We start from the raw sequence: 230,686 nt of genomic DNA on the forward strand, positions 1-230,686 counted from the left end.
GACCGGTGGCATCGGCAGCGGCAAGAGCGCAGCGGCCCAGCATTTCATCGACCTGGGCGTGCACGTCATCGACGCCGATCATGCGGCGCGCTGGGTGGTCGAGCCCGGGCGCCCGGCGCTGGCGAAAATCGCCGAGCACTTCGGCCCCGGTGTATTGCAGGCCAACGGCGCCCTGGACCGGGCGGCGCTGCGCAAGCTGATCTTCGAGAATGCCGATGAACGTCGCTGGCTCGAGGCGCTGCTGCATCCCCTGATCGCTGAGGAAATCACCCATCATCTGGCCCAGGCAAAATCGTCCTACGCGATTCTGGTATCGCCACTGCTGATCGAGTCCGGGCAGTACACCATGACCCAGCGGATCCTGGTGATCGATGCGCCGGAACAACTGCAGATCGAACGTACGTTGCAGCGCGACCAGACCAGCGAACAGCAGGTCCAGGCGATTCTCAAGGCCCAGTCCAGCCGCCAGGATCGACTGAGCCGTGCCGACGACGTGGTGGTCAATGATCGCGACCTCGCCTGGCTGCACAGCGAGGTCGAGCGCCTGCATCACTTTTACCTTACTTTGCGTGGAGGCCAATCATGAGCCAAACCCCAACCGTTGATTGTCCAACCTGTGGCGCCCCTGTGGAATGGAGCCCGGAGAGCACATTCCGGCCGTTCTGTTCTGATCGCTGCAAACTGATCGACCTCGGCGCCTGGGCGTCGGAAGAACACAAGATTCCGGTCAGCCCCGACGCCGAGGACGAGCTGTTCAGCGAAGACTTCGAGCCTCGCCACTAAGGCCGCATGAAACCGTAGTCCTGTTCATCGTCGAGGTTTTCCGCCAGGAAACTCAACTCATCGGCCAGGTCTTCAGGGCTGCGCACTGTCTTGCTCTGTTGCACGATCGCACTGAGCAAGGCACGCAGGCTCAAGCCCGGGTCAAAACCGATCTCCATCGCGGCATCGTGACTACGCCTGATCTCTTGTCTCGCCCACTCATAAACACTCATGGTTGTGCTCCTGGAAATTTTCCAAAGCATGAAGGGCGTGTGGTGGTGCAGCCTTGACGTGAATCAAGGCTTGTCATCATCGTTCCACGGGGCCGACAGGTAGCGCGTGCGGTTGAAGGTCTCCAGCCATTCGGGACTGAACACCACCAACGCACTGATCACCATGCCGTTGATGAAGGCCTCGGGGAAGATGATCAGCCAGAGGTAGCCGACAAAGTCTTCCAGCCAGTAAGGCATGGCGAATATACCGTCGTACCACAGCAGGCCAAGTCCCAGCAGCAGGCACGCCAACGCCGAAAGCGCGGCGGCGAGAAACCCCGAGCAGAAGATATACACGAACAGATTGCGCGGCTGGGCGCGCTCCACCAGGATCGCGCAACACTCGGTGACCAACACCGGCAACAGGATCAGCAGCGCACCGTTGACCCCGACCGCGGCCATGTCCTGACGGCCCAGCAGCACCAGCGCGAGCTGCGCGCACAGGCCACCGAGGATCGCCAACGGCCAGTCCAGCAACAGCGTCACGGCAGTCATGCCGATGAAGTGATACGAAACGCCGGTATCGAAATCCCGTCGCACCAGCCACAGCATGAACAACGCCAGCACTGTGCCGAACAACAGGTGCTGGCGACGGCTGTCGGTGAACAGCTCGACCCACGGCGCCCGCACCACGGCCCAGACCAACACCGGCACATACATCAGCCAACCGGCCGCCAGGGTCTGCGGTGAAAGCAGTTCGGCACCGATCATGGGCTACTCCTGCGAGAACTTGAACGCCGTCCGCGCGCTACTTAAGTAGCGACACTTCCTGGTTGTTGTACCAAGGCCATTGCAAACTTGCCAAAGCCTACCGACCAATCCGAATAGTCATTCTCGTGCATGAAGATGAAAACGTCTTGCGGACGAACCTGGGCTTGAACTCCGAGATTGTCCGCGATTTTTTTGTAGAGCTCGCGCTTCATCGCATCACTGCGGCCCCTGCGCATCGTAATCTCAATCACGATCAAATGGTCTGAACGAGCCACACCGTTAAACGTGCGGCTGTAGAAAAACTGTTCAGGATCATAGTCCGTGACCAGGTTGAACAATTCATCCTCGGGCATACCAATGCTCTCGACCAGCGCTTGGTGTATGCCATCGACGATGCGCTGACGTTGCTGCTGGCTGGTGCCCTTGATGACGGCGGTACGAACGAATGGCATGTGAGCTGCTCTCAATTTGATAGGGAATGCCCCTCAATCCTGGCGACCCGGAACTGTCGGCAGGCACTGCAGGAACAGGGGAATTCTGCAAAATCCGCCCGATACCTGATATCGATTTATACGGTCGATGTAATTGAGCTAAAGTCACTTTATGAAACGTCGCCTCCCCCCATTGAATGCACTGCATACCTTCGAGGCCGCTGCCCGACTGGGCAAAATGATCGCGGCCGCCGAGGAGCTGTCTGTCACACCTGGCGCTGTGAGTCGCCAGGTACGCCAGCTGGAGCTGAGCCTTGGCGTGGACCTGTTCGAAGGCCCAAAAAACAAACCTCAGCTCACCGTTGCCGGTAGAGAACTGCTGCCGGAGCTGACCGCCGCACTGGATCAGATCGAGGCTGCGGTGAGCAGGGTCCGAGACACGGCGACAGGCACCTTGGACGTGTCCTGCTTCAGCACCTTTACGGTCAAGTGGCTGATACCGCGTCTTTTCGACTTCAATACGACTTACCCAGAGATCAAGATTCGCCTGAGCTCACCGGTTCACGGGACCGATCCGGGCCGGGATCGCTATGACGTGATGATCACGGCTGAACAGGGCATCGTGGGCGAACAAAAAAACACGGTCCGGCTGTTTCCTGAACGATTGGGCGTTGTGTTGTCGCCCACCTTGTCCGCGCGAATTCAATTAACCGACTTGGGCTCGATTTTCCGCCATCCCCTCCTGCATACCAAAACCCGTCCGGATGCCTGGGCAAACTGGGGGGATGCGATTGGGCACCAGGTCACTGCGCCCGCCGGGCTGGAATACGAGCACTATTACTTTACGTTGGAGGCGGCGATTGCCGGGCTGGGGATTTGTGTCGCCCCGTGGCACTTGGTGGCTGACGACATTCGCCTGGGTCGTCTGGTGGCGCCGTTCGGGTTTCGCCCGAGCCGCTACGTCTATGTCGCTAAGCGCAGCGCGCAGCAGAGCAAGAAACTGGATCTGTTTTGCGCTTGGTTGGCGTGTCAGGCTGAACAGGATGGCCTGCTGGGACCTGCCTGGGGGTAATGCTGTTCACTGGAGCGGTTATCGGAGATTGGGCCTTCCATTCCTCGATCTGTTTCAGGGGTGGTGTGTATATCCGTTTTCGCGGTAACGGCTGCTTATGGTTCCGCTCTTACAGCGGCTCACTTTTGAGAAGCGCAAAAGTAAGCAAAACGCTTCTGCCCCACCACTCGGCACCTCGCCTAGGCTCGGTGTGCCCTCACTCCGGCATTGCTCCGTGGGCCGCCGCGAAGGGCCATCCATGGCCCAGCGCGGCTAACCCGGCATCCATGCCGGGTTGCCCACTGCGCAATACCTTCGTTCAGCCAGCGTGGTTAACGGGGCGCCGAGATCAACGTCCACCGCGAGGCGGCCTGGTAGCCGACCTGGTTCTGGGTCGGACCGCGTTTCTCCTGTGGGAGCGAGCTTGCTCGCGATAGCGGTGGTTCAGTTTACGGTGAGTTGGATGTGCCGACGTCTTCGCGAGCAAGCTCGCGATAGCGGTGGTGCAGAGGCATAGAGGCTCGACCCCTTGCTTTAGGCTCTAAGTGAACAGCATTACCCGGCCCGGGCGGAAATTTGCTCCCATTACAGCAGCTTTATTTTTTTTGATCACATTTGAACGCTAAGCTTGGGCTCATGGATGACTCCGATTACTTACGCCTGCTGACCATCGCGGCCGAGCAAGCCAACGCCTTTCTCTCCAATGCCCGCAAATGGGAGCGTGAGCGTTGGGTCTGCCAGCGCCTGCTGCAGGGGCTGAACGTGCCTTACCGCGCCGACGAGTTCGCGCCGGCCGGCGAGCCGCCGGACGTGTTGTTTCGCGATGCCAATTTCGAGGTGTTTTTCGTGCTCGACGAAGGTCGACGCCTCAATGACGAATGGCGCGATGAACTGCAACGCCGTCGCAGCGCCTTTTCCCTGAGCCAACTGGTGCGTCGCGAGGCCAAGCCGCGGCGGATCCCGGCCAATGAGTTCCTGATGCGGCTGGCCCCGACCTTGCGCAAGAAAGCCCATAACTACACCGAACGCGGCATGGACCTGGGCGACCTGGACATCATCGCCTTCGCCAGCCTCAAGCGCGAAGTGCTGGACCTCAACAGTCACTTCCCGCCGCCGACCGAATACCTGCGCCAGGGCTGGCGCTCACTGTCACTGGTAGGGCCGACGTTCGCCCGGGTGCTGTTCGCCCACCCTGACGCGCCGGACTTCCTGCGAAGCAACCTGGGTCGCAGCATTGTTTTCGATGTCGGGATCAGCCTGTGAGCCCACTGCAGGAACTGATTGCCGCTGTGCCCCAGCATGGCCGCGTACGCTGGATCGGCGTGCGCCCCCAGGGTCATGCGCCCATGATCGAACTGGACGCCGTGGAGGCCCGCCTGGAGGCTGGGCTGACCGGCGATCATGCCCGCCCCGGTGCGCGCAATGCACGGCAAGTAACGCTGATCCAATGGGAACACCTGGCCGTGATCGGCTCGCTGATGGGCCGTCCCGAGGACCGGCCCGTGCTGCCACAGGAGCTGCGACGCAATATTGTGGTCAGCGGCATCAATTTGTTCAGCCTCAAGGGCCGGCGCTTTCGCATTGGACAAGCCATTTTTGAAACCACCGGCTGGTGCCAGCCGTGTGCTCGATTGGAGCGAAACCTCGGCGAAGGTACATTCCAGGCCGTACGCGGCCATGGCGGAATCACCGCCCGGGTGTTAAAAAGTGGAATCATTCGCCTGGACGACAGCCTGATCGTCGAACCCGTTCCGGCGAGCGGCTACGCTGCTTTCAATGCCGGCTAGCCGGACGCTGTAACGTCTTCACATTCCGCAACGTCTACCTGACGAGGCCTTTATGACCAGTCGCCTGAACCCAGATGACCAGAAGCATGTCGAAGAGTACCTGCAACTGTCCCAGCACCGAGTCGAGCGCCGGCCTTTCCGGCCATGGATGCTCCTGGTGGTGGTACTGGCCGTGACCATCGGCCTGGGCCTGTTGAGCCGACTGATCAGTTACCTGACGCTATGAGCCGCTTGATGCTCGCGCAGGTAACGGCACTGATTTCCTTTAGCCTTGCGAGATATCCCCATGACTCATCGTATTGTCATCGTTGGCGGCGGCGCCGGCGGTCTGGAGTTGGCTACCCGTCTGGGTAAGACTCTGGGCAAGCGTGGCACGGCCAGTGTGATGCTGGTCGACGCGAACCTGACCCACATCTGGAAACCGCTGCTGCACGAAGTGGCTGCCGGTTCCCTGAACTCCTCCGAAGACGAACTCAACTATGTCGCCCAGGCAAAATGGAACCACTTCGAGTTCCAGCTGGGGCGCATGAGCGGCCTGGATCGCGAGCGCAAGAGAATCCAACTGGCCGCCACCTATGACGAGGCCGGCGTCGAGCTGTTGCCGGCCCGGGAACTGGGCTACGACACCCTGGTGATTGCCGTCGGCAGCACCACCAATGACTTCGGCACCGAAGGCGCAGCGCAGCATTGCCTGTTCCTCGACACCCGCAAACAGGCCGAGCGCTTCCATCAGCAGTTGCTGCACCACTATCTGCGCGCCCACGCCGGGCAGACTGATATCGTCGAGCGCATCAGCGTCGCCATCGTCGGAGCCGGTGCGACCGGGGTCGAACTGGCCGCCGAGCTGCACAATGCCGCCCACGAACTGCACGCCTACGGCCTGGACCGGATCAAACCGGAGAACATGCACATCACCCTGATCGAGGCGGGCCCCCGGGTCTTGCCAGCCCTGCCGGAGCGTATCGGCGGGCCGGTGCACAAGACCCTGGAAAAACTCGGCGTCAACGTCATGACCAACGCCGCCGTCAGCCAAGTGACCGCCGACAGCCTCATTACCGCGGACGGCAAAGTGATCGACGCGAGCCTGAAAGTCTGGGCCGCCGGGATTCGCGCCCCGGACTACCTCAAGGACATCGACGGACTGGAGACCAACCGGATCAACCAGTTGCAGGTGCTGCCGACGCTACAGACCACCCGCGACGAGAACATCTTCGCCTTCGGCGATTGCGCCGCCTGCCCGCAACCCGGCAGCGATCGCAACGTCCCGCCCCGCGCCCAGGCCGCGCACCAGCAAGCCTCGCTGCTGGCCAAGTCCTTGAAGCTGCGGATAGAAGGCAAGGCCCTGCCAGAATACAAATACACCGACTACGGCTCGCTGATCTCGCTGTCGCGGTTCTCGGCGGTGGGCAACCTGATGGGCAACCTGACCGGCAGCGTGATGCTCGAAGGCTGGCTGGCGCGGATGTTCTATGTGTCGTTGTATCGCATGCACCAGATGGCGCTGTACGGCATGTTCCGCACGGCCATGCTGATGCTGGGCAGCAAGATCGGGCGTGGGACCGAGCCTCGGCTGAAGCTGCACTGAGTCAGCAGCACTGACATTGAATGATCCACCGTCATCGCGAGCAAGCTCGCTCCCACAGTTGATCGCGGTCATCCTGTGGGAGCGAGCTTGCTCGCGATGAGGTCGGTACAGCCAGTACTTAATCCTCAATCAAACCTGAAACCGCTGCACCATCGTGCGCAACGAATTCGCCAGTTGCGACAACTCATGGCTGGACGCGCTGGTCTGGTCCGCGCCGGAGGCCGAGCGCACCGACAGATCACGAATGTTCACCAGATTGCGATCCACCTCGCGGGCCACTTGTGCCTGTTCTTCGGCGGCGCTGGCGATCACCAGGTTACGTTCGTGGATTTCATTGACCGACGCCGTGATGGTCTGCAACGCGTCCCCTGCCCGCTCCGCCATGGCCAGGGTACTGGCGGCGCGACTGGAGCTGGCCTGCATGGAGTCGAGTGCCTGGGTGGCACCGCTGCGCATGCCCTGGACCATTTGCTCGATTTCCTGGGTCGATTGCTGCGTGCGATAAGCCAGCGCCCGCACTTCATCGGCCACCACCGCAAACCCACGTCCGCTCTCACCCGCCCGGGCCGCTTCGATAGCCGCGTTAAGGGCCAGCAGGTTGGTCTGCTCGGCGATGGCGCGGATCACGTCCAGCACTTTGCCGATATCCTGCGATTGGTTGGCCAGGGATTGCACCAGGCCACCGGTCACTTGCACATCGCTGGCGAGGGCGCCGATGGCGTCGACCGTATCGCTGACCCGCTGCTGCCCAAGGGACGCCGACTCACTGGACTGACGCGTGGCATCGGAGGTGGAGACCGCATTGCGCGCAACCTCCTCCACGGCAGTGGTCATTTCGGTGACGGCCGTGGCGGCCTGTTCAATTTCGTTGTTCTGCTGTTGCAGGCTGTGGGTGCTGTCGAGCGTAACGGCGTTCAGCTCATCGGCTGCGGTGGCCAGTTGCGCAGCCGAACCGCTGATGCCCTGCAACGTCTCACGCAGATTCTGCTGCATGGCCGCCAACGCCTTGAGCAAGCGGCTCACTTCGTCGTTGCCATGGGTCTCGATGGGCCGGGTCAGGTCACCCCGGGCGACGTTCTCCGCAGCATTGAGCGCCTCACCCAAGGGCTTGACGATACTGCGCGTGAGCAGCATGGCCAGGGCCACCGTGGCCAGCGCGGCGAGCACAACGAACAGGCTGACGATCATGCGGGAATTGGCGTAGTGCTCCTGGGACTTCTGGCTCTCGATGGACACCTGCTTGGAAAACAGCTCCGCCAAGTCGTTGAGCTGTTTGCCGGAACCGTCCACCACGGTCTTCATGTCCACCAGCAGCAGCTTGATCAATTCGTCCCGACGCCCTTGTTCGGCCAGGGTGAAGGATTGGGCGATACCCGTACGGTAAGCGGCGAAGGTTTGCTTGAACTGGTCATAGAGGGCCTTGCCTTCAGGCGTCACGACGAGTTTTTCGTAGGCCGCGATTTTTTCGCTCAACTCCTTGTCGCGCGTGTCCATCTGCCCGCGATACACCGCAATGTTCTTCGGGTCCTGGTCCAGGGCCATGCGCAGGGAAATGGTGCGGATCCGCAGCATCCACTCGCGGATCTCATCACCGCCGCGAATGCTCGGCAGCCATTGGGTTTCCACCGCGACTTCACTGTCACGAATACTCGACATCTGTCCCAGCGCAAACACCCCGAGCAACGCCACCAGCACGGCGATCAAGGCAAAACCCAACGCGGCACGAGGGGCAATATTCAGCTGACGAAGAACCATAGGGAATGCCTTTTTTTATTGTTGGCCTGAAGTGGGGCCAGGCCCCTGTCGGCGGGTTATCGGCAGGTTGTACGATGTCTTAAGTCCCACCCACTTTATCGCAGGCAAAAAAAATCCCCGTATCTTTCGATACGAGGATTTTTAATATGGTCGGGGTAAGGGGATTCGAACTCCTGACATCCTGCTCCCAAAGCAGGCGCGCTACCGGACTGCGCTATACCCCGGTAAAAAAAAGGCGACCTTTACAAGTCGCCTTCCTCGATCAGGGCTTTTGGCCTCTGATCTTAAGATTCGATTCCAGCGAACTGGTTTCAAAAATGGTGGGTCGTGTGGGATTCGAACCTACGACCAATTGGTTAAAAGCCAACTGCTCTACCAACTGAGCTAACGACCCAAAGATGGTCGGGGTAAGGGGATTCGAACTCCTGACATCCTGCTCCCAAAGCAGGCGCGCTACCGGACTGCGCTATACCCCGATTGAAATGGCTCCGTGACCAGGACTCGAACCTGGGACCCAATGATTAACAGTCATTTGCTCTACCGACTGAGCTATCACGGAACTGATATTTCAAGTTACTGCAATTTTGAAGCTACAACGTTGAAGCTAGCTTCAACCTCTTCTACCCTTACGCATCGCTGCGTTCGTGTGTCTGAGGCGCGCTATTCTACAATCTTCAAAACCTCTGTCAACCCCTTAAATTGCTTTCAAGACAATGATTTGCAACTTATTTTGGATTCCTTCTCAGCGAGAAGTAACCCTTGGGGTGACTGACTGCGGGGCGCACTTTACAAGCCTTTTCCTTTGAGTTCAACGGCCTGATGAAAAAAATGGCCTCGCAAAGCGAGGCCATCTCAATTGCAGGCAGTGCGGGCCTTTCAGTTGAAGACGATTTCGTCGTTCTCCACCGTACCGGTCACGGTTTCGCCCGGCATGAACCGACCCGACAGGATCAACTGCGCCAGCGGGTTTTCGATCCAGCGCTGGATCGCCCGCTTCAGCGGCCGCGCGCCATAGACCGGGTCGTAACCCACCGCAATCAGCTTATCCAACGCCTCGTCGCTCAACTGCAGTTTCAGCTCACGTTCGGTGAGGCGACTGCGCAGGCGACCCAACTGGATCTCGGTAATGCCGGCAATCTGATCACGGGCCAACGGCTCGAAGATCACCACTTCGTCGACCCGGTTGATGAACTCCGGCCGGAAGTGCGTAGAGATCGCGTCCATCACCGCCGCGCGCTGCGCCTCGCGGTCGCCCACCAGTTCCTGGATCTGCGTCGAGCCCAGGTTGGAGGTCATCACGATCACCGTGTTGCGGAAGTCCACTGTGCGCCCGTGGCTATCCGTCAGGCGACCATCCTCCAGCACTTGCAGCAGGATGTTGAACACATCCGGGTGCGCCTTCTCGACTTCATCGAGCAGGATCACCGAGTACGGCTTGCGACGCACGGCCTCGGTGAGGTAACCGCCCTCTTCATAACCGACATAACCTGGTGGCGCACCGATGAGCCGTGCCACGGAATGTTTCTCCATGAACTCGGACATGTCGATGCGCACCATGGCCTCTTCGGTGTCGAAGAGGAACTCGGCCAGCGCCTTGCACAGCTCGGTTTTACCGACACCGGTCGGGCCGAGGAACATGAACGAGCCGCTCGGCCGGTTCGGGTCCGACAGTCCGGCACGGGAACGACGCACGGCGTTGGACACCGCCACCACTGCCTCTTCCTGACCGATCACACGCTGGTGCAGCAGACTTTCCATCTTCAGCAGCTTGTCGCGCTCGCCTTCGAGCATTTTCGAGACCGGAATGCCAGTCCACTTGGAGACCACTTCGGCAATCTCTTCCTCCGTGACCTTGCTGCGCAGCAACTGGTTTTCGCTCTTGCCATGCTGGTCGACCATTTGCAGGCTGCGCTCCAGGTCCGGGATCACCCCGTACTGCAGCTCGGCCATGCGGTTGAGGTCGCCTTTACGACGGGCTGCTTCCAGTTCCTGACGGGACTGTTCGATCTTCTGCTGGATCTGCGCAGAACCCTGGACTTCGGCTTTCTCCGAGTTCCAGATTTCCTCGAGGTCGGAATACTCACGCTCGTGACGAACGATTTCTTCCTGCAACCTTTCCAGACGCTTCTTCGCCGCTTCGTCGCTTTCTTTCTTCAGGGCCTGGGACTCGACCTTGAGTTGAATCAGGCGCCGCTCCAAGCGATCCAGTACTTCAGGCTTGGAGTCGATCTCCATGCGAATGCGGCTGGCCGCCTCGTCGATCAGGTCGATGGCCTTGTCCGGCAACTGGCGGTCGGTGATGTAGCGGTGGCTGAGCTTGGCCGCCGCGATAATCGCGCCATCGGTGATCGCCACCTTGTGGTGAACTTCGTAGCGTTCTTTAAGGCCGCGCAGGATCGCGATGGTGTCTTCCTCGCTTGGCTCCTCCACCAGCACTTTCTGGAAGCGCCGCTCGAGGGCTGCATCCTTCTCTATATATTGGCGGTACTCGTTGAGCGTGGTCGCGCCGACGCAGTGCAACTCGCCACGGGCCAACGCAGGCTTGAGCATGTTGCCGGCGTCCATCGAGCCTTCGCCCTTGCCCGCACCGACCATGGTATGCAGTTCGTCGATGAACAGGATGATCTGCCCTTCCTGCTTGGACAGCTCATTGAGCAACGCCTTGAGCCGCTCTTCGAACTCGCCACGGTATTTGGCACCGGCGATCAAGGCGCCCATGTCCAGGGACAACAGGCGTTTACCCCTGAGGCCGTCCGGCACTTCGCCGTTGATGATGCGCTGGGCCAGGCCCTCGGCGATGGCGGTTTTACCCACGCCAGGTTCACCGATCAATACCGGGTTGTTCTTGGTGCGGCGTTGCAGCACCTGGATCGTGCGGCGGATTTCATCGTCGCGACCGATCACCGGGTCGAGCTTGCCTTCCTCGGCGCGCTTGGTCAGGTCGACGGTGTATTTATCCAGCGCCTGGCGCGACTCTTCGTGGTTGGCGTCGTTGACCGCTTCGCCGCCACGCAGGTTGTTGATGGCATTTTCCAGGGCTTTCTTGCTCACGCCCTGGCCGAGCAACAATTTGCCGAGCTTGCTGTTCTCGTCCATGGCGGCGAGCAGCACCAGCTCGCTGGAAATGAACTGGTCGCCCTTCTGCTGAGCCAGACGGTCGGCCTGGTTGAGCAGCCGCGCCAGGTCCTGGGACATGTTCACGTCACCGGTGGGATTCTGGATCTTGGGTAACTGGTCGAGCTCCTTGGCCAGTTCTTTGCGCAGGCTGTTGACGTCAAAGCCGACCTGCATCAGCAGGGGCTTAATGGAGCCGCCCTGCTGTTCGAGCATGGCCTGCATCAAATGCGCCGGTTCAATACCGGGGTGGTCCAGGCCGACGGCCAGGGACTGGGCATCGGACAGGGCCAACTGTAATTTGCTGGTTAAACGATCAATACGCATGGGTCACCTTCCTAATGAGCAGGCCGGACCGTGGAAACATCCTGAATGAAGAAACCTGCCAGATACCGTTATAGATGTGGTCGATTCTGGAAGATTCAAGCCGGGCGCCCTTGATACAGATCAGAGAAGTCTAGCGTTCGATCCAGATCAGCGAAGCGAAGCGACCGGTGCGCGGGTTGCGGCGGTAGGAAAAGAAACGAGGGTCGGTCACGGTGCAGAGACCGCCACCGTAGACGGCCATGACACCGCGTGCGGCCAGGCGCAGCCGTGCCAACGCGTAGATATCGGCCAGGAACTTGCCGGCGTTGGGGCTCGCGGCAAAGGCTTGTGCCGCCTGGGGCAGTTGCGCGACGAAGGCTTCACGCACTTCCGGCCCGACTTCAAACGCTTGCGGGCCGATGGCCGGGCCAAGCCAGGCGAGGATTTCATCCGCGGGCACGGCAAGGCTGTCGAGGGTGGCTTCCAGAACGCCGTTCGCCAGCCCGCGCCAACCGGCATGGGCCGCCGCGACGCGGGTGCCGGCACGATTGCAGAACAGTACGGGCAGGCAGTCCGCCGTCATCGCCGTGCAGGCGATGCCCGGTGTGTCGGTCCAACTGGCATCGGCGGTCGCCACCTGGGCCGGATCAGCCTCGACCACGGCAATACCGTGGACCTGCTGTAGCCAGGCCGGGGTGATGGCGAATTGATCGGTGAGGCGACGACGGTTTTCGGCGACGGCCGCAGGATCGTCGCCCACATGATCGCCCAGGTTGAGGCTGTCGAACGGCGCCAGGCTGACGCCGCCCGCACGGGTCGTGACGCAGGCCTTGACCCGGGCCGGCGCGGGCCAGTCGGGTGTCAGCCAGCCACTCATCCGATGAACGCCTCGCGGTCCTGCTTGAGCAACGTCAGCAACCAGACGAAGTCATCCGGCAACGGCGATTCCCAGCTCATGCGCTTGCCGGTCGTCGGATGATCCAGCTCCAGGAAACGTGCATGCAGCGCCTGGCGCGGGAAATTCTTCAGCGATTCGACCATGGTCTGGCTGGCAGCCGGCGGAATGCGGAAACGACCGCCGTAGGCCGGGTCGCCCACCAACGGGAAGTTGATGTGGGCCATGTGTACACGGATCTGGTGGGTCCGACCGGTTTCCAGCTTGACCCGCACATGGGTGTGGGACCGGAAACGCTCGAGCACGCGGTAATGGCTGACCGCCTGCTTGCCGCCCTCCATCACCGCCATGCGCTGGCGCTGCTGGCCGTGACGACCGATGGGGGCATTGATCTTGCCACCGGCGGTGACGACCCCGATCACGATGCATTCATAGATGCGGCTGACGCTGCGGCTTTGCAGCTGTGTGACCAGCTGTGTCTGCGCCTGGATGGTCTTGGCCACCACCATCAGACCGGTGGTGTCCTTGTCCAGGCGATGGACGATGCCGGCACGGGGCACATTGATAATGTCCGGTACGTGGTGCAGCAAGGCATTGAGCAAGGTGCCATCAGCATGGCCAGCGGCCGGGTGCACCACCAGGCCCGCAGGCTTGTTGATCACCAGGATGTCATCGTCTTCATAGACGATGTCCAGGGCGATGTCCTGGGCGACCCATTCTCCCTGGGCCTCCTGTTCGGCAGTCAGTTCAAGAATGGCACCGCCGTGGACGATGTCGCGCGGACGAATCACCGCCCCATCCACAGTCAGGCGGCCGTCCTTGATCCAGGCGGAAAGGCGCGAGCGAGAGTGCTCGGCAAAGAGTTGTGCGGCGACTTGATCGAGGCGTTGGCCGCCCAATTCGGACGGCACCTCTGCGCGAAGTTCTATTTTATCGGACATGCTCGGACTGGGCGTCGGCACAGCCTTTGGTTTCGGCTGCGCGCTTGTGGTTAAATACGGCGTCTTTTGCCCCGAGGCTTTCAACGGGGCGCTCATCATAACAGGACGGCCCCGCCCAAGACAGCGGCCGTCATAGGGACGCAAGCCGCCATGCAAGTGAAACACCTGCTGCTGATCGCCATCCTCGCATTGACTGCTGCTTGCTCGTCGAAGGAAGTCGTAGACGAAAACCTGAGCGAAGTCGAACTGTACCAACAGGCGCAGAACGACCTGGATAACAACAGCTATACCAGCGCCACCGCCAAGCTGAAGGCGCTGGAGTCGCGGTATCCGTTCGGTCGCTACGCCGATCAGGCCCAATTGGAGCTGATCTACGCCAACTATAAGAACGCCGAGCCGGAAGCTGCCAAATCCGCCGCCGAGCGCTTCATTCGCCTGCACCCGCAGCACCCGAATGTCGATTACGCCTATTACCTCAAGGGCCTGACCTCCTTCGACCAGGACGTCGGCCTGCTGGCGCGCTTCCTGCCGCTGGACATGACCAAGCGTGACCCGGGCGCCGCGCGCGACTCCTACAATGAGTTCGCCCAGCTGACCAGCCGCTTCCCCAACAGCCGCTACTCGCCGGACGCCAAGCAGCGCATGATCTACCTGCGCAACCTGCTGGCGTCCTACGAAATCCACGTGGCCGACTACTACCTGACCCGTCAGGCCTACGTCGCCGCCGCCAACCGTGGTCGCTATGTTGTGGAAAACTTCCAGGAAACCCCTTCGGTGGGTGATGGCCTGGCCGTGATGACCGAAGCCTACCAGCGCCTGCACCTGGACGATCTGGCGGCCACCAGCCTGGAAACCCTCAAGCTGAACTACCCGGATCACCCATCCCTGGTCGATGGCCAGTTCACCCCACGGGTCGCCGAAGCGGACAACCGTTCGTGGCTGAGCAAGGCGACCCTGGGCCTGATCGAGTCCCGTCCACCGCTGCCGCCGGGCGAAACCCGCGCCAACCAGGACGTACAGCGCCAGTTCCAGGATGCCAAGGAAGCCATCCCGAACGAACTCAAGCCCAAGGACGAGAATGGCGACGTGATCGAGGAAGAAGAGCCTGAGAGCGAGTCCAGCGACCGCTCCTGGTTCAGCTACATGACCTTAGGTCTGTTCGACTGAGGCTAAGGCCCGCAAAAAAGGGAGACCCGACGGTCTCCCTTTTTTGTGCCTGGGTTTTATTGCGCTGTGCGCCGTTCCTGTCCTTGGCTAAACTGCCTGATCTCTAGCCAAAAAGCCGCCCATCATGCTTCGTTTACTGTTCTGGATCGCCCTGATTGCCGCCGCGGTATGGTTCTGGCGCAAGTTCAAGAGCACCTCCTCCGCGTCGCACGCTCCCCGCGAGCAGGACGCACCGCCCATGGTTCGTTGCGCTCATTGCGGCGTACACCTGCCCCGCGACCGGGCGCTGGCTCTCGAACAACAATGGTATTGCAGCCAGGCTCACCTCGAGCAAGGCCCGGGCACTCGTGAGCGCTGAGGCCTCAAGCCCGCGCGAAAAACAGGCGCAGCGCCTGCTGCGTCTTTATCACCTGTACCGCCTGAGCATCGGCATCACCCTGGTGCTGCTGATCTCCAGCAACATGGACAACCGTCTGCTGGAATTCGCCAACGACGACCTGCTGCGCAGTGGCAGTTGGCTGTACCTGGTGCTGAATATCCTGCTGGTGGTGTTCCTTGAAAACACCCGCCGCCCTGCCCGGCTGTTTGGCCTGGCACTGACTGACGTGCTGCTGCTCTCGTGGCTGTTCTTCGCCGCGGGCGGCGTGCCCAGTGCCATCGGCAACCTGCTCATCGTCTCGGTGGCCATCGGCAATACGCTGCTGCGAGGCCGGATCGGCCTGTTGATCGCTGCGGTCGCCACCCTCGGCATCGTCGGTTCGAGCTTTTTCCTCGGCCTGAGCGACTCGAACCGTCCCAGCAGTTATTTACAGGCCGGCACCCTGGGGGCGCTGTGTTTTGCCGCCGCGCTGCTGGTGCAAGGCCTGACCCGACGACTGGAAGCCAGCGAAACCCTGGCCGAGCAGCGCGCCAGCGAAGTGATCGGCCTCGAAGCGCTCAACGCACTGATCCTGCAACGCATGCGCACCGGCATCCTGGTGCTCGACCGCGAACGGCGCGTGCAATTGGCCAACGAAAGCGCCTTGAACCTGCTGGGCATGCACGACCTGGTCGGCCAGCAGATCGACGACTGCTCCACGGCCTTGGTCGAGCGCCTGCAACTGTGGCTGAACAACCCCAGCCTGCGCGCGCAAAGCCTGACCATCAGCGGCACGGGCCTGACACTGCAACCGAGTTTCATTGCCCTGGGCCACAACGACCAGCATCAGATCCTGGTTTTCCTCGAAGACCTGGCCCAGGTTGCCCAGCACGCTCAACAGCTCAAGCTCGCTTCCCTCGGGCGCCTGACCGCCGGCATCGCCCATGAAATCCGCAACCCCCTGGGCGCCATCAGCCACGCAGCGCAATTACTGCGCGAATCCGAGGAACTGAACGACGCGGATCGGCGTCTGACGCAGATTATTCAAGATCACTCCCAACGAATGAATCGCGTCATTGAAAATGTCCTGCAGCTGTCTCGCCGCCAGCAAACCACCCCCCAACGCCTCGATCTGCGGACCTGGCTCGACCAGTTCGTCCGCCAGGCCCGCGAAAGCATGGCCGAGCACCAGCACTTGCACCTGAGCATCGACCCAGGGGACTACATCACGCTGATGGACCCCGACCAGTTGACCCAGGTACTCGACAACCTGCTGCGCAACGCCTGGCGCCACAGCGCCATGGCCCACGAACAGGCCGAGGCCTGGCTGAAACTGTTCATCGACCCCCACAGCCAGCTGTCCACGCTGGACATCATCGACAACGGCCCCGGTGTCACGCCCGAGCAGCAGGCGCATTTGTTCGAACCTTTCTTTACCACCAGCAGCCAGGGCACCGGCCTTGGGCTCTATCTGTCCCGTGAGCTGTGCGAAAGCAACCAGGCCCGCCTAGACTTCAAACCACGCCAAGGCGGCGGCTGCTTTCGCATCACCTTTGCTCACGGACGGAAACAGATTTGAATAATCGCTCACGGCAACGAATCCTGATCGTCGATGACGAGCCGGACATCCGCGAACTCCTGGACATCACCCTGGGCCGGATGAAACTCGACACCCGCAGCGCCAAGAACCTTGCCGAGGCCCAGGCCCTGCTGGCCGGGGATGCCTTCGACCTGTGCCTGACCGACATGCGCCTGCCCGATGGCACCGGCCTGGAACTGGTGCAGCACATCCAGCAACGTTACCCCCAACTGCCCGTGGCGATGATCACCGCCTATGGCAGCCTGGAAACCGCCATCGACGCCCTCAAGGCCGGCGCCTTCGACTTCCTGACCAAGCCGGTCGACCTGGGTCGGCTGCGGGAGCTGGTCACCAGTGCCCTGCGCCTGCCGCCGGTCGCCACGCCGGGCACCACCCTCGAGCGCAGCCTGCTGGGCAACTCGCCGCCGATGCTCAGCGTGCGCAAGCAGATCGAAAAACTCGCCCGCAGCCAGGCACCGGTGTACATCAGCGGCGAATCGGGCTGCGGCAAGGAACTGGTCGCCCGGCTGATCCACGAACAAGGTCCCCGTGCCAACCTGGGCTTTGTGCCGGTCAACTGTGGGGCGATTCCCACGGAGCTGATGGAAAGCGAGTTTTTCGGCCATCGAAAAGGCAGCTTCAGCGGCGCCATCGAGGACAAGCCCGGGCTGTTCCAGGCCGCCCATGGCGGGACCTTGTTCCTCGATGAAGTGGCCGACCTGCCCTTGGCGATGCAGGTCAAGCTGCTGCGAGCAATCCAGGAAAAAGCCGTACGCGCTGTTGGCGGCCAGCAGGAAGAAGTGGTGGACGTACGCATCCTCTGTGCGACTCACAAGGACCTGGACGGCGAAGTCGCCGCCGGGCGCTTTCGCCAGGATTTGTATTACCGGCTGAACGTCATCGAACTGCGCGTCCCACCGTTGCGCGAACGCCGTGAAGACATCGAGCTGCTGGCCAACCATATGCTCCAGCGTCTGGCGGCCAACACCGGCAGCCCACCGGTCAGATTGCATCCCCAGGCGTTGGACGCTCTCAAGAATTACCGCTTCCCGGGCAATGTGCGGGAGCTGGAGAACATGCTCGAACGTGCCTACACCCTTTGCGAACAGCAACAGATCGAAGCGGATGACCTGCGCTTGGCCGAGGGCAATAGTACTACTGAGGCAGGCAATCCCGATTTGATGCAGGTCGACAACCTGGAGGATTACCTGGAAGACGTCGAGCGCAAGCTCATCCTCCAGGCATTGGAGGAAACCCGCTGGAATCGCACGGCGGCGGCGCAACGGTTGAAGTTGTCGTTTCGGTCGATGCGGTATCGGTTGAAGAAGCTTGGGCTGGATTGAGCCACGGTTTTGAAACTCACGCTTACCCCCTGTGGCGAGGGAGCTTGCTCCCTTGCCACGGGTTTCATGTTTGCCGCCGCGACTATCTTCCGTCCGCAGGCGCCTGCTCGTCCAGAACACGATTGGCCAGTAATTCACTCAGCTCAATCAACTGCAGTACCCCCAAGGCAATATGCCATCTCGAACCGTCAAGCTCGAAAGCCAGATCGCTGATTGTTGCGTTGGCGGAGGCCAGGGTTTCGCTGAGGTTGGTGAGGAGGCATTCGGTGTCGATGCCGGCCACGACAGTGAATAACTGGTTTGAGGCGGGTTTCTTTTTGGTTTCGGGCTTTGGGCCGAGGTAATAGTCGAGGGCGCGTTTGGCGGCTTCATCGAGCTTTTGGTGATCAGGATCGACGTGGGTTGACGAGGAACCTGTTTCTGGGGGGTTGGGTCTATCTTTAATCATTGTGCATCTCCAAGTTTTTGGAGCTGTCACCGATCGCCGCGACGCGATTGGAGGTGGCAGCTGTACGCAGGTTCGCGGACCGAACTTGGAGCTTCGGCATACCCGAAGGTATCCCACGCACAGCCAACCATGACACAACGACAAATACCGAAGCACCGTCGTCGGCTGGAATTATGCACCAAGTTAACGGGCCGCGACGCCCGGACGCTGAATTGGCAGCGACGGGAAAAGGTTAGCCAGAGTTCTTCCCACCCGGCAACCGCCAGAACTCGTCGGAAAATTCGGCTCGAATCAGAATCTTGTCCGACCATTCCCACAAAGCTTGGTCGGCTGTGAGGGCGGTGTGTATATCCGTTTCTGCGGTAACGGCTACTTAGGGTTCCGCCCTGACGGCGGGTCACTTTCGAAAAGCGCGAAAGTAACCAAAGCGCTTTTGCCCCACCACTTGGCACCTCGCCTAGGCTCGGTGTGCCCTCACTCCGGCATTGCTCCGTGGGCCGCCGCGAAGGGCCATCCATGGCCCAGCGCGGCTATCCCGGCATCCATGCCGGGATGCCCACGGATCAATGCCTGCGTTCGGCCATCGTGGTTAACGGGGCGCCCGAGATCAACGTCCACCGCGAGGCGGCCTAACAGCCGACCTGATTTAGGGTGATCGCGTTTCTCCTGTGGGAGCGGGCTTGCTCGCGAAGGGGCCGGAGCATTCAACATATTCATCGCCTGTGCCGCCGTCTTCGCGAGCGAGCTCGCTCCCACACTGGATCGGGGACGATCTACAGATTTTCGGCCACTGCAAATTCCTGTGGGAGCGAGCTTGCTCGCGATGGCAGTGGATCAGCTTGCATCAGCCTTGGATGTACCGCCGTCTTCGCGAGCAGGCTCGCTCCCACAATGGGATCGGAGTACGACCGGGAGAACCAGGCCGGCTGTCAGGCCGCCTCGCGAGCAAGCTTTGCTCCCACAGGTCCTGCTCAAACAGATTTGACGGGTGTACGACCAGGAGAACCAGGTCGGCTACTAGGCCGCCTCGGGGCGGACGCTGATCTCGGGCGCCCCGTTAACCACGATGGCCGAACGCAGGCATTGATCCGTGGGCATCCCGGCATGGATGCCGGGATAGCCGCGCTGGGCCATGGATGGCCCTTCGCGGCGGCCCACGGAGCAATGCCGGAGTGAGGGCATGCCGAGCCTAGGCGAGGCACCGAGTGGTGGGGCAAAGCGTTTTTGGTTACTTTTGGCGCTCTTCCAAAAGTGACCCGCTGTAAGAGCGGAACCCTAAGCAGCCGTTACCGCAGCAATGGATATGTACTCGATCAACACACCGCCATCGCAAGCAAACTCGCTCCCACAGGAAAAACCGAACCTTACAACCGCCCCGCCGGCGCATACGGCGCAGGATCGATCACCGGCTCACGCCCTAACATCAAATCCGTAAACAACTGACACGAAGCCGGAGCCAACACCAGCCCATTGCGATAATGCCCACAGTTCAGCCAAAGCCCAGCAACCCCCGGCACCTCGCCGATATAGGGAATACCTTCAGGCGACCCAGGCCGCAACCCCGCCCAATGCCCAACCACCTCGGCATCCGCCAGTGCCGGAATCAGCTGTTGTGCCGAAGCCTTCAAGCTCTCCAGCGCCGTATCGGTCGGGGTCTTGTCGAAGCCTTCACGCTCCAGAGTACTGCCAACCAGAATATGCCCATCACGACGCGGAATCGCATAACGCCCCTTGGCCAGGACCATGCTCGACAGAAAATCCGACGCGCACTTGTACAGAATCATCTGGCCCTTGACCGGCTCAACCGGCAACTTCAAGCCCAAGGTCTTGAGCAACTCACCACTCCAGGCACCGGCGGCCAGCACCACCTCATCGCCACGAATTTCTCCGGCAGAACTGTGCACGCCAACCACACGCCCACCGTCGCGAATGAACCCGCCGACTTCGCACTGCTCATGAATCGTGACGTTCGGCATCGCCAGCAACGCAGCCTTGAGGGACTTCACCAATCGGGGATTGCGCACGTTGGCCACGTCGGCCATGTAGATCGCCCGGGAAAAACCCGCGCCCAGCACCGGCACGGCGTCGTGGACAGCCGAGATATCCACAGCCCGCATCGGGCGCCCTTCCCGCTCGGCCCAGGCCAGCGCTTCGTCCTGATCGTCCAGGTCCAGCCAATACAGACCGGTGACATGCACTTGCGGATCGATCCCCGTAGTGGCGAACAAGCGCTCGCCCAGCTGTGGATAAAAATCCTGCGACCAATGGGCCAGCGCCGTGACCGCCGGGCTGTAGCGCCAGGGGTACAACGGCGACACGATACCGCCGCCGGCCCAGGACGATTCCTGACCGACACTGGAACGGTCCAGCAGCACCACACGCTGCCCTTCGGACGCCAGATTGAACGCCGTCAGCAGGCCGATGACTCCGCCACCGACAATCACCACTTGCTGTTGCCTGGTCATGTTCTGATTCGACTCACTAAAACAAAGGGCGCAAAAAACGCGCCCGGATAAGAGAAATTCAGCGACCCCAACAATCCTTGGTGGTCAGCCCCGCAGTGGCGTTGAGCATACTGCGTAAGCCGGTATTGTTGATGGTGAAATCACCGCATTTGTCCGTCGCCATGGACGAGCCACTCTTGCGCACAGCCGTCAGGGTGAAGCTCTGGTCCGTTAGTGTCTGGGTGATGGTGTAGAAATCGTTGCCGCTGCTCAGGCCGGTCGCATTGGTGTAGACGTTGTTCTTCGAGTAGTAGCGCTCGAGAATCTGCGCCTGCTCCGATAACAGCCCGGCGATTTCGGTGCGCCGGCCCTTCTTCATGTATTCGGTCAGGCTCGGATAGCCGATGGTGATCACGATACCGATGATCGCAATCACGATCATGATTTCGATCAAGGTGAAACCCCGGTTGGATCTGCGCATACCTTGCCTCTTCATTGTATTTGACGCCACATGATACGGCGGCTGCCGCCCACGGATTTTTCCAGCAGCTCGGTGATGTTGCCGCTGGAGTCGTTGACGATCATGTTGGTGGCCCCGCTGGCGCTGACCACAGCGCTCAAGGTCGGGATCCCCCCCGTGAAGACCACCCCGCTGGAAATCGTATCGGAGCTGTTGATCGTGCCGTCACCGTTGGTATCGAGCACCGCATAATTGAGCATCTTACCGTTGAACGCATCCAGCTCGATCAGTTTGCCGGTACCGAAACTGGCGCACGGGTCGGTAGTATCCACGGCGGCCGTGGTAAAGACCACGCGCCCGCTCACCAGATTGGCCGGGTTGATCACCCGCTCCCCGGTCAATACGTTGTTGTATACCAACGGCAGATACCAGCCCTTTTGCGACGGATAAGCCACGTCGGTCTGGCTGGTGGTCACAAACTGCCCTGTGCTGCCTGAAAACACCCCCGTGATCGACTGGGCCTGCAGGCTCGACACGGTGATTTGCCCGGCACCGCCAGTAGCATCCCAGATTGAGTAGAACCCCTGCAGATCCTTGTTGAGTTTATCCGCTGCCTCGTTGAATTTGCCGGTGCCGAAAAAGACTTGGGTGCCGCCCTGGGGGTTGTTCGCCAGCAGCGGTTGAACGGTGATCGGCTGAGTCGCACCACCGGGCGCGGTAAACAATGGCTGACCGGAAAACGCCACGCCCCAGGCGGTTGGAGAAGTACCGCTGAGGTCAAACTTCCACATCCGCCCTTTCAAGTCGCCACCGTATGCCGCCTGCACCACATTCTGGGAGTTGACCCGCAACTTGACCGACGACAGGCCATTATCGGTCTCGTTGCTGTTAACAACGATTTTCCTGATCAACGAGCCGTCGCGGATATCCACCACGTACAACGCCGCGACACCACTGTTGCTGCCGTAGCCGTTGGAGATGAATGCCGCCCAGCGCCCATCCGCCAGGCGCGCGACTTCGGGACGGGCGTAGGCGTAGCCCAGGTCATTGAAGGCGTTGGCGGTGTTGGCAACAGTCGGCGCGCTGATTTCCCACAACGCTCGCAACACATTGCCCGCCGTCGCATCGAACAGCTGAACCGCATAGAACGTCTTGCCCCCGGCACCCGTGCCGCCCAGGGCCACTGTCTTCCAGGCACTCCCCGATTGCGTATCGAATACGCCGACCTGTCCATCCACCAAAAACTTGTGGCTCACACCGTTGACGTAGTTGGTGTCGGCAATGTCCTGCAACGAGGGCAGCACGCTCGACGGCATATAGGCATAACGCCGCGTACCGTTTGCACCGTTGATGACGCTGAAGAAACCGTCGTTGGCGTTCACCACCAGGCTGGTATTCATGTTCGCCGCCTTGGTCGCCAGGTACGTGCTGTAGCTCGTGTCATTGAGCAAATCCGCAGCGGTCTGCTCATTGGGCGACGCCAGCACCAGCGGCGAATTGATGATGTCCCCCAACAATACACTGCGCACCTTCAAGCCGGTCTTATTGACGCCCTTGCTCCACTCCACCAGGTCGTTACCGGTGATCCCCGTGGGCAGGTTCTGGCTGAGGCTGGTTTGCTGGGCCGGCGAAAAATTGCCGTAGGCCAGGGTCACCGGCACGTTGGTCGCCGTGTTCCAGGATTGGTAAATCGGTGCTGTGGCGCCGGGCACGATGGCGGTGTCGGTGGTCCACTGCACCGCAGCCCTGTTGACCGTACCTGTCGCGGTGAAGCCGAACGCACGGATGGTGCCGCGCCAGTCCTTGGGGTCATAGGTGGTCTGGTAGTAACTGGAGGTGCTGGACACCGTGGCGGCGTTGGTGGTGCCACCGCCCCCGGAGCCGGCCTTGGAGGTGATGTCGCTCAAGGCAGATGACAGGGCATCGTTCAGGCCTGCGCTGTCGCTCGCCGGATAATACTTGCCTGCGCCGTAGCGGGCAGCATCGGACAGCATCGTATTGGTGACGGCAAACCCCACCGTGTAGGTGTTGAGGTACTGGCGGGGAAAATCCGCAGCGTTCCAGCTTTGGCCGGTGGCGTCGGTACCGGTGGAGCGCATGTCGATGTCGAAGGCGAACTTGGCGATGTCGTCCAGGTAAAGCGTGTCGCCCTCCGCGTCACCGTTGCGATCAGCGCCATCATTGGTGCTCAGGCCGTCCCAGTTCGGCAGCCGGGCCGAGCCCAGCGGGTCGTTGGTAGGGAACGTCCGATCAAAGGTGGGCAGACCGTCAGTGATCACCACGCCGAAATTTTTCTGGCAACGGTACTGGATCGGGCTGGTGTAAGTGCTCGGTGTGCCGTTGTAGTAAGGCGCCATGCCCCTGAAGTAACGAGTAACCTCGTAATAGCTCTCGGCCAGCGGCGTATTCGCCACGGCCCCCAAACTGTTGATCGCATTGATCAGGGCGCTGTAGTTGCTGTTGGCCTGGGTCTGAGTCACGCTGCCGCTGACGGGCGACAGGTCGCTGACGGCGCGGGCAATGTAGCCCCCAGGGCCGTTGTTGCTGAAGCTGGGTGGGTTGAAGGTGGCGAGACCGATGCGTAGTGCACGGTTGTTGGCGACCAGGTCGTTGGAGACATCCCGTGCCACGTTGATTCGGTAGTCATTGGGGATCGTGCCGGTGGTGAAATCCCGATTCGAACCGTTGGCCAGGGTTACCAGATACGCCAGGTACTTACCGGTATAACGGGTATTGCCGCTCCCGACAGGGTCCGGCAGCCGCAGACAGATCCGGCCAAGGCTGGGTCGATAGAAACCGTACCAGCCCGACGAGCAGCCGCCACGGAACAGTCCCAATAACAGGATATTCGAGTCAGCCTGATCCAACTCAGTATCCCTGTCGTTGCAGTTGTTATTGGCGCCGCATACATAAGTACGCGTTTGCGCCGCCGCCGGATCAAACCCCGCCGCCCAGATGATGTTGTTCATGCTCCCCGAATCATCGATCAGCAGCATCACGTTAGGCGTAACGGCACCGGCACTTAGCAGCGGCGAGTCCGAAGGCGTGAAGGCATAGGCCGGGGCCATCAGGTAAAGGCTGAGCAAGCCCCCCCATAACATCACAATCCAGCCACGGCGCACCTCAGTATTTCGCATAGATGCTCTCCACCACGCTGCGCTGGTTATTCCCCACCACAGCCACTGCCGTGATCCGGTACAGCGTTACGGACTGACCGCTTAGGTCAAGATTGGCGGCATCCTGCGTAATACCGATGTTCTGCACGCCATAAAACCCGCCGGCAGCGGCAACCCAGAGCACCCCCGACCTTGGGTCACGCCCCGCTCCCGGTAGTGTTACCGCCTCGGCCGGCGGCGCACATTGGATCGTGGTGGTACAGACTGGCAAGGAATAGGTCTCGACCTGCACCGCACTCTCACCCACCCTCAACGCAGCCTCGGCCAACTGGAACGATTGGTTGCGCTGCATGACGCTGCTGGTCATTTTTTCCTGGAGGGTGGCGCTCTGCATCGACGACAGGCCGATCAGCGTCAGCAGCAACAGGAAAACCAGGCTGACCAGCAGTGCCATGCCACGCTGGCGATGCTTGAGATCCATCGAACTCATCAATCGCCCCCTCATAGAAGCCGGTTGCGCAAGGCGGCAACCACATTGAAAGTCTGCTCGCGCACCGTGTTCCGCGGATCAAATAGCGTCAGGCTCAGGCGCACGCTGCGGATCAGGGCCGGGTCTGCCGGGTTGCCGGTGTAGCTCGACGCTGCGATGTCCGTGGCGCTGCCGGCCACGCCAAACGTCACGTCGAACGCCCGTACGTTGTCCACCAGCACCGACAGGGTCGGCGGATTGCCGGTGCCGCTGCCCAGCAGCAATTGGTTGTTGTTGAAGCTGTAGACCAGTCGACGGATCGGGAAGGCCAACTGCCCCGTCGCTGGCGCCCGGGCGTTCGAGTAGGCCGTCGCCGAGGTACGGCAATCGGAGACGACGGTCCAGGTCGGCACGCCACCGCCACTCCCAATGTCCGCTGTTACCAGGGTCAATCTCCGGTTGGCGTTATCCCAACGGATTGGAGTGGTCTGGCTGGCCGCAAAACTGTTATCCGTTGAGGCATCGATGACAGTCGCCAGGCAGCCGAACATGCCCACCATGCGAATTTCCTGGACCATTTTGCTCAAGGCAAATCGCGCGTCCTCCTGCATCACCGCGGCGGCATTCTGGCTGACGTAGGTATTTTTGGCGGCAATGAAAATCTGCACGACACCCAGGATGACGATCAGGCTGAGCACCAGCGCGATCATCAACTCGATCAAGCCAAAACCACGACTGTGCCGGTTCATGGCGGCGTCCCCACCGGGTCGACGGCAACGCGGCTGGTCAGCACAAAGCTGCGCCACGCCTCGGCCTCATTGGTGGTATTGGCAGCCCGGGCGTCGTCCCAGGAAATGGTGATGGTGTAGACGCGCTGGTTCAGCGCAATGGTGCCAGTGGCCGTGGCGCCGCCGAAGGCAATGATATTGGTCTTGAAATCGTAGAGGTCCTGGTCGCGGGCCACGTTGAGGTTCGGCGAGCTGGGCGGTGTGATGGTGTAGTCGGCGCCGGAGTTGGCGCGAATGCGGTCCAGCAGGTCATAGGCAATGAAGCTGGCCTGGCTGGTCATGCGCGAACTGTCGGTGTACTTGAGCGCATTGAGCTGGATCATCGCCGCCCCCAGCAAACCGACGCCGAGAATCAGCACCGCCACCAGCACCTCGATCAACGTCATGCCGGCCTGCGCCCTTTTACTGCAACCCTTCATCCGCAACTTCCACCCAATACGATTCGTCCATTGAGGCAAACACTCAGCGTCCTGCTCTGCGCTCCTCTTACGTAATTGAAGCTCACTGGCGTGGCCGGTGCCGATAACCCGCCGAGGTTGTTGAAATCGATGCTAGTCACGTCTGAGGGTAGCGTCAGAGTCACGCCACTGCCCATCGCTGGAACAACCCGCAATATATTGGGCGACGAGCCAGTACTGTCATACACCGTCAGTTCGCCGCTCCAGACACTGCCCTGGGCCGTGGGACGAATTCGCGTGGTGATGCCACGGTCGATCGCCTCCATCCGGGTAAAGTTCAGCGCCCGGCGCAAGTCGTCGATCTCGGTGTCGGCCTTGGTGCTCTGCAGCGCGCCGGTGAATGAGGGCACCGCCATGGTAATCAGGATCAGCAGCACGCCAAGGGCCACCAGCACCTCGATCAGCGTGAAACCTTTTGTACGAAGATCCATTGATGCCCTCCGTTGCCGTCGGCTATACCTGCCTCTACACGCTAGAACAAACCACCGCCGTGTGTGCGGTTGTTTCGGTTCACGGCGCTCGTCGTTTTCGTACTCCAGGGAGGAGACGTCATGTATCAACAGGGCTTCAGCCTGATCGAACTGCTCATGGGACTGGCAATTGCCGCAATTGTTCTGCCGTGGGCAGGCGCAAGCTACAAAGAGCTGATCGAATCCATCGAACGCGAGGACACCGCGCAGTTGCTGATCAGCGGGTTGCGCATTGCCCGCGGCGAAGCCATCACGCGCAACCGCAGGGTATTGATACAAGGAATAGACAATGACTGGGGCAAGGGCTGGCGGATCATGCTGGACAACAAGGAGAAAACCTTGCTGATGGAACGCACCGCAAGCGCTCGTGTGATCGGCAACCAGCCGATGAGGCGCAGGGTGATGTTCGGCAACCAGGGGGAAGCCCTGCACCCCAGCGGCGCCTTTAAGGCCGGCAGGCTGCACGTCTGCGCCAAACGCGGGCCGGTCAGCCATCATCAAGTGATACTGGCGCCCTCCGGCCGCGTCCGCCTGGAAAGTGTCAAAGCCGAGCAGGCCCTGTGCGAGAAAGGACTTAAAGCAAGGAGCGCACGCGCAACTCTTTCGGCATCGAGAACGTGATGTTCTCCTCGCGACCGGACAGCTCATCGGCACCCGTTGCGCCCCAGGCCTGCAACTGCTGGATCACGCCACGCACCAGGACTTCCGGCGCGGAAGCGCCGGCGGTGATGCCGATGCGCTCGACGCCATCGAACCAGCTGCGCTGCATGTCCTCGGCACCGTCGATCAGGTAGGCCGGCGTGGCCATACGCTCGGCCAGCTCACGCAAGCGGTTGGAGTTGGAGCTGTTCGGACTGCCGACGACCAAAACCACATCGCATTCGTTGGCCAGTTGCTTGACCGCGTCCTGACGGTTCTGGGTGGCGTAGCAGATGTCATCCTTGCGCGGGCCGCCGATGGACGGAAAGCGCGAGCGCAGGGCGTCGATCACACGGCTGGTGTCGTCCATGGACAAGGTCGTCTGGGTAACAAAAGCCAGGCTCTCAGGGTTGCGAACCTGCAAGGCCGCCACGTCCTCCTCGTCTTCGACCAGGTAGATCGCGCCGCCGTTGCTGGCATCGTATTGGCCCATGGTGCCTTCGACTTCCGGATGGCCTTCATGGCCGATCAGGATGCATTCACGACCGTCACGGCTGTAGCGCGCCACTTCGATGTGCACCTTGGTCACCAATGGGCACGTCGCGTCGAAAACCTTCAGGCCACGGCCGGCGGCTTCGGTGCGTACGGCCTGGGAAACCCCGTGGGCGCTGAAGATCACGATGACGTCGTCCGGCACCTGGTCCAGTTCCTCGACGAAAATGGCCCCGCGGCTACGCAGGTCTTCGACGACGAATTTGTTGTGGACCACTTCGTGGCGCACGTAGATCGGTGGCCCGAAAACTTCCAGGGCGCGGTTGACGATTTCGATCGCCCGGTCCACACCGGCGCAGAAGCCACGGGGGTTGGCGAGTTTGATTTGCATGCTGTGCCTCGTGTCTTGCGCGCAAGAAATTGAATCAGTGCAATCCAGTGTGGGAGCGAGCTTGCTCGCGATGGCGGTGGGGCAGTCACCCCTGGACTGAAAGTGTCTCCGCAATCGCGAGCAAGCTCGCTCCCACAGTGAATCGAGTGGCAGCAGAAGCTGCCTGTCAAATGTTAAACCGCCTTCACTTCGATGATTTCCACCTCGAAGTTCAAGGTCTTGCCCGCCAGCGGATGGTTGAAGTCCACGGTCACCTGGGCGTCGTCGAAAGCCTTCACCACACCCGGCAGCTCGGTATTGGCCGCGTCGTTGAAGATCACCAGCAGGCCCTGGGACAGCTCCATGTCCTGGAACTGGGAGCGTGGCATGGTCTGCACGTTTTGCGGGTTGGGCTGACCAAAGGCGTTTTCCGGTGGTACGACCACGGTGCGCTTGTCGCCGGCCTTGAAGCCGAAGATCGCCGCTTCGAAGCCTGGCAGCAGGTTGCCATCACCGACCTTGAACACCGCCGGGGCCTTGTCGAAGGTGCTGTCGACGGTGTCACCGTTTTCCAGGTGCAGGGCGAAGTGAAGCTTCACTTCAGTGTTTTGAGCGATACGCTGCTCAGTCATGGACGGCCTCTCCGGTTTTCTTGCTCTTGAACATGTCCAGGGCGAGCATCACCGCGCCCACGCTGATGGCGCTGTCGGCAAAGTTGAACGCCGGGAAATACCAGCGGTTCTGCCAATGCACCAGGATGAAATCGATGACGTGGCCCAGGGCGATGCGGTCATAGAGGTTGCCCAAGGCACCACCGAGCACCAGGGCCAGCGCCACGGCCAGCCAGGTCTCATTGCGCCCCAGGCGCTTGAGCCAGACCACCAGCACGGCGCTGACCACGATGGCGATCAGGGCGAACAGCCAGCGCTGCCAGCCCGAACTGTCGGCCAGGAAGCTGAACGCCGCTCCGGTGTTGTAGGCCAGGGTCCAGCTGAAGTAGTCGGGAATGATCACGATCTGCTGGTACATCGTCAGCGAGTTCTCGAAGTAGTACTTGCTGGCCTGGTCGATGACCAGGACCAGCACACTCAACCAGAGCCAGCCCAGCCGCCCGAAGCGGCCCGCCGCGTTAGGCATAATGACGAACCTCGCCAGTACCACTGATGTTGTCCACGCAACGACCGCAGATTTCCGGATGCTCCGGGTTCACGCCGACGTCTTCACGGCAGTGCCAGCAGCGGGCGCACTTGGTGTGGTTCGACTTGACGATCTTCAGCTTCAGGCCGCTGACTTCAGTGGTCACCGCATCGGCCGGCGCCTGCACGAAAGGTGCAACGCTGGCGGTGGAGGTGATCAGCACGAAGCGCAGCTCGTTGCTCAGCTTGGCCAGATCGGCACTCAGGGCGTCTTCGGCGTAGAGGGTGACTTCGGCCTGCAGGTTGCCACCGACGGCCTTGGCCGCGCGCTGGATCTCCATCTCCTTGTTGACCGCCGCCTTGACCGCCATCACGCGATCCCAATACGCACGGTCCAGCTCGAAACCTTCCGGCAGTTCGGTCAGGCCTTCGTACCAGGTGTTGAGCATCACCGATTCGTTGCGCTCGCCCGGCAGGTACTGCCACAGCTCGTCGGCGGTGAACGCCAGGATCGGTGCGATCCAGCGCACCAGCGCCTCGCTGATGTGGAACAGCGCGGTCTGGCACGAACGACGGGCCTTGCTGTTGGCGCCGGTGGTGTACTGGCGGTCCTTGATGATGTCGAGGTAGAAACCACCGAGCTCCTGCACGCAGAAGTTGTGGATCTTGGAGTAGACGTTCCAGAAGCGGTATTCGCCGTAGTGCTCCTGCAATTCGCGTTGCAGCAGCAGGGTGCGATCCACGGCCCAACGGTCCAGCGCGAGCATTTCTTCGGCTGGCAGCAGGTCGGTGGCCGGGTTGAAGCCGGTCAGGTTGGAAAGCAGGAAGCGCGCGGTGTTACGGATCCGCCGGTAGGCGTCCGCGCTGCGCTGCAGGATCTGCTCGGAAACGGCCATCTCGCCGGAATAGTCGGTGGACGCCACCCACAGGCGCATGATGTCGGCGCCCAAGGTGTCGTTGACCTTCTGCGGCGCGATCACGTTGCCCAGGGACTTGGACATCTTGCGACCGGACTCGTCGACCGTGAAGCCGTGGGTCAGCAACTCGCGATACGGCGCGTGATTGTCGATGGCGCAACCGGTCAGCAGCGACGAGTGGAACCAGCCGCGGTGCTGGTCCGAGCCTTCCAGGTACAGGTCGGCACGCGGGCCGCTCTCGTGGCCCATCGGGTGCGAACCGCGCAGCACGTGCCAATGGGTGGTGCCGGAGTCGAACCAGACGTCCAGGGTGTCGCTGATCTTGTCGTACAGCGGCGCTTCGTCACCCAGCAGCTCGGCGGCATCCATCTTGAACCAGGCTTCGATGCCTTCGGCTTCGACGCGCTTGGCAACGTCTTCCATCAGTTCGACGGTGCGCGGGTGCAACTCGCCGCTTTCCTTGTTCAGGAAGAACGGGATCGGCACGCCCCAGTTGCGTTGACGGGAGATGCACCAGTCAGGACGGTTGGCGATCATCGAGTGCAGGCGCGCCTGGCCCCAGGCCGGCACGAACTGGGTTTCTTCGATAGCCTTGAGCGAACGCTGGCGCAGGGTGTCGCCGCTGGTTGGCTGCTTGTCCATGCCGATGAACCACTGCGCGGTAGCGCGGTAGATCAGCGGGGTTTTGTGCCGCCAGCAGTGCATGTAGCTGTGTTCGATGACGGTGGTGTGCAGCAGCGCACCCACTTCGGTCAGTTTGTCGACGATGGCCGGGTTGGCTTTCCAGATGAACTGGCCGCCAAAGAACTCCAGCGACGGCGCGTACACGCCATTGCTCTGCACCGGGTTGAGGATGTCGTCGTTGACCATGCCGTATTTCTTGCAGGTCACGAAGTCGTCGACGCCATAGGCCGGCGCGGAGTGAACCACGCCAGTGCCCGCGCCCAGTTCCACGTAGTCGGCCAGGTACACCGGCGACAGGCGGTCATAGAACGGATGACGGAAGTTGATCAGTTCCAGCGCCGAACCTGGCGCGGTGGCGATCACCGAACCTTCGAGGTTGTAGCGGGCCAGGCAGGATTCGACCAACTCTTCGGCCAGCACCAACAGCTTGTCGCCGACATCGACCAGGGCGTAGTTGAATTCCGGGTGGACGTTCAGCGCCTGGTTGGCCGGGATGGTCCACGGGGTGGTGGTCCAGATCACGATCGACGCCGGCTTGGCCAGCTTGCCCAAGCCGAAAGCAGCGGCGAGCTTGTCTTCATCGGCGATCGGGAACGCAACGTCGATGGTCGAGGACTTCTTGTTCTCATACTCGACTTCCGCCTCGGCCAGGGCCGAACCGCAATCGAAGCACCAGTTCACCGGCTTGAGGCCCTTGAACACGAAGCCACCCTCGACGATTTTCGCCAGGGCACGGATTTCGCCGGCTTCGTTCTTGAAGTCCATGGTCTTGTACGGGTTGGCGAAGTCGCCCAGCACGCCGAGGCGGATGAATTCGGACTTCTGCCCTTCGATCTGCTCGGTGGCGTAGGCACGGCATAGTTCGCGGGTCTTGTCCGCGCCCAGGTTCTTGCCGTGGGTCACTTCAACCTTGTGCTCGATCGGCAGGCCGTGGCAGTCCCAGCCCGGGACATACGGCGCATCAAAACCCGACAGGGTCTTGGAGCGGATGATCATGTCCTTGAGAATCTTGTTCAGCGCGTGACCGATGTGGATAGTGCCGTTGGCGTACGGAGGGCCGTCGTGCAGGACGAACTTCGGACGATCCTTGCCAATTTCGCGCAACTTTCCGTACAGGCCAATGCTGTCCCAACGCTGCAGAATCTGTGGTTCGCGCTGAGGCAGGCCGGCCTTCATTGGGAAGGCGGTGTCCGGAAGGTTTAGCGTGGCTTTATAGTCGGTCATTTAAGGCTCTTCATTAGCGATTGGCGCTGGTTGCGACAAGGGCACGGGCGGCGGCGATATCTGCATGGATCGCCGTCTTGAGCGCCTCCAGAGAGGCAAAACGCTGCTCTTCACGCAGCTTATGGTGGAAAACCACCGTCAAACGCCGGTCATACAGATCGCCGGCAAAATCCAGAACATGTACTTCAAGGTGGGCCTTGCCATCGCCTTGGACCGTGGGCCGCACGCCGATGTTGGCAACGCCGGGCCAGGTCTTGCCGTCGATCTCGACACTCACCAGGAACACCCCGGTCAGCGGCACACGACGACGCTTGAGCTGCACGTTGGCCGTTGGCGTGCCCAATTGGCGTGCCAGCTTCTGCCCGTGCAGGATCCGCCCGGCAATCCGGTACGGCCGGCCGAGCAAGCGCTCGGCCAATTCGAAGTCAGCAGCCGCCAGGGCATTGCGGACGTGGGTGCTGCTGACGCGCAAGCCATCGATCTCGACAGTCTGCGCCGCTTCGACGGTGAAACCCTGGGCGATACCGGCCTGTTGCAGGTAGTTGAAATCGCCTACCCGGTCGCAACCGAAGCGAAAATCGTCGCCCACTTCCAGATGCTTCACGCCCAGACCATCCACCAGGATGGTCTCGACAAAGGCGGCGGCGCTGAGCTTGCTCAGGCGCCGGTTGAAGGCTAGGCACAGGACCCGGTCGATGCCTTCGGCGGCCAGCAATTGCAGCTTGTCGCGCAATCGGGCCAGACGGGCCGGGGCGGTGGCCGGGTCGAAACATTCCCGCGGCTGCGGCTCGAAAATCACTACGCAGCTCGGCACGCCCAATTCCAGCGCGCGCTCGCGCAGCCGCGCCAGGATAGCCTGGTGGCCACGGTGAACACCGTCAAAGTTGCCAATAGTGGCGACACAGCCCCGATGTTGGGGGCGCAGGTTGTGGAGGCCTCGAACCAGCTGCATAACGCGCTTCTTGCTCATAAAGTGGCCGATTATAACCACACCCGGCGGCCGACGACAGGCAACACCGCACCCCAAAGTGATCGAACCGACAAAACCACTGCCCACCCCAGGATTATCGAGGGCTTGCGCTCAGCTCAAGGCCTTGCGGTTGAAGTCACGCAGCCGGAACCCCATCAGCAGCAACATGCCGAAATACGCCACCACGCCGGCAGCCACCAGCGCCCCCAGGCGCAGGAAACGCTCGAGCATCTGCCCTTCACCCCAAGCCGGCATGAAATGCATCGCCCCCAGCAAAACCGCCGACATCACCGCTACCGCCACCAGCAGCTTGAGACCGAACTTGCCCCAGCCCGGCAGCGGCTGATACATCTTCTGCTTGCGCAACTGGTAAAACAGCAACCCGGCGTTGAGGCACGCGCCGGCGCTGATCGCCAAGGCCAGGCCGGCGTGGGCCAACGGGCCGATGAGCAACAGGTTGAACAACTGCGTCATCACCAGGGTGAAAATGGCGATCTTCACCGGCGTGCGAATGTTCTGCTGGGCATAGAACCCCGGCGCCAGCACCTTGATCACGATGATCCCGAGCAGGCCCACCGAGTAGGCGATCAGTGCCCGCTGGGTCATCAATGCATCGAAGGCATTGAATTGACCGTATTGGAACAACGAGACGGTCAACGGCTCGGCCAGGATTCCCAGTGCCAGGGAACAGGGCAAGACCAGCACGAAACACAGGCGCAGGCCCCAGTCGAGGATGCGCGAGTACTCCTGGCGGTCCTGGCTGGCGTAGGTCTTGGCCAGGGTTGGTAGCAGGATCGTGCCCAGGGCCACACCCAGCACGCCGGACGGCAATTCCATCAGGCGGTCGGCGTAATACATCCACGACACCGAGCCGGCCACCAGGAACGAGGCAAAGATAGTGTTGATGATCAGGGAAATCTGGCTCACCGACACCCCGAGGATCGCCGGCAACATCTGCTTCATCACCCGCCACACGCCGCTGTCGCGCAGGTTCAACCGCGGCAGGACCAACATGCCGATCTTTTTCAGGTGCGGCAGTTGATAAAGCAATTGCGCCAGCCCCCCCACCAGCACCGCCCAGCCCAGGGCCATCACCGGGGGATCGAAATACGGCGTCAGGAACACCGCGAACACGATCATGCTGACGTTGAGCAGGGTCGGCACAAAGGCCGGTACGGAAAAGCGGTTCCACGTATTGAGGATCGCCCCGGCCAGGGACGACAGGGAAATCAGCAATATATAAGGAAAGGTCACCCGCAGCAGGTCCGAGGTGAGCTGGAATTTTTCTGGCGTATCGGTGAAACCCGGGGCCGTGGCCCAGATCACCCATGGCGCGGCGAGCATGCCGGCCGCCGTGACCAGCGCCAGCACCAACGTCAGCAGGCCGGTGACGTAGGCAATGAACGTGCGGGTCGCTTCGTCGCCCTTCTGGCTTTTATATTCCGCCAGGATCGGCACGAAGGCCTGGGAGAACGCCCCTTCGGCGAAGATCCGCCGCAACAGGTTGGGCAACTTGAAGGCGATGAAGAAGGCGTCGGTGGCCATCCCGGCGCCGAATATCCGTGCGATCAACGTATCGCGAACGAACCCCAGGACGCGGGAAAGCATCGTGATAGAGCTGACGGCGGCCAACGATTTGAGCAGATTCATGAAAAGAGTTTTTGCCTGTCGATAAACAGCAGGCGAACAACGCGCCCACTTGTGCGATACTCCGCGCCGCTAAACAGTGCAGAGCCAAAGCCCGCGAGTTTACAGGTCGCACGCCGGAAAGAAATCCTTCGGTGCGCAGCACCTGCCATTCAGCGGAACGTGTCACCCGCCCTTGACAAGACTTCAACTCATCGGCATGATTCGCGGCCTATTTTGTTTGCTATTTCCCAAAAAGTCTTTCGAGGAGCTCGACGGTGGCCAACACACCTTCCGCCAAAAAACGTGCAAAACAGGCTGAGAAGCGTCGCAGCCACAACGCCAGCCTGCGTTCCATGGTCCGTACCTACATCAAGAACGTAGTTAAGGCCATCGACGCAAAAGACGCTGAAAAAGCTCAAGCTGCTTACGTTCTGGCTGTGCCAGTTATCGACCGCATGGCCGATAAAGGCATCATCCACAAGAACAAGGCTGCTCGCCATAAGAGCCGTTTGAATGGCCACGTAAAGGCCCTGAACGTTGCCGCTGCTGCCTAAGCGACGCGCTCGTTAAAAAACCGACCTCAGGGTCGGTTTTTTATTGCCTGCGATTTAACCCTAACCAGCCCCCTCCCACACTGAATCTTCAGCAGGCATAAATTTAGTGCCCAACACAAACCCCCTGTGGGAGCGAGCTTGCTCGCGATGGCGGTGGGCCAGATGACGGCGATGGTGACTGTGCCGCCATCATCGCGAGCAAGCTCGCTCCCACACTTGGATCTGCGGCGATTTCCAGTTTAATGAACCCGCAATCCCCAGCAGAAGCCTTACTCCCCAAAATTGAAAACCACCGGCTTCGGCGGAGGACAGCCTCCCGGCGGCGGGAAATTCTGCACGCCCGCCTCGTCGTAGCCGGTGTAGCAACCCACTATCTTGTCGCCCTTGAAGGTCATGCGGCGCTCAACCACACCTGTCGGATAATAGTAGACCGCCTCCCCTTCGCGCTTGGCGTACGAGTAGTCCTTGTATTCGCGCCCCTCGACCGTTATCAGGCGAAAGCCCTGCTTGGCCTCGGAGAACTTCAACTGGCCATTGGGGTAGTACTCGTTACGAGTCACGCGATCATCAGGCCCCAACAGCACCTCCCGGACCTTGCGCCCATCCCGGGTGTGACGGGCACTTTGCTCATTGCCGAACAGGTAATCACTCTCCGAGTCGAAATGCCCGTTGTTGAAAGCCCCACGCTGCTTGCCGCAAAGCTTGATACGGGTGTATTTCCCATCAGGCACGTGGCAATAGTTCCTGTCCGCGATCAGCACCCCAGTCGCATCAAATGACTGCACGTTGCCAATCGGCTCATCCCCCTCGTACGTTGCCACCGTATCGGGCTGGCCATTGGGGTGATAGAGACGAAAGGCACCCTCTCGCGAACCATGGCGCCACGAGATATCCGAAAGCAGCACAGCACCGTCATCGGTGTAGGTCAGCGCCCGCCCCTCGATCTGACCGTTGGCATAGTTGGCCGAATAGGTGAGCTTGCCATTGGCCGCGTAGATTTCTTTCAAGCCATCCAGGACACCCGCGCGGTAATGCTCGACGAGCCGCAACACACCTGCGGCATCCACTTCGCGCAATTCGCCTTGCATCTTGTCGGCAACAAAATCCACAGTCCGGACACCACCGCCGTCCACTCTCAAGGTCCAACGGCCTTCCCGGACGCCCTGCACATAACGCCCCTCACCCCAGGGCATTATCCAGTCCCCGTGCTGCTGCCCCGCCACGAAATCGCCGCGCTGGACAACCTCCCCATGACGCACGCGCTCGGAAGGCCCGTCGAAATCACCATGCTTGTAAGTATCGAAGCCGGACATCTGCCCCTCATCGTCGCGCACCTCGATCGTCCAGCGCCCCTCATAGAAGTCATCGACGATCATGCCCTTGGAAACCGTGCCCTCGTCACTGACGACCCACGGCCCCTGGCGCAGCCCATTCACATAGGCGCCGGTGGACGCGTAGCCCGACTCATCAAATTCCGCCCACTTGCCCGACCTCCTGCCTTGGACATAGACACCCAGCGCCCAGAGCCGCCCATTGCCCAAGGCCGCCCAAGCCCCATCCTCGGAGCCCTGGTACACCGCCGGATCGGCTTCCCAGGCCATCCTACTGACACGATAGGCAGCGCCCACATCCTCGTCCTGAGGCGGCACGCGCTCATAAGTCAGCGTGAGCCAGCGCCCTTCGCGCTGCTGGAAAGTCTTTTTGTAGGTGTCGCGATGAGGATCCTCTGGCGGCTGCCCCACTGACGCCGGGACACCATCAACGCCGAAGTACCCCACCAGCGTGCCACTCGCAGGCTCCAGCGTGTCGAACTCGGCAATACCGGTCTTGGGCAACACAGCGCTGTAATCGTAGGGCGGCAACTTGCCCAGCTCTTTCTGGACCAGCGCGGCAGTGAGGACCTTGCGATCAGCGGCGATACGATCCAATACCGGCTGAAGCGTCTCAAGCCGGCGATACATACCGGTGGACGGTACGAAGCGATAACCATGAAGGGCGTACCGCCCCTTTGCCCGTGACAGCACGACCAACGTCTGGAGATCACTGTCGAGGCTGGCGTAGAACACCGACTCGACACTGGCATCGCCATACCGGTCGAGCACGTGCGGGACGCCATCCGGCGAATCGCACAGGCACGAATAGCCCACGACACCTTCCGCCTCGCGGATAAACGCCAGCGTCGCCCCACTCTCCTGGGAGCTTTTTATCAGCGGATGGACCAGGGGTTTTTCGCTATAAAACGGCTCGGCCAAGACCCCAGCCGACACCGAACAACCCAATACAAACAGCAGCAAAAACGCACGCATACGAATCCCTTCGCGCCAAAAGCACAACACATCCATGGAAATTAAAAAAGCGAGCCGATCGGCTCGCTCGTCATCCGATACTTAACGCCAAGGCAAGATCGGAATAGCCGTCACCGCGTTCTGCGGACTGCCCTCGATCACGCGATCGCTGTAGACCAGGTACACCAGCGTATTGCGCTTCTTGTCGAGGAATCGCACCACCTGCATGGTCTTGAACACCAGCGAAGTGCGCTCGCGGAACACCTCTTCGCCATCCTTGAGCTCACCCTTGAAGCTGATAGGCCCGACCTGGCGACAGGCGATGGACGCTTCGGCACGATCCTCGGCCAGGCCCAGGCCGCCTTTGACGCCGCCGGTCTTGGCCCGGGACAGGTAACAGGTCACGCCATCCACCTTGGGATCGTCGAACGCCTCGACCACAATCCGGTCATTGGGCCCGACAAACTTGAACACCGTCGACACTTGGCCAATTTCTTCAGCCGAAGCCAGCAGCGGCACCGCCAGCAGCAAGCCGATCAATCCTTTTGCCAAACCCATGATTTTTCCTTAGACGAGGATCAGGTTGTCACGGTGAACCAGCTCAGGCTCCGCCATGTAACCCAACAGACCGACAATCGCATCAGACGACTGACCGATGATTTTCTGCGCTTCCAGCGCGCTGTAGTTGGCCAGGCCACGGGCGATCTCACGACCGTCCGGGGCCACGCACACCACCATTTCGCCCCGACGGAAGCTGCCCTGGACCAGCTTCACACCCACTGGCAGCAGGCTTTTGTTGCCTTGGGACAAGGCCGCCACCGCGCCAGCGTCCAGCACCAAGGTGCCACGGGTCTGCAGATGCCCAGCCAGCCACTGCTTGCGCGCCGCCAACATGCCGCGCTCCGGGGAGAGCAAGGTGCCGATGCGTTCGCCAGCTTTAAGACGGTCCAGCACCCGCTCCAGGCGACCACCGACAATGATGGTGTGAGCCCCCGAGCGCGCCGCCAGACGCGCAGCACGCAGCTTGGTCTGCATGCCGCCACGACCCAGCGCACCGCCGGTACCACCGGCCACTGCGTCCAGCGCCGGATCGTCGGCGCGGGCTTCGTAGATCAGCTTGGCGTCGGGATTGTTGCGTGGATCGGCATCGAACATGCCGTCGCGATCCGTGAGAATCACCAGCAGATCCGCCTCCACCAGGTTCGCCACCAGCGCGGCCAGGGTGTCGTTATCGCCGAAACGGATCTCGTCGGTGACCACCGTGTCGTTCTCGTTGATCACCGGGATGACTTTCAGCTCCACCAACGCGCGCAAAGTACTGCGGGCATTGAGGTAGCGCTTGCGGTCGGACAGGTCATCGTGGGTCAGCAGAATCTGCGCCGTGTGGCGACCGTGCTCGGCGAAGCTCGACTCCCAAGCCTGCACCAAGCCCATCTGGCCGATGGCGGCGGCAGCCTGCAGCTCATGCATCGCGCTGGGTCGCGACGTCCAGCCCAGGCGGCTCATACCGGCTGCCACAGCCCCGGAAGAGACCAATACCAGCTCGACGCCAGCCTCATGCAAGGCCACCATCTGCTCGACCCACACCGCCATTGCCTGGCGATCCAGGCCCTTGCCATCCGCCGTCAGCAGTGCGCTGCCGATCTTCACGACCCAGCGCTGCGCACCCGTCACCTTGCTCCGCATCATCTTCAACCTTTGCCAGCGAACGACGCGACCCAGCGCCGCCCATGGGATTATTCGTATTTGCGTTTTACAGATACCAAAACGCCGCTCGAATGAGCGGCGCCTTGGAAACCGGCTGGCTGCGATGATAACACCGCACTGGACCAGTTAAACCTGCCCCATGCCAGCCACCTGAGAATCCCTGTGGGGGGCGAGCTTGTGGGAGCAAAGCTTGCTCGCGATTACGCCGTCACATCCAACACCTTTGCTGGCTGTAAAATCGCTATCGCGAGTAAGCTTTGCTCCCACAGATTCGCTCACATAGGAGGCCTTAGCCTCAACTGAGTGGCATCAGCACAAGATCAGTCGCGGACGTAGATGATTTCCGGACCGTCCTCGTCATCCACATCTTCTTCGTCCCAATCGTCGTCACCGATGTCATGGACCGACTTGACGCCACTGCGACGCAGGGCACGCTGATCGTCCAGCGCCTGCAACTGGGCACGGGCCTCGTCTTCGATGCGCTGGTCGAGCTCGGCCAGCTCTTCCTTGTAGGCCGGATCGTTGGCCAGGCGGTCGGCGCGATCTTCCAGGTAACGCATGATGTCGTGGCACAGGCGCTCGGTGCCTTCTTTGGCGATGGCCGAGATCACGTAGACCGGACCTTCCCACTCCAGGCGATCGACGATTTCCTTGACCCGCTCCTCATGCTCTTCTTCAAGGATCTGGTCGCACTTGTTCAGTACCAGCCAACGGTCGCGCTCGGCCAGGGCCGGACTGAACTTGGTCAGTTCGCTGACGATGACCTCAGCAGCATCGGCGGCATCGGTCTCATCCAGCGGCGCCATGTCCACGAGGTGCAACAACAGGCGGGTACGGGACAAGTGCTTGAGGAAACGAATCCCCAGGCCGGCGCCATCGGAAGCGCCTTCGATCAGCCCCGGGATGTCCGCGACCACGAAGCTCTTCCAGCGGTCGACACTGACAACGCCCAGGTTCGGCACCAGGGTGGTGAACGGGTAATCGGCCACTTTCGGCTTGGCCGCCGACACCGAGCGAATGAAAGTACTTTTACCGGCGTTCGGCAGGCCCAGCAGGCCCACGTCGGCCAGCACCTTCATTTCCAGCTTCAGGTCACGCTGCTCGCCTGGCTTGCCTGGCGTGGTCTGGCGCGGCGCACGGTTGGTACTGGATTTGAAACGGGTGTTGCCCAGACCGTGCCAACCGCCATGGGCGACCAGCAGACGCTGGCCAGCCTTGGTCAGGTCGCCAATCACTTCCTGGGTAGCCGAATCGATCACCGTGGTGCCGACTGGCACGCGCAGGATCAGGTCTTCGCCCTTCTTGCCGGTGCAGTCGGTACTGCCGCCGTTGGAGCCACGCTCGGCATCGAAGTGCCGGGTGTAACGGTAGTCCACCAGGGTGTTGAGGTTTTCGTCGGCGAGCATGTAGATCGAGCCGCCGTCGCCCCCGTCACCGCCGTTCGGGCCACCGTTTTCAATGAACTTTTCCCGACGGAAACTCATGCAACCATTGCCGCCGTCGCCGGCCTTTACTCGAATCGATACTTCATCAACAAACTTCATGACACACGCCTCTCGCCATACGGACGAGCCAAAAAAACAAGACATAAGACTCTTGCAAAAATGAGCGCAGCGACCTGATGACACGCCCCAACCGCAGCGCCGACAGCCCATACAAACAGTTTTGCAAGAGACTCACCCCACAAACGAAAAAGCCCCGTCGCAAGACAGGGCTTTTCCAGCGATCTCGCAATTAAGCTGCGACAACGCTCACGTAACGGCGGTTGAACGCGCCCTTTACTTCAAACTTGATCACGCCTTCGATTTTCGCGAAGAGGGTGTGATCTTTACCCATGCCAACACCGTAACCGGCGTGGAATTGGGTGCCGCGCTGACGCACGATGATGTTGCCCGGAATGATTTTCTGGCCGCCATACATCTTCACGCCAAGGCGTTTGGCTTCTGAGTCGCGACCGTTACGGGTACTACCACCAGCTTTTTTGTGTGCCATGAGTTCAATTCTCCTAGTGAGGAATTAGGCTGAAATTAAGCCTGAATACCGGTGATTTTGATCTCGGTGTACCACTGGCGGTGGCCCATACGCTTCATGTGGTGCTTACGGCGACGGAACTTGATGATGCGGACTTTATCGTGACGACCTTGGGAGATCACTTCAGCCACAACGGTAGCGCCAGCAACAACTGGAGCACCGATATTCACGTCGTCGCCATTGGCGACCAACAGAACGCGATCAAAAGTCACGGATTCGCCGGTAGCGATTTCCAGTTTTTCGATCTTCAGGTATTCACCTGGGGCGACCTTGTATTGCTTGCCACCAGTAACAATTACTGCGTACGACATGGTATTTCTCCGATAATCCTGCTCACCCAGCGCTTTATAAGAAGAGGTATTGGCTGGCATGGCTGCATGGGCTGGAAGGCCCTGATGCAATTGCGTAAGGCAGGTGCTGCCCAGGAAGTTCAGGGTGCGCGATTGTACGCAAGGCGCAACAGCCTTGCAAGTAGCCGTCCATCGCGCCTTGACAGGCCTGGGTGGGGGTCCTAGCATGCCGCGCAACCCTTCTGGAGCACCTGTCGCTGATGCAACCCCAAGCTTTCTACCGCGCGGTGGCGGACGATTTTAGCGCCGTCGACGGCATCATCAAGAAGCAGCTGACTTCCCGAGTGCCGCTGGTATCGAAAATCGGCGACTACATCACATCGGCTGGCGGTAAACGCCTGCGTCCTTTATTGGTGCTGTTGTGCGGCAAGGCCCTGGGTCGCGAAGGCGACGACATGCGCCTGCTGGCCGCCACCATCGAGTTCCTGCACACCGCGACCCTGCTGCACGACGACGTGGTCGACATGTCCGGCATGCGGCGTGGCCGTTCGACCGCCAACGCCATGTGGGGCAATGCTCCCAGCGTGCTGGTGGGCGACTTCCTGTATTCGCGCTCGTTCGAAATGATGGTCGAGCTGGGCTCGATGCCGGTGATGAAAATCCTGTCCCAGGCCACGCGCATCATCGCCGAAGGCGAAGTGCTGCAGTTGTCCAAGGTGCGCGATGCCAGCACCACCGAAGAAACCTACATGGAAGTCATCCGCGGCAAGACCGCGATGCTCTTCGAAGCCTCGACCCACAGCGCCGCGGCCCTGGCCGGTGCCAGCGCCGAGCAGAGCGAAGCGTTGCGCACCTTCGGCGACCACCTGGGCGTGGCTTTCCAGCTGGTGGACGACCTGCTCGACTACAAGGGCGACGCCGAGACCCTGGGCAAGAACGTCGGTGACGACCTGGCCGAAGGCAAGCCGACCCTGCCGCTGATCTACACCATGCGCGAGGGCACGCCTGAACAGGCGGCGCTGGTACGCCAGGCGATCCAGAAAGGCGGGATCGAAGACCTGGAAAGCATCCGTGTCGCGGTCGAAGCATCCGGCTCGCTGGACTACACCGCGAACCTGGCCCGGGACTACGTTGCCCGCGCGATCAAATGCCTCGACGCCCTGCCACCCAGCGAATACCGCGATGCGCTGGTGGAGCTAAGCGAGTTTGCGGTCGCTCGTACCCACTGATCCACAAGGGGCTTTTTGTGGGAGCAAGGCTTGCCCGCGATACCGGCGACTCGGTTTCTGAAGGATCGCATAGTCGCCATCGCGGGCAAGCTTTACTCCCACAAATCCCCTCGCCACAGAATCTCCGAACGCAGCACCGCCCCTCTTTCGCAACAAAACCCTATATAATGTGCGCCCTTTTACCCTCCTGATACCCAAGGAACCTTAGTGAGCACGTTGCCTCCCTGCCCGAAATGCAATTCCGAATACACCTACGAAGACGGTACTCAACTGGTCTGCCCGGAGTGTGCCCACGAATGGTCCGCCAGCGGCGAAGCTGAAACAGTTTCCGACGATACCGTGAAGAAAGATTCGGTCGGCAACGTCCTGCAGGACGGCGACACCATCACCGTGATCAAGGACCTCAAGGTCAAGGGCACGTCGCTGGTGGTCAAGGTCGGCACTAAGGTCAAGAACATCCGCCTGTGCGATGGCGACCACGACATCGACTGCAAGATCGACGGCATCGGCCCGATGAAACTCAAATCCGAGTTCGTCAGAAAAGTCTGATTCTGCTGTATCCCATCCCACGCCCCGCGTGTGGGATGGGGCTTCGTCCTCTGCGCTTCGCCCCCATTTCCCGGACATTAGCCAAGTGCCAGCCGTCCTGAGCTGCCATAACCCATCGTCAGAAAAACAATCGCAACGCCAATAGAGACTTGCTATTTAGCGAATAAGAATTATTCTCATCGAACCCCATCAAGGAGATGAGAACCATGACTTATTTGATCGATGCCTGGCTGGACCGCCCACATCCCTACCTCAGGATCCTGCATCGGGAAACCGGGGAAGTCTGTGCGGTGCTTGAAGAAGAAGCCTTGAACGAGCTGCAGGACCAGGGGGATCTGGACCTCAACAGCCTCAATTCCAGCGAACCGTTGGTGCTCAAGGAACTGGTGCGCAATCTGTTCCTGTTCTGCTACGCCCGGGCGTTGCGCCCTACGGGTGATTTCAGCGGCAGGTTCCACGGATGAGCGTAGAAATCATGTGGGAGCGAGCTTGCTCGCGATGGCGGTGTATCAGTCACGAAAGTGTCGACTGACTCTCCGCTTTCGCGAGCAAGCTCGCTCCCGCAGTTTTTTGTCCGGCAGTAAAACCGGACAGGGTCTTACAGTACGTCCAACAACTCGACGTCAAACACCAGCACGCTGTGCGGCGGAATGCTGCCAACGCCTTGAGCGCCGTAAGCCAGTTCGCTCGGCACGTACAGGCGCCATTTGCTGCCGGCGTTCATCAGTTGCAGGGCTTCGGTCCAGCCTGGGATCACGCCGCCTACCGGGAATTCGGCTGGCTGGCCACGATCGTAGGAGCTGTCGAACACGGTGCCGTCGATCAGGGTGCCGTGGTAATGGGTACGCACCTGGTCTTCACGGGTCGGCTTGGCGCCTTCACCTTGGGTCAGTACTTCGAATTGCAGGCCGGACGCCAGGGTGGTGATGCCTTCACGCTTGGCGTTTTCGGCCAGGAACGCACGGCCTTCGCCAGCGGCGGCTTCAGCCTTGGCAGCGGCTTCGGCTTGCATGATTTCACGAATGACCTTGAAGCTGGCGGACATCTCGTCCTGGCCCACGCGGCTTGGCTTGCCGGCGAACGCGTCGGTCAGGCCGGCCAGGATGGCGTCCAGGCTCACGCCCGGTGGCGGGTTGTCGCGCAGTTGGTCGCCCAACTGACGGCCAATGCCGTAGCTGACGCGGGTTTCGTCGGTGGACAGGTTAACTTCGGACATGATGCTGCTCCGCTGTGCGGACGGCTCGAGAATTGCCGTGTGTGCCACAGCGCCTCCCGGAGCGCCCGGAACCAAAAGGGCGAGCAGACTAGCACAGATGCCACGACGGGTGACGAGCCCCCTGTGCCAAAGCCATCCGCCGAAAACGACAACGCCCGCCTGCAACTCGACAGGCGGGCGTTGCGCCAGCGCGGTGAACGGACCTCAGTGCTTGGTCAGTTTGTCCAGGTAGCCCATGGCAAATGCCGAGACCACGAAGGTCATGTGGATGATCACGTACCACATCAGGTGCTCGGGATCGACGTTCTTGGCGTCCATGAAGATGCGCAGCAGGTGGATGGAGGAAATGGCCACGATCGAGGCAGCGACTTTCATCTTCAACGACGAAGAGTCCATGGTGCCCAGCCAGTTGAGCTTTTCCTTGTCGTCGGCGATATCCAGCTGCGAAACGAAGTTCTCGTAGCCGGAAATCATCACCATCACCAGCAGGCCGCCCACCAGCGCCATGTCGATCAACGACAGCAGCACCAGGATCAGATCGGACTCGGCCATGGAAAACACGTTGGGGATGACGTGAAAGACTTCCTGGAAGAATTTCAGCGCCAGGGCCAGCAAGCCCAGGGACAGCCCGAAGTAGATCGGCGCCAGCAGCCAACGGGAGGCGTACATTGCGTTTTCGATAAAGCGTTCCATTGAATCTCACACCAGGGCTGAAAAATCGCGGCGAGTATATCAGCCATGACCAGCCCCACAAATGCCGGGACCCTCCCTGGTCCCTGCCCTTGTGTCAAAACTTTACTGCCGGTGCCCGTGCGGTGATGACCTTCAATGCAGCGGACGAAATTCGAAACCGCCGACATTGCGACAACGGCCTCCATTGATTTCACGCAGTTGGGCTTGCATGTGCAGGGACCAGATCTGCGGGTCGTCGGCCAGCTCATAGCCGTGCAAGGTCAGGCTTTGCACAATGGTATCGAGGATGGATTCGGCGGCAGTCGGGCCGGGAAATGGCCCCTGGGCCTTGATGGCGGAGGGTTGCTCGCCAGCCATTCCGGCGGCGAAGAGCAAGGTCCACATACCGGTATCTCCCGCCAGGGGGCGGATGGCGCATTCGATACGGGTGACAAGGCCCAGGCATTGACGAGTGAGGCAAAGGTTGCGCGACATGGCGGCGCCCCTCGGTAGATCCGGTATTTCAGTCTCGGGAAGAGGCTGTTTCGATCCGATGATGGCTCTCGTTATCCTTGAGCTGAGGATAGAAGAAAAGTTCCGGCCCAACGGGTTTTCGAGACCAGATTACGCCGAGCGGTCATAGTGTGAATATTGACGCCAAAGTGGTGGCACTTTTTAGCAGTAATCCCAAAAAGTGTGGGAGCGAGCTTGCTCGCGATAGCGGTGTGACAGTCAAGAAAACCGTGACTGAAACTCCGCTATCGCGAGCAAGCTCGCTCCCACAGAGGGCTTAAGCCGGCTTGGCCTCCGCCAAGGCCTGCTGCGCCAGTTCCTTTTCCGCTTCCTTGATGTCGTCTTCGCTGATCATCTCCGCGATCACCCGCAGCCGCTCCACCACCCGGGCGTTGACGCTGCCCTCCGGGAACTCGCCGTTTTCATCCGGCTCGCCGGCAGGCTCGCCCACCAGCAGGCTCAGGGCTTCGTCGGCCTGGCGCACGGCATAGACGTGGAACTGCCCGGCGCGCACGGCGGCCAGCACTTTCTCGTCGAGCATCAGGGTCGCGACGTTGGCCTGGGGAATGATCGCCCCTTGCTCACCGGTCAGCCCACGGGCTTCGCAGAGGCGGAAGAAGCCTTCGATCTTCTCGTTGACCCCGCCCACCGCCTGCACTTCGCCGAACTGGTTGATCGAGCCGGTGATGGCGAAGCACTGCTTGAGCGGCGTCTTCGACAGGGCCGAGATCAGCGTACACGCCTCGCCCAGGGACGCGCTGTCGCCGTCCACGTAACCGTAGGACTGCTCCAGCGCGATACTGGCCGAGATCGCCAGCGGGAACTCCTGGGCATAACGGCTACCCAGGTAACCGGTCAGAATCATCACGCCCTTGGAGTGGATCGGCTGGCCGAGGTTGACCTCCCGCTCGATGTCGACGATACCGCTGCCGCCCGGGTACACCGTGGCGGAAATCCGCGCGGGTACACCAAACGCAGAGTCGCCGACCTCGAGTACCGTCAGCCCGTTGCATTTGCCCACGGCCGCACCAGCGGTGTCGATCAGGATGATCCCGGCGAGCATGTCGTCGAGGATTCGCGCCGAGACACGCCCGGTACGGGTGGCCTTGGCCTTGAGGGCGCGTTCGATGTGGCCGGCGTCGGTCATCTCGTCACCGGCCAGTTGGCGAATGAAATCCGCCTCGCTGACCAGTTGGAACAGGTCACCGATGCGCGCCGACAAGCGCCCCTGGTGTTCGGCCAGCCGCGCACTGTAGGTCGCCAGGCGCGCCACCGCGTCGGCGGTCAGCGGCGCCATGCCCTCTTCCGAAGTGCGGGTCTTGAGCAACTGGGCGAACTGCTCCAGGCTCTCATCGCCCATTGGGATGTCTTCGTCGAAATCCACCAGCACGCGAAACATTTCCTGGAAGTCCGGATCCAGGTCCTGCAAGGCGTAGTAGAGCTGGCGGGCGCCAATGATCACGACCTTGACCTGCAACGGGATGTGCTGCGGCGTCAGGGTCACCGTGGCCAGCCGACCCAGCTCACCCAACGGCGATTCCATTTTCAGCTTGCGCGATTGCAGGGCACGCTTGAGCGCATCCCACACGAACGGCTCACCGAGCATTTTTTCCGCTTCCAGAATCAGGAAACCGCCGTTGGCCCGGTGCAAGGCGCCCGGACGCAACTGCCGGTAGGTGGTGTAGAGCGCGCCCTGGTCGGTGCTGTATTCGATGCGACCAAACAGGTTGTCGTAGGTCGGGTGCGGCTCGAACACCACTGGCGCGCCGCCACTGAACGGATGCCCGACCACCAGGCTCGGGGCGTACTGCTCCTCCAGCAGCTTGCGGGCGATGGCGTCGGTCTTGCTGTCGTCCACCAATTGCTCGACCACGGTCTTGAGCAGATAGACCTGCATGGCCTGCAGGTAGCCGCAGACCGCAGCGTTCTCTGCGTATTTCTCCGACAGTGGAGCCAGCAACGGTTGCAGGGCCAGGGTGATGGTTTCTTCGTTGAGGTGGCGCAACTGGTTGCTGGACTCACGCTTCCATTGCGGCAGGCTGGCGAGCTCTTCGTTCAAGCGCTCTTCCAGGCCCGAGATGTCCTCATGGAAACGCTCGCGCTCGGCTTCCGGCAACTGGGCGAATTCCGCTTCATCCAGGGCCTTGCCTTCGCTCATTGGCGTGAAGGCGATGTTGCTGCTGTCACGGTACAGCGCGACATCCTTCTCCAGCGCCAGGCGCTCGATCACATCCAGGGCGCGGTCGTAGCGCTGGTTGAAGGCGCGGTCGATGGCGCTTTTCTTCTGCTGGTAGGACGGGTGCTCGAACACCGCCGGGAAGGTCGCCAGCAGGTTGTCGATCAGGCCGTTGATGTCGGTGATGAAAGCACCGGCCGTGCCTGACGGCAGTTCCAGGGCACGGGGTTCGCGGGGCTCATCGAAGTTGTTGACGTAGACCCAGTCCGCCGGGGTCTGCAGGCGCTTGCCTTCGGCCTTGAGGTAGCGTTTGACGAACGAAAACCGGCCAGTACCGGGCTCGCCCATGACGAATACGTTGTAACCGGGGCGCGGCATGGCCACGCCGAACTGCAAGGCTTCGACCGCACGTTCCTGGCCAAGCACACCGCGGAAGGGCTCCAGATCATTGGTGGTAGAGAAGCTGAACTGTTCAGCGGAAAACGGACGGGTCAGCGCTTCGGGCGCTAGACGCAAGCTGGCAGCAACAGGATCAGGCATCGGGCTTCCTTACATCAGGCGGGGCAGATAGCGGCATTCTGGCGCTGCCTGTACCTGACTGGCAAGGAGCGCCTCTGTCCAAAGCATAGTCAACGGGAAAACCTCGGGCGGGGCCCAGCAGACAGGCGATCCCCAGTAATGTTTTTGCAAAATGTCACGGAACCCCAGGATCGTGCCTAAACTCCAAACTGCGCGGCTGGAACAATAACCGGCCCACTGGCGCCTAGCTCAACAGGAACGAGGTGCCAGACCCTGTCCATCGGTATGCACATAAAGAGAACATAGCTATGAAACGGATTCTTCTCGGTACTCTCTTCACCGCTGTATCCATCAACGCCATGGCTCAGGCGCCGGGCGGCCCGGATTGCGGCTGGGGCAACATGCTGTTCGAAGGTCAGCGTGGCACTCCAGCACACTTCCTGGCATCCACTACCAACGGCACTTCCGGTAACGCTACCTTCGGCATGACATCCGGCACCAACGGTTGCTCGACCAACGCGGCACTGACCTACGGTGGCAAGTCCTGGCTGGCCATGAATGGCATGATGAACGAGCTGTCCGAAGACATGGCCAAGGGTCAGGGCGAAGCGCTGACCACCTACGCCGTGGTACTGGGCGTGGCACCGGAAGACCGCGCACACTTCTCCGCTGTGACCCACGAGCACTTCCAGCAGATCTTCAGCAAGGCTGACGTGACCGCCGAAGACGTGCATACCAACACCCTGGCCGTGCTGAAAAGCGATCCTCGCCTGGCCAAGTACGCCACTCAAGCTTAAGCTCGACACCACTCGCTCCTCTCGGGGAGCGGGTTTTCTTTTTGGGGCCCCTTCGGTCTTTATTTTTCGCCTTTCCAAGTAGCCGACTATGCTCAAACGCCTTGCCTGGCTGGCGCTCTGTGTGTGCGCCCCGCTGTCCGCCGCGCCTCATGTCGATCCTCACCGTTTGCAGCAACTGGCCAATGACCGCTTCTGGATTTCCCTGGGCCACTACGAAACCGCCAAGCTCGGCGGTTGGCGCAGCTATATCAGCGACAAGAAATTCTTCCTCGCGCCCGATGGCAACGAACATCCCGAGCGTGAACTGAGCGCCACGCTAAAAGCCCTGTACGGCCCGGCCAGCGCCGGCCAGCAGCATGCCCAGTGCGTGTACCCGGCGCGAACGCGCTGGCTCAAGGCCCAGCTCAACCTGACGGATCTGCCGGCCGTTGACTGCAGCGAATTCAACCAATGGTTCAAGGACGTCTCGCCCCACAGCGCGGTGATGATCTTCCCCGCTGCGTACCTGAACAGTCCCTCCTCGATGTTCGGCCACACCCTGCTGCGCATCGACCAGGCCGATGTGCAAAGCGACAAGACCGCCCTGCTCAGCTATGCGATCAATTTCGGCGCCTACATCGAAGGCTCGGACAACAGCATTCTCTATGCCTGGAAGGGCCTGATGGGCGGCTATCCCGGCCTGTTCGCCCTGGTGCCGTACCAGGAAAAACTCTCCGAGTACCGTAGCCTGGAGAACCGCGACCTGTGGGAATATCGCCTGAACCTGAGCCAGGCGGAAACCGAGCGCATGATCGAGCACGTCTGGGAACTCAAGCAGATTCAGTTCGACTATTTTTTCTTCGACGAAAACTGCTCCTATCGCCTGCTCGAATTGCTGCAAGTGGCTCGCCCCAGCCTGCGCCTGACTGAACAATTCCCGCTGACCGCGATTCCCACCGACACCGTCAAGGCAGTAAAAGAAGCTGGCCTGGTGGAAAGCATCCAGTATCGACCGTCCCGTGAACGGGAACTGCTCAGCCGCGCCGAACCGCTCAGCGATGATGAACAGCAATGGGTACTGAAAGTCAGCGCCGACCAGCAGCAACTGCAAGCCCCCGGCTTCAAGGCGCTGCCGCGCGAACGCCAGGCGCTGATCATCGATGCGGCCTATCGCCTGGAGCGCTATCGCGCCAACGGCCAGGAGCGCGATCCGCAACGCGCCCAGCGCAGTTTCGAACTGTTGCGGGCGATCAACCAGAACCCCGCACCGGAACTCGATATCCCACAACCGGGCCTGCCCGAAGACGGTCACCAATCGCGCACCTGGCAAGCCGGCCTCGGCACGCGGGGCGACCGGGCGTTCGGCGAGTATGGCTTGCGCATGGCTTATCACGATCTCAACGACAACGCCGAGAGCTTCCCCTTGGGCGCACAGATCGAAATCCTGCAATTGAAACTGCGCCAGTACGAAGGCAATGACTGGCAAGTGCAACAACTGGACCTGGCGACCATTCGCTCCCTGACCCCACGCAACGAGCTGCTGCAACCGCTGTCCTGGCAGGTCACTGGCGGCCTGGAGCGGGTGCCAGGCAAACACGACGACGAAACCCTGGTCAGCCACGTCAACGGCGGCGCCGGTGGCACCTGGGCGCTGGGCGAAGAGGTGCTGGGGTTCGCCCTGGGCACGGTGCGGGTCGAGCACAACAACGACTTCGCCCAATTCATCGCCCCGGCTGCCGGTTTCAACAGCGGTGTGCTGTGGAAAAACCCGCTGGGCAACTTGAGCCTGGAAGCCAAGGGTGATTATTTCGTCAACGGCGAAGTGCGTCGCAGCCTGAGCCTCAATCAGCAATGGGAATTGTCCCGTAACCTGGGCCTGCGCCTGAGCGCACAGCGGGAGTTCAGCCAATTGGCCTCGCCGGAGAACGAGGTGATGCTCGAGGTGAAGTGGTACCACTACTGACAAAGGCAGGCGCAACGAACGGATTAATCACCGCGCTTTCACGCCTTACTGACGAATCCACTCCTAGACTTCTTGTATGAGCGGGATTCGGCAGGAAAGCAGAAATGAAGCGTGCGGCAGTGGTCCTGAGTGTGTTGATGTTGCTCGGTGGCTGTGAAACCACCCACGAAGACCTGATCGCCCGGGGTTATCCACCAGCGTTCGCCGACGGCTACGACGACGGTTGCAGCAGTGGCCGGCAAGCGGCCGGGGTGATCACCGGCCAATTCAGGAAAGACGTGCCGCGTTACCTCAAGGATCCGCGCTATGCCGAAGGCTGGAACGATGGTTTCCGCCAGTGCCAGGCCATGCGCGAGAGCGAAGAGCGTAATGCCTATCGCGAACGCCATTGGGACGAACGTGAACGGGCCTGGCAGCAACAGAAAGACCAGGACGCCGCCCGGGCTTATCGCTCGCCGTAAGTCGCGTACAGACATCCGTCGAAACCAAAACCCTGCGACCATGGCCCAAACTCCAATGGAGAGGAGCAAATGCCATGAGCCGCGCCTTCGTCAACGAAGATAACGCCGCTGCCCAGGCCGACCAGCCGGTCGAACGCCAGGTCAGTGCGCAACCCAACTACGTCACACCCACTGGACTGGCCCAGCTACAGGCCCGGGTCGCCGAGTTGCAGGCGCTGCACGGCCAGCAGGCGAGCCGAGGGGAGCTGGCGGACAAACAGCGGATCGCCGACCTTGAACGGGATCTGCGCTATTTCACGCAGCGCCTGCAAAGCGCCCAGGTCGTTGCGCCGACTTCATCCGATCAAGTGCGAATCGGACATTGGGTGACCTTTGTCGATGAGCATGATCATGAGCAGCGGGTGCAATTGGTGGGTGAAGACCAGGCCGATGCGGCCAATGGGCTGATCAACTGGGGCTCGCCGCTGGGGCGGGCGTTGCTGGGGGCCAAGCCAGGGGATGAGGTGACTTGGGAGCGGCCAGCCGGGAATCTCATCATTGAAGTCATTGCTACCGGCCTTGAGTGATCCTGGTCGACAGACTTTTGTCGGTGCGGTGACAAGAACGCGCATCAGCTCCGTCGAACTGCAACTAGAGAACACTGACTTACACACCTGCAGCAACATGTAACCGCAACATAAAGTTATAACGACAAATTTGTGTTAAACCAACAGCGTGCTACTGTTTTCCCGCACTTCAACCCGTGCACAACAAAAAAGGGAAATACATAATGAGCGAACGAATATCGGCAATGCCTGGTGACTTCGACAGCGACCTAAAGTCCTACCAACAGGTGAACAACCTCGGTATCGAATCAGCGGCGCTGACCATTATCAAGTGCGGCACCATAGAGTGCACCGCGAGTTCTTGTTAAACCCTGCAATAAACCTGCAGCGCAGGTATTTGATACATCCTAATCCCCCTAAACAACTTCATTACATCCTACAGCCCGGGTGCTTTCCGGTACCCGATTGACCGCTGGTCACTGTATTAAATTGTATAACCTGATGAGGAACTACCTATGAGCGAAAAAATCCTGAACATGTCCGGTGACTTCGACTTCGAATTCAACGCCTATCAAGCGCCCGCCAACACGGGCGAGATCCTGGCAACGACGATGGAATGCAACACCTTCGGAACCTGCACCAACATTGGCTGTTCGACAATCGGGTGTTAATAGCGCCTGACTGACCATCGAAACTTGCAACAAACGTTAACATAGAGCAGGCACCGCCTGCTCTATCCATGTCAGGAGCCAAGGCATGCTTGTCAATGCTTTAAAGTTGGATCAGCGAGGGAAGTACGGATTCTCTTCCGAAGGTTGCGTTGCCCTTTTTGAAAACAACCTGAGCCGTCTACATACTGATGATCAGGCCTTGCTGGATCACTTTGGAGTGGGCAGGGAACAACTGGTTTCCCATATCAATTCACCCCTCGACAACGAGCCCCTGCCTATCGACGGTGATACCGTCCTGAACGCCCTGAAGAAAAAGCTTGCTCGACTTGACAGCATTAATATGGAAACGAACACAAGCTCGAGCGACAAAGACAATTTTTATTGGTTTGGCTATCGTTTTTTTCTTTATTCCATCGAGATTTTCCAAGCGGATGGGCGCTATTCCCATGCGTCAACATACATTAATGAACCCGCTTTTTTTACAAGCCTGGAACCCTATGTCCTGGCCCGGGTTGGCCGCACGTCAGAACAAAGTCTGGTCCATTATTTGAACACGAAAATCGCCCACGGCGATGACATTGACTTGAGCACGTTCAACGAACAGCTGCGCACATTGCCGCTGCTGGAGTTTTTCGAAGCCTACCCGGTGCTGGCGACATTGTTGTTTGATCTGCTGGAAGACACCCTCAATTATCTTTATGCGGTCATTCTCGACTTCGCTGCCGATATCGAGTCGCTGGAAGCTGAATTTTCTGTTCCGTCTCGACAAATCGACGCTATTGAGCTCGGCCTGGGGGACCCCCACGGCCGTGGTGAAACGGTCTGTCAGGTTAAAATCTGCGCGATTTCATTGGTCTACAAACCGAGGGCAAGCCGAGAGGCGCTTTTTTTCAACCGCCTTCTCGGCCAACTGCATGAATGGACAAAAGCGGATTGTTTCTCCATCCGCGCCCCCAGGATTCTCAGCCGCGAGCGGCGTAGCTGGGTGGAAAAAATCGACAACGAGCCCTGCGACAACGCAGCGGACGTTGAACTGTTCTATAAGAAAATGGGCGCGCAGATAGCGGTCATTCATGCATTGAACGGCATCGACTTTCACTACGAGAATATTATTGCGTGCGGCAACAGTCCGGTCATGATCGACCTTGAGTGTTTATTCACCGCTTCCACCAGCGACCTGCTGAGCGACCTGCCCGCTGGCTGTGCATTGTCCAACAGCTTTAAATCGGTCCAGCAGTCAGTATGCTCCAGCGGCTTTCTACCCTTTTCACAACACCCCAATAACGACCAGAGCGGGCTGAGTCGGCAAGAGCTATTCATCGCCACCCGCCATTCGCTGGTTTTCGAGGATGGCTTTTATCATTTGCGTAAAATCTCATTCGAACATCAGCTGATACAAAAACACCTGCCGCTTTTGCAGGGTGAGCGCAAGGGACTGGAAGCCTATAAAACCGAACTGTTCCAAGGCTTTGAATATGCCTATAAGGAATTGATGGTTCATCGATACAAGATCATGCGGATGCTGGAACAATCCGCCGGTGAACTGACCACCCGCGTATTGCTCAAAAATTCTCAGCGCTATGCCGATTTTATCGGGCTGATCCGTCATCCACGCTTTACACAAAACATGCTCGACAGAGAACTTCTGCTCGCAACCCTGTGGAAAGACCTGAAAGAACCCTATCGGAAGATGGGCATTCCTCGCTATGAAATAGCCGACCTGCAGAGGTCCAGCATTCCGTGTTTCACCATGCCTCTGAGCGCCAACCATTTTATGAGCGCACAGGGTGAAACAATAGAGATGGCAGCCGTGGAGCCACCGATAAAAAGCTGTCTTCAAAAGATAGCCAACCTGTCCCGAAGGGACTGGGCTTTACAACGCACACTGCTCGAAATCTGTTTGTTTCCAGAGCCAATTGGACATCCGCCACCCCGTGTCGGGCAGGTGCCTGGGGACCTTAAAAAGACGCTCCAGGCGGACCGACTCGACGCCATATCGAGCATCAGTTCCCGCCTTGAGGAGCTCGCGATAGCGGGAACAACAACGGACGTAAGCTGGTTGTATTTTCATACGCATCCCACGACACGCAGAAAATACCCGTCACCCATGGATCACGGGCTTTACTCCGGTATCGCCGGGATTGGGTTGTTTTACTTGAGCCTGTTTAAAGTGAGTGGTCAACCCGTCTTTCTGTCGCGCATGGATCAAGTCCTGTACTCACTGGAACAACGCTTCGGCTTCTTCAAAACCGATTTGACGGTCAGCGCCTATCACGGGCTCGGGGCTTTCATCTATTTGCTCGTCAATCGTCGCCAGATCACTGGCGACGCCAGCCATGATGAAAGAATTGCCGGCCTGTTGGCCCAGCTGATTGAAGTGCCTCCTGAAAATTATGAGTTCGACTTCCTGGGAGGTTGTTGTGGAACGGTGACGCTGCTGGCCAATATCCATGCGTTGTCTGCGCAAAAGGATGTGCTGCCGGCCATCCGACACATGGTCGAGTACATCAAGGATCAAATCCTGATTGAAGACGGCCAACTGCTACGACGCAGCGATCGCTCCGTCATTTTGACGGGCCTGTCCCATGGCCTCTCGGGCGTCATCCATGCATTGTGCAAAGCCTATGACGTGACCGGCGATTCGGCTCTGGTGCCCCTGGCCATCCAGGTGCTGGAGGGTGAAAACCGCTTGAGTCGGGATGGTTTCTGGCTGGACCTGCGCAACCTCGGGCCGGCGGACCATACGTCCAAGTGGTGCCACGGTGATGGAGGTATCCTCATCGCCAGGCGACAGCTCATGGAATCGATGGGAGATGCCCTGGACGAAGCGACCCGGCAGACAGTGCACGACGATATACGACGATGCGAGAGCAATCTCTGGGCCCATGGGTTTGGCGAGGGCTATAACCTTTGTCATGGTGATTTCGGCAATCTGATCTGTCTGTATGACTTGTATCGGCATTCGGATAATCCTGAAGGCATGGGCAGAGTCAGAGAGGCGCTTGACGAAGTCTCCCGGCAGTTTTTCGAAGGGCCTTATCTGGATAGCGACCGGGTGCCCGACGTCAGTCTGCTGACGGGAATTACGGGCGCAGGCTACGCGTTGCTGTATGAGATCGACCCGACGATCCCCAACGTTCTCTCGCTCGATTTCGCGGTGCTCGCTCCCACAATGGATTTGCTTCCATAAAAAAACGGAGCCTTCGAAGGCTCCGTTTTTTATGCAACCGACCGTATCAGGCCAATTTCTTGTGCCGTACGCGATGCGGCTGGGCAGCGGCTTCGCCGAGGCGTTTCTTGCGATCGGCTTCGTACTCGGTGTAGTTGCCTTCGAAGAACACCGCTTGCGAGTCGTCTTCGTACGCCAGGATGTGGGTCGCCACGCGGTCGAGGAACCACCGATCGTGGGAGATCACAATGGCGGCGCCCGGGAAGTCCAGCAAGGCTTCTTCCAGGGAACGCAGGGTTTCGACGTCGAGGTCGTTGGACGGTTCGTCGAGCAGCAGGACGTTGCCGCCCTCCTTCAAGGTCAACGCCAGGTGCAAGCGACCGCGCTCACCACCGGACAAGTCCTTGACGAACTTCTGCTGGTCGCCGCCCTTGAAGTTGAAGCGCCCCACATAAGTGCGCGACGGGATTTCATAGTTGCCGATGCGGATCTGGTCGGAACCGTCGGAGATCTGCTGGAACACGGTCTTGCTGCCGTCCAGGTCTTCGCGGCTCTGGTCGACGCAGGCCAGTTGCACGGTCTCACCGATTTCGATGCTGCCCGAATCCGGGGTTTCCTTGCCCATCAGCATGCGGAACAGCGTGGACTTACCCGCGCCGTTACCGCCGATCACACCGACGATGGCGCCTTTTGGCATGGAGAACGACAGGTTGTCGATCAGCACGCGGTCGCCATAACCCTTGGAGACGTTCTTGAACTCGATGACCTTGTCACCCAGGCGCGGACCGGCCGGGATGTAGATCTCGTTGGTTTCGCTGCGCTTCTGGAATTCCTGGGATTGCATTTCCTCGAAGCGTTGCAGACGTGCCTTGGATTTGGACTGGCGGGCCTTGGCGCCTTTGCGCACCCACTCCAGTTCTTCCTTCATGGCTTTTTCATGGGCCGACTGCTGCTTGGATTCCTGGGCCAGACGATCGGACTTGGCTTCCAGCCAGCCCGAATAGTTGCCCTCGTACGGAATGCCTGCGCCGCGGTCGAGTTCCAGGATCCAGCCGGCGACGTTGTCCAGGAAGTAACGGTCGTGCGTGATCGCAACCACGGTGCCTGGGAAGTCGTGCAGGAAGTGTTCGAGCCAGGCGACGGAATCGGCGTCCAGGTGGTTGGTCGGTTCGTCGAGCAGCAGCATGTCCGGGGCCGACAGCAGCAGGCGGCACAGGGCCACGCGACGCTTTTCACCACCGGACAGGTGTTCGACCTTCGCGTCCCAGGCCGGCAGGCGCAGCGCATCGGCGGCGACTTCCAGCTGGCGGTCCAGGTTGTGGCCGTCGCTGGCCTGCAGGATCGCTTCGAGCTTGGCCTGTTCGGCGGCCAGCTTGTCGAAGTCGGCATCCGGATCGGCGTAGGCGGCATAGACCTCGTCGAGGCGCGCCTGGGCGTCCTTGATCACGCTGACCGCTTCCTCGACCACTTCACGGACGGTCTTGCTCGGGTCCAGCTGAGGTTCCTGGGGCAGGTAGCCGATGTTCAGGTCCGGCATCGGGCGCGCTTCGCCGTCGAATTCGTTATCGACGCCGGCCATGATTTTCAGCAGCGTGGATTTACCCGAACCGTTGAGACCCAGTACGCCGATCTTGGCGCCAGGGAAGAAGGACAGTGAAATATTTTTCAGGATTTCCCGCTTCGGCGGAACTACTTTGCTCAGCCGATGCATGGTGAAGACGTATTGAGCCATGGTGAACCTAGCGTCAGTGACAGGTGAAAAGAACGAGCCAGGCCATGCGCGGCGCCGGCTCTTGACGGTCATCAATGCCTGCGGGCGGATAGAGCCTGGGAATCTGGAGCTGGAACGCTCTTGTTTGACCGGCAAAGCTACCTCAACCGTCGGTCAAGGTCCAGCCGCCAAGGGCTGGCACTTTGCCACAAGTCAAGGCATGCTAGCCGCCCTTCGGGCGTCCGGCTTATAGTGCACGTCGCGCCAGTCCAGCAAACCGCAGGATTACAGCTTGTCCAACGTCACTCCGCCCCTGTCCCCTCGCGCACCCGCTGTCGTGCCCGGCTCGCCCCTGCGCGGGACATTGAAGGGCGGCCTGGCCACGCTGGTGCTGCTGTTGCTCGGCTTGCTGTTCTGGCAACTGCTCGATCAACTGCGCGAAACCCAACAGCAACAGCGCCAATACACCATCGACTACACCGCCGATCTTGCCGCACAGGTCAGCCTGAACATGGCCCTGAACGCGCAAATCGCCCTCAACCTGCTACCGATTGTCGAACAACCACAAACGACCGACGAACAGCAGGCACTGGTTCGCAAACTCCAGCAATCGCTGCCTGAACTGCGCAGTCTGGCCCTGCTGAGCCCCTCCGGTCGAGTGCTCAGTGACAGCGACGCCGACAGCCACGACGCCGATTACCTGGGTGAACTGGTGCGGCGCAGTCGGGCCCAGGCGCATTATTTCAGCAATGCCGAAGACGGCTCCGTGGTGCATCTATTGTTGCACCAGGCCAGCGGTAGCAGCCGTGGCTACTGGGCCCTGCGCCTGACCCCGAACTTTTTCTCCACCCTGACCAAGCAGGCCGATACGGGGCTGCGCCCATTGTGGCTGGTGGAGAACCGTCTCAACCAGCAGATCATCAGCCGCGACGAAAGCCTGCCCTCGAGCAGCCCTACCCATCTATCCCCGGATGACCTGAAAAACACCGTACTGACAGTGCCCCTGAGCAGCAGCGACTGGCAACTGCGGGGGCTGTTCGACCGTCGCCAGGTGATCGAGCAACTGCTACCGGCGTTCATCGGCAAATGCCTGCTGGGCCTCGCGTTTTCGTTATTGCCAGTGATCGCACTCTTGAACATGCGTCGGCGCCAGCGACAGTTGCATGAAGGACGACGGCGCTACCAGGACATTTTCGAAGGCACCGGCGTGGCCCTGTGCGTGCTCGACCTGTCGGGGCTCAAAGCCTTTTTTGAGCGGGCCGGCCTGCACAACGGCGATCAATTGCGCGCCTGGACGAAAACCGCTCATCAACTCGAGCAATTGCGCCAGGAAGTTCACGTCACCGAAGTCAACCAGATGGCGTTGAAACTGCTCAACGTCGACTCTTGCGATCAGGCCTGGCAACTGCTGGTCGGCAAGGGCGCGCAGGACAACAACCCCGTTGGCTCGAAGCTGCTCGAAGCGCTGCTCGACCAACACAAGCAACTGGAACTGGAAATCAAGCTCCAGGACGCCCATGGCCGCGACCAGCACCTGTGGCTGGTGCTGCGCCTGCCGGAAAAACAGCATGACTATAATGCGGTCATCCTGAGCATCAGCGACATCACCAGCCGCAAGCTGATCGAGCTTTCGCTGCTCGAACGCGAAGGTTTCTGGTCCGACGTGGTGCGCACCGTGCCGGATCATCTCTATGTGCAGGACGTCATCAGCCAGCGGATGATCTTCAGCAACCATCACCTGGGCCAGACCCTGGGCTACGACCGCACCGAACTGCACCAGATGGGCGAGTACTTCTGGGAAATCCTGTTGCACAGCGACGACGCCGACCACTACCACAACCTGCGCCAGGAACAACGCCGGGGCGGGTACACGCAACTGTTGCAATGCCAATTGCGCTTTCGCCATCGCAATGGCAAATGGCGCTGCTTCGACATTCGCGAACAGGCCCTGGCCCGAGACCGGCATAACCAGGTGACACGAATCATCGGCGTGGCCAAGGACGTTACCGAGCAGATCGAGGCCAGCGAATCGCTGCGTGACAGCGAACAGCGCTACCGGATGCTCGCCGAAAGCATCAGCGACGTGATTTTCTCCACCGACAACAAGCTTTCGCTCAACTATGTCAGCCCGTCGGTGCAAGCGGTACTGGGCTACACCTCCGACTGGATTTTCCAGAACGGCTGGCAATCGATCATCGCCAATCCGCAACAACTGACGGGCATCTACAGCCTGATGGACCGGGTCAGCAAGGCCCTCGACAAGCCCGACCAACTGGCCGAGCTGCGCAACCAGATGCAGACGCAGTTGTTCCTGTTCGACTGCCTGCGTGCCGACGGGCGCAAGATTCCCATCGAGCTGCGGCTGGTGCTGGTGTGGGATGAACACGGCGCGTTCGAAGGCGTGCTCGGCGTCGGCCGCGACATCAGCCAGCAGCGTCGCGCCGAAAAAGACCTGCGCATGGCCGCCACGGTCTTCGAGCACTCGACCTCGGCGATCCTGATCACCGACCCGGCTGGCTACATTGTCCAGGCCAACGAAGCCTTCAGTCGCGTCAGCGGTTATGCCGTGGCGCAAGTGCTGGACCAGTTGCCCAACATGCTGACCGTGGATGAGCAGCAGGAGGCACACCTGCGCTACGTGCTCAAGCAGTTGCAACAACACAGCACCTGGGAAGGCGAAGTCTGGCTCAAGCGTCGCAATGGCGAGCACTACCCGGCCTGGGTCGGCATCACCGCCGTGCTGGATGACGAAGGCGACCTGGCCAGTTATGTGTGCTTCTTCAGCGACATCAGCGAACGCAAGGCCAGCGAGCAGCGCATTCATCGCCTGGCCTACTACGACGCCCTGACTCACCTGCCCAACCGCACGCTGTTCCAGGATCGCCTGCACACCGCGCTGCAATCGGCCGAGCGACAGAAGACCTGGGTCGTGCTGATGTTCCTCGACCTGGACCGTTTCAAACCGATCAACGACTCCCTGGGCCATGCCGCCGGCGACCGGATGCTCAAGGAAATGGCCACGCGCCTGCTCGGCTGCGTCGCCGACGACGACACCGTGGCACGCATGGGTGGCGACGAATTCACCCTGCTGCTGCAACCACGCGCCAGCCGCGAGATGGCGTTGAACCGGGCCATTACCGTGGCCGAGCAGATCCTCGCCAGCCTGGTCCGGCCATTCGTGCTCGAAGGCCGGGAGTTCTTCGTCACCGCCAGTATCGGTATCGCCCTGAGTCCCCAGGACGGCAACGAACTGAGCCAGTTGATGAAGAACGCCGACACGGCCATGTATCACGCCAAGGAGCGCGGCAAGAACAACTTCCAGTTCTACCAGGCCGACATGAACGCCAGCGCCCTGGAGCGCCTGGAGCTGGAAAGCGACCTGCGCCACGCCCTGGAGCAGAACGAGTTCGTGCTGTATTACCAGCCGCAGTTCAGCGGCGATGGCAAACGTTTGACCGGCGCCGAGGCCCTGCTGCGCTGGCGCCATCCGCGACGCGGGTTGGTGCCGCCGGGGGACTTCATTCCGGTACTCGAAGAACTCGGTTTAGTGGTGGACGTGGGCGACTGGGTCATCACCGAAGCCTGTCGGCAGCTCAGGACGTGGCACCAGGCCAAGGTCCGGGTGCCGAAGGTCTCGGTCAACATTTCCGCCCGGCAGTTCTCCGATGGCCAGTTGGGCACGCGCATCGCCAACATCCTGCGCAGCACCGGCCTGCCGCCAGCCTGCCTGGAGCTGGAACTGACGGAAAGTATCCTGATGCGCGAAGTCAGCGAGGCGATGCAGATCCTGGCCGGGCTGAAAAACCTGGGCCTGAGCATCGCCGTCGATGACTTCGGCACCGGTTATTCGTCGCTCAACTACCTCAAGCAATTCCCCATCGACGTGCTGAAGATCGATCGCACCTTCGTCGACGGCCTGCCGTCCGGCGAGCAGGATGCGCAGATCGCCCGGGCGATCATCGCCATGGCCCACAGCCTCAACCTGGCGGTGATCGCCGAGGGTGTCGAGACCCACGAGCAACTGGACTTCTTGCGCGAACACGGTTGCGACGAAGTCCAGGGCTACCTGTTCGGCCGACCGATGCCGGCCAACCGGTTTGAAGCGCAGTTCAGCAATGATGCGTTGTTCATGCTCGACTGAAGCCTTGTACTATCTGGGCCGGCCTCTCGCGGGCAAGCCTTGCTCCCACAGGGGAACGAGGGCTTCTGTGGGAAAGCCTTGCTCCCACAAGGGAACGAGGGCTTCTGTGGGAGCAAGGCTTGCCCGCGATGAGGCCAGTACAGGCAACGCCCCTCTTGCGTGAAACCCATTCGTCCGCGACATGACGCCCTTTCATATGCCTTCCAAAACCGGTTGAGGTAGAATGCCCCCCTTTTCTGCCCCCGATCCTTGAGGACCGCCATGTTCAGCCGTGATTTGACTATTGCCAAGTACGACGCCGATCTCTTTGCCGCCATGGAGCAAGAAGCTCAGCGCCAGGAAGAGCACATTGAGCTGATCGCTTCGGAAAACTACACCAGCCCCGCGGTGATGGAAGCTCAAGGCTCGGTACTGACCAACAAGTACGCCGAAGGCTACCCGGGCAAGCGTTACTACGGTGGTTGCGAGTACGTCGACGTGGTCGAGCAACTGGCCATCGACCGCGCCAAGCAACTGTTCGGTGCCGACTATGCCAACGTCCAGCCGCACGCAGGCTCCCAAGCCAACTCCGCCGTGTACCTGGCGCTGCTGTCGGCCGGTGACACCATCCTGGGCATGAGCCTGGCCCACGGCGGTCACCTGACCCACGGCGCCAGCGTTTCCTCCTCCGGCAAGCTGTACAACGCCGTCCAGTACGGCATCGACGGCAACGGCCTGATCGACTACGACGAAGTCGAGCGCCTGGCCCTCGAGCACAAGCCGAAAATGATCGTGGCCGGTTTCTCCGCCTACTCCCAGATCCTCGACTTCCCGCGTTTCCGCGAGATCGCCGACAAGGTCGGTGCCTACCTGTTCGTCGACATGGCCCACGTGGCCGGTCTGGTCGCCGCTGGCGTCTACCCGAACCCGGTGCCATTCGCCGACGTGGTCACCACCACCACCCACAAGACCCTGCGCGGTCCACGTGGCGGCCTGATCCTGGCGCGCGCCAATGCCGACATCGAGAAGAAGCTGAACTCCGCCGTCTTCCCGGGCGCCCAGGGTGGCCCGCTGGAGCACGTGATCGCAGCCAAGGCGATCTGCTTCAAGGAAGCCCTGCAACCTGAGTTCAAGGCTTACCAGCAACAAGTGGTGAAGAATGCCAAGGCCATGGCCGGCGTGTTCATCGAGCGCGGCTTCGACGTGGTGTCCGGCGGTACTGAAAACCACCTGTTCCTGTTGTCGCTGATCAAGCAAGAGATCTCCGGCAAAGACGCCGACGCGGCGCTGGGCAAGGCATTCATCACCGTCAACAAGAACTCGGTGCCAAACGACCCACGCTCTCCGTTCGTCACCTCGGGCCTGCGTTTCGGTACCCCAGCCGTGACCACTCGCGGTTTCAAGGAAGCCGAGTGCAAGGAACTGGCTGGCTGGATCTGCGACATCCTGGCGGACCTGAACAACGAAGCGGTCATCGACGCCGTGCGTGAGAAGGTCAAGGCGATCTGCAAGAAGCTGCCGGTCTACGGCGCTTAATTAGCCCGCCAGAGCCTAGCCAAGAAGGCCCGCATCGAAAGATGCGGGCCTTTTTTATTGCCCCTGGAAAACAGGGCAAAACAACTAACACCATTCGACACTTAATTTTCTGCAATACAGAAAACTCCACACGTAATTAATAAAGCCATACGATCCTCCTGCCCCCTGAACTTAACTACTCAAAACAGGACGCTTATTCACATGGACAGTGAACAATCCTTTAATGCAATACTCAGCATGTTAAATACTCGCGTAAATCTACTGGGAAGGCTGCATGGCAAACCCGCGATGGCGACCATCAGTGCATTCAGCGGTGGATTCTTTACCGGCAAACCCCAAACCCAGGATCACTCACACCTGCTTGGCATGCGCGCCGAAGACCAGGGCGCGCGCAGCGAGCCATTGCGGCTGCATTTCCGGCATACGGCGGGTGGCTATCTCCTGACCATAAAAAACACCGGCGAGCACTACAACAAACTGCTCAGTAAAAGCTGGTTTGAAGTGTTTGGGGCAAGTGATCCAAACACTCGCAACCCGACTCTTTTCAGACTACTCGATCATCAGCACAACATCATCACACGCAAGAACATCAAGACCCGCCATGTCCCTATCTCGCTCATGACAGGCAATAAGAAATATGTCGGGGGATTACGGGTACGCGGCTCGTCTTATCTTTATCTTGCCGAGACAGAAGAACAGTCAAAAGCGACATTTATTCTGAGCATCCTTTGAGACGAATACCCGTAGAACATATGTAAGACAGGGACAACCCTCGCCACAGTCTTGGGTTCTCACTTAACTGACTCGCTTAGGCAACTGGCAATATTTTTTCTGGCCAAGAAAACGCTCAAGCACAGGGCTTTCGCCCCAACTGGTAAGACCGGTCAAGCCAAATCGTCACAATCCGGCTTGCATACCCGCGAAAACAGCGCCTAGACTGCGCCTGCACTGGACAAACCGGTAAGACCACAATAATGAAGTCCCGACGCCAGCCTCCCTGGCGAACAAGGACACCGAACCAGGAATCCCTCCCATGCTCAAATGGTGCTCGCGGTCGATCTTCCTTCAAGTTGTCCTCGGACTGGTGCTCGGCATCGTCTGCGGGCTTACCCTTCCCGAATATTCTGCACAGCTCAAACCCCTCGGCGACGGCTTTATCAAGCTGATCAAGATGCTCATCGGCCTGATCGTGTTCTGCGTGGTGGTCAGTGGTATCTCCGGTGCCGGCGATCTCAAGAAGGTCGGGCGCATCGGCCTCAAGTCGGTCATCTACTTCGAAATACTCACCACCATCGCCCTGGTCATCGGTCTGGTCCTTGCTTTCAGCACAGGCATTGGCAGCGGCGCGAACATCCACCTGGAGCAGCTCTCCAGCGCGGACGTGAACGATATCGCCCAGCGCGGCCAGCACATGGTCACCACCACCCAGTTCCTGATGAACCTGATCCCAACATCGGTGATCGGCGCGTTCGCGGAAAACAACATCCTCCAGGTGCTGCTGTTTGCCGTGCTGTTCGGCAGTGCGTTGAATCTCGTCGGTGACGCCGCTTCCGGCATTTCGCGCCTGATCAACGAACTCAGCCACGTGATCTTCCGCATCATGGGCATGATCGTGCGCCTGGCCCCGATCGGCGTCTTCGGAGCCATTGCCTTCACCACCAGCAAATATGGCCTGGAGTCGCTCCAGCACCTGGGCAGCCTCGTCGGCCTGTTCTACCTGACCTGCATCGCGTTTGTCGCGGTGATCCTGGGCGTGGTGATGCGCGTGTCGGGCCTGCCGATGCTGCCATTCCTCAAATACCTGCGCGAAGAGTTGTTGATCGTACTCGGCACCGCGTCGTCCGACGCCGTGCTGCCACAGATCATGCGCAAGCTCGAACACCTGGGAATCGGCAGCTCCACCGTGGGCCTGGTCATTCCCACCGGCTACTCGTTCAACCTGGATGGTTTTTCGATCTACCTGACCCTGGCCATTGTCTTCATTGCCAACGCGACCGGCACACCGCTGGCCATGAGCGACCTGTTGACCATTCTGCTGGTCTCGCTGATCACCTCCAAGGGCGCCCATGGGATTCCCGGCTCGGCGCTGGTGATCCTGGCAGCGACGCTGACCGCGATCCCGGCAATACCGGTGGTCGGCCTGGTGCTGGTGCTGGCCGTGGACTGGTTCATGGGCATCGGTCGCGCCCTGACCAACCTGATTGGCAACTGCGTGGCCACCGTGGCGATTGCCCGCTGGGAAAAAGACATCGACATCCCTCGGGCGCGCAAGGTGCTGTCCGGCCAACAAGGCTATACCTTCCAACCCAGGAAACCGGTGGGCAGTGCCCATCACCAGCAATTCTGAAAGACGGCGATGCCGGCCCGCGAACCGGCATCGCCTGATCGATTTTCAAGGAGTCACATGTGATCAGTTCATCGACCGTCGTCAATTCCGTGGTGGAGAAACTCCGCGCCGCCCTCGCCCGGGGCCAATGGCGCTCGGGTGACATGCTGCCCGGCCAGCGCGAGCTGGCCGAGCAACTGGGCATCAGCCGACCCAGCCTGCGTGAAGCGGTGATTGTCCTGGAGACCCTGGGACTGGTGCGCTCGATGCCCGGCAAAGGCGTCGTGGTGCTGGAGGCCCATCTCAACGATGCTGCCGGTGAAGGCAGCGCCATGGCCGGCGCGAGCCTGGAAGACCTGCTGCAACTGCGCTACACCCTGGAGCCGTTCATCGTTGGCCTTGTGGCCCAGTCCATCAGCAGCAAGGAGGTCGGCCAGTTGCGCCTGACCCTCATGGACATGCGCGAAGCCCTGGAAGCCAACGACAGCGATGCCTGCGCCAACGCCTATATCGCCTTCCATGAAGAATTGTTTGCCCTGACGTCCAACCCGATCTTCCAGAACGTGGTCCAGCAGACCAGTAACGCCCTCAAGCAAAGCGCCGATGTGTTGCGCAACTCCCCCGAGCACCTGGCCGAACGCCTGGAAGAGAACGAAGCCGTGGTCCGTGCCATCCGGGGCAAGAACAGCGCCCAGGCCAGCGCCGAGATGCGCCGGCACATTCTCCGGGAAGGCCAGCGCATGGGCATCGAATTGAATATTCCGGACGACAACCTCGGCACCTGAGCCCTTGCCTGCGGAGACCGCCATGAACAACCTCATGCCCCATCAACCCCAGCACAACCACAACGTGCTGGCCACACTGCCCCTACCCGGCCGGGTCGGCAAGCCGTCGGTGGACGATATCTATCCGCGGATCTTCGACGCCATACTCGAACAACGCATTGCCCCGGCCAGCCGCTTCACCGAGGAAAGCCTGGGGGATGTGTTCGGCGTCAGCCGCAGCATCATTCGCCGCGTCCTGGCGCGCCTGTCCCATCAGCAAGTGGTGATCCTGCGGCCCAACCACCGGCCACAAGTCGCCGCGCCAGACCTGGAGCAGACCCGGCAGATCCTCCACGCTCGCCGGCTGGCCGAGCAGACCCTGGTGCGCCTGGCCTGCAAGGCGCCGCAGCCCAAGGACTTGCAACAGCTGCGCGATCTGGTGGAGCACGAACGCCAGTGCCTGGATCGTGGTGAGCGTGGCCCGGCGATACGCCTGTCCGGCGAGTTTCACCTGCAACTGGCGGCCATGGCCGGCAACGCGCCGTTGATGCAATTTCTCGGCAGCCTGGTGCCGTTGACCTCGTTGGCCCTGGCGCGACACGAGATCAAGTCCCGCCGGCACTGCGCCTGGCAGGAACACCTGGCAATCGTCGACGCCGTGGAAGGCCGCAACGTCAACGAAGCGGTGCGGCTGATGGACGAGCACCTGGACCATCTGGAGCAAAAACTGTTGGTCGCATAGCGGTTGTGGCGAGGGGATTTATCCCCGCTGGGCTGCGCAGCGGCCCTAAAGCAGTTAACTCAATCTTCCTGGCACACCGAGTTGCCTGGTTTGGGGCCGCTGCGCAGCCCAACGGGGATAAATCCCCTCGCCACACTGTCAAAGTAGCGCGGCTTCGAAGCCGGCGCGGATCTTCTCTTCGGGCAGCTCATCGGCGATGAACACGATAACGCTTTCCCGGGCTTCGCCGGGGGCCCATTCGGTGTCCCAATCGAAACCGTACAACTTGAGCACGCCCTGGAACACCAGCCGACGGGGTTCGCCGGCGATGTTCAGCACGCCCTTGTAGCGCAGCAATTGCTTGCCGTGCTCTTCCAGCAACTGATTCATGAACTCGCTGAGCTTGTCGATATCCAGCGCCTTGTCGGTACGCAGAACCAAACTGCTGATGCGATCACCCGGGGTGGCCTTGCCGACCGGTCGCAGGCTGAACCCTGCGCCCAAGTCCGCATTGAGATTGAAGCCACGAATATCGAGCAGCTCGGCCAGATCGATCTTGCCATGTTCGACCACCCTGATCGGCGCCCGCCGGTTGATGCGCGTCAGGCGCTCGCCAAGGGCCTGGACCTGGGCCGCGTCCACCAGGTCGGTCTTGCTCAAGAGCAGGCGATCGGCAAACCCGACCTGGGCCTGGGCGATGGCCTGGGTCAGGTGGATCTCGGCGTGAGCGGCATCCACCAGCGTAAGAATGCCGTCGAGGATATAGCGCTCGCGCAGGTCCTCGTCGATGAAGAACGTCTGCGCCACCGGGGCCGGGTCGGCCAGGCCGGTGCATTCGATCACCAGGCGGTCGAAGGCGATCTCGCCGCTGTCCAGCCGCTCGAGCAACAGGTACAGGGCCTTGGTCAGGTCGGTGTGAATGGTGCAGCACACGCAACCGTTGGCCAGGGTCATGACCTGCACCGGCTCGTCGCCCAGCAGTTGGGTGTCGATGCCGGCATCGCTGAATTCGTTCTCGATCACGGCGATTTTCAGGCCGTGCTCGGCCTTGAGCAGATGGCGCAACAGCGTGGTCTTGCCGGCGCCGAGGAAGCCGCTGAGGATGGTGACCGGGATGGGAGAGGACAACATGATTCTCCTGTTTCGAAATTAAAGAAAAGCACAAACCAATGTGGGAGCGAGCCTGCTCGCGATAGCGCTGAGTCAGTCAACATCAATACTGCTGATCCGACGCTATCGCGAGCAGGCTCGCTCCCACAAGGGATTTGTGGCGTATGCAAATCTTGAGAACACCCCAAAACAACTGTGGGAGCGGGCTTGCCCGCTCCCACAAGGGGTTTAGCTCAACTCAACAGCACTTGGGCCCACCCTTGCCGCCGTAACGGGCCTCCTGGCGTTCACGAAAGAACGCTTCGTAGTCCATCATCGGCTTGTCCGGGTGCTTGGTTTGCATGTGCTCGACGTAGTTGTCGTAGTCGGGCATGCCGACCATCAGGCGGGCGGCCTGACCGAGGTATTTACCCAGGCGACTCAAGTCATTGAACATCGTTGCAATCCTCTATCAAGCGTCTGGCAGGGCCTGGAATGGCGCTTCTTTGTCCGTGCGTTCCTTGGTGCCCCAGGCGGCGATGCCGACCTTGAGCGCGTAGAACAGGATGCTGAAGACCACGAACAGGAACAACACCGTCAGCGTCGCGTTGGTGTAGGCGTTGAACACCACGTGCTGCATCTGCTCGATGCTCTTGGCCGGGGCCAGGATCTGGCCGGCGGCCAGGGCATCGTTGTATTTGCGTGCCAGGGCCAAAAAGCCGATCGCCGGGTTGGCGTCGAACAGCTTGATCAGGCCCGCGGTGGTGGTGCAGATCAGCAGCCAGCTCGCCGGCAGCAGCGTGACCCAGACGTAGCGCTGGCGCTTCATCTTGATCAGGACCACGGTGGCGAGCATCAGGGCGATACCGGCCAGCATCTGGTTGGAGATGCCGAACAGCGGCCACAAGGTGTTGATGCCACCCAGCGGATCGATCACGCCCTGGTACAGCAAGTAACCCCACAACGCGACGCAGCCGGCGGTGGCGATCAGGTTGGCTGGCCAGGATTCGGTGCGCTTGAGCGAAGGCACGAACGAGCCGAGCAAGTCCTGCAGCATGAACCGCCCGGCACGGGTGCCGGCGTCCACTGCTGTGAGGATGAACAGCGCTTCGAACAGGATCGCGAAGTGGTACCAGAACGCCATGGTGTTCTCACCCGGCAGCACCGAGTGCAGGATCTGCGCGATGCCGACCGCCAGGGTCGGAGCACCGCCGGCACGGGCCAGGATGGTGGTTTCGCCGATGTCCTTGGCCACCGCTTGCAGCGCCTCGGGGGTGATTGCAAAGCCCCAGCTGCTGACGGTCTGCGCCACGGACACCACGTCACTGCCGACGATCGCCGCCGGGCTGTTCATGGCGAAGTACACGCCTGGCTCGATCACCGAGGCGGCGACCATGGCCATGATCGCCACGAAGGACTCCATCAGCATGCCGCCGTAACCGATGTAGCGGGCGTTGGTTTCGTTATCCAGCAGCTTGGGCGTGGTGCCCGAGGAGATCAGTGCGTGGAAACCCGAGACCGCGCCACAGGCGATGGTGATGAACAGGAACGGGAACAGACCGCCCTTCCACACCGGTCCCGTGCCGTCGGTGAACTGGGTCAGCGCCGGCATTTTCAGCTCGGGCATGGTGACCAGGATGCCGATCGCCAGGGCGACGATGGTGCCGATCTTGAGGAATGTGGACAGGTAGTCCCGCGGCGCCAGGATCAGCCACACCGGCAGTACCGCCGCGACAAAGCCGTAGCCGATCAGCATCCAGGTGATCTGGATCCCGGTGAAGGTGAAGGCCTTGGCCCAGACCGGATCGGCAGCAATTTGCCCGCCCAGCCAGATCGAACCCAGCAGCAACAGTACGCCGATGATCGAGATTTCACCGATGCGGCCCGGGCGGATGTAGCGCATGTAGATGCCCATGAACATCGCGATCGGGATGGTCGCCATCACCGTGAAGATCCCCCACGGGCTCTCGGCCAGGGCCTTGACCACGATCAGCGCCAGCACCGCGAGGATGATGATCATGATCAGGAAGCAGCCGAACAGCGCGATGGTGCCAGGGATGCGGCCCATTTCCTCGCGCACCATGTCACCCAGGGAACGCCCGTTGCGGCGGGTGGACAGGAACAGGACCATGAAGTCCTGCACCGCACCGGCCAGCACCACGCCGGCGATCAGCCAGAGCGTGCCGGGCAGGTAGCCCATCTGCGCCGCCAGCACCGGCCCGACCAGCGGCCCCGCGCCGGCAATGGCCGCGAAGTGGTGGCCGAACAGAATGTGTTTGTTGGTCGGGACATAGTCCAGGCCATCGTTGTTGAGCACGGCGGGGGTGGCCCGGCGCGCATCGAGTTGCATCACGTTGTTGGCGATGAAGAGGCTGTAGTAGCGGTAGGCGACCAGGTAGATGGCCACGGCTGCGACGACGATCCATAAGGCGTTGATCGCCTCGCCTCGACGCAATGCCACGACGCCCAGGGCGCACGCTCCTACGACGGCCAGCAGTAGCCAGGGTAGATGGCGCAGCAGGCTATTATTATTTTTCATTTTTATATTCCAGCCAGGGTGGACAAGAAAGATAGCCACAGGAGTTTAGCGCTAACCCGGGCAAAGGCCATACCTGACATTCGTCTGTCTGCGGCCGAACGGTGACGATGCCCCGTCAGTTGGGTCTATAGTCAGTGAATCTTCAGAGGGAATGCGTAATGAGCGAACGTCGCCGCTTCGTACGAGTTGACTTCCATGCCAGGACCGAGCTGAGCCAGGGTCCGTTCATCTGGCCGGTAGAGTTGCTGGATCTGTCCCTCAAGGGGTTGTTGATCAAGAAACCCGAACCCTGGCTTGGCGATATCGACCGCCCCTTCATGGCCGATATTCATTTGAGCCCTGATGCTGAGATCAAAATGGAAGTTCGGTTGGCCCATGATGACCATGGTCACCTGGGCTTCGCCTGCGAGCATATCGACCTGGACTCCATCGCACACCTACGCCGGCTGGTAGAGCTGAATGTGGGCGACCATGACGAGTTGGAGCGGGAGTTGGCGGCGTTGATCCAGATTTGAACTGCCCGGTCCCTTGCGGCGAGGGGATTCTGTGGGAGCAAGGCTTGCCCGCGATGGCGGCGATGCGGTCCTTCAAAATCGAGTCGCCTGCATCGCGAGCAAGCTTTGCTCCCACATGCCTTCCTTGTGCAACTGCCAGTGCTATTCGAACAACGCATCCAACGCCTGTTCCAGGCGCGTCACCGCTATGATCTGCAACCCCGCCGGCGCTTCCTTCGGCGCGTTACCCTTGGGCACGATGGCGCGTTTGAAACCGTGCTTGGCCGCTTCCTTGAGCCGCTCCTGCCCACTGGGCACCGGCCGCACTTCGCCCGACAACCCCACTTCGCCGAACACCAACAGGTCGTGGGGCAGCGGCCGGTTGCGCAGGCTGGACATGACCGCCGCCATCAACGCCAGGTCGGACGCGGTTTCCAGCACCTTGACCCCGCCCACGACGTTGAGGAACACGTCCTGGTCGTGAGTCGGAATCCCACCGTGTCGATGCAGCACCGCCAGCAACATGGCGAGCCGATTCTGATCCAGGCCCAGGGTGACCCGGCGCGGATTCGCCAGATGGCTGTCGTCCACCAGCGCTTGCACCTCGACCAACATCGGCCGGGTCCCTTCCCACGTCGCCATGACCACACTGCCGGGGACTTCTTCCTGGGCACGCGTCAGAAAGATCGCCGAAGGGTTTGAGACTTCTTTCAAGCCTCTGTCGGTCATGCCGAACACACCCAGTTCGTTCACGGCACCAAAGCGGTTCTTCACCGCCCGCAGCAAACGCAGGCGACCATCGGATTCGCCTTCGAAATACAACACGGTATCGACCATGTGCTCCAACACGCGCGGCCCCGCCAGTGCGCCTTCCTTGGTGACGTGGCCCACCAGGAAAATCGCCGTGCCGCTCTGCTTGGCGTAGCGCACCAGCAGCGCCGCGCTTTCGCGCACCTGGGACACGCCGCCCGGGGCCGATTGCAGCTGTTCAGTGAAAATGGTCTGGATCGAGTCGATCACCATCACCTTGGGTTTTTCCAGGCGCGCCGTGGCGATGATGGTTTCGATGCAGGTTTCAGTCATGACCCGCAACTGGTCCTGGGGCAAGCCCAGGCGCCGGGCGCGCATGGCGACCTGCTGTTGGGATTCTTCACCTGTGACATACAGCGCCGGCATGCGGGTGGCGAGGCTGCACAAGGTTTGCAGCAGGATGGTGGATTTGCCGATGCCCGGATCGCCGCCGATCAGCACCACCGAACCGTCCACCAGGCCACCGCCCAGCACGCGGTCCAGTTCACCGGATGCGGTGGAAAAACGCGGGACTTCTTCGACGCTGACTTCGGCCAGGGTCTTGATCTGCGTCTGCTGACCGGCCCAACCCGTACGACCGGTGGGCGCCGCTGCACCGCCGCTTTCCACCATGGTTTCGGTCAGGGTGTTCCAGGCCCCGCATTCGCTGCACTGGCCGGCCCATTTGGGAAAGGTCGAGCCGCACTCGGTGCAGCCGTACATGCGCTTTGCCTTGGCCATCTGAACTCCGGGGTAAAAACCGCGATGATAGCCCAGTCGGTGGCCTGTACGGCCAGTTCGTTAGCTCAAATTCGGATGCCAGAAGTTCATAGCCAAGGCGCTGTGACGAGTCATAGCCCGCTATGGCGAGGAACAGCAACGCAGGATATGGGCTTCTGGCGCCGAAGTTGGGCTGACAGAACTGGCCACACAGGCCACTAGCGCGGGGCCGGCATTCTGATTTCACCCTTCGCCAGATCCACCGCAGTATTGCCCAACGGGTCCTGGGCCTGCAGATCGGCGCCCTTGGCCTTCAAGGCATCGAGCAACTCGCCACGCTTGAACAGGCCGGCATACATCGCCGCGGTCTGCCCGGCACCGTTGCGTTGGTCCGGGCTGCAATCGGTGGATAACAAACGCCGCGCAATCTGCACTTCGCCCTTGAAAATGGCGCCCATCAACGCCGTGTTGCCACGTTTATCCTGGGCACAGGCATCGGCACCTGCAGCCAGCAGCCGTTCCACCGCTGGGCCGTGGCCGTGATAGGCCGCCAGAATCAGCGCGGTGTAGCCCTTCTCATCCCGGGTATCCAGGGAATAACCGGCCTCGATAAAGGTCTCGAGCATCGGCACGTCGCCGCGGCGAGCGGCGTCGAAATAATAGTTTTGCAACTGTTCCTGGACCGCAGCCGGTTCGATGGGTATCGGCTGATCGGCCAGTACACTCAGTGACCAGGTCGCAAGCATCGATAAAAGTAATCTGCGCATCATGACGTCTCCTCTGGCAGATGGCTGTGGGGGCATGTTGTGGGAGCAAGGCTTGCCCGCGATGCAGGCAACTCGGTCTGGTTTCAGACCCCAGCGCCTGTATCGCGAGCAAGCTTTGCTCCCACAGGTCATGCACCTGCCTGGCTGTGGATCAGTCAGTCAGTTTTTCCGCCAGGGCCTTGACCCGGGCCAGATCGCCTTTGGCGACACGAGCCACGCCAGTGCCGTACTCAGGGTCAGCCTTGTAGAGGAACGACAGGATGATGTGCTTGCTCTCGTCATCGGTGGTCGCCAGGGAGCCGCCGAAGCTGTCGATCAGGTCATCACGCTCTTTCTTGCTGAACGAACGATACAAATCACCGGCCTGCTTGAAGTTCTGCTCGCGCTGGATCTTCGCCTGCTGGGTACTGCCGGTCAGCGCAGTCTGGCTGTAGCGTGCCGCTTGCGGTTCTTCACGCGGCGTCAGGCGGCTCGGCTGATAATTCACCCCGGTGCTGGTGCTGCCTGGGTTCATCGCACCGTCCTGGTTACCGTTGTTCACCGCCACCTTGGGGGCGTTGATCGGCAATTGCAGGGCATTGGCGCCTATCCGGTACATCTGCGTGTCGGCGTAGGAAAATACTCGCCCCTGGAGCAAACGATCCTCGGAAGGTTCGATACCCGGTACAAGATTGGCCGGCGCCATGGCCACCTGCTCGGTTTCCTGGAAGACATTCGCCGGATTGCGATTCAAGACCATTTGCCCGACTTTGCGCTCAGGCACGCCCGGCCAGATCTTGGTCGCGTCCAGTGGGTCGAAGTCAAACTTGGCAAGGTCCTGTGGGTTCAGTACCTGGACGTACAAGTCCCACTTCGGGAAGTCGCCCTTATTAATATGAGTCACCAGATCATTTGTCATATGGCTGTAATCTTGACCCTGAACTTTCACAACTTCTTTCGGATCGAGATTTTTCAAGCCCTGCAAACTTTTCCAATGAAACTTCACGTAGTGAAATTCACCCTTGGCATTAACCAGTTTGTAGGCATGTACACCATTGCCGTCCATTTCGCGGTAACTGGCCGGTGTCCCGGAGTTGGAATACAACTCGGTCAGGGTGCGGGTCGATTCTGGTACATGGGAGAAGAAATCGAAGCGGCGTGAATCATCGTCCAGGTTGGTCCGCGGGTCGGGTTTGAAGGCGTGGACCATGTCCGGAAACTTGATGGCATCGCGGATGAAGAAGGTCGGGAAGTTGTTACCTACCAAGTCCCAATTGCCGTCGGCGGTGTAGAACTTCGTGGCGAAACCACGGGGATCGCGCAGGGTTTCCGGCGAATGATTGCCGTGCACCACGGCAGAAAAACGCACGAACACCGGCGTGACCTGGCCTGCGGCAAAGACCTTGGCCTTGGTCAGGTCGCTGAGGTCGTCGGAAACGGTGAATGTGCCATGGGCGCCGGTACCACGGGCATGCACCACGCGCTCGGGGATACGTTCACGGTCAAAACGCTGGAGCTTCTGGATCAACTGCACGTCTTGCAGCAGGGTCGGGCCGTTGGGGCCAGCCGTTTGCGAGTTCTGGTTGTCGCCGACAGCCGCACCGTTGTCCCGGGTCAGGGTGGCCGCGTTGACAGACAAGGACAAAAGGCTCGCGGTCAGCACAAAAAAAACGCGGCGATGGGAATAAGCCCCGTGGCCAAGGGAAGTGTTCATAGGCGTGTTCCTCTGATGTTATAGAGCGCATCCATGTGCGCCATCCAGAGGCTAGTGCTCGGAAAAGGAAAACCTAAATAGAAATGCCGTACCGTGTCGATAGAAAAAACGTTGTGGGGCGCCAGGCTGAAACCGCGTATCACGCGCGATTGATGGCACTTTGAAAACTTTTCACCCGGGACCGGGTCGATAACTGAAGCTTTGTAAGTCGGTGTTTCGAGCAAGACTCGTTACGCTGACTTACACTGCCACTCATCTTTAATCTGTCACAAGGAATAACTCATGGGCGTGCTAAGCGAGTTCAAGGCCTTCGCGGTCAAAGGCAATGTCGTCGACATGGCCGTCGGGATCATCATCGGTGCCGCTTTCGGCAAAATCGTTTCGTCATTCGTTGGCGACGTGGTCATGCCTCCGATCGGCCTGCTGATTGGTGGAGTGGACTTCAGTGACCTGGCCATCACCCTCAAGGCCGCCCAGGGTGAGGCGCCTGCCGTTATGCTGGCCTACGGTAAATTCATCCAGAGCACCATCGACTTCATCATTGTGGCGTTCGCCATTTTCATGGGCGTCAAAGCCATCAACCGCCTCAAGCGCGAAGAAGCCGTAGCCCCCAGCGCGCCTCCGGTTCCGACCAAGGAAGAACTGCTGCTGGGTGAGATTCGCGACCTGCTCAAGGCTCAGAACGAGCGGCCCTGAGGCGGGCAGTCACTGACAGCCCCGGTGGCGAGGGGATTTATCCCCTCGCCACAACCTACCAGTAGTTTTCCACCGCCACCTGGCCCGGCCGACGAGTCAGGCTCAGTTGCAGCCCCCTGGCCTTGAGCAACTTGCGCGTGTCATCGATCATTTGCGGGTTGCCGCATAGCATCACTCGCGAATGCTCCGGCGTAAGCGCTATACCGGCGGCCCGCTCCAGTTCGCCATTTTCCATCAACGTGGTGATCCGCCCATAGAGCGCCCCCGGATGCTGTTCACGGGTGACGGTCGCAATGAAACGAAATTTATGAGCGTACTCGGCCAGGTAGTCGCGCTGGGGCAGTTCCTTGATCAGGTCCTGATACGCCAGCTCCCGCGCCTCGCGCACGCTGTAGACCAGGGTGATCCGCTCGAATTTTTCCCAGACCTCAAAATCCTGGAGGATCGAAAGAAACGGCGCCACACCCGTCCCCGTCGACAGCAGCCACAAATCCCGTCCATCGACAAAGCGATCCAGCGTCAGATAGCCGACCGCCTGGCGTTCCACCAACAGTTCGTCACCCGGCTGCAGGCGGCTGAGCTCACTGGTGAACTCGCCATCGGGAACCACGATGGAAAAGAATTCGAGGAACTCGTCGAACGGCGAAGACACCATGGAATACGCCCGCCAGACGGTGGTCCCGTCCGCCTTGAAGACCCCCAGCCGGGCAAACTGCCCCGCCCGGAAGCGAAAGCCGCGATCCCGGGTCGTGCGCAAAGTAAACAAATGAGGCGTCAACGGCTGGACATCGAGCAGGGTCTGGCGGGTGAACTTCTCTGCGCTGTCGGTCATGAGCCACTCCAATAGGACAAGACTTGCAGTGTCCCGCAAAGCGGGCGTCTTCACCACCGATGATGAACGATGGCACTTTAGCCACAAGCTGCGTCTGACCAACAAAATCTTTTACTTAACTTATACAAACCTAAAATCGATGTAAAAATAACCAACTAAAAAGTTTATCTTCTTAAACATTTCCAAATGTAAGTAAACTAAAAAAAACTCACTACAAATTAAGAATAGTCCTACACTCAAATTCCGCATCATGGATTGGATCCGCATGGACGAATCAAACCCAGGAGAGAGCGATGGACAAGTGGAAGGACTTGTTATTGAGGAAGTTATCCTGCGAAAAGGACCTGCAGACGGCCTATCGTCTGGTCCTGAATTTCTTTAACAATCAGGGATTTGAATATTGCGCATTTGCAGCCTATCTCGGAAGCCCCGACAAGCACACCAGTAAGGTGAACCTGAATAACTACCCTTATGGATGGGACAGACTTTATGAACAAAATGGTTATGCGTCGAACGATCCGTTAGTAGCACATTGCAATCAATCACCACTCCCCATCTTGTGGGATGAGACTGTTTTTGCTCAAGCCCCCAAGTTATGGCGAGAACTTAATCGGCAGGGACTCAAGTACGGCTGGACCCAGGCCGTTCATGATGAGCGTGGGGCACAGTGCAGCCTGTTCAGCCTGGCACGGAGCCATTGCCCCATCGATATCGAGGAGCACTATGCAAATCTCGGCTACGCCATCTTCGCCAGTCAAAGGCTGCACGCACTCGCCAGCAAAAAACTGTCTGACGCCCTCGCAGTCCAGCCCAAATGCCACCTCTCACCCAGAGAGATCGAAGTGTTGAGGTGGTCTGCCGAAGGCAAGACGGCGTCGGAAGTGGGCAGGATTCTCTGTCTTTCCGAACGGACCGTGAATTTCCACGTGTGCAGTTGCATGCGAAAACTGAACGTCAGCAATAAGATTTCAGCGGTGGCAAAAGCCGCCCAGATCCATGTGATCTGAACAGTGGAGTAGCAGCGCCGGGCTGAAAAACCCGCGAGTAATGTGCAACAAAAAAACGTACCATTTACGGTCCCACTTGGATGATGCCGCTTCTTGCACGCGACGCAGTTCATTCAGGCGGTCCCGCACAGACACCTACCTCCAGGCAGCGGGACATTCGTTGATCTCCAGAGTCCCCAGCCATGCCCCTGCTCGACAGCCCCTTCGCCCAACTCGACCTGATCCGCCAACCCGAACAGCAGAACGAACCATTGCAAGCCTTCGATGCGGCCGACGAGTACCTGCTCGCGTACCTGGCCGAACAACAGCCGAGCGCGCAGACTCGGGTCCTGGTGCTCAATGACGGCTTCGGCGCGCTGGCGGCCAGCCTGGCCGGCAAAGTCGAGGTGACCAGCAGCGGTGATTCCTTCCTGGCACTGCAGGCGCTGGAGAAAAACCTGGTGCGCAACGGCCGGCCCTTCGATGCGGTGCCGACGCTGCCTGCCAGCGAGCCGTTGACCGGCCCGTTTGATCGCGTCCTGATCAAAGTACCGAAAACCCTGGCCTTGCTGGAGGAACAGCTGATTCGCCTGCAAGGCCAACTGGCGCCAGGTGCCCAGGTGATTGCCGGGGCCATGATCAAGCACCTGCCCCGGGCCGCCGGTGATTTGTTGGAACGGTATGTCGGCCCGGTGCAGGCCTCCCTGGCGGTAAAAAAAGCGCGGCTGTTGATTGCCACTCCACAACCCGGCTCTCCACAAGACAGTGCGCCGATTGTATCGCCCTACCCCACGCGTTACTGGCTGGACGAGCCAAAGATCGAGCTGCTCAACCATGCCAATGTGTTCTGCCGCGAGGGTCTGGACATCGGCACCCGCGCGTTCCTGCCTCATCTGCCGAAAAACCTCGGGACGGCCCGGGTCGCGGACCTGGGGTGCGGCAACGGCGTGCTGGCCATCGCCAGCGCCCTGCAAAACCCCGAGGCCCACTACACCCTGGTGGACGAGTCGTATATGGCCGTGCAATCGGCAGCCGAGAATTGGCGTGCGGCCCTGGGCGAACGCGAAGTGACCCTGCGGGCCGGTGATGGCCTGGCCGGACAAGAGGCGCAGTCACTGGACGTGGTGCTGTGCAATCCGCCCTTCCACCAGCAGCAAGTGGTGGGCGATTTCCTCGCCTGGCGGATGTTTCAGCAGGCTCGCGAAGCGTTGGTGGTGGGCGGCGCGCTGTACATCGTCGGCAACCGGCACCTGGGTTACCACAGCAAACTGGCGCGGTTGTTCCGCGGTGTCGAGCAAGTGGCCGCCACGCCGAAATTCGTGATCCTCAAAGCCCGCAAATAAATCGTCTGTGGGAGCAAAAGCTTGCTCCCACAGAGACATCAGTGAGTGGTCAGGCCTGCGGCATTCATGAACATCCGCATCAGGCTGGCGACGATGAACAGCGCCAGCACACTGCCGGCCCAGATCAGCGCCAGCCAGCCGAGCCGCTGCCAGAGTGGCTTGCGTTCGGCGGCCTTGATGTCTTTCAAGTCAGGTTTGGCCATGCTCGACACCCTCAATGGTAACCATCGTCGTGGGTCACCTTGCCGCGGAACACGTAGTAGCTCCAGAAGGTGTAGACCAGGATCAACGGAATGATGAACAGCGTGCCGACCAGCATGAAGCCCTGGCTCTGGGGCGGTGACGAGGCGTCCCAGATCGAGATGGACGGCGGCACGATGTTCGGCCACAGGCTGATGCCCAAGCCGCTGTAGCCGAGGAAGATCAGCACCAGGGTCAGGATGAAGGGCGTGTAGTTGGCATTGCGCGCCACCGCGCGGAACAATCCATACATGGTCACCAGCACCAGGATCGGCACCGGCAGGAACCAGAACAGGTTCGGCAGGGTGAACCAGCGGGCGGCGATGTCCGCGTGGGCCAGCGGCGTCCAGATGCTGACAATACCGATCACCGCCAGCACCACGAACGCCAGCGGCCGGGCCAGGTCATGCATCTGCTCTTGCAACTTGCCCTCGGTCTTCATGATCAGCCAGGTGCAGCCGAGCAACGCGTAGGCCGCGATCAACGCCAGGCCACAGAACATCGTGAATGGCGTGAACCAGTCCAGGGAGCCGCCGGCGAACTGGCGATTGACCACCTCGAAGCCATCGATGAATGCCCCCAGCGCCACGCCCTGGAAGAAGGTGGCCGTCAGCGAACCGCCAATGAATGCCTTGTCCCAGAGGTGGCGCTTCTCAGCCTTGGCCTTGAAACGGAACTCGAAGGCCACGCCGCGGAAGATCAAGCCGATGAGCATCAGGATCAACGGCAGGTACAGCGCCGAAAGCACCACTGAATAAGCCAGCGGAAATGCCCCGAACAACCCGGCACCGCCCAGCACCAGCCAGGTTTCGTTACCGTCCCAGACCGGCGCCACGGTGTTCATCATCACGTCGCGGTCGCGCTCGCCCTTGACGAAGGGGAAGAGAATGCCGATCCCCAGATCGAAGCCGTCCATGATCACGTACATCATGATGCCGAAGATGATGACCACGGCCCAGATCAGCGGAAGATCAATACCCATGATTCAATTCCCCTTGTTCGAGCGGTCGTTGTGGTCGATGTCGTCGCCGTCATCGGCGGCCGACAATGGCCGGGCCGGCGTACGTTTCTGGCCCGGGCCACCGTCGCTCGGCTCGGCTTCGTGGGCCTCCGGCCCCTTGCGCACCAGACGCATCATGTAGCTCAGGCCAGCACCGAACAGTGCGAAATACACCACGACGAACAGCACCAGGGTAATGCTCATCTGGGCGAAGCTATGGCCGGAGGACGCATCGGCCGTGCGCATCAAGCCATAGACCACCCAGGGCTGGCGGCCGATCTCCGTGGTAAACCAGCCAGCCAGGATCGCGATCAGCCCGGACGGCCCCATCCACAGCACCATGTAGAGGAACGGCCGGGACTGATAGATCCGATCGTTGCGGCGCAGCCACAGGCTGCAAAGCCCGGTGAAAATCATCAGCAAGCCGAGGCCGACCATGATCCGGAACGACCAGAACACGATGGTCGAGTTCGGTCGGTCCTCAGGCGGGAACTCCTTGAGGGCCGGCACCTGCTTGTCCAGGCTGTGGGTCAGGATCAGGCTGCCCAGATAAGGAATTTCCACGGCGTATTTGGTTTTTTCCGCCTTCATGTCGGGCCAGCCGAACAGGATCAACGGGGTCGGTTCATTGCCGACGTTTTCCCAGTGGCCCTCGATGGCGGCGATTTTCGCCGGTTGATGCTTGAGGGTGTTCAGGCCATGGAAGTCGCCGATGACCGCCTGTATCGGCGCCACCAGCAAGGCCATCCACATCGCCATCGACAGCATCCGGCGGATGGCTGGGTTGTCACGGCCGCGCAGCAAATGCCAGGCCGCCGACGAACCGACGAAAAACGCCGTGGCGACAAACGCTGCGGTGGACATGTGCAGCAATCGATAAGGGAACGAGGGGTTGAACACCACCGCCAGCCAGTCCACCGGGATCACCCGGCCGTCGATGATTTCGTAACCCTGGGGGGTCTGCATCCAGCTGTTGGAGGACAGGATCCAGAAGGTCGAGATCAGGGTGCCGATCGCCACCATCACCGTGGAAAAGAAATGCAGGCCGCGGCCGACGCGATTCCAGCCGAATAGCATCACGCCCAGGAAACCCGCCTCGAGGAAAAACGCCGTGAGCACCTCGTAGGTCAGCAACGGCCCGGTCACCGCACCGGCGAAGTCCGAAAAGCGACTCCAGTTGGTCCCGAACTGATAGGCCATGACCAACCCGGACACCACCCCCATGCCGAAGTTGACGGCAAATATCTTCGACCAGAAGTGGTACAGGTCGCGGTAGGTGTCATCGCGGGTCTTGAGCCACAAGCCTTCGAGTACCGCCAGGTAACTCGCCAGGCCAATGGTGATGGCCGGGAACAGGATGTGGAACGAGATGGTGAACGCGAACTGGATTCGGGCGAGATCGAGCGCCTCCAAACCGAACATAAGTCTTCCTCTGTCAGGTAAAACCGGCTGCGGGCGGGGCTTGCACCAGCCTCCAGGGATATGGAGTGCGATGCTTTTCAAATCGTTCTTTTTATAACCGTCACAACGCAGGACTCTGGCCGGATGGCCGCCAGTCCAACGCCCCGAAAGGTATTGACCTGGATCAAGCAATGCTCAAAGAGTAGCCGCATTCTCGTCGATGAACGGCGTGGTCGTTTGTCGCGTGACAGGTTGTCTCAGTGCTGACTGAGGCGAGGGGATATGTGGGAGCAAGGCTTGCCCGCGATGAAGGCGATGCGGTCTTTCAGAAATCGAGTCGCGTCCATCGCGGGCAAGCCTTGCTCCCACAGATAAATCCCCTCGCCACAAAAAACGGTGCGATGTGGAAGATCGATGCTTGGCTAACTATTTTTTCCGCCACCGCAACTTCCAGTTACAGCTCGGTGATAATCTCGATGCCTTCATCACCGGACCCGTCATAGATGCCCAGCCAAGCGCCGCTGCTGCTCCGTCACCACCGTCCCTTCATCGCCTTCTGGCTGGCCCGGATATTCACCGCCAGCGGTTTCCAGATGCTCACCGTGGCCATCGGCTGGAACCTCTATCAACTGACCGGCAACGTCCTGGACCTGGGCCTGGTGGGGTTGGTGGAATTTGCCCCGCGCGTGCTGTTCATGCTCCACACCGGACATGTGGCCGACCGCTATGACCGGCGCAAGGTGGCGGCCATCTGCCAGTCATTGCAGGCGATGATTGCCCTGGCGCTGGTGATCGGCAGCGCCACTGACAACGTCACGCGGGAGATGATCTTCATCCTCGCCTTCCTGCTGGGCGCCGCCCGCTCCTTCGAAATGCCGACCACCCAGGCGCTGCTGCCGAGCATCGTGCCGGCTGCGCTGTTTCCCCGTGCCGTGGCCGCCGCGCAATCGGCCCAGCAGTCGGCCACCATCGTCGCCCCGGCGCTCGGCGGCTTGCTCTACGCCTTTGGCAGTGTCTGGGTCTACGGGCCGACGGTGCTGCTTTACCTCATCGCCTGCGGCCTGATGCTCAACCTGCCCGCCCGGCAGACGCCGCTGAACAAAGGCAAGGCGACCCTGGATTCGTTGCTCGCCGGGATTCGCTTCATTCGCAGTCGCCCGGACATTCTCGGGGCGATCTCCCTGGATCTGTTCGCGGTGTTGCTCGGCGGCGCGACGGCGCTGCTGCCGGTGTTCGCCAAGGACATCCTGCTCACCGGGCCCTGGGGCCTGGGCCTGTTGCGCTCGGCACCGGCGGTCGGGGCCTTGCTGATGTCGCTGTGGCTGGCGCGGTTTGCCGTGGAACGCAAAGTCGGCCGGGTGATGTTCACGGCGGTGGGCGTATTCGGCGTCGCCACCATTGCATTCGGCCTCTCCACCTCGTTCTGGTTTTCCCTGGCGGTGCTGGTGGTGCTGGGCGCGGCGGACATGATCAGCATGGTGATCCGTGCCTCCTTCGTACAACTGGAAACACCGGATGAAATGCGCGGCCGGGTCAGCGCGGTGAACGGGCTGTTCATCGGCGCCTCGAACCAGTTGGGCGAGTTCGAGTCCGGCCTCACCGCCCACTGGTTCGGCACCGTGCCGGCGGTGGTCATGGGCGGCGTCGGCACGCTGCTGGTCACCGGAACCTGGATCAAACTGTTCCCGACCCTGGCCAACCGTGACCGGATGCACGAACCGGTGGATGAAGCAAAAGCCTAGAGCAGCTTGTCGAGGGTGATGGGGAAATCCCGCACCCGCTTGCCGGTGGCATGGTAAATCGCATTGGCCACCGCCGCTGCCACCCCGACGATACCGATTTCACCCACGCCCTTGGACCCGAGCGCATTGACGATCTCGTCCTGTTCCTCAACGAAAATCACCTCAATGTCGCTGATGTCGGCGTTAACCGGCAGGTGATACTCGGCCAGGTTGTGGTTCATGTGGCGACCCAGGGCGTGGTCCGTCAGGGTTTCTTCGTGCAAGGCCATGCCGACGCCCCACACCACGCCACCGAGAATCTGGCTGCGGGCGGTTTTCGGGTTGACGACCCGGCCGGCGGCGATGGCGCTGACCACGCGATTGACCTTCACCGTCCCCAGGTCTTCGTCCACCCGAACTTCGACGAACACCGCCGAGTGAGTGGCCGTGGCGTAGGCCTGGCGTTTTGCATCCGGCTCGGCAGTGACCTGGGCCTGCAATGGCGTCTCACCGCTTTTCTGCGCCAGCTCCGCGAGTGCAACGCTCGCTTCGCCCAGTCGCAGCTGACCATCGACAAACGTCACTTGCTCAAGGGTCGCGCCACTGAAGGCCGGACACGCCTGACGGGCCACGGCCAGGAGTTTTTCCTTCAGTGCTTCACAGGCCTGCTGTACGGCGGTGCCTACCGACGATACGGTGAACGAGCCGCCCTGCAGCGGCGCGGTGGGCAGCGATGAATCCCCCAGGACAAACGTGACGTTCTCAAGGCAAACGCCTGACGCCTCGGCGGCGATCTGGGTCATGACCGTGTAGGTCCCGGTGCCGATGTCAGTGGTGGCGCTGCTGACGGTCAGCTTGCCATTGGTGTCCAGCGACGCCCGGGCGCTGGCCTTCTGCTGCATGGCCTCCCACACGCCGCCGGCCATGCCCCAACCCACCAGTTGCCGGCCTTCACGCATGCTGCGCGGTTCCGGGTTGCGCTTGTCCCAGCCGAAACGACGGGCACCTTGGGCATAGCACTCACGCAGTTCCTTGCTGGAGTACGGCTTGCCTTCGTTCTCGTTGCTTTCGGCGTAGTTGATCAACCGCAATTGGACCGGATCGATCGCCAGGGCACAGGCCAGTTCATCCATGGCGCATTCCAGGCCAATCAAGCCGAGGGCGGCACCGGGAGCGCGCATGTCCAGGGGCGTGTAGACGTCCAGCGGCACCAGTTTGTACGTCAACTCGACGTTGTCGCAGTGATAGAGCATGCCGCTCCACTCCACCACGTGCTCGGTGAAGTCCTCGAAGCGCGAGGTCTGGCCGACGGCGCTGTGCGCCACGGCCAGCAAGCGACCGTTGGCCGCTGCCCCCAACTGCACGCGCTGGAGGGTTCGCGGCCGATAGCCAAAGGTAAACATCTGCTGGCGCGTCAGGCTGACCCGCACGGAACGCTTGAGGGCCAGTGCCGCCATCACGGCCAACGGCAATTGATATTGCGGGCGCAGCCCGGAACCGAAGGCGCCGCCGACAAACGCGGCAAACACTCGCACTTGCTCTTTCTCGAGCCCGAAGACTTTTTGCACATAGGCCTGGCCGTTTTGCGTGCCTTGGGTCTTGTCGTGGATGTGCAGGCTGCCATCAGGCTGATACAGCACGGTGGAGGCATGTGGCTCCATGGGGTTGTGGTGCTCAATCGGCGTGCTGTAGGACACATCCACACTGAGCGCGGCGCTGGCGTACTCGCCCTGAAAATTCCCACGGGGCTTGGGTAATTCGGTCGGTGCTGGATGGGCATCGTTTTGCAGGGTTATCAGATCGGTCTGATGCTCCTCGACCGCGTATTCGATGTCTATCAGCGAGCCGGCATACCGGGCCAACTCAAGATTTTCCGCCACCACCAGAGCCAGGGGCTGGCCGCTGTAGAGCACCTGGTCATTGTACAGCGGCCGGAACGGCGAGCCGTCCGCCGCATCGGCATCCTGGTAGGGTTCGTCGTAGCTGGCGATCCTCGGCCGGTTGGTGTGGTCGATGACCGCGACCACGCCGGGCAGTGCCAGGGCTCGGGACGCATCGATGCGCAATACGCGACCACGGGCGACCGTACCGGAGACGACGCTGCCGTGCAGCAAGCCGTCCTCGGGGTATTCGCCGGCATAACGGGCCTGGCCCGTCACCTTGAGCAGGCCATCGACCCGGTCGAGTGGCTGCCCTATGGATTTGCTCGGAGCGTTCATCAAGCGTGTCCTCCCTGCGCTGCGCCACCCAACGCGGCATCGCTCAAGGCGCGGACAATTGCCCGGCGCGCCAAGCGGATCTTGAAGCCGTTGTGCACCAACGGCTCGGCGTGCTGCAGCAGTGCATCGGCGGCGGCGGTGAAGGTTTCGCGGCTGACGGTCTGTCCGACCAGCCAGCTCTCCACGGCCCGGTCGCGCCACGGTTTATGCGCCACGCCACCGAGGGCCAGGCGCGCCTGGCGAATCACCGGCCCATCCAGTTCCAGCGCCGCCGCCACCGAGACCAGCGCAAACGCGTAGGAGGCGCGGTCACGGATCTTCAGGTAGTGGCTATGCTCGGCAAAACCGGCGGCAGGCAACTCGATGGCGGTGATCAGCTCATCATCGGCCAGTTGATTATCGCGCTCCGGGGCGTCGCCGGGCAGGCGATGGAAATCGGCGAACTCGATGGTCCGCGCCCCGCCCCGACCCAGGACATGGACCACCGCCTCCAGAGCGGCCAAGGCCACGCACATGTCGGAGGGATGGGTGGCGACACATTGATCGCTGGCACCGAAAATCGCGTGGATCCGGTTCAAACCGTCCCGGGCCGGGCAACCGCTGCCGGGCTTGCGTTTGTTGCACGGTACGCTCGCGTCATAGAAGTAATAGCAGCGGGTGCGTTGCAGCAGGTTGCCACCGGTGCTGGCCATGTTGCGCAGTTGCGGCGAGGCGCCCGCCAGGATGGCCTGGGCCAGCAGCGGATAGCGGCGCTCGATCCACGGGTGCCAGGCCAGGTCGGCATTGCTCACCAAGGCCCCGATCATCACCCCGCCGGACGGCGTTTCACTGAGGTCCGCCAGAGGCAGGCCGGTAATGTCGATCAGATGCTCGGGGCGGGTCAGGTTCTCTTTCATCAGGTCCAGCAGGTTGGTGCCACCGGCGATGAAGCGGGAAACCGGGCTCGACAAATCGACGGCCGCCTGCACGGTGTCGGGCTTGCTGTACTGGAAGGGATTCATTGATCACCTCCCGGTTGCCGGCAGAGCGGCAACGCCTCTTCGATGGCATCGCAAATGTGGGTATAGGCCCCGCAACGGCACAGGTTGCCGCTCATCAGTTCACTGATTTGCGCGCGGGTCTGCGCCCTGCCCTCATTGGCCAGCCCCACCGCTGAACAGATCTGCCCCGGCGTGCAGTAACCGCACTGGAACGCGTCATGGGTGATGAATGCCTGCTGCATGGGATGCAATGCCTCATCACCGGCCAGGCCTTCGATGGTGGTCAATTCGGCGCCGTCGCACATCACCGCCAAGGTCAGGCAGGCATTGATCCGCTTGCCATCGCGCAGCACCGTACAGGCGCCGCACTGGCCGTGGTCGCAGCCTTTCTTGCTGCCCACCAGGTCCAGTTGCTCACGCAGCAGGTCCAGCAACGTGGTCCAGGCCAGCACTTGCAACTCACGCACCTGACCATTGAGTGTCAGGCGGATCGGATGACGGACGAAGGACGCCGACGTCGCTTCGGACTGGGTCGCGCTCATGGAACACCTCACGGTTGGTCGTACTCGCGGCGTTTTGGGAAACCGCCGTCATAAGGGGTACGACTTCAGGGTGAGGCGAAGCGTTCAAGGCAATTTGCGATGCTGTGGCGATGCAAGAAGCACGGTTTTAAAGAGGCTGTGCGGTATATATGTACCGCAGTGAGTGTAATGTATCGCCTTACACTCCATTCCATGATTAAATCTTTCCAGCACAAAGGCCTCAGGCTCTTTTATGAGACGGGGTCGACCCGTGGTATCCGGGCGGACCACGGAAAACGCCTGGCCCGTATGCTCCAGTTCATGGACAGGGCGCAGGTCGCCAACGACTTGGATATTCCCGGATGGCGATTGCATCCGCTCAAAGGTGAGCTGGATGGATACTGGTCGCTGGGAGTTTCGGGAAACTGGCGGGTTATTTTTCGTTTCATCGGGTCCGATATCGAACTGGTCGATTATCTGGACTATCACTGATCAGGAGGCTGGAACATGCCCATGCACAATCCGCCACACCCTGGCGAAACCTTGCGGTTGGACGTGCTGCCCGAACTGGGCATCACCGTCACCGAACTGGCGCGACACCTGGGTTTCGCCCGGCCTCATCTTTCCCGGGTCTTGCATGGTCATGCGCCCATCAGCCCCGACCTGGCCGTGCGCCTGGAGCGTGCCGGGATCGGCAAGGCCAGGGTCTGGCTGGGCGTCCAGACCGACTACGATTTGTGGCAAGCCGAGCGGCGCGTGCAGCCTGTGATTGAACCTTTCCCACAACACGCTTGATGTCTGTCAGGCCAGCAACTCCGCCGCCACCACGCTCCTCACGCCCTTGCCACTGAGTTGTTCCACCAGCGTCAAGGCAAACGCCAGGGCGGCGGCCGACCCCTGGGCCGTGATGCAGTTGCCATCCACCACCACGGGTTGATCGACAAAACTGCACCCGGACAACTGCTGGCTGACGGCGGGCAGGCAGGTCATGCGCCGCTGGCGCAGGACGCCGAATGCCTGTAGCGCCAGGGCCGGGGCTTCGGCGATGGCGGCGAAAAACCGTCCGGTGGCGGCCTGGCCCTTGATCAGTTGTTGCAGCGGCTGATGGGCCGCCAGGTGTTGGGCGCCGATGATGCCGCCCGGCAGGACGACCAGGTCGAAGTCCTGCACGAGCATGTCCACCAGCATGCCATCGGCCGTCAGGCGCGTGCCGCGGGCGCAGGTGAGCATCCGCCGCCCTTCGATGCTCGCCACCACGGTTTCGATCTGCGCTCGACGCAGCACATCGATCAGGGTGACCGCCTGCAAGTCGTCGACACCCTCGGCGACGACTATCAGGGCTCGGGGGATCTTGGTTCCTGGAATCATGGGCGCTCTCTCCACTGGCTGATACCTGTAGTGTAGGAGCTGCCGAAGGCTGCGATCTTTTGATAGGCGCTTGAGATTCAAGCGTCAGAGGGGAAGATCGCAGCCTCGCTTCGCTCGACAGCTCCTACAGGGGACAGCGGTTATTTGATGTACAACTGGGTCGACATCCGGTTGCCCGGTGCATTGATCGACTGGTTGCTGAAGCTGAAGGTGCCCTCTTGCTTGCCCTTCAGGTCGAAGATGTACAGATAGCCGACGACCTTGGTCCGCACGGAGCAGTCATTGAGATTGCCATTACTGTACGCACACACGGGCGAGCGGGTGCCGTCGACTTCAAAGCCGTCCAGGGCGGCACGGGGCTGGCGGCCATAACCGACCTCCAGCACGTAGACCTTGATATTCGGGCCGCTGTGGTCGCAACGCGTCTGCGCCTGCCCCGGGACGACATCCTCGAAGCCACAGGCCGGCGACTCGACCTTGAGCACCTTGACCTCGCTCAAGGGCGGTGCCGACGCGGCATTGGCGGCCTGGCCGGACAACCACCAGCCCAGCATGCAACCCACCGTCGCCAGCAGCTTTTTATTCATGCAATACATAGAGACCTCCCGAAACCGCGCGCAGTATGGCCCACTTGGCGCGTTGGCAAAACATCGACGACGATCGCAGCCACAACGCTACGCTGCTGGTATGATGCGCGGCTTTTTCCGACCCACAGAAAATTCCCGGGCGCCGCTGGCGACCTGTGCTTTGCTGTTGAGGTCGATACATTCACGGCGCCGGGCGCGCCACGGGGAGCAGACATGCTGGAAAGGCTGTTTCAACTCAAGGCACACAACACCAACGTGCGGACCGAGATCCTGGCGGGCGTCACAACGTTCCTGGCCATGGCCTACATCCTGTTCGTCAACCCGAGCATCCTCGGCGAAACCGGCATGGACAAGGGCGCGGTGTTCGTCGCCACCTGCCTGGCAGCGGCCATTGGCTCCACGGTCATGGGCCTGATCGCCAACTACCCGATCGCCCTCGCACCGGGCATGGGCCTGAATGCCTTCTTTACCTACACCGTGGTCCTGCACATGGGCCACACCTGGCAAGTGGCGCTGGGCGCAGTGTTCATCTCCGCCGTACTGTTCTTCATGTTGTCGATCTTTCGTATCCGCGAATGGATCATCAACAGCATCCCGCTGCCGCTGCGCTCGGCGATTGCCGCCGGTATCGGCCTGTTCCTGGCGCTGATCGCCCTGAATAACGCCGGCATCGTGGTGAAAAACCCGGCGACCATGGTCGGCCTCGGCGACTTGAAACAACCGGCGCCGATCCTCGCGACCCTTGGCTTTGTCCTGATCGTTGCCCTCGAAGCCTTGAAAGTACGCGGCGCGGTGCTGATCGGCATCCTGGCGGTCACCCTCGTCTCGATCCTGATGGGCTTCACGCCGTTCGGCGGCGTGATGTCCATGCCGCCGTCCCTGGCCCCGACCTTCCTGCAACTGGACATCAAGGGCGCCCTGGACATCGGCCTGGTGAGCGTGATCTTCGCCTTCCTGTTCGTCGACCTGTTCGACAACTCCGGCACCCTGATCGGCGTCGCCAAGCGCGCCGGGCTGATGGGCAAGGACGGCCACATGCCAAAGATGGGCCGTGCGCTGATCGCCGACAGCACCGCCGCCATGGCCGGTTCGCTGCTGGGCACCTCCACCACCACCAGCTACATCGAATCGGCAGCGGGCGTCAGCGCCGGCGGCCGCACCGGCCTGACCGCCATCGTGGTGGCGTTCCTGTTCCTGCTGGCGCTGTTCTTCTCGCCATTGGCCGCCAGCGTCCCGCCTTTCGCCACCGCCCCAGCCCTGCTGTTCGTCGCTGTGCTGATGACCTCCGGCCTGGCAGAGATCGACTGGGACGACATCACCGTCGCCGCGCCAGTGGTGGTGACCGCCCTGGCAATGCCGTTCACCTATTCCATCGCCAACGGCATCGCTTTCGGTTTCATCGCCTGGACCGCCATCAAACTGGTGTCTGGCCGTGGCCGTGAGCTGAACCCGGCGCTGGTCATTCTGTCGATCCTGTTCGTGATCAAGTTGGGTTGGTTCAACGCATGACTTTTGATTCCCAAGCCTACGCCGCTCAGCTCCAGGACAAGGTCACCCGCTTGCGTGACCTGTTGGCGCCGTTCGATGCACCAGAACCTGCGGTGTTCGACTCGCCCCTGGAGCACTTCCGCCTGCGCGCCGAGTTCCGTCTCTGGCGCGAGGCCGGCGAACGGCACTACGCAATGTTCTCCCAGGACGACAAGCGCACCCCGATCCTCATTGAGGAGTTTCCCATTGCCAGCCTGCGCATCAACCAGTTGATGCCGCAACTCAAGGCCGCCTGGCAAGCCAGCGCGCCCCTGAGCCACAAGCTGTTCCAGGTGGAGTTCCTGACCACCCTGGCGGGCGATGCAATGATCACCCTGTGTTATCACCGCCCGCTGGACGAACACTGGCACGCTGCCGCCTCGAAACTGGCGGCTGACCTGGGCGTGAGCATCATTGGCCGCTCCAAGGGCAAACGCGAAGTGATCGGCCATGACTACGTGGTGGAGAAGCTCGAAGTGGGCGCTCGCACCTTCAGCTATCGCCAGCCTGAAGGCGCCTTCACCCAGCCCAACGGCACGGTGAACCAGAAGATGCTCAACTGGGCTTATGACGCGCTGGGCGATCGCAGCGACGATCTGCTGGAGTTGTACTGCGGCAACGGCAACTTCACCCTGCCCCTGGCCACCCGCGTGCGCAAAGTGCTGGCCACCGAAATCAGCAAGACCTCGGTGAACGCCGCGCTGAGCAACCTCAGCGAAAACGCGGTGGATAACGTCACGCTGGTGCGCCTGTCCGCCGAAGAGCTGACCGAAGCCCTGAACGAAGTCCGGCCGTTCCGTCGCTTGCATGGCATCGACCTGAAAAGCTACGAATTCGGCAGCGTCTTCGTCGACCCGCCTCGCGCCGGCATGGACCCGGACACCTGCGAGCTGACCCGACGTTTTGACAACATCCTGTACATCTCCTGCAACCCTGACACCCTCGCCGCGAATATCGCACAACTGAACGACACCCACCGCATCACGCGCTGTGCGTTGTTCGATCAATTTCCCTGGACCCATCACATGGAGTCCGGGGTGTTGTTGACTCGGCGTTAAGCAGAGCCCTCTGTGGCTAGGGAACAAGCTCCCTAGCCATAATTCCCTCCTGCAAATCTCACCATAGCTAAAAGGTCATGTTCGATCATCGAACACTTATTGCCCGATGACCGCTGCTTTATTTGACCAAATTAACCATCTAGTACAATTTATCTCCACCGGCTGAAACCCCGCCGACACCAACAATAAAAATGTGGAGAAATTGCGATGCCTCCGATCGTTCTGGTGCTCAACGGCCCGAACCTGAACCTGCTCGGCACCCGCGAGCCGGCGACCTATGGCCATGAAACCCTGGCTGACATCTCGGCACTGTGCGGCCGCGCCGCTGAAGAACTCGGCCTGGCGGTGGAGTTTCGCCAGACCAACCAGGAAGGCGAATTGCTGGACTGGGTTCACGGCGCCCGTGGCCGCTGCGCCGGTATCGTCATCAACCCGGCAGCCTGGACCCACACCTCCGTGGCGATCCGCGATGCCTTGGTGGCCAGCGAAGTACCGGTCATCGAAGTCCACCTGTCCAACGTCCACGCCCGTGAAACCTTCCGTCATCACTCCTTCGTCTCATCCGTCGCCATTGGCGTGATGTGCGGGTTTGGCAGCCATGGTTATCGCCTGGCCCTTGAACATTTCAGTCAGCGGTTGAAGGGTTGATGAGCATGTCGAATATCACTGTGCTGGCCGGCCTGATCGGCGCGGGCATCCAGGCCTCTCGCACACCGGCGATGCATGAGCGTGAAGGCGATGCCCAAGGCATGCGTTACCTCTATCGGCTGATCGACCTTGACGCGCTGAAGCTCGACAGCGGCGCCCTGGCCGATCTACTGGTGGCCGCCGAACGCATGGACTTCACCGGCCTGAACATCACCTTCCCCTGCAAGCAGGCGATCATCCCGCTGCTCGATGAGTTGTCACCCGAGGCCCGCGGTATCGGCGCGGTCAATACCGTGGTGCTCAAGGACGGCAAGCGCATCGGCCACAACACCGACTGCCTGGGGTTCGCCGAAGGTTTTCGTCGCGGCCTGGGGGATGTGGCGCGCAAGCGTGTGGTCCAGATGGGCGCCGGTGGCGCCGGCGCGGCGGTGGCCCATGCGCTGTTGATGGAGGGCGTAGAAACCCTGAGCATTTTTGACGTCGAGGCCAGCCGTGCCGAGGCGCTGGCCAACAACTTGAATCAACACTTCGGCGCTGTCCGCGCCCGCGCCGGGCATGACCTGCCCACCGCCATGGCCGAGGCCGATGGCCTGGTGAACACCACACCCATGGGCATGGCAAAACTACCGGGCATGCCGGTGCCGGTCGAGCTGTTGCGCGGCACGTTGTGGGTCGCGGAAATCGTCTACTTCCCACTGGAAACCGAACTGCTGCGCAACGCCCGCGCGGTCGGCTGCCGCACCCTGGATGGCGGCAACATGGCCGTATTCCAGGCGGTGAAGGCGTTCGAACTGTTCAGCGGCGTGGCACCGGATGCGCAGCGGATGCTGGCGCATTTCCAAAGCATGAACCACTAAAGCCTGACTACATCCCCTGTGGGAGCGGGCTTGCTCGCTCCCACACTGGATTCGGTGTCAGGCCCGTAGATACCGCAACACCGACTCACACACCATCTGCCGATGCCGCTGCTTGACCGCTTCATCCGACAGGTCGATCTGAAAGATCTCACCGAATGTCTGGCGATTGGACACCCGGTAAAAACAGAACGAACTGATCAGCAGATGCACATCCAGCGGCTCGAGGCCAGCACGGAACACGCCCTCTTCAGCGCCGCGCCGCAGGATCACGCCCAGGGAATCGAGGATGGTATTGGTCATCGCCTTGATCGCGCCTGACTGCTTCACGTACTCGGCGTTGTGGATGTTCTCGATGCAGACGATGCGCACGAAATCCACGTTGCGATCGTGGTGGTCGAAGGTGAACTCCACCAGGCGCCGGATCGCATCGACCGGGGTCAGTTCCGCCAGGTGCAGGCGGCTCTCGGTGGTGCGGATATCCCCATAGAGTTTTTCCAGCACCTCGACGTACAACTGCTCCTTGCTGCCGAAGTAGTAGTAGATCATGCGCTTGGAGGTGTGGATGCGCTCGGCGATGGCATCGACCCGGGCGCCAGCCAGGCCTTGCTGGACGAACTCGACGATGGCTTCCTGAAGAATGTTTTCCCGGGTCTTCTCCGGGTTGTTCTTGCGACTCTTGCGCGGCGCGACGACGGGTTCGTCGAGCGCTGCGGGAAGCTCTGGATTCATAGTCATTGCGGGGCTCACGGCCATCACTGCACAGGCTGGCGATTATGGGCCGCACCGTGCACTGAAGGAAGCCACGACACGGCCCATTACCGCCACGTTTACGATTTCCCTACAACTTGGCGTGTCGCAAACCACCGCTGCGGGACTTGGCCATGGCCGCCAGGCGCACCGCGACATTGGCGGCGCCATAACCGGCGTAACCGTTCTTGCGCTGGATGATCTCGAAGAAAAACCGCCCTTCGAACGGCTCGGTGTAGACGTGGAACAGCTCGCCACCCTGGGCGTCACGGTCGTACAACACGTTGAAGTAGGCCAGTTCGCTGAGGAACTCGTCGTCGAAATCGAAACGCGCCGCCAGGTCGTCGTAGTAATTGAGCGGGATGTCCAGCAACGGTACGCCCGCCTCCTTGGCACGACTGACCTGGGCGAAGATGTCGTCGCAGTCGAAGGCGATGTGATGCACGCCGGAGCCGCGATAACTCGACAGCGCGTGTGAGATCGCGGTGTTGCGATTCTCGGAAATGTTCAGCGGCAAGCGGATCGAACTGCAGCGGCTGCGCAGCGCACGGCTTTTTACCAAGCCATAAGGGTCGGGCAAGACCACTTCGTCGTCGGCCTCGAAATCCAGCAGGCTCTTGTAGAACAGCACCCAACTGTCGAGGCTGTCGGCCGGCAGCGCCATCGCCATGTGGTCGATGCGCTTGAGCCCGGCCCCAATGACCGCACCCGGCTGCAGGTTGAAATCAGTGCCATAGACATCGGCCTGCTGGTCCACCAGGTAAATCAGGCTACCGTCCGGTGCGCGCACCGCCGCCAGCTCCAGTTCATTGGGCCCCACCAACCCACGATAGGGCTGGCCTTTGTAGGCAACGGCCCGCTCCAGGGCGCTGGCACTGTTTTTCACGCGCACGGCGGTGGCGCACAACGACGGTCCGTGGGCTTCGAAAAAACTGTGGGCGAACGAGTACGGTTCGCTGTTGAGGATCAGGTTGATATCGCCCTGGCGCAGCAGGCTCACATTCTTCGAGCGATGCTGGCCGGCCTTGACGAACCCCAGCCGTTCCAGCCAATGGGACAGCTTGGCGCCGAGGTTATCGTCCACGGCGAACTCGAGGAATTCGATGCCATCGTATTCGCTGGCCGGCGGCGTGGCGAACAGGATATCGGCGTTGCCAACGGCGCTCGCTTCTTCGGCCAGGCGCTGGCGGGTCTTTTCTTCCAGGTACAGCAGCGAGCGCAGGCCGTCGGCGGCATTGGCCCGTGGCGGCGCGGCGCGGAAACCGTCGTTGAAGATTTCCAGCGACAGCGGCCCGGTATAGCCACTCTTGATGATCGGCGCCAGGAAACCCGGCAAGTCGAACTCACCCTGCCCCGGGAAACAACGGAAATGCCGGCTCCATTCCAGGACATCCATGGCCAGGATCGGCGCGTCGGCCATTTGCACGAAGAAGATCTTGTCGCCGGGAATCTCGGCGATCGCGCTCGGGTCGCCCTTGAGGGACAAGGTATGAAAGCTGTCGAGCAACACCCCGAGGCTGGGGTGATCGGCCTGGCGCACGATATTCCAGACCTGTTGATAAGTATTCACGTGGCGGCCCCAGGCCAGCGCTTCATAACCGATACGCAAGCCCCGCGCACCGGCCCGTTCGGCCAGCAGGCGCAGGTCATCGATGAGAATCTGTTCATCGCCGACGCTGTCGGCCGAGGCGTTGCTGCACACCAGCACCAGGTCGGTGCCCAGTTCCTGCATCAGGTCGAACTTGCGCTCGGCCCGCTCCAGGTTGCGCGACAGGCGATCGCGGCGGCAGCCTTCGAAGTCGCGAAACGGTTGGAATAACGTGATGGCGATGCCCAGGTCGGCGCACATCTGCCTGATTTCCCGAGGGCTGCCATCGTAATAGAGAAGGTCGTTCTCGAAAATTTCCACCCCGTCAAAACCGGCGGCGGCAATGGCTTCGAGTTTTTCTGGCAAGGTACCGCTCAAGGACACGGTGGCAATGGAACGCTGCATGACTTCGGCTCCCGGGACAGACATCGGCTACAAAGGTGCGCCGCTTTTAAAAGAGTGAGCCGATTATTGAGCTGCCAGTTTCTTTCAGCAATTTAATATGTACCATCCGGTTAGTTTTTTGGGCGATTATCGAACAAAATGCCCATAGCTGAATTGACGATTTTTTGCTCACTGCGCACCATCGCTCCCACATTGACGCCGGCCCTGCCGACCTCGATGGACAGACCCAGACCAACCATAAGAATTTCAAAAACGGGTACACGTTATGATTCCTTCCCAAAGTTCCCGCCTGGCCCCCGCCCTGGGAGTCTCCACCGGCAGCATCGGTGACAAGATCCGCGGCGCCATGGCCGTGGGCAAGACCCGTTGGGGCATGCTCGCCCTGGTGTTTTTCGCCACGACCCTGAACTACATCGACCGCGCCGCCCTGGGCGTCATGCAGCCGATCCTGGCCAAGGAAATGAACTGGACGGCGATGGACTACGCCAACATCAACTTCTGGTTCCAGGTCGGTTATGCCGTCGGCTTCGTGTTGCAAGGGCGACTGATCGACCGGATCGGCGTCAAGCGCGTATTCTTCTGCGCCGTGCTGCTCTGGAGCCTGGCGACCGGCGCCCACGGCCTGGCCACCTCGGCGGTGGGCTTCATGGTCTGCCGTTTCATCCTCGGCCTCACCGAAGCCGCCAACTACCCGGCCTGCGTGAAGACCACACGGCTGTGGTTCCCGGCGGGCGAACGGGCCGTGGCCACCGGTATCTTCAACGCCGGGACCAACGTCGGCGCAATGTTCACCCCCATGCTGCTGCCGCTGGTCCTGCACGTGTGGGGCTGGCAGGCCGCGTTCCTGTGCATGGCCGCCCTCGGCGGGATCTGGCTGCTGTTCTGGGGCCTGAAATACTTCAACCCCGAAGACCATCCCACCGTCAAACAGTCGGAACTGGACTACATCCAGGCCCAGGACGAACCGGACCAGGTCCGCGTGCCGTTCTCACGCATCCTGCGCATGCGCGGCACCTGGGCGTTCGCCCTGGCCTACTCGATCACCGCCCCGGTGTTCTGGTTCTACCTCTATTGGTTGCCGCCGTTCCTGAACCAGCAGTACAACCTGGGCATCAACGTGACCCAGATGGGCATCCCGCTGATCATCATCTACCTCACCGCCGACTTCGGCAGCGTGGGTGGCGGCATCCTGTCTTCGTTCCTGATCGGCCGTGGCCTCAATCCGATCAAGGCGCGACTGGTGTCCATGCTGCTGTTCGCCTGCTGCATCATCGGTGTGATCATGGCAGCAGGTTCCAGCAGCCTGTGGATGGCGGTGTTCGCCATTTCCCTGGCCATCGGCGCGCACCAGGCCTGGACCGCCAACATCTGGAGCCTGGTCATGGACTACACGCCCAAGCACATGATGAGTACGGTGTTCGGCTTCGGCGGCATGTGCGCGGCCATCGGCGGGATGTTCATGACTCAACTGGTGGGCCACATCCTCACGATCACCAACAACAACTACACCGTGCTGTTCACCCTGATCCCGGCGATGTACTTCATTGCCCTGACCTGGCTGTACTTCATGGCACCGCGCAAGGTGCCTACGCTGGAAAACTGATTCCAGTGAGCCCGGGATTATTTATCCCACTGTGGGAGCAAGGCTTGCCCGCGATGAAGACGATGCGGTCCCAAGTGAACCGAGGCGCCTTCATCGCGGGCAAGCCTTGCTCCCACAATTGATCCCTCCACAATCCGCGTTACACCCGCCGCTGTTGCCACGCCGCCGCCAACCCACTCAAGCAGATCAAGGTGATGCCCACCACGGTGGTCAGCGTCGGCGTGTGGTTGAACAACAACCAGCCCAGCAGCCCGGCAAACACGATCTGGCAGTACCCGAACGGCGCGAGCAGCGCCGGGGCGGCAAAGCGGAAGGCCTGGGTCAGCATCAGGTGCGCCGTCATCCCGCAGGCGCCCAGCGCCAGCATCATCGCACCGTGCAACAGGCTCGGCACTTGCCAGAAGAACGGCACCAGCGCGCTCATCACCAAGGTGTTGCACAGGCCGGCGAAGAAGTTGCTGGTGGTCGGGCTGTCGATCTCGCTGAGCTTGCGCGTGAGCAATTGATAGAAACAGAAGAACAGCGCCGAACAGAACGGCAATATCACCGCCGGGGTGAACAGATCGCCGCCGGGATGGACGATGATCAAAACCCCGATAAAGCCGAAGATCACCGCGATCCATTGGCCGCGTGTCACGTGTTCGCCCAGCAATGGCACCGACAAGGCGGTGACCAGCACGGGCGCGAGGAAGTTGACCGCCGTCGCCTCCGCCAGCGGGATATACAACAGCGCCGTGGTGAAGAACAGGCTGGTGCCCAGCAGGCACAGCGCCCGGGCCAGTTGCCACAAAGGACGCTTGGTCCGCAGGACCCGCAGCCCCGAGCGGGGCAGGAAAATACCGGCCATCAACAACGTGTGCACCACGTAACGTGCCCAGACCACCATGATGATCGGGTAGAAACCCGAGAGATATTTCGACAAGGCGTCATGACTGGAGAACAGAAACGTCGCCACCAGAATAAGCAGGATGCCCTTGAAAGCCTGATTGACGCCGGAAAGCGGAGTGCTGACGGTCATGTAGGAATCCTGCGTTGCGTGATGTAGGGAGCACGGCTTGCCTGTGACGGATGAGACCGCATTCAGCTGAACAACTCCGAGGCCTGACTGGCTTGCGACAACTCCTCGGCAAACGCCAGCAAGGTCGGTGCCAGCTCATGCAACCGTGCCCGCGTCATCCGTGCGCTGGGGCCGGCAACACTCAACACACCGATGACCCGGCCATCCAGTGGATGACGGACCACGGCGGCAATGGCCGACGTGCCGATCGCCGAGCTTTCCTCGACACAGGCATAGCCTTGTTCGCGGGCCTGGTGCAGATACTGGAGCAGTTCAGCCGGGCTGCGTGGTGCGTTTGGCCCGGCGTCCGCCGGCACTTGCACGGCCTGGCGCGCCACCAGCGCCAACGCCTCGGCGTCACTCATGCAAGCCAGCCAGGCATGGCCCGATGCGGTATAGGACAACGGCGTCTCACGCCCCATGTCCGGGTCGTAGCGCAAGCCGGAACGGGCCCCCTGAGACTTGGCGATCCAGGTCTGGCACGCCCCTTCGATGACACCCAGGCGCACCAGTTCACCCGTTTCCTGTGCCAGGCGATCGAGCACTGGCTGGACGATGTCGGCACCGCTTCGCGACAGATAACGAAAGCCCATGGCGACCAGGCGCGTCGACAAGTGATAACGCAGATTCTCGGGATTCTGGCGCACATAGCCCAGGCGCATCAGTTCGGCGAGCAAACGGTGGGTGGCGCTCTTGGGAATCTGCAACTGTTCGGCCAAGCCTAGTAGCGGCCAGCCGCGAGGGTCGCTGGCGAGGCTTTCCAGCACATTGAAAACCCGTTCGATTTGACTGCCGGCCATGAGCGATCCAAAGATAAATTCGTCGATTCCAGAATATGCAAAGTGTAATGCAAATTCTGGAACCGGTGCGCCATTCATGCATGCCCTGATGAACCAAACCCCGCGCCGGTTGCCTGAAAGCTCAGGCATCACGCGCATCCTGACGCCCCAAAAGCTAGACTCACCGCAACGGCAGTACAGTGACACCCCGGCCAATCAGAGGAACGCCCACATGTTATGGAAAAAAGGTCGCCGCAGTGACAACGTGGTGGACGCTCGCGGTGACGGTGGGGGCGGCGGCGGAATGCGTTTCGGCGGCGGCAAGGGGTTGAGCCTGACGGCCGTCCTCCTGATCGTCGGCATCGGCTGGATCACCGGTCAGGACCCGATGCAGATTCTCGGGCAACTGGCCGGGCAGATGGACCAGTCCGCCCCCGCCACTTCACAAACCCGCCAGGCACCGCCGGCAAACGATGAACAGGCCGAGTTCGTGCGCTCGATCCTCGGCGATACCGAAGACACCTGGGGCCAGGTGTTCCAGCAGGCCGGACGCCAATACCAGCAACCCAAACTGGTGTTGTTCAGCGGTCGGGTCAACTCGGCCTGCGGCCTTGCCTCGTCGGCGACCGGTCCGTTCTATTGCCCGGCAGACCGGCAAGTCTATTTGGACATGAGCTTCTTCAAGGAAATGTCCCAACGCTTCGCTGCCGCCGGGGACTTCGCCCAGGCCTACGTCATTGCCCATGAAGTCGGACACCATGTGCAGACGCTGCTCGGCGTGTCGGCGAAAATCCAGGAAGCGCGCCAGCAAGGCCGTCAGATGGAGGGCGATGGCGGCTTGTTGGTACGCCAGGAGTTGCAGGCCGATTGCCTGGCGGGTGTGTGGGCCAACCATGCGCAAAAACGCCTGAACTGGCTGGAGCCGGGAGACATCGAGGAGGCCTTGAACGCCGCCAATGCCATCGGCGATGACCGCTTGCAGCAACAAGGCCAGGGCCGCGTGGTGCCGGACTCCTTCACCCACGGTACTTCGGCACAGCGCGTGCGCTGGTTCAAGACCGGGTTCGCCCAGGGCCAGGTCAGCCAGTGCGACACGTTCGCGGCGAAAACCCTGTAGATGAAGTGGGGGGCGTTGATCGGGCTGGTGCTGTGCTGCGCCGTTGCCCGGGCCGAGGAACACGGCGTCAACGTGGTCACCCAAGGGCGACTGCAGTTCAAGGGCGGCGCCATGGCCGTCGCCGTAAGCCCACCGCCGACATCCATCCAGCGCGTGCTGATCATCCTCCACGGTCGGCTGCGCAATGCCGACACCTACCTGCACAGCGCGGAAAAGGCTGCCGGGCAGGCCGGGCAACTGGGCTCCACCCTGATCATCGCCCCGCAGTTTCTCAACGAACAGGACGTGGCGCGCCATCAATTGCCCAATGACCTCCTGCGCTGGCAAGGCAACGACTGGATGGCCGGTGGCTTATCCACAGGGCCCAATCCAGTCAGTTCCTTCCAGGTACTCGACGACATCGTTGCGCGAGTCAGTGACCGGCAGCAGTTTCCCGAAGTGAAAGAGATCGTCATCGCCGGCCATTCCGGCGGCGCCCAGGTCGTGCAGCGCTATGCCCTGCTCGCCCACGGCCAATACCGGATCCGCCCACGCTTTGTCATCGCCAACCCGTCGTCCTATGCCTACTTCGATGCGCAACGGCCCATGGCGTTCGATCCTGCCAGTTGCCCTGGCTTCAACCGCTGGAAATACGGCCTGCAGAACTTGCCAGCCTACGCGGCGGGGCAAACACCCGCGCAACTGGAAGATAACTACGTCAAACGCGACATCGTCTATCTGCTCGGACAACAAGACACCGACCCGGAACATCCTGCGCTGGATAAAGGCTGCGAAGCACAAACCCAGGGGCCGTATCGGTTACTGCGCGGGCATTTCTTTTTCGACTACCTGACCCGGCGTCATCCCGAGGGGTTGAACCAGCGGCTGATCGAAGTGCCGGGGGTGGGGCATAACGGGGATGGGATGTTGACTTCGCCTGAGGGGCTGAAGGTGTTGTTTGATCAGTGAGTCTTGTAGCGGTCGAAAGGGCCTCTTCGCGAGCAGGCTCGCTCCCACAGGAGACCTCTGTTGATCGCAGTTTTTTTGCCCATACCAGAGCCCCTGTGGGAGCGAGCCTGCTCGCGAAGGCGGCGGGTCAGTCACCACCTATCTCAAGCCGAAAGCATCCGCCGCAACTCCCCACAATCGCGCGCATGCCAATCCGCCAGCTCCGGCCACGGATTGTCCGGCAGATTCACCAACACCGTTCGCGCGCCCGCCGCCCGACCGCAGTCCAGGTCAAAGCGGTAGTCACCGACCATCACCATCGCTTCAGGCGCCACGCCCCAGGCCTCGGCCAACTTCAACAGGCCACCGGGGTGGGGCTTGGGCGGTGCTTCGTCGCGGCCCAGCACATCCTCCACCGCGAAACAGTCCGCCAGGCCGATGGCCTCCAGGGTGACGTGGGCCAGCTCGCGGGCGTTGCGGGTGAGGATGCCCAGGCGATAACCGCGCCCGGCCAGCTCGCGCACCAGTTCAACCGCCCCTGGCGCGGGCTTGGAGCCCAATGCCAGGTCCCGTTCGTGCTCCAGCAGCCAGGCATGCTTGGCCGCGGCCTCCTCCGCCGGCAACGCGGCCAGGTGGGTCAGGATGTCGTCTTCGGCCGGAATCGCCAGGGCCACGCGGATCGCCGCGAAGTCATGCACGGCGATCGTCAGCGTGCCATCCATGTCGAACACCCAGTGACGGACCTCGGCCAAGCTCATGCCCAGTCCTTGCGATGGCGAATCAGGCCTTCCTGGGTGACAGACGCCACCAGTTGCCCGGCGCGGTTGAACACGCTGCCACGGGAGAACCCACGGGAATTGCCGGCCCACGGGCTGTCCATGGCGTAGAGCAACCAGTCGTCGGCGCGCAGGTCAGCATGGAACCACAAGGCGTGATCGAGGCTGGCGACCTGCATATCCTTGTGCCACACCGATTTACCGTGGGGCAGCAGCGAAGTGGTCAACAGGCCGAAGTCCGACGCGTAGGCCAGCAGGTATTTGTGCAAGGCCGGCGAATCCGCCAGGGCGCCATCGGCACGGAACCACACGTATTTGACCGGGTCGGCCGGTTGCGGGTTGTAAGGGTCTTTTTCGGTGACCGGGCGCACCTCGATCGGCTTGGGGCACAGCAGTTTTTCGCGCATGTGCTCGGGCAGCAGGTGCGCGCGCTGCTGGGTCAGCTCCAGCTCGGACGGCAGGTTCTCCGGCCCGACGACTTGCGGCATGCTGCTCTGGTGCTCAAAGCCTTCTTCGTCATACTGGAACGACGCGCTGCAGGTAAAGATCGGGTTGCCCTTCTGGATCGCCGTCACCCGGCGGGTGCTGAAGCTGCCACCGTCGCGCACCCGGTCCACCTGGTAGACCACCGGCAGCGCAGCGTCGCCTGGACGCAGGAAATAACCGTGCATCGAATGCACATGGCGCGCCGCTTCCACGGTCTGGCTGGCCGCCGACAACGACTGGCCCAGTACCTGGCCGCCGAACAACTGGCGAAACCCCAGGTCCTGGCTACGTCCGCGAAACAGGTTCTCTTCGATCGGTTCCAGGGTCAGCAGGTCGACCAGATCTTCCAACACGTGGCTCATTCAGACTTTCCTCACACAGCGCAAAAACCGCGCAGTCTATGCTGCTGCGGCGGATCGATAGTGGCCCGGGCCATTTTGGCGGGCATTGTAAACGTCCGTGTCGGCTAACCGTGCAGGGTCTGCAACCACTGCTCACGATTGATGCGATAGAGCACATGGTGACGCAACGGGTGACCGACGGCGAGTGTCGGGTGTTCGAAGTCGTCAGCCGGGTCATGCTGCATGCCAATGGCCTGCATGACCTTTTGCGATGGCAGGTTGTCGACGGCGGCGAACGCCACCACTTCGTCCAGCGTCAATTGGTCGAAGGCACAACGCAGGGCGGTCCACGCCGCTTCGCTGGCATACCCCAGGCCCCAGTGCTCCCGGGCCAGGCGCCAACCGATCTCGATGGCCGGTGTGAAAGGCGCATCGAACCCGACCACACCCAGCCCGGTGAAGCCAATGAAGGCGCCAGTGTCCTTGCGTTCCAGGGCCCACAAACCAAAACCATGCTCGGCGAAATGTCCCCGCACGCGACCGATCAGGGCAGCGCTTTCCAGGCGGCTCAGGCGCGCCGGGAAATAACGCATCACCTGCGGGTCTGCGCACATGGCGGCAAATTCCGGCAAGTCATCATCGCGCCACTGCCGCAACAGCAGCCGCGCGCTTTCCAGTTCCAGTATCGGCTCCATCTTCACTCTCCTCCGTGCCCCCTGAGTCTACATCGCAGGCAAGATCCGTCACTCAATCAGCGCTGAAAACCTGGCCCACGACCGCGCGCATATCGAACGTTACATGGGCGCTGAGTTGGCTCGCGAAGACCAACGGCGACTTGGCCTGCCCAGAGCCACGCGGCCGCCCCGGGAAATCACCCATCGATACCCGGAACTATAAGGTGGGTGTGAGGGCCTGAGCGGAAAAAACGATAGGTGTGGCTTTGCTTGCGAAGCGCTCGCCTGGCGCTATCGGTTCATGCAGCGTTCGTAGGCTGCCAGAACAGTGCGCTCCGATTGCACCAGATAGGCTTCGAGCATCTGGGTGGCTTCCTCGGGTCGCCTTTCTTCGATACAGCGCAGGATTGAAACGTTCATGTCGACATAGGGCATATGCAGGAATTCGGGATCATTGAGCAGGCCGAAGGCCAACCGCAGCTCGGCCGATATCTGCCCGTAGAACACCACCAGACGCGGGCTGTCGGCGAGTTCGACGATCGCCTTGTGGAACATCATGTTCGCGGTGCCGACTGCGATCCAATCCTTGGCCTCACGCGCTCGCATGCCCGCTTCCACGGCTTCGCGCATATGCAGTGTTCCCGGGTGCAGCGGATAACCCTGCGCGATGGCCTTGCATTCGATAAAACGGCGCACACGATAGATGTCAATGATCGAGGCCATATCCGGCTCCGCCACGGTCACCCCTCGATTGGGTTCATGCTTGAGCAACCCCTCCCGCGTCAGGACCCTGAACGCTTCCCTCAAGGTGTTGCGTGAAATCTGCAGGTTGTCGGCCAGGGCCGCTTCGGACAGCCGCTGGCCCGGAACCAACTCACCTTCGACCAGCATTCTGCGGATCTCCTGGGTAATGGACTCTCCCAGCGAGCGAGGAAGGGAAGGTGAAACGTCGTTCATGTGCAATCCAGAATATGAGGAAGTCACTTTGATGTTCCATGAGAGCCCAGCCCATGGCAAGGAGCAAGGGGGCTGCCTGCATCATTAAGTAACACCCACGAGTGACAAGGTTACAATTTGGTGCAAATTGTAGCCTCACATCAAATTGATTGTTGAACAATCCAGGCGCTATAGATCAACACTTCTAGACGGATATTTGAGTCCTGGCACGCTCGTTGCTCAATAAAAAAACATCTCCCACCGTAGGAATTGATGCCGTGACACAGACAGCCGTGACACAGACCGCTCAAGATTTTACAAAGACGCGACGCGCTTCCCTGATCGCCGCAATTTTCATGATGGCGACGTCCGCCATCGGCCCTGGCTTCATCACCCAGACCGCCACGTTCACGGCCAAGATGGGTGCGGCATTTGCGTTCGGTATCCTGGCCTCGATTCTGATCGACTTCGTGGTTCAACTTAACGTCTGGCGTATCGTCACCCTGACCCGAATGCGTGCCGCAGACGTGGCCAACAAAGCGATTCCAGGCAGTGGCTACCTGCTGGCGGTTCTGGTGATCTTCGGCGGGCTGGTGTTCAACGTCGGCAACATCGCCGGTGCCGGGCTGGGCCTGAACGCGCTGCTGGGGCTTGATGCAAAATGGGGCGGCGGTCTCAGCGCCCTGCTGGCCATCGGCATCTTCCTCTCCCACCGCGCCGGATTGGCCGTCGACCGGCTGATCGTCGTGCTGGGCCTGGTGATGATTGCCCTGACGCTGTTCGTGGCCTTTGCCTCTAACCCGCCACTGGGTGAAGCCCTCTACCAGACCGTACTTCCGGACCAGATCAATTTCGCCACCATTACGACCATTGTCGGCGGCACGGTCGGTGGTTACATCACCTATGCAGGGGCTCACAAACTGCTGGATCGCGGGACTACCGGGGTAGAAAATCTCCAGGCAGTGACCAAGGCAGCCCTGGGCGGCATCCTGGTCACCGGCCTCATGCGCTATATCCTGTTTCTCGCCATCCTCGGTGTTGTTGCCAGCGGCGTCGTCATCGACACCTCGGGCCAGGGCGCCAATCCGGCCGCACAAGCCTTCCAGGCGGCAGCCGGGCAGTTCGGCCTGCGCGTCTTCGGTCTCATCCTCTGGGCCGCCAGTATCACCAGCGTGATCGGCGCCGCTTACACCTCCATTTCCTTTATCACCGTGTTCAAACCGGACATCACTGAGCAGGCTCGCAACCGCGCCACCACCGTATTCATCACCCTGTCGCTGCTGATCTTTGTCCTGATGGGGACTGCTCCTGCCGCACTGCTGCTCTTCGCGGGCGGTTTCAACGGCCTGATACTGCCAATCGGCCTGAGCATCTTTATCTACGTCGGCTGGCGCCGGTCCGACCTCATGGGCGGTTACCATTACCCACGCTGGCTGCTGGTACTGGGCGCCCTGACCTGCCTGCTGACCTGGTACATGGCAATCAAATCCGTTGGGCCGATCTTCGCCTTCCTCAACGTCGCCTGAGCCCGATAACGAACAAGGAGTCACGTCAATGCCAACGATAGATATCAACAGCGACCTGGGTGAAAGCTTTGGCGCCTGGCACATGGGCGACGATGCCGCGATGCTCGATGTCGTGACCAGCGCCAATGTCGCCTGCGGTTTTCACGCCGGAGACCCTGCCGGCATCCTGCGGACACTGAAAGCGGCGGCGGCCAAAAATGTCACCATTGGTGCCCATGTCGCTTACCCGGACAAAGTGGGCTTTGGCCGACGAAACATGGACGTGGCCAGCGATGAACTGACTGCCGACGTGATCTACCAGATCGGCGCGCTGCAAGGCCTGGCCAAGGCCGCCGGCACCTGCGTGCGCTATGTGAAGCCCCATGGCGCCTTGTACAACACCATTGCTCACGATCGCCGCCAGGCGCTGGCCGTGATCGAAGCCATCCGCACGATCGACTCCAACCTCATATTGGTTGCCCTGGCAGGTTCAAGCCTGATTGAACTGGCCCGTAACGAGGGGTTGCAGTGTATCGCCGAAGCGTTCGCTGACCGTGCCTATACGCCACAGGGCACCCTCGTCTCTCGCCGCGAACCAGGCGCCGTGCTGCACGATCCCAAGCTCGTCGCCCAACGTATGCTGCGCCTCGTTGAAGACGGCACCATCGAAGCGATCGATGGCAGCCTGACCAGAATCCAGGCCGACTCGATCTGTGTCCATGGCGACAGCCCGGCAGCGGTGGAAATGGCCCGCGAGCTGCGCCGCGTACTGGAACAGGCCAACATGTCCTTGCTGCCCTTTGCCGGAGGACGCCCATGAACGCTCTTGATCTCGCCCGCCAGGCGGCCATCGCCGCTGCCCGCCAAGCACGCACCGCCTACCGTGGCGGCCTGGTCACCCCCACGGCAGGTATCGCGCCGGGCATGACCCAGGCCAACCTGATCGCCTTGCCGCGCGCCTGGGCATACGATTTTCTACTGTATGCCCAGCGCAATCCAAAAGCCTGCCCGATCCTTGACGTCAGCGACGCCGGCAGCCCAGGTACGCTGCTGGCTGAAGGGGCCGACCTGCGCACCGATATCCCCCTGTACCGCATCTGGCGTGATGGGAAACTGGTGGAGGAAGTCAGCGACGCCACTCAGGCCTGGGCCGAACACGACGACATGGTGGCCTTCTTGATCGGCTGCAGCTTTACCTTTGAAACGGCCCTGCAAGAGGCCGGCATCGAAGTGCGGCATATCACTGATGGTTGCAACGTACCGATGTACCGGACCAACCGTGCCTGCCGTCCGGCGGGACGTCTGCAGGGTGAAATGGTGGTATCGATGCGACCGATTCCAGCCGATCGCGTGGCCGAGGCGAGCGGTATCTCCGGGCGCTATCCCTCAGTCCATGGCGCCCCGGTGCACATCGGCGAACCGGCGCTGCTCGGGATCCAGGACCTGAATCGACCCGACTTCGGCGACGCCGTACGCATCGAACCCGGTGAGATCCCGGTGTTCTGGGCCTGCGGTGTAACGCCCCAGGCAGCGGTCGTGGCCTCGGGCGTGCCCTTCGCCATTACCCATGCGCCCGGCCATATGTTCATCACCGATGTGCCTGACAGCACCTATCACGTCTAGGAGTTTCCTGTGCGTTTTCTACCCGTCAACCTGGACGCCCTGCTCGTCGAATTGAAAGACCTGGACGAGACCCTGGCGTTGTTCGACGCCCTGATGGCCGAACCTATTGCTGGCGTGGAGGAGATCATTCCTGCCGCACGAACGCTGCTGATCCAATTTCGCCCCAGCGCCATTGCCCAGCAGGCGCTCGTCAATCGTATCGCTGGCCAGGACCTGAGCCAGCGCCGCGAGATCGAGCATCGCCGGGTGGAAATTCCCGTCCATTACAATGGTGAAGACCTTGACGAGGTCGCCACACTGCTAGGGATCAGCCGCGCCGAAGTGGTCCAACGCCACACCGCCCATGACTACAGCGTGGCCTTCTGCGGATTTGCGCCGGGCTTCGCCTACCTCACTGGCGGTGCCGGTTTCCAGGTGCCTCGCCGACAAACTCCACGCACCCGCATACCCGCAGGTGCGGTTGCCCTGGCGGGGGAATTCAGCGGTGTTTATCCACAAGCCAGCCCCGGTGGGTGGCAGATCATCGGCGTCACGCCTTTGCAGATGTGGGACCTGAACCGCGCTGAATCGGCCTTGCTGCGTCCAGGCTATAAAGTGCGGTTCACCGATGCAGGCCCGCTCCCGGCGGGCGGCCTGCCGGCCCCCACGGTACCGGCAAGCGCCGCCGCGCCCAGCGGTGCCTATCTGGAAATCATCACCCCCGGTTTGCACAGCGTACTGCAGGATATGGGCCGTCCCGGCCAGACCGGCCAAGGCGTATCCTGTTCCGGCGCGCTGGACCAGGGCGCGCTGCGGGCAGCCAACCGCGCGGTCGGCAACCGCTCGGACATGGCCTGTGTGGAATCGGTACTCGGCGGCCTGAGCTTCGTTTGCCATGGCCGTGCCGTGATCGCTGTCACTGGTGCGAAAACCCCAGTCACAATCACCAACGCCAGTGGCCTGCAATGGCAGGCAAGTCACTACCAGCCCATCGAGCTGGACGCGGGTGACCGCGTCAGCCTGGGGGCCCCCCTCGCGGGGCTGCGCAGCTACCTGGCGATTCGCGGCGGCTTTGATATCGCTCCGGTATTAGGCAGCCTGTCCACAGACACCCTGGCCCAGGTCGGCCCGCCGGCGCTCGCCGTCGGCGACCTATTGGGTTTTACGACACTGACAACGGGAACCAGCGTATCGCTGAACGAAGCCCCGGCCTTTGAATTGCCTACCACTGCCAACATCATCACCCTTGACGTGGTCATGGGACCGCGTACCGACTGGTTTACCGAAGACGCTATCCAGCGTCTGAGCAGCCAGCTCTGGCGCGTCACCCCACAGTCCAACCGCGTCGGTATTCGTCTGGCCGGTGAAATGCCGCTTGCGCGCAGCAACCACCATGAGTTGCCCAGCGAAGGCACCTGCGTCGGCGCCATTCAGGTTCCGGCCAGTGGCCAACCGGTTCTGTTTCTCGCCGATCACCCGTTGACCGGTGGCTATCCGGTGATCGGCGCAGTTGCCCACTACCATCTCGACCTGGCTGGCCAGATCCCTATCAATGCGCAGATTCGCTTCAACCCTGTGGACGGCTTCAAAGAGATTCAACCCGTTACGCAAGCTTCTTCAACTGCCGATGTGAAAAAACTTCCATGAAAAAATTACTGATTGCCAACCGTGGTGAAATTGCCGTCCGCATCGCCCGCGCCTGCCGCGACTACGGCGTGCAGTCTGTCGCGGTCTATGCCGACGCGGACATCGACGCCCTGCACGTGCGCCAGGCCGACGAAGCCTACTCACTCAATGGCCAGCGCCCGGCCGAGACCTACCTGGATATCGGCAAACTGCTCGCCGTCGCCAAACGCAGCGGCGCCGATGCCGTGCACCCCGGCTATGGTTTTCTGTCTGAACGGGCCGACTTCGCCCGGGCGGTGATCGACGCAGGGTTGATCTGGATCGGTCCCAACCCGCAGACCATCGACGTGCTCGGCGACAAAGTCGAGGCGCGAAAAATTGCCCAACTGGTCGGGGCGCCTCTGGTAGCCGGTACGCCTGGCCCGGTCGAAAGCGCCGCCGAAGTATTGGCCTTTGCCGAACAGCACGGCCTGCCGATTGCCATCAAGGCTGCCTTTGGCGGCGGTGGACGCGGCATGAAAGTCGCCTGGCGCATGGATGAAGTGGCTGAATTGTTCGCCTCCGCCGTGCGCGAAGCGCAAGCGGCCTTTGGTCGTGGCGAATGCTACGTCGAACAGTTCCTCGACCGTCCTCGGCACATCGAAGCGCAGATCCTCGCCGACAAACACGGCAAGGTCGTCGTCGTCGGCACGCGTGACTGCTCCTTGCAGCGGCGCAATCAGAAGCTGGTGGAGGAAGCGCCAGCGCCCTTTATCAGCGACGAACAGCGCCAGCGTATTCATCAATCCGCTCAGGATATCTGCGCCAAAGCCGGCTACGTCGGTGCCGGCACGGTGGAGTTCCTGCTCAGCCAGGATGGCACCCTGTCGTTCCTCGAGGTCAATACCCGCTTGCAGGTCGAGCACCCGGTGACCGAAGAGACCACTGGGGTGGATCTGGTGATCGAACAACTGCGGATCGCCGACGGTTTCCCATTGTCCTTCAGTGAGACGCCGCCCCCGCGTGGCCACAGCTTCGAATTTCGCATCAACGCGGAAGACCCGGGCAAGGGCTTCCTGCCCACCCCCGGTCAGATCACCGATTTCCTGCCGCCATCTGGCCCGGGCGTTCGCCTGGACAGCGGCGTGATAAGCGGCTCGCGAGTGCCCAGCACCTTCGACTCGATGATGGCCAAGCTGATCGTCACCGGTGCCACCCGCGAACAGGCCATCGTCCGCGCCCGGCGCGCCTTGGCTGAATTCAACATTGAAGGCATTGCCTCGGTGCTGCCGTTCCACCGGGCCGTGATGGACCATGACGACTTCACCGGTGCCGATAAATTCGCCGTGCACACACGCTGGATCGAGACCGATTTCGCCGAACAGATCACGCTCGCCCCACGTACCGCTGTATCGGCCGACCCTGGCATCCTGCGCACGTTTGTCGAGATCGACGGCAAGCGCCATGAGCTGGGCCTTCCGGCTGCGCTGCTGCGAGGCGTCAGCTTGAACGCAGCGGGTACCGCCAGCGAAAGCACGGCCCCATCCGAGGCCACTGATCCGCAGGCGGTACTGACGCCCGTGGCGGGTAATCTGCATACCTGGGTCGTCAAAGACGGCGAGTCGGTGAGCGCTGGGCAAGTGATCGCGGTGGTAGAGGCCATGAAAATGGAAACCTCGGTCCTCGCACCGTGTGAAGGCCAGGTGCAGATCGCCAAACAGGCAGGCGACTACTTTGAAGCCGGCTCCGTCATTGGCCGCATCAAAACAGCTAACTGATTTAAAACTTTTTCTTTTCGCAGTCAGTACGCGCAACGGGGTAATAACCCGGTTGCCGCGTGCTGCCCGCAGAAAACTGTAGATGTAACTTTGCAATCAAAATAACGATAAAACCCAACAAATAAATCTGCCGTTATCTGGAGCATAAAGAGCATGTCAATCAATAAGGCTTTCGCTATTGCGGGTACTTGCGCGTTGATTTTCCCATTCACGGCATCTGCTGATTTTATTGCCGACAGTAAGGCCAGTATTGAACTGCGTAACTTCTACTTCAATCGTGACTTTCGCAACGGCCCTCCGACGGCCCAGCGGGACGCGGCAAAAGAATGGGCCCAGGGAGCCATGTTGCGGTTCGAGTCAGGCTATACCGCCGGCACCGTGGGCCTGGGCATCGACGCCGTTGGCATGCTCGGTCTCAAGCTTGACGGCGGTGATGGTTCCGGTGGCACGGGTCTGTTGCCGGCTGATCTCAGTTCGAAAAACGGTCGCGGCTCACAGGACGAATATTCCAAACTTGAGCTGACGGCCAAGGCGAAGGTGTCGGAAACGGTTCTAAAGGCTGGCTCACTCGCCTTCCGTACGCCCGTGGTATCGAGCAATGACACACGCCTGCTGCCCTCCACTTTCGAAGGCGCGCTACTGACCTCCAAAGACATTGATAAGTTGGTCCTGCAAGGTGGCAAGCTGGAGCAAATCAAGTTCAACAGTTCCTCGGACTATCAGGACTTCACGGGCAACCGCATCGGCGGTGTCAGTGATGACTTCCGCTTTGCCGGTGGTACCTACAGTTTCAACAAAGCCCTTAGCACAAGTCTGTTCTACGGCAATCTGGAAAATGTCTACCGGCAGTTCTTTGGCGGTGTCGTCTATGAAATTCCCCTTGCCGCGCAGCAGTCGCTGAAGTTCGATCTACGTTATTCGAAAAGTACCGATGACGGTAACTTCCGCCCGCTCGATAACCGTGCTGCGAACGGACTGGTCTCCTACACCCTGGGCGCCAACGTGTTCACCGCCGCCTATCAACACATGAGCGGTGACGATCCCTTCCCGTACATTGCCAATAGCGACCCGTACCTGGTCAACTTTGTCCAGATCAATGACTTTGCCAACACTCAGGAACGCTCCTGGCAGCTGCGTTATGACTACAACTTCGCGGCAATGGGTATTCCCGGACTGACGTTCATGAGTCGCTATGTCCAGGGTGACAACGCGTTGGTCGGGGGCAGTAACACGGGCAAAGAGTGGGAGCGCGATACGGATATCGGTTACGTGATCCAAAGCGGTTCGCTAAAAAACCTCGGGGTCAAACTCAGAAACGCTACGGTTCGTTCGAACTTCGGCAATGACCTGGACGAAACCCGTCTGATCGTAAGTTACACATTGGCACTTTGGTAATCCGCTGACGGCGACCTTTGTCCCTGCGCAACCGATCCTTATTCAGAGAAAGTGCAATGAAAAGTCTCAGGTTTAACCAGAAGATACTACTGATTGCTTCGTTGCTTATCATGACGGTGTTTTGCACATTCACCGTATTGAATGATGTTCGGTTGCGTGACGACAACGTAAAAAAAATCGAGGAACACACCCGCGCCCTCTCGGCAGCGATGGCACATGATATCCAGAGCTGGCTGGACGGACGAATGATTCTGCTAAGGGGATTTGCCGAACTCATCGGCAACGATCCTTCGCCGCAAAACATACTCGACAAGTTGCAGAGCCAAGTGCTCATGAGCCAATTTATCGCAGGTTATGCGGGTACCCGTGACGGTGGGTTCCAGATCCATCCCCCGCGGCAGATGCCAGCCGATTACGACAGCAGGAAACGGCAATGGTACATAGACGCCGCAGACCATGGCGTGGCGATGACCGAACCCTACGTAGGGGCCGGGATCGACTACCCGATTATCACCCAGGCGGTCGCCATCCACGCCGGGCAGCAAACGCTCGGTGTCCTGGGCGCCAGTCTGAACATCGAGACGATTTCCCAGACGCTCAACGCGCAAGCCTTCGAGGGCAATGGATACGCCTTTCTGGTGAGTAAGGAAGGTAAAATACTGGTTCACCCCGACAAGGCGCTCATCGGCAAGACACTGTCCGATCTGTTTCCGGGCAATACCCCGACGCTCAATGATCGATTGGTGGAAGCCACTACGGTCGATGGCGTGAAATTCACACTGTTCTCTGCGATCAAGGGCCTGCCGATGAAAGACTGGTACATCGGCATCGTCCTGGACAAACAGGCAGCGATGGCCAGTCTTGCTGCGTTCCGCAGTTCGGCGATCATCACGACAATCGTTGCCGGCATGGCCACCCTGCTGCTGCTCGGGCTGCTTATTCGCGTGTTGATGAAACCCCTGCGCCTTATCAGTCACGCGATGGAAGATATCGCCCAGGGCGACGGTGACCTGACCCGACGCTTGTCGATCCTGTCCAATGATGAATTCGGCCAATTGGCCGTGAGTTTCAATCGCTTCGGCGACCGGATCCATGCCTCCATCACCGAAGTCTCATCGACGACGAACTCCCTGAAAGAGGCCACCAGCAAGGTCCTGACGGCCTCCAACTCTTCGGTTGGGAAGTCGGAACACCAATCCGGCTTTACCAGCAACGTGGCGGCGGCCATTGAGGAGCTTGGGGCGTCGGCGCAAGAAATCGCCTCGAGTGCCTCGGCGGCGTCCAGAGGCGCCTCGAGCGCCAGGGCGCAGATCGATTCGAGCTGCATGCTCGTCGAGAACACGGTCAATGCCATGAGTTGCCTGCAAGAAAACATCGAAGAAACCCGCGCACAGATCGAAGAGCTCAACGCCAAAAGCGCCAATATCGGCAAGGTGCTGGAGGTCATCTCGACGATCTCCGGAAAAACCAACCTGCTGGCCTTGAACGCGGCCATCGAGGCAGCCCGGGCCGGAGCGGCCGGGCGCGGGTTTGCCGTGGTGGCGGACGAAGTCAGAAGCCTTGCCCACCACACCCAGGCAGCGACCGAAGAAATCCGCGCGGTGATCGAAGCACTGCAGGAGGGGGCTACCCAGGCGGCCAAGACCATGCTGCGCAGCCATGAAATCGGCAGCCAAAGTGTACGGGTGGCGACCGAGGCCGGGGACAGCCTGCTGACCGTGGTGTCACGCATCATCGAGATCGATGAGATGTGCCTGACGGTCGCCGCTGCAACCGAGGAGCAAACCAGTGCTGTTGACCAGCTTACTCGGGATGTTCATGAGATCAGCCAGTTGAATCGCCATGCCACCGACAATTTGTGCTCGACCCTCAAGGCGTGTGGAGAACTGGATTTTGAAGTCGGACGACTCAGGAGTGTGGTCGACACTTTCAAGTTGTAGACACACACGCCATGCCCCTCGGCCAGTGGACCGAGCTGATAGAATGCCCGCCCTGATCCGCCAGACATCGCTCGCCATGACTCAAGCTTCCAAGCCTTCCACTCCAAACGTCGCCATCATCGGCGGCGGCCCCGCCGGCCTGATGGCGGCCGAGGTGTTGAGCCAGGCGGGCCTTCAGGTCGACCTGTACGACGGCATGCCCTCGGTGGGCCGCAAATTCCTGCTGGCCGGCGTGGGCGGCATGAACATCACCCACTCCGAAGCCTTCCCGGCCTTCCTGTCCCGCTACGGCGAACGCGCGGCGAATATCGCCCCGCTGCTGCGGGCATTTGGCGCAAACGAACTGTGCGAATGGATTCATGGCCTGGGTATCGACACCTTTGTCGGCAGTTCCGGGCGGGTATTTCCCACCGACATGAAAGCCGCCCCGCTGCTGCGCGCCTGGCTCAAGCGCCTGCGCGATGCCGGCGTGGCGATCCACACGCGCCACCGCTGGCTCGGCTGGAACCCTGATGGCAGCTTGCGCATAGCGAGCCCGGAAGGTGAGAAAACGCTACGCCCCGACGCGACCCTGCTGGCGCTGGGCGGCGGCAGTTGGTCGCGCCTGGGCTCGGACGGCGCCTGGATGCTGGCGCTGGAACAACGCGGCGTGACCCTGGCGCCATTGCAACCGAGCAACTGCGGGTTCGAGGTAGAGGCCTGGAGCGACCTGATGATCAGCAAATTCTCTGGCGCCCCGCTGAAAAATATCGCCATTGGCTTGAACGACGATGTACCGCGCCTCGGCGAATGCGTGGTCACCGCCACTGGCCTCGAAGGCAGCCTGGTCTACGCCCTGTCGGCGCCGGTTCGCGAAGCCATCAACCAACACGGCAGTGCGACGATCCATCTGGACCTGCTGCCGGGCCGGCCTGTGGATAAGGTCCAGCAAGCCCTGAGCAAGCCACGCGGCTCTCGCTCGATGGCCAAGCACTTGCACAGCCAGCTGGGGATCGACGGCGTCAAGGCTGCGCTGTTGCGCGAGCTCACGCCGGCCGAATGTTTCACTGACCCGGCGCGGCTGGCCCAGGCGATCAAGGGCCTGCCAGTCACCCTGGTGAAGACCCGCCCTTTGGACGAAGCTATCAGCAGCGCTGGTGGCGTGAGCTTCGAGGCCCTGGATGAACGCCTGATGCTCAAGCAATTGCCCGGCGTTTTCTGCGCAGGAGAAATGCTCGACTGGGAAGCACCGACCGGCGGCTACCTGCTCACGGCGTGCTTTGCCAGCGGTCGCGCGGCGGGTTTGGGAATTCTGGAGTGGTTACAAGCTTGAGGCGCCCCCATCGCGAGCAAGCTCGCTCCCACAGTGGTTTTCAGGTGTTCACAGATCCGGTGTCCACCACAGATCTCCTGTGGGAGCGAGCTTGCTCGCGATAGCGGTGTATCAGGCGCAGCAGATCATCAAGGCTTACGCTTACGCGGCCCAGTATTGAACACCGGCACTTTGCGCACAGGCTTGACCGAAGGTTCCACAGGCGAGGCATCGCCGCTGTCCACCCACTTGCCCAGGTTGCGCTTGCCGCCACCACCGGAGGTTTTCGGTTTCTTCGGCTTTTTCGGTTTCTTGATCACCTGGCCGCTGGCATCGGTGTCCGGTACCCGATGCTCAGGCTCGAAATCCTGTTCCATCTGGCGAGTCAGCGTCTGGCGCGTCAGCATCTCGATGGCCGACAGCAGGTTCACTTCGTCGGCGCAGACCAGTGAAATCGCTTCCCCAGTCGAACCCGCCCGACCGGTACGGCCGATGCGGTGGATGTAGTCCTCGGCGACGATCGGCAGGTCGAAGTTCACCACCAACGGCAAATCCTCGATATCCAAGCCTCGGGCGGCAACATCGGTCGCCACCAGGATCTGCACTTCGCTGGCCTTGAAGCGGTCCAGTGCGCGCTGGCGGGTGGCCTGGGGCTTGTCACCGTGGATGCCGTCGGCGTTGATGCCCAGGCCCTGGAGTTTTTCCACCAGCGCATCGACGCCGTTGCGGGTCTTGGCAAAGACCAGCACCTGCTTCCACTTGTTCTTGCGCATCAGGTGCACGAACAATTCCGGCTTGCGCTTCTTGTCCACCGTCACCACCCATTGCTTGACGGTGTTGGCGGCGACGTTGCGCGGGCTCACTTCAATGCTCAGCGGATCGTTGAGCATCTGCCCGGCCAGCAGGCGGATCGCGTCGGAGAAGGTCGCCGAGAACAGCAGCGTCTGGCGCTTCTTCGGCAGGGCCTTGTAGATGTTCGCCAGCTCCTCGGAGAAGCCCAGGTCGAGCATGCGATCGGCTTCGTCCAGCACCAGGGTCTGCAACTGGTTGAACTTCAGCGCGTTCTGGCGAAACAGGTCGAGCAGACGCCCCGGCGTGGCGACCAACAGGTCGACGCCTTTGCGCAACTTCATCATCTGCGGGTTGATGCTGACACCGCCGTACACGGCGTAGGTGCTCAGCGGCAGGTTTTGCGCGTACTGACGCACGCTTTCATGGACCTGCTCAGCCAACTCACGGGTCGGCACCAGGATCAGCGCCCGCACCGAGTTGGCCGCAACCTTCGGCCCTTCGGTGGTCAGCAACTGCAACAGCGGCACCGCGAAACCGGCGGTCTTGCCGGTACCGGTCTGGGCGGCGGCCATCAGGTCGCGACCGGCGAGCACCGCCGGCATGGCTTGGGCCTGAACCGGGGTCGGGGTCTGGTAGCCGAGCGTCTCGAGGGCGCGCAGCAAGGGTTCGATCAGGCCAAGGGTGGCGAAAGTCATGGAAGTACCGTAGGAAAAATCAGCGCAAGGTGTGCAATGCGCGGCAGTTTACCCTAAATCAGGCGGCGGCCGGCGCAGGCTTGGGTTTGCGCCACTGCGGCAATCCGATCAACACCACGGCACTGATGATCACCAGCATCGCCACACTTTCTTCAGCGCCAATGGTTTCACCCGCGAACACGATCCCCAGCAACACTGCCACGGCTGGGTTGACATAGGCATAACTGGTGGCCGCCGCCGGGCGCACATGCTTGAGCAGGTACATGTAGGCATTGAAGGCAACGATCGAACCGAAGCAGGTCAGGTAAGCCAAGGCAAGCCAACCTTCCAGCGGCGGCATGCTGTCCAGGTGTTCGCCGCTGGCCACGCTGCCGATCAACAGCACCACACCGCCCACCAGCATTTCCACGGCACTGGCCATCGCCCCGGCCGGCAAAGGCAGGTGTTTACTCAGCACCGAACCGAAGGCCCAAGAGGCCGCCGCGAATACCAGCAAGGTCGCCCCCAACGGGCTGGACTGCAGGTTGGAACCGAGGTTGAGCATGGCGATGCCGATCAACCCCAGCACAATCCCCGCCCATTCCAGACGGGTATTACGCGCGCCCCAGAAATATCCACAGAGCAAGGTAAACAAAGGCACTGTCGCCACGGCCAAGGCCGCCACCCCGGACGCCACGCCCGTGTGCTCGGCCACACTGACCGCGCCGTTACCAAAACTGAGCAACAGCACGCCAATGATGGCCCCGGCCTTCCATTGCGCCCAGGTCGGCGCCGGTGCCCCGCGCCAGCGCAGGAAGCCGTACATCAGCGAACCGGCCAGCACAAAACGAATCCCGGCCAGCAACAGCGGCGGCCAATGCTCCACACCGATACGAATCACCAGGTAGGTCGAACCCCAGATGACGTACAAGGCAAAAAAAGCAGCGATCAATGGCAGAGGGAAACGGCGTAGGCCAGGCATGTTCAGCTCGAAGTCAGGACAATGAGAGGCTTTATTCTAGAAAGGCGATAGACGGAAAATAAGTTACAAAACCTGTTTATCAAGGCCATACACTTTTCAAAACACGGAGATCAGCGCTATAAATCGCGTTTTCGAAAGTCACGCCAACAGGAAGCCAAACCGTGGATAAATACGACCGCATGCTGCTCAGCGCTTTGTTGGACAACGGTCGGGCGTCCTACGCTGAACTGGCCCGCAAAGTGAACCTGTCAGCCCCCGCCGTGGCCGAACGGGTCAGCAAACTGGAAGCCAGCGGCGTCATCACCGGTTATCAAGCCAAAGTCGACATGGCAAAGATCGGTCTGCCGGTGCAGTGCGTCATCGAACTGCGAATGAACCAGCACGGCAACCAGAAGACCTACGACGAACTGTGCAAGATCCCACAACTGACCGAGTGCCATCGGGTCACCGGCGACCCGTGCGTGATCATGCAAGCGGCGGTCGGTTCGATGCCCGAGCTGGAAGAGCTGATCAACCGCATCGCCAAATTTGGTTTCAGCAAGACCTCGATCGTGCTGTCCAGCGCCATTGAAAAGCGCGTGCCGCTGGGGCAGTTGGAAGGGAACGGGAAATAAGGATCAAACACTGAACAACCTGTGTGGGAGCGGGCTTGCTCGCGAATGCGGTGTGTCAGTCGCACATTTACTTACTGACACACCGCATTCGCGAGCAAGCCCGCTCCCACAAGGGTTTTGTGGTGTGTTTAGAACCCGCGATGCCGCTTGAGGTGCTCATTGATCTTCGCCGCCGGCACCTTCTGCAAACTGCACAGCAAATCATGGGACAACTCCCGCAGCCCATGCTTTTGCCGCAGTTGCGAAGCCAGGTGCGCGGTGAGATTGGCGGCCATTTCGGCGTCGGCCATGGCCCGGTGAGCCTGGCCTGTGTGGGGCAAGCCGGCGAACGTGTTGAGCGTGCCGAGCTTGTGGTTCGGTGCAGCCGGCATCAGGCGCCGGGCCAGCAACAGTGAACAGGCAAAATTCTGCAAGCGAGTACGCTTGATTCGCCCCAGTTCAAAGTCCCAGAACTTCTGGTCGAACGCGGCGTTGTGCGCCAGCAGGGGCGTGATGCCGACAAACTCGTTGACCTCGTTCATCACTTTTTCCGCCGACGGGGCGCTGCGCAGCATGGCGTTGCTGATGCCGGTCAGTTGTTCGATGAAGGCCGGCACCCGTACACCGGCATTCATCAGGCTCTGGTAGCGGTCGACGATCCGGCCTTGCTCGAGCATCACCACCGCGATTTCCGTGGCCCGGCAACTGCTGCTCGGGGTGATTCCGGTGGTTTCAAAGTCGATGACTGCGATGCGTTCCAAACCTTTTGAACTCCGTGAAAATCAATTCTTGAGCAACAACGCGCCTTCGATAGGCACGTAGCGGCTGGCGGCGCGGATCAGCGAGTTGGCAGTCAACCCCGGCACGCCATAGGCCACGGCTTGCACGCCGTGCTTTTGGATGATGCGCTCGAGCAACATGTCGAAATCGCCATCGCCGGAGGCCAGCACCACTTCATCGACGTGGTCGGCAGCGTCCATGATATCCAGCGTGATGCCCACGTCCCAGTCACCCTTGGCCGAGCCGTCGCTGCGCTGGATGTAGGGCTTGAGCTTCACGATGAAGCCCAGGTTGCGCAGGATCTGCTGGAATTGCTGCTGCTTGCTGTCACCGCGATCGATCGCGTAGGCGTAGGCCTCGACGATCTGCCCCTGTTTGCTGACATCGGCCCACAGCGCGGCGTAGTTGAAATGGCAACCGTAGGCCTGGCGCACGGTGTAGTAGAGGTTCTGCACATCGGCGAACACTGCAATTTTTTTCACCGCGTTTCCTCTTGGATGCACATGCACGCAGACCACCAGGGCCGAAAAGTCGCCCAGTATGCCAGCCCGAAGGATTGTTCCGCGAATAATCGGCCCGAGGCGCCAGAGCGCCCCGGACGAATGGCAGGTCAGACGAAGGAGTCGTCGTCGCCGAAGGACGATGAATCGTCGCTGTAGTCCGCGTCGCTGAAGCCGCCCTGGTCGTTGCCGTAGGCGTCGTTATCGGCCACGCGCTGGTCATCGCCCCAGCCGTTGTCGCCGTTGTTGGCGGTGTCGTTGACCGGTTGGGCCGGCTCTTCCTTGATGACCTCGACGACTTCCTGCGGTTGCTGGTTGCTGTGGAACAGGCTGCTGATGCCTTGGGCCAGCATCACGCCGCCGGCCACGCCCGCCGCGGTTTTCAGGGCGCCCCCCAGGAAGCTGCCCGCTGCCGGGGCCTGCTGCTGCGGTGCGCCATAATTGCCGGGCGGTGCGCCAAAGCCCTGTTGGGCCGGGGCATTGAAGGACGGCTGTGCCGGTTCGCGCCAGCCACCACCGCTTGCGGCAGGCGCGCTCGCCGGGCGTGAATCCCGCGGGCTGCCACCGAAAATACTCGAGAGGAAACCTCCGCCGCCGCTTGGCGCCGACGTCTGTTTGCGGGCCTGTTGCAGCTCGGCCTGCAATTGCTCGACTTGCTGGGTGAGTTGCTTGTTCTGCTCATCGAGGCGCTTGATCGCGGCCTCCTGCACCAAAATCGCCTGGGCCATGAAATAGCCCGCCGCTGGCTGGCTCGCCAGGTGTTCCTTGATCCGCGCCTCGGCCTGGGCGTCGCGCGGGGCTGAATCCTTTTCGGCCTGTTGCAGCCGTGAAAACAGTCCATCGATCAGGGTTTGTTCTTCGCTGTTCATGGCGACCTCATTAGATTGCCGGGTAGAAACCATTCCGATCCCGAAGACCGGTGCCCATCAGTAATGGGGCTCGTCGAAAAGCTTTCAATGGTCTTTACCTGATGTTTACGTTTGTTTCTGCGGTCACCTGATGGGTAAAGTGTCGGACCGCTTTTTCGAACTGCGATACCGACCCATGAATCCGTTAGAAGTACTGCGTGACTCTTTGTATTTTTTCAAGCGCCATCTGGGCCGGATCGCCCAGTTGTGCTTGCCGCTGGTGATACTCGAAGCGGTGCTGCAGCAGGGGGTGGACAGCGCCGTCGGGGCCGACGGCTTTTCCGGCTACAGCGTGATCGTCGGGCTATTGGTGTACCCGCTGTACACCGCGGCTTTGATTCTGTTTCTCGATGCCCGCAGTCGTGGCGAAGCCCCCCGCGCCCGCGATTTGCTCGCCGCCGCCCTCCTCCAGTGGCCACGCTTCGCCTTGCTGACCGCGCTCAATACTCTGCTGATCCTGATCGGCATCTCGTTGTATTTCCTGCCAGGGCTATGGCTGATGGTCGTCCTGGCTTTCGGTGAGTACCTGCTGGTATTGAAGGGCTTGGCGCCACTGGCCGCGATGAAGGAAAGCCTGCGCATGAGTCGAGGTCATTTCTGGCGAATCCTGCTGTGCATCCTGTCCGTGATGGTCCCGCTTTGGCTGCTCAAGGGCGCCAGCGTCTCGGTGTATCCGCCGCCGCAAAATCCTTTGGTCAGCTTGCTGATCGACAGCATCCACAGTTTTCTGCAATTGTTCACCACTGTCGTGCTGTTCCGAATGTTCATGTTGATTGCAGAAAAGCCTGAGCCATGACCCGTCTACTGCGCCACACCTTGCTGGGCCTGCTGTTGATCCTCAGCCTGGCCGCCCTGTCGGTCTACGCCCTGACCTGGCGGCCACAGCCCCGGGAAAGCATGCCGGTCAGTTGCACCGCCAACGCAGCCCCCCTGGTGCCTGGCCAGGCCTTGAAGGTGATGACCTGGAACGTGCAGTTCCTCGCCGGCAAGCGCTACGTGTTCTGGAACGACCTGGCCCAGGGCGACGATGAAAGCCCGACCCTGGAAGACATGGCCTTCAGCCTCGACGAAGTGGCCCGGGTCATCCGCGACGAACAACCGGACATCGTGTTGCTCCAGGAACTGGACAAGGGCGCCAAGGCCAGCGATTACCAGGACCAGCTCAAGCTGTTGCAGGAACGGCTGGCCGACCTCTATCCGTGCGGCACCAGCGCCTTCGACTGGAAGGCCGACTTCATCCCCGACCCGCACATCTTCGGCAGCGTCGGCCGGCAACTGGCGACCCTGAGTCGCTACCGCATCGACCGTGCCGAACGGGTACAACTGCCGGTGGCCGACGCCAACGTTATCAGCCGTCAGTTCCAGCCGAAGAATGCCTTATTGGTCAGCTACCTGCCGCTGAGCGATGGCGGTCAGTTGGCGGTGCTCAACACGCATCTGGAACGGGCCACAGAGCCGGACGAAACCCTACCCAGACAAATCACCGCCGTAGCCAAGGCACTGGATAAATTCGAATCCGCAGGCACGCCCTGGCTGATCGGCGGCGACTTCAACCTGCTGCCCCTGGGCCAGTACCGGCGCCTGCCGTCCGAGCAACGCACGCCCTACGCCGCCGACAGCCCCCTGCATCTGCTGTGGGACAAATACCCGATGATCCCCACCAACAACGAGGCCAGCGGCATCGACCGCGGACACTGGCTGACCCACTACCCGAACGACCCTGGCCTCAACGGCCCCGACCGCACCGTCGACTACCTGTTCTACAGCCCACGAATCAAACGGGTCCAGGCCCAGGTAAGGCAGGACGACACCTTGCGCATCTCCGATCATTTGCCGGTGATTGCGCGGTTTTTGTTGCCGGCTACGCCTTAGCGGGCTCACCACCGAACACATGTGGGAGCGAGCTTGCTCGCGATAGCGGCGGATCAGCAACATGACTATCAGCTGACACATCGCCATCGCGAGCAAGCTCGCTCCTACAGGGGTTTGGGGGTGGATCGGAATCAGCTCACTTACGCGGCTTGACCCGCGCCGTCGCTTCCGCCACCAGCGGGTCGTCCGGCCAGTAATGTTTGGGATAGCGCCCCTTGAGGTCCTTCTTCACCTCGGCATAGGTGCTGCGCCAGAAGTTCGCCAGGTCCTGGGTGACCTGCACCGGTCGGCGCGCCGGGGACAGCAGGTGCAGCTTGACCACCTGCCGCCCACCAGCGATGCGCGGGGTGTCGGCCAGGCCGAAGAGTTCCTGCAAGCGCACTGCCAGGATCGGCGGATGCTCGCTGTAGTCCAGGCGAATCGACGAGCCCGAGGGCACGCTCAAATGGTGCGGCGCCAGTTCATCCAAGCGTTGCGGCAGGGGCCAGGGCAACAGGTTGTGAACGATGCTCGACAAATCCAGGTTGGCAAAATGGCTGAGGCGCGAGACTCGGCCCAGATACGGCATCAACCAATGCTCTAGGTTGTCCAGCAAGGCGCCATCGCTGACGTCCGGCCATTCGCTCTCGCCCTTGGCGTCCAGATCCAGGCGCCGCAGCAGCGCCACCCGCGCCTGCCATTGCCGCAGTTCCGGGGTCCAGGGCAATAATTCCAAGCCCTTGCGCCGCACCAGGTTCACCAGGGCCTGGCTACGGGCCGACTCATCCAGGCCGGTCAGCGGTTCGCGGCTGAGCACCAGTTCGCCGACCTTGCGCTGGCGCTCGGCGCGCAGCACGCCTTCACGCTCGTCCCAATCCAGTTGATCCACAACGCGTACTTGTTCGGCCAATACCGAATCGAACAGCGCCGGGTCGAAATCCGTCGCCAGGTAGATCCGCTCTTCCCGCTGGCCCTGGCGGCTGCCCAGGTCGGCGATCACCAGCCACGTTTGTTTCATCAGGCTGTCAGCCTCGGCAAACAGCGCCGCACGCCCATTCGCCAGGCGATACTCCGCACCGCCAGGCCTTCGCTGCTGGGCAACGCGGTCCGGGTAAGCCAAGGCTAGCAACGCGCCGAGCCAGCGCGAATGATCGGGATCGGCCACGATCTCTTCGGCCTTGCCCCGCAGGTAGCCGCGATATTGCCGGGCCAGTTGCCGCGCCCGCTGCACCCCACCCTGGGCGCCGCGCGCTGCTCGCTCTTCGCCGGACAGCAAGGCCAGGCGAGTGTGCAGGTCCGCGCCGGCGCCACGCAGAATGTCGCGCTCGCCCAACAGTGCGGCGACGTTGCAGGCCATGTCCGCCAGCCCCAGCGCCTGGCCGCGCAACAGCAGATGGGCGATACGCGGGTGGGCCGGCAGTTCAGCCATGGCCTGCCCGTGGCGGGTCAGTTGCTCGCCCTCCAACGCACCCAGGCGTTGCAGCAGGTCCTGGGCCTGGGCATACGCAGCGGCGGGCGGAACATCGAGCCAGACCAGTTGCGACGGCGTCACGCCCCAGCGCCCCAATTGCAGGGCCAACCCGGCCAGGTCCGCCGACAGAATCTCCGCGCTGCCGTACGCGGCCAATTGTTCATGCTGGTCTTCGGACCACAACCGGTAGCACACCCCTGGTTCCAGACGCCCGGCCCGACCGGCCCGCTGGGTGGCACTGGCCCGGGAAATGCGCTGGGTGTCGAGCCGGGTCATGCCGCTGCCCGGGTCGAAACGCGGCACCCGGGCCAGTCCGGCGTCGATCACCACTCGTACGCCGTTGATGGTCAGGCTGGTTTCGGCAATGTTGGTGGCCAGCACCACTTTGCGCTGGCCGGGCGGTGCGGGGTCGATGGCGGCGCGCTGGGCGGCGAGGTCCAGTTCACCGTGCAGCGGACAGAGCAACACATTGCCGCCCTCGCCCAAGGCCTCGGCCAGTTGCTGATGGACCCGGCGGATCTCGGCCTGCCCGGGCAAGAACACCAAGACGCTGCCGGTTTCATCGTGCAGTGCATCCAGCACGGTCTGCACCAGCCGCGGCTCGATGAACTCGCCGGGCTGGAACGGCCGGCCCCAGCGTACCGTCACCGGGAACATGCGGCCTTCGCTGCGCAGGATCGGCGCGTTGTCCAGCAACCCGGCCAGGCGCTCACCTTCCAAGGTGGCGGACATCAGCAGGATCTTCAGTGGCTGGTCTTCGCGAAACAGCTCCCGACCGTTGAGGCTCAAGGCCAGGGCCAGGTCGGCGTCGAGGCTGCGTTCATGGAATTCATCGAAAATCAGCAGCCCCACGCCTTCCAGCGCCGGGTCGTCCTGCAAACGCCGGGTGAGGATGCCTTCAGTGACCACTTCAATGCGAGTCTTGGGGCCGACCTTGCTGTCGAGGCGAATCCGGTAGCCGACGGTTTCACCGACCTTTTCCCCCAGTTCGCTGGCCAGTCGCTCGGCCGCCGCCCGTGCCGCCAGGCGCCGGGGTTCGAGCATCAGGATGGTCTGCCCGGCCAGCCACGGCTCGTGCAACAGGGCCAAGGGAACGCGGGTGGTTTTACCGGCGCCGGGCGGCGCTTCGAGCACCGCTTCGTGGCGCGACGCCAGGGCTTGGCGCAGGTCGGGTAAAACTTCATCAATCGGCAAAGAAATCATGCTGGCTCCAAAACAGAGGGCCGAGTATAACGGCGAACTGTTTAGCGTGGTCTGGACTCCAACCAGCAACGCCCTTATCTGCTCAGGAGATTGTTATGCGTATTCCCTTTCGCGTGATCGGTGGCGTCCTGGTCGCCGCCCTACTGACTCAAATCAGCGCCTGCGGCTCGATCTTCTACCCGGACCGCCGCGGCCAGATCGATGGCAAGATCGACCCGGCGATTGCCGCGCTCGATGCTGTCGGCCTGCTGTTCTACATCATCCCTGGCCTGATCGCGTTCGCCGTGGACTTCGCCACCGGCGCCATTTACTTCGAGCCGGGCAAAAGCGTCCAGATCGAGCCTGAGAAACTCAAGCCGGCCATCAACCCCGACGGTACGGTGAACAACCAGAAGCTGCAGGCAATCCTGGAAAGCGAATTGGGCCGCCGCTTCCCGCTGGACGATCCACGGCTGATCCAGCACAAGGGCAACGCACAACAACTGGCCGCCCTCGGTCTCAAACCTGCCGCATAACAGGCGCCACGCAAGGAACGACCGCGCCATGACCACCAGCACCGAACACGCCCGTCTGCTGCGCCTGGCCACCCGGGCGTCGGTGGCCGTGGCGCTTATCCTGGTCGTCGCCAAGGCCGTGGCCTGGTGGCTCAGCGGCTCGGTGAGCATGCTCGCCGGCCTGACCGACTCGGCACTGGACGGTGTCACCTCGCTGCTCAATCTGCTGGCGGTGCATTACGCCCTGCGCCCCGCCGACGATGACCATCGCTACGGTCATGGCAAGGCCGAATCCCTGGCCGGCATGGCCCAGGCGCTGTTTATCGGTGGCAGTGCGGTATTGATTGCCTTGCAGGCCTTCGAGCGCCTGAAAAACCCGCTGCCGGTGGACGCGCCCTGGCTCAGTGTCGGTGTGATCGTGTTTTCCCTCGGGCTGACCCTGGCGCTGCTGGCGTTGCAGCATCGGGTCATCCGCGCCACCGGCTCCAACGCCGTGCGCGCCGACTCGCTGCACTATCGCTCTGACTTGTTGCTCAACGGCAGCATCCTGGTGGCACTGGTGCTGGCCGGATTCGGCTGGTATCAGCTCGACGCCTGGTTCGGCCTGGGGATCGCCATTTACATTCTGTGGAGCGCCGTCCAGATCGCCCGGGAAAGCTTCGCGGTGCTGATGGACCAGGAACTGCCGCCCGACGTCAGCCAGCACATGCTGGAACTGGCCTGCGCCGTGCCCGGCGTGCTCGGTGCCCATGACCTGCGCACGCGGATCTCCGGCAACCACTGGTTCGTGCAACTGCACCTGGAGTTGCCGGGGGAATTGACCCTGTCAGTGGCCCACGGCATCAGCGACCAGGCCGCCGATGCGATCCATCATGCCTATCCGAAGGCCGAAGTGCTGGTGCATGCCGATCCGTCGGAAGTGGTAAAAGCCGTCAGCGCATGACCTGTGGCGAGGGAGCTTGCTCCCGCTCGGTTGCGCAGCGACCGTAAAAATCCTGGGCCTGCTGCGCAGTCCAGCGGGAGCAAGCTCCCTCGCCACAAAAGCGGCACCCTGCCTCCCGCCAGTGATCAGTATGTCACTTGATACCCACGACTGCTCAAGCAACTGCCCTGGGCCTGGCGATAGGTCTGCACCACTTCCGGTGCCGGAGGGTAGGTGTAGTTGCGCGGGTCGAAACCACTCTGCTGCACGGCCCAGCGATAGCAGTCGTAGCCATCCTGGTTGACCTGCTCGGGCGACTGGCCGTTGGCCGGATAGGCCACCACGTCAAAGCTGTTGCCCTGGGGTTGAGGTTGCGGGTTGGCCACGGGCGGCTCGACCACAACGTAATCCTGAGTATTGGCTTCGTAGATGTAATAGGCGCCGGCGGCGAGAAAGAACAGTGAACTGCCGATCCACACTTCCCTGGCGTAATCGGGCAGGTAACGGGTACGGATGCCCCGCGGCGGCGCGACCACGACATAACGCGGCCCTTGCGGGCGATACCAGTAGCCACCCGAATAGAAGTAGTCCTGGCCGCGATAGGGCACGCGATAGTTGCGATCCGGGAAACGGTCGATCACATAACCCGGGCGGTATTGCGGCCCCGGGCCCCAGCCGTTGCCATGGCCGTCCGGCCGACCGGGCCAATGCTGTTCGGGACGGTTGTCATGACTTGGGCGTGGCCCGCCGCTCGGATAACCATCGCTGCGACGAGGAATGTCGCGGTAGTACCCCGGTTGCGGTTCCCGAGTCTGGCTCACGCTGTCGGGCCGGCCCTGGATCGGCAGGTTGCTACCGGGTTGCGGCTGCGGCGGGCGACCGTGGGCGTTAGGGTCCTGCGCAGGACGATCGTAATGCTGTGCGCCTGGATTCTGCGGCTTGACCTCGAACTGACGACTGTTGTCGCCGCGAATGATTTCGTTGCTCTGCGGCCGCGGCTGGCCCGAATAACCCTGGCCGTTGCCGCCGCGCCCATCCTGCCCACGACCGCCGTCCGGACCGCCACGGTTTTGCTGATCGTCGGCCATTCCCTGCGCACTGACACTTGCCCACAACAGACCAACACCTGCCAAACGCCAGATGCGCGACTTCATGAAATTCCTCACAACGGTTCAGGGCCTGATGATAAGACTGGAAAAGCCCAGGCCGGTTCTGCGACAGGTTATCAGCCACGGGGTTTATTTCGCAGGCATTAAAAAAGGGAGACCCGTCGGCCTCCCCTTGAGAATTTCGTCCGTGCTCGACGCTTATGACGTCGGCTCACCTCACGCCGTCTTCTGGACAGTGTGCAGCTCGGGGGTCTGCCAGTACCGGTGGGTACTGCGACCGCAGCCGGCCTGATCGGGCGGGCTGCACTGGACTGTTTGTCCGAGCAGTGATCTTGGTGGTAAGCATAAGCCTGGGGCGCCGACAGATGATTGCGAAGATTGCGGAAATAAACATCACTTGCGCAATTTTTAACCCTAGATAGATAATCTGCCGCAATTATCAAGATAAAGGCCCGACCGATGAGCAAACTTGACCGTTACGACCTGAGTATTCTGGCGGAATTGCAGCGCGACGCGCGCATCTCCAACCAGGAACTGGCCGAACGCATCGGCCTGTCGCCCTCCCCCTGCTCGCGACGGGTCAAGCAGCTGGAAGATGACGGCTACATCACCCGCCAGGTCGCCCTGCTCGACCGCAAGCTGCTGGGCCTGAGCCTGACGGCCTACGTGCTGATCGGCATGGACCGCCACACCCCCGAGCGTTTCGAGAACTTCGAAGCTGCCATCCGCAACCTGCCGCAAGTGCTGGAGTGCAGCCTGGTCACCGGCATGGACGCGGACTACCAGCTCAAGGTCGTGGTGCCGGACATGGACCATTACCAGAAACTGCTGCTGGGGCACCTGACTCGTATTGATGGCGTTACCAGCGTGCGTTCGAGTTTTGTGCTGAACCAGGTGCTTAACAGCACCGAACTGCCGTTGACTCATCTGCGTAACTGAAACCGCCATCGCGAGCAAGCTCGCTCCCACAAGGAATTGCGCCCTGACACAGATCCACTGTGGGAGCGAGCTTGCTCGCGATGGCGTCAGCCCAACCGATGAATAGCTGCGACACACCGCCGCAGGCCAATCCACCGCCCGCCCCCCATGCCTTATACTCGCCGCGCCTTTTCAACCCCGTCCATGCCGGAGTGTCCTGATGGATCCTGCTGTTTTCGAAGAGTGGATGATGACCGGCCTGGTCAGCATCCTGATCATTTTCATGGGTTTCATCGTCTGGGACCTGGCGAAGAAGTCCAAGGCCGGGCGTTTCGGCTCGTTCATCCTGTTTTTCGTGCTGGGCCTCGGCGTGGCGGCGTTCGTTATCAAGAGCGTGGTGATCGGCCTGATCGAATCCGGGACGTTATAAGCGCGCCGGCACTTCTTTCCACTGGCCCTGATCGAGCCCCTCGATCGTCCAGTCGCCGATCCTGACCCGCACCAGGCGCAAGGTCGGCAAGCCCACGGCGGCGGTCATGCGTCGCACCTGGCGGTTGCGCCCTTCGCGTATCACCAATTCCAGCCAGCTCGTGGGCACGCTTTTACGAAAACGCACCGGCGGGTTGCGCGGCCACAATTGCGGTTCTTCCAATTGGCGCGCCTCGGCCGGCAACGTCATGCCGTCGTTCAACTCCACGCCGTCGCGCAAACGTTGCAACTGTTCGGCACTCGGCTCGCCCTCCACCTGCACCCAATAAGTCTTGGCCAGCTTGTGCTTGGGGTCGGCAATCCGCGCCTGCAACTGCCCATCGTTGGTCAGCAACAGCAAGCCTTCGCTGTCGCGATCCAGCCGTCCGGCCGGGTAGATGCCCGGTACGTCGATAAAATCCTTGAGCGTCGCCCGCCCTTCACCGTCACTGAATTGCGTCAGCACATCGAAAGGTTTGTTGAACAGAATCAGCTTCGACTCGGCCGGCGGGGCCTTGGCCACGCGGCGCGGGGCAGAGGCTGGAAGCTTCGCGCCAGGGCGACGGGAAGCAGGGCGTGGAGGACGGGGCATGGCGAATACAACATCTAACGGTCAGGGCCGACCATGCTAGTGGCCCGACCGTTAAATAACCACCATCCCCTTCAACGGGGTATCAGCGGAACGGCGGCTCATCGAAGCTGCGCAGCTTGCGCGAATGCAACGAGTTGAGTTCGGTGCGCAACAGGTCCAACGCCTCGATGCCGATCTTCAGGTGCTGGTTGACCGCTCGCTCATAGAAGGCGTTGGCCGAACCCGGCAGCTTGATCTCGCTGTGCAGCGGTTTGTCCGAAACGCAAAGCAACGTGCCATAAGGCACCCGCAGGCGATAACCCTGGGCGGCGATGGTGCCGCTTTCCATGTCCACCGCCACCGCGCGGGACAGGTTGATCAGCGGACGCTCCTGGGCCCAGCGCAGCTCCCAGTTGCGATCGTCGTAAGTCAATACGGTGCCGGTGCGCAGGCGTTTTTTCAGCTCATCGCCCTTTTCGCCAGTGATGTTCGCCGCGGCCTGTTGAAGCGCCATCTGCACTTCGGCCAGGGCCGGAATCGGAATGTTCGGCGGCACCACCCGGTCGAGGATCCCGTCGCGACGCATGTAGGCGTGGGCCAGCACGTAGTCACCGATGGTCTGGGACTGCCGCAGCCCGCCGCAGTGGCCGATCATCAGCCAGCAATGCGGGCGCAGTACGGCCAGGTGGTCAGTGATGTTCTTGGCGTTGGAGGGACCGACACCGATGTTCACCAGGGTCACGCCATGGCCATCATTGGTCTGCAGGTGGTAGGCCGGCATCTGGTAGCGATGCCAGACTACGCCGGCGGCGATGGCCGACGCTTCGCTGTGCTCCATGTTCTTGTCGATGATCACGTTGCCCGGCAGGACCATGCGCACAAAGCGCGGGTCGCTGCGCAGTTGCTCCAGGCCGTGGACGATGAACTGGTCGACATAGCGGTGGTAGTTGGTCAGCAGGATCCACGGCTGCACATGGCGCCAGTCGCTGCCGGTGTAATGCACCAGCCGGCGCAGGGAAAAATCCACCCGCGCCGCGTCGAACAGCGCCAAGGGCAGCGGGTCGGTGTTTTCCCAGTCATAGAGGCCATCGGCGATGCCATCGGTGGCGGCCGACAGGTCGGTGCTGGGGAAGACCCGCGCCAGCACGGCAGCCGTCACGCCGGAGCCGGCCAGTTCGTCGCCCTGCTCCACCACGTACGGGTACGGAATGTTCTGCTCACTGACGCCCACTTCCACGGTGACGGTAAAGTCGTGCATCAGCGGGACCAGCTGTTCCAGCAGGTATTTACGGAAGGCCGCGGGATGGGTGACGGTGACGCTATAGGTGCCGGGCAACTGGACCTTGGCATAGGCACGCGTGGTTTGCGGGACTTCGCCGTGGCATTGATAGGTCAGGCGCAAGGCGGGATAGCGAAACAACGCACGCTGCTCGGCATCCGGCTCGACGCGGTCCTTGAGATAACGCATCAGCGCCTGGTTCAGCGCGGTGGTCGCACGCTCGTGCAGGGCCGCCAGACGATCCACGGCTTGTTCGGCGGTTTGAACGACAATAAACGCTTCGGTCACGATCAGCTTCCTGTGTTCTGACTTGCAGGCCTTCATCTTGCCTGCATCGCCGCCCGACGGGAACAGTGGCGTAGTGACCGAGACTCCATAAAGCCCCTGTGGGAGCGAGCTTGCTCGCGATGGCAGTGTGTCAGCCACCACAAATGTTGGATGTTCCGACGCCTTCGCGAGCAAGCTCGCTCCCACAGGGGTATGTGTTGTTTCTAAAAGCCGTGCGGGGTGGAGCGGGCGACGATCGCCTCGACATTCAAGCCCCGAGGCAAGGCACCGTACACTCGGCCGGCCGAACCCAGGCGACTGGCGATGAAGGCATCGCTGACATCACTGTTGCCCGCCTCGAGCAACAGCTTGGCTTGCAGGCCGACGGCGATGTCTTCGGTCAATTGCCGGGCGCGGTACTGGATGTCGTCGGTGTCCTTGAACGCGGCGTGCAATTGCTGGATGTGGCCAGCCAGGCGCTTGTCGCCGTGGCCGTCGCCCAATTCGCTGAACAAGACCTCCAACACACCGGGTTCCTTGGACAAGGCGCGCAGTACATCCAGGCATTGCACGTTGCCGGAGCCTTCCCACGTCGAGTTGACCGGTGCTTCGCGGTACAGCCGCGGCAGGATGCTGTCTTCGACGTAGCCGGCACCGCCCATGCATTCGGCGGCTTCGTTGATCATCGCGGGGGCGCGCTTGCAGATCCAGTACTTGCCCACCGCCGTCACCAGCCGGGCGAACTTGGCCTCCTGCTCGTCATTCAAGTGATCCAGCGCCCGGCCCATGCGCAAGCTCAAGGCCAGCGCAGCCTCGCTTTCCAGCGCCAGGTCAGCCAGGACGTTTTGCATCAGCGGCTGTTCGCTCAACAACTTGCCACCGACCTTGCGGTGCGCGCAGTGATGACTGGCCTGGGTCAGCGCCTGGCGCATCAGGGCACTGGAGCCGACCATGCAATCGAAACGGGTCATGGCGACCATCTCGATAATCGTCGGTACGCCCCTCCCTTCTTCACCGACCATCCAGGCCAGTGCGCCACGGAACTCGACTTCGCTGGAGGCGTTGGAACAGTTGCCCAGCTTGTTCTTCAGCCGTTGGATGTAGAACTGATTGCGGGTGTCGTCGGGGCGATGGCGCGGCAGCAGGAAACAGGTCAGGCCCTTGTCGGTCTGGGCCAAGGTGAGGAAGGCGTCGCACATCGGCGCCGAACAGAACCATTTGTGGCCCACCAGCTCATAGGCCTGGCCCGGGCCGCTGGCGCCCACCGGATAGGCCTTGGTGGTGTTGGCTCGCACATCGGTGCCGCCCTGTTTTTCGGTCATCGCCATGCCCAGGGTCACCCCGGCCTTGTGGGCCATGCCGACGTTGCGCGGGTCGTATTCGGTGGCCAGCACCTTGGGCAGCCAGCGCTCGGCCAGGTCCGGCTGCAAGCGCAGCGCCGGTACGCTGGCGAAGGTCATGGTCAGCGGGCAGCCGGTGCCGGCTTCGGCCTGGCTGTGCAGATAGGTCATCGAGGCACGGGCGACATGCGCGCCGGGCTGCGGATGCGCCCAGGGCAAACTGGGCAGGCCGTGCTCGACGGCGGTGCGCATCAACTGGTGATAAGCCGGATGGAATTCCACCAGGTCGATGCGATGGCCGTAACGGTCATGGCTGGAGAACACCGGCTTGTTCTGGTTGGCCAGGAAGCCCGCTTCCATCAACGGCCCGCCGGCCAGCGCCCCATACGCATCGATCCGCGCCTGTGCCCAGCCCGCCCCAAAGCGCTGCGACCACTGCTGCAGCGGCAGGTCGATGCGGTACAGGTTGGCGCCATCCAGGGACGGCGGTTGGTTGGTGACGTCGTGGGTTTCAGCGAACTGGTGCAGGTTCATGACAGGGCTCCTCAATCGGCCAGGGATTCAGTTAAGCACCGCCTCCAGGCCGAACAAAGTGTCATATGCGCCTAAATATCGGCGCTTTCACCCTGCCTCGGGCACAGCACCCGGCGCTGAAGCATCGTTTGCAATGCCTCGAATTTCACCGGTTTGCTCAGGTAATCGATCAATGCGCCCGAGGGGCAGCACTCCTGGCCCGCGTTCGGGCTGACCACCAGCACCGGCAATTCCTCGCAACCGGACAAAGTACGGATCTGGCAGCAGACCGACACTCCGTCCAGCGGCGGCGACTGGCAATCGAGCAGCACCGCATCAAAGCGCTCGCCGTGCAGCAGATCCAGCGCAGCGCGGCCACTGTCGGCGGTGCGGACCCGATAACCGAGCTTGAGCAACATGCCGCGCATGACCAACTGATCGATGCTGTTGTCATCCGCCAACAGCACCGTGCAATCCTGCGGCAGGCGCGCGCCTTGGTGGCCACCGAAGGAAAACGGCGTCGGGACCGCCGCTGGCAAGGCCACGTCAAACTCCACGTCCAACTGAAAACGGCTGCCACGACCGGGCTCGGACGTATGGGTCAGGCGACCGCCCAGCAGTTCCACCAGTTGCCGGCAGATGGCCAGGCCCACGCCGAGGCCGCCGTATTCGCGGGTCATCGAGCCGTCGAGTTGGAAGAAGCGCTGGTACAAGGTCGCCTCCCCCAAGTCGGTGAAACCGATGCCGGTGTCGATCACGGCAAAGGACAGCACCACCCGGCCAAGCTCCGTCGGCCTGCCGCTGACGCGCAACGCCAGGCCGCCAACCCGGGTGAACTTGATGGCGTTATCCAGCAGGCATTCCAGGCACTGGGCCAGTTTGCCGCTGTCGCCGAACAACCGGTCCGCCAGGCCCGGGGCCACGTCGACCTTGAAGTCCAAGCCCTTGGCCGCGGCATTGGCACCGAACTGCACCTGCAGTGCATCGACCACCCCGCGCAGGCTGAACGGCGCCGGATAGACCTTGAGCTTGCCGGCCTGCAACTCGGTCAGGGTGAGAATGCCGTTGACCATGCGCATCATGTCCCGCGCCGAACCGGCGGCGGTCTGTTGATACTGGGTCATCTCCTCGTCCATCTCGACGGTTTCCATCAACTCCAGAGAACCGATCACACCATTCATCGGCGTGCGCAGCTCATGGGTCAGGGTAGCGAGGAATTCATCCTTGAGCTTGTTGCTGTGGGCCAGTTGCTGGTTGAGCACTTCGAGTTTCTGCCCGGCATCCAACAGGGTCTGGGCCTGCTGTTCGCGCATGGCATTGATGCGGTCGGCCAGGGCCAGGGACAACAGCGCCACTTCGATGGCCGAGCCGATCTGGCTGGCGTACATGGTCAGGAAGACGTTCGGCAGGTAACCCAGCACCATCAAGGTATTGATGATGCCCCCCAGCAGAAACGCCGACCAGGCAATGATGAAGTAACGCGCCACCCGCAGGCCACGCCACCAGGCAAACAGCCCGGCGGCAAAGATCGCCACCGTGAACACCAGTGCCAACGCCGTCGCCAGGCGCAGCGCCAAGGCATAGCTGGTCATCAGTGACAGGCCGACCACCACCGCGCTGTAGGCGATCAGCGCCAGCAGCATCCGGTCCAGCCAACGGCCCTGCCGGGCAGTTTGCAGGAAGCTGCGGGCGAACTGGCTGCCAAACAGGCCCGCGCAGCCGATGAAGAACGGCGTCGCGGCGTTGGCCCACCAGGGGTTGTCCGGCCAGAAATACTCCACGGCGGCGCCGTTGACCGACAACTGATACAGGCCGAACGAAGCAATGTAGAAGATGTAATAGAGGTAGCTGGTATCGCGCACGCTCAGATAGATGAACAGGTTGTAGATCAGCATCCCCAGCAGCACGCCGTAGATGATCCCCAGCACATACAAACGCACTGGCTGTTGTTCGAGGTAGGCGGTGCTCGACCACAGTGTCAGCGGCGCCTGGATCGAACCCTGGCTTTGCAGGCGCAGGTAGAGGGTCTGCTGTTGTTCGGGCTTGAAAGCCAGGCTGAACAGGTAGTTGTTCTGGCGGATCTCGCGGCTGGCGAAAGGCAACGCATCACCGGTCTGGCGAACCAGGCGATAGGCCCCCGCCGCGTCGGGCAGGTACAAGTCGAGGTGATCCAGCGGCGGGTACGCCAGTTCCAGCAGCCAGGTGCGCTGGGCGTCCGGATTGCCGGGGCGATAGTGCAGATCGATTTTCAACCAGAACGCTGATCGCGAGTAACCGGCGTTCAGCGTGGCTTTGTCGTGGGGTTTGAAAGCACCGGCAGCAGCCTGGGCCTGGACCTCATCAATGGTGGCCGTGCCGTCCGCATCTTCGAACACCAGCAGGGCATGGCCCAAGGGCAGGCTTTGAGTGAATTCATCGAATTCCAGGGCACTTGCCAGAGGGGACAAGCACAGCAGCAACATCAGCAAATAGCGCATTTAAGCCCCAGAGTGGACTGTCCGGTTGAGTCAGGAAGCCCCCCATTCCCTGAGTAGACGTAAAACCGGCATTACCTGTTATGAGTTGGATCCATGTCTAGCATAGCCGCTGATGGCCAATTTGCACCATTGAAATTTTTCCTACAGAAGGCTCTAGAACGGGCGTTTCAGAGCAAAGCCTTGAGATAGAGCTGTTGCCTTGGTCAGGTCGGTAACTGGCGGAGCAATGTGGCGAGGGAGCTTGCTCCCACTGGGCTGCGAAGCGGCCCCGTTTTTTGGGAGCGCTGCGCACTCCAGCGGGAGCAAGCTCCCTCGCCACAAAAGCATTCACCAGCAAACAACTCAGCGTCCGAGCACCGATAAAACAGGTTTGGTGGTAAGCTCGCGCACCATGAATATCTACAGCTCCCGCCCCGTTGTCCTCTGTCTCTCCGGCCACGACCCCAGTGGTGGCGCCGGTTTGCAGGCAGATATCGAAGCCCTGCTTGCCCAGGGTTGTCATGCCGCCCCTGCCGTTACCGCATTGACCGTGCAAGACACCGTCAACGTCAGCGACTTCCGAGTGCTCGACCGAGAGTGGGTGCTGGCGCAAGCCAATGCCGTGCTCAACGACGCCCAGGTGGCAGCGGTCAAGCTGGGGATGCTTGGCTCACTGGAAATGGTCGACACTGTGGTCGAACTGCTCCAGGCGCACCCGCACCTGCCCATGGTCTGCGACCCGGTGCTGCGCGCCGGCGGTGGCGGGCGCCTGGGCAAGGATGAGGTCGGCTACGCCATGCGCGAGCGCCTGCTGCCCCTGGCAATCATCGCCACCCCCAACCTGCCTGAAGCACGCATCCTCGCCGAACTGCCCGAGGGCAGCGCCGACGAGTGCGCGGAAAAACTGCTGCCCTTCGTCAAACACCTGTTGATCACCGGTGGTCACGGCGACGAACATGAAGTCCATAATCGCCTGTACAGCCGCGATGGCCGGCGCGAAACCTTTACCTGCCAGCGCCTGCCCGGCAGTTACCACGGTTCCGGCTGCACCCTGGCCAGCGCCCTGGCCGGCCGGCTGGCCCAGGGCGAACAGCTCGCCAGCGCCGTCAAGACGGCGCTGGATTACACCTGGCGCACCCTGCGCGATGCCGAACAACTGGGCAAAGGCCAGTTCGTGCCGCGTCGCCTGCCGCTGGATTTCTGCTCGTAGCACTGGAGGCCTGTGGAATGAAATTACGTGGCCTTTACGCCATCACCGATAGCCAATTGCTGGCCGGCAAGTTCCTCGCTTATGTCGAAGCGGCGCTGGAAGGTGGCGTCACCCTGCTGCAATACCGCGACAAAAGCAGCGACGAGGCCCGCCGCCTGCGGGAAGCCGAAGCCCTGCGCAACCTGTGCGAGCGCTACAAGACCCAGCTGATCATCAACGACGACGCCGAACTGGCCGCACGTCTGGGCGTTGGTGTGCACCTGGGCCAGACCGATGGCCCGTTGGCGCCAGTGAGGGCACTGCTCGGGCACAAGGCGATCGTCGGCGCCACCTGCCACGCCAGCCTGGCGCTGGCCGAACAAGCCGCCAGCGAAGGTGCCACTTATGTCGCGTTCGGGCGTTTCTTCAATTCCAACACCAAGCCCGGCGCCCCCAGTGCAAACCTTGAACTGCTCGAACAGGCGCACCTCAAACTGCATATCCCGGTGTGCGCCATTGGCGGCATCACCCTGGACAACGCCGCCCCGCTGATGGCCCATGGGGTCGACCTGCTGGCGGTGGTCCACGGCTTGTTCGGCGCCGACAGCACCAATGAAGTGACGCGCCGCGCCCGCGCCTTCAATGAGCTGCTGCAGATCAAATAGTCCATTTTTCCGTCTTCGAGAGCCCAACCATGTCCCGTTCCGAAACCCTGTTTGCCAATGCCCAGAAACACATCCCCGGCGGCGTGAACTCGCCTGTTCGTGCGTTCAAGAGCGTTGGCGGAACCCCGCTGTTCTTCAAGCACGCCGAAGGCGCGTACGTCACCGATGAAGACGACAAGCGCTATGTGGATTACGTCGGCTCCTGGGGCCCGATGATCCTCGGCCACAGCCATCCGGACGTGCTGGATGCGGTGCGCAAGCAACTGGTACACGGCCTGTCCTACGGCGCTCCGACCGCGATGGAAACCGAGATGGCAGACCTGGTCTGCTCGATCGTGCCGTCGATGGAGATGGTGCGCATGGTCAGCTCCGGCACCGAAGCGACCATGAGCGCGATTCGCCTGGCGCGGGGTTTTACCGGCCGCGACAGCATCATCAAGTTCGAAGGCTGCTACCACGGCCATTCCGACAGCCTGCTGGTCAAGGCCGGTTCCGGCGCACTGACCCAGGGCGTGCCGAGCTCGGCCGGCGTACCGGCAGCGTTCGCCAAACACACCCTGACCCTGCCGTTCAACGACCTCGAAGCCGTCGAGAAGATGCTCGGCGAAGTCGGCCAGGAAGTGGCGTGCATCATCGTCGAGCCGGTGGCCGGCAACATGAACTGCGTACCACCGGCACCGGGTTTCCTCGAAGGCCTGCGCAGCCTGTGCGACCAGCACGGCGTGGTGTTGATTTTCGACGAAGTGATGACCGGTTTTCGCGTGGCCCTCGGTGGCGCCCAGGCCCATTACGGCGTCACGCCGGACCTGAGCACCTTCGGCAAGATCATCGGCGGCGGCATGCCGGTGGGCTGCTTCGGCGGCAAGCGCAAGATCATGGAATGCATCGCGCCGCTGGGCCCGGTCTACCAGGCCGGCACGCTGTCGGGCAACCCACTGGCCATGGCCGCCGGCCTGACCACCCTGCGCCTGATCAGCCGCCCGGGCTTTCACGCCGAACTGACCGACTACACCACCCGCCTGCTCGACGGCCTGCAGGTTCGTGCCGACGCGGCTGGCATCCCTTTCGTGACCACCCAGGCCGGCGGCATGTTCGGCCTGTATTTCAGTGGTGCCGATGACATCGTCACCTTCGAAGACGTGATGGCCAGCGACGCCGACCGCTTCAAGCGCTTCTTCCACCTGATGCTCGACGGCGGCGTGTACCTGGCGCCGAGCGCATTCGAAGCCGGCTTCACGTCCATCGCCCATGGCGAGACCGAGCTGAAGATCACCCTCGATGCGGCCGAACGGGCCTTTGCTGCGCTGAAGTAAGCCTGTGGATAACTGACGCCGGCTGAAGCTGGCGTCAGTGATTGCCGACAACCTACCCGCCCTTTTCCTACGTATTTATGCCCGAAGCAGCTATTAGCATTCCCTCGCAGCAGAAAAACGAGTAAAGACTTTGTAAGGATGGCCCTGCTTATTTCATAATGCGCGCTTATTGGATCCCCCGGAGGGTCCGCGCGCCCCTCAGAGGTAAGTCGATTCCCATGAACCGCACCGGCCGCACCCTTGCCTTGGGCTGCCTGTTGCTCCTTCAGCCCCTGCTGGCGAATGCACAGGCAGGCGGCAACTCGTTGTTGATCCCGGCGCTGGGCCGTTGCACGCTCAACACCCAGCCACAAGATCTCGCACCGGCACTCGACGCCTGTCAAAAAGCGGCGGACGCAGGTGATGCACAAGCGCAATACGAGTTGGGCGAGTTCTACTACGAAGGCAAGGCTGCGCCGCGCGACCTCAAGCTGGCCCTCAACTACTTCGAAAAAGCCTCTCTGCAAGGCCATGCCCAGGCGCAATTCAAGCTCGGTGGCATGTTCTTCCATGGCGAAGGCGTACCAGCCAACAACGTCCAGGCCTACATCGTCCTGAAGATGGCCGCGGTCAATGGCGCCGAAGAAGCCCTGGACACCGCCGATGAAGTCGCCGAGCAAATGCCCCGTGACGAGCTGGAAGTGGCGACCCAGGTGCTGGGCCAGATATTTCGCAAATACCTGATGGAATTGCAGAACGCCGATGGGCGTACGCCCTTCTCACCGTTGCCTTGATTATTGCGCAGGCTTTAATGGCCTCATCGCGAGCAAGCTCGCTCCCACACTGGATCGCTGGTGTACACAAATCTTGTGTTCACAGAGAACCCACTGTGGGAGCGAGCTTGCTCGCGATTGGGGCAACTCGGTCCTGAGCCTTACTTCTCAGGCATCGGCATCGGAAACGGCATCACATTGCCGACCGCGCCGCGGGCTTCGCTGATTTTCGGGGTGCCCAGGCGTTCGACTTCGTCGATGCGCACGATCGAATGCATCGGCACGAAGCTGCGCACCACGCCTTCGAACTGCGCCTTGAGCTTTTCCTCGCTCGGGTCGACGACCACTTGCGTGCGCTCGCCAAAGACGAATTCTTCCACTTCCAGGAAACCCCACAGATCACTTTGATAGATCTGCTTGGCGTACATTTCGAACACCTGGCCCTGGTTGAGGAAAATCACCTTGTAGATTGGAGCTTCACGTTTGGTCATGGCTGGCGAAACACATCGGCGGGTAAAAATGAGGGCGCGAACTATAGCATAGCCACTGCTCGCACAGCGGTGGGAACCCAAGGACTTGTTCTCTATAATGCGCGGTTCTTTGAATCACGTGATGATCCCGTCCATGGCCAAGAAGCTTTACATCGAAACCCACGGTTGCCAGATGAACGAGTACGACAGCTCGCGCATGGTCGATCTGCTGGGTGAACACCAGGCCCTGGAAGTCACCGCCCGCGCTGAAGACGCGGACGTGATCCTGCTCAACACCTGCTCGATTCGCGAACGCGCCCAGGACCGGGTGTATTCCCAGCTCGGCCGCTGGCGCGAACTGAAGCTGGCCAACCCGGAGATGGTCATCGCCGTGGGCGGTTGCGTGGCCAGCCAGGAAGGCGCGGCCATTCGTGATCGCGCGCCCTACGTGGACGTGGTCTTCGGCCCGCAGACCTTGCACCGCCTGCCAGAGATGATCGATGCCGCGCGCAGCACCAAGCTGCCGCAAGTGGACGTCTCGTTCCCGGAAATCGAAAAATTCGACCACCTGCCCGAACCGCGCATCGACGGCCCAAGTGCCTACGTGTCGGTGATGGAAGGTTGCAGCAAGTACTGCACGTTCTGCGTGGTCCCTTACACCCGCGGCGAAGAAGTCAGCCGACCGTTCGACGACGTGATCGCCGAAATCATCCACCTGGCGGAACACGGCGTGCGCGAAGTGACCCTGCTGGGGCAGAACGTCAACGGCTATCGTGGCCTGACCCATGACGGGCGCCTGGCGGACCTCGCCGAACTGATCCGCGTCGTGGCGGCAGTCGATGGCATCGACCGCATCCGCTACACCACGTCTCATCCGCTGGAGTTCTCCGACAGCCTGATCCAGGCCCACGCCGAAGTCCCCGAACTGGTCAAGCACCTGCACCTGCCGGTGCAATCGGGCTCCGACCGGATCCTTGCGGCCATGAAACGCAACCACACGGCGCTGGAATACAAATCCAAGCTGCGCAAGTTGCGTGCGGCAGTGCCGGGGATCTGTATCAGTTCGGACTTTATCGTCGGTTTCCCAGGCGAAACCGAGAAAGACTTCCAGCAGACCATGAAGCTGATCGAAGACGTGGGCTTCGACTTCTCCTATTCCTTCGTCTATAGCCAGCGTCCTGGCACCCCAGCGGCTGATCTCGCGGACGACACCCCCGAAGAACTGAAAAAAGAACGGCTCAACGCCTTGCAACATCGTCTCAACCAGCAAGGTTTCGAGATCAGCCGACAAATGGTCGGCTCCGTCCAGCGGATTCTGGTGACCGATTACTCGAAAAAGGACCCGGGCGAGTTGCAAGGGCGGACCGAAAACAACCGCATCGTCAACTTCCGCTGCGACACCCCGGCCCTGATCGGCCAGTTCGCCGACGTGCACATCGACGCCGCGCAACCGCACTCCCTGCGCGGTTCGCTGATCCAGTAACCTGCTCAAAAACCCTATTGTCTGTGCAAGCAAGACCTGTGGGAGCAAGGCTTGCCCGCGATAGAAGCACCGCAATCTCACTGAAGACCGCGGCGCCTTGATCGCAGGCAAGCCTTGCTCCCACAGTGGGTGTGCCAAGCCCTGTGATCAGATTCGCCTGTTTAAGAGCTTTCGCACCCAGCCTACTGGCGTTATCCTTGATTTCACCTTAATTGCCCCCGGGCGGCTAAAAACGACCTTGAACGCACCCATCGAACCACATCGCTTTATTCTCGAGCCCTTTGAGGCTCGCCGCTTCGCCAATCTGTGCGGGCAATTCGACGAGCACCTGCGCTTGATCGAACAGCGCCTGGCCATCGAGATCCGCAACCGCGGAAACCAGTTCGAACTGATCGGCGAACCCAAGCACACCACCTCCGCGGAAAACCTGCTGCGCCGTCTCTACCGGGAAACCAAGGGGAGCGAGCTGTCGCCGGATACGGTCCACCTGTTCCTGCAGGAGTCGGCTGTCGAAGAACTCGACAACCCCGCCCCGTCGGAACCTGCCGTGGCCCTGCGCACGAAAAAAGGCATGATTCGCCCTCGCGGCTTGAATCAGCAGCGCTACGTGAAGGAAATCCTGGGCAACGACATCAACTTCGGCATCGGCCCGGCCGGTACCGGCAAGACCTACCTGGCCGTGGCCTGCGCCGTCGATGCGCTGGAACGTGAACAGGTACGGCGCATCCTGCTGGTGCGACCGGCGGTCGAAGCGGGTGAAAAACTCGGCTTCCTGCCCGGCGACCTGGCCCAGAAGATCGACCCGTACCTGCGCCCGCTCTATGACGCGCTGTATGAAATGCTCGGCTTCGAATACGTCGCCAAGCTGATCGAGCGCCAGGTCATCGAGGTCGCGCCGCTGGCCTACATGCGTGGTCGGACCCTGAACAACAGCTTCATCATCCTCGACGAAAGCCAGAACACCACGGTCGAGCAGATGAAAATGTTCCTGACCCGGATCGGCTTCGGCTCCACCGCCGTCATCACCGGGGACATCACCCAGGTCGACTTGCCCAAGGGCACCAAGTCCGGGCTGAACCATGTGATCCAGGTCCTCAAGGACGTGCCGGGCATCAGCTTCACGCACTTCATGCCCAAGGACGTCGTGCGCCATCCGTTGGTGCAGCGCATTGTCGAAGCCTACGAGCGTTTCGAGAATCGCGCCGATGAAGACGCGGCCGAAAGCAAAGGCCATCGCCACAATGCTTGAACTCGACCTACAAGTGGCCTGCGAACACGCCGCCCCCAGCGAAGCCCAGTTCCGTCAATGGTGCGAACTGGCCCTGCGCCAGCGCAGCGCCGACTCGGAGCTGACGATCCGCCTGGTGGACGAACCCGAAGGCCGTGAACTGAACCACACCTGGCGGCAGAAAGACTACGCCACCAACGTGCTGTCGTTCCCTGCCGATGTTCCCGACGAACTGCTCGACATCCCGTTGCTGGGCGACCTGGTGATCTGCGTCCCGGTGGTGGAGCGTGAAGCGGCGGAACAAGACAAGCTCCCCGAGGCCCACTGGGCCCATCTGGTGATTCACGGCTGCTTGCATCTACTGGGTTACGACCATATAGAAGATGACGAAGCCGAAGAAATGGAAGCCCTGGAACGAACGTTGCTTGCAGAGCTGGGTCATCCCGACCCCTACGCCGGCGACGAACACTGATACATCAACCTGTAACGACAAAGGATTCAGAGTAATCGCTATGAGCGAAGATCGATCGAGCAACGGGCAGAAGTCATGGCTGGGCAAGCTCACCCAGGCTTTTGCCCATGAGCCGAAGAACCGCCAGGAGCTCCTGGAGCTGCTGCGCGATGCACACCAGAACAAACTGCTGGACAGCGAAGCGCTGGCCATCGTCGAAGGCGCCATCCAGGTCGCTGACCTGCAAGTCCGGGACATCATGGTCCCGCGCTCGCAGATGGTCAGCATCAAGGCGACCCAGACCCCTCGCGAATTTTTGCCCGCCGTGGTCGACTCCGCTCACTCGCGCTATCCGGTCGTCGGCGAGAGCCATGACGACGTCATGGGCGTGCTGCTGGCCAAGGACCTGCTGCCGCTGATCCTTCAGGAAAACGGCGACAGCTTCAACATCAAGGACCTCTTGCGCCCGGCCACCTTCGTGCCCGAGTCCAAGCGCCTGAACGTGCTGCTGCGTGAGTTCCGCGCCAACCACAACCACATGGCCATCGTCATCGACGAATACGGCGGCGTGGCCGGCCTGGTCACCATCGAAGACGTGCTCGAGCAGATCGTCGGCGACATCGAGGACGAGCACGACGTCGAGGAAGACAGCTACATCAAGCCCCTGCCCAGCGGCGATTTCCTGATCAAGGCCCTGACGCCGATCGAGAACTTCAACGAGTTCTTCGACAGCCAATTCTCCGACGATGAATTCGACACCGTTGGCGGCCTGGTGATGAGTGCTTTCGGGCACCTGCCCAAGCGCAACGAAACCACGGAAATCGGCTCCTGGCGCTTCCGCATCCTGAATGCCGACAGCCGTCGGATTCACTTGCTGCGCCTGTCCCCCATTGGCCGATAACCCCTGCGAGACCCGCTAAGGACAAAAATGCGCTGGATAACCCGCCCCGGCTGGCCCGGTAACCTGCTGGCCATGGCGGCCGGCGCGATCACCACCCTGGCCCTGGCGCCGTTCGACCTCTGGCCGCTGGCATTGCTGGCGGTCGGCTTGTTCTATGCCGGGCTGCGCGAACTCTCGCCGCGCCAGGCCCTGGGCCGTGGTTGGTGTTTCGGTTTTGGCCTGTTTGGCGCCGGTACCAGCTGGATCTACGTCAGCATCCATAACTTCGGCGGTGCCTCGGTGCTGCTCGCCGGGTTGTTGATGCTGCTGTTCATCGCCGCCATCGCCTGGTTCTTCGCCCTGCCCGCCTGGCTGTGGGCGCGCTGGTTGCGCCGCAACGAGGCGCCGCTGGCCGATGCCCTGGCGTTCGCCGCGCTGTGGTTGGGCCAGGAAGCGTTTCGCGGCTGGTTCCTCACCGGTTTCCCGTGGCTGTATTCCGGCTACAGCCAACTCGACGGCCCGCTGTCCGGCCTCGCGCCGCTGGGCGGGATGTGGCTGATCTCCTTCACCCTGGCCCTGACCGCCGCACTGCTGTACAACGCGCCCCGCTTGATCCGCACCGGACGCAAAGGCTTCATTGCGGCGGGCGTGGTGCTGTTGATCGGCCCGTGGGTGGCCGGCCTGGCACTCAAGGGCCACGCTTGGACCAGCCCTTCGGGCGACCCGCTGAGCGTTGCGGCGATCCAGGGCAACATCGAACAAAGCATGAAGTGGGACCCCGATCAGCTCAACGCGCAGTTGGCGCTGTACCGCGACATGAGCTTTGCGTCCAAGCGCGTCGACCTGCTGATCTGGCCGGAAACCGCGGTGCCGGTACTCAAGGAGTCTGCCCAAGGCTACCTGGACATGATGGGCAGCTTCGCCGCCGAGCGGCAGTCGGCGCTGATCACTGGCGTGCCGATTCGCCAACTGGTGCGCCAAGAGAAGCGTTACTACAACGGCATCACCGTGACCGGCGAAGGTGACGGCACTTACTTGAAGCAAAAACTCGTGCCGTTCGGCGAGTACGTACCGCTGCAGGACATCCTGCGCGGCCTGATCGCCTTCTTCGACCTGCCCATGTCGGACTTCGCCCGGGGTCCGGCCGACCAGCCGCTGCTGCAAGCCAAGGGTTACCAGATCGCGCCGTTCATCTGCTATGAAGTGGTCTACCCGGAATTTGCCGCCAGCCTGTCAGCGCGCAGCGACCTGTTGCTGACCATCAGCAACGACACTTGGTTCGGCACCTCGATCGGCCCGCTGCAACACCTGCAAATGGCCCAGATGCGCGCCCTGGAAGCCGGCCGCTGGATGATCCGCGCCACCAACAACGGCGTGACCGGCCTGATCAACCCCTTCGGCCAGATCACCGCACAGATCCCGCAATTCGAGCGCGGCATTCTGTACGGCGAAGTGGTGCCGATGCACGACCTGACGCCGTACCTGCAATGGCGCTCGTGGCCGCTGATCATCTTGTGCGTGTTGCTGCTGGGCTGGGCGCTGATGGCGGGACGGATGGCCAGGACGGTTTAACTCGTTCCCCCCATGTGAATGAAAAACCCTGTGGCGAGGGAGCTTGCTCCCGCTGGCCTGCGCAGCAGGCCCTTTTTTTGGGGCCGCTTCGCGACCCAGCGGGAGCAAGCTCCCTCGCCACAATAGCGTTCATTTCAATTATTCAGCGATAAAACAACCAATAACCCACCAGCCCCACCGCCTCGTTCATCAGTTGCCCCGACTGCCAGATCGCCTTGAACTCCGGCATCCAGCCGCCCAGTGGCCGGGCGTTGTCCTGGCCCAGGAAGCCGACAGGCGCCGGCACCACTTCAAACCCCGCGCGCTCGAAACTCCAGACCGACCGTTGCATGTGCCAGGCCTGGGTCACCACTACGACCCGCTTGATGCCTTCCGGCAGCAGGATTTCGGCGCTCATCTGAGCGTTTTCCCAGGTGGTGCGGCTACGCCCCTCCTGCCAACGCACAGTGACATCGAAATCTTCCAGCATCGAGTCGGCCATCAGCTTGGCCTCGCTGGGCGGGGTGCCGTAATGCAAGCCGCCGGTTGTCAACACAGGCAAGCCTGAAGCCTTGGCCAGTCGCGCTGCATAACGCTGGCGCTCCAGGCCGACACCGGTGGGCTGGTCCGAGCCCCAGGCCGGGTCACCGCGCTCACGACCGGAACCCAGTACCACGATGGCGTCGGCACGCTGGGCCAGGGTCGCCCATTCGCTACGAAGCAGCGGCGGCTCACGTTCCAATGCCTTGGCGCTCCACTGCACCGCCACCGGCAGGCTCATCAGCCAGAAACCGCCCAAGCCCACGGCGAAACACAGCCGGGCCAGGCGCGGCCGAGAATGGCGCCACCACCAGGCGAGCGCCAACAGCAGCAAAAGAATGCCGGGCGGCAATAGAAGTTGTTTGATGAAATAGCGAAACGGCATCGGGCATCTCCATAGATGCCCGAAGCCTAAGTGGGTTGACGCAAAGCGACAACAGATTCGAAAGAGCCTTGAACCAAAAAAAGCGATACGCGTGAATCCGGCTTTACTTGAACTGCAGCGACCGGACCTTTACAGCATCCTTATCAGGCGTCCGGTCCTTGAGCCACACAACCTTGGCCGAACGGGGCGCATCGAGACGCTTGAGTACCTGGGCCCCACTGGTGGGGGGTTGATGTCCGGCCTGTTCAAGGTAAGCCTTGACCAGTTCGAACTCCGCGGGGCTCAAGCCTCGCAGTTCCAGCTCTGCCGGGCGTTCATCACGCAAGCGACCGGCGGTTCTTGCAGCGTCCAGGGCCACCCCGAGACGATCGATCAGTTTTTCGTACAACTCAGGTGTAGCGACTTTTCGTTGTGATTCAACCATCCCTCACCTCATTGAAGATAAGACTCACTCCCCATTGAGAAGCTTAGCTTCGCTGGGCAAACCGGCAGGGCGCCGCGACCAACGGCCCTGAACACCGGTCATCGCCGATGCTCGGCAACAGTTCGGCAGCAATCAGGGTTTCCCTCGGCAGAGCGCGGTCATGTATGCTACGGCGCTTCCTGTAACTCCACTTCCAGCTTGGCTGGGCATCGAAAACGCCGCATTCGGCGTCGTCTGCGTCCAGCATGGCAACGAAGAGGATTGGGCCACCCCATTCAGTACAAAAGTAGCCATGCACGAACACTACCAGCCCCGTGAAATCGAAGCCGCCGCCCAGTCGTTCTGGGACGAGCAAAAGTCCTTTGAAGTTAGCGAACAGCCAGGCAAGGAGACTTTCTACTGCCTGTCGATGTTCCCTTACCCCAGCGGCAAGCTACACATGGGGCACGTGCGCAACTACACCATCGGCGACGTGATCTCCCGCTACCAGCGCATGCAAGGCAAGAACGTCCTGCAACCCATGGGTTGGGACGCCTTCGGCATGCCGGCGGAAAACGCCGCGATGAAGAACAACGTGGCCCCCGCCAAGTGGACCTACGAAAACATCGCCTACATGAAGACCCAGCTGCGCAGCCTGGGCCTGGCGGTGGACTGGTCCCGCGAGGTCACCACCTGCAAGCCCGACTACTACCGCTGGGAACAATGGCTGTTCACCCGCCTGTTCGAAAAAGGCGTGATCTACCGCAAGAACGGCACCGTGAACTGGGACCCGGTGGACCAGACCGTACTGGCCAACGAGCAAGTGATCGACGGTCGCGGCTGGCGCTCCGGCGCGCTGATCGAAAAGCGCGAGATCCCGATGTACTACTTCAAGATCACCGCCTACGCGGATGAACTCCTGGAGAGTCTCGACGAGTTGACCGGCTGGCCCGAGCAGGTCAAGACCATGCAGCGCAACTGGATCGGCAAGTCCCGGGGCATGGAAGTGCAGTTCCCGTACGACGTCGCCTCCATTGGCGAAGCCGGCACCCTGAAAGTCTTCACCACCCGCCCGGACACGCTGATGGGCGCCACCTATGTCGCCGTGGCCGCCGAGCACCCGCTGGCCACCCTGGCGGCACAGAACAACCCTGAGCTGCAGGCGTTCATCGCCGAATGCAAGGGCGGTAGCGTCGCCGAAGCCGATGTCGCCACCCAAGAGAAGAAAGGCCTGGCGACTTCGTTGTTCGTCGAGCACCCGCTCACCGGCGAGAAACTGCCGGTATGGGTCGCCAACTACGTGCTGATGCACTACGGCGACGGCGCGGTCATGGCCGTGCCGGCCCACGACGAGCGCGATTTCGAATTCGCCCACAAGTACAACCTGCCGGTCAAAGCCGTGGTGCGTACCAGCGCTGGCGACCAGACCCCGGAACCTTGGCAGGACGCCTATGGCGAACATGGCGAGCTGATCAACTCCGGTGAGTTCAACGGCCTGGATTTCCCTGGCGCGTTCGATGCCATCGAAGTCGCCCTGATCAAGAAGAACCTCGGTGCCTCGCGCACCCAGTTCCGCCTGCGGGACTGGGGCATCAGCCGCCAGCGCTACTGGGGCTGCCCGATCCCGATCGTGCATTGCGATACCTGCGGTGACGTACCGGTGCCGGAAGATCAACTGCCCGTGGTCCTGCCGGAAGACGTCGTACCCGATGGCGCCGGTTCGCCCCTGGCGCGCATGCCCGAGTTCTACGAGTGCAGCTGCCCGAAATGCGGCGCACCGGCCAAGCGTGAAACCGACACCATGGACACCTTCGTCGAGTCCTCCTGGTACTACGCGCGCTACGCCTCGCCGCACTACCAAGGCGGCCTGGTGGAAAAATCCGCGGCCGACCACTGGCTGCCCGTGGACCAGTACATCGGTGGCATCGAACACGCCATTCTTCACCTGCTCTATGCGCGCTTCTTCCACAAGCTGATGCGTGACGAAGGCCTGGTGAGCTCCAACGAGCCGTTCAAGAACCTGCTGACCCAAGGCATGGTGATCGCCGAGACTTACTATCGTCGCGAAGCCAACGGTGCCTACACCTGGTTCAACCCGAGCGACGTCGAACTCGAACGCGACAGCAAAGCCAAGGTCATCAGCGCCAAGCTGATCGCCGACGGCCTGCCGGTGGAAATCGGCGGCACCGAGAAAATGGCCAAGTCGAAGAACAACGGCGTCGACCCTCAGTCGATGATCGACCAGTTCGGCGCAGACACCTGCCGCCTGTTCATGATGTTCGCCTCGCCACCTGACATGAGCGCAGAGTGGTCCGATTCGGGCGTCGAAGGCTCGCACCGTTTCCTCAAGCGCGTCTGGCGCCTGGCGCAAGCCCACGTCAGCCAGGGCCTGCCGGGCAAACTGAGCGTCGCCAGCCTGAACGACGAGCAGAAAGCCATTCGTCGCTCGATCCACCTGGCCATCAAGCAGGCCAGCCATGACGTCGGCCAGAACCACAAATTCAATACCGCCATCGCCCAGGTGATGACGCTGATGAACGTGCTGGAAAAAGCCGCGCAAGGCACCGAACAGGATCGCGCACTGGTTCACGAAGGCCTGGAAGCCGTGACGCTGTTGCTGGCGCCAATCACGCCGCACATCAGCCACGAGCTGTGGAAGCAATTGGGTCACGCCGACCCGGTGATTGACGCTCGCTGGCCGGTGGTGGACGAAACCGCGCTGGTGCAGGACAGCCTGACCCTGGTCATCCAGGTCAACGGCAAGCTGCGCGGCCAGATCGAAATGCCGGCCGCCGCCACGCGCGAAGAAGTCGAAGCCGCTGCGCGGGCCAATGAAAACGTGCTGCGCTTCGTCGATGGCCTGACGATTCGCAAAGTGATCGTCGTGCCCGGCAAGCTGGTCAACATCGTCGCAAGCTAATTGGATCGGGCGCAAGGCTTGAGCCTGGCGCCGAATACAACCTGCGGGGTCGCATGGTCGACCCCCATAAGGTTCAAGGGGAGCAACAAGATGATCAAACGTAATCTGCTGGTAGTGGGCCTGGCGGTCCTGTTGAGCGCCTGCGGCTTCCAACTGCGCGGCACCGGCACCACCGAGCTGGCCATCACGGAACTGGACCTCAGCGCACGGGACGCCTTTGGCGACACCGTCAAGATGCTGCGCGACAACCTGGAAAACAGCGGTGTGAAAGTCTATACCGGCGCCCCGTACAAGCTGGTATTGACCCGTGAACAGCAAAACCAGCGCAGCTTGAGCTATGCCGGTGCCGGTCGTTCCGCCGAGTACGAACTCAACAACGTACTGAGCTATGAGATCCGTGGCCAGAACAACCTGGTACTGCTGGATGACAAGCTGCAGGTGCAAAAGGTCTACCTGCACGATGGCAACAACATCACCGGCTCCGACCAGGAGTCGAGCGAAGTGCGCGACGAAATGCGTCGTGACCTCGTACAGCGCATGATGCTGCGCCTGCAACAGCTGAGCCCGGCCCAGCTGGATCAGCTGCAACAGACCGCCGACGCCAAGGCCAAAGCCGAAGCCGAAGCGCTGGAAGCGGCACGCAAGGCTGAAGCGGAAACCCCGCAGCAGTCGCCAATGCAGATCCCGGCTGAATAAGCCTTGCGGGGCGCTTCGGCGCCCCGCACGCCCTCTCCTATGAAACTGGCCCCCGCTCAACTCGGCAAACACCTGCAAGGCGCCCTCGCGCCGGTCTACATCATCAGTGGCGATGACCCGCTGTTGTGCCAGGAAGCCGCCGACGCCATCCGCTCTGCTGCACGCCAGCAGGGCTTCGACGAGCGCCAGGTATTCGCCGCCGACGCCAGTTTCGACTGGGGCACGCTGCTGCAGGCCGGGGCGAGCATGTCGTTGTTCGCCGAAAAACGCCTGCTGGAGCTGCGCTTGCCGTCGGGCAAACCCGGTGACAAGGGCGCCGCTGCGTTGATCGAATATTGCTCACGGCCCGCCGAGGACACCGTGCTGCTCATCAGCTTGCCGAAACTCGATGGCAGCGCGCAAAAGACCAAATGGGGCAAGGCCCTGGTCGAAGGCCAGCAGACCCAGTTCGTGCAGATCTGGCCGGTGGATGTCAGCCAGTTGCCCAGCTGGATCCGCCAGCGCCTGTCCCAGGCCGGTCTCTCGGCCAGCCAGGACGCCGTGGAGCTGATTGCCGCCCGGGTCGAAGGCAACCTGTTGGCCGCCGCCCAGGAAATCGAAAAGCTCAAACTAATGGCCGAAGGCGGGCAGATCACCGTGGAAACGGTGCAGGCTGCCGTGGCCGACAGCGCGCGCTTCGATGTCTTCGGGCTGACCGATGCGATCCTCAACGGTGAGGCCGCCCATGCGCTGCGCATGCTCGAAGGCCTGCGGGGCGAAGGCGTCGAGCCGCCGGTGATCCTCTGGGCCCTGGCCCGGGAATTGCGCCTGCTGGCCAACCTGTCCCTGCAATATAGCCAGGGCGTACCGCTGGACAAAGCCTTCGGCCAGGCCCGTCCACCCGTCTGGGACAAGCGCAAACCGCTGATGAGCAAGGCCCTGCAACGCTATTCCGCATCGCGCTGGGCGCAATTGCTGCTCGAGGCCCAGCGCATCGATGCGCAGATCAAGGGCCAGGCCGCTGGCTCGCCATGGATGAGCCTCAGTCGCTTGTCGCTGTTGATGGCTGGGCAGCGGTTGACGTTGCCTGCCGAATAAGCAATTTCTTCCGCCCGCAGAGCTTTTTGTGGCGAGGGAGCTTGCTCCCGCTGGGGCGCGTAGCGGCCCTGTTTTTTGGGGGGCTGCTGCGCAGCCCAGCGGGAGCAAGCTCCCTCGCCACAAAAGCGCTTCACCTCAGATGACATTTCCTACGCAATGCAGGGACTGGACAGCCCCCCAACTCTGCCCCATCATTTATCCCGCAAAACCCACCCTACGAGAGTACCCACCATGAGCAAAAAGCCATCCAAGCATGGCCCCAACAAGGCCAAGTCCATCGTCGCCCAGCCCCTGTTCCGCAGCCGCCAGGAACGACCCGCCAAGGGCAAAGGCAGCTACCGCCGCGAAGCCTTCCAGTCTGACAACTGGGAGGCTTCTTGCTTTCTGGCCGCTTGAAACACCCGGACAAGCCCTACGCCCCTTTCGCATGTTAAGGTCAGCACCTGATTTGTATTTCTGGACCCGTGCATGCCCTTCTGTCTTTCCCATCGTTGGCCACTGCGCCAAATGATTGTTGCCGCAAGCGTTGTCCTGCTTGTCGCCTGCGCCGAAAAACCTACTGCCGCCGACGCCCAACCGCTCCAGACAGCCCCCGTCGTGACCGCGCCGGCCATCGTGCCGCCCTTGGTGCCGACCGGTGACGACCTGGCCATTGCGCCCACCCAGACCTTCGCGCAATGGCAGGCCGGGTTTCGCAAGGAGGCACTGGCCGCCGGGATCCGTGACGACCTGTTCGACCGTGCGTTCATCGGCGTCAGCCCGGACATGAGCGTGATCAAGGCCGATCGCAGCCAGCCGGAATTCACCCGTCCCGTGTGGGAATACCTCGATGGCGCGCTGTCGCCACTGCGGGTCAACAAAGGCAAGAGCCTGATCCAGCAGAACGCCCAGGTCCTGCAAAGTATCGAACAGCGTTATGGCGTCGATCGCGAGGCGCTGGTGGCGGTGTGGGGCATGGAGAGCAACTTCGGCCAGTTCCAGGGCAGCAAGTCGGTGATCAACTCCCTGGCGACCCTGGCCTACGAAGGACGGCGCCCGGGTTTTGCCCATGCGCAACTGATCGCCGCGCTGCAGATCCTGCAACAGGGCGATATCACACCGGAAAAAATGCTCGGTTCCTGGGCCGGCGCCATGGGCCAGACCCAGTTCATTCCCACCACGTACAACACCCATGCGGTGGATTTCGACGGCGACGGCCGCCGCGACATCTGGGGCAGTTCCACCGACGCCCTGGCCTCGACCGCGCACTACCTGCAAAGCTCCGGCTGGCAACGTGGCCAGCCGTGGGGGGTCGAGGTCTCGCTCAACCAGGGCTTCGACTACACGCTGGCCGATGGCACGATCCGCAAGCCCGTCTCCGAATGGATGCGGCTGGGTGTTTCAGAATATGGCGGCTTGCCGATCGCCGCCGATGACAGACAACTGTCGGCGTCCCTGCTCCTGCCGGCCGGTCATCGCGGCCCGGCGTTCCTGATCTTCGATAACTTCCGCGCCATCCTCAAGTACAACAACTCATCGTCCTATGCCCTGGCGGTCGGGCTGTTGTCCAAGCGCTTTACCGACGCCGGGCTGGTCTACGGCCAGTGGCCAAAAGAGGACCTGCCCCTGAGCCGCAGCGAACGCATCGAACTGCAGACCCTGCTGGGCAAACACAACTACGACGCGGGCAACCCCGATGGCATCATCGGCGCCAACACCCGCAAAGCGATCCGCAGTGCCCAGCAGTCGTTCGGCTGGCCGGCGGATGGGTATCCGACGCAGCAGTTGCTGGAGGCGTTGCGTAGCCGCTGAGTCAGCCGTATGGCGGCTACCGCTATCGCGAGCGAGCTCGCTCCCACAGGTATCCCCGATCAACCTGTGGGAGCGAGCTCGCTCGCGATGACTGAGTGACAGACGCTACATGACTAGCGGCTGACCACCACATCCTGCTCCAGCACCAACCTCTTCTCCCCCGCATCCAGCGTCACCAATGCGCCCATGGGCAAGGTCAGGTTCGGATCGCAGTGCCCGCTGCGCCAGCCGGACAACACCGGGATGCGCAATGGTTCGAAGGTCTGCTTGAGTAAGCGGTTCAACGCCTCGACGTCGACCCCGGCTACATCCCCCACCAACACGCCGCGTAGCTGGTGCAACGTGCCGGCCAACCGTAGCTGCGTCAGCAGTCGGTCGATGCGGTACAGCGGCTCGTTGACGTCTTCGATGAACAGGATCACCCCTTCGGCGTCGATCTGATAAGGCGTGCCCATTGTCGCGGCAATCATCGACAGGTTGCCGCCCAGCAGACGTCCGTGGGCGATGCCCGGCTCAACGGTGGTCAACGGGTAGGCTACGGGATGGTTCAGCGTGCTGCCGGCCTTCATCTGTCCACGCAGCAGGCTGAAAAACGAGGTGACGGTTGGGGGTTCCTTGTCGCCCAGCAGATCGGCGTTGAGCAGCGGGCCGTGGAAAGTCACGAAGCCGGCGTAACGGCTGATGGCCAGGTGCAGGGCGGTGATGTCGCTGTAGCCTACGAATGGCTTTGGGTTGCGGCGTATGAGGTCGAAGTCGATGCGATCGAGGAGACGTGGGGTGCCGTAGCCGCCGCGCAGGCAGATGATCGCTTTGACTTCTGGGTCGGCGAAGGCGGTGTGCAGGTCGTTGAGCCTTGTCTCGTCGCTGCCGGCCAGGTAGTTGTCCTTTTCGTAGACGCCGGGGAATATTCGCAGCTCATGGCCCCTTGCGCGCATCCATTGGATGGCTTTTTCCGTGTCCAGGGGGGCGGGACCGGCGGGGGCGATCACGGCGATCAGGCCTTCTTGAGGGAGGGCTGGGACGGGGTGGTGTGGGGTTAGGGCCATGGGGTTCCCGGTTTTCTTGATCGTGTGTATATCCGTTTTTTTTGTAACGGCCACTTATGGTTCCGCTCTTACAGCGGGTTACTTTTGAAAAGCGCAAAAGTAACCAAAACGCTCTTGCCCCACCACTCGGTGCCTCGCCTGGGCTCGGCATGCCCTCACTCCGGCATTGCTCCGTGGGCCGCCGCGAAGGGCCATCCATGGCCCAGCGCGGCTATCCCGGCATCCATGCCGGGATGCCCACTGCGCAATGCCTGCGTTCGGCCAGCGTGGTTTAACGGGGCGCCCAAGATCAAAAGCCAAAACAAAGCAAAGCAAAGCCAAAGCGCGGCACATCCAGCATTTATGTAGCTGCACCACCGCTATCGCGAGCAAGCTCGCTCCCACATTGGATCTTCAGCAGCCACAAAACTCATGTACACCGCAGAACCTTGTGGGAGCGAGCTTGCTCGCGATGAGGCAGGCACATCCAACATTAGCGCAAACTGACACACCGCTTTCGCGAGCAAGCCCGCTCCCACAGGAGTAACGCGGTCTCACCAAGAACCAGGTCGGCTCTAAGGCCGCCTCGCTTTGGCTTTTGATCTTGATCTGGGGCGCCCCGTTAACCACGATGGCTGAACGAAGGTATTGCGTAGTGGGCAACCCGGCATGGATGCCGGGTTAGCCGCGCTGGGCCATGGATGGCCCTTCGCGGCGGCCCACGGAGCGATGCCTTCGTTCAGGCATGCCGAGCCTAGGCGAGGCACCGAGTGGTGGGGCAAAGCGCTTTTGGTTACTTTTGGCGCTCTTCCAAAAGTGACCCGCTGTAAGAGCGGAACCATAAGCCGCCGTTACGCAAAAACGGATATACACACCACCCCAAAAACCAACGCTAAAAAATCAGGACCCGAGCAGCTCAGCCTTGACCAACTTAGCCTGCTCATCCGCATGATACGAAGACCGCACCAACGGCCCCGAAGCCACGTTCTTGAAGCCCATCTTGTACCCTTCCTCAGCAAACCAGGCAAAGGTATCCGGGTGCACAAAACGCTGCACCGGCAGGTGACTACGCGAAGGCTGCAGGTACTGGCCCAAGGTCAGCATATCGATGTCATGCTCACGCATGCGCTTCATGACCTCGATAACTTCCTCGTCAGTCTCACCCAGGCCCAGCATCAAGCCAGACTTGGTCGGAATGTGCGGCATCATCTGCTTGAAGCGTTGCAGCAAGGTCAACGACCACTGGTAGTCCGAACCCGGACGCGCGGCCTTGTACAGGCGCGGCACGGTTTCCAGGTTGTGGTTGAACACATCCGGCGGCTCGGCGGCGGTGATTTCCAGGGCGATGTCCATGCGGCCACGGTAATCGGGCACCAGGGTTTCCAGCTGGACGTTCGGCGACAGCTTGCGGATCTCGCGGATGCAGTCGGCAAAGTGCTGGGCACCGCCGTCACGCAGGTCGTCGCGGTCCACCGAGGTGATGACCACGTACTTGAGCTTCAGGTCGGCGATGGCGATGGCCAGGCTTTCCGGCTCGTTGGTGTCCAATGGCTTCGGACGGCCGTGGCCGACGTCACAGAATGGGCAGCGACGGGTGCAGATGTCGCCCATGATCATGAACGTGGCAGTGCCGCCGGAGAAGCACTCGCCCAGGTTCGGGCAGGAGGCCTCTTCGCAGACGCTGTGCAGCTTGTGCTTGCGCAGCAGGGCCTTGATCCGGTCGACTTCCGGGGACACCGGGATGCGCACGCGGATCCAGTCAGGCTTCTTCGGCAATTCGGTGGTCGGGATGATCTTGACCGGGATGCGTGCAACCTTCTCGGCGCCGCGCAGCTTGACGCCGGCCTCTACCTTGGCACGCGGGGCCGGACGCTCGGTGACGTCCAGCGTCGGGATCATGGTTTGCACTGCATCAGTAGTCATATCAGTCGATTCCGCCCGTAAGGGTCGTCTGCTCAGCATAGTCGAGGTGTTTGACGAGCTGCGCGCGCAGCCGGGCACTTACCTCGGCAAATTCAATCGATCCTGCATGCTCGCTCAACTGGGTCATCGCCAGTCCCGCGTAGCCACAGGGATTAATCCGTCGAAATGGCGCAAGGTCCATGTCCACGTTCAGCGCCAGGCCATGAAACGAACAGCCGTGGCGGATCCGCAAACCCAGGGAAGCGATTTTCGCCCCTTCGACGTAGACACCCGGCGCATCCGGCTTGGCCGCTGCCGTCACACCGTAGCTGGCCAGCAGCTCGATCAGGCATGTCTCCATGCGGGTGACCAGCTCGCGCACGCCAAACCCCAGCTTGCGCACATCCAGCAACAGGTAGGCGACCAATTGGCCAGGGCCATGGTAGGTCACCTGCCCGCCCCGGTCGACCTTCACCACCGGGATATCCCCCGGCAGCAACAGGTGCTCGGCCTTGCCGGCCTGGCCCTGGGTGAACACCGGTGGGTGTTCCACCAGCCAGACTTCATCGTCGGCGGTGTTGCCGCGTTCGTTCGTGAAGCGTTGCATGGCATGCCAGACCGGCTCGTAAGCCATCGTGCCCAACTCGCGAAAGCCCAGCGTGCCCGGCATCACAACACCATGTGCACGAAACCGGTCGCGCGCAGCTCGCTGTTGATGTCGTAGAGCTGTTCCTGGCCGGTGGCAATGATGTGCAACTGGATCGTCGTGTACTTGCCGTTGGTACTCTGGCGCTCGGCCAGGGTCTTGTGGTCAACGGTGGCATGTTTTTCAAGGATCGCGATGATCCTGTCCTTGAAACCGACACCGGTGTCGCCGATGACCTTGATCGGATAATCCGCGCAGGGGAATTCGATCTTTGGCGCTTTTACTTCAGAGTCTGTCATGGGGTAACGGCCTCGTAAGCCGTGGTAACGCACATGGCCCCGCTCCGGATGGGAACGGGGCCATGCAGGTCAACACTTCAATCAGTTGAACAAGCCGTAGAAGAATAGACGGATGCTATCCCAGATGCGGCGGAAGATACCACCTTCCTCGACCGCGTCCAGAGCGATCAGGTCAGCGCTGTGCACCACTTTTTCGTCCAGTTTGACTTCGACTTTACCGATCACGTCGCCCTTGGCGATGGGAGCGGTCAATTGCGGGTTCATGGTCATGCTGGCAGCGAGCTTCTTGAGCTGGCCTTTAGGCAAGGTCATGGTCAGGTCCTGGGCCAGGCCGGCCTTGACCTGATTGGTCGAGCCTTTCCAGACCTGGGCCTGGGCCAGTTCGGTGCCCTTCTGGTAGAAGGTCTGGGTTTCGAAGAAACGGAAACCGTAGGTCAACAGCTTCTGGGTCTCGGCGGCACGGGCCACTTCGCTGTTGGTGCCGAAGACGACGGCGATCAGGCGCATGCCGTCACGCACAGCCGAAGACACCATGCAGTAACCGGCCTCGTCGGTGTGGCCGGTCTTCAGGCCATCGACGGTCTTGTCGCGCCACAGCAGCAGGTTGCGGTTGGGCTGCTTGATGCCGTTCCAGAAGAATTCCTTCTGGGAGTAGATGGCGTAGTGCGCCGGGTCTTCATGAATGATTGCCCGGGCCAGGATCGCCATGTCGTGAGCCGACGAATAGTGCTCCGGGTTCGGCAGGCCGGTGGGGTTCATGAAGTGGCTGTTGGTCATGCCCAGGTCGGCCACGGTTTTGTTCATCATGTCGGCGAACGCATCTTCGCTGCCGGCGATGTGCTCGGCCAGGGCGACGCTGGCGTCGTTGCCGGACTGAATGATGATGCCGTGCAACAGGTCGCTGACGGTCACTTGCGAACCGACCTTGATGAACATCCGCGAACCGCCGGTGCGCCAGGCGTTTTCGCTGACGGTCACCGGATCGTTTTCACCGATCTGGCCGCGACGGATTTCCAGGGTGGCGATGTAGGCGGTCATCAGCTTGGTCAGGCTGGCCGGTGGCAGGCGCTGGTCACCGTTGTTCTCTACCAGGACCTCGCCGCTGCTGGCATCCATGAGCACAAAGGATTTGGCGGCCAATTGAGGAGGCGCCGGCATCATCTCGACCGCGAACGCGGCGGGGGAGAGAAGCAGCGGGACTAGCAGGCAAAGGCGTTTGGCAAAGGTGGTGATGTTCATCCGTCTCTCGAAATCGCTAATGGAACTGCCCGAAGGCAAAACTAAACAGGCAGCCTCTTAACGGGCCACCGCGTATTTAAGTTGCTCACTCACTACCCTTGCCGGGCTTTTGTTATGCATGGAGCCAACAACCTGACCCGCCCCAACCGCAAGCGGGCCTCAATCAATTACTCGGCGGTGACCAGGCTCGGCGAACCGAGATTGGCCAGGCGCACACTGTTCTGCACTTGCTGGACTTCACCCGGAGAACCGATCGGCCCCAGGCGCACCCGATGCAGTGTCTGCTGGTTGCGCACGATCGAGCTGATGAACACCGGAGCGCTCACCATCGAGCTGAGCTTCGACCTCAGCAGCTCGGCAGCGTCCGGGTTGGCGAACGCGCCCACTTGCAGAAACTGGCCAGACGCTGTTGCAGAAGCGTTTTTTTTTGCATCGATCTGTACCGGCAGCACGGCCGCGGCGTGTTGCTGCGGCGGTGGTGTCCACTGCTCGACCGTGCCGGTGGACGCCGTCACGGTTGGCGCGGCATTTTGCGCCACTTTCGGCTCGTTGAGCATCAAAGGCGCCGGACGGCCGCGTTGGGCCCACCATTCTTGCGGGTCGATGCCTTCGACCTTGACCCGGGCGGTACCGGTTTCAGCGTAACCGAGCTTTTTCGCCGCCGCATACGACAAGTCGATGATGCGATCGGAATAGAACGGCCCACGGTCATTGACCCGCAGGATCACGGTCTTGTTGTTGTCCAGGTTGGTCACCCGCACATAGCTGGGCAGCGGCAAGGTCTTGTGCGCCGCGCTCATGCCATACAGGTCATACACCTCGCCATTGGCGGTGTTCTGGCCGTGGAACTTGGTGCCGTACCAGGACGCCGTGCCCGAGGCCACGTAGCGCTTGGACTCGGCCATCGGGAAATAGGTCTTGCCCAGCACCGTGTACGGGTTGGCCTTGTACGGGCCGGTGTGCAGGGTCGGCGTGGCGTCGGGAATGCGCGAGACGTCCACGTCCCACCACGGTGCGCCGTCCTTGTGGGCCCGGTTGATGTCCAGGCCCGGCGTCGCGCGCACAGCGGTGGAGCTTTTCTGGGCCGGCGCGCGGCTGGTCGAACAACTGACGACCAACAGCGACAGCGCGGCCAACGCCACGAGCTTGAGGGGCTTGGCTTTCAGGGGTAGATAGGTAGGCAATGCCCGCATTATTTGACGCCCCGTGCTTTGACCAGCTCTTCAGACAGTTGATATACGGCCATGGCGTACATCACGCTGCGGTTATAACGCGTAATCGCGTAGAAATTCTTCAGGCCCATCCAGTATTCGGGGCCTTGTTCGCCTTCCAGGCGCATCGCGGTGACCGGCATGTCGTCACGCAGCGCATCATGACTCGACCAGCCCAACGCCCGCAACTCCCCGACGGTTTTCGTCGGTTCGATACCCTCGGTCAGGCCTTCGTCCACTTGCTCGCCACGCACGTCGGCACGGCTGACCACCGGCTGGCCGGCTTCCCAGCCATGACGCTTGAAATAGCTGGCGACACTGCCGATGGCATCGGTCGGGTTGGTCCAGATATTGATGTGACCATCGCCGTCGAAGTCCACCGCATAGGCGCGGAAACTGCTGGGCATGAATTGCGGCAGGCCCATGGCCCCAGCGTAGGAGCCCTTGAGGGTCAGCGGATCGACCTGCTCTTCGCGGGCCAGCAGCAGGAACTCGCGCAGCTCCTTGCGGAAGAACTCGGCACGCGGCGGGTAATCGAAGCCCAGGGTCGACAGCGCGTCGATCACCCGGAAATTCCCGGTATTGCGGCCAAAGAAGGTCTCGACGCCAATGATCGACACAATGAACTGGGCCGGCACGCCGTATTCCTGCTCGGCACGGGCCAGGGCCGCCTCATGCTGGCGCCAGAAGTCCACGCCCCGGGCGATACGCGCCTCGGTGATGAACATCGGCCGGTACTCGCGCCACTGCTTGACCCGCTCGGCGGGCCGGGAGATGGCGTCAAGGATCGACTGCTTGCGCTCGGCCTCGCGAAACACCCCCATCAGCTGCTCACCGGCAAAACCGTAGTCGCGGGTCATCTCACCGACGAACTCAGCCACCTGTGGCGAGCCTTCGTATTCGCCAGCCAGGGCATGCGGCGCACCGCCCAGGAAGCCGACCAGGCCGATCCACGGCGCATATCGCGTCGACCAGCCACGCATTGCTTGCATTGAACTCTTCACCTTATTCAAACCTGCGCGATCCACTTGCGATGCGTATGAATCGACATCAAAACCCCAAACGCTGACAGTAGTGTCACCAGCGAAGTTCCTCCGTAGCTAATGAATGGCAACGGCACCCCCACGACCGGCAACAGGCCACTGACCATACCGATGTTGACGAAAACATAAACAAAAAACGTCATGGTCAAGCTGCCCGCGAGCAATTTACCGAACAACGTCTGGGCCTGGGCGGTAATCACCAGCCCCCGGCCAATCAGCAGCAAATAGATCAGCAGCAGTACGCAAATGCCCACCAGGCCGAACTCCTCGCCCATCACGGCGATGATGAAGTCGGTGTGGCTTTCCGGCAAAAAGTCCAGGTGCGACTGGGTGCCCATCAGCCAGCCCTTGCCGAACACCCCGCCAGAACCGATGGCGGCCTTGGACTGGATGATGTTCCAGCCAGTGCCCAGAGGATCGCTCTCCGGGTCGAGGAAGGTCAGTACCCGCTGCTTCTGGTAGTCGTGCATCACGAAGTACCACATGGCCACCGATACCGGCACGGCGGCGGCGATCACGCTGAGGATCCAGCGCCAGCGCAGTCCGCCCATGAACAGCACGAAGGCACCGCCGGCCAGGATCAGCAGCGAGGTGCCAAGGTCGGGCTGGCGGACGATCAGGATGAACGGGATGCCGATCAGCAACAGGCTGATGCACACATGCTTGAGCTGCGGCGGCAGGGAACGCTTGGCCAGGTACCAGGCGATGGTCGCCGGCATGATGATCTTGAGGAACTCCGATGGCTGGAAGCGGATCACCCCGGGAATGTTGATCCAGCGGGTGGCGCCCATGGCGTTGTGGCCCATCACGTCCACCACCACCAGCAAGCAGACCCCCACCACATAGGCCAGTGGCACCCAGCGCGCCATGAATCGCGGCTCGAGCTGGGCGATGACGATCATCGACACCAGGCCGATGCCGAACGAGGTGGCCTGCTTGGCCAGCAGGTCCCAGTTCTTGCCGCTGGCCGAATACAGCACGAACAGGCTGCCCGCGGCCAGGGTCAGCAGCAGAATCAGCAACGGGCCATCGATGTGCATGCGCTGCAACAAGGTGGCACGGCGGCGCATCACGTCTTCGCTGGAGAGGATCCGGTCGAAATTATTCTTCACGGGCCGTAGCCTCCGCAGTGATGGGGCTTGCGTATTCAGGCTTGAGCTGGCCGTGCTCATCCAGCAGCCAGGCATCCATGATCTGGCGCACCACCGGCGCGGCGACGCCGGAACCGGACTCACCGTTCTCGACCATCACCGCCACGACAATCTTCGGGTTTTCGGCCGGCGCGAAGCCAACGAACAAGGCGTGGTCGCGGTGGCGCTCCTGGACCTTGGAGCGGTCATACTTCTCGCCCTGCTTGATGGCGACGACCTGGGCCGTACCGCTCTTGCCGGCAATGCGGTACTGCGCGCCGATGGCCGCCTTGCGAGCGGTGCCTCGGGCGCCGTGCATCACCGCCTGCATACCGTTGTTGACCTTCTGCCAGTCCGACGGATTGCGCAGGATGATGTCCGGCATCGGGTCCGGGTCCACCGGCTTCTGACCCTCGATGGTCTTGGCCAGGTGCGGGCGATACCACTTGCCCTTGCTGGCCACCAGCGCCGTGGCCTGGGCCAGCTGCAAGGGCGTGGCCTGCATGTAGCCCTGGCCGATCCCCAGGATCAGGGTTTCGCCGGGGAACCACGCCTGGCGCCGGGTCGCGCGCTTCCATTCCCGGGATGGCATCAGGCCGGGCGATTCTTCGAACATGTCCAGGGAGACTTTCTGGCCCAGACCAAACTTGTTCATGTAGGACGACAACCGATCGATCCCCAGCTTGTGGGCCAGGTCGTAGAAGTAGGTGTCGTTGGAACGCATGATGGCCGTTTCCAGGTCCACATAACCGTCGCCGGTGCGGTTCCAGTTGCGGTACTTGTGGTCGTAGTTCGGCAGTTGGTAATAACCCGGGTCATAGACCCGGCTCCCAGCGGTCACCACGCCGGCGTCCAGCCCGGCAATCGCCACGGCTGGCTTGATGGTCGAACCTGGCGGATAGAGGCCGCGCAGCACGCGGTTGAACAGCGGCCGGTCGATGGAGTCGCGCAACTCGGCGTAGGCCTTGAAGCTGATGCCGGTGACGAACAGGTTCGGGTCGAAACTCGGCTGGCTGACCATCGCCAGCACCTCGCCGGTGTTCGGGTCCAGCGCCACCACTGCGCCGCGCCGCCCGCCCAGCGCCGCTTCGGCGGCCTCTTGCAGCTTGATGTCCAGGCTCAGGACGATGTCCTTGCCGGGGATCGGGTCGGTGCGCTTGAGCACCCGCAACACGCGGCCGCGGGCGTTGGTCTCGACTTCCTCGTAACCCACCTGGCCATGCAGCTCGGGCTCGTAGAAGCGCTCGATACCGGTCTTGCCGATATGGTGGGTGCCGCTGTAATTGACCGGATCGAGGGTCTTGAGCTCTTTCTCGTTGATCCGCCCCATGTAGCCAACCGAGTGGGCAAAGTGCGGCCCCTGGGGGTAATGCCGCACCAACTGCGCCACCACCTCGACGCCTGGCAGGCGGAACTGGTTCACGGCGATCAGGGCGATCTGCTCTTCGGTCAGCTCGAACAGGATCGGCACCGGCTCGAACGGCCGTCGGCCCTGGCGCATGCGCTTCTCGAAGATCGCCCGGTCCTCGGGCGTCAGCTGCAGCACTTCGACAATCACGTCGAGCACTTGCTGCCAGTCGCCGGAGCGCTCGCGGGTCATGCTCAGGCTGAAGCTGGGCCGGTTATCCGCTACCACCACGCCATTGCGGTCGAAGATCAAGCCGCGGGTCGGCGGAATCGGCTGCACGTGCACCCGGTTGTTTTCCGACAGGGTCGAGTGGTACTCGTACTGGATCACCTGGAGGAAATACAAGCGCGCAATCAGCACGCCGATCAGCGCCACCACCGCAATAGCACCGAACACGACGCGGCCCCGCACCAGGCGGGCGTCTTTTTCGTGGTCCTTGATGCGGATCGGCTGGGGCATGGGGCAGGATTACTTGTGGTAAGGGTGCCCGGACAGGACTGTCCAGGCACGATACAGCTGTTCGCCGATCAGGATCCGCACCAGCGGGTGCGGCAGTGTCAACGGCGACAATGACCAACGCTGATCGGCCCGGGCACAGACTTCCGGCGCCAGCCCTTCCGGGCCACCGACCATGAAATTGACCGTGCGCGAGTCCAGCCGCCAGCGATCGAGCTCCACCGCCAGTTGCTCGGTACTCCAGGGCTTGCCGTGGACTTCGAGGGTGACAATGCGCTCGTTCGGCCCGACCTTGGCCAGCATGGCTTCGCCTTCCTGGCGGATGAAGCGCGCCACGTCGGCGTTCTTGCCACGGGTATTGAGCGGAATTTCCACCAGTTCCAGGGCCAGCTCGGACGGAAGACGCTTGGCATATTCATGCCAGCCTTCTTCCACCCACTTGGGCATGCGAGAACCGACGGCGATCAGGCGCAGTCGCACAGCGGTCCCTTATTGCTGGTCTTTGTTGAGCTTGGTGAAGTGCTCATGGGGGTTTTCCGGGCTGTGGTGCGCAGCGCTGGCCGAACGGCTCTGCTCGGCACCGGCCCACAGGCGCTCCAGGTCGTAGAACTGGCGCGCCGAGGCAGTCATCATGTGCACGATGACGTCGTCCATATCCAGCAGTACCCAGTCGCTGTCACCCTTGCCTTCTTCACCCAGCGGCTTGACGCCCTGGGCCTTGACCGCTTCGCGAACCTTGTCCAGCATCGCGCCGATCTGGCGGTTGGAGGTACCGGTGGCGATGATCATGTAGTCCGTGATGCTCTGCTTTTCACGAACGTCGATCACCTGGATGTCCTGGGCCTTGACGTCTTCCAGGGCCGCCACGGCCACCTTGACCAGTTCTTCACCGGCCAGTACGACGCCGGTGTGGGCCTCTACCGGCAGCGGGGCGCTTTTGAACGTGCCTTTGCGCTTTACTTTGTTTACGTCTTTGTCAGTCATATAAAACTCGTTTTGCTCGTATGTTCGGGCGCTTCGCTACACGCATTCACGTGCCTTGAAGCACACCTTTTTCAGTTCGACGCACGGTAAAGCCCGTGCGCATCGATGTAGGCCAGGACCGCGTCGGGCACCAGGAAACGTACCGACTTACCGCTGGCCAGCAGTTGACGGATCTGGGTGGCGGATACCGCGAGCGGCGTCTGCCAGACGAATGCAATCTGTCCGCTCGGCCCTTTCAGGGCCAGCGGGTCGCTCACCGAGCGGGCCGCCAGCAGGTTGCGCAAGGCATCCGGCGGCTCGCTGTCGGCATCCGGGCGTTGCAACACCAGGATGTGGCAATGCTGGAGCAACTCTTCCCAGCGATGCCAAGTGGGCAGGCCGCAAAATGCGTCCCAGCCCAGAAGCAGAAAAACCTGGGCATCAGCGGCCAGTTCGGCGCGCATCAGCTCCAGGGTATCAATGGTGTAGGACGGTTTGTCCCGCTGCAATTCGCGGGCGTCCACCACCAGCGGCGCCACACCGGCCACCGCGCACTCGACCATCGCCAGGCGGTCCTGCGCCGACACCTGCGGCGTATCCCGGTGAGGTGGCCGGGCGCTGGGCGTCAGGCGTAGCTCATCGAGGGCCAGGGCGTCGGCGACTTCCAGCGCACCGCGCAAATGGCCGATGTGCACCGGGTCGAACGTGCCGCCCAGGATACCGATGCGCCGGGGCGGGGTTGTCGTCACAGCAGCTGGCGGGTCAAGATCGCCCAAGTCAGACCGGCTCCTGTCCGCGCAACTGGCCGTCACCGACCACGATGTACTTCTCGCAGGTCAGGCCTTCGAGGCCCACCGGGCCGCGGGCGTGCAGCTTATCAGTAGAAATGCCGATCTCGGCACCCAATCCGTATTCAAAGCCATCGGCGAAGCAGGTCGGGGTGTTGATCATCACCGACGCCGAATCCACTTCGGCCACGAAGCGCCGGGTTTCCCCCAGGTTTTCACTGACAATGGAGTCGGTGTGGTGCGAGCCGTGGCGATTGATGTGCTCGATGGCCTCCTCCAGCCCGTCGACCACGCGGATCGACAGGATCGGCGCCAGGTATTCGGTGTCCCAGTCTTCTTGCGTGGCCGCAACGGCCTCGATGATCGCCCGGGTGCGCTCGCAACCACGCAGCTCGACGCCTTTTTCGCGGAACTGGGCGGCCATCGACGGCAGGAAGTCCTTGGCCACGGCCTGGTCCACCAGCAGGGTTTCCATCGCGCCGCAGATACCGTAGCGGTAGGTCTTGGCGTTGAAGGCGATGCGCTGGGCCTTCGGCAATTCGGCGTGGGCGCTGACGTAGACGTGGCAGATGCCGTCCAGGTGCTTGATCACCGGCACGCGGGCGTCACGGCTGACCCGTTCGATCAGGCCCTTGCCGCCACGCGGCACGATGACATCGACGAACTCGGGCATGGTGATCAGCGCGCCGACTGCGGCGCGGTCAGTGGTTTCCACCACTTGCACCACGGCCGCCGGCAGATCGGCTTCGGCCAGGCCGCGCTGGATGCAGGCGGCAATGGCGCGGTTGGAATGGATGGCCTCGGAGCCACCCCGCAGGATGGTCGCGTTACCCGACTTCAGGCACAGGCTCGCGGCGTCGATGGTCACGTTCGGCCGCGACTCGTAGATGATCCCGACCACGCCCAGGGGCACGCGCATCTTGCCGACCTGGATGCCCGACGGGCGGTAGCTCATGTCGCGGATCGCCCCGACCGGGTCCGGCAGGGCCGCGACCTGGCGCAAGCCGACGATCATGCCGTCGATGCGTGCCGGGGTCAGCGCCAGGCGCTCGAGCATGGCCGGTTCCAGACCATTGGCCCGGCCGGCGGCCAGGTCCAGTTCGTTGGCTGCGGACAACTCGGCACGCGCAGCATCCAGCGCATTGGCGGCGGCCTGCAGGGCGCGGTTTTTCTGCGCGGTGCTGGCCCGGCCGATGATGCGCGACGCTGCACGAGCGGCGCGACCCAGGCGGGTCATGTAGTCAAGAACGGACTCAGTCATGGTCTGTGTGGTCTTGGCGATGAGGAAAGCGGCAGATTATAGCTGTCGTAACCCTCGACTAACAGCATGGACTCACAGTGGTGACCGGCGGAGGAGCAAAACAGGCGTAAACAGCCGGTTGAAGCGACTGTTCAGCGGTGATTAAGCTTTCCATTGCTATCATCGCGCTTCCTTTGGCCTCATTTCGTTTAACGCCATGACCGATCTGCCATCGCCCAACGCCCTGCCCCACGCCTTTTTCGATCGCGACGCCCAGGTGCTTGCCAAGGACCTGCTGGGCAAAGTCATCCGTCACAAGGTGGGTGAGCTGTGGCTCAGCGCGCGGATCATCGAGACCGAGGCGTATTACTTCGCTGAAAAGGGCAGCCACGCCTCGCTGGGCTACACAGAAAAACGTAAGGCTTTGTTTCTGGATGGCGGGCACATCTATATGTACTACGCCCGGGGCGGCGATTCGTTGAACTTCAGCGCCCAGGGCCCCGGCAATGCGGTGCTGATCAAATCGGCGTACCCGTGGGTCGACGCCCTTTGCGGGCCGGCGAGCCTGGCGCAGATGCTGCTCAACAACCCCGACGCCCAAGGCCGGCCGCGCACACCGCAAAAACTCTGTGCCGGCCAGACCTTGCTGTGCAAAGCCCTGGGGCTGAAAGTGCCGGACTGGGACGCCAAACGCTTCGACCCTGAGCGCTTGCTGGTGGAAGATGTCGGCGTGCCGACGGTCAATGCGATCCAGACCACCCGCCTGGGCATTCCCCAGGGCCGGGACGAGCACCTGCCCTACCGTTTCGTCGACGCCGCCTACGCCCCGTGGTGTACCCGCAACCCTTTGCGGCGCGGACAGGTCGAAGGGCGTGATTATTTTTTGTTGCCCTGATGAAATACCGCATCCCGCTGTGGGAGCGGGCCTGTGGGAGCAAGGCTTGCCCGCGAAGCAGGCGACACGGATCAACAGTAAGGTCGCGTCATCGTTTGTCGCGAGCAAGCTTTGCTCCCACAAGTTCTCCCCACAGTAAAAAATGCATGCCCATCACTATTCAATGGAGTTGTATTTATGGGCCCATGGCTCGATAGCATCACTGGCTGGTTGACCGTCAACCCGCAATGGCTGGCGGTGGCGGTGTTCATCGTTGCCTGCGTGGAGTGCCTGGCCATTGCCGGCCTGATCGTGCCGGGTACGGTGCTGTTGTTTGCGATTGCCGTGCTGGCCGGCAGCGGCGCGTTGTCCTTGGGCGAGACGTTGCTGCTGGGCCTGCTTGGCGGGCTGCTCGGGGACCTGGTGTCGTATTTCCTGGGCCGGCATTTCCACCAGAACATCCGGCGCCTGCCGGGGCTGCGGCACCACCCGGAATGGATGAGCGCGGCGGAAAGTTATTTCCAGCGCTACGGCATCGCCAGCCTGTTGGTGGGCCGTTTTATCGGCCCGCTACGGCCGATGTTGCCGATGGTGGCCGGGATGTGCGACATGCCGTTCCCGCGCTTCGCCGCCGTCAGCGTGTTGGCCGCAGCGGGCTGGACCGTGGCGTACCTGTTGCCGGGCTGGGCCACCGGGGCGGCGTTTCGCCTGCCACTGCCCGAAGGTTTCTGGCCTCAGGCCGGCGTGGTCATCGGCAGCATCGCGGTGATGATCGGGCTGAGCGTCAACAGCAGTATGCGCCGCCATCGCCATGCCACGGCACTGATCGCAGGCCTTGGCCTGGTGATCCTGATCGGTCTGTTCATCGGCTTTCGTTACCTGACGGCGTTCGACCAGGGCTTGATGGCCCTGGTCCAGGAGCACCGCAGCGCGACGCTGGATGAAATCGCCGTGACCTTCACGCTGATCGGCGAATTCCGCTACATGTTGATTGTCTGCAGCCTGGTGACCGGGTTACTGCTGTTGGCACGGCAATGGCGCCAGGCAATTTTTGCCGGGGGCACGATGCTGATCACCGCCCTGGCCAATACCGGCTTCAAACACTTCTTTGCCCGTGTGCGCCCGGAAATCCTCAGCGACCCGCTGACCAGCTACAGCATGCCCAGCGGCCACTCCTCCGGGGCATTCGCGCTGTTCCTGACCCTCGCCGTCCTGGCCGGCCGCGGCCAACCGCCACGCCTGCGCCTGACCTGGCTGTTGCTGGGCTGCTTGCCGGCGCTGGCCATCGCCCTGTCGCGGGTCTACCTGGGCGCGCATTGGCCGAGCGACATCGCCGCCGGGGCGATGCTCGCCGCCAGCGTCTGTGCCGCCGCCCTGTGGTTGAGCCAGCGCCAGAGCCCGCTGCCGGCCATGCCGCCGAAAGTCTGGTGGCTGGTCCTGCCGGCGCTGGTGGCGGTGTTCAGTTTCTTCGCCCTGCGGCACTTGCCGCATGCGATGTTGCGGTATGCCTATTGAACACACTATCTGTGGGCACTGGAGATCCACTGTGGGAGCGGGCTTGCTCGCGAAAGCGGAGTGTCATCCAACACATGTGTTAACTGATCCACCGCCTTCGCGAGCAAGCCCGCTCCCACAGGGGTCGGTGTTGTTCGGTGGATATGAGTGGTGTCAGGCGAAGAGCTCGCCCTGCAACTCATCGAGCAACGCCTGGATCGCATCCAGGCGCTGTTGCGGGTCGTCGAGTTGCAGCAGGTCGATCTTGTCCAGCTCATTGAACGGCAGCAGGTAGGCCAGTTGATTGGCCAGCGATTGCTGGCCGGTCGCTTCGGTGCCCATGTTCAGCGCCTCGACCATCGGGTGCTCGGCCAGGGCCTTGAGCAGCGCCACCAGGTCGGCGTCTTCCTCTTGCAGCGGTTGCTCCGGCTCTTCCTCCAGCCACTCGACCTCAGCGACCGTCAGTTGATCCGCCTGGACGCTGCTGCCATGGACGATAAAGCGCCGCCCGCCCTGCACGCGAATGCCCAGCAGACCATTGTCCTGCTGGGAGAAATCGGTGATGCGCGCCTCACAACCGACCCGCGCGTAGCCCTCAGGCGCGATGCCGACTTCCTCGCCATCGAGGATGCACACCACGCCGAAGCCTTCGCCCTTTTTCATGCAGCGCCCGATCATGTCGAGGTAGCGCGCCTCGAAAATCTGCAAGTCGAGGATGCAACCGGGGAACAGCACGGTGTTCAACGGGAAAAGCGGCAAGCTCATAACCAATTCCTTAAACCGTCATCGACACCACCAACGGCAGCAACACCGCCGTGGCCACGCCCATCAGACTCATCGCCAGCGCCGCAAAGGCGCCGGTTTCCTCGCTTTCCTGCAACGCCACCGACGTGCCCACGGCATGGGCCGCCAGCCCCAGGGCCATGCCCCGGGCTTCAGGGCTATGGACACCCAACCGGGTCAAAATGCTCGGGCCGAGAATGGCCCCAAGCACACCGGTGATCAACACGAACACCGCCGCCATGGCCGCCACGCCGCCGATCTGCTCGGCCACCAGCATGGCGATCGGCGAAGTCACGGACTTGGGCGCCATGGTCATCAGAATCATGTGCTCGGCACCGAAGGCCCAGCCCAACACCACCGCAGAGCCCGTGGCAAACACCCCAGCTATCACCAGCGTAGTAAAAATCGGCCAGAACAACTGCCGGATCCGTCGCAGGTTCAAATACAGCGGCACCGCCAGGGCGACCGTGGCCGGGCCCAGCAGGATGCTGAGGATCTCGGTGCTCTTGCGGTATTCGGCATAGTCGATGCCGCAACCGACCAGCACGACGATCAACAGCACCATCGACATCAGCACCGGTTGCAGGAACACCCAGCGGGTCTTTTCGAACGCCGCCAGTACCAGTTGATAGGCGCCCAGGGTAATGCCGATGCCAAACAGCGGATGGTGAATCACCGAGGTCCAGGCGCCTTGCCAGTCGAGCATCATTGGCTGTCCTCCGGGGCGGCGATGTGACGACGGGCCAGGCGCTGCATCAGCACGCCCGTCAACGCCACGGACAGCACCAGGGACAAGGTCAATGCGCCGACGATGGCCCAGAAATCGGCGGCAATGGCCCCGGCGTAGACCATCACCCCCACGGCGGGCGGCACCAGCAGCAATGGCAGGTAACGCAGCAGGCTGCCGGCCGCCAGGTTCAACGGTTCGCTGACTTCGCCGCGCACCACCAGATAGCCCAGCAGCAACAGCAGGCCAATGATCGGCCCCGGCAGCACCGGCAAGAACAAATGATTGATCGCAGTGCCCAGTAATTGAAACAGCACCAGCCAGGTCAGGCCCCGTAGCAACATCCGCTCTCTCCCCTGCAACAGACTCAATGAACGCGCCAATTCGGTTCACGGCGTGATTGTGTGGCGAGGGAGCTTGCTCCCGCTTGAGTGCGAAGCGCTCATAAAATGGGGCCGCTGCGCAGCCCAGCGGGAGCAAGCTCCCTCGCCACGAAATCAAACGCACACGTCAAGTGAACGGAATTGCAAAGAATGCGCCGGCATTATAAGCATGCCCGCGCTATGGGTCGGCATTCGTAAAAAGCATGTTCGGTGACCTTACTTGCGCGCCATGTTGATCTACAGTGGTTCTCCGGGGATGCCGATCCCCGTTCCAGAAAAAGTAAAACAGATGAACCCAAGGAGAGTCTCAATGCCCTACGTCCCCGTTGCAGCGCTCAAAGATTATGTCGGCAAGGAACTTGGACGTTCCGATTGGCTCACCATCGATCAGGAACGCATCAACCTGTTCGCCGAAGCCACTGGCGACTTTCAGTTCATCCACGTCGATCCGGTCAAGGCCGCGCAGACCCCGTTTGGCAGCACCATCGCCCACGGTTTCCTGTCGCTGTCGCTGATGCCCAAGCTGATGGAAGACATCCTGATCCTGCCCGAGGGCGTGAAAATGGTGGTCAACTACGGGCTGGACAGCGTGCGCTTCATCCAACCGGTGAAGGTCGATTCCAAGGTCCGGCTCAAGGTCGACCTGGTGGAAGTTACCGAGAAAAAACCTGGCCAATGGCTGCTCAAGGCCACCGCCACGCTGGAAATCGAAGGTTCGGAAAAACCGGCCTACATCGCCGAGCCGCTGTCGCTCTGCTTCGTGTAAACCTGCGCGGTCGCGAAACCGCTCAGGCAGTTTCGCATCGCTTCTCTGTATCCAAGGGGCATAGCTGCGGCATACTCGTGGCCTGATGACCTGGATCCCGTTATGCGCTTATTCGTCCCACTGACCCTGACCCTGCTGCTCACCGCCTGTGGCGATGGCGAATCGCCGCTGCCTCCTGACGCGCGTTTGCCCGACGGTGGCCGCTATCGCGGCGACCTGGTGGACGGGCTGCTGCAAGGCCAGGGGCGCATCGATTACCCCAATGGCAGCTGGTACGCCGGGCAGTTCGACAAAGGCCAGTGGCACGGCAAAGGGGAATGGCATGGCAGCAATGGCGAGGTCTATCGCGGCCAGTTCCAGCAGGGCCTGTTCCACGGCCAGGGCAGCCTGACCACACCGAGCAGCAGCTACACCGGCGGCTTCAAGCTGGGGCGGCGGGACGGTGAAGGGACGCTCAAGGAAAACGGCATGACCTACCGGGGGGAGTTCAAGGCCGACCGCTATTCCGGCCTCGGACGCCTGGAACTCGACGACGGCAGCCAGTACCAGGGCCCGTTCGTCAACGGCAAGCCCAACGGCGAAGGCCAGCGCTTCGATGCCAGCGGCAACCAGTTCACCGGCCATTTTGTCGACGGGCAACTGCAAGGCAAGGGCACCTTCAACAGTGCCGATGGCGATGTCTACATCGGCGGCTTCAAGAACAACCAGCTCAACGGTCGCGGTCGCTACGAAAATGCCGACGGCGATGTCTGGATCGGCCAGTTCAAGGATGGCGCACTGACCGGCAAGGGCGAACTGATCGGTGCCGACGGCAGTCACTATCTCGGTCAATTCAATGATTGGCGCTTTACCGGCGAGGGCCGCCTGAACCTGCCCGACGGCAGTTTTTACGTCGGCCAGTTCGAAAGCGACAGTTACCACGGGCGCGGCACCCTGGCGCTGACCGATGGCACCGTGCAAAGCGGCACCTGGGCCAACGGCCAGCGGGTGCGCAATGCTGACGGCAGGCTGCTGCCGGATGTCCTCGAACTCGGCCTGCTGGCCCAGGGCCGCCTGCTGGAGGACGCCCTGGCCAACATCCCGGCTTCGACCCCGGCGGTGGAGCTGTACAGCCTGACCCTGGGCGGCGACGGCAAGCAAAGCGTGTTCCTGCGCGAATCCGACTATGTCGCCAACATGCTCACCAGCCGTTTCGGCGCGTTCGGGCAGATCCGCCTGGTGAACCACCGCGATCACCTCGGCGACCGGCCCATGGCCAGCCGCGAAAGCCTGCGCCGCGCCGCCGCCACCCTGGCCGAACGCAGCGGCCCGGAAGACCTGATTTTCATCTACCTGACCAGCCACGGCACCAGCGAGCATGAACTGGTGCTCGACCAGCCGCGCATGGAACTGGCCGACCTGCCCGCCGATGAACTGGCCGTGGTCCTGGCGCCGCTGAAGAACCGCGACAAGATCGTGGTGATCTCGGCCTGTTATTCCGGCGGCTTCATCCCGGCACTCAAGGATGAACGCACCTTGATCATGACCGCTTCCCGGGCCGACCGAGTGTCCTTCGGCTGCTCCGAGGAAGCCAATTTCACCTATTTCGGCGATGCGCTGTTCGCCCAGGCATTGAACCAGACTGACGACCTGGAGCAGGCCTTCAAGCGGGCCAAGGCCACCGTGGCCGAACGCGAACAGGCGGACAACTTCGAAGCCTCCGAACCCCAGATGTGGGCGCCGAGGACGGTCCTTTCCCACTGGCAACTGCTGCGCAAACAGCAGGCACGTAAAGCATTGCAAAGTGCTGCATTGAACGACGAGGCGACAAAGAGCAACTAAGCTGAACCGTATCAAGGGGGAAACACTATGTACTTGACGCCTCAGCATGTTTTGCTCGCCGGTGCGACCGGGCTGACCGGGGAACACCTACTGGACCGGCTGCTCAATGAGCCGACCATCACTCGCGTATTGGCGCCTTCACGCCGGCCACTGGCTGAACATCCGCACTTGGAAAACCCGGTTGGGGAGCCGGCCCAGGTACTGCCACAACTCAGCGGCCAAGTGGACATCGCCTTCTGCTGCCTCGGCACAACCATCAAGAAAGCCGGCTCCGAAGCAGCCTTTCGCGCGGTGGACCTGGACCTGGTGGTGACGTTTGCCAAGCGCGCCCGGGAACTGGGCGCGCGGCACCTGGTGGTGATCAGCGCGCTGGGGGCCGACGCCAAGTCATCGATCTTCTACAACCGGGTCAAAGGTGAAATGGAAGCGGCACTCAAGACCCAGGGCTGGCCGCAACTGACCATTTGCCGGCCTTCCCTGCTGCTGGGCGACCGCGTCGAACCGCGCCTGGCCGAGCAACTGGCCGGGCCCTTGTCCAAGCTGATCCCGGGCAAGTACCACGGCATCGAAGCCTGCCAACTGGCCCGGGCCATGTGGCGCCTGGCGCTGGAAGAACAGGATGGGGTGCGGGTGGTGGAGTCGGATGAGTTGCGTAAGCTCGGCAAATGATTGCGGCGTCTGAGCGGGCGCCATCGCGAGCCCCCCCAATCCAAGACCAGGCCCCCATTGTGGCGAGGGAGCTTGCTCCCGCTCGACTGCGCAGCAGTCGCCTTGGGTTTCAGAGGAAAAACTTGGGGCCGCTTCGCAGCCCAGCGGGAGCAAGCTCCCTCGCCACAGGTTCCGGGCAGACCAAGGCACCGTGATGTTCGTTACAGCCCGCCCGTAGCCTGAAACCCCACACCTATCGCCGTAAACAACGACAACGGCAACAACAAGGTATCGAGCAGCGCACTGCCCGGCAGATCGAGCCCCGGGTAACGCGGTGCCTCGGCACCAAAGCGGTCCTTGGCGCAGCAGCCACCGTTGAGGGCGTACAGATCCAGGCGTGTCCCGGCGTACACCACCGGCGCGCCAGGCTTGGCGGCGTCGAGGGTGCGGGCGGTGGCGCAGCCGGTCAGCTGCAGCGCCAGCAGCACGATCAGCAGCTTATTCATCGCTGCTCAAATGATGCTCGCCCCAGCGCGGCAACATGTCCTGGGGGATGTTCAGCAGATTGAGGATCCGCGCGACCACAAAATCGATCAGGTCATCAATGGTCTGCGGCTGGTGATAGAAACCCGGCGAGGCCGGCAGGATCGTCACGCCCATGTTCGACAGCTTGAGCATGTGCTCCAGGTGAATGCTCGAATACGGCGCTTCCCGCGGCACCAGGATCAACTGGCGGCGTTCCTTGAGCGTGACGTCCGCCGCCCGCTCGATCAGGTTGTTGCAGGCCCCGGTGGCAATCGCCGACAGCGTCCCGGTGGAACACGGCACCACCACCATGGCGGCCGGCGCGCCGGAGCCCGAGGCCACTGGCGACATCCAGTCTTCCTTGCCATACACGCGAATCTGCCCCGCCGCCGCACCGGTGTATTCGGTGAGGAAGGCTTGCATCATCTGGGTCTTGGACGGCAGGGTCACGTCGGTCTCGGTGGCCATCACCAGTTGCGCGGCCTTGGAGATGAGGAAGTGTACCTCGCGGTCTTCACGCACCAGGCAATCGAGCAGGCGCAAGCCGTACTGGGCGCCGGACGCACCGGTCATCGCCAGCGTGATGCGTTCGGGGCCATTGCTCATTTCAGGGCCTCGGCCAGTTTGCCGTGCAGGCCGCCGAAACCGCCGTTGCTCATGATCACCACGTGAGTACCGGGCTGGGCCTGGCTCTTCACGCGCTCGATGATGCCTTCCAGGGAATCGCTGACAATCGACGGCACCGTGCACAGCGCCGCAGTGGCGCCGAGGTCCCAGCCCAGGTTGGCCGGGGCGTACCAGATCACCTGGTCGGCATCGACCACGCTTTCCGGCAGGCCATCACGGTGCGCGCCGAGCTTCATGGAGTTGGAACGCGGCTCGATGATCGCAATCAGCGGCGCATCGCCGATGCGCTTGCGCAAACCGTCGAGGGTGGTGGCGATGGCGGTCGGGTGGTGGGCGAAGTCGTCATAGATGGTGATGCCGCGCACTTCGGCGACCTTCTCCATCCGTCGCTTCACGCTCTTGAACGCGCTCAACGCGGCAATGCCCATGGACGGCACCACGCCGACATGCCGGGCCGCCGCCAAGGTCGCCAGGGCATTGGCGACGTTGTGCTGGCCGGTCATGTCCCACTCGACCACGCCTTGGGACACGCCTTCGAACATGACTTCGAACTGCGAACCGTCATCCTTGAGCAACTTCACCTGCCACTGCCCACCCGCACCAGTGGTTTGCACCGGGGTCCAGCAGCCCATCTCGATCACGCGCTGCAAGGCCGGCTCGGTGGTCGGGTGAATGACCAGGCCTTCACTCGGGATGGTGCGCACCAAATGGTGGAACTGCCGCTCGATGGCCGGCAGATCGGGGAAGATGTCCGCATGATCGAACTCAAGGTTGTTGAGGATCGCGGTGCGGGGACGGTAGTGGACGAATTTCGAGCGCTTGTCGAAAAACGCGCTGTCGTATTCGTCGGCCTCGATCACGAAGAACGGCGTGCCACCCAGCCGCGCCGACACCGAGAAATTCTGCGGCACGCCACCGATCAGGAAACCCGGGCTCATGCCGGCGTGTTCCAACACCCAGGCGAGCATGCTGCTGGTGGTGGTCTTGCCGTGGGTACCAGCCACGGCCAGGACCCAACGGCCCTGCAGCACGTGATCGGCAAGCCACTGCGGCCCGGACACATACGGCAGGCCTTTGTTGAGCACGTACTCGACCGCCGGGTTGCCACGGGACATGGCGTTGCCGATGACCACCAGGTCCGGCGCCGGGTCCAGTTGCGCCGGGTCATAGCCTTGGGTCAGTTCGATGCCCTGGGCTTCCAGCTGAGTGCTCATCGGCGGGTAGACGTTGGCGTCGGAGCCGGTCACGTGATGGCCCAGCTCCTTGGCCAGGACCGCCATCGAACCCATGAAAGTGCCGCAAATACCGAGAATATGGATGTGCATAGTCGACCTCGTAAAACATGGCCGCAGGTTAGCCTAGGGAGGGGGAAATCGCACCTTGTGTTTGAACCTCGGCGCACAGGCGGCCTTCTGTGGGAGCAAGGCTTGCCCGCGATAGCGGTGGATCAGCTTGCAGCGATATTGAATGTGCCGACGTCATCGCGAGCAAGCTCGCTCCCACAGTTGACCGCACAACCCCGGCTCGCTACTGGCTGCTTTTGTGGCGAGGGAGCTTGCTCCCGCTCGACTGCGCAGCAGTCGCCTTCGGTTTCAGGGTGGAAAGAAAGCTTGGGGCTGCTGCGCAGCCCAGCGGGAGCAAGCTCCCTCGCCACAACAGCAGTCAGCAGTCAGCAGTCAGCAGTCAGCAGTCAGCAGATTAATTATCAGTGGTTCAGCGGGCAATCGCGTGCTTACGCAGCTTGCGGTAGAGGGTATTGCGGCTGATCCCCAGTTGTTCCGCCGTGTGGGTCATGTGCCAGCGCTGGCGCTCCAGTGCGTCGAGCAGTGCCAGGCGCTCGGCATCCGCCAGCGGCCGCTCCGCCACCGTTTCAACCAGCGCCATCGACGGACGCTGGCGGATCATGGCCGGCAAGTCTTCCAGCCCGATCCGCCCGCCATCGCACAGCGCGGCAAGGGTCCGCAGCACGTTGCGCAGTTGCCGCACGTTGCCCGGCCAGTCGAACCCCAGCAACGCCTGGCGCGCCGGTTCGTCGATGGACACCGTCTCGGCCCCGCTCTCTTCAGCCAGCAGAAAATCCAGCAACTGCGACTTGTCGCTGCGTTCGCGCAACGCCGGCAGCGGGATTTCCAAACCGTTGAGGCGGTAGTACAAATCCTCGCGGAAACTGCCATCGCGCACCCGGTCGAGCAACTGCCGGTGGGTGGCGCTGATGATGCGCACGTTCACCGCCTCGGGCTCGCCGCCGAGGGGCACCACTTGGCGGTCTTCCAGCACCCGCAGCAAACGGGTCTGCAAGGCCAGGGGCATGTCGCCGATTTCATCGAGGAACAGCGTGCCGCCGTCGGCCTGTTGCAGCTTGCCACGCATGCCTTCCTTGCGCGCGCCGGTGAAGCTGCCGCCGCGATAACCGAACAGCTCGCTCTCGATCAGGCTTTCCGGGATGGCCGCGCAGTTGAGGGCGACAAAATGCTTGCCGGCGCGCTGGCTGGCGTGGTGCACGGCCTTGGCGAACGCCTCCTTGCCGGAGCCGGTTTCGCCCTGAATCAGCAGCGGTACATCGCGCTCGAACACCCGCAGCGCCTTACGAAAATGTTCCTGCAATGCCGCGTCCCCCAGGCAGATGCCTGGCAGGCGGGCGGGCTCGATGGCCTTGAGCAGCGGCGCAACCGGCACCGGCACGCTGCGCGGCTGCCCCCGCAACACGGCGAACAAATGCCGACCGTCACGGGTGCGCAGCGGCCAGCTCGCACTGGCATTTACACTCGCGCGGCCGAGTAATTCGTCCAACGAACAGTCGAAAAAGTCCTCCACCCGCTGACCGAGCAAACTGCCGCGAATATGCCCCAAGAGGTTCAGCGCGCTCTGGTTGACGGCGCTGATCCGCCCTTCACCGTCAAACGCCATCAAGCCTTCGCTGAACAGTCCCACGGACTCGGCCTGCAAGTGAAAGCGCAGCAACCATTGATTGTCGAAGCAACGCAGGAAATAGCAGCTCTCGATCATCTTCGCCGAGAGATTGACCAGGGCCATGGTGTGGAACTGGCTCTGGCGCGAGACGTCCGGGCGGGCCGAAGACACGTCGAGCACCGCCAGCAGTTCGCCCTGGGGATCGAAGACCGGGCTGGCCGAGCAGGTCAGGCCGGTGTGGCGGCCGCGAAAATGTTCTTCCTGGTGGATGGTCAGGGCCTGGCGCTCCACCAGGCAGGTGCCGATGCCGTTGGTGCCTTCGCAGGCTTCGCTCCAGTCGGCACCGAGCCAGAGGCCGGCCCGTTCGAAAATCTTCCGTTCGCTGGGGGCGGTGACGCAGTTGAGGATCACGCCTCGGGCGTCGGTCAGCAGCACCGCGTGGCCGGCGCCGGAGAGTTGCTGGTGCAGGCTGGTCATTTCATTGCCGGCGATGTGCAGCACTTGCTGCAAGCGCTCGCGGCTTTCCAGCACCCGGCCATGTTCGAGCACCGTCGGCGCCAGGTTCTGGGCCGGGTCGAGGTGATAGTCCTCGAGGCAGCGCAGCCAGGAACGGGCAATCGACGGATCGCTGCCAGGGCCCTGCAAATGGGCCTTGCCCTGGGTGACCGTCAGGACTTGCTGGGCATGGCGACTCAAATGGTTGCTGTGCATGTTCTTATTATTCTCCCCTGAAGGACCTTTTGGACCTGCCGACACATTACCCCGTGGCGAGGGAGCTTGCTCCCGCTGGGCTGCGCAGCAGCCCCAAAACCTGAGTTTGCGGTGTATCAGGCTGACCGAGTTGGCTGCCTTGGGACCGCTTCGCGCTCCAGCGGGAGCAAGCTCCCTCGCCACAAAAGCGGTCCGTCCATGGCCTCGCCGTCGAGGTCCAGCATCCTCCAGCCCAACCACCTTTGCAATGCTGGCGCGACCTGTCAGTCACAGACTGTCTCGTATCTGGCACAAACTGTCACACCCGCTGTATCGCAATCGTCACGCAGGGCATCCGTTTGTCCGACCAACTCCTCCTAAAGTCTTGATTTACGGGCCCCGCAAGGCAATGGCCCAACCTTTGCTCTAGGCTTAATTACCAGCGCTCAATTTTGCGCGGCCCTCCCGTATAAGCACAAAAGCCAAGGAGAACTCATCATGCGTTACGCTCACCCCGGTACTGAAGGCGCTATCGTTTCGTTCAAGAGCAAATACGGTAACTACATCGGCGGCGAGTTCGTCGCGCCTGTCAAAGGTCAGTACTTCACCAACACTTCCCCGGTCAATGGCCAGCCCATTGCCGAATTCCCGCGCTCCACGGCCGAAGACATCGAAAAAGCCCTGGACGCCGCCCACGCTGCCGCGGATGCCTGGGGTGCCACCTCGGCCCAAGCCCGCTCGCTAGTCCTACTGAAAATCGCCGACCGCATCGAAGCCAACCTCGAAGTCCTGGCGATCACCGAATCCTGGGACAACGGCAAGGCCGTGCGTGAAACCCTCAACGCCGACATCCCCCTGGCCGCCGACCACTTCCGCTACTTCGCCGGTTGCCTGCGGGCCCAGGAAGGCAGCGCCGCCGAGATCGACGGCAACACCGTGGCCTACCACATCCATGAACCGCTGGGCGTGGTCGGGCAGATCATCCCGTGGAACTTCCCGCTGCTGATGGCCGCCTGGAAACTCGCCCCGGCCCTGGCTGCTGGTAACTGCATCGTGCTCAAGCCGGCCGAGCAAACCCCACTGGGCATCTGCGTGCTCATGGAGCTGATCGGCGACCTGCTGCCGCCTGGCGTACTGAACGTGGTGCAAGGTTTCGGCAAAGAAGCCGGCGAAGCCCTCGCCACCAGCAAGCGCATCGCCAAAATCGCCTTTACCGGCTCCACCCCAGTCGGCTCGCACATCATGAAATGCGCCGCCGAAAACATCATCCCGTCTACCGTGGAACTGGGCGGCAAGTCGCCGAACATCTTCTTCGAAGACATCATGCAAGCCGAACCGAGCTTCATTGAAAAAGCCGCCGAAGGCCTGGTGCTGGCGTTCTTCAACCAGGGCGAAGTCTGCACCTGCCCGTCCCGCGCCCTGGTGCAGGAGTCGATCTACGACGAATTCATGCAAGTGGTGATGAAGAAAGTCCTGCAGATCAAACGCGGCGACCCGCTGGACACCGAGACCATGGTCGGCGCCCAGGCGTCCGAGCAGCAATTCGACAAGATTCTTTCGTACCTGGAAATCGCCAAGGGCGAAGGCGCCGAGCTGCTGACCGGTGGCAAGGTGGAAAAACTCGAGGGCAACCTGGCGACCGGGTATTACATCCAGCCAACCCTGCTCAAGGGCACCAACAAAATGCGCGTGTTCCAGGAAGAAATCTTCGGCCCAGTGGTGAGCATCACCACCTTCAAGGACGAAGCCGAAGCCCTGGCGATCGCCAACGACACCGAGTTCGGCCTCGGCGCCGGCCTCTGGACCCGCGACATCAACCGCGCCTACCGCATGGGCCGGGCGATCAAGGCCGGTCGCGTCTGGACCAACTGCTACCACCTGTACCCGGCGCACGCCGCGTTCGGTGGCTACAAGAAGTCCGGCGTGGGTCGTGAGACGCACAAGATGATGCTCGATCACTATCAGCAGACCAAGAACCTGCTGGTGAGCTACGACATCAATCCGTTGGGGTTCTTCTAAGCCCTTGGGCCAGGCAGGTCATCTTGCCTGGCCCTTTAGATAGCTATCGCGAGCAGGCTCGCTCCCACAGGGATCTGTGGATAACTCGTTTCCAGGGTTGAAACAGATCCATTGTGGGAGCGAGCCTGCTCGCGATGGCGGCAGTACATCCAGCAAAGCCACAACTGAATCACCGCTTCATGAGCAAGCCCGCTTTCACAGGGCCAAAAAACAATAAAAACAGGTAAACCCTTATGCCAAGCGATCATGCAAACCCGCAACCGGCAACGTCCTCGGTCGACTTCGAAAAAGTCGGCTCCGAATATTTCCAACAACGCGAACTGAAAAAAGGCGCGGCGGGCTGGGTCCTGCTGGTCGGCCTGGGCGTGGCCTATGTCATTTCCGGCGACTACGCCGGCTGGAACTTCGGCCTGGCCCAGGGTGGCTGGGGCGGGATGTTCCTCGCCACGCTGCTGATGGCCGCGATGTACCTATGCATGTGCTTTTCCCTCGCGGAACTGTCCTCGATGATCCCCACCGCGGGTGGCGGCTACGGCTTTGCCCGCAGCGCATTCGGGCCCTGGGGCGGTTTTCTCACGGGCACGGCGATTTTGATCGAGTACGCCATCGCCCCGGCGGCGATCGCCGTGTTCATCGGTTCCTATTGCCAATCGTTGTTCGGCATTGGCGGCTGGATGATCTACCTGGCGTTCTACATCATCTTCATCGCCATCCACATATTTGGTGTCGGCGAAGCCCTCAAGCTGATGTTCATCATCACCGCTGTCGCGGCCCTGGCACTGGGGGTTTTCCTGGTGGCGATGGTGCCGCACTTCAATGTCGCCAACCTGCTGGACATCCCCGTCACTGCGGCCGCGGGCGCCAGCCCATTCCTGCCCTTCGGCTACGTTGGTGTGTGGGCGGCCATCCCTTATGCGATCTGGTTTTTCCTCGCCGTCGAAGGCGTGCCGCTGGCCGCCGAAGAAACCAAGAACCCCAAGCGCGACCTGCCGCGCGGCCTGATCGGCGCCATGCTGGTGCTGGTGGCCTTCGCCCTGCTGATCCTGGTAATCGGCCCGGGCGGCGCCGGCTCTAACGCGTTGATGGCCTCGGGCAACCCGCTGGTGGAAGCCCTGGCCAAGGCCTACGGCGGTTCGACCTGGATGGGCAGCTTCGTCAACCTCGTCGGCCTGGCCGGTTTGATCGCCAGCTTCTTCTCGATCATCTACGCCTACTCGCGGCAGATCTTTGCCTTGTCCCGTGCCGGCTACCTGCCGCGCAAACTCTCCGAAACCAATAAAAGCAAAGCGCCGGTCTTGGCGTTGGTCATTCCCGGCATCATCGGTTTCGGCCTGTCCTTGACCGGCCAGGGCGACCTGTTGATTCTGGTGGCGGTGTTCGGCGCGACCATTTCCTACGTGCTGATGATGGCCGCGCACATCACCCTGCGCATCCGCCGCCCCAAAATGGACCGGCCATACCGCACCCCAGGCGGCATCTTCACCTCGGGCGTGGCCCTGGTGCTGGCGTGCATCGCCGTGGTGGCGGGCTTTTTGGTGGACCCACGGGTGGTGATCGGCGCCGCGATCATCTATGGAGTGTTAATTGCTTACTTTGCTTTCTACAGTCGGCATCACTTGGTCGCAGGCACGCCCGAAGAGGAATTCGCGGCCATTCAAAAAGCCGAAGAAGCCTTGCACTAAGCCGTAACGTGCCGAAAACCACGGCGCCGCCCAGCGGCGCCGTCACGGAGAACCTGTATGGCCAGTTTTGCACACACGGTCGGCGCCCAGACCTACCGCTTCGACAGCCTCAAAGACCTGATGGCCAAGGCCAGCCCGGCGCGTTCCGGGGATTTTCTGGCCGAGGTCGCGGCGCTCAACGATGGTGAGCGCGTGGCCGCGCAAATGGCGCTGGCCGACCTGCCCCTCAGCCATTTCCTGCAGGAAATGCTGATTCCTTACGAGGTCGACGAAGTCACCCGGCTGATCGTCGACACTCACGACAAACAAGCCTTCGCCACCGTCAGCCATCTCACCGTCGGCGGTTTTCGCGACTGGCTGCTCAGCGACGCCGCCGATGAACAGAGCCTGCGGGCACTGGCCCCCGGCCTGACGCCGGAAATGGTCGCCGCCGTGTCGAAGATCATGCGCGTGCAAGACCTGGTGCTGGTGGCGCAAAAGATCCGCGTGGTGACCAAGTTCCGCGGCACCCTCGGCCTGCGCGGGCGCCTGTCCACCCGCCTGCAACCCAACCACCCCACCGATGAACCCGCCGGCATCGCCGCGAGCATCCTCGACGGCCTGCTCTACGGTAACGGCGACGCCATGATCGGCATCAACCCGGCCACCGACAGCACCGCCTCGATCTGCGCGATGCTGGAAATGCTCGACGCCATCATCCAGCGCTACGACATCCCCACCCAGGGCTGCGTGCTGACCCACGTCACCACCTCCATCGAAGCGGCAAACCGCGGTGTGCCCCTGGACCTGGTGTTCCAGTCCATCGCCGGCACCGAAGCGGCCAACGCCAGTTTCGGCATCAGCCTGAGCGTCTTGAAAGAAGGCTACGACGCCGGGCTCAGCCTGAATCGCGGCACCTTGGGCAACAACCTGATGTATTTCGAAACCGGCCAAGGCAGCGCGCTGTCAGCCAACGCCCACCACGGCGTCGATCAACAGACCTGCGAGACCCGGGCCTACGCCGTGGCGCGACATTTCAACCCGTTCCTGGTGAATACGGTTGTAGGATTCATCGGCCCCGAGTACCTGTACAACGGCAAACAGATCATCCGCGCCGGCCTCGAAGACCACTTCTGCGGCAAGCTTCTGGGCGTGCCGATGGGCTGCGACATCTGCTACACCAACCACGCCGAAGCCGACCAGGACGACATGGACACCCTGCTGACCCTGCTGGGCGTGGCCGGGATCAACTTCATCATGGGCATCCCCGGCTCCGACGACATCATGCTCAACTACCAGACCACCTCGTTCCACGACGCCCTCTACGCCCGCCAGACCCTGGGCCTGAAGCCGGCGCCGGAATTCGAAACATGGCTGGCGAACATGGGCATCTTCACCCAGGCCGATGGCCGGGTGCGGTTCGGCGACAACCTGCCACCGGCGTTCCGTCACGCCCTCGCGCATTTGGGATGAGAGAACTGCCCATGGATAAAAAACCTGTCGACCCACAAAACCCTTGGCTGAACCTGCGCAACCTGACCCCGGCGCGCATCGCCCTGGGGCGCACTGGCACCAGCCTGCCGACCTCGGCGCAACTGGATTTCCAGTTCGCCCACGCCCAGGCCCGCGATGCGGTGCACCTGGCGTTCGATCATCAGGGCATTCGTGCGCAGTTAACCGAACGCGGCCGTGAAAGCCTGTTGCTCCACAGCGCGGCCAGCGACCGCAACAGTTATCTACAGCGCCCGGACCTGGGCCGACGGCTCGACGACGCCTCAGCGCAGGTCCTGCAGGATTACGCGGCGGCCCACCCTGGCGGCGTGGATCTGGCCATCGTCGTGGCTGACGGCCTGTCGGCGCTGGCGGTGCATCGCCATACCTTGCCGTTCCTGGCGCGGCTGGAAGAGCAGATCGCTGCTGACGGTTGGTCTGTGTCGCCAATAGTTTTGGTGGAGCAAGGCCGCGTTGCCGTGGCCGATGAAGTGGCACAGCGGCTCGGCGCGAAAATGTCGGTGATCCTGATCGGCGAACGCCCCGGCCTCAGCTCCCCCGACAGCCTGGGGCTGTATTTCACCTACGCCCCCAAGGTCGGCCTGACCGATGCCTATCGCAACTGCATCTCCAATGTCCGCCTCGAAGGTTTGAGCTACGGCATGGCGGCCCATCGCCTGATCTACCTGATGCGCGAGGCCTGCCGCCGCCAGCTCTCGGGGGTCAATCTGAAGGACGAAGCCCAGGTTCACACTCTGGATTCGGAAAGCGCTGCCGATATGAAAGGTAATTTCCTACTGGCGCCGCCCCGAAACTGATCCGTTTATCCGATTGCGTTTTTGATCCGCTTTCAGGCAGCATCAAAAGCACGGCAGCGCGACATTGTTGTCTGAATATCTGTCGACCTTTGCAGACGAGACCTACCATGCGGATTATCCAAGCGACCCTGGAACACCTGGACCTGCTGACCCCATTGTTCGTCAAATACCGGGAATTCTATGGCTCACTGCCCTACCCGGATTCGTCCCGAGCCTTCCTCGAAAAACGCCTGCGCCGCAAGGAGTCGGTGATCTACCTGGCCTTGCCGGATGATGACGACAACAAGCTGCTGGGCTTCTGCCAGCTCTACCCAAGCTTCTCGTCGCTGTCGCTCAAGCGCGTGTGGATCCTCAACGACATCTACGTCGCCGAAGACGCCCGCCGCCAACTGGTGGCCGACAACCTGATCCGCACCGCGAAAAAAATGGCCAAGGAAACCAACGCCGTGCGCATGCGTGTTTCCACCAGCAGCAACAACGAAGTGGCGCAGAAGACCTACGAGTCGATTGGGTTCAAGGAAGACACCGAGTTCAAGAACTACGTGTTGCCGATCAGCGAAGGGATCTGAGCCGTTCGGAGCAATGTTGAAGGTCGGGGACATATCCGTTGCTGCGGTGATGGCGGCTTAGGGTTCCGCCCTGACGGCGGCTCACTTTTGAGAAGCGCAAAAGTAAGCAAAACGCTCCTGCCCCACCACTTGGTGCCTCGCTTAGGCTCGGCATGCCCTCACTCCGGCATTGCTCCGTGGGCACGCCGCGAAGGGCCATCCATGGCCCAGCGCGGCTATCCCGGCATCCATGCCGGGATGCCCACTCCACAATGCCTGCGTTCGGCCAGCGTGGTTAACGGGGCGTCCGAGATCAACGTCCACCGCGAGGCGGCCTAACGGCCGACCTGGCTCTCCCGCTCATACACCCACAGATCTGTTTGAGCAGGACCTGTGGGAGCAAAGCTTGCTCGCGATAGCGATCCACCAGGCAACATCACTACTGACTGCTCCACCGCCATCGCAAGCAAGCCCCCCACAAGGTGCTCCACCGCCCACAGAACCACCGAAATCCCCCGCTACAAACTCAACACGCGCTTCACAATCCTCGCCGTATAATGCCGCTCTTCCCAGCTTGTAAGAAAAAGCTACACACTCTGTAGCCATACTCAAAGCCAGTCCCACCCGCCTGCCGAGTCGGGCCGCCACCACAGGTGTTTTGCATGGATTTCAACCCCCTCGACCTCATTCTGCATCTCGACGTCTACCTCGACATGCTGGTGACCAACTACGGGACCTGGATCTACGCCATCCTGTTCCTGGTGATCTTCTGTGAAACCGGCCTGGTGGTCACACCCTTCCTGCCGGGCGACTCGCTGCTGTTCATCGCCGGCGCCGTAGCCGCCGGTGGCGCCATGGACCCAGTCCTGCTGGGCGGCCTGCTGATGCTCGCGGCGATCCTCGGCGACAGCACCAACTACCTCATCGGCCGCACCGCTGGCGAAAAACTGTTCAGCAACCCCGACTCGAAAATCTTCCGCCGCGACTACCTGCAGCAAACCCACGACTTCTACGACAAACACGGCGGCAAAACCGTGACCCTGGCGCGCTTCCTGCCGATCATCCGCACCTTCGCGCCCTTCGTCGCCGGCGTCGGCAAAATGCCTTACCCACGCTTCTTCGGCTTCAGCGTGCTCGGCACCATCCTGTGGGTCGGCGGCCTGGTGACCCTCGGCTACTTCTTCGGCAACGTGCCGTTCATCAAGCAGAACCTGTCGCTGCTGGTCGTCGGCATCATCCTGCTGTCGCTGCTGCCGATGATCATCAGCCTGGTGCGCAGCAAACTGAGCCAGCGCGCCTCGAAAGCCCACCCGCGCTGATCGCCATGTGGTCCCTGAGCAACTGGCGCCGCCGCCGCACCCTCGCCAAACACCCCGTGGCCGAGGACACCTGGCAGCGGGTGCGCCAGCAATTGAGCTTCCTCGACGGCATCAGCGCCGCCGAGGACCAATGGCTGCGGGAAGCCTGCGTACTGTTCCTGCACGACAAACACCTCACCGCCCTGCCCGGCGTCGAACTGCACCAGGAACAACGCCTGCTGCTCGCCGCCCAGGCCCAATTGCCACTGATGCACCTGGGCGAGCTGAACTGGTACCAGGGCTTCCACGAAATCGTCCTCTACCCCGACGACTTCCTCAGCCCCCAGCGCTACCGCGACGCCAGCGGCATCGAGCACGAGTGGGACGGCGAACACAGCGGCGAAGCCTGGCCCCAAGGCCCGATCATCCTGGCCTGGGACGGCGTGATGGCCAGCGGCGGCTGGGACGGCTACAACCTGGTGATCCACGAACTGGCGCACAAACTCGACATGCTCAACGGCGACGCCAACGGCCTGCCACCGCTGCACGCCGACATGCGCGTCAGCGACTGGGCCGACGCCATGCAACAAGCCTTCGACGACCTCGACCGCCAACTCGACCACAACCCCGACACACAAACCGTCATCGACCCCTACGCCGCCGAGAACCCAGCGGAGTTCTTTGCCGTCACCAGCGAATACTTCTTCAGCGCCCCAGACCTGCTGCACCAGGCCTATCCAAAGGTCTACGAACAGCTCAAGGCGTTCTACCGCCAGGATCCGTTGGCCCGGTTGCGGCAACTTCAGGCCGAAGATCCGGTCTATCAGGCGTCATACTAAGGTCTCTACGACCCTGGTAACGTGGCAACAGCGGCTGAATATGCCTATAATCGCCGCCACTTTTTGGTCAATCCGACCAGTCATTTGGTCAACTAACGGGGGCACCGCCCAATGAGCTACAGCAAGATTCCGGCTGGCAAAGACCTGCCGAACGACATCTACGTCGCGATCGAAATCCCGGCCAACCACGCCCCGATCAAATACGAAATCGACAAAGACAGCGACTGCCTGTTCGTTGACCGTTTCATGGCCACCCCCATGTTCTACCCGGCCAACTACGGCTACATCCCCAACACCCTGGCCGACGACGGCGACCCCCTCGACGTGCTGGTCGTGACCCCTTACCCAGTGGCCCCAGGCTCGGTCATCCGCGCCCGTCCAGTTGGCATCCTGAACATGACCGACGACGGCGGCGGCGATGCCAAAGTCATCGCAGTGCCACACGACAAACTGTCGCAACTGTACGTCGACGTGAAGGAATACACCGACCTGCCACCGCTGCTGATCCAGCAGATCGAGCACTTCTTCGCGAACTACAAAGATCTCGAAAAAGGCAAGTGGGTCAAGATCGAAGGCTGGGCCGGTGCAGACGCCGCCCGCGAAGCGATCACCAAGTCGGTTGCCGCCTACAAAGGCTGAAACAAACTTGATAAAGAACCCCGGTTTGCCCCGGGGTTTTTTTATGCCTTAATGCTTCCTAATACGAAACTGTATTAACACCGTTTAAGCACGTTTAGCCCGCACCTTTCAGATCCTGCAAACGGAAAGATCGTCTTATATATTTGAACGACTTGTTTATTGCCGAAAACACCGTCGCCCCTAAACTTTCCGTTTATGAAAATACTTTCCAGTGGCGACCGCTTCCGAGCCCTTCTAAAAGAAGCGAACATCCGTTCCGCCGACTTCGCGAAGTTATACGGCGTGAAATCCCAGCACGTGAACAACTGGTTCAACCGTGGCATCCCACCCGGGCGCATCCACAGCATCGCCAGCCTGCTGACCGTCAGCCCGGAGTGGCTCGCCCACGGCGAAGGCCCGCAGACCCCATTGGGCCTCGGCCCCGGCACCACCTATGAGGCGGCCGAAAACGATGGCGTCTACAGCGTGGCGGAACCCATGGACATTGAACTGCCCTTCTACAAGGAAGTCCCCATCGCCCCCGGCGAAACCAAAACCCACATCACCGAAATCCCCGACCAATCCATCCGACTGCCCCGCAGCCACCTCGAATCCCTGGAAATAAACCCCAGCGACGCCATCTGCATCACCATGGTCGGCGACAGCATGGCCGAACGCATCGCCGACGGTTCCACCCTCGCCATCGACCGCGGCCTGACGCAAATCGTCGACGGCCAAATCTATGCCCTCGAACACGACGGCATGCTCCGCATCAAATACCTCCACCGCATCCCCGGCAACCGACTGCGCCTGCGCAGCCACAACAGTGCTGCGTATCCCGACGAGGTCTTCAGCGCCGAACAAATCGACGCGCAACACATCCACGTGATCGGCTGGGTGTTCTGGTGGTCAACCCTCAACAAACAGAGACCGCCAGTGTTCGACTAACCCACCCGAACGGACAGACAGCCAAAGCTCCTTGCGCTGAGGAGCTTTTGTGACAGGAAGCTTTTGTAGCAGAGAGCTTGTGGCAGAGAGCTTTTGTGGCGAGGGAGCTTGCTCCCGCTGGGCTGCGCAGCAGCCCCCTGCTTTCCCCCTGAATAACCCTAACCCAATGATTCCACACCACTTACCACTGGGCTTCCGAAGCAAACCCGCGTATCCTCCGCCCCACATTTGCGAGCCCACGCCTCGCACCGACAAGGCAGATCACTTTCTGACCAAGTCCCACAGCCGGCCGCAAGAGCCGGATGTACGTTTTGAAGGCTGGTAAGGTTTGTCAAAAACGAGCTGAATCAGTCAACGAGAAGCCGGCCATAAGCCGGCTTTTTTAATGTGGATGCTATTTCCATTTTATATACCCAGAGCAGGCTTGATAGGTAGAGGACTCAGCCTATTTTGTTTCCTCCCAAACTCACCTTAGCCTCTTAGCCCTATGAGCGCTTTCTTAGGTCAACCGCCACCGCGATAGCTGCCACTCGTGATAGGCATCAATCTGCTCAAGCTAAGTAAAAACGCAGACGCCGTTTCGAAGCCTCATCTCATGTCAAATCTGCAAGCGCTCGATTAGTCAGTGACGTAGATTTTTGCGCCGACCTTTACTGCATCCAGCACGATTTTTACAGCCTCAGCCAAAATTTGCCGTTTGTTAGGTTCGACAGAACTAGCAACGACTCACGAGGTTTCCGAGGGCCTTCGCTTTTCTGAGGCAGGAGCTCGCGAGAAAACGTCGAACAACGTCTAGTGTGAAATAGTTACAACTAGGTACACTTGCCCGATGGGTAGGGACTAGCTGCATGTGTGCACATAAATGCTGCTAATCGCAGCGAGGACGCAATGATTAGCAAAGAAAAGAAAGAGCTCAGCGAGGCCGACATTAAGGCTAAATTCATCACTCCGGCCCTAGTGAAAGCCGGCTGGGATGAAATGACACAGATTCGCCGTGAAGTCACGCTCACCCCCGGTCCGGTTGTGGTGCGCGGCAACCTGTCGTCTCGTAACAAGAAGAAGAAAAAGTTCGCCGACTACGTCCTGCAAAAGGAGAAGGGCGTACCGGTGGCGGTGGTTGAAGCCAAGGAAAACAACTACACCATTAGCCATGGTCTTCAGCAAGCCCTGGGCTACGCCGACATTCTTGAGGTGCCCTGCGCTTTCAGCTCGAATGGTGACGGCTTTGCCAGCCACGATAAAGCCGCCCTCCCGGGCGAAGACATTGAAACCGAGATTGCGTTGGGGGCATTTCCCAGCCCGGATGAGCTCTGGCAGCGCTACAAGCGCTTCCGAGGCATCCTGGACGAACAGGAAGTGCTTGTTACCGAACCCTATTACGACGATGGCCCCAACAAGGAGCCCCGCTATTATCAAGCCGAGGCCATCAATCGTGTTGTTGAAAAGGTAGCCCAAGGGAAGAAGCGTCTACTGCTCGTCATGGCTACCGGCACCGGCAAAACCTACACTACTTTCCAAATTATCTGGCGTCTGTGGAAAGCTAAAAAAGTCCGGCGCATCCTTTTTCTGGTAGACCGCAACATCCTTGTCGATCAAACCTTGGTCAATGACTTCAAGCCTTTCGGCTCAGTGATGACCAAAATTAAGAACCGCAAAATAGACCCGTCCTATGAGGTTTACCTAGGCTTGTATCAGGCGCTTACAGGTCCGGATGAAGAAGACAAGATTTTCAAAACTGTCTCGCGCGACTTCTTTGACCTAATCGTGATTGACGAGTGTCATCGTGGTAGCGCCAACGATGACTCTGCGTGGAAGGAGATCCTTGAATATTTTGATAGCGCCATTCAACTGGGCCTCACCGCCACACCAAAGGAAACCAAGTACGCCTCCAACATCACCTACTTTGGCGACCCCATTTACACCTATTCGCTGAAGCAGGGTATTCAGGATGGATTTCTGGCCCCCTATAAAGTGGTTCGAATCGATATCGACAAGGACATTCACGGATGGACACCGCCACCCGGAATGAAAGATGACCTGGGCAACGATATCGAGCATCGCGAATACAGCCAAGTGGATATGGATCGCATATTAGTACTCAACAAACGCACTAAGCTGGTGGCCGAGCGAGTGATGAAGCTATTGAATGCGACCGATCCCTACCAGAAAACCATCATTTTCTGCGAAGACATTGACCACGCCGAGCGCATGCGCAAGGCCATCGTAAATGCGGCTGGCACGCTAGCGAAAGAAAACAGTAAATACGTAATGCGCATTACCGGTGACAGTGTGGAAGGCAAGGCCGAACTGGACAACTTTATTGATCCAGAAAGCAGATATCCGGTGATTGCCACTACCTCGGAATTGCTCACCACTGGCGTGGACACCAAGACATGCAAACTGATTGTGCTGGACAAATCAGTTAACTCCATGACCACCTTCAAACAGATTGTAGGTCGAGGTACGCGCATCGAAGAATCACAGAACAAGTATTTTTTCACCATCATGGATTTTAAACGGGCTACCGAGCTATTCAAGGACCCAGAGTTTGATGGCGAACCCGTGGTGATCTACGAACCCGACGATGCTGACGATCCTGTGCCACCGGACCCCGAACCTGAAAATGATGGCGACGGAGATGATATTGATGACGGTGACGAAGGGATAAAAAAGGTCCACGTCAGTGGTGTGGAAGTACGCATCCTCTCCGAACGTGTGGAATACCTCGGCGAAGACGGCAAAATGATCATGGAAAGCTACCGCGATTATAGCCGCAAAAACATTCGCAAAGAATTCGCATCACTGGATGACTTTTTACAGAAGTGGAGCAGCGCAAAAAAGAAAACAGCCATCATCGAAGCGCTGGCCGAATACGGTATTGAGCTGCCCAAGCTGGCGCAGGACGTGGGTAAGGATTATGGCGATTTCGACTTGATTTGCCATATTGCCTTTGATCAGCCGCCTCTCACCCGCTATGAGAGGGTCAATAATGTCAAAAAACGCAATTACTTCACGCAGTACGGCGAGCAGGTGCGCGCAGTACTGGAAGCCTTATTGGACAAGTACGCCGACGAAGGCATAACCAGCATTGAGAATAACAGCGTGCTCAAGCTAGCTCCATTCAACAGGATGGGAACGCCTGTGGAAATCATCAACGGAATGTTTGGCGGCAAAGCCAATTACGAACAAGCCGTGCAGGCGCTGGAAACCGAACTCTTTGCGCAAACCAACTGATTTAGACAGTCCTTCTAATAGGTCTCAGGAAATTTAATGAGTAACGTCAGCAGCATCATCAAATCCATCCAGGACATCATGCGTAAGGATGTGGGCGTCGATGGCGATGCCCAGCGCATAAGCCAACTGGTGTGGATGTTCTTCTTGAAAATCTATGATGACCGGGAAGGTGAGATAGAACTGCTGGAAGACCACTACCAATCCCCGATACCCGAATATTTACGCTGGCGTAATTGGGCCGCTGATCCGGAAGGTATCACGGGCGATGAGCTTAACGATTTTGTGAATCAGAAACTCTTCCCAACTTTGAAGAGCAAGCTAAAACTCAGTGGCGAAACCGGCGCCCGAGCGTTGGTGATACGCAATGTGTTCGAGGACGCCTACAACTACATGAAGTCTGGCACTCTGATGAGGCAGGTAATCAATAAAATCTGCGAAATCAACTTCAACAATACCCAGGACCGTCACACCTTCGGTAGTATTTATGAACAGATCCTCAAGGATCTACAAAACGCGGGCAATGCAGGGGAATTTTATACTCCCCGTGCTGTAACTAAGTTTATTGTGGATCGAGTGGACCCACAACTGAATGAAAGTGTGTTGGACCCTGCCTGTGGCACCGGCGGCTTTCTGGCGTGCACCATTGACCACAAACGTATCAATTATGTAAGAAACAGCAAGGACGAAGTTGTATTGGTAAACAGCATTCACGGCGTAGAGAAGAAAGCCCTACCGCACATGCTCTGTACCACCAATATGATCCTGCACGGTATCGACACGCCCACACAGATTGAGCACGACAACATGCTGAGCCGGCGCGCCTACAAAGATTATGGCGAAGCGGATAGGGTAAACATCATTGTCACTAACCCACCATTTGGCGGAATGGAAGAAGACGGCGTGGAAAACCAGTTCCCCGCCACGCTGCGCACGCGCGAAACCGCAGATTTATTCATGGCGTTAGTGGTCAAGCTATTGAAAAATAACGGACGTGCGGCAGTGGTATTGCCCGACGGCTTTTTATTTGGCGAAGGGATGAAAACCCGTCTAAAACAAATGTTACTGGAGCAGTGTCACCTTCATACTATCGTGCGTTTACCCAATGGTGTGTTTAACCCCTATACCAGCATAAAAACCAACATTTTGTTCTTTACAAAAAAAACGGAAAGTGAATGGCCGGCCACTAGAGAGGTTTGGTTTTATGATCACCCCTACCCGGAGGGCGTTAGTAGCTACAATAAAACCCGCCCCATGCAATTTGAAGAATTTGATACCGAGCGCACTTGGTGGGGCAATGAAGCTGACGGCTTCAGCGCCCGCATTGAAACCCCCCAGGCGTGGAAGGTGAGCATTGATTACATCGCTGGCCGAAACTTCAACTTAGACATTAAAAATCCTCATGTGAGCGAACAAATCAGTCACGACCCAGAAGAACTGCTTGAGCAATATCAAGCACAACAAAAAGAAATTCAGAGTCTACGAGACCAGCTAAAACTCATCCTTGCTAATGCACTCATTGGAGCTAAACAAGTATGAGTGCGCTCGAACAACTGCTGATGAATAATCTGGATATTTGGATATCCGCAATCAGACGCAAGTCTACGGCCGGACGTGGCTCTTCAAAAAAAATTGAACTGTATGGTATTAGGAAGCTGCGTGAGTTAATTTTTGAGCTGGCCGTGCGCGGCCTACTAGTCCCCCAAGATCCGGGCGACGAACCTGCAAGCGAGCTCCTTAGGAGCATTGCAGCGGAGAAGGCCCAGTTGGAGAAAGACGGGAGGATAAAAAAAGGAAGGACGTTGCCAACAGTTAGCAATGAGGAAGAGCCTTTCGTGCTGCCAAAGGGATGGGAGTGGTCCCGTCTGGGTACAATAGGACACATATTCAATGGCAATAGCGTAAACGCCACTATTAAAGAAACCAAATATACAAATGTTGACGGACTGCCATTTATAGCAACCAAGGATGTTGGCTATGGATTCGAAGAATTAGACTATCAGAATGGCATTTGCATCCCAGCAGATGAAGCCGGCTTTAAAATTGCCAAAAAAAATACTCTACTCATATGCGCGGAAGGTGGTAGCGCTGGTAAAAAATGCGGCATTACAAACAGAAGCATTTGTTTTGGAAACAAATTGTTTGCCGTCGAACCATTCGGAGATATTAATTCAAAATTCTTACTATCTACCTATTTAACTCCAACTTTCTTTTATCAATTCTCTTCTGCTATGAGCGGAATCATTGGAGGAATTTCATCTGCAAAGTTTTCTGAGCTGGTAGTGCCTATTGCCCCAGCACAGGAACAACACCGCATCGCTGCGAAAGTTGAAGAAATGATTGCACTATGTGATCAACTAGAGCAAAAGACCTATGCGACCCTTAGCTCTCACCAATCGCTCGCAAAAATACTGCCAAATATCCTAAACAGCGCAGTCGATCACGGGCAACTTACTAGCATCTGGGAACACATCACTAGCAATTTTGATACGATTTTTACGACTGAAGAAAGCATAGACCAGCTCCGAGAAATTATTTTATTTATGGCTGTTAATGGGCTATTTATTAAATTCCCGGAAAACTCAAAAAAAGGACCGCTCAAAAAATTTCTTTCATTTGGCCCTAAGAATGGATATTCACCCAACGAATCCCAAAACAAATCCGGGCAAAAAGTGCTAAAGCTAGGCGCTACCAGCTATGGAGCTCTAGATCTCTCTCAAACAAAGTTTTTTGATGATGAGATCCCTAAGGAATCTCATCTCTGGTTAAGAGCTGACGACATTCTTGTTCAGCGGGGGAACTCACATGCCTTTGTCGGTTCAAGCATACTAATTGAGCACTCTATTGATAACGTCATCTACCCAGACTTAATGATGAAACTTCGGGCTGCAGATGGTGTTTCTCCAGAATTTTTATCCATTTGGCTTTGTTCCCCCCAGGCAAGACAGCACATGTGGGACAGAATGACAGGAACATCTGGAACAATGCCAAAAATCAGCAAAAGTGTTGTTGAGACTATTCCAATAGTCGTGCCACCGAAAGATGTTCAAAAGCAAATTGTTTCTGAAGTCAAGAAGCTGATGGCGCTGTGCGGCCAACTCAAGGCCCGTCTTTACGAAGTCCAGACCACTCAACTGCATCTAGCGGACGCAGTTACCGAGCAGGCACTGAAGAGGTAGCCATGATTGTCCCCAAGGAAAGCTGGTGTCAACAGGATGGGCATACTGTCTTTGATCTATTCAGGGAGTTCAACGACTGGATCAATCAGGGCGAACTTGACCTTGATTTGCCATTACTTGAGAAACTTACGACGATAGGGCTATCCAGTCCCAGTAAAGCCTTCTACGCCGGAGACAAGGCGGCTTATGAGCAAGCGCTGAGGGCATATCGCCTCGCCAGACGTCAGGAGGCCCTGGGCTTAGAATACTTGATTGAGGCTTTTGGTCCCGATGATGGCCAGCATTGGTATGATCGCAATGAGCAACGTTTTAACCAGTTGATTGATCGTATTGTAGACGAAATGGTGGTGCCGTTTATCGGCGCTGGAATTTCAGTTGGGGGTGGCTTTCCTACTTGGGCTGATCATCTACGCCAGCAGGGACGAACGGCGGGTATTGCTGGGCAGCAAATTGAAACATGGTTAGCACAAGGTGAGTTTGAGCAGGTCATTGCACATATCGAGCAGGTGCATGGACGAGATGTATTCTCGCAGGAAATTCGCGACGTATTTGGGAAGCGCGGAAGCATTCAAAATATCACGCTAACGATATCTGAAATATTCAAAGACACGCTCATAACGACAAATTACGACCAACTACTTGAACAAGTTTTTGAGACCGGAGCACTTCCAGAAACTCAGATCATCAATGGGGTTACTGCAATGACAGCTCCTGACCCAAACAAAACAACCATCATAAAAATGCATGGCGATATCAAGCACCCAGCTCAGTGCATCCTCGGAAAAGCTCAATATGATCAGGCTTATGGCGAGGTAGAACTGGACTTGGATCGTGCCATACCAAAAATGCTGCGATATTACTTTACCAACAACAGCCTGCTTTTTATTGGATGCAGCTTAAACAACGACCGAACCATCCAGGTATTCCGTGAAATTAAAGCGCGAGCTGGCGATTATTCATTCCCACAACACTTTTCAATTGAGCAAACACCTGACTGCACCAAAAATCTGGTGGCGCGCAATGTCGAACTGGCCAGACTTGGAATTACTGCCATTTGGTATCCCCAAAAAAAGCACGAATACGTTGAGACAATTCTTCGCTGCATAAGAAATGAGCTAAATTACAAAAAAGCTGCTTTATAGCTTTCAGCACATAGCATATACAAAGTAGCTGGACTCTCTTCCGCGCGTATTGGGTGCACCTGTTTTAATCTCACAAGACTCTTACTCACGCGTCATTCTTATCCAGCACAACCTGCGCCAAAGGAGCCTTTATGTCTCTGCCCACCTACGATCAATTCATTGAGCCACTGCTTCGTTTTCTGGCTACTCAGCCTGAAGGCGCCCTTGCCCGAGACGCTCAGGAAGCAACTGCAAAAACTCTCCAACTGACCGAAGAACAACGACAGGAATTAATCGCCAGTGGTCAAGCCACCTATAAAAACCGCGCGGGCTGGGCTCATGACCGACTCAAACGTGCTGGTCTGTCCAGCAGTGCGAAGCGTGGCTATTGGAAGCTGACCGATGCAGGGATGACTTATGCCCAAACCAACGCAGCACCGCTGTCTCAGGATGAAGTGGAGCACTTAGCCATTGGTTACAAGGACGTGACACTGAAAGTCGCAGCTGATGCCGTTTTACTTGATGAGCCGGCTACTGGGGAGCCGGACGTCACTTCCGCCACCGCCAGCCCCGACGACCGCCTAGAACAAGCATTGCAAGAATTACGCGAAGCTACCGCCGCCGACCTGCTGGATAATCTCCTGCAAGTCTCCCCTAACCGTTTTGAAGTGATTGTGCTGGATGTGCTGCACCGTCTGGGCTACGGCGCGAGCCGCAATGACCTTCAGCGAGTAGGTGGCTCCGGCGATGCAGGCATCGACGGGATCATCTCGCTCGATAAGCTGGGGCTTGAAAAGGTTTATGTCCAGGCCAAACGTTGGCAGAACACTGTTGGCCGCCCTGAGCTGCAAGCTTTCTATGGAGCCCTCGCTGGGCAGAAAGCAAAGCGTGGAGTTTTCATTACCACTTCAGGTTTTACAGCCCATGCGATTGATTTCGCCAGATCGGTTGAAGGCATCGTGTTGGTGGACGGAAACCGTCTGGTAAATCTGATGATGGACCATGAGGTAGGAGTTACTTCGCGCTTGCTGAAGCTGCCAACATTGGACCGTGATTATTTTGACGATGAATGATGACGGATATCGAAAGCACGTAATTAGCTAGCTGAGCCAGGCTCAAAACTCATGCGCATCGAAGACGGCATTTCCAATGATCCAATTTACCCAAGGCAACCTCCTCGAGGCTGAAACCGAAGCTCTGGTCAACGCAGTGAACACCGTTGGCGTGATGGGTAAAGGTATCGCGCTGATGTTCAAAGAGCGCTTCACGGAGAATTACCGCCTGTACTTGGCTGCCTGCAAGGCTGGCGAAGTGGAGACGGGCAAGGTTCACGTGACGGCGGTCAGTGAGCTGGAGGGGCCGCGCTGGATCGTCAACTTCCCGACCAAACGGCACTGGCGCTCACCGTCGCAGATGGCGTGGATAACCGAAGGTTTGCACGACCTACGTCGCTTTCTGATCGAAAACGATGTGAAGTCCGTAGCGGTTCCACCGCTAGGCGCTGGCAACGGTGGTTTGAAATGGCCCGAGATTCGCGAGCAGATTGTTGAAGTCTTGAGTGATCTGGATGTCGACGTGCTGGTGTTCGAGCCTTCCAACCAGTATCTGAACGTCGCCAAGCGTAGCGGTGTGGAGAAGCTCACGCCTGCTGGTGCACTGATTGCCGAACTGGTTCGTCGCTATTGGGTTCTGGGTATGGAATGCAGCCTGCTTGAGATTCAGAAGCTGGCCTGGTTCCTCGAGCGCGCCATCGAAAAGCTGCCAAATACCGAAAACCCTCTGGATCTTCAGTTTGTTGCTCATAAGTACGGGCCGTATGCCAACCGGTTGGAGCATCTGCTCAATAACCTGGATGGCAGCTATCTGCATTGCGACAAACGCATCAGTGATGCGGGGATCAGTGATGTGATCTGGTTTGACGAGGGGCGCAAAGCCTTTCTGCAGACCTATCTCCAAACAGAGACCAAGGAGTACGTGCAAGCCTTGGAGCGCACTGCTGAGTTGATCGATGGCTTTGAGTCGCCCTTCGGTATGGAGTTGTTGGCGACGGTTGATTGGATGCTGAGTCAGGAAGGGGTTGCCCCGACCGTACCTGCCGTGCGAGAGGCGTTGAAGCACTGGGATGGTGGAGCGGGTGCTGCGACTCGTAAAAGCAAGCTGTTCGATGATCAAGCGCTTGAGATTGCGCTCAAACGGCTTACTTCCAGTAGTTTCAGGTTTGAAGTGTTGACCTGCTAGAGGACCAGCCTTTGCGGACTGGTAACGGCCCGCCCTATCGACGAGCAATTTGGTAGACAGTGCAAGAGATGCTTGCACTGGAAACGCTACCGAGCCCTGAAACCTACCACAACAATATCCAAGTTCAACTCGAGCGGCTCCTCAATGTCCGGAAAGTTGTGGCAACTCTTATTCATCAAGCACTGAAAAATCAAGACCAATGATGATCTCAGCTATATCAATCTCTTCCGCCTCACAGAAACACTTCAGATCGTTCCATATAGACCACGAGGACTCCAGCTGTGAAACCCCCACCATGGGGACTCCAAAGTCGTTTGTACCATTTTCAAAAGTGAATCCATGACTATCCAACACCGAAATAAGCTCTCTGATTGTTTGAGCGGACTGCCCCGTTGCAAGCTTAACCTCCACTACTGAAATTTCAATTGTCAATGGCACCCGACACTCTTCACCGCGCTTTACAATTACCAAAAAAAGCTCTCTGGCTGAGAGTGGGATTTTTTTGATCCTTTTTGCTATCCCCTCTACGTCCTTAAGTACGTATTCTAATTCTGCCTTCGAATGCTGCCAGCCCAAAGTCCGGTTGAGTTTTTTAAGATTTGCGGCTAGAACCATGTCAGCTAGATTTGTTTGATCGGAGATCTGCTCCAACATTAAACCCACAACATCGGAAAACCTTTTTTCATGTTCCGCTTTAAATCGTTTCATTTTGGCAGTTGGGAATTGATCTACGTCATTTGTTTCAATGTGATGATCGTAGCACATCAATGTCAAATTAGAGGCGTGCCTGCGTTGCTCGTTGGTCTGATCAGCATTGAAACGCTCACCTCCAGGCTCTGCCGCTTCGATATGGCAAATTTGAGCGACAAAAATACCTTTCGCATTGAAAAGCACTTTATTACAGCCGCTAAAGGAACAACGATTCCCCGACTTAAGATACAGTTCACGCAACGTGTTACGTGTTGGAGGAAGTCGCTTCGGTATTTCTTTCATTTTTTATACCAGTAACTTTATTAAAATCAAAGCCACCAAACTTGTAGGCGGCACTCATAAAACCTTTGACTTTCAAATTAAGACCAACCACCCCAACTACCGCCATCTCCGTTAGCAAATTGCTCAACACCACTATGCGTGCCCAATATCTGCCAGCACCGCATCGATTAACACTATCAGCTCAAACGTAATGATTTTTCAAAGCAAACGTAACGGTCGCCAAAACCGAGCTTTCGGTTGATGCGCCTTGAGCCTGTGTCAAAAACGATACCGGCGGGTAACTGCAAGCTGTCGCCGACATTGTATTCCTGCACTGCGCGCCCAGCCGTGACCTTTATACCGAGCTTCTGCAGAACCAGAGGCGCCAGGACTTCGAGTGGGCGAGCTGGGATCGGCTTACCCGTTAGAATACTAGGCTTTGCCTTCGCGAAAACACCCACGCCGAGCTTGACCAACACACCTTTGGCAATCAGATAACGCAATGCCCGGGATACCTGTGCGGGACTGCCGAAGCCGGAAAACTCGGAGCGCAGAAACACACCCTCCTTTCGCCGGGAGATCGACCTTTTAAGCCGCTGTTGGATAACCATGGCCCACCTCAAGAATCTAACAGCTCATCGCTCCGAGGTTTCGACTACAAAAAAGGCCTTGCTGAGCAAGACCTTTCTTCATACCTGGGGTAAGCGCGGCCCCCTGTTACCTCACCTCAATAATATCCAAAGCCCGATTCGCCAGCAGTTCACTCACCTCAATAACCTGCAAAATACCCAACGCAAAATGTCGTCGTGATCCCTCAAGACCAAACGCCAAATCACTGATCATGGCATTCGCCGAAGCCAGGTTCTCACTGAGATTGGCCAGCAGACATTCCGAATCAACATCAGGTGCGATACGGAAAATGGTGTTGGGCTTGTCAGACGTTTCCTCCTTCGGCGTAGGCTTCAGGTAGTAATCCAACGCCCGGTTGGCAGCGTCATCAAGCTTATTGTTACGAGAAGACTGAGCGCGAGACACATGCTCATCTGCAGTCGGAGGGTTCGGTGTAATTTTGACCATAGCCTTAACTCTCTTTGGTGAGGCCACGACCCTCTCGCTGCTAAACGAGTGGGTGGCAGCTGTGCGCGGGTTAGCAGACCGACGAGTTAAGAAATCGGCGCGCCCGGGGGCGCCCCACGCACAGCCACCATCAAGTACAGGGATGGGAATACCTGGCTGATGAAGCTTGATGCGACTCAACTCGACGGGCTGCTAAACCCGATCACTGATGGGCAGTGACAGGATCAAAACTACCGACGCCCTCCAAGACGCACAAGCCGGCGGATTCTGGCGTAGTTGTAGGCAATGGCGCAAGGCAACGTCAGCCGCCCCCAAGATTCAATCGCAAGAATAAACAACGCGCCTCCAACGCATCCAAACAAGCCACCACCCGTTGAGAGGATCAGCCGTAAGTCTTGAACTCATTATGATCGCGAGAAGCAACTGCATCAGTTTGGGCGGATAAAGAGCTGTTCGTTGCCGACCTGCGCTTCTTGCAAAGCACACTGCGGCAAGCGCCATCGACAATAGCGATTTAATAAACCAGTCCGCATAGTTACCGGCCTAGGGCGCTGCCGTGGTCATGATCTACATTAGCGATTAAATGAAATTCACAGCCAAAATTGAGCGACGAACCCTCGGTACTCCCATACCTGACGCCCACTGCCGCAAGCTCTCATAAAAAAAGGCCTTGCTGAGCAAGACCTTTTTTCCTCTCAAAGCGCGAATGCCTCGCCCTTCTACCTCACCTCAACAATATCCAAAGCCCGATTAGCCAACAGTTCACTCACCTCAATCACCTGCAAAATCCCCATCGCAACACGCCGTCGCGAACCCTCAAGGTCAAACGCCAGATCATTGATCATGGCATTCGCCGAAGCCAGGTTTTCACTGAGATTGGCAAGCAGACATTCCGAATCAACATCCGGTGCGATACGGAGGATGGTGTTGGGTTTGTCAGACGTTTCGTCCTTCGGCGTAGGCTTCAGGTAGTAATCCAACGCCCGGTTGGCAGCGTCATCAAGCTTATTGTTACGAGCAGACTGAGCGCGAGACACATGCTCATCTGCAGACGGAGGGTTCGGTGTAATTTTTGCCATCGACTTAGGTTCCTTAAGTGAGGCTGCAACCTCCTCGCGACTAAACGAGAGGGCGGCAGCTGTGCACAGGTTAGTCGACCGGTGAACCTAAGAATCCCGGCGCGCCCGGGGGCGCCCTGCGCACAGCCACCATCAATACAGGAACAGCACAGCCTGTCCGACGGGACTTGGTACGCCTTAGGTTGAGACGGGCGACTAAACCCGATCACTGATACTCAGTGACAGACTCAAACTACCGACGGGCCCCAAAACGCACAAGCCGGCGGATTCTGGCGTAGTTGTAGGCAATGGCGCAAGGCGATGTCGGTCGTGGCTGGTCTCGTGGAGTCACGATAAACAACTGGCCGAAATGTTGGCTGACACACCGCTATCGCGAGCAAGCTCGCTCCCACAGAGGGGCTTGTGCACATACGTCGCAGGGAAATGCATTCGCGACCGGCTGCATCCTTGCAGCCAGTCGCGAAGAGGGTTACGACGCGTTGTTCAATGGGGCTTGCGAGCGACGTCGCAATGAATCAGGCGGGATATCTCGATCATATCCACAACGGTTTTGTCATCGACCGCAAACCCGCTGCCTGAAACCCCGGTGTTGCTGTTACTTGAGGGTGACGTCGAGCATCGGCGGGATGTAACCGTAGTCGTACTCGGCCACCACGAACGTCTGCAGCCCTTTTATTTTCATGCCCACCGTGGGTGCCTCGGTGCCACCGACACGAATCTGCGTGCCAGTTTCGTCGGTCGGTACGCTGTCGATGAAGGAGGTCACCAGGCCGTTTGGCATTACATAGTGCGAGTAGGTCTGGAATGGCTGCGAGGACGGGTTACCCAGTACCAGGCCGGAACCGTTCAGCGGCACGTAAGGGCCGAACAGCGAGTCCGCGACGAAACCGTACACGCCGTCCGGCCCGGTCACACCGTCGGCATAGGTGAAGGTATGGCTGATCGTGAACAGGTAGTACTTGCCATCCTGGAACACGAAGTGCGGACGCTCGGTCTGGTCGTTTACCCCGACGGCGGTCAGCAGTGGCGGCAGCATTTCCCAGTCGTCACCGTCGGCGTCGCGGGCCACGGCGATGCCGACGCAGGCGGTCTGGAAGCGCGAGTTGCCGACATCTTCATAACCCGGCGGCACGTCGCCGATTTCTGCCTCGCCTACTTTGTGCGAGCCGCGCTCACCGGCCACGTTACCCTCGAACAGCATGTACAGCTTGCCATCTTTCGGGTCGCGGAAAGGCCATGGGTCGCGGAAACCCCAGAACGCGTTTTGTGCTTCGGTCTGATACATCTTGCCGTCTGCCTCGAACAGCGGCTTGACCTTCTCGAAGCCGACCATGCTGACACCGTGTTCAGTGGTCACTACCCGACCGCGCACCTTGACGATGGTCGCGCCCGGGGTGACGGCGGTGTAATACAGGTCCACTTCACCTCGGTCGTTCAACAGGATCGGCGTACCGGCCCATTCGCGAGCGGTCGGCGAAACGCCTTCGGCCATCACACGGCCACCGAATTCCCAGTTCTTGCCGGTGCGAGAAAACCAGTAGTACATCTTTGCCCGACCGTGACGATCGTTCCAATCGCGGAGGATGTCGTAGTTGCCGTCCTCGTCGAGGTACTGCGGGTCGTTTGGATGACGATCGGCCGTCAGGGTGAAGATCACCGACCAGCCATCGACGGACGTCACGTTACCGTCCAGGTCGCGCAGGGGCATGGTGTCCCAGATGAACACGTCGTTGTTCAGTACGGGGAAATCCGCGCTGACCAGTGGCTGCGTGGTGGTGGGGTCATCGGCCCGGACTTTCAACGCGTCGGCGCGGGTCCAGAGGCTGGGTTGATGGGGGGTTGCACCGAATTTTTCAGTGGTGGTTTTCATAAGGTAATACCTCGTCCATGAATGGATTCAAATAAATGATGCTTTAGAAATACTGTATGTGCATACAGTTAATCCACCTTATAGGGGGTTATGCATGCGGGTCAAGCATAAAAATGCATTTGTGCATAATTTGGTTTTTTCTTTCAGCTGATACGTTTCAGCCGTGAACGTTTGCAGAAGTTAGTTCTTGGGTAGATCGACGACGTTGCCTGCACGGTCGGTGCTCTTAACGCTACTCGGTGGAAAGCGCGCGTAACTGGGCAATGGGTGGAGGCAGTGCATAGGGGGATGGGGCAACTGAGCCTGCGCGTTTTGCGCAAAGACCAATGCAGGGTGGGGAGCCACACGGGGTTTAGATTTGTCGCCGTCGGCGGCATGAAGGGAAGCGGGTCGTGGTGAGCTGCTTGCGAGGTGGTGAGTCAGCGGTTTTGATGTTGACTGGTAAAGCGCTATCGCGAGCAGGCTCGCTCCCACAGTGGGGGGTGTGAAATGCCTGTTATGGCGGTGGGTCACGAATGCTCAGCCACTCAATACCCGGGGTAAGCGCGGCTCTGGATTTCACACATCGAGGTCAGGCTCGGTCTAGGCAATCGCGCAAACAAAACTCCTGACGCGGCCGGCTTCAACACCCAACAAGCCTATTTCGGTTTCATCAATGGCTTGGAGTTGAACCAGGTTCATGGCTTCGCGCCGGTAAACTGCACTGCCCTCTGAATCTGCATGAACCACATACCCCCCAGGCTTTACGCCTACACGAGCCTTGTCGAGAGCAATACTGGCCGAGACCAGGATATGGAAATCCAGGACGTTGTTCTTATGCAGAACCGTCGCGCCAATGAAATGTTCTGCGCATATTTCCAAAGCCATTTGCAGCCCATGGACCGCTGGGGTTTCCCGATAACTGCCCGGCATGAATATCTTATCTTCCCAGAACTGCGCGTTATTCAGTTCTTCCAGCCCATCGTTTCCTATGTTGGGGTAACGTTTATGCTGGTAAAAAACGTTTCCATTCCAAATGATGAAGCCTGTATTTCTAACGATTCCGTTGCCGGCTTCTGAACCATCTGTTTCGATTTTTGCGATCCGCTCCTTCGTAGCCCTTGCATAATCGCCATAAACCCCTTTGTTCATGCGGTCCCGCCCCGGGATTTCATTCACAACCGCATCTATTTCCGCACCATATTTTGCCTTGTTGATATTTCTGGTCTGCCCCCATGATTTCAACTGCTGGGTTCCCCTTTTCAGCTTCCTGGAATCTGGGCGCAACATTGACTTAAACCAAAGCGTCGTGCCTGGGACCAGTATCAGCCATGGATTTATCTTTGAAATATCTATCAATGTTGCCCGGATGATTTCTTTTTCTTCCTCCGAAATAAACGAGACAGGCATTTCCTTGGAGAAAAGATACTCGGGGGCAACGACAAGACAATAATCCAGTTGATGTCGATCGATATGTTTGGCGAAGGCCGTTCTCGCCATGTACAGCAAAGCCCCGATTCTAAGCTGTATGCAGAGAAGACTATTCTCGACGGGGACTCTTAATCTGCGTGTATCGAAGTCCCAGACCACCACCAGCACGTTCGGCATCCTTTCCTCCCGCCTGGCTGCTGAGCGGTGCCGCAAGCCGGGTTGGCCGCATTCGTGTGAGAAGGCACTTGGCGCATATTCCAGGAAAATTCAGCTTAGATGAGCCAGGACGATTTGGCCGACAGCCCCTGAAAAATATTTGTGAAACGCAAGAATCGAGGCTTTTTTGGATGCCGCAAAAAAAACGGGCAGGTGACCAACCTGCCCGATGCCAACGACCTGACCCATCAACCCAACGTATTCAAGCAAACCACCTTCGGCTGGGTCATTTCCTCATACGCAAACCGCACCCCTTCCCTGCCCAAACTGCCGTACTTGGAACCGCCAAATGGCATCGCATCAAACCGGAAATCCGACGAGTCATTGATCATCACGCCCCCCGCCTCGATCCGTCGCGCAGCGCTCATCGCGGTGCTGAGGTCGTTGGTGAAGATCCCAGCGTGAAGCGCGTATTCAGGTTCATTCGCCAACGCGATGGCTTCATCGAACGTGTCGAACGGCTGCAACACCACCACAGGCGCGAAGGCTTCGTTGCGCCAGAGTCGGCTGGTGTGGTCGACGTTTTCCAGGACGGTGGCGGCGTAGCAGGTGCCTTGGCGGCGGTGGCCGCAGAGTAAGGTGGCGCCTTGTTGCAGGGCTTCGTTGACGACCTGTTCGGCGTTCTGCGCGGCTTGTTGGGTGATCATCGGGCCGATGTCGGTGTTGGCGAGCAGTGGGTTGCCGACGACGAGGGCTTGGGCCTGGTTGACGAAGCGTTCGCGGAAGGCGGAGTAGATCGGTGCGTGGATGAGCAGGCGTTGGGTGCCGATGCAGTTTTGCCCGGCGGCCCAGAAGGCGCCGGAGACGCAGCTGTCGACGGCGGCGTCGAGGTTGCAGTCGCCCATGACGATGACGGGGGCGTTGCCGCCGAGGTCCATGGCGAGTTTTTTCAGGCCGGCGGTGCGGGCGATTTGTTCGCCGGTGACGAAGCCGCCGGTGAAGGAGATCATTCGCACGTCGCGGGCGGCGACCAGGGCTTTGCCCAGTTCGGCGCCGCCGGTGGCGACGGTGACCACGGTTTCAGGCAGGCCGGCGGCGACCAGATACGACACCAGTTTGAGCGCCGACAACGGCGCCAGCTCGGACGGTTTGAGGATCACCGCGTTGCCGCCAGCGATGGCCGGGCCGAGTTTGTGGGCGACCAGGTTCAGCGGGTCGTTGTAGGGGGTGATGGCGACGATCAGGCCCAGGGGTTCTCGGGTGAACCAGCCCTGGCGCGATTCGGCGCCTTCGTAGGCGTCGAACGGTACGATTTCGCCGGCGTTGCGCTTGGCTTCTTCGGCGGAGAGCTTGAGGGTGTTGACGCAGCGTTTGACTTCTTTTTCGGCCTGTTTGAGGGTCTTGCCGGCTTCGTCGACGATCAGGCGGGCGAAGGCTTTGGCGTCGCGTTCGATGTTCAGGGCGGCGTGTTCAAGGATGCTGGCGCGGCGATGACGTGGGAGTGCGGCACAGGCGCGTGCGCCACTGCGTCCGGTCTCGAGCAGGTGTGGGACTTCTGAGGCGCACACGTCGGCGACGGTGCCGACGATGCTGCCGTCAAATGGGTTGAGGACTTCGATGTGCGGTTCGACGACCGCCAGGGCCAGGCGCGATACGTTCACAGGTTGTGCTCCTGTTTGCGGGTTGCCGATTGGTGGATGTGAATGATGTCCGACAGCAGTGCGAAGGCGGTTTCGGTTCGGCCTGCGCCCGGACCGGAGACGGTGACGGCGCCGAGCAGTTCGCTGGTGAACGACACGGCGTTGGTAGCGCCGCTGATGCTCGCCAGTGGGTGGTCGTTGCTCAGCAGGCGTGGTTCGACGCTGGCGCTGATGGAGCCGTCGGCCTGGCGCGTGGCGGCGCCGATGAGTTTCCAGCGGGCGCCGTCGTGGCGGGCTTTTTCGATGTCGGCGAGGCTGAGGACGGAGATGCCGCGGCAGGTGACGTCGTTGACGGTGAGTTTGGCGTCCAGCAGTTCGTTGGCGAGGATCACCACTTTGAGGCGCACGTCATGGCCTTCGACGTCTGCCTTTGGGTCGGCTTCGGCGTAGCCCAGGGCTTGGGCCTGACTGACGGCTTCGGCGAACCCGAGGCCGCCTTCCATGCAGGTGAGGACGAAGTTGGAGGTGCCGTTGAGGATGCCTTCGAAACCGCTGATCGAGCTGCCGGCCAGGGACTGTTTGGCGAGGCGAATGACCGGGGTGCCGCTCATGACCGAACCTTCGTATTCGAAGGCGACATTGTTGCGCTGGGCCAGGGCTTTGAGCTCGGCGCCGTGCAGGGCGATGGGGCCTTTGTTGGTGGTGACCACGTGCTTGCCACGCTCCAGGGCCCAGCGGCAGAACGAGGTGGCGGGCTCGCCGTCCACCGGATTGGTGAAGGTGGCTTCGGCGATGATGTCAGCGCCGCAGTCTTTGATCACCGCTTCGTTGAGGGCATCGACGGTGCCGCCGGGCAGTTGGGCCATGGCGCCTTTGGTGGTGGGCAGTTTGGCCAGCAATGCGGCGTCGAGGCCGTGACGGTCCATCACCGAACCGAGAAACAGGTCGGTCACGCCGACGATTTTCAGGGTGAAGCCGAGTTCGGTTTTCCACTGCTGGTTGCGCTCGGCAATCAGTTGAGCCAATGCCCGGTTCACACCGCCGAAGCCGACTAGAGCTAGTTTGTATTCAGTCATTTTTGTTATGTCCTTGATCCGGGTGATGAGGTTGTTGGGATCTAGGTTAGGGGGGTGGGGGGTGGCAGTGAAATATGGCAATTTGCTCTATTTCTTGGGCGTTTTGACCAGGGGGTGGGCAAAGCGGTAGGGATGGAAAAAAGCCAACAGAATCGACTGGCTGAACACAGACCACTGTGGGAGCGAGCCTGCTCGCGATGGGGGCAGGTCAGGCAACATTGATGGTGGCTGGTGTACCGCTATTGCGAGCAGGCTCGCTCCCACAGTTTTTTTCAGGGTTTGGGCTATTGGTGTCAGGGCATGCATCTGCGCCGGCTTTTGTGGCGAGGGAGCTTGCTCCCGCTGGGCTGCGAAGCGGCCCCAAAATCATGCGGCGCGGTGGGTCAGGTTGATTGGGGTCAACCTGGTTGGGGCTGCTTCGCAGCCCAGCGGGAGCAAGCTCCCTCGCCACGGGTTTGGGGTGGCTGGTTTATTTGTGAACACCATCAGCGGCGGCGAGCAGGCGGGGCCTGGCCGAACACATTTCCCTATGGGAGCGAGCTTGCTCGCGATGGCGGTGGATCAGTCAGCAATAGGTTGACTGACATTCCGCTATCGCGAGCAGGCTCGCTCCCACAGGTACTTTGGTGCCAGCCATTATGGTGGTGAGGCTTCAGACCACCGACGACAACACAAACGACGTCACGGTGTTCTCCACCCCTGGCAACGCCGAGATCTCTTTCCACACCTTGTGCACCCGCTCCGGGTTCGCCGCGCCGACTCGCAGCATCAAATCAAACTCGCCGCTCATCACATCGCACTGCAGCACTTCCGGCATGGCTTGCAGGGCCTGCAACACCTCGGCGCCGCGCATGCGGTCGTAGCGGTAGACGAAGATCACGGCGTTGATGTTCGACGACGCGTGCGCGCCTTCCCCGGTGCGCACCGTGTAGCCCTGGATCGCGCCGTCGCGTTCGAGGCGTTCGATGCGTTGGCGTACGGCGTTGCGCGAGAGGTTGACCTTGGCCGCCAGTTCGGCGTGGGCGGCGCGGGCGTTGAGGCGCAGTTCGGCGATGATGCGTTCGTCGAGGGGGTCGAGAATTCGCTTCATGGGGCCTCCTGTTATAGGGCGCCGAGCAGTTGATGGAGGGCACCGAGGTCGTCCGGCTGGATGCGATGAATCTGCGCCGGGCCATGCTCGGAAACCGGGCGTTGTGGCGCCGCGATGTGGATCCCCAACTCGCCGAGCAACACCGCCGATTTGACCGGCGATATCTCGCCCAAGGTCACCATCGGCGCCACCAGGCTGCGCCGGTACAAGCGCGCCGCGAGCACGCCGGTGGCGGTGTGTGGGTCGATGACGTAGCCGGTGTCGCGATGCAGCGACGTGATCTCCTCCAGCGTCTGCTCATCGCTGACCGCGTACGAGTCGATGATCATCCGCGCCTGCAACCAAAACTCGTTGGCGATGGTCATTTCACCCTGGGTTTCGAAGGTGTGCATCAGTGCGCTCACGGCCTGGTCGTCGTGCCCATAGAGCTCCCAGAGAAACCGTTCCAGGTTGGAAAAAATCGACAAATCCATGGCCGGCGACAGGGTCTTGCTGGCGCGCAATCGCGAGTAGTGGTTCTTCAAAAAGAACTGATGCAGCGCGTCATTCTGATTGGTGGCGACGATCATCTGCGTGATCGGCAAGCCCATCTTCTGCGCGATGTAGCCGGCATAGACTTCGGCAAAACTCGCCGCCGGCACGCTGAAGCCAATGGGCCGCTGACCGCCGCCCAGTTGCAGCACGGCGTGGAAATAAAACACCAACTGCGCCATGACGCTGACCCAGTTGCTGGAATTGAAACTGATCGCCTCATGCTGTCGGAACAGTTGGGTGACCAGGGTCTGGCATTCATCGAAACTGCCATCGACGGCCACTTGATGAACCCGCGGATGGGCCGTCGCTTGCAGGTCTTGAAGCTGGTCTTGGGGTACGCCGGCCTCGGGATAAATCACCACCACGTCGGTCTCGTCGCAGTGCTTGAAGGCCTCGATGGCGGCCAGGCCGGTGTCGCCATTGGTGACGCCAATCACCACGGCGCGACGCCCGCGTTTACGCAGGAAGTACTGCACCAGCCGCGCCTGCAATTGCGCGGCAAAATCTTTCGAGGAACGGGTCGGCCCGTGGAACAACTCCAAGACCCATTCGTTGCGATCCACCTGATGCAACGGCGCCAGGGAGCGATGACTGAACTGGCTGCCGGCCTCCTTGAGCACCCGCTTGAAGTCGGCCTCGGGGATCGCCTCGCCCACGAACGGACGCATTACTCGATAGGCCAGTTCGTCGTAGGACAAGGTCGACCAGTTGGCGATGTCCTGGGGTTCGAAGTGCGGCAATGTGACGGGGACAAACAGGCCGCCATCCTCGGCGATGGCCGACAGCACGACTTTTTCGAAATCGACCTGCACGGCGGAATTTCGGGTACTCACATAGCGCATGGTCAACTCCGTAAAACAGTTCATTTAAAGCGATGCGCCTGCTCCACCAGCCAGGTGGAAAACCGCGCCGCGTCCGGGTGCTGCTCGGCCCCGGAACTGCGTACAAGGTAAAACGATTCGCTGGCTTCGATGCGCTGGGCGAAGGGTTCGACCAGGCGTCCGTCGCCGAGCATGTCACTCACCATCGACGACCGCGCCAGGGCGATGCCCTGCCCCAGTTCAGCCATGCGCAAGGTGCAGACCAGCGTGTCGAACTGCATGCCGGTCGAGGAATCGACGCTGTCGGCACCGACCATTTTCAGCCAGTAGCCCCAGCCCTCTTCGTAGCCCAGCACGTGCAGCAATGGATGCTTGGCCACGTCCGCCGGCACTTTCAGCGTCGCCATCAAGGCGGGCGAGCACACCGGGAACAAGGTGTCCCAGGTCAGGCGTTGCGACACCAGGCCGGGCCATTGGCCGTGGCCCCAGCGAATTTCCATGTCGTCTTCGCCATCGAGTTCCTTGACCCAGATGTTGCTGATGTAGCGAATGTCGACGTGCGGGTGCGCCTGGCGAAAATCCACCAGTTTCGGTGCCAGCCAGTGCACAAAAAACGCCAGGCTGCCGCGCACCTTGATTGGCCGGCGTTTGTGCTGGCCGAAGATTTCGTTGGTGCCCACCGCCAGTCGCGTGATTGCGTCCTGCACCACCGGCAGGTACGCCTGGCCTTCCTCGGTCAGGCCCAGGCCACGGGGCAAGCGCTTGAACAGCGCCACCCCCAGATGGCTTTCCAATTGGCGGATCTGCTGGCTGACCGCGCCCTGGGTCAAAAACAGTTCGTCGGCGGCATGGGTGAAGTTCAGGCAGCGGGCGGACACTTCAAACGCCCGCAGCCAGTTCAACGGGGGCAACGTTTTTTGCTTCATGGTCTTACCTCGTTAACCCCCACGCACCGGGCACGTTTGCCCGCCCCGTCGACGCGCCTTAGAACGCGTCGGACGGTTGTGCCACGAGGGCAACCGACAAGCGTCGCTCGCGGCTTTTGCGGGTAATGTAATACACGAAGTAACACCAGGCGATGAACGGCAAACCGAAGTACAGCGCCACCCGCTGCTCAGGGTCGAAAGCGATCCCGATACACGCCAGGCTGCAGCACACCAGCGCCCCCAGCGGCACCCACGGATAACCGCGAACGCGGAACTTGAGGTGGCGAATGTCGCCGCCGTTGGCCACATAGTGACGGCGGAAAGCGATCTGGCTTGCGGCGATGCTCATCCACACCACCACCACAGCCAGGCCGGAAATCGACACCAGCGCCAGGTAGATGGTGTCGGCGGCAAACACGCTGCTGAGCAACGACGCCGCGCCGCCGGCCATGCTGACGATGATCGCGTTGAGCGGCGTGCCCATGCGGGTCAGGGCCGAGAACTGCTTGGGCAGGTGGCCTTGGTCGCTGAGGGTCCAGAGCATCCGCGAGGCGGCGTACAACCCGGAGTTGGCCGCCGACAACAGGGCGGTGATGATCACGAAGTTCATGATGTCGGCGGAGTACGGAATGCCGATGTAGGTGAACACGGTGACGAATGGGCTCTCGACCAGACCGGCTTGCTCGCGGGGCAGCAAGGTCGCCAGGACAAAAATGGTCCCGACGAAAAACACCGCCAGGCGCAGTACCGTGGTGCGGATGGCGCGTGGCACATTGCGTTGCGGGTCCTTGGTTTCACCGGCGGCGATGCCGATCAGCTCGGTGCCGGAGAATGCGAAGGACACCGCCAGCAGCGTCATCGCGATGGGCATGAAGCCGGTAGGAAACAGTCCCTCTCGGGTGAAGTTGCTCAAGCCGATGCTGTGGGCCTGATCAATGTTCAACAGGCCGAGAATCGCGCCACCGCCGATCAGCAGGAACATCACCACGGTCAGCACTTTGATCAACGACAGCCAGAACTCGGTCTCGGCGAACAAACGCACCGACACCACGTTGGTGAGGAACACCACGCCGGCAAACAGCGCGCTCCAGATCCACACCGGCGTGTCGGGGAACCATCGGGTCATGAGGATGCCGGCGGCGGTGAATTCGGAACCGATGGCCACCGTCCACGTCAGCCAATACAACCAGGCCACGGTGTAACCGGTGCCCGGCCCGAGAAAGCGCGTGGCGTAGGTGCTGAACGAACCGGTTTCCGGCATCTGCACCGCCAGCTCACCGAGGCACATCATCACCATGTAGACCATGAGCGCGCCAATGATGTAGGCGATCACCGCGCCCATGGGGCCGGCCTGGTTAACGGTGTAGCCGGAGGTCAGGAACAGGCCGGTACCGATCACGCCGCCCAAGGCCAGCATGACGATATGGCGCGTCTGCATTTCCTGCTTGAAGCCGGCCCGCGTACTCGTTTGTTGTTCTGTTATGGACATGGTTGTTCTCATGAAATGTCAGGGCGCGCATCTACGTCTGCGCGAGTAAGACAAGCGCCGCTGAGCTTTTATTATTATTCCTATTCATGAACGCCCCATTCACAGCCTTGTTATGGGGTACCAACTTTCAAACTTCAGTTTGCGGTCTCGATGTGGACTTCATTGAGTTGCGGATTGAGGGTCTTTTTGACGAAGGCGAAGGCCTGTTTCAGATCGTCCAATAGATCGTCCGTGTCTTCGATGCCGACCGAAACCCGCACCAGGCCTTCGGAGATGCCCAGGGCCAGGCGCTCTTCCAAGGTGTTCTCGACATGGCTGGTGGTGCGGGCCGGGCCGTAGATGGTTTCCACTGCGCCCAGGTTGCCGGCGCAATGGGCGAAGCGCAGGCGTGGCAGCAGCAGCTTGACCGTGTCCATGCCGCCGACCAGGACAAAACTGACGATGGCGCCGAAGCCGGACATCTGCGCGCAGGCCACAGCGTGGTTCGGGTGGCTGGGCAAGCCTGGGTAATTGACCGCCTCCACCAGCGGTTCGGTGCAGAGGAATTCGGCCAGGGCCCGGGCGCTGTGTTGTTGCTGACGCATGCGCAGTGCCAGGGTCTTCATGCCACGGATGATCAGGTAGGCCGAGAACGGGTCGAGGCTCGCGCCATTGATTTCCCGGTAATGCCGCACCTGGGCCATCAAGGCTTCGCTGCCACACACCAGGCCACCGAGCACATCGCCATGGCCGCTGAGGAACTTGGTCGCGCTATGAATCACCACGTCCACCCCCAAGGCCAGCGGGCTCTGGTTCAGCGGTGTGGCGAAAGTGTTATCCGCCACGACCACGGCGCCAACACGCTTGGCCGCCGCCACCAGGCGCGGGATGTCGAGGATTTTCAGGGTGGGGTTGGTGGGGGTTTCCAGGTACAGCACCTGGCAACCTTTGGCGATTTCACGCTCCAGATCGTCGTGATCGAAGGTCTCGCACAAGGTCACCGCCACGCCGGTGCGCGGCAGGAACTCTTCGAAGATCTTGTTGGTGCCGCCGTAACTGTCCTTGGTCGACACCACACGATCGCCGTGGGCCAGGAAGGTGTAGAGCACGCTGCTGATCGCCGCCATGCCGCTGCTGAAGGCCACGGCGGACTCGGCCATTTCCAGCTCGCGAATCTTGGCTTCGAGGGTCTCGACGGTCGGGTTGCTCATGCGGCTGTAGATAAAACCGGGGGCCTTGCCCAAGGCGACGTCGTACCAGACGTCGATGTCGTCGTAACCGTACGCGGCGCTGGCCACGATAGGGGTTTGCGTGGCGTTGTAGGGGTGCCTGACTTGCTCCCCACCCCAAACCGCCCGGGTTCCCGCGCCGGCATTATCAAGCCCTGTGCTGTCAGGTTTATTGTTCATTGAGGCTACTCACACTGAGGGGGTGGACGTTGAGCCATCCACCGGATCTGAGGGCCAATATAGGGAAAAGCCGCGCGCCCGAGAAACGATGTTATCGGTGCCAAAGGGGTGGTTTTTTTAATGGCTGAGTGCGAAGCAGCAACCTGCAAGTCACTGATAAACCTGTGGGAGCGAGCTTGCTCGCGAAAGCGGTGGGTCAGTCACTGAGGGGTTGAATGTGCAATCGCTTTCGCGAGCAAGCCCGCTCCCACACTGGAATCGTGGTGGCGTCGAGAATGCGTAAGCGCCTGCTCTACAGGCGACCGTTGACTTAAAGGCTGTGTGAATCATCGTGGCGAGGGAGCTTGCTCCCGCTCGGCTGCGCAGCAGTCGTAAACCTACCCGGCCACCGCGTTGAATGGCTTTGGGGCTGCTGCGCAGCCCAGCGGGAGCAAGCTCCCTCGCCACAGGTTCAGCATTTTTTCAGACGTCCAGGGGCTTTCGATCAACACCCAAGACACTGATGAACCTGTGGGAGCAAATCACGAACCAGCGCCCAAAGACTGCAACCAGCGCTGATGGTAGTCAGCCTGCTCTGTAATATCGTTGGTTAAGTCTTTATCTTCATAATCAAAAATATTGACTATGTTATTTTTACCTGCCGATTCTCCCCAATGAACTTCGTAAGCAACTACGCCTCCAGCCATTTGCGAAGACATTCGCGAAGGGTACACATTAACTTTGGCTCCCTTGCATAAAAACTTTACATTCGGAAAGTCTCTCCTAACCATTCCTAAGCACAAATACAAATCCGACGCCGTGTAATTTTTCACTAATCCATCTGGCATCGTTACGGTCATAGCCATAGTTTTTCGATCACACTCAAAAATTGCGCTTTTAACGGCGCCGTCAATTTCAATCGCAACTTCTCTAGAAGTCATATCCTCACCTGTCAAAATTGGGCATTGAGTAGCCTACATAGGATCCATCTTCATTCACTGGCGTTGCCCCTACTATGTCTTTCCTATCAACTCCTCCAGGCACAGCTATTTCCACTTCCTTTCGATGCGGCGACATCAAACCCAGTTTTTTATTCACATCAATACCCGGCACATTTTTTAACACGTATACATATCCTGACTCAAATCCATAACCAGTCGCGAATTTTATTGCCTCTGCCTTTGAAGTGGTTGTACTTACATAAATACTAGGTGGACTTCGATTATCTTTAGCATGCAAAAATAGATCGGTACTAAATCCTAACGGTTCGAATCCTGCCTCAAATATTTCCCAAGGCTCTCGTGAGTCACCTCGATAGGTATAGATATCTTTTGGCTTGGCTTGAGGGAGCTTCGACTCCCCCTCATCCACCCCAACCTTAACCGCCGGATCCTGCTCCCCAACCGCCGACCTACACCCACCCTTCCCCGGACAATCCACCAACCCCAACGGATCCACCCACCCCGTCGGGTTCAGGGTGTACCGGTACCCATTGAACCCACCCGCCAACTTGCTCGGATCAGGCGTCAAATAGCGGCCAGTCTCGGGATTGTAGTAGCGGTGCCGGTTGTAGTGCAGGCCGCTTTCCGGGTCGAAGTATTGGCCCTGGAAGCGCAGCGGTTGTTCCAGCTGTTCGCCGCCGCCGTGCTGGAGTTCGGTGAGTTGGCCGTAACCGTTGTAGCGAGCCGACCAGACGACCTGGCCGCTGTGGCTGGTCAGTTCCTGGGGCGTGCCCAGGTGGTCGAGGTGGTAGTAGAACGGGCAGGCCTTGAGGCCTTCGCCATCGAGCATCGCCAGTGGGCGGAAGGTGCCGGGTTCGTAGACGTAGCTGCGGTGGTGGCGCGGGCTGTTTTCGGCGACGACCTGGTCGCCCTGCCAGAAAAACTCCGTGGTCAGGCCATCCACGGTCTTGCTGATGCGTCGGCCGAAGACGTCGTAGCGGTAGGAGGTTTCGCGGCCATCGGCCGTGGTGACGCCGATCAGGCGGTGCTGGCTGTCGTAGCGATAGGCGCTGACCAGGGCCTGGCCGCGGCGTTCGCGGATCAGGTTGCCGAAGGCGTCGTAGTCGTAGTGGCGGTCGCCCTCCTTCAGCAGGCGGTTGCCCTTGAGGGTGGTCGGGCCGGGGCGGTCCTGCATCAGCAGGTTGCCGGCCGGGTCGTGGCAGAAGTGCTCCGGCGGTTCGCTGTGGGAAAAATCGATGCGGGTCAGGCGATCCAGCGGGTCGTACTGGTAGCTGCGGCGGCTTCGGTTGTCGGAAAGGGTCTGCAGGTTGCCCTTGGCGCTGTAGGCATAATCGCGCCAGAACAGTTGCTGCTGTTGGCTCTGCCACACGGTCTGGGCCTTGAGGCGGCCCTGTTCGTCGTAGTCGTAGTCACTGAGCAGCCGGCCTTGCTGGCGTTGCCGTTCGCGTCCGCCGACAAAGCGGTGTTCGGTCAGGCGTGAGCCGTTGAGGTCGATGGCGGTCAGTGCGCCACCCGGGGCATGGTGGTAGTCGAGTTGGCTGTCGTCCGGCAGGCGCAGGTGATTGAGGCGTCCGCAAGCGTCGTAGCGATAACGCAGGGTGCCCCAGCCCTGGTGCTCGCAGACCAGCCGATCCTGGGCGTCGTACTCGAAGGCCAGCGGATGATTGCTGCCGTCGTTGACGTGGACCAGCCGGCCCAGTTCGTCGTAGCGGTATTCGACGGCCTGGCCGTCGGGCAAGGTCTTGACCCGCAGCCGCCCGGCCGCGTCGCGCTGGTACTGGGTGAGCCGTTGCGAACCGTCCTCGCCGTGCTCGGTTTTTTCCAGCAGGTGGCCATTGAGATCATAGGCGTAGGCGGTGCGTTGGCCGTCGAAGCCGACTTGCTGTCGGATCAAGCCGTTGGGCGTGTAGTCCAGCTGATATTTTTCGCCGGATTCGTTTTCGATTTCGGTCAGCAACAGCCGCGCCGAGTCGTAGCGGTATTTCAGCTCGCTGCCGTCGGGGTTCAGGCGGCGGCTGACCAGGTGCAGGTCGTCGGCGTATTCGTAGCGGGTCAGACGGCCCTGTTCATCGCGTTCGGCGGTGACCTTGCCGTAGGCGTTGTAGCGCCAGGTCCGGGTGGCACCGTTGGGCAAGGTCACCTGCAGCAGGCGGCCGACGGCGTCCCATTGGTAGTGCGTGAGCGCGCCGTGTTCGTCCTGGCGGCTGAGTAAACGCCCCAGGGCGTCGTAGGAAAAACACCGGCGACTGCCGTCGGGCAGGATCTCTTCGGTCAGTTGGCCCAGGCGACTCCAGGTGAAGCGATGTTCGCCGCCGTCCGGGTCATACGTCGCCAGCAGTTGCCCATGGGTGTCGTAGGCATATTCCGTGCGCCGGCCGTCCGGGTCGATGAGGACGATCACGTCCCCCCGGGCATTGCGCCGGTAGCTCCACACGGCCTTGCCGCGCGCGCAGGTGTGCAGGAAACCGTTGCGGTATTCGTAGGACGTCGGCGTCTCGTCCGAGGGAAGCAGCGCCACCAGCCGTCCGACGTCGTCGTAGCGGTATTCGGTCACGGCGCCCAGCGGGTCCTGCTCGGCGATCAAGCGACCTTGCTCGTCGTAGGCCTTGAGGTGCTCGCCGCCGTCGGGCTCGACCTTGCGCACCAGCCGCGCCCGGTCGTCGTGGACATACACCTCCTGGCTGCCATCCAAGTGCCGGACCGTGACGCTGCCGTCTTCGCCCCAGGTGTAGCGGCTGTCCATCTGTGCAAACGAGGCCCAATGCCGTACGCAGCGAGACGCCGGCCCGAGGCCTTGCCACTCCCAGTAGAAGCTCGCCCCGCCGGCCAGTTGCCGCTGGAGGATGACGTGCTGGTCGTCGTAGTCGTAGCGTTCGCTTTCACCGGCGGCATTGGTCGCTTCGATCAGTCGCAAACGTCCGTCGTAGCGGTAGGACACCAGCGTCTGTTCGGTCCGCCAGGCTTCGTCGAGGGTGATAGCGGGATGGAAGCTCTGGTAATCGACGGCGATCAGGTACCGCTGCTCGTAACGCAGGCGCAGGGCGCGCCCGGCGCCGTTGTCCAGGCGGCAGATGTCGCCGTGGATGTTGCGCTGGACGGTCAGGCGGTTGTCGTAGCGGTCGCTGAGGGCGCTCAGGTGGCCGTCGCGAAAGTGCAGGAATGCTGCGCCGTCACCGGGTTGCGCAACGATCAGTTCATCCGCCTCGGTGCCCAGGTAGATCGCCGCGCGGGCCAGGCTGTTGTGGATCGCCGGACGCTGGGCGCTGGGCAGCGGAAAGGTCGTGCGGCGGTTTTCCTGGTCGACCCAGGTGACCTGCTCGCCCTTGAGCTCCAAGCGATGGGCCAGGGCATGGCTCCAACCGCGCCCGAGGCCGACATCCAGGTCGGCGGCGCTGGTGCGGTACAAACGGGTGAAGACGAACGGCAAGCGGCCATCGAGGGTGCCATCGTCGAGGGTCAGCAGTTCTTCGCCGGTGACCATCGACACCGGGCAGCCGCTGGTCTGGGTCTGGGACGCGGTGTCGGCGGGGTCGCCGTTGGGGTTTTTCGATTGGGTGGGGGCGTCGTCGTGGGGTTCGTATTTACTCAGTCGCGTAGATGCCTGGGATTTTTCCCGCACGATCGGAGCCGGGTTGCTGACCGATAGCGGCGCGGAATCCCCAGTGGCGATCTGTAACGGTCTGACAGGCGCCGGCCCCACCGACGGTCCTTGGCCGGCGATTACTACTGGCTTCAGTACATCGGCATGTTTGTTGAGGCTGTCGCCGCCAAGTTGGCCCAAACGCTGGCTCGATGCCTGCAACCACTCGCGGGCGCGTTCCGAGCGGACATGGCGCAACACTTTGCCGCTCATACGAAGCCCAACGCCCAGCCCACCGGTCACACGCGCCAAGAGGAAGTTGATCAAAATCGAGGCGCGCATTTCCCCCAGGAGTTCGGCCAGGTACTGCGGCGGCAGCATCCGCAGCCAACCGATGAACGCCGCGGTGTAGACGAAGAGCAAGGGCTCGTCGCTGAGGATCATCAGGCCTTTGGCAATTGCCTCCGATGAGGCTTTCAGCAGTTGCTCAAGCTCAGTCTCGGTGAGGTATTCCAGCAGTTTTTCACTGTTGGCCTGTAGATCCGCCAACAGATCGAAGACCTGTTTTACGTCGTCCCATAGCCCAAACAGGGCGTTTTCAAAGCCACGTAGCTGGGCGTCCTGCAATGCGTTGAAGCGCTTTACAAAACCGCTCTCGGAAGACGCCTTCCACAACGGTTGAAACTCGCTCCATTCCGCTTTCAGCCAACCTTCGAGCTCGACGATCTCGCGCTGGTAGGACGCGTATAGCGCCTCGACATGATCGCTCGTGATATTTGGAAAGAAACTGATGCGGTAACGCTGGCCGCGGTCGCATTCGGATATTTCCAAAATGCCGCTGGGGCCAATGACATGAGGGATCGGATCGCCAAAGATTTCCTTCCCCCACTCGTCTTTAGTGATCGGTTCCAACACCACTGGTGTGTCGCCGATCGGCACGAAACGCGAGGCTTGGAACATGTGCACCAGCGTCAGCGGGCCTTGTGCCGGACACCTCGCCACCACGGCGCTGACCTGCTTGCCATCGTCCTTCGCGGGTGCGAGCGACACCTCCTGGCCAACTTTAAACACCTGCTTAATGTCCAGCGTCCGATTGGTCCAGAATCTTTCCGCCCAACTGTCGTAGTCGCCCAGGCAGCGGCGAAAGTCCTGCAGTACTTCCTCGACATCGGGCGAGTTCATGGCGGCCAAGACCAGCGAACCGATGGCGCCGGTTAATGACGGGATCTTGTCAGGGAACTTCATGCAGGCAGCTCGCGGCGCAGGAGTGGGCGCGAGACTCTGCCTGCGATGGCGAGAGAAATAAGTCAGGAAAAGAGGGAATGGATGTAGGGCGATTCGCTAAATTTAGACGCTTGGCGTGGAAAACCCGCCGATGACTATAAACACCGCGCCATCAGCCATTGCTCTTCCCCCCAAGCCTCAAAGCGTTCCAACACGTCCCAACCCAGCTTGGCGTAATAATCACGTTGGCTGTGGGTGTGCAGGAACAAGGTGATGATTCCAGCCTCTCGCGCATGACTGCAGATGCCTTCGATCAACTGCGCCGCAAGCCCTCTGCGTCGAGCCTCTGGGGTGATGAATACACACGCCAGCCACGGGCCCAGCTCTGGCTGGTCAGGCAGGTCGTGGCTGGCCAGTGAAGCGCCGCCGAGCAACTGGTCGTGTTCCATGGCGATCAGGCACTTCCAACGGCCATCGTGCTGCCCCGCGGCGAATTCCTGCTGCCAACTGGCGAGGGATTGCTGGGCGAATTCATAACTGAACTCCCGATGGAGCCACTCGGCCATCTGGTCGCTTTTATCCATGTGGTTAGTGAGCCAATCCATTTTCAGCATTTGAAACACTCCTTGTTTATTTGTCTGGGTGGTAAAGCTGAAGATCTATTTGTTTGCCGTATCGCCATCGCGAGCAAGCTCGCTCCCACAGGGGAATTTTGGTGAGGTCGGTATTGTGGCGAGGGAGCTTGCTCCCGCTCGGCTGCGCAGCAGTCGTAAACCTACCCGGTCACCGCGTTGAATGGCTTTGGGGCTGCTGCGCAGCCCAGCGGGAGCAAGCTCCCTCGCCACAGGGTCAGCTTTTTTTCAGTTTCCTAGGCGTCTTGCGCAGATAAATACGCGAATAGATGCCTATCCGCCCTCATTCTCGAGAAATACCCGCCTGCAACCCCTCAACCTATCGTAATCTCGCACCTGTATAAGCCCAGCCCCGCAACCGGCCGAGATCTCACCCCGATGCCCTCCATCTACCAACTCAAGCCCGCCTTTCAAAACCTGCTGCGCCCCATGGTTCAACGCCTCTACAACAACGGTGTCACCGCCAACCAGGTCACGGTGCTCGCCGGCATCGTTTCGGTATTGGTCGGCGCGGTCATCGCCTGGTTTGCCAACCATCCGTGGATCTTCGTCCTGGTGCCGATCTGGATGTTCCTGCGCATGGCGTTGAATGCCGTGGACGGCATGTTGGCGCGTGAGTTTGGCCAGCAATCGCATCTGGGCGCCTACCTCAATGAGCTATGCGATATCATCGCCGACGCTGCCCTGATCCTGCCTTTTGCCCTGTTTGCCGATACCAGTCTGTTGCTCGTGTTGTTGGTCACGCTGTTGGCGTTGTTCAGCGAATACGCCGGCGTGCTGGGGGCGATGGTGGGGGCTTCGCGGCGGTATGACGGGCCGATGGGCAAGAGTGATCGCGCCTTTGTGTTGGGCGTGCTGGCGACCGGCATTGCCCTGGGTTGGCTCGGGGCGCTCTGGGTAGATGGTGTGATGGCGGTGGTTGCCGCCCTGCTGGTTTATACCTTGGTCAATCGGGTCCGTCATGGCCTGGGCCAAGTGAAGGAAAACGCTCCCTCAGCATAAAGGAACTTGCAATGCGCGAAGCCCAGGAACTGACGTTCACTACCCACGATGGCGTGGAGTTGTTCTACCGGCACTGGCCGGCTGTCGACGCGGCGGCGGGTGAACCCCGCCAGGCTGTGTTGTTGTTTCATCGTGGTCATGAACACTCCGGGCGCATTGCGCACCTGGTGGATGAGTTGGACCTGCCCGGGTTCGATTTCTTTGCCTGGGACTCGCGCGGTCATGGCCAGTCGCCTGGCGAACGGGGCGACAGCCCGAGCTTTGCCACCAGTGCGCGGGATGTGCAGACCTTCTGCGATCACATCGGCGCGGCGCATCAGATCGACGAAGCGAACATCGCCGTGGTCGCACAAAGCGTCGGCGCGGTGATCGCGTCCACCTGGGTCCACGACTACGCGCCGCGCATTCGCTCGCTGGTGCTGGCGTCGCCGGCGTTCAAGGTCAAGCTCTACGTACCCTTCGCCCGTCCGGGCCTGGCGCTGATGCGCAAGTTGCGTGGCAATTTCTTCGTCAACAGCTACGTCAAGGCGAAATTCCTCAGCCATGACCCGGAGCGCGTGGCGTCCTACGACAGCGATCCGTTGATCACCAAGGCCATTTCGGTGAACGTGCTGCTGGGCCTCTACGAAGCCGCCGACCGCGTGGTGGCCGACGCCCAGGCGATCCAGGTGCCGACGCAACTGTTGATCTCCGGCTCGGACTTTGTCGTGCACCGCAAACCCCAGGAGCAGTTCTTCGAGCGCCTGGGCAGCCTGCACAAAGAGAAGCACATCCTGCCGGGTTTCTTCCACGACACCCTCGGCGAGAAGAATCGAGCGCCGGCCGTGGCCAGTGCCCGCCGCTTCATCCTGCAGAACTTTGCCCGCCCGCTGGACCGCCCTTCCCTGCTCGACGCCGATCGCCTGGGCGCGACCTGCGCCGAAGCCGAAACCCTGGCCACGCCGCTGCCGCACAATTCGCTGCGCGACCTCTACTGGCGCATGACCCGCGCCAGCATGCGCTTTGGCAGCAAGTTGTCGGCTGGGGTGAAGTTGGGCTTCGACACCGGGTTCGACTCCGGCAGCACCCTGGACTACGTCTACCGCAACCGCCCCACCGGCACCTCGGCGCTGGGCAAGATGATTGACCAGAATTACCTGAACTCCATCGGCTGGCGCGGCATTCGCCAACGCAAGCTGAACGTCGAGGAATTGCTGCGCCTGGCGATGGCCGAATTGCGCGCCCAAGACCGCGAGGTGCGCATCGTCGACATCGCCGCCGGCCATGGCCGTTACATTCTCGAAGCGCTGCAAGGCGTCAGCCCGTTGCCCGAGTCGATTCTGCTGCGCGACTACAGCGACATCAACGTGCGCGACGGCAGTGCGCTGATCGTGGAAAAAGGCTTGGGCGACATCGCCCGATTCGTCAAAGGCGATGCCTTCGACCGCCAGGATCTGGCGGCGCTGGAACCGAAACCCACCCTCGCCGTGGTGTCGGGCCTGTACGAGCTGTTTGCCGACAACCAACTGGTCGGTGGCTCCCTCGCCGGCCTGGCCGAAGCCGTGGAGCCTGGCGGTTTCCTGGTCTACACCGGCCAGCCGTGGCACCCGCAACTGGAACTGATCGCCCGCGCCCTCACCAGCCACCGCGCAGGGCAAGCCTGGGTGATGCGACGACGCACCCAAGCGGAGATGGATCAATTGGTTGAGGCGGCGGGCTTCCGCAAGATCACCCTGCGTGTCGATGAATGGGGCATTTTCAGCGTTTCGCTGGCGCAGCGAGTGCAGTAATGAGCGCCGTCATCGCTCCAGCCCGCGAACCCGCACTGCTGAAACCGGCGGTGCTGTGGCTGCTGTTGCTGGCGCCGCTGTTCTTCACCACTTACGGCTTCGCCACCTGGGTCACCTCCCAGCGTGACGACGTCGGCACGCTCGTGTTCGCCTGGGAAAACCACATGCCGTTCATGGCCTGGACCATCGTGCCTTACTGGTCGATCGATCTGCTGTACGGCCTGTCCTTGCTGTTACCCACCAGCCGTGACGAACTCAAGCGCCACGCCTTGCGCCTGCTCACGGCCCAGGCGATTGCGGTCAGTTGCTTTTTGCTCTGGCCGTTGCGCTTTACCTTCCCCCGCCCGGAAATGGACGGGGTGTTCGGTTGGTTGTTCGAAGTGCTGGCGGGTTTCGACAAGCCGTTCAACCAGGCGCCGTCGCTGCACATCGCGTTGCTGGTGGTGCTGTGGGTCTGCTATCAGCGGCATCTGCAGGGCTTCTGGCGCTGGGTGATGCACGGTTGGTTCGCGTTGATCGGCGTGTCGGTGCTGACCACGTATCAACATCACTTCATTGACCTGCCCACGGGCGCGCTGGCCGGTTGGCTGTGTGTCTGGCTGTGGCCGCTGGACCGTCCGAGTCCGCTGCTGAGTGCGCGTCTGGCGACGGATCCTGCCCGCCGACGCTTGGCCTTGCGTTATGGCTTGGGCGCGGCGGCGCTGTTCATCCCGGCGTTTGCCTTCGGCGGCGCGTGGCTCTGGCTGATCTGGCCGGCGGTCGCGGTGCTAATGGTGGCGTTGAATTACCTGCTGTTCGGTGCCGACGGTTTCCAGAAGCGTGCCGACGGCCGCTTGAGTCCGGCGGCGCGTTGGTTGCTGGCACCTTATCTGGCGGCGGCGTGGATCAATTCGCGTTGGTGGACGCGCCAGCATCCGCAGCCGGATCAGGTGGCGGATGGCGTCTGGCTCGGGCGAATCCCCACGCCGATGGAGCTGAAGGACAGCGCGTTTACCGGGGTGCTCGACCTCTGCGCCGAACTGTCCCTGGACAGCACGGGGGTCGCCTATCGCTCATTGCCGGTGCTCGACCTGACCGCACCGACCGCCGAGCAATGCCTGAAAGCGGCAGAGGCCATCGAAAACCTGCGCCAGCACGGGCCGGTGCTGGTCTGCTGCGCCCTGGGTTATTCACGCAGCGCCACCGCGGTGGTTGCCTGGTTGTTGCACAGTGGGCGGGCAGCGAACGTTGATGCGGCAATCGTGCAAATCCAGCGCGCTCGACCGCGTATCGTCTTGCACGCGGCGCACCGTCGAGCGCTGGAACAGTTATCCACAACGCCGGGAAATGACCATGATCACTGATATGGAACTCCACACCGTGGCAAGTCTGTTGCGCCGAGGGCACTCGCTGGACCAGTTTTCCACCGGGCTGACGCTGCTGGCAGCGCTGGTAGGACTGGGCCAATGGCTGGTGGGCGTCATCGATCCGTGGTTGCTGCTGCTGAGTGCCACACTGATCGTCTTCGGCGTGCTGGAAAAATACTGGGCGCTGCGCGTGGCATTCGATGCCGATCTGTTTCAGCGCATGGCTGACAGCACCCAATCCCTGGCCGAACGCACCTACACCTTGGACCAGGCCCTCACCTCGCTGGGCCTGCAACCGGCCGAACGCGCCGGCCGTCTCTGGACCGAACGCCGGCACGGTGCGTTGTTGCTGCTGCGTCGGCAGTCGCGGTTGCTGGCCATACAAGTTGTCTTGGTGCTGGGCTTCATCCTGGCCAGTCCCTGGTTAGCCTTTTCAGGATAAGGAATCCTCATGTTCGAACCCGTGGTCGCCAACCTCATCACCTCCGCCGCTCGCATGGTCACGGGCGCTCGCAGCCTGTGGCTCGGCTGCGCGCCGACGCCGGTGCAGCGGATCTACTTCGCCAACCACAGCAGCCACGGTGACTTCGTGTTGCTCTGGGCCTCGCTGCCGCCGGCGCTGCGCAAGCTCACCCGTCCGGTGGCGGGGGCCGATTATTGGCAAACCAGCCCGATGCGTCGCTACATCATCAACCGGGTGTTCAACGGCGTGCTGGTGGACCGTGAGCGCAAGGATCCTTCCTACAGCCCATTGCAGCCGATGCTCGATGCGCTGGAAAACGGCGACTCGCTGATCATCTTTCCGGAAGGCACGCGCAATCCGGAGGAAGGCCTGTTGCCCTTCAAGAGCGGGATCTATCACTTGATGAAAAACCACCCCGAGGTCGAGGTGATCCCGGTGTGGATCGCCAACCTCAACCGCGTCATGCCCAAGGGCCGTGTCCTGCCGCTGCCGCTGTTATGCACCACCAGTTTCGGCGCGCCGCTGTGCATCGAAGAAGGTGAAAGCAAAGAGCAATTTCTTGAACGCAGCCGCGCCGCGCTGCTGGCACTGGCCCCGGAGCACGTCTGACATGGATCGATATACCCTGATGTTGTTTGGCGGGATCGGCGCCATTCTGGTGCTGGCTTCGTTGATCGGTTTCATTCTCAGGCTGCGGACCAAAGGCGCGCCGAACTCGGTTATCGACAACCTCAATGCCCGGATCAATGCCTGGTGGATCATGGTGCTGGTGATCGGCATCGCGTTCTGGCTCGGCAATGCGGCGGTGATCCTGTTGTTCTACGCGGTGTCGTTCTATGCCCTGCGGGAATTCCTCACCCTGACCCCGACCCGGCGCAGTGATTATCCAGCCCTGGTTGCGGCGTTCTACTTGGCGCTACCGCTGCAATACCTGTTGATCTACTACGACTGGTACGGGCTGTTTTCGATCTTTATCCCGGTGTATGTGTTCCTGCTGCTGCCGATCCTGGCGTCCCTGGGCGGCGACAGCACGCACTTCCTGGAGCGCGCTTCCAAGGTCCAATGGGGCTTGATGATTGCGGTGTTCTGCATCTCCTTCGTCCCGGCTCTGCTGACGCTGGACATCGCCGGTTTCGAAGGGCGCAACCTGTTGCTGATCGCGTACCTGGTGATCGTGGTGCAGCTCTCGGATGTGTTGCAGTACGTCTGCGGCAAGCTGTTCGGCAAACACAAGATCGCGCCGAACCTGTCGCCCTCAAAAACCGTGGAAGGGTTTGTCGGCGGCATTTTCCTGGCCTCGCTGATCGGTGGCGCGCTGTGGTGGATCACGCCGTTCAATCCCTGGCAGTCGTTCCTCATCGCCTTGCTGATCAACCTGCTGGGGTTTGCCGGCGGCATCGTCATGTCAGCGATCAAACGCGACCGCGGCGTCAAGGACTGGGGCCACATGATCGAAGGCCACGGCGGCATGCTCGACCGGTTGGATTCGGTGTGCTTCGCGGCGCCGATCTTCTTTCATCTGGTGCGGTACTGGTGGACCTGAGGAAAGTCTTCGGTGAAACCTAAACCTGTGGGAGCGGGCTTGCTCGCGAAGGCGGTGCATCAAGCGACATCAATATTGACTGTGCTGCCGTCTTCGCGAGCAAGCCCGCTCCCACAGGGGTTCAGTGCTTAACCCAGAGAATCAGTCAAGGATCAGGTGCGGCAGGAACCGGCTTGAATCCTTGGTGATCAGGCTGTTGTCTTCCCGCACGCCAATGCCGGCGGCCTGGTCGCCGATGACCCAGGAGCCGATCAGCGTGTAGCTGTCGTCAAAGCGTGGCAGCGGCGCGAATTCCTGGAGGATGAACGGCGCGTCGGTGTAGGGGCCGTCTTCTTTTACGATCAGGCCATCAGCGGTCTGCAGCTCGATGTTGGCGCCTTCCCGGGAAAAGAACGGCTTGCGCACCCAGCCCTTGGGCACCGCTTTGCTGGTGTCGGTATCCAGGTGGGCCGCGAGCAGGTTCGGGTGGCCTTTGTTGAATTCCCACAGCAACGGCAGGATGCCTTTGTTCGAGATGATGGACTTCCAGGCCGGCTCGAAAAACTGCGTATCACACTGGGCAATCGCTTCACCAAACGGCTCGTGGAAGATGAACTCCCAGGCATGCAGCTTGAACAGGTGCGGAATCCAGCGCTCTTCCAGATCAACAAAACGCCCGTCACTGTTGAGGCCGATGTCTTCGATATCGATGTGCCGCGATTCAATGCCGACTTTTTCCGCGATCAGGCGCAAGTAGTCCGTGGTGCCCTTGTCTTCCACCGAGCCTTTCATCGACGCGAAATAAAACGGCTCCTTGAGCTGCAACTGGGCAAAGGCCTGGTGCAGCTTGGTGTCGATGCTGTTGAACTGGTCGGCATGGGCCGGCAGCAAACCGCGCTCGATGCATTGCTCCAGCCAACCCCACTGGAACGCCGCCGCCTCGTAGAGGCTGGTCGGTGTGTCGTAGTTGAGCTCCAACAGCTTGGCCGGGCCCGTGCCGTTGTAGGAGAAATCCATGCGCCCATACAGGTGCGGGTGGCCTTCCAGCCATGAAGTGCGCACCAGGTCGAAGAACGGCGCGGGAATGCTCAGGCGCTCCAGCAGTTCTTCGCTCTGGACCACGCGGGCCACGAGGTCCATGCACATCTCATGGATCTCGGTGGTCGGGTCTTCCAGGTCGTCCTCGATCTGCTTGAGGGTGAACTGGTAGTACGCGCTTTCGTCCCAATAGGGTTCGTCGTCGATGGTGTGGAACAGAAAGCCGAGCTGCTCGGCCGTCTGCTTCCAGTCATGACGTTCTGCGCAATGGATCTTCTTCATGGCGCTGGTTCCTCAACCGCCGGAGCTGCTCGAACCGCCCCAACCGCTGCGGGCGCTGGACTTGCTGCCAAAGCCACCGCGAGACGTGGACGAAGCGACGGACATCGCCTTGCTGCTCTTGATGGAGTCGGTATAGCTGCCGTACCGCGCCTGGTTGGACCGGGTAAAGGTCGAACCGCTGGAAACCCGCTGGCTGAGCGTCGAAGACCCGAAGTTGCCGCGATCATCGCGGTAGCGGTAGACCGGCTCGGAGTAGTAGCTGTTGCGGTTGCCGCTCAACATGTTGCCGATCAGCATGCCAGTCAGCAGGTTGCCGAAGCCTGAACCACCGACGTTCGCTTCCGAAGCCGGCAACTGGGCGCGGGCGGCGTCGACCTGGGATTGCGTGACTTCGCCATCGGCGCTCAGTTCGAAACCACCCAGCTTGGGGATGAACTGGCCGGCCGAATCCTGCTGGCACCAATCCGGAACAAAGTCGGCATCGCAATCGGCCTGGCTGGCGTACGTCGGCGCGATGCGACGATGCTCGCTCATGGCGCTCATGTAGGCGTCGGCGCAAATGTCCACCGGGAGCTTTTCATCGACACATTGCTGGACGGACTGGAAGTTGTACTTCTTCTGCAACTTGTAGGTTTTTTCCGTTGGCCCGCAGCCGGATATCGCCAGGGCGACCGACGCGGCCAGCGAAAGCTGGACGTACTTGCTTCGTTTCATCGGGATCTCCGTGGCGCAATCAGTTGGTGGAAGGCGTCATGCACGCGGCGTTCAACATGCCGACGCTGATGGCCACGGCAGCGATGTAGATACCGGCGGCGATTTCACCGTTCTTGATGCGCGCCGAAGCACCCTTGAGCACCAGGCTGGTCACCAGGAACGCCAGCAACTGAACGACAGCGGCGATCACCGCCCAGACGACGAAGTCCAGCATGCTGATCGAGTAGGCGATCACGTTGCTGGCCGGGATGGCGAAACCGATGACGGCGCCGCCCAGGGCGATGGCCGCGGCCACGTTGCCCGAGCGGATCAGTTCGAATTCCTTGTGCGGCGTGACGCGGGTGTAGATGAACTGGAACAACGCGAACAGCACGGCGGCGCCGAGGATGTACATGACAAAGCCAAGCACGGCGGCTTTGTTCAGGGAAATGGAGAGCGCTTCAAGCATGGACTTCTTCCTTATTCAAAGAGTGTTCAGGTCAGTGGTGTACAGCGAAATACCCAGCGAAGTGCTCAGGCTGACGGTGCCTTCGGCGTCCTCTTCGACGGAGAACAGCAGGAACTCCCGGCGATCCGTCAGGCCGGTGTCGCGGGCGTACAGCATCGAACGGTGCTCGACGCTGTAGGACTCATCCGGGTTGCTCACGCGCTCGCTCATCCCTACCAACTCTGTCTGGCCCGCCTCGGTGCCCCATTCGCGGGTGTACTCGACGCCGTCGTGGGTGTAGGTCGGCAGGCCGATCAGGCTTTCAGGGCCGGCCAGGCGCCGCAATTCCGCTTCGCTGTTGATCGTGACGTAGCTGAGGTAGTTGAACAGGATCACCGACTCGACCTGCCCGGCGATGTCGCCGCTGGTGTGCACTTGCAGCCAGTAGTCTTCGTCGTTCATGTAGCAACGCGACAGCCAGTTCGACTGCCCGAGGTCGACGATGCCCAGGCTCCAGATCTGTTGGGAGCCCGGGATGACCACGGCGCTGTTGCCGTCGAGCAGCAACTTGAGCGTGGAGTCGAACATGACCTGCTTGCCGGAGGCCAGGCCCAGCGGCCCGGTGACGGGCGCGTTATGGCTGGCTGTCGTGTTCGCGTTCGGGGCCTCAAGCCCCATCAACTGTTTAAACCACCCCATGGGAAATTTCCTTGAGACGCGTGGAGGCGATGTAGAAGAGTTCTCCGCCCACGACGCGGGTGGCGCCGGGCGGGTTGATCGACGGCTGGCGGGCGCCCTGGGCGCGGTAGCCGATCAGCGTAGCG

210 protein-coding genes and 4 tRNA genes (2 of these 214 cut by a window edge) are annotated in these 230,686 nt (G+C 60.8%); 99 read left to right on the forward strand and 115 right to left on the reverse strand.

Annotation, left to right across the window (positions count from 1 at the left end):
- Positions 1-586 carry the 3' portion of a dephospho-CoA kinase gene (gene coaE / locus HU749_RS25425; protein ID WP_186652354.1) on the forward strand. The gene continues 38 nt to the left of window position 1, outside the view, so 586 of the gene's 624 nt are visible here — the last part of the coding sequence; its start codon lies beyond the left edge, outside the window; the stop codon is at positions 584-586.
- On the forward strand, positions 583-783 hold the full coding sequence (yacG, locus tag HU749_RS25430; protein WP_041476151.1) for a DNA gyrase inhibitor YacG: 201 nt from the start codon (positions 583-585) through the stop codon (positions 781-783). Before coaE ends, yacG begins: the two co-directional genes overlap by 4 nt.
- Here yacG and HU749_RS25435 read toward each other — a convergent pair.
- From HU749_RS25435 to HU749_RS25445, 3 genes are all read right to left on the reverse strand, one after another.
- Positions 780-995: a hypothetical protein gene (locus HU749_RS25435; RefSeq protein ID WP_013694234.1), complete on the reverse strand. Its 216-nt coding sequence runs from the start codon at positions 993-995 to the stop codon at positions 780-782. The genes yacG and HU749_RS25435 overlap by 4 nt on opposite strands.
- A 63-nt stretch (positions 996-1,058) precedes the next feature.
- On the reverse strand, positions 1,059-1,745 hold the full coding sequence (locus HU749_RS25440) for an energy-coupling factor ABC transporter permease (protein WP_079301773.1): 687 nt from the start codon (positions 1,743-1,745) through the stop codon (positions 1,059-1,061).
- Positions 1,746-1,786: 41 nt separating this feature from the next.
- Positions 1,787-2,197, reverse strand: coding sequence for a tautomerase family protein (locus tag HU749_RS25445; RefSeq protein WP_003205679.1), 411 nt, complete (start codon positions 2,195-2,197; stop codon positions 1,787-1,789).
- Positions 2,198-2,348: 151 nt separating this feature from the next.
- Here HU749_RS25445 and HU749_RS25450 point away from each other — a divergent pair, with 151 nt between their 5' ends.
- From HU749_RS25450 to HU749_RS25470, 5 genes are all read left to right on the forward strand, one after another.
- Positions 2,349-3,248 carry a LysR substrate-binding domain-containing protein gene (locus tag HU749_RS25450; RefSeq protein WP_186652356.1) on the forward strand — a complete coding sequence of 300 codons (900 nt, stop codon included), beginning with the start codon at positions 2,349-2,351 and terminating at the stop codon, positions 3,246-3,248.
- A gap of 615 nt (positions 3,249-3,863) precedes the next feature.
- Entirely contained in the window at positions 3,864-4,490 is a 627-nt protein-coding gene (locus HU749_RS25455; protein WP_003205682.1) for a DUF1780 domain-containing protein, read from the forward strand.
- Positions 4,487-5,014, forward strand: a complete 528-nt coding sequence (locus tag HU749_RS25460) for an MOSC domain-containing protein (protein ID WP_014340259.1) — start codon at positions 4,487-4,489, stop codon at positions 5,012-5,014. The genes HU749_RS25455 and HU749_RS25460 overlap by 4 nt, the downstream gene beginning before the upstream one ends.
- 52 nt (positions 5,015-5,066) lie before the next feature.
- Complete coding sequence (locus tag HU749_RS25465) at positions 5,067-5,240, forward strand: DUF3094 domain-containing protein (RefSeq protein WP_003185543.1); 174 nt, start codon at positions 5,067-5,069, stop codon at positions 5,238-5,240.
- A 60-nt stretch (positions 5,241-5,300) separates the two neighbouring features.
- A complete protein-coding gene (locus HU749_RS25470; RefSeq protein WP_079302675.1) occupies positions 5,301-6,599 on the forward strand; it encodes an NAD(P)/FAD-dependent oxidoreductase in 1,299 nt (432 codons plus the stop codon).
- Between the two features lie 129 nt (positions 6,600-6,728).
- On the opposite strand, the gene HU749_RS25475 is transcribed toward HU749_RS25470, so the two are convergent.
- The 8 genes from HU749_RS25475 to rluD all read right to left on the reverse strand — a co-directional run bounded on the left by HU749_RS25475 (position 6,729) and on the right by rluD (position 13,610).
- Complete coding sequence (locus HU749_RS25475) at positions 6,729-8,354, reverse strand: methyl-accepting chemotaxis protein (RefSeq protein WP_014340261.1); 1,626 nt, start codon at positions 8,352-8,354, stop codon at positions 6,729-6,731.
- A gap of 147 nt (positions 8,355-8,501) precedes the next feature.
- Positions 8,502-8,578, reverse strand: a tRNA-Pro gene (locus HU749_RS25480).
- Between the two features lie 94 nt (positions 8,579-8,672).
- A tRNA-Lys gene (locus HU749_RS25485) sits at positions 8,673-8,748 on the reverse strand.
- Between the two features lie 5 nt (positions 8,749-8,753).
- Positions 8,754-8,830 (reverse strand) — tRNA-Pro (locus HU749_RS25490).
- A gap of 7 nt (positions 8,831-8,837) precedes the next feature.
- Positions 8,838-8,913 (reverse strand) — tRNA-Asn (locus tag HU749_RS25495).
- A 317-nt stretch (positions 8,914-9,230) separates the two neighbouring features.
- A complete protein-coding gene (gene clpB / locus HU749_RS25500; RefSeq protein WP_003205692.1) occupies positions 9,231-11,795 on the reverse strand; it encodes an ATP-dependent chaperone ClpB in 2,565 nt (854 codons plus the stop codon).
- Between the two features lie 130 nt (positions 11,796-11,925).
- Positions 11,926-12,651, reverse strand: a complete 726-nt coding sequence (gene pgeF / locus HU749_RS25505) for a peptidoglycan editing factor PgeF (RefSeq protein WP_186652557.1) — start codon at positions 12,649-12,651, stop codon at positions 11,926-11,928.
- A complete protein-coding gene (rluD, locus tag HU749_RS25510) occupies positions 12,648-13,610 on the reverse strand; it encodes a 23S rRNA pseudouridine(1911/1915/1917) synthase RluD (RefSeq protein ID WP_003205696.1) in 963 nt (320 codons plus the stop codon). The genes pgeF and rluD overlap by 4 nt, the downstream gene beginning before the upstream one ends.
- Positions 13,611-13,760: 150 nt before the next feature.
- On the opposite strand from rluD, the gene HU749_RS25515 reads away from it, so the two are divergent.
- The 4 genes from HU749_RS25515 (at position 13,761) to HU749_RS25530 (ending at position 18,057) form a co-directional block, all read left to right on the forward strand.
- Positions 13,761-14,777: an outer membrane protein assembly factor BamD gene (locus tag HU749_RS25515; RefSeq protein WP_186652558.1), complete on the forward strand. Its 1,017-nt coding sequence runs from the start codon at positions 13,761-13,763 to the stop codon at positions 14,775-14,777.
- Positions 14,778-14,901: 124 nt separating this feature from the next.
- Positions 14,902-15,135 (forward strand): PP0621 family protein, encoded by a 234-nt coding sequence (locus HU749_RS25520; RefSeq protein WP_186652559.1) that lies wholly within the window; start codon positions 14,902-14,904, stop codon positions 15,133-15,135.
- On the forward strand, positions 15,125-16,714 hold the full coding sequence (locus HU749_RS25525) for a two-component system sensor histidine kinase NtrB (protein ID WP_095963042.1): 1,590 nt from the start codon (positions 15,125-15,127) through the stop codon (positions 16,712-16,714). The genes HU749_RS25520 and HU749_RS25525 overlap by 11 nt, the downstream gene beginning before the upstream one ends.
- Entirely contained in the window at positions 16,711-18,057 is a 1,347-nt protein-coding gene (locus HU749_RS25530) for a sigma-54-dependent transcriptional regulator (protein WP_186652560.1), read from the forward strand. The genes HU749_RS25525 and HU749_RS25530 overlap by 4 nt, the downstream gene beginning before the upstream one ends.
- An 82-nt stretch (positions 18,058-18,139) precedes the next feature.
- On the opposite strand, the gene HU749_RS25535 is transcribed toward HU749_RS25530, so the two are convergent.
- On the reverse strand, positions 18,140-18,505 hold the full coding sequence (locus HU749_RS25535) for a DUF6124 family protein (protein ID WP_186652561.1): 366 nt from the start codon (positions 18,503-18,505) through the stop codon (positions 18,140-18,142).
- Positions 18,506-18,973: 468 nt separating this feature from the next.
- Here HU749_RS25535 and HU749_RS25540 point away from each other — a divergent pair, with 468 nt between their 5' ends.
- The gene (locus tag HU749_RS25540) at positions 18,974-19,138 is read left to right on the forward strand and encodes a hypothetical protein (RefSeq protein WP_217870589.1); all 165 of its coding nucleotides are present in this window, start codon (positions 18,974-18,976) and stop codon (positions 19,136-19,138) included.
- 384 nt (positions 19,139-19,522) lie between these two features.
- On the opposite strand, the gene HU749_RS25545 is transcribed toward HU749_RS25540, so the two are convergent.
- The 8 genes from HU749_RS25545 to HU749_RS25580 form a co-directional block, all read right to left on the reverse strand.
- A complete protein-coding gene (locus HU749_RS25545) occupies positions 19,523-19,687 on the reverse strand; it encodes a hypothetical protein (protein WP_217870591.1) in 165 nt (54 codons plus the stop codon).
- A gap of 182 nt (positions 19,688-19,869) precedes the next feature.
- Positions 19,870-20,970: a glycine oxidase ThiO gene (thiO, locus tag HU749_RS25550; protein WP_079302681.1), complete on the reverse strand. Its 1,101-nt coding sequence runs from the start codon at positions 20,968-20,970 to the stop codon at positions 19,870-19,872.
- A gap of 58 nt (positions 20,971-21,028) precedes the next feature.
- Positions 21,029-21,430 carry a type IV pilin protein gene (locus tag HU749_RS25555; RefSeq protein ID WP_046065049.1) on the reverse strand — a complete coding sequence of 134 codons (402 nt, stop codon included), beginning with the start codon at positions 21,428-21,430 and terminating at the stop codon, positions 21,029-21,031.
- Positions 21,431-21,441: 11 nt separating this feature from the next.
- Entirely contained in the window at positions 21,442-24,546 is a 3,105-nt protein-coding gene (locus HU749_RS25560; RefSeq protein WP_186652380.1) for a pilus assembly protein, read from the reverse strand.
- Positions 24,533-25,006 (reverse strand): pilus assembly PilX family protein, encoded by a 474-nt coding sequence (locus HU749_RS25565; protein ID WP_014340272.1) that lies wholly within the window; start codon positions 25,004-25,006, stop codon positions 24,533-24,535. The genes HU749_RS25560 and HU749_RS25565 overlap by 14 nt, the downstream gene beginning before the upstream one ends.
- A 20-nt stretch (positions 25,007-25,026) precedes the next feature.
- A complete protein-coding gene (locus HU749_RS25570) occupies positions 25,027-25,743 on the reverse strand; it encodes a PilW family protein (RefSeq protein WP_014340273.1) in 717 nt (238 codons plus the stop codon).
- A complete protein-coding gene (gene pilV, locus HU749_RS25575) occupies positions 25,740-26,201 on the reverse strand; it encodes a type IV pilus modification protein PilV (protein ID WP_014340274.1) in 462 nt (153 codons plus the stop codon). Before pilV ends, HU749_RS25570 begins: the two co-directional genes overlap by 4 nt.
- Positions 26,198-26,671: a GspH/FimT family pseudopilin gene (locus HU749_RS25580; protein ID WP_014340275.1), complete on the reverse strand. Its 474-nt coding sequence runs from the start codon at positions 26,669-26,671 to the stop codon at positions 26,198-26,200. Before HU749_RS25580 ends, pilV begins: the two co-directional genes overlap by 4 nt.
- Before the next feature lie 120 nt (positions 26,672-26,791).
- On the opposite strand from HU749_RS25580, the gene HU749_RS25585 reads away from it, so the two are divergent.
- Positions 26,792-27,331 (forward strand): GspH/FimT family pseudopilin, encoded by a 540-nt coding sequence (locus tag HU749_RS25585; protein WP_186652377.1) that lies wholly within the window; start codon positions 26,792-26,794, stop codon positions 27,329-27,331.
- Here HU749_RS25585 and ispH read toward each other — a convergent pair.
- The 6 genes from ispH to murJ all read right to left on the reverse strand — a co-directional run bounded on the left by ispH (position 27,285) and on the right by murJ (position 34,792).
- Positions 27,285-28,232: a 4-hydroxy-3-methylbut-2-enyl diphosphate reductase gene (ispH, locus tag HU749_RS25590; protein WP_014340277.1), complete on the reverse strand. Its 948-nt coding sequence runs from the start codon at positions 28,230-28,232 to the stop codon at positions 27,285-27,287. The two genes, HU749_RS25585 and ispH, sit on opposite strands and share 47 nt — an antisense overlap.
- A gap of 173 nt (positions 28,233-28,405) precedes the next feature.
- The gene (gene fkpB / locus HU749_RS25595) at positions 28,406-28,843 is read right to left on the reverse strand and encodes an FKBP-type peptidyl-prolyl cis-trans isomerase (protein WP_014340278.1); all 438 of its coding nucleotides are present in this window, start codon (positions 28,841-28,843) and stop codon (positions 28,406-28,408) included.
- Positions 28,836-29,348, reverse strand: coding sequence for a signal peptidase II (lspA, locus tag HU749_RS25600; protein ID WP_014340279.1), 513 nt, complete (start codon positions 29,346-29,348; stop codon positions 28,836-28,838). The genes fkpB and lspA overlap by 8 nt, the downstream gene beginning before the upstream one ends.
- Complete coding sequence (ileS, locus tag HU749_RS25605; protein ID WP_079302684.1) at positions 29,341-32,172, reverse strand: isoleucine--tRNA ligase; 2,832 nt, start codon at positions 32,170-32,172, stop codon at positions 29,341-29,343. The genes lspA and ileS overlap by 8 nt, the downstream gene beginning before the upstream one ends.
- 13 nt (positions 32,173-32,185) lie before the next feature.
- Positions 32,186-33,124 carry a bifunctional riboflavin kinase/FAD synthetase gene (gene ribF, locus HU749_RS25610; RefSeq protein WP_186652375.1) on the reverse strand — a complete coding sequence of 313 codons (939 nt, stop codon included), beginning with the start codon at positions 33,122-33,124 and terminating at the stop codon, positions 32,186-32,188.
- A 129-nt stretch (positions 33,125-33,253) separates the two neighbouring features.
- Positions 33,254-34,792, reverse strand: a complete 1,539-nt coding sequence (gene murJ, locus HU749_RS25615) for a murein biosynthesis integral membrane protein MurJ (RefSeq protein WP_079302685.1) — start codon at positions 34,790-34,792, stop codon at positions 33,254-33,256.
- A 254-nt stretch (positions 34,793-35,046) separates the two neighbouring features.
- Here murJ and rpsT point away from each other — a divergent pair, with 254 nt between their 5' ends.
- Positions 35,047-35,325: a 30S ribosomal protein S20 gene (rpsT, locus tag HU749_RS25620; RefSeq protein WP_003185593.1), complete on the forward strand. Its 279-nt coding sequence runs from the start codon at positions 35,047-35,049 to the stop codon at positions 35,323-35,325.
- A 269-nt stretch (positions 35,326-35,594) separates the two neighbouring features.
- Here rpsT and HU749_RS25625 read toward each other — a convergent pair whose 3' ends face one another.
- The 6 genes from HU749_RS25625 to rplU form a co-directional block, all read right to left on the reverse strand.
- Positions 35,595-37,631 (reverse strand): toxin-antitoxin system YwqK family antitoxin, encoded by a 2,037-nt coding sequence (locus HU749_RS25625; RefSeq protein WP_186652372.1) that lies wholly within the window; start codon positions 37,629-37,631, stop codon positions 35,595-35,597.
- A gap of 81 nt (positions 37,632-37,712) precedes the next feature.
- A complete protein-coding gene (locus tag HU749_RS25630; protein WP_003205733.1) occupies positions 37,713-38,168 on the reverse strand; it encodes a CreA family protein in 456 nt (151 codons plus the stop codon).
- Positions 38,169-38,177: 9 nt separating this feature from the next.
- Positions 38,178-39,296 carry a glutamate 5-kinase gene (gene proB, locus HU749_RS25635; protein WP_003205734.1) on the reverse strand — a complete coding sequence of 373 codons (1,119 nt, stop codon included), beginning with the start codon at positions 39,294-39,296 and terminating at the stop codon, positions 38,178-38,180.
- 341 nt (positions 39,297-39,637) lie between these two features.
- A complete protein-coding gene (gene cgtA, locus HU749_RS25640) occupies positions 39,638-40,861 on the reverse strand; it encodes an Obg family GTPase CgtA (protein ID WP_046065057.1) in 1,224 nt (407 codons plus the stop codon).
- A 190-nt stretch (positions 40,862-41,051) separates the two neighbouring features.
- Positions 41,052-41,309, reverse strand: a complete 258-nt coding sequence (gene rpmA, locus HU749_RS25645; protein ID WP_003176049.1) for a 50S ribosomal protein L27 — start codon at positions 41,307-41,309, stop codon at positions 41,052-41,054.
- Between the two features lie 35 nt (positions 41,310-41,344).
- Entirely contained in the window at positions 41,345-41,659 is a 315-nt protein-coding gene (gene rplU / locus HU749_RS25650) for a 50S ribosomal protein L21 (protein WP_003176051.1), read from the reverse strand.
- Positions 41,660-41,898: 239 nt separating this feature from the next.
- Between rplU and HU749_RS25655 the strand changes: the two genes are divergently transcribed.
- The 3 genes from HU749_RS25655 to HU749_RS25665 all read left to right on the forward strand — a co-directional run bounded on the left by HU749_RS25655 (position 41,899) and on the right by HU749_RS25665 (position 43,880).
- Complete coding sequence (locus HU749_RS25655) at positions 41,899-42,867, forward strand: polyprenyl synthetase family protein (RefSeq protein WP_018601012.1); 969 nt, start codon at positions 41,899-41,901, stop codon at positions 42,865-42,867.
- A gap of 207 nt (positions 42,868-43,074) precedes the next feature.
- A complete protein-coding gene (locus tag HU749_RS25660; protein WP_003205741.1) occupies positions 43,075-43,416 on the forward strand; it encodes a zinc ribbon domain-containing protein YjdM in 342 nt (113 codons plus the stop codon).
- Positions 43,417-43,622: 206 nt separating this feature from the next.
- Positions 43,623-43,880: a PA4570 family protein gene (locus HU749_RS25665; RefSeq protein ID WP_003205743.1), complete on the forward strand. Its 258-nt coding sequence runs from the start codon at positions 43,623-43,625 to the stop codon at positions 43,878-43,880.
- A 134-nt stretch (positions 43,881-44,014) separates the two neighbouring features.
- Here the strand turns inward: HU749_RS25665 and bamJ are convergent, their stop codons facing one another.
- From bamJ to HU749_RS25685, 4 genes are all read right to left on the reverse strand, one after another.
- Positions 44,015-44,632 carry a BamJ family beta-barrel-assembly machinery protein gene (gene bamJ / locus HU749_RS25670; RefSeq protein ID WP_003205746.1) on the reverse strand — a complete coding sequence of 206 codons (618 nt, stop codon included), beginning with the start codon at positions 44,630-44,632 and terminating at the stop codon, positions 44,015-44,017.
- Positions 44,633-44,836: 204 nt separating this feature from the next.
- Complete coding sequence (locus HU749_RS25675; protein ID WP_014340287.1) at positions 44,837-45,325, reverse strand: TIGR00645 family protein; 489 nt, start codon at positions 45,323-45,325, stop codon at positions 44,837-44,839.
- Between the two features lie 132 nt (positions 45,326-45,457).
- Positions 45,458-45,799, reverse strand: coding sequence for a PA4575 family protein (locus tag HU749_RS25680; protein ID WP_013694243.1), 342 nt, complete (start codon positions 45,797-45,799; stop codon positions 45,458-45,460).
- 295 nt (positions 45,800-46,094) lie between these two features.
- Entirely contained in the window at positions 46,095-48,533 is a 2,439-nt protein-coding gene (locus HU749_RS25685) for a Lon protease family protein (RefSeq protein WP_014340288.1), read from the reverse strand.
- 287 nt (positions 48,534-48,820) lie between these two features.
- Here HU749_RS25685 and HU749_RS25690 point away from each other — a divergent pair, with 287 nt between their 5' ends.
- The 6 genes from HU749_RS25690 to lanM all read left to right on the forward strand — a co-directional run bounded on the left by HU749_RS25690 (position 48,821) and on the right by lanM (position 56,118).
- Positions 48,821-49,309: a DUF3015 domain-containing protein gene (locus HU749_RS25690; RefSeq protein WP_003185616.1), complete on the forward strand. Its 489-nt coding sequence runs from the start codon at positions 48,821-48,823 to the stop codon at positions 49,307-49,309.
- An 88-nt stretch (positions 49,310-49,397) separates the two neighbouring features.
- The gene (locus HU749_RS25695; RefSeq protein ID WP_079302687.1) at positions 49,398-51,251 is read left to right on the forward strand and encodes an Lnb N-terminal periplasmic domain-containing protein; all 1,854 of its coding nucleotides are present in this window, start codon (positions 49,398-49,400) and stop codon (positions 51,249-51,251) included.
- 104 nt (positions 51,252-51,355) lie between these two features.
- The gene (locus HU749_RS25700; protein ID WP_186652369.1) at positions 51,356-51,712 is read left to right on the forward strand and encodes a hypothetical protein; all 357 of its coding nucleotides are present in this window, start codon (positions 51,356-51,358) and stop codon (positions 51,710-51,712) included.
- A gap of 74 nt (positions 51,713-51,786) precedes the next feature.
- Positions 51,787-52,278 (forward strand): GreA/GreB family elongation factor, encoded by a 492-nt coding sequence (locus tag HU749_RS25705; RefSeq protein WP_186652367.1) that lies wholly within the window; start codon positions 51,787-51,789, stop codon positions 52,276-52,278.
- Positions 52,279-52,772: 494 nt separating this feature from the next.
- The gene (locus HU749_RS25710; protein WP_018601025.1) at positions 52,773-52,928 is read left to right on the forward strand and encodes a hypothetical protein; all 156 of its coding nucleotides are present in this window, start codon (positions 52,773-52,775) and stop codon (positions 52,926-52,928) included.
- An 85-nt stretch (positions 52,929-53,013) separates the two neighbouring features.
- The gene (gene lanM, locus HU749_RS25715; protein WP_186652364.1) at positions 53,014-56,118 is read left to right on the forward strand and encodes a type 2 lanthipeptide synthetase LanM; all 3,105 of its coding nucleotides are present in this window, start codon (positions 53,014-53,016) and stop codon (positions 56,116-56,118) included.
- A 46-nt stretch (positions 56,119-56,164) separates the two neighbouring features.
- Here the strand turns inward: lanM and ettA are convergent, their stop codons facing one another.
- Positions 56,165-57,829 (reverse strand): energy-dependent translational throttle protein EttA, encoded by a 1,665-nt coding sequence (gene ettA / locus HU749_RS25720; protein WP_013694244.1) that lies wholly within the window; start codon positions 57,827-57,829, stop codon positions 56,165-56,167.
- 271 nt (positions 57,830-58,100) lie between these two features.
- Here ettA and HU749_RS25725 point away from each other — a divergent pair, with 271 nt between their 5' ends.
- The 6 genes from HU749_RS25725 (at position 58,101) to HU749_RS25750 (ending at position 67,296) form a co-directional block, all read left to right on the forward strand.
- Entirely contained in the window at positions 58,101-61,949 is a 3,849-nt protein-coding gene (locus HU749_RS25725) for a sensor domain-containing protein (RefSeq protein ID WP_186652362.1), read from the forward strand.
- 261 nt (positions 61,950-62,210) lie between these two features.
- Positions 62,211-63,464 (forward strand): serine hydroxymethyltransferase, encoded by a 1,254-nt coding sequence (gene glyA, locus HU749_RS25730; RefSeq protein WP_018601030.1) that lies wholly within the window; start codon positions 62,211-62,213, stop codon positions 63,462-63,464.
- 201 nt (positions 63,465-63,665) lie between these two features.
- Complete coding sequence (locus HU749_RS25735) at positions 63,666-64,196, forward strand: hypothetical protein (RefSeq protein WP_186652359.1); 531 nt, start codon at positions 63,666-63,668, stop codon at positions 64,194-64,196.
- A gap of 301 nt (positions 64,197-64,497) precedes the next feature.
- Complete coding sequence (locus tag HU749_RS25740) at positions 64,498-65,811, forward strand: C4-dicarboxylate transporter DctA (RefSeq protein ID WP_046065064.1); 1,314 nt, start codon at positions 64,498-64,500, stop codon at positions 65,809-65,811.
- Between the two features lie 59 nt (positions 65,812-65,870).
- Positions 65,871-66,575 carry a FadR/GntR family transcriptional regulator gene (locus tag HU749_RS25745; RefSeq protein WP_014340296.1) on the forward strand — a complete coding sequence of 235 codons (705 nt, stop codon included), beginning with the start codon at positions 65,871-65,873 and terminating at the stop codon, positions 66,573-66,575.
- A 22-nt stretch (positions 66,576-66,597) separates the two neighbouring features.
- Complete coding sequence (locus HU749_RS25750) at positions 66,598-67,296, forward strand: GntR family transcriptional regulator (protein WP_437127825.1); 699 nt, start codon at positions 66,598-66,600, stop codon at positions 67,294-67,296.
- 138 nt (positions 67,297-67,434) lie between these two features.
- Here HU749_RS25750 and yjiA read toward each other — a convergent pair whose 3' ends face one another.
- From yjiA to HU749_RS25765, 3 genes are all read right to left on the reverse strand, one after another.
- A complete protein-coding gene (gene yjiA, locus HU749_RS25755) occupies positions 67,435-68,403 on the reverse strand; it encodes a GTPase (protein WP_046065068.1) in 969 nt (322 codons plus the stop codon).
- Positions 68,404-68,623: 220 nt separating this feature from the next.
- Positions 68,624-68,821, reverse strand: coding sequence for a YbdD/YjiX family protein (locus tag HU749_RS25760; protein WP_003182142.1), 198 nt, complete (start codon positions 68,819-68,821; stop codon positions 68,624-68,626).
- Between the two features lie 15 nt (positions 68,822-68,836).
- Positions 68,837-70,903 carry a carbon starvation CstA family protein gene (locus HU749_RS25765; protein WP_217870557.1) on the reverse strand — a complete coding sequence of 689 codons (2,067 nt, stop codon included), beginning with the start codon at positions 70,901-70,903 and terminating at the stop codon, positions 68,837-68,839.
- A 158-nt stretch (positions 70,904-71,061) separates the two neighbouring features.
- On the opposite strand from HU749_RS25765, the gene HU749_RS25770 reads away from it, so the two are divergent.
- Positions 71,062-71,418 (forward strand): PilZ domain-containing protein, encoded by a 357-nt coding sequence (locus HU749_RS25770; RefSeq protein ID WP_079302693.1) that lies wholly within the window; start codon positions 71,062-71,064, stop codon positions 71,416-71,418.
- A 141-nt stretch (positions 71,419-71,559) separates the two neighbouring features.
- Here HU749_RS25770 and radA read toward each other — a convergent pair whose 3' ends face one another.
- The 3 genes from radA to katB all read right to left on the reverse strand — a co-directional run bounded on the left by radA (position 71,560) and on the right by katB (position 75,366).
- Positions 71,560-72,927 carry a DNA repair protein RadA gene (gene radA, locus HU749_RS25775; RefSeq protein WP_186651554.1) on the reverse strand — a complete coding sequence of 456 codons (1,368 nt, stop codon included), beginning with the start codon at positions 72,925-72,927 and terminating at the stop codon, positions 71,560-71,562.
- Positions 72,928-73,124: 197 nt separating this feature from the next.
- Positions 73,125-73,673, reverse strand: a complete 549-nt coding sequence (locus HU749_RS25780; RefSeq protein ID WP_079303434.1) for an ankyrin repeat domain-containing protein — start codon at positions 73,671-73,673, stop codon at positions 73,125-73,127.
- 151 nt (positions 73,674-73,824) lie between these two features.
- Positions 73,825-75,366 carry a catalase KatB gene (gene katB / locus HU749_RS25785; protein WP_186651556.1) on the reverse strand — a complete coding sequence of 514 codons (1,542 nt, stop codon included), beginning with the start codon at positions 75,364-75,366 and terminating at the stop codon, positions 73,825-73,827.
- A 282-nt stretch (positions 75,367-75,648) separates the two neighbouring features.
- On the opposite strand from katB, the gene mscL reads away from it, so the two are divergent.
- The gene (gene mscL / locus HU749_RS25790) at positions 75,649-76,062 is read left to right on the forward strand and encodes a large-conductance mechanosensitive channel protein MscL (RefSeq protein ID WP_014340304.1); all 414 of its coding nucleotides are present in this window, start codon (positions 75,649-75,651) and stop codon (positions 76,060-76,062) included.
- Between the two features lie 55 nt (positions 76,063-76,117).
- On the opposite strand, the gene HU749_RS25795 is transcribed toward mscL, so the two are convergent.
- On the reverse strand, positions 76,118-76,894 hold the full coding sequence (locus HU749_RS25795) for a ferredoxin--NADP reductase (RefSeq protein WP_186651558.1): 777 nt from the start codon (positions 76,892-76,894) through the stop codon (positions 76,118-76,120).
- 293 nt (positions 76,895-77,187) lie between these two features.
- On the opposite strand from HU749_RS25795, the gene HU749_RS25800 reads away from it, so the two are divergent.
- Together HU749_RS25800 and HU749_RS25805 are read left to right on the forward strand one after the other, a co-directional pair.
- Complete coding sequence (locus HU749_RS25800; RefSeq protein ID WP_046065179.1) at positions 77,188-77,901, forward strand: autoinducer binding domain-containing protein; 714 nt, start codon at positions 77,188-77,190, stop codon at positions 77,899-77,901.
- Between the two features lie 182 nt (positions 77,902-78,083).
- A complete protein-coding gene (locus HU749_RS25805; RefSeq protein ID WP_079302696.1) occupies positions 78,084-79,223 on the forward strand; it encodes a methyltransferase in 1,140 nt (379 codons plus the stop codon).
- Between the two features lie 38 nt (positions 79,224-79,261).
- Here the strand turns inward: HU749_RS25805 and HU749_RS25810 are convergent, their stop codons facing one another.
- Genes HU749_RS25810 through HU749_RS25820 form a run of 3 tightly spaced genes read right to left on the reverse strand, consistent with a single transcriptional unit; the run spans position 79,262 to position 81,885 of the window.
- Complete coding sequence (locus tag HU749_RS25810; RefSeq protein WP_186651560.1) at positions 79,262-79,426, reverse strand: DUF2474 domain-containing protein; 165 nt, start codon at positions 79,424-79,426, stop codon at positions 79,262-79,264.
- Between the two features lie 11 nt (positions 79,427-79,437).
- Positions 79,438-80,445, reverse strand: coding sequence for a cytochrome d ubiquinol oxidase subunit II (cydB, locus tag HU749_RS25815; protein ID WP_018606753.1), 1,008 nt, complete (start codon positions 80,443-80,445; stop codon positions 79,438-79,440).
- A 3-nt stretch (positions 80,446-80,448) separates the two neighbouring features.
- Positions 80,449-81,885 (reverse strand): cytochrome ubiquinol oxidase subunit I, encoded by a 1,437-nt coding sequence (locus HU749_RS25820; protein WP_046065181.1) that lies wholly within the window; start codon positions 81,883-81,885, stop codon positions 80,449-80,451.
- 482 nt (positions 81,886-82,367) lie between these two features.
- Here HU749_RS25820 and HU749_RS25825 point away from each other — a divergent pair, with 482 nt between their 5' ends.
- Entirely contained in the window at positions 82,368-83,606 is a 1,239-nt protein-coding gene (locus tag HU749_RS25825) for an MFS transporter (protein WP_014340310.1), read from the forward strand.
- Here HU749_RS25825 and HU749_RS25830 read toward each other — a convergent pair.
- From HU749_RS25830 to HU749_RS25840, 3 genes are read right to left on the reverse strand one after another with little or no spacing between them, the layout of a single operon-like run.
- Entirely contained in the window at positions 83,603-85,804 is a 2,202-nt protein-coding gene (locus tag HU749_RS25830) for a xanthine dehydrogenase family protein molybdopterin-binding subunit (RefSeq protein WP_186651562.1), read from the reverse strand. The genes HU749_RS25825 and HU749_RS25830 overlap by 4 nt on opposite strands.
- Complete coding sequence (locus HU749_RS25835; RefSeq protein WP_186651564.1) at positions 85,804-86,805, reverse strand: FAD binding domain-containing protein; 1,002 nt, start codon at positions 86,803-86,805, stop codon at positions 85,804-85,806. The genes HU749_RS25830 and HU749_RS25835 overlap by 1 nt, the downstream gene beginning before the upstream one ends.
- A complete protein-coding gene (locus tag HU749_RS25840; protein WP_014340313.1) occupies positions 86,802-87,326 on the reverse strand; it encodes a (2Fe-2S)-binding protein in 525 nt (174 codons plus the stop codon). Before HU749_RS25840 ends, HU749_RS25835 begins: the two co-directional genes overlap by 4 nt.
- 192 nt (positions 87,327-87,518) lie before the next feature.
- On the opposite strand from HU749_RS25840, the gene HU749_RS25845 reads away from it, so the two are divergent.
- Together HU749_RS25845 and HU749_RS25850 are read left to right on the forward strand one after the other, a co-directional pair.
- Positions 87,519-87,797 (forward strand): type II toxin-antitoxin system RelE/ParE family toxin, encoded by a 279-nt coding sequence (locus tag HU749_RS25845; RefSeq protein ID WP_024618210.1) that lies wholly within the window; start codon positions 87,519-87,521, stop codon positions 87,795-87,797.
- A gap of 15 nt (positions 87,798-87,812) precedes the next feature.
- A complete protein-coding gene (locus HU749_RS25850; RefSeq protein WP_014340315.1) occupies positions 87,813-88,100 on the forward strand; it encodes a HigA family addiction module antitoxin in 288 nt (95 codons plus the stop codon).
- Between the two features lie 6 nt (positions 88,101-88,106).
- Here HU749_RS25850 and HU749_RS25855 read toward each other — a convergent pair whose 3' ends face one another.
- Complete coding sequence (locus HU749_RS25855; protein WP_186651566.1) at positions 88,107-88,673, reverse strand: DJ-1 family glyoxalase III; 567 nt, start codon at positions 88,671-88,673, stop codon at positions 88,107-88,109.
- Between the two features lie 140 nt (positions 88,674-88,813).
- Positions 88,814-89,269: a DUF4879 domain-containing protein gene (locus HU749_RS25860; protein WP_186651568.1), complete on the reverse strand. Its 456-nt coding sequence runs from the start codon at positions 89,267-89,269 to the stop codon at positions 88,814-88,816.
- Between the two features lie 204 nt (positions 89,270-89,473).
- Between HU749_RS25860 and HU749_RS25865 the strand changes: the two genes are divergently transcribed.
- The 4 genes from HU749_RS25865 to HU749_RS25880 all read left to right on the forward strand — a co-directional run bounded on the left by HU749_RS25865 (position 89,474) and on the right by HU749_RS25880 (position 93,350).
- A complete protein-coding gene (locus HU749_RS25865; RefSeq protein WP_046065185.1) occupies positions 89,474-90,769 on the forward strand; it encodes an NCS2 family permease in 1,296 nt (431 codons plus the stop codon).
- Positions 90,766-91,845, forward strand: coding sequence for a tRNA (uridine(54)-C5)-methyltransferase TrmA (gene trmA / locus HU749_RS25870; RefSeq protein WP_046065186.1), 1,080 nt, complete (start codon positions 90,766-90,768; stop codon positions 91,843-91,845). The genes HU749_RS25865 and trmA overlap by 4 nt, the downstream gene beginning before the upstream one ends.
- Positions 91,846-92,052: 207 nt before the next feature.
- Positions 92,053-92,493, forward strand: a complete 441-nt coding sequence (aroQ, locus tag HU749_RS25875) for a type II 3-dehydroquinate dehydratase (RefSeq protein ID WP_139051204.1) — start codon at positions 92,053-92,055, stop codon at positions 92,491-92,493.
- A gap of 5 nt (positions 92,494-92,498) precedes the next feature.
- Positions 92,499-93,350 carry a shikimate dehydrogenase gene (locus HU749_RS25880; protein WP_437127826.1) on the forward strand — a complete coding sequence of 284 codons (852 nt, stop codon included), beginning with the start codon at positions 92,499-92,501 and terminating at the stop codon, positions 93,348-93,350.
- Positions 93,351-93,407: 57 nt separating this feature from the next.
- Here HU749_RS25880 and HU749_RS25885 read toward each other — a convergent pair whose 3' ends face one another.
- On the reverse strand, positions 93,408-94,085 hold the full coding sequence (locus tag HU749_RS25885; RefSeq protein ID WP_186651572.1) for a TetR/AcrR family transcriptional regulator: 678 nt from the start codon (positions 94,083-94,085) through the stop codon (positions 93,408-93,410).
- A gap of 103 nt (positions 94,086-94,188) precedes the next feature.
- On the reverse strand, positions 94,189-96,090 hold the full coding sequence (gene quiC, locus HU749_RS25890) for a 3-dehydroshikimate dehydratase QuiC (RefSeq protein WP_046065189.1): 1,902 nt from the start codon (positions 96,088-96,090) through the stop codon (positions 94,189-94,191).
- Between the two features lie 265 nt (positions 96,091-96,355).
- On the opposite strand from quiC, the gene HU749_RS25895 reads away from it, so the two are divergent.
- The gene (locus tag HU749_RS25895; protein ID WP_046065190.1) at positions 96,356-97,693 is read left to right on the forward strand and encodes an MFS transporter; all 1,338 of its coding nucleotides are present in this window, start codon (positions 96,356-96,358) and stop codon (positions 97,691-97,693) included.
- Between the two features lie 139 nt (positions 97,694-97,832).
- On the opposite strand, the gene HU749_RS25900 is transcribed toward HU749_RS25895, so the two are convergent.
- Positions 97,833-98,711 carry a DMT family transporter gene (locus HU749_RS25900; protein ID WP_079302707.1) on the reverse strand — a complete coding sequence of 293 codons (879 nt, stop codon included), beginning with the start codon at positions 98,709-98,711 and terminating at the stop codon, positions 97,833-97,835.
- Positions 98,712-98,773: 62 nt separating this feature from the next.
- A complete protein-coding gene (locus tag HU749_RS25905; RefSeq protein ID WP_095963534.1) occupies positions 98,774-99,550 on the reverse strand; it encodes an IclR family transcriptional regulator in 777 nt (258 codons plus the stop codon).
- A gap of 211 nt (positions 99,551-99,761) precedes the next feature.
- Here HU749_RS25905 and ypfJ point away from each other — a divergent pair, with 211 nt between their 5' ends.
- Positions 99,762-100,646: a KPN_02809 family neutral zinc metallopeptidase gene (gene ypfJ, locus HU749_RS25910; protein ID WP_079303435.1), complete on the forward strand. Its 885-nt coding sequence runs from the start codon at positions 99,762-99,764 to the stop codon at positions 100,644-100,646.
- Entirely contained in the window at positions 100,647-101,594 is a 948-nt protein-coding gene (locus tag HU749_RS25915) for an alpha/beta hydrolase (RefSeq protein WP_186651574.1), read from the forward strand. It abuts the gene before it with no gap.
- Positions 101,595-101,737: 143 nt separating this feature from the next.
- Here HU749_RS25915 and HU749_RS25920 read toward each other — a convergent pair whose 3' ends face one another.
- From HU749_RS25920 to HU749_RS25935, 4 genes are all read right to left on the reverse strand, one after another.
- Positions 101,738-102,331 carry an HAD family hydrolase gene (locus HU749_RS25920; RefSeq protein WP_186651577.1) on the reverse strand — a complete coding sequence of 198 codons (594 nt, stop codon included), beginning with the start codon at positions 102,329-102,331 and terminating at the stop codon, positions 101,738-101,740.
- Positions 102,328-103,197, reverse strand: coding sequence for an acyl-CoA thioesterase II (gene tesB / locus HU749_RS25925; RefSeq protein ID WP_018604976.1), 870 nt, complete (start codon positions 103,195-103,197; stop codon positions 102,328-102,330). The genes HU749_RS25920 and tesB overlap by 4 nt, the downstream gene beginning before the upstream one ends.
- Positions 103,198-103,301: 104 nt before the next feature.
- Positions 103,302-103,871, reverse strand: a complete 570-nt coding sequence (locus HU749_RS25930; RefSeq protein ID WP_053125591.1) for a GNAT family N-acetyltransferase — start codon at positions 103,869-103,871, stop codon at positions 103,302-103,304.
- Between the two features lie 270 nt (positions 103,872-104,141).
- Positions 104,142-104,807 (reverse strand): GntR family transcriptional regulator, encoded by a 666-nt coding sequence (locus HU749_RS25935; RefSeq protein WP_074849481.1) that lies wholly within the window; start codon positions 104,805-104,807, stop codon positions 104,142-104,144.
- 272 nt (positions 104,808-105,079) lie between these two features.
- Here HU749_RS25935 and HU749_RS25940 point away from each other — a divergent pair, with 272 nt between their 5' ends.
- From HU749_RS25940 to HU749_RS25975, 8 genes are all read left to right on the forward strand, one after another.
- The gene (locus HU749_RS25940) at positions 105,080-106,312 is read left to right on the forward strand and encodes an NRAMP family divalent metal transporter (protein WP_041476424.1); all 1,233 of its coding nucleotides are present in this window, start codon (positions 105,080-105,082) and stop codon (positions 106,310-106,312) included.
- A 28-nt stretch (positions 106,313-106,340) separates the two neighbouring features.
- A complete protein-coding gene (locus HU749_RS25945; protein WP_046065194.1) occupies positions 106,341-107,111 on the forward strand; it encodes a LamB/YcsF family protein in 771 nt (256 codons plus the stop codon).
- Positions 107,108-107,914, forward strand: a complete 807-nt coding sequence (locus tag HU749_RS25950; RefSeq protein ID WP_077505580.1) for a putative hydro-lyase — start codon at positions 107,108-107,110, stop codon at positions 107,912-107,914. Before HU749_RS25945 ends, HU749_RS25950 begins: the two co-directional genes overlap by 4 nt.
- 9 nt (positions 107,915-107,923) lie before the next feature.
- Positions 107,924-109,540 (forward strand): 5-oxoprolinase subunit B/C family protein, encoded by a 1,617-nt coding sequence (locus HU749_RS25955; protein ID WP_046065196.1) that lies wholly within the window; start codon positions 107,924-107,926, stop codon positions 109,538-109,540.
- Positions 109,537-111,276, forward strand: a complete 1,740-nt coding sequence (locus HU749_RS25960) for an acetyl/propionyl/methylcrotonyl-CoA carboxylase subunit alpha (protein WP_095974741.1) — start codon at positions 109,537-109,539, stop codon at positions 111,274-111,276. The genes HU749_RS25955 and HU749_RS25960 overlap by 4 nt, the downstream gene beginning before the upstream one ends.
- A gap of 153 nt (positions 111,277-111,429) precedes the next feature.
- Entirely contained in the window at positions 111,430-112,671 is a 1,242-nt protein-coding gene (locus HU749_RS25965) for an OprD family porin (RefSeq protein ID WP_095974742.1), read from the forward strand.
- A gap of 56 nt (positions 112,672-112,727) precedes the next feature.
- The gene (locus HU749_RS25970; protein WP_079302716.1) at positions 112,728-114,611 is read left to right on the forward strand and encodes a methyl-accepting chemotaxis protein; all 1,884 of its coding nucleotides are present in this window, start codon (positions 112,728-112,730) and stop codon (positions 114,609-114,611) included.
- 76 nt (positions 114,612-114,687) lie between these two features.
- Complete coding sequence (locus HU749_RS25975; RefSeq protein ID WP_079303436.1) at positions 114,688-115,923, forward strand: TIGR03862 family flavoprotein; 1,236 nt, start codon at positions 114,688-114,690, stop codon at positions 115,921-115,923.
- A 128-nt stretch (positions 115,924-116,051) separates the two neighbouring features.
- Here HU749_RS25975 and rhlE1 read toward each other — a convergent pair whose 3' ends face one another.
- Both rhlE1 and yedA read right to left on the reverse strand, forming a co-directional pair.
- Positions 116,052-117,389, reverse strand: a complete 1,338-nt coding sequence (gene rhlE1, locus HU749_RS25980) for an RNA helicase RhlE1 (protein WP_024618228.1) — start codon at positions 117,387-117,389, stop codon at positions 116,052-116,054.
- A gap of 58 nt (positions 117,390-117,447) precedes the next feature.
- Positions 117,448-118,350: a drug/metabolite exporter YedA gene (gene yedA / locus HU749_RS25985; RefSeq protein WP_014340342.1), complete on the reverse strand. Its 903-nt coding sequence runs from the start codon at positions 118,348-118,350 to the stop codon at positions 117,448-117,450.
- Between the two features lie 161 nt (positions 118,351-118,511).
- Here yedA and HU749_RS25990 point away from each other — a divergent pair, with 161 nt between their 5' ends.
- Positions 118,512-118,964 (forward strand): Lrp/AsnC family transcriptional regulator, encoded by a 453-nt coding sequence (locus tag HU749_RS25990; protein WP_014340343.1) that lies wholly within the window; start codon positions 118,512-118,514, stop codon positions 118,962-118,964.
- Between the two features lie 128 nt (positions 118,965-119,092).
- Here HU749_RS25990 and HU749_RS25995 read toward each other — a convergent pair whose 3' ends face one another.
- The 3 genes from HU749_RS25995 to HU749_RS26005 all read right to left on the reverse strand — a co-directional run bounded on the left by HU749_RS25995 (position 119,093) and on the right by HU749_RS26005 (position 121,092).
- Complete coding sequence (locus HU749_RS25995; RefSeq protein WP_003205836.1) at positions 119,093-119,704, reverse strand: 3'-5' exonuclease; 612 nt, start codon at positions 119,702-119,704, stop codon at positions 119,093-119,095.
- Positions 119,705-119,725: 21 nt separating this feature from the next.
- Positions 119,726-120,205, reverse strand: coding sequence for a LabA-like NYN domain-containing protein (locus HU749_RS26000; RefSeq protein ID WP_013694260.1), 480 nt, complete (start codon positions 120,203-120,205; stop codon positions 119,726-119,728).
- A 128-nt stretch (positions 120,206-120,333) separates the two neighbouring features.
- The gene (locus tag HU749_RS26005; protein ID WP_079302717.1) at positions 120,334-121,092 is read right to left on the reverse strand and encodes a DUF2076 domain-containing protein; all 759 of its coding nucleotides are present in this window, start codon (positions 121,090-121,092) and stop codon (positions 120,334-120,336) included.
- A gap of 175 nt (positions 121,093-121,267) precedes the next feature.
- On the opposite strand from HU749_RS26005, the gene HU749_RS26010 reads away from it, so the two are divergent.
- Entirely contained in the window at positions 121,268-121,927 is a 660-nt protein-coding gene (locus tag HU749_RS26010) for a hypothetical protein (RefSeq protein ID WP_057451893.1), read from the forward strand.
- Entirely contained in the window at positions 121,924-123,003 is a 1,080-nt protein-coding gene (locus HU749_RS26015) for an endonuclease/exonuclease/phosphatase family protein (RefSeq protein WP_186651579.1), read from the forward strand. The genes HU749_RS26010 and HU749_RS26015 overlap by 4 nt, the downstream gene beginning before the upstream one ends.
- A 136-nt stretch (positions 123,004-123,139) precedes the next feature.
- On the opposite strand, the gene hrpB is transcribed toward HU749_RS26015, so the two are convergent.
- On the reverse strand, positions 123,140-125,656 hold the full coding sequence (gene hrpB / locus HU749_RS26020; RefSeq protein WP_186651581.1) for an ATP-dependent helicase HrpB: 2,517 nt from the start codon (positions 125,654-125,656) through the stop codon (positions 123,140-123,142).
- A gap of 95 nt (positions 125,657-125,751) precedes the next feature.
- Here hrpB and pmcY point away from each other — a divergent pair, with 95 nt between their 5' ends.
- Together pmcY and HU749_RS26030 are read left to right on the forward strand one after the other, a co-directional pair.
- Complete coding sequence (gene pmcY / locus HU749_RS26025) at positions 125,752-126,171, forward strand: periplasmic Zn2+ metallochaperone PmcY (RefSeq protein ID WP_186651583.1); 420 nt, start codon at positions 125,752-125,754, stop codon at positions 126,169-126,171.
- A 28-nt stretch (positions 126,172-126,199) separates the two neighbouring features.
- On the forward strand, positions 126,200-127,093 hold the full coding sequence (locus tag HU749_RS26030) for a cation diffusion facilitator family transporter (protein ID WP_186651585.1): 894 nt from the start codon (positions 126,200-126,202) through the stop codon (positions 127,091-127,093).
- 125 nt (positions 127,094-127,218) lie between these two features.
- On the opposite strand, the gene HU749_RS26035 is transcribed toward HU749_RS26030, so the two are convergent.
- Complete coding sequence (locus HU749_RS26035) at positions 127,219-128,226, reverse strand: DUF6515 family protein (protein ID WP_079302720.1); 1,008 nt, start codon at positions 128,224-128,226, stop codon at positions 127,219-127,221.
- 414 nt (positions 128,227-128,640) lie between these two features.
- Between HU749_RS26035 and HU749_RS26040 the strand changes: the two genes are divergently transcribed.
- Both HU749_RS26040 and HU749_RS26045 read left to right on the forward strand, forming a co-directional pair.
- Complete coding sequence (locus HU749_RS26040; protein WP_003205850.1) at positions 128,641-129,120, forward strand: Lrp/AsnC family transcriptional regulator; 480 nt, start codon at positions 128,641-128,643, stop codon at positions 129,118-129,120.
- A 199-nt stretch (positions 129,121-129,319) separates the two neighbouring features.
- Entirely contained in the window at positions 129,320-129,529 is a 210-nt protein-coding gene (locus tag HU749_RS26045; RefSeq protein ID WP_007937369.1) for a DUF2788 domain-containing protein, read from the forward strand.
- Here HU749_RS26045 and HU749_RS26050 read toward each other — a convergent pair.
- The 4 genes from HU749_RS26050 to HU749_RS26065 form a co-directional block, all read right to left on the reverse strand.
- Positions 129,524-130,090: a pseudouridine synthase gene (locus tag HU749_RS26050; protein ID WP_161798368.1), complete on the reverse strand. Its 567-nt coding sequence runs from the start codon at positions 130,088-130,090 to the stop codon at positions 129,524-129,526. The genes HU749_RS26045 and HU749_RS26050 overlap by 6 nt on opposite strands.
- 151 nt (positions 130,091-130,241) lie before the next feature.
- Positions 130,242-131,741: an AMP nucleosidase gene (gene amn, locus HU749_RS26055; protein ID WP_172436105.1), complete on the reverse strand. Its 1,500-nt coding sequence runs from the start codon at positions 131,739-131,741 to the stop codon at positions 130,242-130,244.
- A gap of 167 nt (positions 131,742-131,908) precedes the next feature.
- A complete protein-coding gene (locus HU749_RS26060; protein ID WP_186651587.1) occupies positions 131,909-133,558 on the reverse strand; it encodes an acyl-CoA dehydrogenase family protein in 1,650 nt (549 codons plus the stop codon).
- A 71-nt stretch (positions 133,559-133,629) separates the two neighbouring features.
- On the reverse strand, positions 133,630-136,014 hold the full coding sequence (locus HU749_RS26065) for a hybrid sensor histidine kinase/response regulator (protein ID WP_186651590.1): 2,385 nt from the start codon (positions 136,012-136,014) through the stop codon (positions 133,630-133,632).
- Positions 136,015-136,405: 391 nt separating this feature from the next.
- Here HU749_RS26065 and HU749_RS26070 point away from each other — a divergent pair, with 391 nt between their 5' ends.
- The 4 genes from HU749_RS26070 (at position 136,406) to HU749_RS26085 (ending at position 139,933) form a co-directional block, all read left to right on the forward strand.
- Positions 136,406-137,203, forward strand: coding sequence for a hydroxymethylpyrimidine/phosphomethylpyrimidine kinase (locus tag HU749_RS26070; protein ID WP_024616125.1), 798 nt, complete (start codon positions 136,406-136,408; stop codon positions 137,201-137,203).
- Between the two features lie 17 nt (positions 137,204-137,220).
- A complete protein-coding gene (gene thiE / locus HU749_RS26075; RefSeq protein WP_186651591.1) occupies positions 137,221-137,847 on the forward strand; it encodes a thiamine phosphate synthase in 627 nt (208 codons plus the stop codon).
- Between the two features lie 29 nt (positions 137,848-137,876).
- The gene (hemL, locus tag HU749_RS26080) at positions 137,877-139,160 is read left to right on the forward strand and encodes a glutamate-1-semialdehyde 2,1-aminomutase (protein ID WP_014340358.1); all 1,284 of its coding nucleotides are present in this window, start codon (positions 137,877-137,879) and stop codon (positions 139,158-139,160) included.
- 218 nt (positions 139,161-139,378) lie between these two features.
- On the forward strand, positions 139,379-139,933 hold the full coding sequence (locus HU749_RS26085) for a tetratricopeptide repeat protein (RefSeq protein ID WP_014340359.1): 555 nt from the start codon (positions 139,379-139,381) through the stop codon (positions 139,931-139,933).
- Positions 139,934-140,073: 140 nt separating this feature from the next.
- Here HU749_RS26085 and HU749_RS26090 read toward each other — a convergent pair whose 3' ends face one another.
- A complete protein-coding gene (locus tag HU749_RS26090; protein WP_003185742.1) occupies positions 140,074-140,403 on the reverse strand; it encodes a DUF1820 family protein in 330 nt (109 codons plus the stop codon).
- Between the two features lie 133 nt (positions 140,404-140,536).
- Between HU749_RS26090 and miaB the strand changes: the two genes are divergently transcribed.
- The 5 genes from miaB to lnt all read left to right on the forward strand — a co-directional run bounded on the left by miaB (position 140,537) and on the right by lnt (position 145,996).
- Positions 140,537-141,865 (forward strand): tRNA (N6-isopentenyl adenosine(37)-C2)-methylthiotransferase MiaB, encoded by a 1,329-nt coding sequence (gene miaB / locus HU749_RS26095; RefSeq protein ID WP_003205865.1) that lies wholly within the window; start codon positions 140,537-140,539, stop codon positions 141,863-141,865.
- Between the two features lie 238 nt (positions 141,866-142,103).
- Positions 142,104-143,114: a PhoH family protein gene (locus tag HU749_RS26100; RefSeq protein ID WP_079302723.1), complete on the forward strand. Its 1,011-nt coding sequence runs from the start codon at positions 142,104-142,106 to the stop codon at positions 143,112-143,114.
- Positions 143,107-143,565 carry an rRNA maturation RNase YbeY gene (gene ybeY / locus HU749_RS26105; protein WP_046065210.1) on the forward strand — a complete coding sequence of 153 codons (459 nt, stop codon included), beginning with the start codon at positions 143,107-143,109 and terminating at the stop codon, positions 143,563-143,565. Before HU749_RS26100 ends, ybeY begins: the two co-directional genes overlap by 8 nt.
- A 40-nt stretch (positions 143,566-143,605) precedes the next feature.
- On the forward strand, positions 143,606-144,445 hold the full coding sequence (locus HU749_RS26110; protein ID WP_003205870.1) for a CorC family transporter: 840 nt from the start codon (positions 143,606-143,608) through the stop codon (positions 144,443-144,445).
- 27 nt (positions 144,446-144,472) lie between these two features.
- A complete protein-coding gene (gene lnt / locus HU749_RS26115; protein ID WP_014340363.1) occupies positions 144,473-145,996 on the forward strand; it encodes an apolipoprotein N-acyltransferase in 1,524 nt (507 codons plus the stop codon).
- Between the two features lie 142 nt (positions 145,997-146,138).
- Here lnt and HU749_RS26120 read toward each other — a convergent pair whose 3' ends face one another.
- Together HU749_RS26120 and HU749_RS26125 are read right to left on the reverse strand one after the other, a co-directional pair.
- The gene (locus HU749_RS26120; RefSeq protein WP_095963304.1) at positions 146,139-146,900 is read right to left on the reverse strand and encodes a YdcF family protein; all 762 of its coding nucleotides are present in this window, start codon (positions 146,898-146,900) and stop codon (positions 146,139-146,141) included.
- Between the two features lie 103 nt (positions 146,901-147,003).
- A complete protein-coding gene (locus tag HU749_RS26125) occupies positions 147,004-147,324 on the reverse strand; it encodes a hypothetical protein (protein WP_014340365.1) in 321 nt (106 codons plus the stop codon).
- A 292-nt stretch (positions 147,325-147,616) separates the two neighbouring features.
- Between HU749_RS26125 and leuS the strand changes: the two genes are divergently transcribed.
- The 5 genes from leuS (at position 147,617) to HU749_RS26150 (ending at position 153,787) form a co-directional block, all read left to right on the forward strand.
- A complete protein-coding gene (gene leuS / locus HU749_RS26130) occupies positions 147,617-150,223 on the forward strand; it encodes a leucine--tRNA ligase (RefSeq protein ID WP_079302727.1) in 2,607 nt (868 codons plus the stop codon).
- Between the two features lie 90 nt (positions 150,224-150,313).
- The gene (locus HU749_RS26135; protein ID WP_079302728.1) at positions 150,314-150,919 is read left to right on the forward strand and encodes an LPS-assembly lipoprotein LptE; all 606 of its coding nucleotides are present in this window, start codon (positions 150,314-150,316) and stop codon (positions 150,917-150,919) included.
- A gap of 39 nt (positions 150,920-150,958) precedes the next feature.
- Positions 150,959-151,996 carry a DNA polymerase III subunit delta gene (holA, locus tag HU749_RS26140; RefSeq protein ID WP_186651594.1) on the forward strand — a complete coding sequence of 346 codons (1,038 nt, stop codon included), beginning with the start codon at positions 150,959-150,961 and terminating at the stop codon, positions 151,994-151,996.
- 231 nt (positions 151,997-152,227) lie between these two features.
- Entirely contained in the window at positions 152,228-152,392 is a 165-nt protein-coding gene (gene arfA / locus HU749_RS26145; RefSeq protein ID WP_003205882.1) for an alternative ribosome rescue factor ArfA, read from the forward strand.
- A 72-nt stretch (positions 152,393-152,464) separates the two neighbouring features.
- Positions 152,465-153,787 carry a lytic murein transglycosylase gene (locus HU749_RS26150; protein ID WP_186651596.1) on the forward strand — a complete coding sequence of 441 codons (1,323 nt, stop codon included), beginning with the start codon at positions 152,465-152,467 and terminating at the stop codon, positions 153,785-153,787.
- A 113-nt stretch (positions 153,788-153,900) separates the two neighbouring features.
- Here HU749_RS26150 and HU749_RS26155 read toward each other — a convergent pair whose 3' ends face one another.
- Positions 153,901-154,833 (reverse strand): S66 peptidase family protein, encoded by a 933-nt coding sequence (locus HU749_RS26155; protein ID WP_186651598.1) that lies wholly within the window; start codon positions 154,831-154,833, stop codon positions 153,901-153,903.
- Between the two features lie 149 nt (positions 154,834-154,982).
- Here HU749_RS26155 and HU749_RS29390 point away from each other — a divergent pair, with 149 nt between their 5' ends.
- The gene (locus tag HU749_RS29390) at positions 154,983-155,108 is read left to right on the forward strand and encodes a hypothetical protein (protein ID WP_256211728.1); all 126 of its coding nucleotides are present in this window, start codon (positions 154,983-154,985) and stop codon (positions 155,106-155,108) included.
- 604 nt (positions 155,109-155,712) lie between these two features.
- On the opposite strand, the gene lipA is transcribed toward HU749_RS29390, so the two are convergent.
- From lipA to HU749_RS26215, 12 genes are all read right to left on the reverse strand, one after another.
- Positions 155,713-156,735: a lipoyl synthase gene (gene lipA, locus HU749_RS26160; protein WP_014340371.1), complete on the reverse strand. Its 1,023-nt coding sequence runs from the start codon at positions 156,733-156,735 to the stop codon at positions 155,713-155,715.
- Between the two features lies 1 nt (position 156,736).
- Positions 156,737-157,384, reverse strand: coding sequence for a lipoyl(octanoyl) transferase LipB (gene lipB, locus HU749_RS26165; protein WP_079302731.1), 648 nt, complete (start codon positions 157,382-157,384; stop codon positions 156,737-156,739).
- Positions 157,384-157,659, reverse strand: a complete 276-nt coding sequence (locus HU749_RS26170; RefSeq protein WP_003185772.1) for a DUF493 domain-containing protein — start codon at positions 157,657-157,659, stop codon at positions 157,384-157,386. The genes lipB and HU749_RS26170 overlap by 1 nt, the downstream gene beginning before the upstream one ends.
- 81 nt (positions 157,660-157,740) lie before the next feature.
- Entirely contained in the window at positions 157,741-158,898 is a 1,158-nt protein-coding gene (locus HU749_RS26175; RefSeq protein ID WP_186651600.1) for a D-alanyl-D-alanine carboxypeptidase family protein, read from the reverse strand.
- Positions 158,899-159,065: 167 nt separating this feature from the next.
- Entirely contained in the window at positions 159,066-160,091 is a 1,026-nt protein-coding gene (locus tag HU749_RS26180) for a septal ring lytic transglycosylase RlpA family protein (protein WP_024619121.1), read from the reverse strand.
- The gene (mltB, locus tag HU749_RS26185) at positions 160,091-161,101 is read right to left on the reverse strand and encodes a lytic murein transglycosylase B (protein WP_014340376.1); all 1,011 of its coding nucleotides are present in this window, start codon (positions 161,099-161,101) and stop codon (positions 160,091-160,093) included. Before mltB ends, HU749_RS26180 begins: the two co-directional genes overlap by 1 nt.
- 17 nt (positions 161,102-161,118) lie before the next feature.
- A complete protein-coding gene (gene rodA / locus HU749_RS26190) occupies positions 161,119-162,222 on the reverse strand; it encodes a rod shape-determining protein RodA (RefSeq protein WP_044059329.1) in 1,104 nt (367 codons plus the stop codon).
- 31 nt (positions 162,223-162,253) lie between these two features.
- Positions 162,254-164,149 carry a penicillin-binding protein 2 gene (gene mrdA, locus HU749_RS26195; RefSeq protein WP_079302733.1) on the reverse strand — a complete coding sequence of 632 codons (1,896 nt, stop codon included), beginning with the start codon at positions 164,147-164,149 and terminating at the stop codon, positions 162,254-162,256.
- Between the two features lie 9 nt (positions 164,150-164,158).
- Positions 164,159-164,626 (reverse strand): 23S rRNA (pseudouridine(1915)-N(3))-methyltransferase RlmH, encoded by a 468-nt coding sequence (gene rlmH / locus HU749_RS26200; RefSeq protein WP_003185785.1) that lies wholly within the window; start codon positions 164,624-164,626, stop codon positions 164,159-164,161.
- Between the two features lie 9 nt (positions 164,627-164,635).
- Entirely contained in the window at positions 164,636-165,130 is a 495-nt protein-coding gene (gene rsfS / locus HU749_RS26205) for a ribosome silencing factor (RefSeq protein ID WP_003205895.1), read from the reverse strand.
- 71 nt (positions 165,131-165,201) lie between these two features.
- Positions 165,202-165,885 carry a nicotinate-nucleotide adenylyltransferase gene (gene nadD / locus HU749_RS26210; RefSeq protein ID WP_079302734.1) on the reverse strand — a complete coding sequence of 228 codons (684 nt, stop codon included), beginning with the start codon at positions 165,883-165,885 and terminating at the stop codon, positions 165,202-165,204.
- A 1-nt stretch (position 165,886) separates the two neighbouring features.
- On the reverse strand, positions 165,887-167,158 hold the full coding sequence (locus HU749_RS26215; RefSeq protein ID WP_095963501.1) for a glutamate-5-semialdehyde dehydrogenase: 1,272 nt from the start codon (positions 167,156-167,158) through the stop codon (positions 165,887-165,889).
- Between the two features lie 196 nt (positions 167,159-167,354).
- On the opposite strand from HU749_RS26215, the gene HU749_RS26220 reads away from it, so the two are divergent.
- Positions 167,355-168,032 carry a DNA-3-methyladenine glycosylase gene (locus HU749_RS26220; protein ID WP_053189917.1) on the forward strand — a complete coding sequence of 226 codons (678 nt, stop codon included), beginning with the start codon at positions 167,355-167,357 and terminating at the stop codon, positions 168,030-168,032.
- A 177-nt stretch (positions 168,033-168,209) separates the two neighbouring features.
- Positions 168,210-169,526, forward strand: coding sequence for a bifunctional DedA family/phosphatase PAP2 family protein (locus tag HU749_RS26225; protein WP_079302736.1), 1,317 nt, complete (start codon positions 168,210-168,212; stop codon positions 169,524-169,526).
- Between the two features lie 153 nt (positions 169,527-169,679).
- Here the strand turns inward: HU749_RS26225 and HU749_RS26230 are convergent, their stop codons facing one another.
- From HU749_RS26230 to HU749_RS26240, 3 genes are read right to left on the reverse strand one after another with little or no spacing between them, the layout of a single operon-like run.
- Positions 169,680-170,270 carry an LON peptidase substrate-binding domain-containing protein gene (locus HU749_RS26230; protein WP_014340384.1) on the reverse strand — a complete coding sequence of 197 codons (591 nt, stop codon included), beginning with the start codon at positions 170,268-170,270 and terminating at the stop codon, positions 169,680-169,682.
- A 10-nt stretch (positions 170,271-170,280) separates the two neighbouring features.
- Positions 170,281-170,997 (reverse strand): LrgB family protein, encoded by a 717-nt coding sequence (locus tag HU749_RS26235; protein WP_003205906.1) that lies wholly within the window; start codon positions 170,995-170,997, stop codon positions 170,281-170,283.
- A complete protein-coding gene (locus tag HU749_RS26240) occupies positions 170,994-171,359 on the reverse strand; it encodes a CidA/LrgA family protein (protein ID WP_046065509.1) in 366 nt (121 codons plus the stop codon). Before HU749_RS26240 ends, HU749_RS26235 begins: the two co-directional genes overlap by 4 nt.
- Before the next feature lie 349 nt (positions 171,360-171,708).
- Between HU749_RS26240 and HU749_RS26245 the strand changes: the two genes are divergently transcribed.
- The 3 genes from HU749_RS26245 (at position 171,709) to HU749_RS26255 (ending at position 174,654) form a co-directional block, all read left to right on the forward strand.
- Positions 171,709-172,164 (forward strand): MaoC family dehydratase, encoded by a 456-nt coding sequence (locus HU749_RS26245; protein WP_014340387.1) that lies wholly within the window; start codon positions 171,709-171,711, stop codon positions 172,162-172,164.
- Between the two features lie 102 nt (positions 172,165-172,266).
- Positions 172,267-173,985, forward strand: coding sequence for a C13 family peptidase (locus HU749_RS26250; protein WP_186651602.1), 1,719 nt, complete (start codon positions 172,267-172,269; stop codon positions 173,983-173,985).
- Positions 173,986-174,012: 27 nt separating this feature from the next.
- Complete coding sequence (locus HU749_RS26255; protein WP_014340389.1) at positions 174,013-174,654, forward strand: oxidoreductase; 642 nt, start codon at positions 174,013-174,015, stop codon at positions 174,652-174,654.
- Positions 174,655-174,854: 200 nt separating this feature from the next.
- Here the strand turns inward: HU749_RS26255 and HU749_RS26260 are convergent, their stop codons facing one another.
- From HU749_RS26260 to HU749_RS26275, 4 genes are all read right to left on the reverse strand, one after another.
- Positions 174,855-175,139, reverse strand: coding sequence for a YceK/YidQ family lipoprotein (locus tag HU749_RS26260; RefSeq protein WP_018611242.1), 285 nt, complete (start codon positions 175,137-175,139; stop codon positions 174,855-174,857).
- Positions 175,132-175,764, reverse strand: coding sequence for a flavin prenyltransferase UbiX (gene ubiX, locus HU749_RS26265; RefSeq protein WP_053189919.1), 633 nt, complete (start codon positions 175,762-175,764; stop codon positions 175,132-175,134). The genes HU749_RS26260 and ubiX overlap by 8 nt, the downstream gene beginning before the upstream one ends.
- Positions 175,761-177,110 carry a UDP-N-acetylmuramate:L-alanyl-gamma-D-glutamyl-meso-diaminopimelate ligase gene (gene mpl / locus HU749_RS26270; RefSeq protein ID WP_003205915.1) on the reverse strand — a complete coding sequence of 450 codons (1,350 nt, stop codon included), beginning with the start codon at positions 177,108-177,110 and terminating at the stop codon, positions 175,761-175,763. The genes ubiX and mpl overlap by 4 nt, the downstream gene beginning before the upstream one ends.
- A 388-nt stretch (positions 177,111-177,498) precedes the next feature.
- Positions 177,499-179,406 (reverse strand): sigma-54-dependent Fis family transcriptional regulator, encoded by a 1,908-nt coding sequence (locus HU749_RS26275; protein WP_186651604.1) that lies wholly within the window; start codon positions 179,404-179,406, stop codon positions 177,499-177,501.
- Positions 179,407-179,883: 477 nt separating this feature from the next.
- On the opposite strand from HU749_RS26275, the gene exaC reads away from it, so the two are divergent.
- From exaC to darG, 15 genes are all read left to right on the forward strand, one after another.
- Complete coding sequence (gene exaC / locus HU749_RS26280; RefSeq protein WP_186651606.1) at positions 179,884-181,404, forward strand: acetaldehyde dehydrogenase ExaC; 1,521 nt, start codon at positions 179,884-179,886, stop codon at positions 181,402-181,404.
- A 233-nt stretch (positions 181,405-181,637) separates the two neighbouring features.
- On the forward strand, positions 181,638-183,086 hold the full coding sequence (gene eat / locus HU749_RS26285; protein WP_186651608.1) for an ethanolamine permease: 1,449 nt from the start codon (positions 181,638-181,640) through the stop codon (positions 183,084-183,086).
- Positions 183,087-183,143: 57 nt separating this feature from the next.
- Complete coding sequence (locus HU749_RS26290; protein WP_095963457.1) at positions 183,144-184,538, forward strand: ethanolamine ammonia-lyase subunit EutB; 1,395 nt, start codon at positions 183,144-183,146, stop codon at positions 184,536-184,538.
- 11 nt (positions 184,539-184,549) lie between these two features.
- Positions 184,550-185,374 carry an ethanolamine ammonia-lyase subunit EutC gene (eutC, locus tag HU749_RS26295; protein WP_186651610.1) on the forward strand — a complete coding sequence of 275 codons (825 nt, stop codon included), beginning with the start codon at positions 184,550-184,552 and terminating at the stop codon, positions 185,372-185,374.
- A gap of 107 nt (positions 185,375-185,481) precedes the next feature.
- On the forward strand, positions 185,482-185,943 hold the full coding sequence (locus HU749_RS26300; protein WP_025569618.1) for a GNAT family N-acetyltransferase: 462 nt from the start codon (positions 185,482-185,484) through the stop codon (positions 185,941-185,943).
- A 641-nt stretch (positions 185,944-186,584) separates the two neighbouring features.
- Positions 186,585-187,241, forward strand: a complete 657-nt coding sequence (locus HU749_RS26305) for a DedA family protein (protein ID WP_014340397.1) — start codon at positions 186,585-186,587, stop codon at positions 187,239-187,241.
- Positions 187,242-187,246: 5 nt separating this feature from the next.
- Positions 187,247-188,059, forward strand: coding sequence for a M90 family metallopeptidase (locus HU749_RS26310; RefSeq protein WP_046065519.1), 813 nt, complete (start codon positions 187,247-187,249; stop codon positions 188,057-188,059).
- A 111-nt stretch (positions 188,060-188,170) separates the two neighbouring features.
- The gene (ppa, locus tag HU749_RS26315; RefSeq protein ID WP_003205933.1) at positions 188,171-188,698 is read left to right on the forward strand and encodes an inorganic diphosphatase; all 528 of its coding nucleotides are present in this window, start codon (positions 188,171-188,173) and stop codon (positions 188,696-188,698) included.
- A 195-nt stretch (positions 188,699-188,893) separates the two neighbouring features.
- Positions 188,894-189,625, forward strand: a complete 732-nt coding sequence (locus HU749_RS26320; RefSeq protein WP_186651612.1) for a LexA family transcriptional regulator — start codon at positions 188,894-188,896, stop codon at positions 189,623-189,625.
- Between the two features lie 888 nt (positions 189,626-190,513).
- On the forward strand, positions 190,514-192,859 hold the full coding sequence (gene hsdR / locus HU749_RS26325) for an EcoAI/FtnUII family type I restriction enzme subunit R (RefSeq protein ID WP_186651614.1): 2,346 nt from the start codon (positions 190,514-190,516) through the stop codon (positions 192,857-192,859).
- Between the two features lie 36 nt (positions 192,860-192,895).
- A complete protein-coding gene (locus HU749_RS26330) occupies positions 192,896-194,395 on the forward strand; it encodes a type I restriction-modification system subunit M (protein ID WP_186651616.1) in 1,500 nt (499 codons plus the stop codon).
- Positions 194,392-196,035: a restriction endonuclease subunit S gene (locus tag HU749_RS26335; protein ID WP_186651618.1), complete on the forward strand. Its 1,644-nt coding sequence runs from the start codon at positions 194,392-194,394 to the stop codon at positions 196,033-196,035. The genes HU749_RS26330 and HU749_RS26335 overlap by 4 nt, the downstream gene beginning before the upstream one ends.
- Before the next feature lie 2 nt (positions 196,036-196,037).
- A complete protein-coding gene (locus tag HU749_RS26340) occupies positions 196,038-197,177 on the forward strand; it encodes an SIR2 family NAD-dependent protein deacylase (protein WP_186651620.1) in 1,140 nt (379 codons plus the stop codon).
- A 131-nt stretch (positions 197,178-197,308) separates the two neighbouring features.
- Positions 197,309-198,229, forward strand: a complete 921-nt coding sequence (locus tag HU749_RS26345; protein WP_186651622.1) for a restriction endonuclease — start codon at positions 197,309-197,311, stop codon at positions 198,227-198,229.
- 76 nt (positions 198,230-198,305) lie between these two features.
- Positions 198,306-199,394 carry a type II toxin-antitoxin system antitoxin DNA ADP-ribosyl glycohydrolase DarG gene (darG, locus tag HU749_RS26350; RefSeq protein ID WP_186651624.1) on the forward strand — a complete coding sequence of 363 codons (1,089 nt, stop codon included), beginning with the start codon at positions 198,306-198,308 and terminating at the stop codon, positions 199,392-199,394.
- Positions 199,395-199,562: 168 nt separating this feature from the next.
- Here the strand turns inward: darG and HU749_RS26355 are convergent, their stop codons facing one another.
- The 16 genes from HU749_RS26355 to HU749_RS26430 form a co-directional block, all read right to left on the reverse strand.
- Positions 199,563-200,387, reverse strand: a complete 825-nt coding sequence (locus HU749_RS26355; protein ID WP_186651626.1) for a hypothetical protein — start codon at positions 200,385-200,387, stop codon at positions 199,563-199,565.
- Between the two features lie 176 nt (positions 200,388-200,563).
- Positions 200,564-200,977, reverse strand: coding sequence for a DUF6088 family protein (locus HU749_RS26360; protein WP_186651627.1), 414 nt, complete (start codon positions 200,975-200,977; stop codon positions 200,564-200,566).
- 106 nt (positions 200,978-201,083) lie between these two features.
- Positions 201,084-201,443, reverse strand: a complete 360-nt coding sequence (locus HU749_RS26365) for a DUF6124 family protein (RefSeq protein ID WP_186651629.1) — start codon at positions 201,441-201,443, stop codon at positions 201,084-201,086.
- A 719-nt stretch (positions 201,444-202,162) separates the two neighbouring features.
- Positions 202,163-202,522 carry a DUF6124 family protein gene (locus HU749_RS26370; RefSeq protein ID WP_186651631.1) on the reverse strand — a complete coding sequence of 120 codons (360 nt, stop codon included), beginning with the start codon at positions 202,520-202,522 and terminating at the stop codon, positions 202,163-202,165.
- Positions 202,523-203,117: 595 nt separating this feature from the next.
- Positions 203,118-204,392 (reverse strand): glycoside hydrolase family 68 protein, encoded by a 1,275-nt coding sequence (locus HU749_RS26375; RefSeq protein ID WP_053189931.1) that lies wholly within the window; start codon positions 204,390-204,392, stop codon positions 203,118-203,120.
- A gap of 582 nt (positions 204,393-204,974) precedes the next feature.
- The gene (locus HU749_RS26380; RefSeq protein WP_186651633.1) at positions 204,975-205,979 is read right to left on the reverse strand and encodes a hypothetical protein; all 1,005 of its coding nucleotides are present in this window, start codon (positions 205,977-205,979) and stop codon (positions 204,975-204,977) included.
- A 227-nt stretch (positions 205,980-206,206) separates the two neighbouring features.
- The gene (locus HU749_RS26385) at positions 206,207-207,619 is read right to left on the reverse strand and encodes an aldehyde dehydrogenase family protein (RefSeq protein WP_186651635.1); all 1,413 of its coding nucleotides are present in this window, start codon (positions 207,617-207,619) and stop codon (positions 206,207-206,209) included.
- Positions 207,616-208,674, reverse strand: a complete 1,059-nt coding sequence (locus tag HU749_RS26390; protein WP_186651637.1) for a homoserine dehydrogenase — start codon at positions 208,672-208,674, stop codon at positions 207,616-207,618. The genes HU749_RS26385 and HU749_RS26390 overlap by 4 nt, the downstream gene beginning before the upstream one ends.
- A 652-nt stretch (positions 208,675-209,326) precedes the next feature.
- Entirely contained in the window at positions 209,327-209,764 is a 438-nt protein-coding gene (locus HU749_RS26395) for an Lrp/AsnC family transcriptional regulator (protein WP_003205952.1), read from the reverse strand.
- An 11-nt stretch (positions 209,765-209,775) separates the two neighbouring features.
- Positions 209,776-211,140 carry a threonine synthase gene (gene thrC, locus HU749_RS26400; protein ID WP_186651639.1) on the reverse strand — a complete coding sequence of 455 codons (1,365 nt, stop codon included), beginning with the start codon at positions 211,138-211,140 and terminating at the stop codon, positions 209,776-209,778.
- A gap of 20 nt (positions 211,141-211,160) precedes the next feature.
- The gene (locus HU749_RS26405; RefSeq protein ID WP_003205954.1) at positions 211,161-212,045 is read right to left on the reverse strand and encodes a LysR substrate-binding domain-containing protein; all 885 of its coding nucleotides are present in this window, start codon (positions 212,043-212,045) and stop codon (positions 211,161-211,163) included.
- Between the two features lie 58 nt (positions 212,046-212,103).
- Entirely contained in the window at positions 212,104-213,534 is a 1,431-nt protein-coding gene (locus HU749_RS26410; RefSeq protein WP_186651641.1) for an amino acid permease, read from the reverse strand.
- Between the two features lie 134 nt (positions 213,535-213,668).
- Positions 213,669-214,922 (reverse strand): cystathionine gamma-synthase family protein, encoded by a 1,254-nt coding sequence (locus tag HU749_RS26415; RefSeq protein ID WP_003205956.1) that lies wholly within the window; start codon positions 214,920-214,922, stop codon positions 213,669-213,671.
- Positions 214,923-215,443: 521 nt separating this feature from the next.
- Positions 215,444-215,842 (reverse strand): hypothetical protein, encoded by a 399-nt coding sequence (locus HU749_RS26420; RefSeq protein WP_186651643.1) that lies wholly within the window; start codon positions 215,840-215,842, stop codon positions 215,444-215,446.
- 4 nt (positions 215,843-215,846) lie between these two features.
- Positions 215,847-220,688 carry an RHS repeat-associated core domain-containing protein gene (locus HU749_RS29505; protein WP_217870559.1) on the reverse strand — a complete coding sequence of 1,614 codons (4,842 nt, stop codon included), beginning with the start codon at positions 220,686-220,688 and terminating at the stop codon, positions 215,847-215,849.
- A 134-nt stretch (positions 220,689-220,822) separates the two neighbouring features.
- On the reverse strand, positions 220,823-221,281 hold the full coding sequence (locus HU749_RS26430) for a GNAT family N-acetyltransferase (RefSeq protein WP_186652291.1): 459 nt from the start codon (positions 221,279-221,281) through the stop codon (positions 220,823-220,825).
- A 396-nt stretch (positions 221,282-221,677) separates the two neighbouring features.
- Between HU749_RS26430 and HU749_RS26435 the strand changes: the two genes are divergently transcribed.
- From HU749_RS26435 to HU749_RS26460, 6 genes are read left to right on the forward strand one after another with little or no spacing between them, the layout of a single operon-like run.
- Positions 221,678-222,301 carry a CDP-alcohol phosphatidyltransferase family protein gene (locus HU749_RS26435; RefSeq protein ID WP_079302758.1) on the forward strand — a complete coding sequence of 208 codons (624 nt, stop codon included), beginning with the start codon at positions 221,678-221,680 and terminating at the stop codon, positions 222,299-222,301.
- Positions 222,302-222,312: 11 nt separating this feature from the next.
- On the forward strand, positions 222,313-224,070 hold the full coding sequence (locus HU749_RS26440; protein ID WP_186652289.1) for a bifunctional alpha/beta hydrolase/class I SAM-dependent methyltransferase: 1,758 nt from the start codon (positions 222,313-222,315) through the stop codon (positions 224,068-224,070).
- Positions 224,070-225,413, forward strand: coding sequence for a phosphatase PAP2/dual specificity phosphatase family protein (locus tag HU749_RS26445; RefSeq protein ID WP_186652287.1), 1,344 nt, complete (start codon positions 224,070-224,072; stop codon positions 225,411-225,413). The genes HU749_RS26440 and HU749_RS26445 overlap by 1 nt, the downstream gene beginning before the upstream one ends.
- On the forward strand, positions 225,403-225,858 hold the full coding sequence (locus tag HU749_RS26450; RefSeq protein ID WP_186652285.1) for a hypothetical protein: 456 nt from the start codon (positions 225,403-225,405) through the stop codon (positions 225,856-225,858). Before HU749_RS26445 ends, HU749_RS26450 begins: the two co-directional genes overlap by 11 nt.
- 9 nt (positions 225,859-225,867) lie before the next feature.
- A complete protein-coding gene (locus tag HU749_RS26455) occupies positions 225,868-226,488 on the forward strand; it encodes a lysophospholipid acyltransferase family protein (RefSeq protein WP_046064799.1) in 621 nt (206 codons plus the stop codon).
- Position 226,489: 1 nt separating this feature from the next.
- A complete protein-coding gene (locus HU749_RS26460) occupies positions 226,490-227,422 on the forward strand; it encodes a phosphatidate cytidylyltransferase (RefSeq protein WP_003205974.1) in 933 nt (310 codons plus the stop codon).
- Positions 227,423-227,563: 141 nt separating this feature from the next.
- On the opposite strand, the gene HU749_RS26465 is transcribed toward HU749_RS26460, so the two are convergent.
- The 5 genes in view from HU749_RS26465 to HU749_RS26485 are tightly spaced (at most 19 nt apart) and all read right to left on the reverse strand, a layout consistent with a single transcriptional unit that may run on beyond the window.
- Complete coding sequence (locus HU749_RS26465) at positions 227,564-228,721, reverse strand: glutathionylspermidine synthase family protein (RefSeq protein ID WP_014340422.1); 1,158 nt, start codon at positions 228,719-228,721, stop codon at positions 227,564-227,566.
- Positions 228,722-228,733: 12 nt separating this feature from the next.
- The gene (locus HU749_RS26470) at positions 228,734-229,435 is read right to left on the reverse strand and encodes a DUF1190 domain-containing protein (RefSeq protein WP_046064801.1); all 702 of its coding nucleotides are present in this window, start codon (positions 229,433-229,435) and stop codon (positions 228,734-228,736) included.
- 19 nt (positions 229,436-229,454) lie between these two features.
- Positions 229,455-229,883, reverse strand: coding sequence for a DUF350 domain-containing protein (locus tag HU749_RS26475; protein WP_014340424.1), 429 nt, complete (start codon positions 229,881-229,883; stop codon positions 229,455-229,457).
- 15 nt (positions 229,884-229,898) lie between these two features.
- A complete protein-coding gene (locus HU749_RS26480; RefSeq protein ID WP_014340425.1) occupies positions 229,899-230,561 on the reverse strand; it encodes a DUF2491 family protein in 663 nt (220 codons plus the stop codon).
- Positions 230,548-230,686, reverse strand: partial view of an ion channel gene (locus HU749_RS26485; RefSeq protein WP_014340426.1) — the end only. 896 nt of this gene lie beyond the right edge of the window; only the last 139 of its 1,035 coding nucleotides appear in the window; the start codon falls outside the window, past its right edge; it ends in the stop codon at positions 230,548-230,550. Before HU749_RS26485 ends, HU749_RS26480 begins: the two co-directional genes overlap by 14 nt.

Origin of the sequence: Pseudomonas ogarae (assembly GCF_014268695.2) — a bacterium.
In the GTDB taxonomy this organism is placed as follows: domain Bacteria; phylum Pseudomonadota; class Gammaproteobacteria; order Pseudomonadales; family Pseudomonadaceae; genus Aquipseudomonas; species Aquipseudomonas kilonensis.

Bases quoted from the DNA above. Each gene is read 5' to 3' on its own strand.
- HU749_RS26305 (WP_014340397.1), top strand. From the start codon at position 186,585: ATGGATTTCAACCCCCTCGACCTCATTCTGCATCTCGACGTCTACCTC.
- pmcY (WP_186651583.1), top strand. From the start codon at position 125,752: ATGCGTATTCCCTTTCGCGTGATCGGTGGCGTCCTGGTCGCCGCCCTA.
- HU749_RS25445 (WP_003205679.1), bottom strand. From the start codon at position 2,197: ATGCCATTCGTTCGTACCGCCGTCATCAAGGGCACCAGCCAGCAGCAA.
- aroQ (WP_139051204.1), top strand. From the start codon at position 92,053: ATGCCTCCGATCGTTCTGGTGCTCAACGGCCCGAACCTGAACCTGCTC.
- HU749_RS26060 (WP_186651587.1), bottom strand. From the start codon at position 133,558: ATGAACCTGCACCAGTTCGCTGAAACCCACGACGTCACCAACCAACCG.
- HU749_RS26030 (WP_186651585.1), top strand. From the start codon at position 126,200: ATGACCACCAGCACCGAACACGCCCGTCTGCTGCGCCTGGCCACCCGG.
- miaB (WP_003205865.1), top strand. From the start codon at position 140,537: ATGGCCAAGAAGCTTTACATCGAAACCCACGGTTGCCAGATGAACGAG.
- HU749_RS25675 (WP_014340287.1), bottom strand. From the start codon at position 45,325: ATGGAACGCTTTATCGAAAACGCAATGTACGCCTCCCGTTGGCTGCTG.
- HU749_RS26310 (WP_046065519.1), top strand. From the start codon at position 187,247: ATGTGGTCCCTGAGCAACTGGCGCCGCCGCCGCACCCTCGCCAAACAC.
- ribF (WP_186652375.1), bottom strand. From the start codon at position 33,124: ATGCAGCTGGTTCGAGGCCTCCACAACCTGCGCCCCCAACATCGGGGC.
- HU749_RS25770 (WP_079302693.1), top strand. From the start codon at position 71,062: ATGAGCGAACGTCGCCGCTTCGTACGAGTTGACTTCCATGCCAGGACC.
- HU749_RS26275 (WP_186651604.1), bottom strand. From the start codon at position 179,406: ATGCACAGCAACCATTTGAGTCGCCATGCCCAGCAAGTCCTGACGGTC.
- cydB (WP_018606753.1), bottom strand. From the start codon at position 80,445: ATGGGTATTGATCTTCCGCTGATCTGGGCCGTGGTCATCATCTTCGGC.
- HU749_RS26370 (WP_186651631.1), bottom strand. From the start codon at position 202,522: ATGGCAAAAATTACACCGAACCCTCCGTCTGCAGATGAGCATGTGTCT.
- HU749_RS25435 (WP_013694234.1), bottom strand. From the start codon at position 995: ATGAGTGTTTATGAGTGGGCGAGACAAGAGATCAGGCGTAGTCACGAT.
- HU749_RS26470 (WP_046064801.1), bottom strand. From the start codon at position 229,435: ATGAAACGAAGCAAGTACGTCCAGCTTTCGCTGGCCGCGTCGGTCGCC.
- HU749_RS26435 (WP_079302758.1), top strand. From the start codon at position 221,678: ATGCCCTCCATCTACCAACTCAAGCCCGCCTTTCAAAACCTGCTGCGC.
- HU749_RS25465 (WP_003185543.1), top strand. From the start codon at position 5,067: ATGACCAGTCGCCTGAACCCAGATGACCAGAAGCATGTCGAAGAGTAC.
- HU749_RS26455 (WP_046064799.1), top strand. From the start codon at position 225,868: ATGTTCGAACCCGTGGTCGCCAACCTCATCACCTCCGCCGCTCGCATG.
- tesB (WP_018604976.1), bottom strand. From the start codon at position 103,197: ATGAGCCACGTGTTGGAAGATCTGGTCGACCTGCTGACCCTGGAACCG.
- HU749_RS25805 (WP_079302696.1), top strand. From the start codon at position 78,084: ATGCCCCTGCTCGACAGCCCCTTCGCCCAACTCGACCTGATCCGCCAA.
- HU749_RS25565 (WP_014340272.1), bottom strand. From the start codon at position 25,006: ATGGATCTCAAGCATCGCCAGCGTGGCATGGCACTGCTGGTCAGCCTG.
- pilV (WP_014340274.1), bottom strand. From the start codon at position 26,201: ATGAAGGGTTGCAGTAAAAGGGCGCAGGCCGGCATGACGTTGATCGAG.
- eat (WP_186651608.1), top strand. From the start codon at position 181,638: ATGCCAAGCGATCATGCAAACCCGCAACCGGCAACGTCCTCGGTCGAC.
- HU749_RS25585 (WP_186652377.1), top strand. From the start codon at position 26,792: ATGTATCAACAGGGCTTCAGCCTGATCGAACTGCTCATGGGACTGGCA.
- HU749_RS26410 (WP_186651641.1), bottom strand. From the start codon at position 213,534: ATGTCCATAACAGAACAACAAACGAGTACGCGGGCCGGCTTCAAGCAG.
- glyA (WP_018601030.1), top strand. From the start codon at position 62,211: ATGTTCAGCCGTGATTTGACTATTGCCAAGTACGACGCCGATCTCTTT.
- HU749_RS25920 (WP_186651577.1), bottom strand. From the start codon at position 102,331: ATGAGCTTGGCCGAGGTCCGTCACTGGGTGTTCGACATGGATGGCACG.
- HU749_RS25750 (WP_437127825.1), top strand. From the start codon at position 66,598: ATGAACAACCTCATGCCCCATCAACCCCAGCACAACCACAACGTGCTG.
- rhlE1 (WP_024618228.1), bottom strand. From the start codon at position 117,389: ATGACTTTCGCCACCCTTGGCCTGATCGAACCCTTGCTGCGCGCCCTC.
- thrC (WP_186651639.1), bottom strand. From the start codon at position 211,140: ATGCGCTATGTGAGTACCCGAAATTCCGCCGTGCAGGTCGATTTCGAA.
- quiC (WP_046065189.1), bottom strand. From the start codon at position 96,090: ATGCAGCGTTCCATTGCCACCGTGTCCTTGAGCGGTACCTTGCCAGAA.
- HU749_RS25450 (WP_186652356.1), top strand. From the start codon at position 2,349: ATGAAACGTCGCCTCCCCCCATTGAATGCACTGCATACCTTCGAGGCC.
- HU749_RS25895 (WP_046065190.1), top strand. From the start codon at position 96,356: ATGATTCCTTCCCAAAGTTCCCGCCTGGCCCCCGCCCTGGGAGTCTCC.
- HU749_RS25695 (WP_079302687.1), top strand. From the start codon at position 49,398: ATGCTCAAACGCCTTGCCTGGCTGGCGCTCTGTGTGTGCGCCCCGCTG.
- HU749_RS26480 (WP_014340425.1), bottom strand. From the start codon at position 230,561: ATGGGGTGGTTTAAACAGTTGATGGGGCTTGAGGCCCCGAACGCGAAC.
- HU749_RS25970 (WP_079302716.1), top strand. From the start codon at position 112,728: ATGAAAAGTCTCAGGTTTAACCAGAAGATACTACTGATTGCTTCGTTG.
- HU749_RS26380 (WP_186651633.1), bottom strand. From the start codon at position 205,979: ATGCCGAACGTGCTGGTGGTGGTCTGGGACTTCGATACACGCAGATTA.
- lnt (WP_014340363.1), top strand. From the start codon at position 144,473: ATGCGCTGGATAACCCGCCCCGGCTGGCCCGGTAACCTGCTGGCCATG.
- HU749_RS26335 (WP_186651618.1), top strand. From the start codon at position 194,392: ATGAGTGCGCTCGAACAACTGCTGATGAATAATCTGGATATTTGGATA.
- HU749_RS25520 (WP_186652559.1), top strand. From the start codon at position 14,902: ATGCTTCGTTTACTGTTCTGGATCGCCCTGATTGCCGCCGCGGTATGG.
- HU749_RS25665 (WP_003205743.1), top strand. From the start codon at position 43,623: ATGACTTATTTGATCGATGCCTGGCTGGACCGCCCACATCCCTACCTC.
- HU749_RS25880 (WP_437127826.1), top strand. From the start codon at position 92,499: ATGTCGAATATCACTGTGCTGGCCGGCCTGATCGGCGCGGGCATCCAG.
- HU749_RS26005 (WP_079302717.1), bottom strand. From the start codon at position 121,092: ATGAACAGCGAAGAACAAACCCTGATCGATGGACTGTTTTCACGGCTG.
- HU749_RS26260 (WP_018611242.1), bottom strand. From the start codon at position 175,139: ATGAATAAGCTGCTGATCGTGCTGCTGGCGCTGCAGCTGACCGGCTGC.
- HU749_RS26065 (WP_186651590.1), bottom strand. From the start codon at position 136,014: ATGCGCTATTTGCTGATGTTGCTGCTGTGCTTGTCCCCTCTGGCAAGT.
- HU749_RS26340 (WP_186651620.1), top strand. From the start codon at position 196,038: ATGATTGTCCCCAAGGAAAGCTGGTGTCAACAGGATGGGCATACTGTC.
- HU749_RS26450 (WP_186652285.1), top strand. From the start codon at position 225,403: ATGATCACTGATATGGAACTCCACACCGTGGCAAGTCTGTTGCGCCGA.
- rsfS (WP_003205895.1), bottom strand. From the start codon at position 165,130: ATGACTGACAAAGACGTAAACAAAGTAAAGCGCAAAGGCACGTTCAAA.
- HU749_RS26085 (WP_014340359.1), top strand. From the start codon at position 139,379: ATGAACCGCACCGGCCGCACCCTTGCCTTGGGCTGCCTGTTGCTCCTT.
- arfA (WP_003205882.1), top strand. From the start codon at position 152,228: ATGAGCAAAAAGCCATCCAAGCATGGCCCCAACAAGGCCAAGTCCATC.
- rluD (WP_003205696.1), bottom strand. From the start codon at position 13,610: ATGTCCGATAAAATAGAACTTCGCGCAGAGGTGCCGTCCGAATTGGGC.
- HU749_RS26420 (WP_186651643.1), bottom strand. From the start codon at position 215,842: ATGACTTCTAGAGAAGTTGCGATTGAAATTGACGGCGCCGTTAAAAGC.
- HU749_RS26440 (WP_186652289.1), top strand. From the start codon at position 222,313: ATGCGCGAAGCCCAGGAACTGACGTTCACTACCCACGATGGCGTGGAG.
- lipA (WP_014340371.1), bottom strand. From the start codon at position 156,735: ATGACTACTGATGCAGTGCAAACCATGATCCCGACGCTGGACGTCACC.
- HU749_RS25475 (WP_014340261.1), bottom strand. From the start codon at position 8,354: ATGGTTCTTCGTCAGCTGAATATTGCCCCTCGTGCCGCGTTGGGTTTT.
- HU749_RS26250 (WP_186651602.1), top strand. From the start codon at position 172,267: ATGCGCTTATTCGTCCCACTGACCCTGACCCTGCTGCTCACCGCCTGT.
- radA (WP_186651554.1), bottom strand. From the start codon at position 72,927: ATGGCCAAGGCAAAGCGCATGTACGGCTGCACCGAGTGCGGCTCGACC.
- ileS (WP_079302684.1), bottom strand. From the start codon at position 32,172: ATGACCGACTATAAAGCCACGCTAAACCTTCCGGACACCGCCTTCCCA.
- clpB (WP_003205692.1), bottom strand. From the start codon at position 11,795: ATGCGTATTGATCGTTTAACCAGCAAATTACAGTTGGCCCTGTCCGAT.
- HU749_RS25710 (WP_018601025.1), top strand. From the start codon at position 52,773: ATGAGCGAAAAAATCCTGAACATGTCCGGTGACTTCGACTTCGAATTC.
- HU749_RS25580 (WP_014340275.1), bottom strand. From the start codon at position 26,671: ATGGATCTTCGTACAAAAGGTTTCACGCTGATCGAGGTGCTGGTGGCC.
- HU749_RS26240 (WP_046065509.1), bottom strand. From the start codon at position 171,359: ATGTTGCTACGGGGCCTGACCTGGCTGGTGCTGTTTCAATTACTGGGC.
- HU749_RS25950 (WP_077505580.1), top strand. From the start codon at position 107,108: ATGAACGCTCTTGATCTCGCCCGCCAGGCGGCCATCGCCGCTGCCCGC.
- leuS (WP_079302727.1), top strand. From the start codon at position 147,617: ATGCACGAACACTACCAGCCCCGTGAAATCGAAGCCGCCGCCCAGTCG.
- HU749_RS25855 (WP_186651566.1), bottom strand. From the start codon at position 88,673: ATGATTCCAGGAACCAAGATCCCCCGAGCCCTGATAGTCGTCGCCGAG.
- HU749_RS26120 (WP_095963304.1), bottom strand. From the start codon at position 146,900: ATGCCGTTTCGCTATTTCATCAAACAACTTCTATTGCCGCCCGGCATT.
- hemL (WP_014340358.1), top strand. From the start codon at position 137,877: ATGTCCCGTTCCGAAACCCTGTTTGCCAATGCCCAGAAACACATCCCC.
- HU749_RS25810 (WP_186651560.1), bottom strand. From the start codon at position 79,426: ATGGCCAAACCTGACTTGAAAGACATCAAGGCCGCCGAACGCAAGCCA.
- lspA (WP_014340279.1), bottom strand. From the start codon at position 29,348: ATGCCTAACGCGGCGGGCCGCTTCGGGCGGCTGGGCTGGCTCTGGTTG.
- HU749_RS26390 (WP_186651637.1), bottom strand. From the start codon at position 208,674: ATGACTGAATACAAACTAGCTCTAGTCGGCTTCGGCGGTGTGAACCGG.
- HU749_RS25850 (WP_014340315.1), top strand. From the start codon at position 87,813: ATGCCCATGCACAATCCGCCACACCCTGGCGAAACCTTGCGGTTGGAC.
- mrdA (WP_079302733.1), bottom strand. From the start codon at position 164,149: ATGCCCCAGCCGATCCGCATCAAGGACCACGAAAAAGACGCCCGCCTG.
- hsdR (WP_186651614.1), top strand. From the start codon at position 190,514: ATGATTAGCAAAGAAAAGAAAGAGCTCAGCGAGGCCGACATTAAGGCT.
- HU749_RS25765 (WP_217870557.1), bottom strand. From the start codon at position 70,903: ATGAAAAATAATAATAGCCTGCTGCGCCATCTACCCTGGCTACTGCTG.
- holA (WP_186651594.1), top strand. From the start codon at position 150,959: ATGAAACTGGCCCCCGCTCAACTCGGCAAACACCTGCAAGGCGCCCTC.
- HU749_RS25690 (WP_003185616.1), top strand. From the start codon at position 48,821: ATGAAACGGATTCTTCTCGGTACTCTCTTCACCGCTGTATCCATCAAC.
- HU749_RS26015 (WP_186651579.1), top strand. From the start codon at position 121,924: ATGACCCGTCTACTGCGCCACACCTTGCTGGGCCTGCTGTTGATCCTC.
- HU749_RS26290 (WP_095963457.1), top strand. From the start codon at position 183,144: ATGGCCAGTTTTGCACACACGGTCGGCGCCCAGACCTACCGCTTCGAC.
- rodA (WP_044059329.1), bottom strand. From the start codon at position 162,222: ATGCGCCGCCGTGCCACCTTGTTGCAGCGCATGCACATCGATGGCCCG.
- HU749_RS25440 (WP_079301773.1), bottom strand. From the start codon at position 1,745: ATGATCGGTGCCGAACTGCTTTCACCGCAGACCCTGGCGGCCGGTTGG.
- HU749_RS26355 (WP_186651626.1), bottom strand. From the start codon at position 200,387: ATGAAAGAAATACCGAAGCGACTTCCTCCAACACGTAACACGTTGCGT.
- HU749_RS26170 (WP_003185772.1), bottom strand. From the start codon at position 157,659: ATGACAGACTCTGAAGTAAAAGCGCCAAAGATCGAATTCCCCTGCGCG.
- HU749_RS25455 (WP_003205682.1), top strand. From the start codon at position 3,864: ATGGATGACTCCGATTACTTACGCCTGCTGACCATCGCGGCCGAGCAA.
- bamJ (WP_003205746.1), bottom strand. From the start codon at position 44,632: ATGTCCGAAGTTAACCTGTCCACCGACGAAACCCGCGTCAGCTACGGC.
- HU749_RS26225 (WP_079302736.1), top strand. From the start codon at position 168,210: ATGGGCCCATGGCTCGATAGCATCACTGGCTGGTTGACCGTCAACCCG.
- HU749_RS25945 (WP_046065194.1), top strand. From the start codon at position 106,341: ATGCCAACGATAGATATCAACAGCGACCTGGGTGAAAGCTTTGGCGCC.
- HU749_RS25555 (WP_046065049.1), bottom strand. From the start codon at position 21,430: ATGCGCAGATCCAACCGGGGTTTCACCTTGATCGAAATCATGATCGTG.
- proB (WP_003205734.1), bottom strand. From the start codon at position 39,296: ATGCGGAGCAAGGTGACGGGTGCGCAGCGCTGGGTCGTGAAGATCGGC.
- HU749_RS25930 (WP_053125591.1), bottom strand. From the start codon at position 103,871: ATGGAGCCGATACTGGAACTGGAAAGCGCGCGGCTGCTGTTGCGGCAG.
- rpmA (WP_003176049.1), bottom strand. From the start codon at position 41,309: ATGGCACACAAAAAAGCTGGTGGTAGTACCCGTAACGGTCGCGACTCA.
- HU749_RS25570 (WP_014340273.1), bottom strand. From the start codon at position 25,743: ATGAACCGGCACAGTCGTGGTTTTGGCTTGATCGAGTTGATGATCGCG.
- HU749_RS26220 (WP_053189917.1), top strand. From the start codon at position 167,355: ATGACCGATCTGCCATCGCCCAACGCCCTGCCCCACGCCTTTTTCGAT.
- HU749_RS25800 (WP_046065179.1), top strand. From the start codon at position 77,188: ATGGACAAGTGGAAGGACTTGTTATTGAGGAAGTTATCCTGCGAAAAG.
- ypfJ (WP_079303435.1), top strand. From the start codon at position 99,762: ATGTTATGGAAAAAAGGTCGCCGCAGTGACAACGTGGTGGACGCTCGC.
- HU749_RS25780 (WP_079303434.1), bottom strand. From the start codon at position 73,673: ATGCGCAGATTACTTTTATCGATGCTTGCGACCTGGTCACTGAGTGTA.
- HU749_RS25885 (WP_186651572.1), bottom strand. From the start codon at position 94,085: ATGACTATGAATCCAGAGCTTCCCGCAGCGCTCGACGAACCCGTCGTC.
- HU749_RS26150 (WP_186651596.1), top strand. From the start codon at position 152,465: ATGCCCTTCTGTCTTTCCCATCGTTGGCCACTGCGCCAAATGATTGTT.
- eutC (WP_186651610.1), top strand. From the start codon at position 184,550: ATGGATAAAAAACCTGTCGACCCACAAAACCCTTGGCTGAACCTGCGC.
- HU749_RS25515 (WP_186652558.1), top strand. From the start codon at position 13,761: ATGCAAGTGAAACACCTGCTGCTGATCGCCATCCTCGCATTGACTGCT.
- HU749_RS26395 (WP_003205952.1), bottom strand. From the start codon at position 209,764: ATGAAGCGAATTCTCGACCCCCTCGACGAACGCATCATCGCCGAACTG.
- lipB (WP_079302731.1), bottom strand. From the start codon at position 157,384: ATGCCGGGCACGCTGGGCTTTCGCGAGTTGGGCACGATGGCTTACGAG.
- HU749_RS25830 (WP_186651562.1), bottom strand. From the start codon at position 85,804: ATGAACGCTCCGAGCAAATCCATAGGGCAGCCACTCGACCGGGTCGAT.
- HU749_RS25965 (WP_095974742.1), top strand. From the start codon at position 111,430: ATGTCAATCAATAAGGCTTTCGCTATTGCGGGTACTTGCGCGTTGATT.
- HU749_RS25760 (WP_003182142.1), bottom strand. From the start codon at position 68,821: ATGTTCAATGACTTGAGTCGCCTGGGTAAATACCTCGGTCAGGCCGCC.
- HU749_RS26255 (WP_014340389.1), top strand. From the start codon at position 174,013: ATGTACTTGACGCCTCAGCATGTTTTGCTCGCCGGTGCGACCGGGCTG.
- HU749_RS25820 (WP_046065181.1), bottom strand. From the start codon at position 81,885: ATGTTCGGTTTGGAGGCGCTCGATCTCGCCCGAATCCAGTTCGCGTTC.
- HU749_RS25560 (WP_186652380.1), bottom strand. From the start codon at position 24,546: ATGCGAAATACTGAGGTGCGCCGTGGCTGGATTGTGATGTTATGGGGG.
- HU749_RS26110 (WP_003205870.1), top strand. From the start codon at position 143,606: ATGAGCGAAGATCGATCGAGCAACGGGCAGAAGTCATGGCTGGGCAAG.
- HU749_RS26180 (WP_024619121.1), bottom strand. From the start codon at position 160,091: ATGCGGGCATTGCCTACCTATCTACCCCTGAAAGCCAAGCCCCTCAAG.
- mscL (WP_014340304.1), top strand. From the start codon at position 75,649: ATGGGCGTGCTAAGCGAGTTCAAGGCCTTCGCGGTCAAAGGCAATGTC.
- yacG (WP_041476151.1), top strand. From the start codon at position 583: ATGAGCCAAACCCCAACCGTTGATTGTCCAACCTGTGGCGCCCCTGTG.
- HU749_RS25545 (WP_217870591.1), bottom strand. From the start codon at position 19,687: ATGCCCTCACTCCGGCATTGCTCCGTGGGCCGCCGCGAAGGGCCATCC.
- HU749_RS26375 (WP_053189931.1), bottom strand. From the start codon at position 204,392: ATGAAAACCACCACTGAAAAATTCGGTGCAACCCCCCATCAACCCAGC.
- mpl (WP_003205915.1), bottom strand. From the start codon at position 177,110: ATGCACATCCATATTCTCGGTATTTGCGGCACTTTCATGGGTTCGATG.
- HU749_RS26045 (WP_007937369.1), top strand. From the start codon at position 129,320: ATGGATCCTGCTGTTTTCGAAGAGTGGATGATGACCGGCCTGGTCAGC.
- HU749_RS25685 (WP_014340288.1), bottom strand. From the start codon at position 48,533: ATGCCTGATCCTGTTGCTGCCAGCTTGCGTCTAGCGCCCGAAGCGCTG.
- exaC (WP_186651606.1), top strand. From the start codon at position 179,884: ATGCGTTACGCTCACCCCGGTACTGAAGGCGCTATCGTTTCGTTCAAG.
- HU749_RS25825 (WP_014340310.1), top strand. From the start codon at position 82,368: ATGCCCAGCCAAGCGCCGCTGCTGCTCCGTCACCACCGTCCCTTCATC.
- HU749_RS26330 (WP_186651616.1), top strand. From the start codon at position 192,896: ATGAGTAACGTCAGCAGCATCATCAAATCCATCCAGGACATCATGCGT.
- darG (WP_186651624.1), top strand. From the start codon at position 198,306: ATGATCCAATTTACCCAAGGCAACCTCCTCGAGGCTGAAACCGAAGCT.
- HU749_RS25795 (WP_186651558.1), bottom strand. From the start codon at position 76,894: ATGACCGACAGCGCAGAGAAGTTCACCCGCCAGACCCTGCTCGATGTC.
- ppa (WP_003205933.1), top strand. From the start codon at position 188,171: ATGAGCTACAGCAAGATTCCGGCTGGCAAAGACCTGCCGAACGACATC.
- HU749_RS25700 (WP_186652369.1), top strand. From the start codon at position 51,356: ATGAAGCGTGCGGCAGTGGTCCTGAGTGTGTTGATGTTGCTCGGTGGC.
- rplU (WP_003176051.1), bottom strand. From the start codon at position 41,659: ATGTCGTACGCAGTAATTGTTACTGGTGGCAAGCAATACAAGGTCGCC.
- ettA (WP_013694244.1), bottom strand. From the start codon at position 57,829: ATGGCTCAATACGTCTTCACCATGCATCGGCTGAGCAAAGTAGTTCCG.
- HU749_RS26460 (WP_003205974.1), top strand. From the start codon at position 226,490: ATGGATCGATATACCCTGATGTTGTTTGGCGGGATCGGCGCCATTCTG.
- lanM (WP_186652364.1), top strand. From the start codon at position 53,014: ATGCTTGTCAATGCTTTAAAGTTGGATCAGCGAGGGAAGTACGGATTC.
- HU749_RS26230 (WP_014340384.1), bottom strand. From the start codon at position 170,270: ATGAGCTTGCCGCTTTTCCCGTTGAACACCGTGCTGTTCCCCGGTTGC.
- HU749_RS26415 (WP_003205956.1), bottom strand. From the start codon at position 214,922: ATGAACAATAAACCTGACAGCACAGGGCTTGATAATGCCGGCGCGGGA.
- HU749_RS25960 (WP_095974741.1), top strand. From the start codon at position 109,537: ATGAAAAAATTACTGATTGCCAACCGTGGTGAAATTGCCGTCCGCATC.
- ybeY (WP_046065210.1), top strand. From the start codon at position 143,107: ATGCTTGAACTCGACCTACAAGTGGCCTGCGAACACGCCGCCCCCAGC.
- HU749_RS26445 (WP_186652287.1), top strand. From the start codon at position 224,070: ATGAGCGCCGTCATCGCTCCAGCCCGCGAACCCGCACTGCTGAAACCG.
- katB (WP_186651556.1), bottom strand. From the start codon at position 75,366: ATGAACACTTCCCTTGGCCACGGGGCTTATTCCCATCGCCGCGTTTTT.
- HU749_RS26040 (WP_003205850.1), top strand. From the start codon at position 128,641: ATGAGCAAACTTGACCGTTACGACCTGAGTATTCTGGCGGAATTGCAG.
- HU749_RS26405 (WP_003205954.1), bottom strand. From the start codon at position 212,045: ATGAAGCAAAAAACGTTGCCCCCGTTGAACTGGCTGCGGGCGTTTGAA.
- HU749_RS25905 (WP_095963534.1), bottom strand. From the start codon at position 99,550: ATGGCCGGCAGTCAAATCGAACGGGTTTTCAATGTGCTGGAAAGCCTC.
- HU749_RS26365 (WP_186651629.1), bottom strand. From the start codon at position 201,443: ATGGTCAAAATTACACCGAACCCTCCGACTGCAGATGAGCATGTGTCT.
- fkpB (WP_014340278.1), bottom strand. From the start codon at position 28,843: ATGACTGAGCAGCGTATCGCTCAAAACACTGAAGTGAAGCTTCACTTC.
- HU749_RS25935 (WP_074849481.1), bottom strand. From the start codon at position 104,807: ATGAACGACGTTTCACCTTCCCTTCCTCGCTCGCTGGGAGAGTCCATT.
- HU749_RS25655 (WP_018601012.1), top strand. From the start codon at position 41,899: ATGCAACCCCAAGCTTTCTACCGCGCGGTGGCGGACGATTTTAGCGCC.
- ubiX (WP_053189919.1), bottom strand. From the start codon at position 175,764: ATGAGCAATGGCCCCGAACGCATCACGCTGGCGATGACCGGTGCGTCC.
- HU749_RS26135 (WP_079302728.1), top strand. From the start codon at position 150,314: ATGATCAAACGTAATCTGCTGGTAGTGGGCCTGGCGGTCCTGTTGAGC.
- amn (WP_172436105.1), bottom strand. From the start codon at position 131,741: ATGAAGGCCTGCAAGTCAGAACACAGGAAGCTGATCGTGACCGAAGCG.
- HU749_RS26070 (WP_024616125.1), top strand. From the start codon at position 136,406: ATGAATATCTACAGCTCCCGCCCCGTTGTCCTCTGTCTCTCCGGCCAC.
- HU749_RS25835 (WP_186651564.1), bottom strand. From the start codon at position 86,805: ATGAATCCCTTCCAGTACAGCAAGCCCGACACCGTGCAGGCGGCCGTC.
- HU749_RS25860 (WP_186651568.1), bottom strand. From the start codon at position 89,269: ATGTATTGCATGAATAAAAAGCTGCTGGCGACGGTGGGTTGCATGCTG.
- HU749_RS25975 (WP_079303436.1), top strand. From the start codon at position 114,688: ATGACTCAAGCTTCCAAGCCTTCCACTCCAAACGTCGCCATCATCGGC.
- HU749_RS29390 (WP_256211728.1), top strand. From the start codon at position 154,983: ATGCCCTCACTCCGGCATTGCTCCGTGGGCCGCCGCGAAGGGCCATCC.
- thiO (WP_079302681.1), bottom strand. From the start codon at position 20,970: ATGACCAGGCAACAGCAAGTGGTGATTGTCGGTGGCGGAGTCATCGGC.
- mltB (WP_014340376.1), bottom strand. From the start codon at position 161,101: ATGCAAGCAATGCGTGGCTGGTCGACGCGATATGCGCCGTGGATCGGC.
- cgtA (WP_046065057.1), bottom strand. From the start codon at position 40,861: ATGAAGTTTGTTGATGAAGTATCGATTCGAGTAAAGGCCGGCGACGGC.
- ispH (WP_014340277.1), bottom strand. From the start codon at position 28,232: ATGCAAATCAAACTCGCCAACCCCCGTGGCTTCTGCGCCGGTGTGGAC.
- murJ (WP_079302685.1), bottom strand. From the start codon at position 34,792: ATGAATCTGCTCAAATCGTTGGCCGCCGTCAGCTCTATCACGATGCTT.
- HU749_RS26345 (WP_186651622.1), top strand. From the start codon at position 197,309: ATGTCTCTGCCCACCTACGATCAATTCATTGAGCCACTGCTTCGTTTT.
- HU749_RS26360 (WP_186651627.1), bottom strand. From the start codon at position 200,977: ATGGTTATCCAACAGCGGCTTAAAAGGTCGATCTCCCGGCGAAAGGAG.
- thiE (WP_186651591.1), top strand. From the start codon at position 137,221: ATGAAATTACGTGGCCTTTACGCCATCACCGATAGCCAATTGCTGGCC.
- HU749_RS26175 (WP_186651600.1), bottom strand. From the start codon at position 158,898: ATGAACATCACCACCTTTGCCAAACGCCTTTGCCTGCTAGTCCCGCTG.
- HU749_RS26245 (WP_014340387.1), top strand. From the start codon at position 171,709: ATGCCCTACGTCCCCGTTGCAGCGCTCAAAGATTATGTCGGCAAGGAA.
- HU749_RS26035 (WP_079302720.1), bottom strand. From the start codon at position 128,226: ATGAAGTCGCGCATCTGGCGTTTGGCAGGTGTTGGTCTGTTGTGGGCA.
- HU749_RS26125 (WP_014340365.1), bottom strand. From the start codon at position 147,324: ATGGTTGAATCACAACGAAAAGTCGCTACACCTGAGTTGTACGAAAAA.
- HU749_RS26465 (WP_014340422.1), bottom strand. From the start codon at position 228,721: ATGAAGAAGATCCATTGCGCAGAACGTCATGACTGGAAGCAGACGGCC.
- HU749_RS25740 (WP_046065064.1), top strand. From the start codon at position 64,498: ATGCTCAAATGGTGCTCGCGGTCGATCTTCCTTCAAGTTGTCCTCGGA.
- trmA (WP_046065186.1), top strand. From the start codon at position 90,766: ATGACTTTTGATTCCCAAGCCTACGCCGCTCAGCTCCAGGACAAGGTC.
- HU749_RS25915 (WP_186651574.1), top strand. From the start codon at position 100,647: ATGAAGTGGGGGGCGTTGATCGGGCTGGTGCTGTGCTGCGCCGTTGCC.
- yedA (WP_014340342.1), bottom strand. From the start codon at position 118,350: ATGCCTGGCCTACGCCGTTTCCCTCTGCCATTGATCGCTGCTTTTTTT.
- HU749_RS25865 (WP_046065185.1), top strand. From the start codon at position 89,474: ATGCTGGAAAGGCTGTTTCAACTCAAGGCACACAACACCAACGTGCGG.
- HU749_RS26215 (WP_095963501.1), bottom strand. From the start codon at position 167,158: ATGACTGAGTCCGTTCTTGACTACATGACCCGCCTGGGTCGCGCCGCT.
- HU749_RS25845 (WP_024618210.1), top strand. From the start codon at position 87,519: ATGATTAAATCTTTCCAGCACAAAGGCCTCAGGCTCTTTTATGAGACG.
- HU749_RS25535 (WP_186652561.1), bottom strand. From the start codon at position 18,505: ATGATTAAAGATAGACCCAACCCCCCAGAAACAGGTTCCTCGTCAACC.
- HU749_RS26010 (WP_057451893.1), top strand. From the start codon at position 121,268: ATGAATCCGTTAGAAGTACTGCGTGACTCTTTGTATTTTTTCAAGCGC.
- HU749_RS26475 (WP_014340424.1), bottom strand. From the start codon at position 229,883: ATGCTTGAAGCGCTCTCCATTTCCCTGAACAAAGCCGCCGTGCTTGGC.
- HU749_RS29505 (WP_217870559.1), bottom strand. From the start codon at position 220,688: ATGAAGTTCCCTGACAAGATCCCGTCATTAACCGGCGCCATCGGTTCG.
- HU749_RS26090 (WP_003185742.1), bottom strand. From the start codon at position 140,403: ATGACCAAACGTGAAGCTCCAATCTACAAGGTGATTTTCCTCAACCAG.
- HU749_RS25900 (WP_079302707.1), bottom strand. From the start codon at position 98,711: ATGACCGTCAGCACTCCGCTTTCCGGCGTCAATCAGGCTTTCAAGGGC.
- hrpB (WP_186651581.1), bottom strand. From the start codon at position 125,656: ATGATTTCTTTGCCGATTGATGAAGTTTTACCCGACCTGCGCCAAGCC.
- pgeF (WP_186652557.1), bottom strand. From the start codon at position 12,651: ATGAGTGGCTGGCTGACACCCGACTGGCCCGCGCCGGCCCGGGTCAAG.
- HU749_RS25735 (WP_186652359.1), top strand. From the start codon at position 63,666: ATGGACAGTGAACAATCCTTTAATGCAATACTCAGCATGTTAAATACT.
- HU749_RS25470 (WP_079302675.1), top strand. From the start codon at position 5,301: ATGACTCATCGTATTGTCATCGTTGGCGGCGGCGCCGGCGGTCTGGAG.
- HU749_RS26430 (WP_186652291.1), bottom strand. From the start codon at position 221,281: ATGCTGAAAATGGATTGGCTCACTAACCACATGGATAAAAGCGACCAG.
- HU749_RS26155 (WP_186651598.1), bottom strand. From the start codon at position 154,833: ATGGCCCTAACCCCACACCACCCCGTCCCAGCCCTCCCTCAAGAAGGC.
- HU749_RS25630 (WP_003205733.1), bottom strand. From the start codon at position 38,168: ATGGGTTTGGCAAAAGGATTGATCGGCTTGCTGCTGGCGGTGCCGCTG.
- HU749_RS26235 (WP_003205906.1), bottom strand. From the start codon at position 170,997: ATGATGCTCGACTGGCAAGGCGCCTGGACCTCGGTGATTCACCATCCG.
- HU749_RS25705 (WP_186652367.1), top strand. From the start codon at position 51,787: ATGAGCCGCGCCTTCGTCAACGAAGATAACGCCGCTGCCCAGGCCGAC.
- HU749_RS25680 (WP_013694243.1), bottom strand. From the start codon at position 45,799: ATGTCGCGCAACCTTTGCCTCACTCGTCAATGCCTGGGCCTTGTCACC.
- HU749_RS26320 (WP_186651612.1), top strand. From the start codon at position 188,894: ATGAAAATACTTTCCAGTGGCGACCGCTTCCGAGCCCTTCTAAAAGAA.
- HU749_RS25840 (WP_014340313.1), bottom strand. From the start codon at position 87,326: ATGAGCGCGACCCAGTCCGAAGCGACGTCGGCGTCCTTCGTCCGTCAT.
- HU749_RS26300 (WP_025569618.1), top strand. From the start codon at position 185,482: ATGCGGATTATCCAAGCGACCCTGGAACACCTGGACCTGCTGACCCCA.
- HU749_RS25625 (WP_186652372.1), bottom strand. From the start codon at position 37,631: ATGCGTGCGTTTTTGCTGCTGTTTGTATTGGGTTGTTCGGTGTCGGCT.